Origin of the sequence: Isoptericola sp. BMS4 (assembly GCF_011634835.1) — a bacterium.
Classification (GTDB): Bacteria; Actinomycetota; Actinomycetes; order Actinomycetales; family Cellulomonadaceae; genus Isoptericola.
Genome location: NZ_SIRP01000001.1, coordinates 2,723,511 through 2,934,188, shown reverse-complemented (window position 1 = coordinate 2,934,188; position 210,678 = coordinate 2,723,511). Strand labels below are relative to the sequence as shown.

The 210,678-nt window shown below is 74.0% G+C and carries 192 protein-coding genes, 1 tRNA gene, 1 other RNA gene and 2 pseudogenes; 100 read left to right on the top strand and 96 right to left on the bottom strand.

Annotated elements, in window-relative coordinates:
* The 6 genes from EYB28_RS13245 to EYB28_RS13220 all read right to left on the bottom strand — a co-directional run.
* A partial coding sequence (locus EYB28_RS13245; RefSeq protein ID WP_166848662.1) for a choice-of-anchor G family protein occupies window positions 1–1,175 on the bottom strand: 1,175 nt, incomplete at its 3' end.
* A 304-nt stretch (window positions 1,176–1,479) separates the two neighbouring features.
* Entirely contained in the window at window positions 1,480–2,733 is a 1,254-nt protein-coding gene (locus EYB28_RS13240; protein WP_166848660.1) for a beta-ketoacyl synthase, read from the bottom strand.
* A gap of 175 nt (window positions 2,734–2,908) precedes the next feature.
* Complete coding sequence (locus EYB28_RS13235) at window positions 2,909–3,160, bottom strand: acyl carrier protein (RefSeq protein WP_166848657.1); 252 nt, start codon at window positions 3,158–3,160, stop codon at window positions 2,909–2,911.
* Between the two features lie 117 nt (window positions 3,161–3,277).
* Window positions 3,278–4,288, bottom strand: a complete 1,011-nt coding sequence (locus EYB28_RS13230) for a beta-ketoacyl-ACP synthase III (RefSeq protein WP_166848655.1) — start codon at window positions 4,286–4,288, stop codon at window positions 3,278–3,280.
* A complete protein-coding gene (locus EYB28_RS13225) occupies window positions 4,285–5,280 on the bottom strand; it encodes an ACP S-malonyltransferase (protein WP_166852381.1) in 996 nt (331 codons plus the stop codon). Before EYB28_RS13225 ends, EYB28_RS13230 begins: the two co-directional genes overlap by 4 nt.
* Before the next feature lie 102 nt (window positions 5,281–5,382).
* Window positions 5,383–6,579 (bottom strand): CdaR family transcriptional regulator, encoded by a 1,197-nt coding sequence (locus EYB28_RS13220; protein ID WP_166848652.1) that lies wholly within the window; start codon window positions 6,577–6,579, stop codon window positions 5,383–5,385.
* 105 nt (window positions 6,580–6,684) lie between these two features.
* Between EYB28_RS13220 and EYB28_RS13215 the strand changes: the two genes are divergently transcribed.
* On the top strand, window positions 6,685–7,356 hold the full coding sequence (locus EYB28_RS13215; protein WP_240930552.1) for a hypothetical protein: 672 nt from the start codon (window positions 6,685–6,687) through the stop codon (window positions 7,354–7,356).
* A gap of 117 nt (window positions 7,357–7,473) precedes the next feature.
* On the opposite strand, the gene aceE is transcribed toward EYB28_RS13215, so the two are convergent.
* The gene (gene aceE / locus EYB28_RS13210) at window positions 7,474–10,227 is read right to left on the bottom strand and encodes a pyruvate dehydrogenase (acetyl-transferring), homodimeric type (protein WP_166848650.1); all 2,754 of its coding nucleotides are present in this window, start codon (window positions 10,225–10,227) and stop codon (window positions 7,474–7,476) included.
* 427 nt (window positions 10,228–10,654) lie between these two features.
* Between aceE and EYB28_RS13205 the strand changes: the two genes are divergently transcribed.
* The 3 genes from EYB28_RS13205 (at window position 10,655) to EYB28_RS13195 (ending at window position 11,703) form a co-directional block, all read left to right on the top strand.
* Window positions 10,655–11,065 carry a DUF3052 domain-containing protein gene (locus EYB28_RS13205; protein ID WP_166848648.1) on the top strand — a complete coding sequence of 137 codons (411 nt, stop codon included), beginning with the start codon at window positions 10,655–10,657 and terminating at the stop codon, window positions 11,063–11,065.
* A 7-nt stretch (window positions 11,066–11,072) separates the two neighbouring features.
* Entirely contained in the window at window positions 11,073–11,558 is a 486-nt protein-coding gene (locus EYB28_RS13200; RefSeq protein ID WP_240930551.1) for a peroxiredoxin, read from the top strand.
* A 68-nt stretch (window positions 11,559–11,626) separates the two neighbouring features.
* Window positions 11,627–11,703 (top strand) — tRNA-Val (locus EYB28_RS13195).
* Window positions 11,704–11,828: 125 nt separating this feature from the next.
* Here EYB28_RS13195 and EYB28_RS13190 read toward each other — a convergent pair.
* Both EYB28_RS13190 and EYB28_RS13185 read right to left on the bottom strand, forming a co-directional pair.
* Entirely contained in the window at window positions 11,829–12,710 is an 882-nt protein-coding gene (locus EYB28_RS13190) for an oxidoreductase (RefSeq protein WP_166848641.1), read from the bottom strand.
* 9 nt (window positions 12,711–12,719) lie between these two features.
* On the bottom strand, window positions 12,720–13,541 hold the full coding sequence (locus EYB28_RS13185; protein ID WP_166848639.1) for an SDR family oxidoreductase: 822 nt from the start codon (window positions 13,539–13,541) through the stop codon (window positions 12,720–12,722).
* Window positions 13,542–13,613: 72 nt separating this feature from the next.
* Between EYB28_RS13185 and EYB28_RS13180 the strand changes: the two genes are divergently transcribed.
* Window positions 13,614–14,246 carry a TetR/AcrR family transcriptional regulator gene (locus tag EYB28_RS13180; RefSeq protein ID WP_166848636.1) on the top strand — a complete coding sequence of 211 codons (633 nt, stop codon included), beginning with the start codon at window positions 13,614–13,616 and terminating at the stop codon, window positions 14,244–14,246.
* A 201-nt stretch (window positions 14,247–14,447) separates the two neighbouring features.
* Here the strand turns inward: EYB28_RS13180 and EYB28_RS13170 are convergent.
* From EYB28_RS13170 to EYB28_RS13150, 5 genes and pseudogenes are all read right to left on the bottom strand, one after another.
* A pseudogene (locus EYB28_RS13170) lies at window positions 14,448–14,660 on the bottom strand (IS3 family transposase); the annotation flags it as partial.
* 319 nt (window positions 14,661–14,979) lie between these two features.
* Window positions 14,980–15,624 carry a DsbA family protein gene (locus tag EYB28_RS13165; RefSeq protein WP_166848634.1) on the bottom strand — a complete coding sequence of 215 codons (645 nt, stop codon included), beginning with the start codon at window positions 15,622–15,624 and terminating at the stop codon, window positions 14,980–14,982.
* Window positions 15,621–17,195 carry an MFS transporter gene (locus EYB28_RS13160; RefSeq protein WP_166848631.1) on the bottom strand — a complete coding sequence of 525 codons (1,575 nt, stop codon included), beginning with the start codon at window positions 17,193–17,195 and terminating at the stop codon, window positions 15,621–15,623. The genes EYB28_RS13165 and EYB28_RS13160 overlap by 4 nt, the downstream gene beginning before the upstream one ends.
* 110 nt (window positions 17,196–17,305) lie before the next feature.
* The gene (locus tag EYB28_RS13155) at window positions 17,306–17,929 is read right to left on the bottom strand and encodes a class I SAM-dependent methyltransferase (protein WP_166852376.1); all 624 of its coding nucleotides are present in this window, start codon (window positions 17,927–17,929) and stop codon (window positions 17,306–17,308) included.
* A complete protein-coding gene (locus EYB28_RS13150) occupies window positions 17,929–18,921 on the bottom strand; it encodes an NAD(P)/FAD-dependent oxidoreductase (protein ID WP_205710916.1) in 993 nt (330 codons plus the stop codon). Before EYB28_RS13150 ends, EYB28_RS13155 begins: the two co-directional genes overlap by 1 nt.
* Window positions 18,922–18,983: 62 nt before the next feature.
* On the opposite strand from EYB28_RS13150, the gene EYB28_RS13145 reads away from it, so the two are divergent.
* Entirely contained in the window at window positions 18,984–19,571 is a 588-nt protein-coding gene (locus EYB28_RS13145; protein WP_166848629.1) for a helix-turn-helix domain-containing protein, read from the top strand.
* A gap of 2 nt (window positions 19,572–19,573) precedes the next feature.
* Here the strand turns inward: EYB28_RS13145 and EYB28_RS13140 are convergent, their stop codons facing one another.
* The 5 genes from EYB28_RS13140 to EYB28_RS13120 all read right to left on the bottom strand — a co-directional run bounded on the left by EYB28_RS13140 (window position 19,574) and on the right by EYB28_RS13120 (window position 24,918).
* The gene (locus tag EYB28_RS13140) at window positions 19,574–20,914 is read right to left on the bottom strand and encodes an IS701 family transposase (RefSeq protein WP_166848626.1); all 1,341 of its coding nucleotides are present in this window, start codon (window positions 20,912–20,914) and stop codon (window positions 19,574–19,576) included.
* Window positions 20,915–21,197: 283 nt separating this feature from the next.
* Window positions 21,198–22,139 carry an NAD(P)-dependent oxidoreductase gene (locus EYB28_RS13135; RefSeq protein ID WP_166848624.1) on the bottom strand — a complete coding sequence of 314 codons (942 nt, stop codon included), beginning with the start codon at window positions 22,137–22,139 and terminating at the stop codon, window positions 21,198–21,200.
* Window positions 22,136–22,771 (bottom strand): TetR/AcrR family transcriptional regulator, encoded by a 636-nt coding sequence (locus EYB28_RS13130; RefSeq protein ID WP_166848621.1) that lies wholly within the window; start codon window positions 22,769–22,771, stop codon window positions 22,136–22,138. Before EYB28_RS13130 ends, EYB28_RS13135 begins: the two co-directional genes overlap by 4 nt.
* Before the next feature lie 33 nt (window positions 22,772–22,804).
* Window positions 22,805–24,325, bottom strand: coding sequence for an SDR family oxidoreductase (locus EYB28_RS13125; protein ID WP_166848619.1), 1,521 nt, complete (start codon window positions 24,323–24,325; stop codon window positions 22,805–22,807).
* 59 nt (window positions 24,326–24,384) lie between these two features.
* Window positions 24,385–24,918, bottom strand: coding sequence for a MarR family winged helix-turn-helix transcriptional regulator (locus EYB28_RS13120; RefSeq protein WP_166848616.1), 534 nt, complete (start codon window positions 24,916–24,918; stop codon window positions 24,385–24,387).
* 69 nt (window positions 24,919–24,987) lie between these two features.
* On the opposite strand from EYB28_RS13120, the gene idi reads away from it, so the two are divergent.
* From idi to EYB28_RS13085, 7 genes are read left to right on the top strand one after another with little or no spacing between them, the layout of a single operon-like run.
* The gene (gene idi / locus EYB28_RS13115) at window positions 24,988–25,551 is read left to right on the top strand and encodes an isopentenyl-diphosphate Delta-isomerase (RefSeq protein ID WP_240930550.1); all 564 of its coding nucleotides are present in this window, start codon (window positions 24,988–24,990) and stop codon (window positions 25,549–25,551) included.
* The gene (locus EYB28_RS13110) at window positions 25,548–26,597 is read left to right on the top strand and encodes a polyprenyl synthetase family protein (RefSeq protein WP_166848611.1); all 1,050 of its coding nucleotides are present in this window, start codon (window positions 25,548–25,550) and stop codon (window positions 26,595–26,597) included. The genes idi and EYB28_RS13110 overlap by 4 nt, the downstream gene beginning before the upstream one ends.
* Entirely contained in the window at window positions 26,594–27,502 is a 909-nt protein-coding gene (locus EYB28_RS13105; RefSeq protein ID WP_166848609.1) for a squalene/phytoene synthase family protein, read from the top strand. Before EYB28_RS13110 ends, EYB28_RS13105 begins: the two co-directional genes overlap by 4 nt.
* Complete coding sequence (crtI, locus tag EYB28_RS13100) at window positions 27,499–29,070, top strand: phytoene desaturase family protein (RefSeq protein WP_166848606.1); 1,572 nt, start codon at window positions 27,499–27,501, stop codon at window positions 29,068–29,070. The genes EYB28_RS13105 and crtI overlap by 4 nt, the downstream gene beginning before the upstream one ends.
* Window positions 29,067–29,417, top strand: coding sequence for a lycopene cyclase domain-containing protein (locus EYB28_RS13095; protein ID WP_166848604.1), 351 nt, complete (start codon window positions 29,067–29,069; stop codon window positions 29,415–29,417). The genes crtI and EYB28_RS13095 overlap by 4 nt, the downstream gene beginning before the upstream one ends.
* Entirely contained in the window at window positions 29,414–29,743 is a 330-nt protein-coding gene (locus tag EYB28_RS13090) for a lycopene cyclase domain-containing protein (RefSeq protein ID WP_166848601.1), read from the top strand. Before EYB28_RS13095 ends, EYB28_RS13090 begins: the two co-directional genes overlap by 4 nt.
* A gap of 53 nt (window positions 29,744–29,796) precedes the next feature.
* A complete protein-coding gene (locus EYB28_RS13085) occupies window positions 29,797–30,669 on the top strand; it encodes a prenyltransferase (RefSeq protein WP_166852370.1) in 873 nt (290 codons plus the stop codon).
* On the opposite strand, the gene EYB28_RS13080 is transcribed toward EYB28_RS13085, so the two are convergent.
* The 3 genes from EYB28_RS13080 to EYB28_RS13070 all read right to left on the bottom strand — a co-directional run bounded on the left by EYB28_RS13080 (window position 30,641) and on the right by EYB28_RS13070 (window position 34,096).
* Window positions 30,641–31,732 (bottom strand): NAD(P)/FAD-dependent oxidoreductase, encoded by a 1,092-nt coding sequence (locus tag EYB28_RS13080; protein WP_166848598.1) that lies wholly within the window; start codon window positions 31,730–31,732, stop codon window positions 30,641–30,643. The two genes, EYB28_RS13085 and EYB28_RS13080, sit on opposite strands and share 29 nt — an antisense overlap.
* A gap of 78 nt (window positions 31,733–31,810) precedes the next feature.
* The gene (locus EYB28_RS13075) at window positions 31,811–33,481 is read right to left on the bottom strand and encodes a LuxR C-terminal-related transcriptional regulator (RefSeq protein ID WP_166848596.1); all 1,671 of its coding nucleotides are present in this window, start codon (window positions 33,479–33,481) and stop codon (window positions 31,811–31,813) included.
* Window positions 33,482–33,574: 93 nt separating this feature from the next.
* Entirely contained in the window at window positions 33,575–34,096 is a 522-nt protein-coding gene (locus tag EYB28_RS13070; protein WP_166848594.1) for a hypothetical protein, read from the bottom strand.
* A gap of 249 nt (window positions 34,097–34,345) precedes the next feature.
* On the opposite strand from EYB28_RS13070, the gene EYB28_RS13065 reads away from it, so the two are divergent.
* Both EYB28_RS13065 and EYB28_RS13060 read left to right on the top strand, forming a co-directional pair.
* Window positions 34,346–34,960: a DUF4956 domain-containing protein gene (locus tag EYB28_RS13065; protein WP_166848592.1), complete on the top strand. Its 615-nt coding sequence runs from the start codon at window positions 34,346–34,348 to the stop codon at window positions 34,958–34,960.
* Window positions 34,957–35,778: a polyphosphate polymerase domain-containing protein gene (locus EYB28_RS13060; RefSeq protein ID WP_166848590.1), complete on the top strand. Its 822-nt coding sequence runs from the start codon at window positions 34,957–34,959 to the stop codon at window positions 35,776–35,778. The genes EYB28_RS13065 and EYB28_RS13060 overlap by 4 nt, the downstream gene beginning before the upstream one ends.
* Here EYB28_RS13060 and EYB28_RS13055 read toward each other — a convergent pair.
* The gene (locus tag EYB28_RS13055) at window positions 35,715–37,157 is read right to left on the bottom strand and encodes an NAD(P)/FAD-dependent oxidoreductase (RefSeq protein WP_166848588.1); all 1,443 of its coding nucleotides are present in this window, start codon (window positions 37,155–37,157) and stop codon (window positions 35,715–35,717) included. The genes EYB28_RS13060 and EYB28_RS13055 overlap by 64 nt on opposite strands.
* Window positions 37,158–37,340: 183 nt before the next feature.
* Here EYB28_RS13055 and EYB28_RS13050 point away from each other — a divergent pair, with 183 nt between their 5' ends.
* From EYB28_RS13050 to EYB28_RS13035, 4 genes are read left to right on the top strand one after another with little or no spacing between them, the layout of a single operon-like run.
* Window positions 37,341–39,098 carry a bifunctional 3'-5' exonuclease/DNA polymerase gene (locus EYB28_RS13050; protein ID WP_240930549.1) on the top strand — a complete coding sequence of 586 codons (1,758 nt, stop codon included), beginning with the start codon at window positions 37,341–37,343 and terminating at the stop codon, window positions 39,096–39,098.
* Window positions 39,099–39,158: 60 nt separating this feature from the next.
* Window positions 39,159–40,049 carry a Nif3-like dinuclear metal center hexameric protein gene (locus tag EYB28_RS13045; protein ID WP_166848584.1) on the top strand — a complete coding sequence of 297 codons (891 nt, stop codon included), beginning with the start codon at window positions 39,159–39,161 and terminating at the stop codon, window positions 40,047–40,049.
* Between the two features lie 44 nt (window positions 40,050–40,093).
* On the top strand, window positions 40,094–40,843 hold the full coding sequence (locus EYB28_RS13040; protein WP_166848582.1) for a zinc ribbon domain-containing protein: 750 nt from the start codon (window positions 40,094–40,096) through the stop codon (window positions 40,841–40,843).
* Complete coding sequence (locus EYB28_RS13035; RefSeq protein WP_166848578.1) at window positions 40,843–41,535, top strand: histidine phosphatase family protein; 693 nt, start codon at window positions 40,843–40,845, stop codon at window positions 41,533–41,535. The genes EYB28_RS13040 and EYB28_RS13035 overlap by 1 nt, the downstream gene beginning before the upstream one ends.
* Window positions 41,536–41,552: 17 nt before the next feature.
* Here the strand turns inward: EYB28_RS13035 and EYB28_RS13030 are convergent, their stop codons facing one another.
* From EYB28_RS13030 to EYB28_RS13020, 3 genes are read right to left on the bottom strand one after another with little or no spacing between them, the layout of a single operon-like run.
* The gene (locus EYB28_RS13030; RefSeq protein WP_166848575.1) at window positions 41,553–41,891 is read right to left on the bottom strand and encodes a TfoX/Sxy family protein; all 339 of its coding nucleotides are present in this window, start codon (window positions 41,889–41,891) and stop codon (window positions 41,553–41,555) included.
* Between the two features lie 44 nt (window positions 41,892–41,935).
* Entirely contained in the window at window positions 41,936–42,763 is an 828-nt protein-coding gene (locus EYB28_RS13025) for a YaaA family protein (protein WP_166848573.1), read from the bottom strand.
* A gap of 34 nt (window positions 42,764–42,797) precedes the next feature.
* Window positions 42,798–43,991 carry an NAD(P)/FAD-dependent oxidoreductase gene (locus tag EYB28_RS13020; RefSeq protein WP_166848570.1) on the bottom strand — a complete coding sequence of 398 codons (1,194 nt, stop codon included), beginning with the start codon at window positions 43,989–43,991 and terminating at the stop codon, window positions 42,798–42,800.
* A 64-nt stretch (window positions 43,992–44,055) separates the two neighbouring features.
* On the opposite strand from EYB28_RS13020, the gene EYB28_RS13015 reads away from it, so the two are divergent.
* Window positions 44,056–44,673, top strand: coding sequence for a PadR family transcriptional regulator (locus EYB28_RS13015; protein ID WP_205710914.1), 618 nt, complete (start codon window positions 44,056–44,058; stop codon window positions 44,671–44,673).
* Between the two features lie 69 nt (window positions 44,674–44,742).
* Window positions 44,743–45,141, top strand: an RNA gene (rnpB, locus tag EYB28_RS13010) — RNase P RNA component class A.
* Window positions 45,142–45,239: 98 nt separating this feature from the next.
* On the opposite strand, the gene EYB28_RS13005 is transcribed toward rnpB, so the two are convergent.
* Window positions 45,240–46,982, bottom strand: a complete 1,743-nt coding sequence (locus EYB28_RS13005; RefSeq protein ID WP_166848568.1) for a serine/threonine-protein kinase — start codon at window positions 46,980–46,982, stop codon at window positions 45,240–45,242.
* Between the two features lie 510 nt (window positions 46,983–47,492).
* Here EYB28_RS13005 and EYB28_RS13000 point away from each other — a divergent pair.
* Entirely contained in the window at window positions 47,493–47,861 is a 369-nt protein-coding gene (locus EYB28_RS13000; protein ID WP_166848566.1) for an STAS domain-containing protein, read from the top strand.
* 11 nt (window positions 47,862–47,872) lie between these two features.
* Here EYB28_RS13000 and ppgK read toward each other — a convergent pair whose 3' ends face one another.
* Entirely contained in the window at window positions 47,873–48,637 is a 765-nt protein-coding gene (gene ppgK, locus EYB28_RS12995) for a polyphosphate--glucose phosphotransferase (protein WP_166848563.1), read from the bottom strand.
* 28 nt (window positions 48,638–48,665) lie between these two features.
* On the opposite strand from ppgK, the gene EYB28_RS12990 reads away from it, so the two are divergent.
* A complete protein-coding gene (locus EYB28_RS12990; protein ID WP_166848560.1) occupies window positions 48,666–48,863 on the top strand; it encodes an SPOR domain-containing protein in 198 nt (65 codons plus the stop codon).
* A gap of 34 nt (window positions 48,864–48,897) precedes the next feature.
* Here the strand turns inward: EYB28_RS12990 and panB are convergent, their stop codons facing one another.
* Window positions 48,898–49,758, bottom strand: coding sequence for a 3-methyl-2-oxobutanoate hydroxymethyltransferase (panB, locus tag EYB28_RS12985; protein ID WP_166848557.1), 861 nt, complete (start codon window positions 49,756–49,758; stop codon window positions 48,898–48,900).
* 118 nt (window positions 49,759–49,876) lie between these two features.
* Here panB and glnA (EYB28_RS12980) point away from each other — a divergent pair, with 118 nt between their 5' ends.
* The 4 genes from glnA (EYB28_RS12980) (at window position 49,877) to EYB28_RS12965 (ending at window position 56,313) form a co-directional block, all read left to right on the top strand.
* Window positions 49,877–51,214: a type I glutamate--ammonia ligase gene (gene glnA / locus EYB28_RS12980; protein ID WP_166848554.1), complete on the top strand. Its 1,338-nt coding sequence runs from the start codon at window positions 49,877–49,879 to the stop codon at window positions 51,212–51,214.
* Window positions 51,215–51,290: 76 nt separating this feature from the next.
* Window positions 51,291–54,521 carry a bifunctional [glutamine synthetase] adenylyltransferase/[glutamine synthetase]-adenylyl-L-tyrosine phosphorylase gene (locus EYB28_RS12975; protein WP_166848551.1) on the top strand — a complete coding sequence of 1,077 codons (3,231 nt, stop codon included), beginning with the start codon at window positions 51,291–51,293 and terminating at the stop codon, window positions 54,519–54,521.
* A gap of 119 nt (window positions 54,522–54,640) precedes the next feature.
* A complete protein-coding gene (locus EYB28_RS12970) occupies window positions 54,641–55,630 on the top strand; it encodes a DUF808 domain-containing protein (protein WP_166848548.1) in 990 nt (329 codons plus the stop codon).
* 77 nt (window positions 55,631–55,707) lie between these two features.
* Window positions 55,708–56,313, top strand: coding sequence for a DinB family protein (locus EYB28_RS12965; protein WP_205710913.1), 606 nt, complete (start codon window positions 55,708–55,710; stop codon window positions 56,311–56,313).
* A 21-nt stretch (window positions 56,314–56,334) separates the two neighbouring features.
* On the opposite strand, the gene EYB28_RS12960 is transcribed toward EYB28_RS12965, so the two are convergent.
* The 5 genes from EYB28_RS12960 to glnA (EYB28_RS12935) form a co-directional block, all read right to left on the bottom strand.
* The gene (locus tag EYB28_RS12960; RefSeq protein ID WP_166848545.1) at window positions 56,335–57,999 is read right to left on the bottom strand and encodes a fucose isomerase; all 1,665 of its coding nucleotides are present in this window, start codon (window positions 57,997–57,999) and stop codon (window positions 56,335–56,337) included.
* 147 nt (window positions 58,000–58,146) lie between these two features.
* Window positions 58,147–59,172, bottom strand: coding sequence for a LacI family DNA-binding transcriptional regulator (locus EYB28_RS12955; RefSeq protein ID WP_166848542.1), 1,026 nt, complete (start codon window positions 59,170–59,172; stop codon window positions 58,147–58,149).
* Window positions 59,173–59,526: 354 nt separating this feature from the next.
* Window positions 59,527–60,111, bottom strand: coding sequence for a TetR/AcrR family transcriptional regulator (locus EYB28_RS12945; RefSeq protein WP_255461522.1), 585 nt, complete (start codon window positions 60,109–60,111; stop codon window positions 59,527–59,529).
* Window positions 60,108–60,530 (bottom strand): SRPBCC family protein, encoded by a 423-nt coding sequence (locus EYB28_RS12940; RefSeq protein ID WP_166848534.1) that lies wholly within the window; start codon window positions 60,528–60,530, stop codon window positions 60,108–60,110. The genes EYB28_RS12945 and EYB28_RS12940 overlap by 4 nt, the downstream gene beginning before the upstream one ends.
* A 189-nt stretch (window positions 60,531–60,719) precedes the next feature.
* Window positions 60,720–62,144: a type I glutamate--ammonia ligase gene (gene glnA / locus EYB28_RS12935; RefSeq protein WP_166848531.1), complete on the bottom strand. Its 1,425-nt coding sequence runs from the start codon at window positions 62,142–62,144 to the stop codon at window positions 60,720–60,722.
* A 224-nt stretch (window positions 62,145–62,368) separates the two neighbouring features.
* Here glnA (EYB28_RS12935) and EYB28_RS12930 point away from each other — a divergent pair, with 224 nt between their 5' ends.
* Window positions 62,369–62,815: an RDD family protein gene (locus EYB28_RS12930; protein ID WP_166848528.1), complete on the top strand. Its 447-nt coding sequence runs from the start codon at window positions 62,369–62,371 to the stop codon at window positions 62,813–62,815.
* A gap of 121 nt (window positions 62,816–62,936) precedes the next feature.
* Here EYB28_RS12930 and EYB28_RS12925 read toward each other — a convergent pair whose 3' ends face one another.
* The 4 genes from EYB28_RS12925 to EYB28_RS12910 all read right to left on the bottom strand — a co-directional run bounded on the left by EYB28_RS12925 (window position 62,937) and on the right by EYB28_RS12910 (window position 66,048).
* Window positions 62,937–63,671 carry a DUF4191 domain-containing protein gene (locus tag EYB28_RS12925; RefSeq protein WP_166848525.1) on the bottom strand — a complete coding sequence of 245 codons (735 nt, stop codon included), beginning with the start codon at window positions 63,669–63,671 and terminating at the stop codon, window positions 62,937–62,939.
* 32 nt (window positions 63,672–63,703) lie between these two features.
* Complete coding sequence (lipA, locus tag EYB28_RS12920; protein ID WP_166848522.1) at window positions 63,704–64,714, bottom strand: lipoyl synthase; 1,011 nt, start codon at window positions 64,712–64,714, stop codon at window positions 63,704–63,706.
* Between the two features lie 122 nt (window positions 64,715–64,836).
* Window positions 64,837–65,541 (bottom strand): lipoyl(octanoyl) transferase LipB, encoded by a 705-nt coding sequence (lipB, locus tag EYB28_RS12915; RefSeq protein ID WP_166848519.1) that lies wholly within the window; start codon window positions 65,539–65,541, stop codon window positions 64,837–64,839.
* Between the two features lie 9 nt (window positions 65,542–65,550).
* Complete coding sequence (locus tag EYB28_RS12910) at window positions 65,551–66,048, bottom strand: MarR family winged helix-turn-helix transcriptional regulator (RefSeq protein ID WP_240930548.1); 498 nt, start codon at window positions 66,046–66,048, stop codon at window positions 65,551–65,553.
* A 37-nt stretch (window positions 66,049–66,085) separates the two neighbouring features.
* Between EYB28_RS12910 and EYB28_RS12905 the strand changes: the two genes are divergently transcribed.
* On the top strand, window positions 66,086–68,368 hold the full coding sequence (locus EYB28_RS12905) for an MMPL family transporter (RefSeq protein WP_240930547.1): 2,283 nt from the start codon (window positions 66,086–66,088) through the stop codon (window positions 68,366–68,368).
* 13 nt (window positions 68,369–68,381) lie between these two features.
* Here EYB28_RS12905 and EYB28_RS12900 read toward each other — a convergent pair whose 3' ends face one another.
* Both EYB28_RS12900 and EYB28_RS12895 read right to left on the bottom strand, forming a co-directional pair.
* Window positions 68,382–69,041 carry a response regulator transcription factor gene (locus tag EYB28_RS12900; RefSeq protein ID WP_240930546.1) on the bottom strand — a complete coding sequence of 220 codons (660 nt, stop codon included), beginning with the start codon at window positions 69,039–69,041 and terminating at the stop codon, window positions 68,382–68,384.
* Window positions 69,038–70,132: a sensor histidine kinase gene (locus tag EYB28_RS12895; protein WP_166848513.1), complete on the bottom strand. Its 1,095-nt coding sequence runs from the start codon at window positions 70,130–70,132 to the stop codon at window positions 69,038–69,040. Before EYB28_RS12895 ends, EYB28_RS12900 begins: the two co-directional genes overlap by 4 nt.
* A gap of 117 nt (window positions 70,133–70,249) precedes the next feature.
* Between EYB28_RS12895 and EYB28_RS12890 the strand changes: the two genes are divergently transcribed.
* The 3 genes from EYB28_RS12890 (at window position 70,250) to EYB28_RS12880 (ending at window position 73,907) form a co-directional block, all read left to right on the top strand.
* Window positions 70,250–71,299, top strand: coding sequence for a DUF418 domain-containing protein (locus tag EYB28_RS12890; protein ID WP_166848512.1), 1,050 nt, complete (start codon window positions 70,250–70,252; stop codon window positions 71,297–71,299).
* Entirely contained in the window at window positions 71,286–72,389 is a 1,104-nt protein-coding gene (locus EYB28_RS12885) for a Gfo/Idh/MocA family oxidoreductase (protein WP_166848510.1), read from the top strand. The genes EYB28_RS12890 and EYB28_RS12885 overlap by 14 nt, the downstream gene beginning before the upstream one ends.
* A gap of 72 nt (window positions 72,390–72,461) precedes the next feature.
* Entirely contained in the window at window positions 72,462–73,907 is a 1,446-nt protein-coding gene (locus tag EYB28_RS12880) for a hypothetical protein (RefSeq protein ID WP_166848508.1), read from the top strand.
* Window positions 73,908–74,069: 162 nt separating this feature from the next.
* Here the strand turns inward: EYB28_RS12880 and sucB are convergent, their stop codons facing one another.
* Entirely contained in the window at window positions 74,070–75,854 is a 1,785-nt protein-coding gene (gene sucB, locus EYB28_RS12875) for a 2-oxoglutarate dehydrogenase, E2 component, dihydrolipoamide succinyltransferase (RefSeq protein WP_166848506.1), read from the bottom strand.
* 288 nt (window positions 75,855–76,142) lie between these two features.
* On the opposite strand from sucB, the gene EYB28_RS12870 reads away from it, so the two are divergent.
* Window positions 76,143–76,493 carry an oxidoreductase gene (locus EYB28_RS12870; RefSeq protein ID WP_166848504.1) on the top strand — a complete coding sequence of 117 codons (351 nt, stop codon included), beginning with the start codon at window positions 76,143–76,145 and terminating at the stop codon, window positions 76,491–76,493.
* Window positions 76,494–76,602: 109 nt separating this feature from the next.
* On the opposite strand, the gene EYB28_RS12865 is transcribed toward EYB28_RS12870, so the two are convergent.
* Entirely contained in the window at window positions 76,603–78,105 is a 1,503-nt protein-coding gene (locus EYB28_RS12865) for a leucyl aminopeptidase (protein WP_166848502.1), read from the bottom strand.
* A 64-nt stretch (window positions 78,106–78,169) separates the two neighbouring features.
* Between EYB28_RS12865 and EYB28_RS12860 the strand changes: the two genes are divergently transcribed.
* Genes EYB28_RS12860 through EYB28_RS12845 form a run of 4 tightly spaced genes read left to right on the top strand, consistent with a single transcriptional unit; the run spans window position 78,170 to window position 80,320 of the window.
* Window positions 78,170–78,532 carry a hypothetical protein gene (locus EYB28_RS12860; protein WP_166848500.1) on the top strand — a complete coding sequence of 121 codons (363 nt, stop codon included), beginning with the start codon at window positions 78,170–78,172 and terminating at the stop codon, window positions 78,530–78,532.
* Window positions 78,529–79,002: a hypothetical protein gene (locus EYB28_RS12855; RefSeq protein WP_240930545.1), complete on the top strand. Its 474-nt coding sequence runs from the start codon at window positions 78,529–78,531 to the stop codon at window positions 79,000–79,002. Before EYB28_RS12860 ends, EYB28_RS12855 begins: the two co-directional genes overlap by 4 nt.
* Window positions 78,999–80,114, top strand: coding sequence for a quinone-dependent dihydroorotate dehydrogenase (locus tag EYB28_RS12850; protein WP_166848498.1), 1,116 nt, complete (start codon window positions 78,999–79,001; stop codon window positions 80,112–80,114). Before EYB28_RS12855 ends, EYB28_RS12850 begins: the two co-directional genes overlap by 4 nt.
* Complete coding sequence (locus EYB28_RS12845) at window positions 80,111–80,320, top strand: hypothetical protein (protein ID WP_166848495.1); 210 nt, start codon at window positions 80,111–80,113, stop codon at window positions 80,318–80,320. The genes EYB28_RS12850 and EYB28_RS12845 overlap by 4 nt, the downstream gene beginning before the upstream one ends.
* 9 nt (window positions 80,321–80,329) lie before the next feature.
* On the opposite strand, the gene EYB28_RS12840 is transcribed toward EYB28_RS12845, so the two are convergent.
* Window positions 80,330–81,802, bottom strand: a complete 1,473-nt coding sequence (locus tag EYB28_RS12840; RefSeq protein WP_166848492.1) for a PLP-dependent aminotransferase family protein — start codon at window positions 81,800–81,802, stop codon at window positions 80,330–80,332.
* A gap of 60 nt (window positions 81,803–81,862) precedes the next feature.
* On the opposite strand from EYB28_RS12840, the gene EYB28_RS12835 reads away from it, so the two are divergent.
* Window positions 81,863–82,549 carry a hypothetical protein gene (locus EYB28_RS12835; RefSeq protein WP_240930544.1) on the top strand — a complete coding sequence of 229 codons (687 nt, stop codon included), beginning with the start codon at window positions 81,863–81,865 and terminating at the stop codon, window positions 82,547–82,549.
* 46 nt (window positions 82,550–82,595) lie between these two features.
* Here the strand turns inward: EYB28_RS12835 and EYB28_RS12830 are convergent, their stop codons facing one another.
* Both EYB28_RS12830 and EYB28_RS12825 read right to left on the bottom strand, forming a co-directional pair.
* Complete coding sequence (locus tag EYB28_RS12830) at window positions 82,596–83,609, bottom strand: aldo/keto reductase family protein (protein ID WP_166848489.1); 1,014 nt, start codon at window positions 83,607–83,609, stop codon at window positions 82,596–82,598.
* Between the two features lie 93 nt (window positions 83,610–83,702).
* Window positions 83,703–84,335, bottom strand: coding sequence for a DUF3043 domain-containing protein (locus tag EYB28_RS12825; RefSeq protein WP_166848486.1), 633 nt, complete (start codon window positions 84,333–84,335; stop codon window positions 83,703–83,705).
* Between the two features lie 70 nt (window positions 84,336–84,405).
* Here EYB28_RS12825 and EYB28_RS12820 point away from each other — a divergent pair, with 70 nt between their 5' ends.
* On the top strand, window positions 84,406–85,872 hold the full coding sequence (locus EYB28_RS12820) for a dipeptidase (RefSeq protein WP_166848483.1): 1,467 nt from the start codon (window positions 84,406–84,408) through the stop codon (window positions 85,870–85,872).
* Between the two features lie 16 nt (window positions 85,873–85,888).
* Here EYB28_RS12820 and EYB28_RS12815 read toward each other — a convergent pair whose 3' ends face one another.
* From EYB28_RS12815 to nadA, 3 genes are all read right to left on the bottom strand, one after another.
* Entirely contained in the window at window positions 85,889–86,425 is a 537-nt protein-coding gene (locus EYB28_RS12815; RefSeq protein ID WP_166852352.1) for an acyl-CoA thioesterase, read from the bottom strand.
* 86 nt (window positions 86,426–86,511) lie between these two features.
* Window positions 86,512–87,111: a DJ-1/PfpI family protein gene (locus EYB28_RS12810; protein WP_166848480.1), complete on the bottom strand. Its 600-nt coding sequence runs from the start codon at window positions 87,109–87,111 to the stop codon at window positions 86,512–86,514.
* 114 nt (window positions 87,112–87,225) lie between these two features.
* The gene (nadA, locus tag EYB28_RS12805; protein ID WP_370459511.1) at window positions 87,226–88,449 is read right to left on the bottom strand and encodes a quinolinate synthase NadA; all 1,224 of its coding nucleotides are present in this window, start codon (window positions 88,447–88,449) and stop codon (window positions 87,226–87,228) included.
* A 62-nt stretch (window positions 88,450–88,511) separates the two neighbouring features.
* On the opposite strand from nadA, the gene EYB28_RS12800 reads away from it, so the two are divergent.
* Both EYB28_RS12800 and EYB28_RS12795 read left to right on the top strand, forming a co-directional pair.
* Entirely contained in the window at window positions 88,512–89,072 is a 561-nt protein-coding gene (locus EYB28_RS12800; protein WP_166848477.1) for a glycerate kinase, read from the top strand.
* 56 nt (window positions 89,073–89,128) lie between these two features.
* Entirely contained in the window at window positions 89,129–89,479 is a 351-nt protein-coding gene (locus EYB28_RS12795) for an iron-sulfur cluster assembly accessory protein (RefSeq protein WP_166848474.1), read from the top strand.
* A 104-nt stretch (window positions 89,480–89,583) separates the two neighbouring features.
* Here the strand turns inward: EYB28_RS12795 and EYB28_RS20620 are convergent, their stop codons facing one another.
* Window positions 89,584–89,919, bottom strand: a complete 336-nt coding sequence (locus tag EYB28_RS20620) for a sulfurtransferase TusA family protein (protein ID WP_166848471.1) — start codon at window positions 89,917–89,919, stop codon at window positions 89,584–89,586.
* The gene (locus EYB28_RS12785; RefSeq protein WP_370459479.1) at window positions 89,916–91,124 is read right to left on the bottom strand and encodes a cysteine desulfurase family protein; all 1,209 of its coding nucleotides are present in this window, start codon (window positions 91,122–91,124) and stop codon (window positions 89,916–89,918) included. The genes EYB28_RS20620 and EYB28_RS12785 overlap by 4 nt, the downstream gene beginning before the upstream one ends.
* 458 nt (window positions 91,125–91,582) lie before the next feature.
* Between EYB28_RS12785 and coxB the strand changes: the two genes are divergently transcribed.
* From coxB to EYB28_RS12765, 4 genes are all read left to right on the top strand, one after another.
* A complete protein-coding gene (gene coxB / locus EYB28_RS12780; RefSeq protein ID WP_166848469.1) occupies window positions 91,583–92,500 on the top strand; it encodes a cytochrome c oxidase subunit II in 918 nt (305 codons plus the stop codon).
* Window positions 92,500–94,347, top strand: a complete 1,848-nt coding sequence (ctaD, locus tag EYB28_RS12775; RefSeq protein WP_166848466.1) for a cytochrome c oxidase subunit I — start codon at window positions 92,500–92,502, stop codon at window positions 94,345–94,347. The genes coxB and ctaD overlap by 1 nt, the downstream gene beginning before the upstream one ends.
* Window positions 94,344–94,745, top strand: a complete 402-nt coding sequence (locus EYB28_RS12770) for a cytochrome c oxidase subunit 4 (RefSeq protein WP_166848463.1) — start codon at window positions 94,344–94,346, stop codon at window positions 94,743–94,745. Before ctaD ends, EYB28_RS12770 begins: the two co-directional genes overlap by 4 nt.
* A gap of 116 nt (window positions 94,746–94,861) precedes the next feature.
* Entirely contained in the window at window positions 94,862–95,683 is an 822-nt protein-coding gene (locus tag EYB28_RS12765; RefSeq protein WP_166848459.1) for an LppX_LprAFG lipoprotein, read from the top strand.
* Window positions 95,684–95,913: 230 nt separating this feature from the next.
* On the opposite strand, the pseudogene EYB28_RS12755 reads toward EYB28_RS12765, so the two are convergent.
* The 5 genes and pseudogenes from EYB28_RS12755 to EYB28_RS12735 all read right to left on the bottom strand — a co-directional run.
* Window positions 95,914–95,982, bottom strand: a pseudogene (locus EYB28_RS12755) (superoxide dismutase); the annotation flags it as partial.
* A 170-nt stretch (window positions 95,983–96,152) separates the two neighbouring features.
* Entirely contained in the window at window positions 96,153–97,853 is a 1,701-nt protein-coding gene (locus EYB28_RS12750; protein WP_166848456.1) for a cytochrome bc complex cytochrome b subunit, read from the bottom strand.
* A complete protein-coding gene (locus EYB28_RS12745; RefSeq protein WP_166848453.1) occupies window positions 97,850–98,899 on the bottom strand; it encodes a ubiquinol-cytochrome c reductase iron-sulfur subunit in 1,050 nt (349 codons plus the stop codon). Before EYB28_RS12745 ends, EYB28_RS12750 begins: the two co-directional genes overlap by 4 nt.
* The gene (locus EYB28_RS12740; protein ID WP_166848451.1) at window positions 98,896–99,678 is read right to left on the bottom strand and encodes a c-type cytochrome; all 783 of its coding nucleotides are present in this window, start codon (window positions 99,676–99,678) and stop codon (window positions 98,896–98,898) included. The genes EYB28_RS12745 and EYB28_RS12740 overlap by 4 nt, the downstream gene beginning before the upstream one ends.
* Window positions 99,679–99,746: 68 nt before the next feature.
* Window positions 99,747–100,400, bottom strand: coding sequence for a heme-copper oxidase subunit III (locus tag EYB28_RS12735; RefSeq protein ID WP_166848449.1), 654 nt, complete (start codon window positions 100,398–100,400; stop codon window positions 99,747–99,749).
* A gap of 259 nt (window positions 100,401–100,659) precedes the next feature.
* Between EYB28_RS12735 and EYB28_RS12730 the strand changes: the two genes are divergently transcribed.
* Window positions 100,660–101,070: a hypothetical protein gene (locus tag EYB28_RS12730; protein WP_166848447.1), complete on the top strand. Its 411-nt coding sequence runs from the start codon at window positions 100,660–100,662 to the stop codon at window positions 101,068–101,070.
* 153 nt (window positions 101,071–101,223) lie between these two features.
* Complete coding sequence (gene trpD, locus EYB28_RS12725) at window positions 101,224–102,249, top strand: anthranilate phosphoribosyltransferase (RefSeq protein WP_240930736.1); 1,026 nt, start codon at window positions 101,224–101,226, stop codon at window positions 102,247–102,249.
* Between the two features lie 72 nt (window positions 102,250–102,321).
* On the opposite strand, the gene EYB28_RS12720 is transcribed toward trpD, so the two are convergent.
* The 3 genes from EYB28_RS12720 to EYB28_RS12710 form a co-directional block, all read right to left on the bottom strand.
* On the bottom strand, window positions 102,322–102,603 hold the full coding sequence (locus tag EYB28_RS12720; protein ID WP_166848443.1) for an Lrp/AsnC family transcriptional regulator: 282 nt from the start codon (window positions 102,601–102,603) through the stop codon (window positions 102,322–102,324).
* Entirely contained in the window at window positions 102,597–104,474 is a 1,878-nt protein-coding gene (locus EYB28_RS12715) for a DEDD exonuclease domain-containing protein (protein WP_166848441.1), read from the bottom strand. The genes EYB28_RS12720 and EYB28_RS12715 overlap by 7 nt, the downstream gene beginning before the upstream one ends.
* Before the next feature lie 78 nt (window positions 104,475–104,552).
* On the bottom strand, window positions 104,553–106,376 hold the full coding sequence (locus EYB28_RS12710) for a long-chain fatty acid--CoA ligase (RefSeq protein WP_166848439.1): 1,824 nt from the start codon (window positions 106,374–106,376) through the stop codon (window positions 104,553–104,555).
* A gap of 213 nt (window positions 106,377–106,589) precedes the next feature.
* On the opposite strand from EYB28_RS12710, the gene EYB28_RS12705 reads away from it, so the two are divergent.
* Complete coding sequence (locus EYB28_RS12705; protein WP_166848437.1) at window positions 106,590–107,534, top strand: ROK family glucokinase; 945 nt, start codon at window positions 106,590–106,592, stop codon at window positions 107,532–107,534.
* Between the two features lie 39 nt (window positions 107,535–107,573).
* Here EYB28_RS12705 and EYB28_RS12700 read toward each other — a convergent pair whose 3' ends face one another.
* Window positions 107,574–108,122, bottom strand: coding sequence for a hypothetical protein (locus EYB28_RS12700; protein ID WP_166848435.1), 549 nt, complete (start codon window positions 108,120–108,122; stop codon window positions 107,574–107,576).
* Window positions 108,123–108,233: 111 nt separating this feature from the next.
* Here EYB28_RS12700 and EYB28_RS12695 point away from each other — a divergent pair, with 111 nt between their 5' ends.
* Window positions 108,234–108,938, top strand: a complete 705-nt coding sequence (locus tag EYB28_RS12695; protein WP_166848433.1) for a 1-acyl-sn-glycerol-3-phosphate acyltransferase — start codon at window positions 108,234–108,236, stop codon at window positions 108,936–108,938.
* Between the two features lie 83 nt (window positions 108,939–109,021).
* Here EYB28_RS12695 and EYB28_RS12690 read toward each other — a convergent pair whose 3' ends face one another.
* Entirely contained in the window at window positions 109,022–109,546 is a 525-nt protein-coding gene (locus EYB28_RS12690; RefSeq protein ID WP_166848430.1) for a GNAT family N-acetyltransferase, read from the bottom strand.
* A gap of 176 nt (window positions 109,547–109,722) precedes the next feature.
* Here EYB28_RS12690 and EYB28_RS12685 point away from each other — a divergent pair, with 176 nt between their 5' ends.
* The gene (locus tag EYB28_RS12685; protein WP_166848427.1) at window positions 109,723–110,949 is read left to right on the top strand and encodes a pyrophosphate--fructose-6-phosphate 1-phosphotransferase; all 1,227 of its coding nucleotides are present in this window, start codon (window positions 109,723–109,725) and stop codon (window positions 110,947–110,949) included.
* A 125-nt stretch (window positions 110,950–111,074) separates the two neighbouring features.
* A complete protein-coding gene (locus EYB28_RS12680; RefSeq protein ID WP_166848424.1) occupies window positions 111,075–112,439 on the top strand; it encodes a class II 3-deoxy-7-phosphoheptulonate synthase in 1,365 nt (454 codons plus the stop codon).
* On the opposite strand, the gene EYB28_RS12675 is transcribed toward EYB28_RS12680, so the two are convergent.
* A complete protein-coding gene (locus EYB28_RS12675) occupies window positions 112,426–114,561 on the bottom strand; it encodes a Stk1 family PASTA domain-containing Ser/Thr kinase (protein WP_166848421.1) in 2,136 nt (711 codons plus the stop codon). The two genes, EYB28_RS12680 and EYB28_RS12675, sit on opposite strands and share 14 nt — an antisense overlap.
* A gap of 48 nt (window positions 114,562–114,609) precedes the next feature.
* Between EYB28_RS12675 and EYB28_RS12670 the strand changes: the two genes are divergently transcribed.
* On the top strand, window positions 114,610–115,044 hold the full coding sequence (locus EYB28_RS12670) for an Rv2175c family DNA-binding protein (protein WP_166848418.1): 435 nt from the start codon (window positions 114,610–114,612) through the stop codon (window positions 115,042–115,044).
* A 64-nt stretch (window positions 115,045–115,108) separates the two neighbouring features.
* On the opposite strand, the gene EYB28_RS12665 is transcribed toward EYB28_RS12670, so the two are convergent.
* Both EYB28_RS12665 and EYB28_RS12660 read right to left on the bottom strand, forming a co-directional pair.
* Window positions 115,109–116,212 carry a polyprenyl synthetase family protein gene (locus EYB28_RS12665; protein WP_166848415.1) on the bottom strand — a complete coding sequence of 368 codons (1,104 nt, stop codon included), beginning with the start codon at window positions 116,210–116,212 and terminating at the stop codon, window positions 115,109–115,111.
* A gap of 42 nt (window positions 116,213–116,254) precedes the next feature.
* Window positions 116,255–116,890, bottom strand: a complete 636-nt coding sequence (locus tag EYB28_RS12660) for a hypothetical protein (RefSeq protein WP_166848412.1) — start codon at window positions 116,888–116,890, stop codon at window positions 116,255–116,257.
* 185 nt (window positions 116,891–117,075) lie between these two features.
* On the opposite strand from EYB28_RS12660, the gene EYB28_RS12655 reads away from it, so the two are divergent.
* From EYB28_RS12655 to EYB28_RS12640, 4 genes are all read left to right on the top strand, one after another.
* Complete coding sequence (locus EYB28_RS12655) at window positions 117,076–118,446, top strand: DUF4192 family protein (RefSeq protein ID WP_166848409.1); 1,371 nt, start codon at window positions 117,076–117,078, stop codon at window positions 118,444–118,446.
* 162 nt (window positions 118,447–118,608) lie between these two features.
* Window positions 118,609–118,908 (top strand): universal stress protein, encoded by a 300-nt coding sequence (locus tag EYB28_RS12650; protein WP_166852345.1) that lies wholly within the window; start codon window positions 118,609–118,611, stop codon window positions 118,906–118,908.
* A 368-nt stretch (window positions 118,909–119,276) separates the two neighbouring features.
* Window positions 119,277–120,839 carry an RNA polymerase sigma factor gene (locus EYB28_RS12645; RefSeq protein WP_240930543.1) on the top strand — a complete coding sequence of 521 codons (1,563 nt, stop codon included), beginning with the start codon at window positions 119,277–119,279 and terminating at the stop codon, window positions 120,837–120,839.
* 254 nt (window positions 120,840–121,093) lie between these two features.
* On the top strand, window positions 121,094–123,586 hold the full coding sequence (locus tag EYB28_RS12640; protein ID WP_205710911.1) for a LamG-like jellyroll fold domain-containing protein: 2,493 nt from the start codon (window positions 121,094–121,096) through the stop codon (window positions 123,584–123,586).
* A gap of 72 nt (window positions 123,587–123,658) precedes the next feature.
* Here EYB28_RS12640 and EYB28_RS12635 read toward each other — a convergent pair whose 3' ends face one another.
* Window positions 123,659–123,874: a hypothetical protein gene (locus EYB28_RS12635; RefSeq protein WP_240930542.1), complete on the bottom strand. Its 216-nt coding sequence runs from the start codon at window positions 123,872–123,874 to the stop codon at window positions 123,659–123,661.
* Between the two features lie 115 nt (window positions 123,875–123,989).
* Here EYB28_RS12635 and EYB28_RS12630 point away from each other — a divergent pair, with 115 nt between their 5' ends.
* From EYB28_RS12630 to EYB28_RS12615, 4 genes are all read left to right on the top strand, one after another.
* A complete protein-coding gene (locus tag EYB28_RS12630; RefSeq protein WP_166848406.1) occupies window positions 123,990–126,116 on the top strand; it encodes a type IIA DNA topoisomerase subunit B in 2,127 nt (708 codons plus the stop codon).
* Between the two features lie 86 nt (window positions 126,117–126,202).
* Window positions 126,203–126,619, top strand: coding sequence for a DUF4430 domain-containing protein (locus EYB28_RS12625; RefSeq protein WP_166848402.1), 417 nt, complete (start codon window positions 126,203–126,205; stop codon window positions 126,617–126,619).
* Window positions 126,616–127,233, top strand: a complete 618-nt coding sequence (locus EYB28_RS12620; protein WP_240930541.1) for a DUF6580 family putative transport protein — start codon at window positions 126,616–126,618, stop codon at window positions 127,231–127,233. The genes EYB28_RS12625 and EYB28_RS12620 overlap by 4 nt, the downstream gene beginning before the upstream one ends.
* Window positions 127,234–127,270: 37 nt before the next feature.
* Complete coding sequence (locus EYB28_RS12615) at window positions 127,271–127,639, top strand: DUF2200 domain-containing protein (protein WP_166848399.1); 369 nt, start codon at window positions 127,271–127,273, stop codon at window positions 127,637–127,639.
* Window positions 127,640–127,649: 10 nt separating this feature from the next.
* Here the strand turns inward: EYB28_RS12615 and EYB28_RS12610 are convergent, their stop codons facing one another.
* A complete protein-coding gene (locus tag EYB28_RS12610) occupies window positions 127,650–128,228 on the bottom strand; it encodes a dihydrofolate reductase family protein (RefSeq protein ID WP_166848396.1) in 579 nt (192 codons plus the stop codon).
* Window positions 128,229–128,352: 124 nt separating this feature from the next.
* On the bottom strand, window positions 128,353–128,979 hold the full coding sequence (locus EYB28_RS12605; protein ID WP_166848393.1) for an antibiotic biosynthesis monooxygenase: 627 nt from the start codon (window positions 128,977–128,979) through the stop codon (window positions 128,353–128,355).
* A gap of 192 nt (window positions 128,980–129,171) precedes the next feature.
* On the opposite strand from EYB28_RS12605, the gene EYB28_RS12600 reads away from it, so the two are divergent.
* Both EYB28_RS12600 and EYB28_RS12595 read left to right on the top strand, forming a co-directional pair.
* The gene (locus tag EYB28_RS12600; protein WP_166848390.1) at window positions 129,172–129,612 is read left to right on the top strand and encodes a CBS domain-containing protein; all 441 of its coding nucleotides are present in this window, start codon (window positions 129,172–129,174) and stop codon (window positions 129,610–129,612) included.
* 158 nt (window positions 129,613–129,770) lie between these two features.
* Entirely contained in the window at window positions 129,771–132,311 is a 2,541-nt protein-coding gene (locus tag EYB28_RS12595; RefSeq protein ID WP_166848387.1) for a VWA domain-containing protein, read from the top strand.
* A 3-nt stretch (window positions 132,312–132,314) separates the two neighbouring features.
* On the opposite strand, the gene arfB is transcribed toward EYB28_RS12595, so the two are convergent.
* Window positions 132,315–132,761, bottom strand: a complete 447-nt coding sequence (gene arfB, locus EYB28_RS12590; protein WP_166848384.1) for an alternative ribosome rescue aminoacyl-tRNA hydrolase ArfB — start codon at window positions 132,759–132,761, stop codon at window positions 132,315–132,317.
* A 153-nt stretch (window positions 132,762–132,914) separates the two neighbouring features.
* Between arfB and EYB28_RS12585 the strand changes: the two genes are divergently transcribed.
* Window positions 132,915–134,165: a DUF4143 domain-containing protein gene (locus tag EYB28_RS12585; protein WP_166848381.1), complete on the top strand. Its 1,251-nt coding sequence runs from the start codon at window positions 132,915–132,917 to the stop codon at window positions 134,163–134,165.
* Between the two features lie 184 nt (window positions 134,166–134,349).
* Here the strand turns inward: EYB28_RS12585 and EYB28_RS12580 are convergent, their stop codons facing one another.
* Window positions 134,350–134,862, bottom strand: a complete 513-nt coding sequence (locus tag EYB28_RS12580; protein WP_166848379.1) for an LURP-one-related/scramblase family protein — start codon at window positions 134,860–134,862, stop codon at window positions 134,350–134,352.
* A gap of 201 nt (window positions 134,863–135,063) precedes the next feature.
* Between EYB28_RS12580 and EYB28_RS12575 the strand changes: the two genes are divergently transcribed.
* Together EYB28_RS12575 and EYB28_RS12570 are read left to right on the top strand one after the other, a co-directional pair.
* Window positions 135,064–135,336, top strand: a complete 273-nt coding sequence (locus EYB28_RS12575) for a type II toxin-antitoxin system Phd/YefM family antitoxin (protein WP_166848375.1) — start codon at window positions 135,064–135,066, stop codon at window positions 135,334–135,336.
* Between the two features lie 4 nt (window positions 135,337–135,340).
* A complete protein-coding gene (locus EYB28_RS12570) occupies window positions 135,341–135,742 on the top strand; it encodes a type II toxin-antitoxin system VapC family toxin (protein WP_166848372.1) in 402 nt (133 codons plus the stop codon).
* Window positions 135,743–135,920: 178 nt separating this feature from the next.
* Here the strand turns inward: EYB28_RS12570 and metH are convergent, their stop codons facing one another.
* Both metH and EYB28_RS12560 read right to left on the bottom strand, forming a co-directional pair.
* Window positions 135,921–139,517, bottom strand: coding sequence for a methionine synthase (gene metH / locus EYB28_RS12565; RefSeq protein ID WP_166848368.1), 3,597 nt, complete (start codon window positions 139,515–139,517; stop codon window positions 135,921–135,923).
* 49 nt (window positions 139,518–139,566) lie between these two features.
* Window positions 139,567–140,460, bottom strand: coding sequence for an SMP-30/gluconolactonase/LRE family protein (locus EYB28_RS12560; protein WP_166848365.1), 894 nt, complete (start codon window positions 140,458–140,460; stop codon window positions 139,567–139,569).
* Between the two features lie 133 nt (window positions 140,461–140,593).
* Here EYB28_RS12560 and EYB28_RS12555 point away from each other — a divergent pair, with 133 nt between their 5' ends.
* Window positions 140,594–141,715 (top strand): GNAT family N-acetyltransferase, encoded by a 1,122-nt coding sequence (locus tag EYB28_RS12555; protein WP_166848362.1) that lies wholly within the window; start codon window positions 140,594–140,596, stop codon window positions 141,713–141,715.
* A 98-nt stretch (window positions 141,716–141,813) separates the two neighbouring features.
* Window positions 141,814–142,566 (top strand): lysoplasmalogenase, encoded by a 753-nt coding sequence (locus tag EYB28_RS12550; protein ID WP_240930540.1) that lies wholly within the window; start codon window positions 141,814–141,816, stop codon window positions 142,564–142,566.
* On the opposite strand, the gene EYB28_RS12545 is transcribed toward EYB28_RS12550, so the two are convergent.
* Window positions 142,482–142,934: a GNAT family N-acetyltransferase gene (locus EYB28_RS12545; protein WP_166848359.1), complete on the bottom strand. Its 453-nt coding sequence runs from the start codon at window positions 142,932–142,934 to the stop codon at window positions 142,482–142,484. The two genes, EYB28_RS12550 and EYB28_RS12545, sit on opposite strands and share 85 nt — an antisense overlap.
* Window positions 142,935–142,984: 50 nt before the next feature.
* Between EYB28_RS12545 and EYB28_RS12540 the strand changes: the two genes are divergently transcribed.
* Entirely contained in the window at window positions 142,985–143,689 is a 705-nt protein-coding gene (locus EYB28_RS12540; protein WP_166848356.1) for an alpha/beta fold hydrolase, read from the top strand.
* 15 nt (window positions 143,690–143,704) lie between these two features.
* Here the strand turns inward: EYB28_RS12540 and EYB28_RS12535 are convergent, their stop codons facing one another.
* Window positions 143,705–146,191, bottom strand: a complete 2,487-nt coding sequence (locus EYB28_RS12535) for a DNA topoisomerase (ATP-hydrolyzing) subunit A (protein WP_166848353.1) — start codon at window positions 146,189–146,191, stop codon at window positions 143,705–143,707.
* Window positions 146,192–146,363: 172 nt separating this feature from the next.
* Here EYB28_RS12535 and EYB28_RS12530 point away from each other — a divergent pair, with 172 nt between their 5' ends.
* From EYB28_RS12530 to EYB28_RS12515, 4 genes are all read left to right on the top strand, one after another.
* Entirely contained in the window at window positions 146,364–149,159 is a 2,796-nt protein-coding gene (locus tag EYB28_RS12530) for a GNAT family N-acetyltransferase (RefSeq protein ID WP_166848350.1), read from the top strand.
* 64 nt (window positions 149,160–149,223) lie between these two features.
* A complete protein-coding gene (locus EYB28_RS12525; RefSeq protein ID WP_166848347.1) occupies window positions 149,224–149,844 on the top strand; it encodes a DUF5998 family protein in 621 nt (206 codons plus the stop codon).
* Entirely contained in the window at window positions 149,841–151,079 is a 1,239-nt protein-coding gene (locus tag EYB28_RS12520) for an alkaline phosphatase family protein (protein WP_166848344.1), read from the top strand. The genes EYB28_RS12525 and EYB28_RS12520 overlap by 4 nt, the downstream gene beginning before the upstream one ends.
* 49 nt (window positions 151,080–151,128) lie before the next feature.
* A complete protein-coding gene (locus tag EYB28_RS12515; RefSeq protein WP_166848341.1) occupies window positions 151,129–151,776 on the top strand; it encodes a thymidine kinase in 648 nt (215 codons plus the stop codon).
* 30 nt (window positions 151,777–151,806) lie between these two features.
* Here EYB28_RS12515 and sepH read toward each other — a convergent pair whose 3' ends face one another.
* Window positions 151,807–153,093: a septation protein SepH gene (gene sepH, locus EYB28_RS12510; RefSeq protein ID WP_166848338.1), complete on the bottom strand. Its 1,287-nt coding sequence runs from the start codon at window positions 153,091–153,093 to the stop codon at window positions 151,807–151,809.
* A 168-nt stretch (window positions 153,094–153,261) separates the two neighbouring features.
* Here sepH and EYB28_RS12505 point away from each other — a divergent pair, with 168 nt between their 5' ends.
* The 3 genes from EYB28_RS12505 (at window position 153,262) to EYB28_RS12495 (ending at window position 155,434) form a co-directional block, all read left to right on the top strand.
* The gene (locus EYB28_RS12505; protein WP_240930539.1) at window positions 153,262–153,912 is read left to right on the top strand and encodes a trimeric intracellular cation channel family protein; all 651 of its coding nucleotides are present in this window, start codon (window positions 153,262–153,264) and stop codon (window positions 153,910–153,912) included.
* Between the two features lie 50 nt (window positions 153,913–153,962).
* Window positions 153,963–154,880, top strand: coding sequence for an inositol monophosphatase (locus EYB28_RS12500; RefSeq protein ID WP_240930538.1), 918 nt, complete (start codon window positions 153,963–153,965; stop codon window positions 154,878–154,880).
* A gap of 254 nt (window positions 154,881–155,134) precedes the next feature.
* Complete coding sequence (locus EYB28_RS12495) at window positions 155,135–155,434, top strand: DUF4193 domain-containing protein (RefSeq protein WP_166852321.1); 300 nt, start codon at window positions 155,135–155,137, stop codon at window positions 155,432–155,434.
* Window positions 155,435–155,610: 176 nt separating this feature from the next.
* On the opposite strand, the gene EYB28_RS12490 is transcribed toward EYB28_RS12495, so the two are convergent.
* Window positions 155,611–156,102: a DUF3093 domain-containing protein gene (locus EYB28_RS12490; RefSeq protein ID WP_166848332.1), complete on the bottom strand. Its 492-nt coding sequence runs from the start codon at window positions 156,100–156,102 to the stop codon at window positions 155,611–155,613.
* Between the two features lie 143 nt (window positions 156,103–156,245).
* On the opposite strand from EYB28_RS12490, the gene dut reads away from it, so the two are divergent.
* From dut to EYB28_RS12470, 4 genes are all read left to right on the top strand, one after another.
* Window positions 156,246–156,680, top strand: a complete 435-nt coding sequence (gene dut / locus EYB28_RS12485) for a dUTP diphosphatase (protein ID WP_370459510.1) — start codon at window positions 156,246–156,248, stop codon at window positions 156,678–156,680.
* Window positions 156,681–156,819: 139 nt separating this feature from the next.
* Window positions 156,820–157,614, top strand: coding sequence for a DUF3710 domain-containing protein (locus EYB28_RS12480; RefSeq protein ID WP_166848326.1), 795 nt, complete (start codon window positions 156,820–156,822; stop codon window positions 157,612–157,614).
* A gap of 14 nt (window positions 157,615–157,628) precedes the next feature.
* Window positions 157,629–157,997 (top strand): OB-fold nucleic acid binding domain-containing protein, encoded by a 369-nt coding sequence (locus EYB28_RS12475; RefSeq protein ID WP_166848323.1) that lies wholly within the window; start codon window positions 157,629–157,631, stop codon window positions 157,995–157,997.
* A 35-nt stretch (window positions 157,998–158,032) separates the two neighbouring features.
* Window positions 158,033–158,827 carry a DUF3159 domain-containing protein gene (locus EYB28_RS12470; protein ID WP_166848320.1) on the top strand — a complete coding sequence of 265 codons (795 nt, stop codon included), beginning with the start codon at window positions 158,033–158,035 and terminating at the stop codon, window positions 158,825–158,827.
* On the opposite strand, the gene EYB28_RS12465 is transcribed toward EYB28_RS12470, so the two are convergent.
* Both EYB28_RS12465 and EYB28_RS12460 read right to left on the bottom strand, forming a co-directional pair.
* Window positions 158,797–159,594, bottom strand: a complete 798-nt coding sequence (locus tag EYB28_RS12465; RefSeq protein ID WP_166848318.1) for a TrkA family potassium uptake protein — start codon at window positions 159,592–159,594, stop codon at window positions 158,797–158,799. The two genes, EYB28_RS12470 and EYB28_RS12465, sit on opposite strands and share 31 nt — an antisense overlap.
* Window positions 159,594–160,247 carry a TrkA family potassium uptake protein gene (locus tag EYB28_RS12460; RefSeq protein ID WP_166852318.1) on the bottom strand — a complete coding sequence of 218 codons (654 nt, stop codon included), beginning with the start codon at window positions 160,245–160,247 and terminating at the stop codon, window positions 159,594–159,596. The genes EYB28_RS12465 and EYB28_RS12460 overlap by 1 nt, the downstream gene beginning before the upstream one ends.
* 106 nt (window positions 160,248–160,353) lie before the next feature.
* On the opposite strand from EYB28_RS12460, the gene EYB28_RS12455 reads away from it, so the two are divergent.
* On the top strand, window positions 160,354–162,354 hold the full coding sequence (locus EYB28_RS12455; RefSeq protein WP_166848316.1) for an APC family permease: 2,001 nt from the start codon (window positions 160,354–160,356) through the stop codon (window positions 162,352–162,354).
* Window positions 162,355–162,380: 26 nt separating this feature from the next.
* A complete protein-coding gene (locus EYB28_RS12450; protein ID WP_166848314.1) occupies window positions 162,381–163,709 on the top strand; it encodes a class I SAM-dependent RNA methyltransferase in 1,329 nt (442 codons plus the stop codon).
* A 16-nt stretch (window positions 163,710–163,725) separates the two neighbouring features.
* On the opposite strand, the gene EYB28_RS12445 is transcribed toward EYB28_RS12450, so the two are convergent.
* Together EYB28_RS12445 and EYB28_RS12440 are read right to left on the bottom strand one after the other, a co-directional pair.
* Complete coding sequence (locus tag EYB28_RS12445; RefSeq protein WP_166848312.1) at window positions 163,726–165,195, bottom strand: FAD-dependent monooxygenase; 1,470 nt, start codon at window positions 165,193–165,195, stop codon at window positions 163,726–163,728.
* Window positions 165,196–165,319: 124 nt separating this feature from the next.
* Window positions 165,320–166,348: a M14 family zinc carboxypeptidase gene (locus EYB28_RS12440; protein WP_166848310.1), complete on the bottom strand. Its 1,029-nt coding sequence runs from the start codon at window positions 166,346–166,348 to the stop codon at window positions 165,320–165,322.
* A gap of 125 nt (window positions 166,349–166,473) precedes the next feature.
* On the opposite strand from EYB28_RS12440, the gene EYB28_RS12435 reads away from it, so the two are divergent.
* The gene (locus tag EYB28_RS12435; RefSeq protein ID WP_166848308.1) at window positions 166,474–166,902 is read left to right on the top strand and encodes a hypothetical protein; all 429 of its coding nucleotides are present in this window, start codon (window positions 166,474–166,476) and stop codon (window positions 166,900–166,902) included.
* Between the two features lie 17 nt (window positions 166,903–166,919).
* On the opposite strand, the gene EYB28_RS12430 is transcribed toward EYB28_RS12435, so the two are convergent.
* Complete coding sequence (locus EYB28_RS12430) at window positions 166,920–167,651, bottom strand: DUF5701 family protein (protein ID WP_240930537.1); 732 nt, start codon at window positions 167,649–167,651, stop codon at window positions 166,920–166,922.
* Between the two features lie 271 nt (window positions 167,652–167,922).
* Here EYB28_RS12430 and acnA point away from each other — a divergent pair, with 271 nt between their 5' ends.
* On the top strand, window positions 167,923–170,676 hold the full coding sequence (gene acnA, locus EYB28_RS12425) for an aconitate hydratase AcnA (protein ID WP_166848306.1): 2,754 nt from the start codon (window positions 167,923–167,925) through the stop codon (window positions 170,674–170,676).
* Between the two features lie 347 nt (window positions 170,677–171,023).
* Entirely contained in the window at window positions 171,024–171,518 is a 495-nt protein-coding gene (locus EYB28_RS12420) for a TetR family transcriptional regulator C-terminal domain-containing protein (RefSeq protein ID WP_166848304.1), read from the top strand.
* A 68-nt stretch (window positions 171,519–171,586) separates the two neighbouring features.
* On the opposite strand, the gene EYB28_RS12415 is transcribed toward EYB28_RS12420, so the two are convergent.
* The 6 genes from EYB28_RS12415 to EYB28_RS12390 all read right to left on the bottom strand — a co-directional run bounded on the left by EYB28_RS12415 (window position 171,587) and on the right by EYB28_RS12390 (window position 182,386).
* A complete protein-coding gene (locus EYB28_RS12415) occupies window positions 171,587–174,064 on the bottom strand; it encodes an OmpL47-type beta-barrel domain-containing protein (RefSeq protein WP_166848302.1) in 2,478 nt (825 codons plus the stop codon).
* Between the two features lie 123 nt (window positions 174,065–174,187).
* Window positions 174,188–178,225 (bottom strand): ThuA domain-containing protein, encoded by a 4,038-nt coding sequence (locus tag EYB28_RS12410; RefSeq protein ID WP_166848300.1) that lies wholly within the window; start codon window positions 178,223–178,225, stop codon window positions 174,188–174,190.
* 134 nt (window positions 178,226–178,359) lie between these two features.
* Window positions 178,360–179,373 (bottom strand): multicopper oxidase domain-containing protein, encoded by a 1,014-nt coding sequence (locus EYB28_RS12405; protein ID WP_205710910.1) that lies wholly within the window; start codon window positions 179,371–179,373, stop codon window positions 178,360–178,362.
* 72 nt (window positions 179,374–179,445) lie between these two features.
* Window positions 179,446–180,354, bottom strand: coding sequence for a sugar phosphate isomerase/epimerase (locus tag EYB28_RS12400; protein ID WP_166848297.1), 909 nt, complete (start codon window positions 180,352–180,354; stop codon window positions 179,446–179,448).
* A 321-nt stretch (window positions 180,355–180,675) separates the two neighbouring features.
* The gene (locus EYB28_RS12395; RefSeq protein WP_166848294.1) at window positions 180,676–181,665 is read right to left on the bottom strand and encodes a phosphotransferase; all 990 of its coding nucleotides are present in this window, start codon (window positions 181,663–181,665) and stop codon (window positions 180,676–180,678) included.
* Window positions 181,666–181,687: 22 nt separating this feature from the next.
* Window positions 181,688–182,386: a CoA pyrophosphatase gene (locus EYB28_RS12390; protein ID WP_166848291.1), complete on the bottom strand. Its 699-nt coding sequence runs from the start codon at window positions 182,384–182,386 to the stop codon at window positions 181,688–181,690.
* Window positions 182,387–182,561: 175 nt separating this feature from the next.
* On the opposite strand from EYB28_RS12390, the gene EYB28_RS12385 reads away from it, so the two are divergent.
* Window positions 182,562–184,835, top strand: coding sequence for an ATP-binding domain-containing protein (locus tag EYB28_RS12385; RefSeq protein ID WP_205710909.1), 2,274 nt, complete (start codon window positions 182,562–182,564; stop codon window positions 184,833–184,835).
* Between the two features lie 94 nt (window positions 184,836–184,929).
* Here EYB28_RS12385 and EYB28_RS12380 read toward each other — a convergent pair whose 3' ends face one another.
* Window positions 184,930–186,381 carry a GuaB1 family IMP dehydrogenase-related protein gene (locus EYB28_RS12380; RefSeq protein ID WP_166848288.1) on the bottom strand — a complete coding sequence of 484 codons (1,452 nt, stop codon included), beginning with the start codon at window positions 186,379–186,381 and terminating at the stop codon, window positions 184,930–184,932.
* Between the two features lie 93 nt (window positions 186,382–186,474).
* Here EYB28_RS12380 and dxs point away from each other — a divergent pair, with 93 nt between their 5' ends.
* The 9 genes from dxs to EYB28_RS12335 all read left to right on the top strand — a co-directional run bounded on the left by dxs (window position 186,475) and on the right by EYB28_RS12335 (window position 193,765).
* Window positions 186,475–188,364, top strand: a complete 1,890-nt coding sequence (gene dxs / locus EYB28_RS12375; RefSeq protein ID WP_166848285.1) for a 1-deoxy-D-xylulose-5-phosphate synthase — start codon at window positions 186,475–186,477, stop codon at window positions 188,362–188,364.
* Window positions 188,365–188,475: 111 nt separating this feature from the next.
* Entirely contained in the window at window positions 188,476–189,153 is a 678-nt protein-coding gene (locus tag EYB28_RS12370) for an HAD family hydrolase (protein WP_166848282.1), read from the top strand.
* Window positions 189,150–189,680 carry an SseB family protein gene (locus EYB28_RS12365; protein WP_166848279.1) on the top strand — a complete coding sequence of 177 codons (531 nt, stop codon included), beginning with the start codon at window positions 189,150–189,152 and terminating at the stop codon, window positions 189,678–189,680. The genes EYB28_RS12370 and EYB28_RS12365 overlap by 4 nt, the downstream gene beginning before the upstream one ends.
* A gap of 81 nt (window positions 189,681–189,761) precedes the next feature.
* A complete protein-coding gene (locus tag EYB28_RS12360; RefSeq protein ID WP_205710908.1) occupies window positions 189,762–190,052 on the top strand; it encodes a hypothetical protein in 291 nt (96 codons plus the stop codon).
* Window positions 190,049–191,446: a hypothetical protein gene (locus EYB28_RS12355; RefSeq protein WP_166848276.1), complete on the top strand. Its 1,398-nt coding sequence runs from the start codon at window positions 190,049–190,051 to the stop codon at window positions 191,444–191,446. Before EYB28_RS12360 ends, EYB28_RS12355 begins: the two co-directional genes overlap by 4 nt.
* A gap of 50 nt (window positions 191,447–191,496) precedes the next feature.
* Window positions 191,497–191,796, top strand: a complete 300-nt coding sequence (locus EYB28_RS12350) for a hypothetical protein (protein ID WP_166848273.1) — start codon at window positions 191,497–191,499, stop codon at window positions 191,794–191,796.
* Between the two features lie 30 nt (window positions 191,797–191,826).
* Window positions 191,827–192,834 carry a hypothetical protein gene (locus EYB28_RS12345; protein ID WP_166848271.1) on the top strand — a complete coding sequence of 336 codons (1,008 nt, stop codon included), beginning with the start codon at window positions 191,827–191,829 and terminating at the stop codon, window positions 192,832–192,834.
* The gene (locus EYB28_RS12340) at window positions 192,824–193,006 is read left to right on the top strand and encodes a hypothetical protein (RefSeq protein WP_166848269.1); all 183 of its coding nucleotides are present in this window, start codon (window positions 192,824–192,826) and stop codon (window positions 193,004–193,006) included. The genes EYB28_RS12345 and EYB28_RS12340 overlap by 11 nt, the downstream gene beginning before the upstream one ends.
* A 24-nt stretch (window positions 193,007–193,030) precedes the next feature.
* Entirely contained in the window at window positions 193,031–193,765 is a 735-nt protein-coding gene (locus EYB28_RS12335) for a PIG-L deacetylase family protein (RefSeq protein ID WP_166848267.1), read from the top strand.
* 55 nt (window positions 193,766–193,820) lie between these two features.
* On the opposite strand, the gene EYB28_RS12330 is transcribed toward EYB28_RS12335, so the two are convergent.
* From EYB28_RS12330 to EYB28_RS12310, 5 genes are all read right to left on the bottom strand, one after another.
* Entirely contained in the window at window positions 193,821–194,447 is a 627-nt protein-coding gene (locus EYB28_RS12330) for an MSMEG_1061 family FMN-dependent PPOX-type flavoprotein (protein ID WP_166848265.1), read from the bottom strand.
* 138 nt (window positions 194,448–194,585) lie between these two features.
* Entirely contained in the window at window positions 194,586–196,745 is a 2,160-nt protein-coding gene (locus EYB28_RS12325; RefSeq protein WP_166848263.1) for a 3-hydroxyacyl-CoA dehydrogenase NAD-binding domain-containing protein, read from the bottom strand.
* A gap of 6 nt (window positions 196,746–196,751) precedes the next feature.
* The gene (locus EYB28_RS12320) at window positions 196,752–198,008 is read right to left on the bottom strand and encodes a thiolase family protein (protein WP_166848261.1); all 1,257 of its coding nucleotides are present in this window, start codon (window positions 198,006–198,008) and stop codon (window positions 196,752–196,754) included.
* Between the two features lie 281 nt (window positions 198,009–198,289).
* Entirely contained in the window at window positions 198,290–199,507 is a 1,218-nt protein-coding gene (locus tag EYB28_RS12315; protein WP_166848259.1) for a ribonuclease D, read from the bottom strand.
* Between the two features lie 37 nt (window positions 199,508–199,544).
* The gene (locus EYB28_RS12310) at window positions 199,545–200,177 is read right to left on the bottom strand and encodes a DUF3000 domain-containing protein (protein WP_166848257.1); all 633 of its coding nucleotides are present in this window, start codon (window positions 200,175–200,177) and stop codon (window positions 199,545–199,547) included.
* 214 nt (window positions 200,178–200,391) lie between these two features.
* Between EYB28_RS12310 and gndA the strand changes: the two genes are divergently transcribed.
* The 4 genes from gndA to EYB28_RS12290 are packed head-to-tail and all read left to right on the top strand — an operon-like array spanning window position 200,392 to window position 205,235.
* Window positions 200,392–201,828 (top strand): NADP-dependent phosphogluconate dehydrogenase, encoded by a 1,437-nt coding sequence (gene gndA, locus EYB28_RS12305; protein WP_166848255.1) that lies wholly within the window; start codon window positions 200,392–200,394, stop codon window positions 201,826–201,828.
* 8 nt (window positions 201,829–201,836) lie between these two features.
* Window positions 201,837–203,171 carry a hypothetical protein gene (locus EYB28_RS12300; protein WP_370459477.1) on the top strand — a complete coding sequence of 445 codons (1,335 nt, stop codon included), beginning with the start codon at window positions 201,837–201,839 and terminating at the stop codon, window positions 203,169–203,171.
* Window positions 203,168–204,451, top strand: a complete 1,284-nt coding sequence (locus tag EYB28_RS12295; protein ID WP_166848253.1) for a carboxylate--amine ligase — start codon at window positions 203,168–203,170, stop codon at window positions 204,449–204,451. The genes EYB28_RS12300 and EYB28_RS12295 overlap by 4 nt, the downstream gene beginning before the upstream one ends.
* A gap of 7 nt (window positions 204,452–204,458) precedes the next feature.
* Window positions 204,459–205,235: an amino acid racemase gene (locus EYB28_RS12290; protein ID WP_240930536.1), complete on the top strand. Its 777-nt coding sequence runs from the start codon at window positions 204,459–204,461 to the stop codon at window positions 205,233–205,235.
* A 24-nt stretch (window positions 205,236–205,259) separates the two neighbouring features.
* Here EYB28_RS12290 and EYB28_RS12285 read toward each other — a convergent pair whose 3' ends face one another.
* Both EYB28_RS12285 and EYB28_RS12280 read right to left on the bottom strand, forming a co-directional pair.
* Complete coding sequence (locus EYB28_RS12285; protein ID WP_166848250.1) at window positions 205,260–205,769, bottom strand: hypothetical protein; 510 nt, start codon at window positions 205,767–205,769, stop codon at window positions 205,260–205,262.
* Window positions 205,770–205,808: 39 nt separating this feature from the next.
* Complete coding sequence (locus tag EYB28_RS12280; protein WP_166848248.1) at window positions 205,809–206,591, bottom strand: dihydrofolate reductase family protein; 783 nt, start codon at window positions 206,589–206,591, stop codon at window positions 205,809–205,811.
* A gap of 37 nt (window positions 206,592–206,628) precedes the next feature.
* Between EYB28_RS12280 and zapE the strand changes: the two genes are divergently transcribed.
* Window positions 206,629–207,762: a cell division protein ZapE gene (gene zapE / locus EYB28_RS12275; RefSeq protein WP_166848246.1), complete on the top strand. Its 1,134-nt coding sequence runs from the start codon at window positions 206,629–206,631 to the stop codon at window positions 207,760–207,762.
* 2 nt (window positions 207,763–207,764) lie between these two features.
* Here the strand turns inward: zapE and EYB28_RS12270 are convergent, their stop codons facing one another.
* Window positions 207,765–209,453, bottom strand: a complete 1,689-nt coding sequence (locus tag EYB28_RS12270) for a hypothetical protein (protein WP_166848244.1) — start codon at window positions 209,451–209,453, stop codon at window positions 207,765–207,767.
* A 105-nt stretch (window positions 209,454–209,558) separates the two neighbouring features.
* Here EYB28_RS12270 and EYB28_RS12265 point away from each other — a divergent pair, with 105 nt between their 5' ends.
* A complete protein-coding gene (locus EYB28_RS12265) occupies window positions 209,559–209,810 on the top strand; it encodes a hypothetical protein (RefSeq protein ID WP_166848242.1) in 252 nt (83 codons plus the stop codon).
* 47 nt (window positions 209,811–209,857) lie between these two features.
* Here the strand turns inward: EYB28_RS12265 and EYB28_RS12260 are convergent, their stop codons facing one another.
* Window positions 209,858–210,160 (bottom strand): hypothetical protein, encoded by a 303-nt coding sequence (locus EYB28_RS12260; RefSeq protein WP_370459476.1) that lies wholly within the window; start codon window positions 210,158–210,160, stop codon window positions 209,858–209,860.
* Between the two features lie 43 nt (window positions 210,161–210,203).
* The gene (locus EYB28_RS12255; RefSeq protein ID WP_166848240.1) at window positions 210,204–210,530 is read right to left on the bottom strand and encodes a DUF2277 domain-containing protein; all 327 of its coding nucleotides are present in this window, start codon (window positions 210,528–210,530) and stop codon (window positions 210,204–210,206) included.
* Between the last annotated feature and the right edge of the window lie 148 nt (window positions 210,531–210,678).

The following is a 210,678-nucleotide window of genomic DNA, read 5'->3' as shown; positions in this document are numbered from 1 at the left end:
GTGCCGTCGACCTCGGTGCCGTCGACCTCGGTGCCGTCGACCTCGGTGCCGTCGACCTCGGTCCCGTCGACCTCCTCGCCGTCCTCGACGAAGGTGCGGACGGAGGACGAGGCGAGGTTGATCTGAGCCAGCGGCTCGTCACCCGGCAGCAGCGTCAGCTGCAGCGCGCGCTGCGTGAAGGACTCCGTGCCCGACGGGTCGTGGGCCGCGATGTCACCCGGCTGGTCCTGCACGTTGGCCTTCAGCGAGATGAGGTCGTTGACGCCGTCCAGCAGCGGCGAGACGACCTCCTCGGTCAGGTCGCCCAGCAGGCTGTCGACCAGGTCGGTGACCGGGCCGAGGTCGAGGGCGAGGAGGCTCCCGAGGGCCTCCGTGAGGCTGTTGACCAGGCCGGTCGTCACGGCGTTGAGGACCTCGCCGCTGAGCAGCTCGGTGTCCGGGTCCAGGTCGTTGATGTCCAGGCCCTGGCTGGCGAGCACCGCGGCCAGGTCGATGCTGACCTCACCGGTGGCGAGGTCGACGAACACGCCGTCGACGTCGGCCTGGCCGACACCGTCGCCGAGAAGGGCGCCGACCAGGTTGAGCACCGGGCCGAGGAGGCCGCCGACGAGCGGGCTCTCCAGGTCGATCGTGGCGCTGGCGATCTGGTAGTCGCCGGTCGGCTCGCCGCCCGCGGGCCAGTGCGCCTCCGAGGACACGGCGCCGAGCGTGAGCTCCGCCTCGCTGATGATGCCCTCGAGGTTCAGGTCGCCCAGGAGCTCGGTGAGGCCGATGGTCGCGTTCGCCGGGAACTCCTCGGAGCCGCCGACCTCGATGGCGCCCTGGTCGCTCACGGCGCCCGACGCGGCGTCCGCGCTGTCGGCCGTGGCGGACGCGTACTGGTTGACGGTGCCGACCGAGGCGATGCTGTTCTCGCCGAGCAGCGAGATGCCGTCACCGAGGTCGATCTCGATGGCGTTGAGCACCTCGGCGGCGAGCGGGTTCGTGTCCAGCGACTCGCCGGACGGGTTCTCGGCGAGCGCGCCCTCGAGCTCAGCGATGTCGTCGAGGTTCGTGCCGAGCACGGTGCCGCCGAGGAACGTCCCCTGCGCCTCCGTGTCGTCGGTCGGAGCCGCCGACGCGGCCGTGATGCCCCCGAACGTCGCAACCCCGAGCACTCCGGCGGAGGCGAACATCGCCGTCGCGCGCTTCAGCGTCGTGCGACCGTGGCGACCGGTCGTGCGTGATGCCAGTGATGATTCGTGCGTTCGCTTCCGCGAAACAACCACAGTTGCCCCCCAGGCAAGGTAGTAACCAAGCAGGCCACCGGGGTGATGGCCTCGGGCGACATCGTATGCAGATATGGTGACGATGTGGTGAACATGACCACAGTGTGGCGGGTGAAATTATCCGACCTAACACCTAAAGGCGATTAAAGCCTCAAAACGGACATGCCCGTTTGGTCTCACCCGCTCGCCCGGTCGCTCCGAGGGCGCCATGTCAGGCGTTCGTCACCACGAGCGCGACGTTGTGGCCGCCGAAGCCGAACGAGTTGTTGACCGCGACGACGTCGCCGTCCGGGAGCTTCTCCGGCGTGGCCCGCACCAAGGGTACCTGCAGCTCCGGGTCGGGGTTCTCGACGTTGATCGTCGGGGGCGCGAGACGCTCGCTGACCGCCTTCACCGTGAACAGCGTCTCGAGCGCGCCGGCGCCGCCGAGCAGATGCCCCGTCATCGACTTCGTCGCGGACAGGCGCACGTGGTCGGCCTCGCCGCCCATGAGGGTGCGGATCGAAGCCGTCTCGGTGAGGTCGCCGACCTTCGTGGACGTCGCGTGCGCGTTGACGTGCACGACGTCGCGCGAGGTGACGTCCGCGTCCTCCAGGGCCCGGCGCATCGCGGACACCTGGCCCGTGCCCTCCGGGTCCGGCGAGGTGATGTGGTAGGCGTCGGCCGACAGGCCGACGCCGGCGAGGCGCGCGTACACGCGGGCGCCGCGCGCCGCAGCGTGCTCCGCGCTCTCCAGGACGACGACGGCGGCGCCCTCGCCGATGACGAACCCGTCGCGGTCGACGTCGTACGGACGCGAGGCACGCTGCGGGTCGTCGTTGCGCAGCGACAGGGTCCGCGACGCGGCGAACGCGGCGATGGGCATCGGATGGATGGTCGCCTCGGTGCCGCCGCACACCACGACGTCGGCCCGCCCCGTGCGGATCATGTCGAGGCCGTAGCCGATGGCCTCGGCTCCCGACGCGCATGCGGACACGAGCGCGTGGGCGCCGGCCTTGGCGCCGAACTCCAGCGACACGTACGCCGCCGGGGAGTTCGGCATGAGCATCGGGACCGTCATCGGGAGCATGCGGCGGGCGCCCCGCTCCTTGAGGGTGTCCCAGCCGTCCAGCGTGGTCCAGATGCCGCCGATGCCCGACGACACGACGGCTCCGAGCCGCTCGCCGTCGACCTCCGGCGCGCCGGCGTCCTGCCAGGCCTCGCGCGCCGCGATCATCGCGTACTGGGTGGACGGGTCCATCCGCTTGGTCTCGGGCCGGGACAGGCGCTCCGCCGGGTCGACCTTGATGGTCGCCGCGAAGGTCACCGGCAGGCCGTACGTCTCGGCCCAGTCGTTCTCCAGGGTGCGGGCGCCCGACTCGCCGGCCAGCGCGGCCTGCCAGGTGCTCGGGGCGTCGCCGCCCAAGGGCGTGGTGGCTCCGAGTCCGGTGACGACGACGTCGCGCGAGGCGGGTGCGGCGGTCATGGTGGGTCACTCCTGGTGTCGAGGCGAGTGTCGAGCGGGGCGGTGCAGAGGGTGCCGGGGACCGGCGGTGTCGAGGAGGTCTCGACCGCGCGGCGCGCGGGTGGCGCCGCGGGGTGCGCGGGCGGGCCGGGTCGTCGGCCCGCCCGCGCCCGTGGGCAGCGGTGTGCCCGGCAGGTCAGGCGGCCTGCGCACCCTCGATGTAGGTGACGGCGTCCCCGACGGTCGTGAGGTTCTTCACCTCGTCGTCCGGGATGCGCACGCCGAACTTGTCCTCGGCGTGCGTCACGATCGTCATCATCGACAGCGAGTCGATGTCGAGGTCGTCGGTGAAGGACTTCTCCTTCGCGACGGCGTCCGTGGGCAGACCGGTCTCCTCGGCGACGATCTCGGCGAGGCCCTCGAGGATCTCCTGCGCGGTGTAGGCCATGAGGTGGGTTTCTCCTTGAACGGGGCGCCGGAGCTCCGGCGCCGGGTCGGGGTGTTGCGGTGCGATTGTGTCACCGCCGGGCGGGACTCGGTGAACTGTCGGGACCGACAGTCGGGGCTACGGGAGCACGACGACCTGGGCGGCGTACACGAGGCCCGCGCCGAAGCCGATCTGCAGGGCGATGTCGCCCGACGACGCGCGGCCCTCGGCCAGCAGCCGCTCGGTCGCCAACGGGATCGACGCCGCGGACGTGTTGCCGGTGTCGACGATGTCGCGCGCGACCACGACGGACTCGGGCAGGCCGAGCTGTGTGGCCAGCTGGTCGATGATCCGCACGTTGGCCTGGTGCGGCACGAACACCTGGACGTCGTCCGGCTCGACGCCTGCCTCGGCCATCGCCTTCGCCGCGACCGGCGCCATCTGGAAGCTCGCCCACCGGAACACCGAGGGGCCGTCCTGGCGCAGCGTCGGCATGCCGAGGGACGGATCCCGGGCGAGCTCGGCGAGCGAGTGCGTCTGGCGGATCGACTGCGCCTTGCTGCCGTCGGAGCCCCACACCGTGGGGCCGATGCCCGGCGTGTCGGACGGCCCGACGACGGCCGCGCCCGCCCCGTCGCCGAGGAGGAACGAGATCGACCGGTCGGTCGGGTCGACGACGTCGCTCATCTTCTCGGCACCGATCACCAGCACGTGCCGGGCAGTTCCGGACCGGACCAGGGCGTCCGCCTGGCCGATGCCGTACGCGTAGCCGGCGCACGCCGCCGAGACGTCGTACGCGGCTGCCGGGGTCGCGCCGAGGCGCTCGGCGAGGATCGCGGCGCCGGCCGGCGTCTGGTGGAAGTACGTGATGGTCGACAGGATCACGACGTCGATGTCGGCCCCGGTGAGGCCGGCGCGGTCGAGCGCCGTGCGAGCCGCGGCCTCGGCCAGGTCGAGCGCGTCGACGTCGTCGGTCGCGCGGCGGCGCGTGACGATCCCGGTGCGCTGGCGGATCCACTCGTCGGACGAGTCGATCGGGCCGACGATCTCGTCGTTCGGCACGACGCGTGCGCCGCGCTCCCCACCGATCGCCAGGATGCGCGAGTGCGCGACCGGCTCGGCCTGGCGCAGCGTGCGGCGAACGGTCACGCGTCGGCCTCGCGCGCGGCCCGGGGGGCCCGCGCGGCGTCCGAGTGCCGCTCGATGAGGTCGCGGGCGGCCTCGACGTCCTCGGGGGACTTCACGGCGACCGACTCGACGCCCTTGAGCGACCGCTTGGCGAGGCCGGTGAGCACGCCGCCCGGGGCGAGCTCGAGGAGGGCGGTCACGCCGCGGTCGGCCAGCGTCGCCTGGCACAGGTCCCACCGCACCGGAGCCGTGACCTGGGCCGCGAGCCGCGCCAGGACGTCCTTGGCGGTGCCGTGCCCGTGGGAGCCGGCGCCGAGGGAGTCGTAGGAGGCGCCGTCGGCGTTCGACAGCAGCGGCAGGCGCGGGTCGGTGGCCAGCCACCCCTCGGCCACCTGGGCGAAGGCCACGCGGGCCGGCTCCATGTAGGAGGTGTGGAACGCGCCGGCGACCTGGAGCGGGATGACGCGGGCGCGCGCCGGCGGCTGCTCCGCGAGCGCGGCGAGCTCGTCGTGGCCGCCCGCGGCGACGACCTGGCCGCCGCCGTTGACGTTCGCGGGGGTCAGCCCGGCCGCCTCGATGGCGGCGAGGACCTCGTCGGGGTCGCCGCCGACGACGGCGCTCATGCCGGACGGCCGCGCCGCGGCGGCCTCGGCCATCGCCCGCGCACGGTGCGCGACGAGCCCCACGGCGCCCGCGTCGTCGAGCGCCCCGGCGACGGCGGCGGCGCTGAGCTCGCCCACCGAGTGCCCGGCCGTGACGTCGACGACGTCGGTGACGGGGCGGCCGTCGAGGATCGTGCGCAGCGCGAGCAGCGAGGTCGACACGATGAGCGGCTGCGCGACCGCGGTGTCGCGGATGGTGTCCGCGTCCGAGGTCGTGCCGTGCTGGGTGAGGTCGGTCCCCGCGGCGGCGGAGAACGCGTCGAGCAGGTCGGCGGTGCCGGGCAGCTCGAGCCAAGGGGCGAGCATCCCGGGGGTCTGAGAGCCCTGTCCAGGGCAGACGACGGCGAGCACGGAGACCACGGTGTCATCCCGCCGCGCGGCCGGTGCGTCGTGACGCGCACCAAGCTCGCGGAGGTCGATTGTGGGGATCCTCCAAACCTGCCCGGGCCGGCGTCAGTGCGGGCGGGCGTCGCCGTCGAGCTGGCCGAGGGCGAGTGCCACCTGCAGCACGAACGACTCGCGGGCGTCGAGCGGGTCCCACCCCGTGATCTCGGAGACCTTCCGCAGCCGGTAGCGCACCGTGTTGGGGTGCACGTAGAGGTGCCGGGCCGCGGCCTCCAGCGACCGCCCGGTGCCGAGGTACGCGGACAGGGTCTCCAGCACCGAGCCCGTGGCCTCCCGCAGCGGCAGGTAGGCCTGCGAGACGAGGGTGCGCCGCGCCGTCGCGTCCCCGGTGAGGACGCGCTCCGGGAGCAGGTCGTCGGCGAGCACGGGCCGCGGCGCCTGCGGCCACGCCTGCGCGGCGGCGAGGCCCGCCAGCGCCGCGGCGGCCGACGTCGCGGCGTCGGAGACGTCGGGCACCACGCCTCCGATGACCACCGGGCCGGGACCGAAGCGGTCGAGCAGCGACGTCGCCGCCGCGACCAGGTCGCCGTCGCCGCCGAGGACGAGCACCAGGCGGTCGCCGTGGATGCCCACGAGGGCGTCGCCTGCGGCCCGGCGGGCCAGGCGGCGCAGCTCCGCCGTGCGCACGTCGTCGAGGCGTGAGGCGGTCTCGCCGACCACGACGAGCGCCTGCCCGCGCCCGCTCCAGCCCAGGGCGGAGACGCGCGATCGCAGTGAGTCGTCGCCGTCGCCGCGCACGAGCGCGTCCACGACCAGGGCCTCCAGGCGGGCGTCCCAGGCGCCGCGCACCTCGGCGGCGCGGGCGTACACCTCCGCCGCGGAGAACGCGATCTCGCGGGAGTAGCGCAGCACCGCCTCGCGCAGCTCGCGCTCGTAGCCGGGCGCGGCGATCTCGTCGGAGTGCTGCTCGACGACGTCGACCATGAGCCGGACGAGCTGCAGCGTGTGCTGCAGCGAGATGGACCGCGTGAGCTCGGGCGGCGCGGCCGCGAACATGTCGCCGACGCCGTGCGGCGTGTCGGTCGGCTCCGCGAACCAGCTGACGAAGGCGTTGATGCCGGACTGCGCGACGAGGCCCACGTAGGAGCGGTCCTCCGCGGGCAGCTGGCGGTACCAGGCGAAGTCCTCGTCGAGGCGGCGCATGGCCGCCGCGGTGAGCATCCCGAGGCCCTCGCGGACGCGCTGGACGTTCTCGCCGCGCGAGACGGTACTCGCCGACGCGGCGGTGTCGGAGGTGGTCGCCATGCTCCGAGGATACGGGCCCGGTTGTGGGGAGTGCACAAACCGGCGCCGTCGTCGGCGCGTCAGTGCGGGCCGCGTGCGAGGCGGGTGGGCGCTATCGTCGAGGGCATGGCCCCGATGTCACGGCTCCGTCAGCTGCTGCGGCGGCCGTTCTCGGCCTCGACGGTCGGGGCGCGGCGACCGTCGTCGGCACGGGAGGGTGACACGGTGCAGGAGGACGCCCTGCGGGACATGCTCGCCGACGACCCCAACGACGAGGACGCCTTCCGCGCGCTCGCCGAGCTTGTGCGGCGGCGCGCCGCGGAGGAGCCCGCCACGGAGGACCCGCTGACCGCGCCCGCGGACGAGCCGGCCGCGCAGCGCGCGGCCGACCTCGCCGTCTGGTCGCTCGCGGAGGAGCTCGCCGGCCACCCGCGCGGATGGCGGCCGCTGCTCGAGCTGGGCCGGCTCTCGCTGGCCGACGACCCGGACGGCGCCGTCCGCCGGCTCGCCACCGCCGCGGACCGGGACCCGCGGGGCGAGGCGCTCGCCACGGCTCTGCGGATCCTGCGTGAGGCGGACATGCCGACCGAGGCGCTCGGGCTGGGGATCGGGCACTGGCGGGCCCGGGAGCACGTCCCGGAGGCCGGGCGGCAGGTCGTCCTCGCGGCGCTGGACGCCGGCCGCCCCGCCGAGGCGCGGCAGCACCTGTCGGCCCTGGGCCGGAGTCCCGGGACGGAGGACGTGCTGGCGGAGCTCGCCGAGGCCGTCGCCGCGCACGAGCGCGCGGCGCCCCGCTGACCGCCGTCGCGCACCGCCCCGGGCACGCACCGCCCCGGGCACGCACAGTCCCGGACGCGCACGAGGCCCGCCCCTCCGAGGTGGAGAGGGCGGGCCTCGTGCGTGGTGCGGGAGCCGTCAGCTGTCGCCGCCGACGGCACCGGAGGTGCCGGCGGTGACGTCGAGCAGGCGGTACTTCTCCACGGCCTTGGCCACGACATCGGCCGGCACCTCGCCGCGGCGGGCGAGCTGCTGCAGCGTCTTGACCACCATCGACGGGCCGTCGATGAGGAAGTACCGGCGGGCGGCGGCGCGGGTGTCGGAGAACCCGAAGCCGTCCGCGCCGAGCACCGCGTAGTCGCCGGGGATCCAGGCGCGGACCTGGTCGGGCACGAGGTGATCGTAGTCGCTCGTGGCGACGAACGGCCCCTGGGCGTCCGACAGCTTCTGCGTCAGGTACGGCACCCGCGGGGTGGCCGCCGGGTCGACGAGCGCGTCGTGCTCGGCCGCGAGGGCGTCGCGGCGCAGCTCGTTCCAGGACGTCACCGACCACACGTCGGCCGTCACGCCCCAGTCCTCCGCGAGGAGCTGCTGCGCCTCCAGCGCCCACGGCACGCCCACGCCGGACGCGAGGAGCTGAGCCCGCGGGCCGTCGCCCTCGCCCTCGCCGACGGAGATGCGGTGGATGCCCTTGAGGATGCCCTCGACGTCCACGTCCTCCGGCTCGGCCGGCTGGACCATCGGCTCGTTGTACACCGTGAGGTAGTACATGACGTTCTGGTCGCGGCCGTCCGACCCGTCGCCGTACATGCGCTCGATCCCGTCGCGCACGATGTGGCGGATCTCGTAGCCGTAGGCGGGGTCGTACTGCACCATCGCCGTGTTGGTGCCGGCGATGAGCGGCGAGTGCCCGTCCGCGTGCTGCAGGCCCTCACCGGTCAGGGTGGTGCGGCCGGCCGTGGCGCCGATGATGAAGCCGCGGGTGAGCTGGTCGCCGGCGGCCCAGAACTGGTCGCCGGTGCGCTGGAAGCCGAACATCGAGTAGAAGATGTAGACCGGCACCATGTGCTCGCCGTGCGTGGCGTACGACGTGCCCACCGACTGGAACGCGGCCGCGGAACCGGCCTCGTTGATGCCGGTGTGCATGATCTGCCCCGACTCGGACTCCTTGTAGCTCAGCATGAGCTCGCGGTCCACGGCGAGGTAGTTCTGCCCCTGGGTGTTGAAGATCTTCGCGCTGGGGAAGATCGAGTCCAGGCCGAACGTGCGCGCCTCGTCGGGGATGATCGGCACGATGCGCTTGCCGAACTCCTTGTCCTTGATGAGGTCCTTGAGCAGGCGCACGAACGCCATGGTGCTGGCGACCTGCTGGGTGCCGGACCCCTTCTTGAGCACCTCGTACTTCTTGGGCTCGGGCAGCGTGATCGGCTTCGGCGTCGAGCGGCGCTCGGGGAGGAAGCCGCCCAGGTGCCGGCGGCGGTCCAGCATGTACTGGATCGCCTCGTCGTCCATGCCCGGGTGGTAGTACGGCGGCAGGTACGGGTCCGCGTCGATCTGCTCGTCGCTCAGCGGGATCCGCAGGTTGTCGCGCAGCGCCTTGAGGTCCGCGTTCTTGACCTTCTTCATCTGGTGCGTGGCGTTGCGGCCCGCGAAGCTCGACCCCAGCGCGTAGCCCTTGACGGTCTGCGCGAGGATGACGGTCGGCTGGCCCGTGTGAGCCCGCGCGGCCGTGTAGGCGGCGAAGATCTTGCGGTAGTCGTGGCCGCCGCGCTTCATGTTCCAGATGTCGTCGTCGCTCATGTTCTCCACGAGCGCCTTGGTGCGCGGGTCGCGACCGAAGAAGTGCTCGCGGATGAACGCGCCCGACTCCGCGCGGTACGTCTGGTAGTCGCCGTCGGGCGTGGCGTTCATGAGGTTGACCAGGGCGCGGTCCTTGTCCGCGTTGAGCAGGGCGTCCCACTCGCGGCCCCAGACGACCTTGATGACGTTCCAGCCGGCACCCTTGAACTGGGCCTCCAGCTCTTGCATGATCTTGCCGTTCCCGCGCACGGGCCCGTCGAGACGCTGCAGGTTGCAGTTGACGACGAACGTCAGGTTGTCCAGGCCCTGGTGCGCCGCGTGCTGCAGCATGCCGCGCGACTCCGGCTCGTCCATCTCGCCGTCGCCCAGGAACGCCCACACGTCCTGCTGGCTGGTGTCCTTGATACCGCGGTGGTGCAGGTACTTGTTCGTCCAGGCCTGGTAGATCGCCGACGCCGGGCCGAGACCCATCGAGACCGTCGGGAACTCCCAGAAGTCGGGCAGCATCCGCGGGTGCGGGTACGAGGGCAGGCCGCCCGCGGGCGCCGACTTCTCCTGGCGGAAGCCGTCGAGCTGCTCCGCCGTCAGGCGGCCCTCAAGGAAGCCGCGGGCGTACTGGCCGGGGGAGGAGTGTCCCTGGAAGTAGACCTGGTCGCCGCCGCCGGGGTGGTCCTTCCCGCGGAAGAAGTGGTTGAGGCCCACCTCGTACATCGTCGCGACGGAGGCGTAGGAGGAGATGTGCCCGCCCACGGAGATGTCGGGCCGCTGCGCGCGCGTCACCATGACGGCGGCGTTCCAGCGGATCCAGGAGCGGTACTTGCGCTCCATGACCTCGTCGCCGGGGAAGTACGGCTCGTCGTGGACGGCGATCGTGTTGACGTACGGGGTCGCCATCGCCGCGGGCATGTGCACGTTGCGCTCACGAGCGCGACGCAGCAGGTTGAGCATGACGTAGCGGGCGCGCGGTCCACCCTTGTCGTCGATCAGGCCGTCGAGCGACTCCACCCACTCCGAGGTCTCGGAAGGGTCGATGTCCGGGACGGCGCTGAGCAGGCCGTTGATCAACGGTCCGGTCTCGTCGTACGAAGCCACCAGCAACCTCTCTCGTCTGCGGGCGATGGCGGGGCATGGTGGCCGCCACCGCTCGTGTCAGGTGTCCCGTCGCGGGTCGCCACTCCGTCAGGTCGCGACGGTGCGGTTCCACGATCAGGTGGTCACTACTCATTGTGTCCCCCGGAACGCCCGCGAGCCCACCATCGGGGGGTCAAGAGTCCGTGATCTACGTCATGCCAGGCCAGCCGCCCGGCGCCGGCGCGGGTCGGCCGCGGGGGTCCCGGTCCCGCCGGTGCCCACCGGAGCGTCCGCCTGGTGGGACGTGACGGGGTTGCCGGGCGTCGCGTGGTGCGGTGGACTACGTTGGCGCACACGTGGCCGTGCGGCGTCCCGGACGGGGCACGGCCGGGTGCGCAGGGGTCGTCGGGTGTCGTCGACCGTCGAACAGAGAGGAACGAAGAACCACGTGGGTAAGCAGGCGGATTCCCAGGCGGCACGCCTCGGCTTCGAGCAGGGGCAGGTGGTGCAGGAGTTCGGGTGGGACGACGACGTCGACGACGCGCTGCGGACCGAGCTCGAGGAGATCGTCGGCGGCGAGCTCGTCGACGAGGACTACGACGACGTCACGGACGGCGTCGTGCTGTGGTGGCGCGAGGACGACGGCGACCTGACGGACATGCTCGTGGACGTGCAGACCGTCCTCGACGACGGCGGGCTCATCTGGCTGCTCACCCGCAAGCCGGGACGCGCGGGACACGTGGGCCACAACGAGATCCAGGAGGCCGCGACCACCGCCGGGCTGCATGCGACGAGCACGTTCGCCGTCGCGGAGGACTGGTCGGCGACGAAGCTGGACAACCGCGGCCGCGGGCGCTGAGGTGGCGGTGCCGGCCGCCGGTCCCGGCGCCGGGGGACGAGGGCTGCGGCCCGGCGACCCGGCGCCCGACGTCACGCTGCCCGACACGCACGGCACGCCCGTGCGCCTGGCGGACCTGCGCGGCGAGCCGGTGCTCCTCGTCTTCTTCCCGTTCGCCTTCTCCGCCGTGTGCACCGGAGAGCTGGGCGAGCTGCGGGACGAGCTCGACGACTTCGAGGCGGCGGGCGTGCGCGTCGTCGCCGTCTCCACCGACCCGGTCTTCGCGCTGCGCGCGTGGCAGGAGCAGGAGGGGTTCGGGTTCGACCTCCTCAGCGACTTCTGGCCGCACGGCGCCGCGGCGCGCGCCTTCGACGTCCTCGACGAGGAGTCGGGGCACGCCCTGCGCGGCACGTTCCTCGTCGACGAGGACGGGATCGTGCGATGGTCGACGGTGAACCCGCGCGGCCGGCCCCGTGACCTGGAGGACTACCGCGCCGCGCTGAGCGAGGTCTGACCCGCGCGGCGCGTCCGCGCGGTGCGCGCGCCGGTCGGCGCGGCGGGTTATCCTGGCCTGCGCTGCCAGGGCCTGTAGCTCAGCTGGTCAGAGCGCCACGTTTACACCGTGGATGTCGGGGGTTCGAGTCCCTCCGGGCCCACCACACGCACGAGGCAGGAACCTTTGCCGATGGACGCTTTGGCGGAGGTTCGAGCCTTGCGCGTTTCTGGTGAATCGAACCAGTGCGTTCTTCGCAGCGACTGAAGTCGATCGAGTACCGCTGGCACTTCAGCGAAGGAACTGGTAGCGCACGTCGGTGAGCTCTTCGGATAAGGACCACAAGCGCTCACGGCAGGCGAGGTCACGTGCTGATGGTGCGATGCGTGCTTCACCAAGAGGGCCGCGAAGCTCACTCCAGCCCGTGGGCCCGATGTAGCTCCCTCCGGGGAGATCAGGGTCGAGCGCGGCCCTGATCTGTGCCCGTGCGCCCCGCTCGGGGGTTTGCGCCAGCGCGCGGTTCAGGAACGCCGCGAAGGGTCGGAGCGCACGCGCCGTGGTCCGAGTCTGAAGCCCGGTGGCGGCAAAGCCGGGGTGAGCGAGAACGCTGCGTACCGCAAGGCGCGCGTGACGCAGGCGCCGGTCGAGTTCGAGCCCGAAGATGACGTTGGCAAGTTTGGCTCGCTGATAGGCATGGCGCGGGTGGTAGCGGCGTGTCATCTGCAGATCGTCCATGTCGATCTCTCCGCGCAGATGCTCCGTGGAACCGACTGTCACCACGCGGCCGGCCAGCGACTGCCTCAGCGGTGGAAGCAGCAGCCCGGTGAGGGCGAAGTGACCGAAATGGTTGATGCCCAGCTGGGCTTCGAACCCATCGACGGTCTCGCTCCGCGGTCCCCACATGATTCCGGCGTTGTTCACCAGGAGGTCGAGTGTGCTGTGCTCGGCTCGGAAGGTCTCGGCGAACCCTCGTACGACGCGCAGATCGGAGAGATCAAGGGTGCGTGCCTCCAGGGAAGTGCCGGGAGCACTGGCTCTGATCCTCTCGATCACGCGCGCTGCGCGCTCCGGGTCTCGTGCGGGAACCACAACATGCATTCCGCGGCGGGCGAGTGCGCGAGCGGTGACGAACCCGAGACCGGACGTCGCGCCCGTGACGATAGCGGTCCTCATCACGGATCCTCACGGCCTGCGTGCCGCTGTGCGGTTCATCAACGAGCCGACCATCTCGGCCGCACGACGACGGCCGAGAACTCTGCCGAAGACCTCGGAGAGCCGGTTGGAGCGACCAGGGATGACACTGGGCGGCGGGTTGCGTCGTTCAAGCGCACTGAGCGCTGTGGTGACGACCGCCGTGGGTGACATGCGCCGCGAGCCGCCGTCGGCGCGGTCGCCTGCAACATCGAAGAACTCGGTGTCCGTCGCACCGGGAGACAGCACGAGCACGCGCAGTCCTGTGTCGCGGGCTTCGTGCCAGAGCGCCTCGGTGAAGCTGAGCACGAACGCCTTGGCCGCGCCGTAGATCGCCATCGTCGGATTCCCCTGGTACGCGGCCATGCTCGCCACATTGAGGAGGAATCCGTCTCCACGCTGACGCAGGCGAGGCATGAAGGCATGGCTGATCTCGACCACCGCGTTGACGTCCACCGCGATCTCTGTCATGAGGTCGGGCAGTTCCGCGTCGTGGAACGGCCCAAGGTTGGCGAAGCCGGCGCTGTTGACCACACTCGTCACGTCGATGCCGCGGGCATCGAGCTGATCACGGATGGTCTGTCCCGCTCCGGGCTGCGCCAGGTCGATCGGCAGGGTGCTCACGGTGACGCCGTGTTCCCGCCTGAGCTGCGCGGCAAGTGCATCGAGTCGGCCGACACGTCGGGCCGCAACGACCAGACTGCTCCCCCGGGAGGCGAGTTGTCGGGCGAACTCTGCGCCGATTCCGGCGCTCGCTCCGGTGACGAGGACGGTGTGGTGTGTGTAGTCCAGAGGTCTTGTGGTGTGGCTCATGATGACAGCATATGCCAGTCTGGCACTAAGTGCCACCTTGGCACTGTGGGCTGGCGCGAATAGAATGTCGAGATGTCATCGATGGGGGACGCACAACCGGGACTGTGGACGAGATCCCGGCAGCGGGTCTACGCCGAGATCACCGCTGTGGCGATGGAGTTGTTCCTGACCAACGGCTTCGAGCAGACCACGATCGATGAGATCGTCGTCGCCGCGGGCATCTCCCGTCGCTCCTTCTTCCGCTACTTCGGCACGAAGGAAGACGTCGTCCTGGGGCACTTCATCGCGGACGGCGCCGTGATCCGTGATCAGTTGGAGCAGCGTCCCGACGGCGAGGGTCCCTGGACAGCCCTCCGCGGTGCGATCTTCGCGCTGGATGAGGGGGCCGACGACGAGCGTCTCCTGGCGGTCTCCCGAATGATGTACCAGACCCCCTCATTGCGGGCGCGCAGCATCGAGAAGCACCTCCACTGGTACGACGACTTGGTGCCGGAGGTCCAGCGACGCCTCGGTGGGCAGGCAGACTCCGCGCTGCAGGCCAGGGCAATCGTGGGATGCATCATCACGTGCCTCGACATTGCCGGTGAAGCCTGGTCTGTCGACGACGGCGTCGAGCCGCTGAGGAACTATTTCGACGCCGCACTCGACGCGATCCGTCGCCCGCTGGAGACTCCGGCCGGCCCCTCCGCCGCACCCGATGCGTGACCGCGACCGCACTTCCGGTGTGCTGCGACGCCCTCCTTGACCGTCATCGTCGGCGGCCGGGCTCAAAGGGGACTAGGTGTTGCTGGCCATGACGTTGGTGACGCGGGTGCGGGCCTTGGCGGCTGGAGGCAGGTTCCCGACGGCGGTGTGGGGCCGATGGTAGTTGTAGGGGACTGCTGCACGAATAGGTGACAGCGGTTGTCAGGCGGCGAGTGCGACCTGAGTGGTGATGATGGCTTCGAACTCGATGGGGGTCAAACGTCCGAGACGGGCCTGGCGGCGGCGCCGGTGGTAGGTGCGTTCGATCCAGGTGATGATCGCGATCCGCAGCTGGGCGCGGGTGGCCCAGTGGCGCCGGTCCAGGACGTTCTTCTGCAGCAGCGCGAAGAACGACTCCATCGCGGCGTTGTCGCCCTGTTGCGCCCCGGGTTCAGTGGAGGCTCGGAACTGACGCTTCGACGGTAGCCGGAGCGGGGGTGCAGCCATGGCTCTCATCCTTCCGTGGAATGAGAGCCTCCATCAGACCCGGGGCGCAACACCCGCGTGCGTCGTGTTGCTGCTCATCATGGCTTCCTTTCTGTTGCGGCGGTCTTCGCTGGTTTGGCAATCGATGGCGCGCCTCCGCTCTGTGGCTTCAGGGGAAGGGCGCAGGCCCCGTCCACGCATGCGTTCGCGACGTCATCGCCGTCCGGGTTCTCCGGAGTGGGGGTGAGGAAGGTGAGCGTCGTGTCATTCATGCGGAGACTGCCCTCTTGAGTGCGTCGAGGTAGGTCTGTACGGGCTGGGCGCCGGAGATGCCCCACTGTCCGTTGATGACGTACAGCGGCACGCCTCGTGCGCCGAGTGTGCGGAGCCGGGCGTTGTCCTGTTCGACGGCCTTTTTGTGGCGACGTTCCATCAGGACGGTCCGTGCCGTTTCCCGGTCGAGTCCGACCTCGTGGGCGAGCTCAAGGAGCTCATCGATGCGTCCGATGTGACGTCCTTCGCTGAAGTAGGCAGTGAAGAGGCGGGTGGTAAGCCTGGCCCGTTGCCCGGTGCGGCCCGCATGATGGAGCAGTTCAAGGGCGAGGCGGGAATTCGTCGGCTGAGTCAGATCGGGTCGGTAACTGAGCCCTTCGGCGTCGGCCAGCGCGGTCAGCTGGGCATTGATGGCGTCGACACGCTCGCGGTTCGCGCCAGCGTGCTGTGCGACCTGCTGCTCCCTGTCGATCTCGACTGGCGCGTCGGGGCGGAGCTCGAAGGACCGATAGGTGACCTCGACCTCACCGCTGAACGCGGCGACAGCCTTCTCGAATCTGGGGTGGGCGATGAAGCACCACACGCACTGGGGATCGGACCAGATCTCGGCGCGAACAAGAGCCCTGCGGGCGCGTGTCATGAGACAGGCTCCTTCTCATCGACGGCATCGGCCCGGGGTGGCTTCTTGGGGCCGCGGATCAGGACGAAGACGATCAGGACGGCCATGACGGCGACACCAACCCACATGGCTTGCTGCCATCCGGCGATGAACGCGTCCTGGGCGGCGGTGATGATCTGTCCGGCGTGTTCGCCCGCGTGCTGGCTGGCGGCGTTGGCGTTGGCGATGCCCTCGCTGGCTGTGGCGGCGAGATCTGCCGGGACGCCGTCGAGACGGTCGCCGATGGTGCTCTGGTATCCGGCGACGAGGAGCCCGCCGAGGAGAGCGACTCCCAGGGCGGCACCGAGCTCACGGGTGAGGTCGTTGAGCGCCGATGCCACGCCTTGCTGCTTGCGGGGAAGGGAGGAGGTGATGGCCTCGGTGGAGGGAGTCATCGCCAGGCCTGCCCCGAGGCCCATGACGATCAGGCCGGGGAGCACGGTGAGGTAGCCGCCGTCAGCGGAGACGAATGCGGCCATGAGCGCGAGCCCCGCGGTAGCGCCCGTGAGTCCGATGACCATACTGGCGCGGGCTCCGATACGGGCGGCCAGGCGCGGGGCGAGAACGGAGCCGAACATCATCAGCAGTGCCATCGGCATCAACCCGGCGGTGGCCAGCAGGCCGCTCCAGCCGAGCACGACCTGGAAGAACGGGTACAGGACGAGCGAGACCCCGCCCTGTACGCCGAACAACACCAACAGGAGCGTGGTGCCCGATGAGAGACCGCGGGTACGGAAGTGACGGATGTCCAGCAGCGGGAACGGCGTGCGCAGCTCCCACAGGATGAACACGACGATGGCGAGCACCGCAGCGGCGAGAGTGGCCAGGACGATTGGGTCCGCCCACCCGAGCGTCGGAGCCTCGTGCAAGGCGAAGGTGAACCCGACGGCGGCGACGATCGAGGTCAGCGCCCCGATCACGTCGAAGCGCCCCAGCGCGGCCTCACGGGAATTCGGCACGGCGCGGATACCGATCACGGCAGATGCGACGGTCAGGACGATGGGCAGGGCGAACAGCCACCGCCAGGATGCGACGTCGACGAGCAGGGCAGAGAGGAACATGCCGAGGACGCCACCGCCTCCGGCGACTGCGCTCCACATTCCGATCGCCTTGGAGCGTTCCTTGTCCGGGAATGACCAGGTGATCACCGACAGCGTGACCGGCATGATCATCGCCGCACCAACGCCGCTGAGGAGCCGGGCAGCGAGCATGACCTCCATCACCGGAGCAACGGCGCCGGCGATATTCGCGATCCCGAACACCGCCAGCCCCACGATCAGCACCAGCTTGCGTCCCAGTCGGTCGCCCAATGCTCCCAGGGGCAGCAGGAGGGCGGCGAGGGTGAGGGTGTAGGTGTTGATGATCCACAGCACCTGCCCCTGGGAGGCGTCGAACGTCATCGCAAGGTGCGGTTGGGCGACGTTCAGGCCGGTCACCGAGGCGACGACGGCCATCAGGGCGATACAGACGGCCCAGAGGATGGCGCGTCTGCGTCGCGGATCGTCAATGACGGCTGCGTCGTCTTCTGCACCGGTGTGAGTGGTGGAAGTCATGGATGGATGTGTTTCCTTTCAGGAACTGCTGTGCTCGGGCGGTGATCGCGGGCAGGTCGAAACAGCGCCCAGGACGGGAGAGTCTTGGCGCGAGAAGATGGGGCGACGACTCAGACGAGTCGGTGGGTGCGGACGATCACGTCACGCAGCTGCACCGGAGGGCCGCCGGGGTGCACGGTGCGGGTGTGCTCATAGCCAGCCTCAACCCGCCATTCCGGGGCAGCGAATAGGTTCGTGATCGCCGCCAGCGTCGCTGTCGCACCCTCGGGGTTGTCGTGTCCCGGATGATCGTCATGATGGTGCCCGTGGAGATGTCCCACAATCAGGAGGGTTCCGCCTGGGGCGACCCAGCGTGCGATACGCCGATAGAACGAAAGCTGCCCGATCTGCGCGTGGGCATAGCTGGTGACTACGAGGTCCCACGTCCGCTCCGGTTCCCAGTAGGAGAGGTCGGTCTCTATCCAGGCGATGCGATCGTTCACATCACGGGTGGCAGCACGGGCCTGTGCCGTCGCCAGTGCGGTCGCGGAAATATCGGCTCCCGTGACCTCCCAACCCATCTGGGCGAGCCAGAGCGCTTCGCTTCCTGTTCCGCAGCCAGCATCCAGGGCTGTGCCCGCATGCAGATGCGCGGTCTCGGTCACCAGATAGGGGTTGACCGGCAATTCGCGCTCGCTGTTGGAGGTGGCGGGACTCCAATGGTCCTCCCAGTAGCCTTTATCGAACTCAGCCATCACGCGCCCACCGGACGGCCGATGTCTGCGGTGGCGCGGTCGGCGCGCGCGAACACCAACTCGGTGTTGATCGTCATCGCCACCCGCGCCCCGTTCGCCGCGGACTCACTGACCTGCATTCCCGCATTCACGACATTGCCTGCCGCCCACACGCCAGGAACAGAGGTGTGCCCAGCAGGGTCAGCGACCAGGGCGACGCCTGCAGCGTTCTCTTCGACGTCCAGGCCCAGCCCTTCAAGCCCAACGAGGCGGGCGCGGGTCAGGGCGGGAACGGCCAATGCGTCCAACTCGATCCTCTTTCCATCGCCCATGACTGCCGCGGCGAGCTGATCGTCAATGACATCGACAGCACCTACCTCCTCCGGCACGATCGCGATACCGAGAGCGCGGAGCTTCTCAAGCTGGTCGGCGGGGAACTCCAGCCCGTTCGGGAAGAACGTCATGTTCTCGCTCCATTGGTGGAACAGCAGCGCCTGCATCGCCGACATCGGTCCAGTCGCGAGCAAACCGATCCGCTGGTCACGGATCTCCCAGCCATGGCAGTACGGGCAATGCACCACATCACGACCCCACCGCTCGGCAAGCCCAGAAACCGAAGGAAGCTCGTCACGAACGCCCGTCGCGATCAGCAGTTGGCTAGCGAGAATCGTCGAGTCGTCGTCGAGTTCGAGCACGAAACCGTCTTCAGCGGCCCCAGACGCGCGCGCTACGGCCGACTGCAAGATACGAGCACCATATGACGTTGACTCTTCGCGTCCCCGCTGCAGGAGTTCAAGCGGGTTCACGCCTTCCTGTCCGAGCAGCCCGTGCGCTGCGGCTGCGGGTGCGTTCCTGGGCGCTCCACCGTCGATCACCACGACACTGCGACGCGCACGCGCCAGAATCAGTGCTGCGCTCAGCCCTGCCGATCCGCCGCCGATGATCGCGATGTCGTATCCCTGATCGGGTGTGGATTGCATGGCGTTGTCCTCCTGGCGCTCTGTGATGTCCATACCAGGATCACCCAGTTCGAAGCCGCTGGCAATATTTGTTGCCGAATGGCAAACTGATGGGTATGGATGAATCCGCAGACCAGACTCTCGACACCGTCGGACCACGTCTCAAGCACTTGCGACTGCGCCGCGACGTCACCCTCACCACCCTCGCCGAAGAGACCGGCATCTCCACGAGCACCCTCTCCCGACTGGAGGCTGGCCTTCGCCGGCCGACCTTGGAACAGCTGCTCCCGCTGGCGCGCTACTACGGCGTCACCCTCGACTCCCTGGTCGACGCGCCCCGCACAGCCAACCCCCGTATCGATCTGCGCCCGATGTCGTGCACCGACGGGTCGATCATCATCCCCCTCACACGCCGACCCGGTGGCATCCAGGCATACAAGTTCGTCCTCCCCACCGGCAACGACAACACGGTGCCAGACCTCCACTCCCATGAAGGGTTCGACTGGGCCTACGTCCTCAACGGCACCCTCCGCCTGGTACTCGGTGACCAAGACCTGCTCCTGCAGGCAGGAGAAGCAGCAGAATTCGACACCCGCACTCCACACTGGTTCGGAGCCACCAGCGCAGGCCCAGTCGAATACCTCAGCCTCGTCGGCAGGCAAGGGCAGCGCGCCCACGTACGCGCTTCCGACAGCGACCTCTAGTACTACAGCCGTAGATCGTGACGTTGACCTGCGGTGATGCGTCGATGGTAGTGCGAGGTGCGCGCTCGGGCTTGGTGTCGTCGCCGCCAGGAGGACCAGGCGAGGACGTCGCCGATGTTTCGTGCTGCGACGCGGGTGAGGGTGTTGAACAGACGACGCGCCTCGGCGACGGTGATCGCGATCAGCCCGGGCCGGTGGACGGTGTCGCTGCGTGCGATGACGGCGAGGACGGTCAAGAAGGCGTGGGCGAGCATGGCCAGGGTGGTCCAGCGGTGCCAGGAGTCCCACCGGCGCACCTGGTGCTGGTCGAGCCCGACGTGGCCCTTGGCGGCCTGGAAGTTCTCCTCGATGCGCCAGTGCTGCCCGGCGACCCGCACCAGGGTCCGCATCGGTACCGGCTTCGGGGCGAAGCACAGGTGGTAGGCGAGCTCGCCGGTAGTGTCGTTGCGGCGTACCAGCAGCATCTGCTCCCCGGCCTGGGCACAGTTGCCGTCGTCGGGCTCGGGTTCGGGTTCGATGCTGATCAGGGCCCAGGAGTAGTAGCGCGGCCCCTTGGAGCCCTCTCCCGCGGAGTAGGTCTGCCACGCCGTGGCGGGCATCTGGGCGGCGAGGTCCCGCACGGCGAGGTTCCCGATCTTGGTCGTCACCTGCCGGGACGCGGCAACCTGCATGACGTACCCCAGCTGGTGGCCGCGGATCTTCGCGCGCAGCTTCGCATCGGCGCCGTAGACCTCGTCGCCCGCGACCCACGCCGCCGGCGTGCCGGCGGCCACGGCCCGGTCGATCATCACCCCCGCCAGCTGCGGCTTGGTCGCAAACCTGATGTCATCGGGGACGCCGGCACGCGCGCACCGGTCGGGATCTTCGCACCAGGACTTCGGCAAGTACAGGGCCCGGTCGATGAACGCGTGCCCGCCCGGTGCGGCGTAGGTCAGGTAGACCGCGACCTGGGCGTTCTCGATCCGCCCGGCGGTGCCGGTGTACTGGCGCTGCACCCCGACCGTGGCGGTGCCCTTCTTCAGGTCACCGGTCTCGTCCAGCACGAGGACCGCGTTCGGATCGCCGAGGCGGTCGAGCACGTAGCCGCGCACGTCGTCGCGGGCTCCGTCGGCGTCCCAGGCCGCCCGGCCCAGCAGGTGCTGCAGCCCGTGCGGGGAAGCGTGGCCGGCGTGTTCGGCGATCGTCCAGCAGTTCTTGCGCTCGAGTCCCGCGACGAGCCCTGCGACGAGATCTCGCGCGTGGGTCAGCGGCTCACGCCGGGCGAACCGGCCCGAGATCCGACCTACCGCGGACTCGAACTCCGCCTGCCATCGAACAGGGTCTACGCTGTCTGCAGCGGCCACCGCCGACGGCTCGTTGTTCCACACAAGCACCGAACCCTGACGCGGTGGCCGTCCCACGTCCAGGCCGTCTCACCGCGTCACCGCAGGTCAAGGTCACGATCTACGGCTGTAGTACTAGGGTTCGCGACGACTCCCGGCTCGTCGTTAGCGGTACCGCCTGGCTCGTCAAGACCGCCGAGTTTCGCCTGATTCCACGCGGAAGTCAGCCTCTCAAACCGCTGCCAGGTGTTCGGTTTGAGGCCGCCCGCTTCCACCAAGTGACGACGCGGGACGTGTCGCCCGCTCACGGGCGCTCGCTCCGGCGACGGGCGATCTCCGCCAGCCCGTCCTCGACCGTGGGGAACCGAGGTGCCCAGCCCAGGTCGCGCTTGGCCTTCGTGCTGTCCAGGGCGAGGTCGGCCCGCGTCATGAGCGTGCCGAGGTACGGGGCCAGGCGGAGCAGCCCGTTCGGGATCAGCAGCGGCGGCCGCGCTCCGACGGTGGACGCGACCGCCTGCATGTACGCCGTCCAGGAGGTGGGCACGTCGCCGGCGACGTTGTACGCCTCGCCGCCCCGGCCGCGCTCCAGGGCCGCCACGGCGGCCGCGGCGGCGTCCTCCAGGTGGACCATGGACACCGTGCTCCCGTGGCGTGGCGCGGCGAGCCTTCCCCGCTCGGCCTGGTCGAGGAGCTTCAGGGTGTTGGCCTCGACGCCGTAGAACATGCCGTAGCGCAGGGCCGTGCCGGCGAGGTCGCGGCTGCCGAGCACCTGCTTCTCGTTCTCCCGCATCGCCGTGAGGTGGTCGTCGAAGCGCCCCCGCCCGGGCTCCCCGAACGGGGCCTCCTCGGTGACGGGCGTCGTGCCGTGGCCGTGGTAGCCGTACCCGAAGCCGAAGGACTGCGTCACGAACCGGGTGGCGCCCAGGCGTTCGGCGAGCTCCAGCAGGTGCGCCGTGCCCTCGGTGCGGAGCCTGTTCGTGGCGTCCAGGTGCCGGTGGGCGGTGGGCACCCCGGAGATCGCGGTGGCCTGGTGGACGACGGCGTCGGCGCGGGCGTCGCGGAACGCGTCCAGCAGGGCCGGCCGGTCGAGGACGTCGACGACGGCCGCTCCCGCGCCCGCGGCCCGCAGCCGGTCGGCCCCGGCCGCGGTGCGGGTGAGCCCCGTGACCTGGTGCCCGGCCGCGAGGAGCTGGTCGGTCAGGACGGTCCCGACGGCGCCGGTCGCCCCGGCCAGGACGACCCTCATCGCGCGCCCCCCACGGTCACCGCGTCGGTGGTGTCGGCGAGCAGCCCGGTGACGATCCCGGAGACCGCCTCGACGAACCGGGGTTCCGCCACGCCCGACGGGTGACTGACGAACACGTCGCGCAGCAGCCAGTAGTGGGCGACCGCGCCGGTGAGGACCGTGGCGACGGCGACCCAGTCGCGGTCGTCGCCGGCCGCCGACTTCTGCGCGAACCACGCGCCGGCGACCTCGGTGATGCGCCGCAGCTCGCGCTCGCGCACCTGCTCCAGCAGGTCGGGGAACAGGCGCAGGTCGCGCACGATCAGCCGGTTGAGGTCGCCCTCGCCGTCGAGCGTCGCGAGGGCGGCGACCACCAGGCCCGCCACCGCGTCGCCCGAGGAGCGCCCGGACGAGGCGTCCGCCTCGAGCCGGGCGTGCAGATCCTCGGCCCGGGTGAGCTGCCAGGCGACGCCCTCGGCCAGCACCTCGGCCTTGGAACGGAAGTGGCGGTAGATCCCGCCCGCGCCCTGGGCGAGCCCGGCGGCCCGCTCGATGTCGGCGACGCGGGTCGCGGCGAAGCCGTTCTCGCCGAAGAGGCGCATGGCCTCGGTGAGGATGCGTGCGCGGGTCTCGGGAGGACGGTGCGGGCTCATGCGGCCGACCCTAGTGCAAGTAAGCACTTACTTTCACTTGTCGTGGGCCTTTCCGCGCGGTCCGGCCTCGGCGGCGCGGGCGATGTTGCGCTGCATGCCGCCGAAGACGATGCCGTGGAACGGGCTGATCGCCCACCAGTACGCCTGGCCGAGCAGGCCCCGGGGGTAGAAGATCGCGCGCTGGCGGAACGTGGGGTACGGGTCGCCCGGCTCCACGGAGAGCTCGAGCCAGGCGAGGCCGGGCAGCCGCATCTCCGCGCGCAGGCGCAGCAGGTGCCCGGGCTCGACGGCCTCCACCCGCCACCAGTCGAGGGCGTCGCCGGGGGCGAGCCGGTGCGGGTGCCGGCGCCCGCGGCGCAGCCCCGGGCCGCCGAAGAGCCTGTCCATGGCCCCTCGGGCCACCCAGCCGAGACGCCACGAGTACCAGCCGTGCGCGCCGCCGATGCCCTCGACGACCGTCCAGAGCGCCTCGGGAGTGGTGCGCACCTCGCGGGAGCGGTCGTCCACGAGAAGGCTGCCGCCCGCCCAGTCCGGGTCCTGGGGGAGCGGGTCCGACGGCGCGCCCTGCGTCGAGGCAGACGTCCAGCTCGTGCGCACGTCCAGGTCGCGGATCCGCGTCAGCGCGAGCTCGACCGCGGCGTCGAAGCCCAGCATGCCCTCCGGGGGGTCGGGCACGTAGGCCTTGATGTCGTCCTCCTGGGTGACGACCTCGTGCACGAGCGAGCCGACGAGCGGGCGGGCGATGGCCGGGGGCACGGGGGTCACGAGCCCCACCCAGTGGCTCGCCAGCCCGGGCGTCAGCACGGGGACGGCGCGGATCACCCGGGGGCGCAGTCCCGCCACCGCGGCGTACCGCTGCATCATCTCGCGGTACGTCAGCACGTCGGGCCCGCCGATGTCGAAGGCCCGGCTGACGTCGGACGGGATGCTCGCGGCCCCCACCAGGTAGCGCAGCACGTCGCGCACGGCGATCGGCTGGATGCGGTTGTCGATCCAGCGCGGGGCGACCATCGCGGGCAGGCGCTCGGTGAGGTAGCGCATCATCTCGAACGACGCGCTGCCGGAGCCGAGGATCACGGCGGCCCGCAGCACCACCGTGGGCACGCCGCCGTCGAGGAGGATCTCGCCGACCTCACGCCGCGACTCCAGGTGGGGCGACAGCCGCTCGTCGGCGGGGTGCAGGCCGCCCAGGTAGACGACGCGGCGCACGCCTCGCTCCCGGGCCACGGTCGCGAAGCCCCGCGCGGTGGCGCGGTCACGGTCGGCGAACCCTCGCCCGGCACCGAGCGCGTGGACGAGGTAGTAGGCGACGTCGACCCCGGCGAGGGCCCGGCGCAGGTCGTCGCGGGAGGTCGCGTCGCCGGGGACGACCTCGACGTCGTCGGCCCAGCTCCGCGAGGCGATCCGCTCGGGGTGGCGTGCCAGCACGCGGACGGCGTAGCCGGCGTCGAGGAGCTCCGGGACCAGCCTGCCGCCGATGTAGCCCGTGGCGCCGGTGACCAGGACGAGGTCGCCGGCGCTCGGTCGGCTGCGTGCCTGCGGGGTGGGAGGCATGAGGCAATGTTACTAGCCTGGCTAGCGATATGCGCGCCGCGCGGGAGCCCTCCTCCAGGTCAGGCGGTCGGGCTCGGGCCGTCGAGGTGCGGGTCGGGGCGCAGGGGCTCGACGTCGCCCTCCTGCTCGAGCCGGTCCGCCATGGCGAGCAGGAACTGCTCGACGGACGGACGGGCCGCGGGGGGGATGTCGTGGGCGATCTGCGCCATCTCCTCGTGCATGCGGGCCAGGCGCTCCCGCACCTCGTGGTGCGCGTGGTCGGTGGCGACGACGACGAGCGAGCGGCGGTCGGTGGGGTGCGGCTCCCGGACGAGGTGCCCCGAGGCGGCGAGGCGGTCGAGCAGCTTGGTGGTCGATGCCGTCGAGATGTGCAGGTGCTCGGCCAGCGCACGGGGAGTCGTGGCCGTGCCGCGGCGCTCCGCGGCGATGACGAACCGCAGCGCTTGCAGGTCCGTCACGTTCATCCGCATGCCGGCGCTGATCCGCGTGCGCATCTCCTGGTCCGCGCGCCGGAACCGGCGCAGCGCCTCGAGGACGGCGACGACCGCACGGTCGTCGTCGTACCAGTACGGGCGTGGACTGGTGAGCGGCATGGTTCGATGCTACCTTTCCTTATTGCTAGCCGGGCTAGTTATTTGGTCGACATGCGGAGGTGGAGAGCGTTGGGTGCCGACACCCCCGACCACGTGGTCCTGCTCGACGAGGAGGGTGCCCCCGCGGGGACGGCGCCACGGGCGACCGTCCACACGCGTGACACACCCCTGCACCTCGGGTTCTCCTGCTACCTCTTCCGCCCCGACGGGGAGCTGCTGCTCACCCGGCGGGCGCTGTCCAAGCGCACCTGGCCCGGGGTGTGGACCAACTCCTTCTGCGGTCATCCCCGCGAGGGGGAGGCCCTGCAGGACGCCGTCCGCCGGCACGCCCGCCACGAGCTCGGGATGGACCTCGACACCGTGGACGTGGTGCTCCCGGACTTCCGCTACCGCGCCGTCGATGCCGGGGGCGTGGTGGAGAACGAGGTTTGTCCCGTATTTTTCGCCTCCTCCGAGGCCGATCCGGAGCCCCACCCGGACGAGATCATGGACCTACGCTGGGTACGGATCGAGGACGTGGAGGTCCTGGTGGACGTGGCGCCGTGGATACTGAGCCCCTGGTCGGTGGCGCAGGTGCCCGAGCTGCGCGGGTCCCGGGGCACGTCCGAGACCTGGCCGGAGCCGCTCCGATGACGGCGACGGTGCCGCGGCTCGACCCCTCGCCCGCGCTGCGCGAGTTCGCCCGGCGCGGGGACGTCATCTCCCGCGACCTCGGGGACCCCTACCGCGACCTGTGGTCGGACGTGGCGGAATCGACGTCCGGCGGCAAGCGGTTCCGCCCGGCGCTGCTCACGGCGACGTACCTGGCGTACGGCGGCCGGGACCGGCGCCTCGCCGCCGACGTCGGCGCCGCCGTCGAGCTCCTGCACACCGCGTTCGTCGCCCACGACGACGTGATCGACGGGGACCGCACCCGGCGCGGCCGCCCCAACGTGTCCGGCGCGGCGGCGCGCCGCGCCCGGGACGCGGGAGCCGGAGAGCCGGGCCAGCGCGCCTACGCGGACACCGCGGGCATCCTCGCGGGCGACCTGGCCCTGGCGGGGGCGCTGCGCGCGATCGCGCTGTGCGGCGCGCCGCCGGCCACCCTCCGGCGGCTGTACGACCTCGTCGACCGCGCCGTGCACGTCAGCGCCGCGGGCGAGCTGGCGGACGTCGGTCTCTCCGCGGGCGTCGGCGAGGCCACCGTCGAGGAGGTGGTCGCCGCGGCCGAGCGCAAGACGGCGGCCTACTCCTTCGCGCTTCCCCTGCAGGCCGGAGCCCTTCTCGCCGCGGCGGGGCCGGACGTCGTCGAGCGGCTGGGGGACGTGGGGCGGCTCGCCGGCCTCGCGTTCCAGCTCCAGGACGATCTCATCGGGACGTTCGGCGACGAGGAGCGCAGCGGCAAGAGCCGCCTCACCGACCTCCGTCAGGGACGGGTGACGCTGCTCGTCGCCCATGCTCGCTCCACCCCGCAGTGGGCCTCCATCGCCCCGCTGCACGGGTCGTCGTCGCTCACCCCGGCGCAGGCGGACCGCGTGTGCGCGCTGCTGGAGGAGAGCGGCTCGCGGCGCTTCGTGGAGGACGTCGCGCGGGACCGGCTCGAGGCCGCACTCAGGCTGGCCGCGGAGGTGGGGCTGCCTACCGAGCTGCTCGACTGGCTGGACGACCGCACCCGCGGCGTGCTCAGGCAGGCGGCATGACCGCCCGGACCGAGGCCCGTGCCGCGTCGGCCGTCCCCGTCACCGCGGCGAGCGTCCCGGCGGACCCCCTGTACGACCGGGTCGCCCGCCGCAGCGCCCGCGCCGTCATCGCCGGCTACTCGACGTCGTTCGGCTGGGCCTGCCGGCTGCTGGCGGAGCCCGTCCGGACCCACGTGCGTGACGTGTACGCCCTCGTCCGCGTGGCCGACGAGCTCGTCGACGGGCCGGCCGCGGGCGACCCCCGGACCGGGGCGCAGCTCGACGCGCTCGAGGCCGAGACCCTCGACGCCGTGGCGACCGGCCGCAGCACCAACCTCGTCGTGCACGCCTTCGCGCTGACGGCGCGCGAGTGCGGGATCGGGTCCGACCTGATCCGGCCCTTCTTCGCGTCCATGCGCACCGACCTCAGCGTGACGAGCCACGACGAGAACACGCTCGCCGACTACGTGTACGGGTCCGCCGAGGTGGTCGGCCTGATGTGCCTGCGGGTGTTCGTCGCCGCCCCGGACGCGGCGGACCGGGCCGACTACGACGATCTCGCCCCGGGGGCGCGGCGGCTCGGCGCGGCGTTCCAGAAGGTCAACTTCCTGCGCGACCTGGGCGCCGACGAGGACCTGCGGGGCCGGACCTACCTCCCGGGGACCGGCGGGCGCCTCGACGCCGCGCGCCGGGACCAGATCCTCGACGACATCGACGCCGACCTCGCGGTCGCCGCGACCGCCGTGGCGCGCCTGCCGCGCAGCAGCCGCCGGGCGGTGGGCGCGGCCCACGGGCTGTTCGCCGCGCTCTCGCGCCGGCTGCGCCGCGTGCCCCCGGGCCGTCTGCGACGCACGCGCGTGCGGGTGCCCGCGGCGGGCAAGGCGTGGATCCTGGTGCGCGCCCTCGTTCTCGGGGGCCGGTCGTGACGGGCACGCCCCGGCGGGCGGTCGTCGTCGGCGGCGGTGTCGCGGGGCTCGCGACCGCCGCCCTGCTGGCGCGCGACGGGTACGACGTGGAGCTGCTCGAGCAGCAGGAGCACCTCGGCGGCCGTGCGGGCTCCTGGTCCCAGGACGGGTTCCGCTTCGACACCGGTCCGTCCTGGTACCTGATGCCCGAGGCCTTCGACCACTTCTTCCGCCTGCTGGGCACGACGGCCGAGGCCGAGCTGGACCTCGACGTCCTCGACCCCGGGTACCGCGTCTTCTTCGAGGGCGACGAGCGCCCCGTGGACGTGCGCGCCGACGTGGCGGCCAACGTCGCGACGTTCGAGGCGCTCGAGCCCGGGGCAGGGGCCCGGCTCGAGCGCTACCTCGCGTCGGCGCGCGAGGTGCACGACGTCGCGACGCGCAGCTTCCTCTACACGAGCTTCGAGTCGCCGGTGCCGTTCCTGCGCCGCGAGGTCCTGGCGAGCGCGCCTCGCCTGGTCTCCCTCCTGCGCACCACGCTGGACACCTTCGTCGCGCGGTCGTTCTCCGACCGGCGGCTCCGTCAGATCCTCGGGTATCCGGCCGTCTTCCTCGGGTCGTCGCCGGACCGGGCGCCCAGCATGTACCACATGATGAGCCACCTCGACCTGGTCGACGGCGTGCGCTACCCGCGGGGCGGGTTCGCCCGCGTCGTCGAGGCGATCGCCGCGCGTGCCGAGAAGGAGGGCGCCCGCCTGCGCACGGGCGCGACGGTCACGGCCGTCACGACGACGACGCCGTCGCGCGGGCGTGCCCGGGCCACCGGCGTCCGGTTCCGGCAGGACGGCCATGAGCGGTTCCTCGCCGCCGACGTCGTCGTGGGCGCCGCGGACCTGCACCACGTCGAGACCGCGCTGCTGCCGCCCGAGGTGCAGACCTACCCGGAGCCCTGGTGGGAGCGACGCGACCCCGGGCCGGGCGCCGTCCTGGTCAATCTCGGGGTCCGCGGCGCGCTGCCGGAGCTGGCCCACCACTCGCTCTTCTTCACCCGCGACTGGGAACGGAACTTCGACGACGTCTTCGGTGCGCAGAAGCGGGTGCCGGACCCTGCCTCCTGCTACGTCTGCCGCCCGTCGGCGACCGACCCGACGGTCGCCCCCGACGGGTTCGAGAACCTGTTCGTGCTCGTTCCCGTGCCGGCCGACCCGCGGCTCGGCCGGGGCGGGCTCGACGGCGCCGGCGACCCCGCCGTCGAGCGGGTGGCGGACGCCGCGGTCACGCTGGTCGCGGAGTGGTCCGGCGTCCACGACCTCGCCGAGCGCGTCGTCCTGCGGCGCACGGTCGGCCCGGGCGACTTCGCCGCGGACCTGCACGCCTGGTCCGGGGGAGCGCTGGGCCCGGCCCACACGTGGCGACAGAGCGCGTTCCTGCGCGGACGCAACGCCTCCCGGGCCGTGGACGGCCTCTACTATGCCGGGGCCAGCACGATCCCGGGGATCGGCCTGCCGATGTGCCTGATCAGCGCGGAGCTCGTCCTCAAGCGGCTGCGCGGGGACAGGTCCGCGGGCCCGCTGCCGGAGCCGGCATGAGGTGGCTGTACCTGGCGTGTCTCCTGGTGTCCGTGGCGGGGACGGCCGCCGTGGACCGGCGGTGGCGCCTGTTCGCGTTCGCCACGCCCCGCCGCGCCGCCGTCACCGTCGCGTGCGGGGTGGTGTTCTTCCTGCTCGCCGACCTCGCGGCGATCGCGCTCGGGTTCTACGGTCGCGGAGGCGGCGCGGCCCTGAGCGGGATCGAGGTCCTGCCGCACCTGCCGATCGAGGAGGTCGTCTTCGTGACGTTCCTGTGCTACCTCACGATGGTGCTGTGGGGTGTCGCCGAACGGTTCGGCGCGCGGCGGTCGGCTCGCGCCCGTCGTGAGCAGGAGGTGGGTCGATGAGCTCTTACGGCTGGCTGGCGTGCGGCGTCGTCGTCGTCGCGGCGGTGGTGGCCCTGGTGTGCGCGGTCCGGGTGCGGCCGGGTGCCCGGTGGTGGGGGAGCGTCGTGCTCGTGGCCGCCGCGCTCGTCGTCCTCACGGCGGTCTTCGACTCGCTCATGATCGCGGCCGACCTCTACCGGTTCGACGAGGCCGCGCTGAGCGGGCTGCGTGTCGGCGCGGCGCCCGTGGAGGACTTCGCCTGGCCCCTGGCCGCGGCGCTCCTGCTCCCCGCGGTGTGGCAGCTGCTCGGCGGTCGCGGGGGACCCGCGCGTGAGGAGGCGGCGTGAGCGCGCCGGCCCCGTCGGGCTCGGCAGGCGCGTCGGCCGGGGTCTCGCGGTCGGTGCCGGGCGGCGTCCTCGCCCAGCTCCTGGGAGCGTCCCGCCCGATCAGCTGGGTCAACACGGCCTACCCGTTCGCGGCCGCCTACCTGCTGGGCGGCGGTGGTCTCGACGCCGTCCTCGTGGTCGGCGCGCTGTACTTCCTGATCCCGTACAACCTGCTGATGTACGGGGTGAACGACGTCTTCGACTACGAGTCGGACCTGCGCAACCCCCGCAAGGGCGGCGTCGAGGGCGTGGTGCTGGACCGGGCCTGGCACCGCACGGTGCTGTGGGCGTCCGGCCTGGCCAACGCGCCCTTCCTGGTGTTCCTTGTCCTGGCCGGGACGCCGGCGTCGACGGCGGTGCTCGCCGTGAGCGTCGTCGCCGTCGTCGCCTACTCCGTCCCCGTGCTCCGGTTCAAGGAGCGCCCGGTGCTGGACTCCGTCACGTCCAGCACGCACTTCGTCAGCCCCGCCGTGTTCGGCCTCGCGCTCGCGGGCGCCGAGCCGGGCCGGACCGCGGTCGCGACCCTCGTGGCCTTCTTCCTGTGGGGGATGGCCTCGCACGCGTTCGGTGCCGTGCAGGACGTCGTCGCCGACCGGGCGGCCGGCATCGCCTCGGTCGCCACATGGCTCGGCGCCGGCGCCACGGTGCGGGCGGCGATGGCGGGCTACGCGCTCGCGGCCGTGGCGATGGCGGCCGCGGGGTGGCCGGCCCTGCTCGCCGCGGTCGTCCCGCTGCCGTACCTGTTCAGCATCGCGCCGTACCGCCGGCTCCGTGACGAGGAGTGCGAGCGGGCCCGGCCGGGGTGGCGCCGGTTCCTCTGGCTGAACATGGTCAGCGGGTTCCTCGTGACGCAGCTCCTCATCGCGGTCGCTCTGGGGCTGCTGTGAGCGCGCGGGCCACGAACGCCGCGTCCCGGCCGACGCCCGGCAGCACCGACGACGCGACGGAGTGCTGCAGCACGAGCCCGCAGAAGTACAGGCCGGGCACGTCGTCGGCGATCCCTCGGTACTCGCGCGGGAAGCCGTCGTCGTCGAACGCGGGCAGGTCGATCCACCCGTAGTCCGGCGCGAACCCCGTGCACCACACCACGTTCGCGACCTCGTGCACGCTGCCGTCGCCGAGCGCGGGCATCCCTCCCTCGACGCCGGTCATGCGGGCCTCGACCTTCTCGACGCCCCGCGCCCGCAGGTCCTTCGCCCGGACCCGGCCGACAGGGATGCCGTGGTGCCGGAACGTCAGCAGGCGGCGGCCCAGCGGCCCGCGGCGGGTGGCGACGTGCCGGGCGACGAAGACGGTCGCCGGCACGGCCAGCCTGTCCGCGGCGGTGCCGGGCCGGAACGGTTCGTGACCCGGGTCCCGCCCGCACAGGACGACGCGCCGGTCCGCGGCGAGCTCGAACGCGATCTCGCAGCCGGAGTTCGCCGCGCCGACGACGAGCGCGGGCCCCGGCAGCAGGTCCGACGGCCGGTGGTACTCGCTGGAGTGCAGCTGCCGGACCCCCGGCGCGAGCTCGGCAGCGCACGCCGGGACCCGCGGTCGCCCGGTGTACGTGCCGGTCGCGACCACCACGTGCTCACAGGTGATCTCGGCGGTGCCGACCGAGGCGACGAAGCCGCCGTCGGGGCCTGCGCCGAGGCGGTCCACCCGGGTGCGGAGCCGCACGGGGAGGTCCTGCTCGGCGGCGTACGCCTCGAGGTAGTCCGCCATGTCGTCCTTGCCGGGGTACCGCCGGGGGTCCCCCGGGAACCGCATGCCCGGCAGTCCGTCGTACCGGCCGGGGGTGAACAGCCGGATCGAGTCCCAGTGCCGGCGCCAGCTGTCGCCGACCCGGGCGTTCGCCTCGACGACGAGGCACTCGCTGCCGCGGGCCCGCAGGTGGTGCGCGACCGCGAGGCCCGCCTGCCCGCCGCCGATCACGAGTGTCGGCACGTGCTCGCTGCGCTCGGCCATGATCCGCCTCCTTCGCGCCACCGACGCTAGGCGCGAGGGCGGGCCGGGCGCATCGGTCGCGACACCCAGACCCGCGGATCACGCGTGGGTCGAACGCCCCAGCGGCGCGAGGCCGTGGTCGTAGGCGAACGCCGCCGCCGCGGTCCGCGTCGTGACGTCCAGCTTGGCGAAGATGTTCGACAGGTGCCGCGACACCGTCTTGGGGGCGATGCCGAGCTCGGCCGCGACGGCGGCGTTGGTGCAGCCGGTGGCCACCAGGCGCAGCACGTCGAGCTCGCGGTCGCTGAGACGGTGTGGCGCCGCGTCCTCGCCCAGCAGGTGGGTGCAGCGACGGGCGTCGGGGGCCGCCCCGATCGCCACGAACGTCGCGCGGGCGGCGCGGAGCTCCGCGCGTGCGACGCCCTCGTCCCCGCGCAGCCGCAGCGCCTCGCCGAGCACCACCCGGCAGCGCGCCGCCTCGTGGGTGGCGGACAGGGCCGACCAGCCGGCGACCGCCGTCCGGGCGGACGCGGTGGCGGTGGCCGCGTCCGCGCGCGCGACGGCGACCCGCGCCGTCGCGCACGCGGACGCCGCGTGCAGGGCCGGGACGCCGAACGTCTCGGCCAGCCGGCGCAGCTCGTCGGCCGCCGTGCCGGCCTCGTCGACGTCGCCGGTCGCCGCGAGCACCTCGGCCGCCGCGGGCAGCACGCGGCTGCGGGTCGCGGGGTCGCCCGCCTCGGCGAGCATGCGCCGCACGGCGTCCCGGGCCGTCCCGTGCCGACGTCGGCGCAGCCACAGCAGGGCACGACCGGGGGCCGCCAGGTCCGCGTCGCGGCCGTCCGCCGCGGCGAGCGCGTAGGCCTCCTCCGCCTCGCCGTCGCGACCCAGGATCTGCAGGACGTCGCCCCGCTCGGCCGCCACGAGCCGGCCAGCCTCCTCCTCGCCGGCGAGCTCGTAGCGCTCCGCGGCGCGGTCCAGCTCGGCGAGCGCGGCGTCGTACCGTCCGTGCAGGCGCAGCAGCTGCGCGCGGTGCACCGCGCACTGCCCCGTGAACACCACGATCCCCGGCTGGGCGGCGCACCAGGCGGTGAGCGCGTGGGTCCACTCGGCCGCGCGTCCGAAGTCCGACACCGACGTACAGCCCTCGATCATCGAGCAGTACACGAGGCCGGCGGCCACCGGGGAGACCTCGCCGGCGACGACGCCGACCATCGCCTCGTCCATGCACCGCAGGCCCTCGCGCACCTGTCCCGTCAGCGTCAGGAGCCGTCCCTGCGTCAGCAGGCCGAGGGCGCGCAGGTCGGCGTCGTCGAACCTCTCGCCGAAGTCCGCCACCTCGCGGGCCGTCTCGAGGGCCGCGCCGACGTCTCCCGCGGCGAGCAGCCGGAAGATCCGGGTGCAGCGCAGCAGGCCCCGCTCGGCGGGCTCGTCGGGTCCGGCCCCGGACGCGTCGAGCAGCCGCTCGGCGCGGGCGGCCCAGCCGTCCGCGACCGCGAGCTCGCCGTCGTCGACCAGCAGCTGGCACAACCAGCCCGCGGCACGGGCCGCGCCGACGGCGTCCACCGAGTCGAGGGCGCGCTGGTAGGCGCGCTGGAGCACCAGGACGCAGTCGTCGTGACGTCCCGTGAGGTAGGCGGCGGTCGCCAGGTCGAGCAGGTCCGCGAACGGGAGGACGTCGTCCTCGAGCCCGGACAGCCCGCGGTAGGCGTCGAGCCACTCACGGCGCTCGTACGCCGCGCGTGCCTGTTCCAGGTCCTCCGTGACACCCATGACGACACCTGCCCTCCCGACGAGCGTAGCCCGGTCACGTCCGCGCACCACCCTCCCCGTGCTGACACCCGCCAACCGTGGTCGGCCGTGCCGCTACTCGCCCTCGCGGCCCACGACGTGCTTGGCGTAGCCGGCAGCCCCCGCCCCGCGTCCGGTGACCCCGACCTGCGCGTTCGCCTTGAGGAAGAGCGCCCATGCGCCCGTGAGCCCGGCCATCGCCACCAGCACGCCCGTGACCACTCCGGGGACGGCGGCGTCCCGTTCCGCGTCAGGCAGCGCGCTGTCGTCGGCGATCCCGATCATCTGGGCGGCGAGCACCACGCCGAGGACGGCGACCACGGCGACGACCGCCGCCGCCCAGCGGAACGACGCGCGGATCTTGTCCGCCGCGGCCACCGAGTAGACGCGGTAGCGCAGCGGCAGGGAGCACACCGGGCAGATCACGGTCACGTCGGCCGGCGGCTCGCCGTCCTCCGGGCGGGTGGCCGACCAGCGCTCGCCGCTGTACGCCCAGCCGAATGCGCGCGCCCCGTCCGAGGTCTCCACCGTCCTCGCCACGGTGTTGCCCCGGTGCAGCAGGGTGAAGGTCTCGTCGCGGACGAAGGGCACGGGCATCGGGCTCTCCAAGGTCTGTCGGCAGTTCGGTCGACGTGCTCGCGCCCGCCCGCGGGGCCGGCCGGCGGACGGCGTGAGCAGCAGGCTAGCGGAGCCCCGCCCCGCGCGCCCCGCCCCAGCGAGGGGCGAACGTGCTGGTGGGAGGGTTCTCCCATGCTCGTCCCATCGGCCTCACAGGGCGGTCGGGAAGGGTCGGTGACGCGTTGTCCGGCCGATCACGGCCGGAGTCCCCGACAAGGAGAACCACCCATGACAGCCCTGCTCCCGATCGCCACCGACCTCGCGGCGGTCGTCGTCCTCGCGTACGTGCTCTACTTCCGCCGGCACCGCAGGCGCGACCTCATGCTGTCCTACTTCGCGCTCAACGTCGGCGTCCTCGCCGTCACGATGGCGCTGGGCTCCGTCGAGGTGAGCATCGGGCTGGGCATGGGCCTGTTCGGCATCCTGTCGATCATCCGGCTGCGGTCCGACCAGATCACGCAGCAGGAGATCGCCTACTACTTCACCGCGCTCGCCCTCGGCCTGCTGGCGGGCCTGCAGCCCGGCCCGGCGTGGGTCACCCCCGCCCTCACCGCGCTGATGCTGGTCGTGACGGCGGTCGTGGACAGCCCGCGGGTCGCGTCGCGCACGCGCCGGCACACCGTCACCGTGGACCGCGCCTACGGCGACGAGCCGCGGCTGGTCGCGCACCTGGAGCGCCTGCTGGGCGGCCGCGTGCTGCGCGTCGAGGTGCTCGACCTGGACCTGGTGCGCGACACGACGCTCGTCGACGTGCGCTACCGGGCCGCCCACGCCATGACCACCCCGGGGACGCCGGCAGAGGCGACCCCGGTGTCCGCGCCGGCGGAGCGGGTGAGCGCATGAGCGCACTGGACGACGTCGTCGGCGACCTCGAGCCGGTCTCCCTCGGCGAGCTCGACGCCCGGGCGGGCCTGATGACCCGGGTCGACCGCAAGTACTTCGTGCCCCGGGCGGCGCTCGCGGAGATCCTCGCCGAGGCCGGCGGCCGCTACCGGGTGCTCGAGATCGGCAACCAGCGCGCCTTCCGGTACCGCAGCGTGTACTTCGACTCGCCGCGGTTCGGCTTCTACCGCGACCACGTGCAGCGCCGCCGGCAGCGCTACAAGGTGCGCACCCGCACGTACTGCGACTCCGGCGACTGCCTGCTGGAGGTGAAGTCGAAGGGGTACCGGGGCCGCACGGTCAAGGAGCGCATCGAGCACGACCCCCGGCTGCCCGCCGAGCTCGGGGGAGCGGGGGCGGAATTCGTGGAGCGGCTCGCCCCGGTGCGGGCCGCCGGGCTGTCCCCGGTCGTCGAGACCGTGTACCGCCGCACGACGCTCCACCTCGACGACCAGCGGGTGACCTGCGACCTCGACCTCGTGTGCCGCGGCGCGGGCCGGGAGTTCCACGGCCCCGACGACGTGCTCGTCGAGACCAAGACGCCCGGCGCCGCGGGCGCGATGGACCGGGCCCTGCTGCGCCGCTCGATCCGCCCGCACTCCGTGAGCAAGTACTGCGTGGCCGCGGCCCTGTGCTACCCCGAGCTGCCGCACAACCCGTGGCACCGGACGCTGCGGCGCTACTTCGGCCGGGCCGCCGACGAGGCCGCAGCGCGTCAGGACCCGTCGCCCTGGAGGTCGTCCAGCGCGGCCTCGACGGCCCGGTGGAACGTCGGGTAGGCGTAGACCATCTGCCGCAGCCGGTCGACGGGCACCCGTGCGTGGACCGCGAGCGTGAGCATCGCGAGCACCTCCCCGCCGTGGGGGCCCGCCGACGTCGCGCCGACCAGCACCCCCGCGTCGGCGTCGGCGACGAGCTTGACGAAGCCCTCGTTGCCGACGCCGTGGATCCAGCCGCGGGTCGACGACGGCACCGGCACGCTGCCCGTGCGCACCGTGAGGCCGGCCTCGCGCGCCGCGGCCTCGGTGAGGCCGACGGCGCCGATCTCCGGGTCGGTGAACGTCACGTGCGGCACGGCGCGGTAGTCGGCGCGCTCCCCGTCCCCGTCGCCGGCGCCGTGCGCGGCCAGGACGTCGGCCGCGGCGATGCGCGCCTGGTACACGGACATGTGGGTGAAGGCGCCGTGGCCGGTCACGTCGCCGACTGCCCACACGCCGTCCGCGGCCCGCATGCGGTCGTCGACGGCGATCGTGCGGGCGCCCGAGTCGGTGCCGTCGTCGATCCCCGCCGCCGCGAGCCCGAGGGCGGGCAGGTCGGTGCGCCGACCCGTCGCGACCAGCAGGTGGGAGGACGCCAGCACGGTCCCGTCCTCCAGACGCAGCGCGAACTCCTCGCCGTCGTGCCGGACCTGCGACGCCCTGACCCCCGTGCGCACGTCGATGCCCTCGGCGGCGAACCGCTCCGCGACGAGGGCGGCGGCCTCCGGCTCGTCCGCGGGCAGCAGCCGCGGGCCGGCCTCGACGACCCGCACCGCGGACCCGAAGCGCGCGAACGCCTGCGCCAGCTCGCAGCCGATCGCGCCGCCACCCAGCACCGTGAGGGACCGCGGCGCCTCCTCGGCCTTCACGGCCTCGCGGTTGGTCCAGAACGGCGTGTCGGCGAGCCCGTCGACCGGCGGGACGACGGGCGCCGTGCCCGGGTTGAGCACGACCCCGGTCCGGGCGCGGAACCGCCGCTCGCCGCCGGCCGTCGCCACGGCGACCTCCCGCGGCCCGACGAGGCGGCCCCACCCCCGCACGAACCGGCCGCCCGCCGACTCGAGGCGCTCGACCGCCGCGGCGTCGTCCCAGTCGGTGGTGGCCTCGTCGCGGATGCGGCGCGCCACGGGCGCCAGGTCGGGGTGCACCTCGGCCGAGCCGGCGAGGTCGTCCACCCGGCGGGCCTCGGCGAGCGCGTTCGCGGCGCGGATCATCATCTTGGTGGGGATGCAGCCGTAGTAGGGGCACTCGCCACCGACCAGGTTCGCCTCGACCCCGACGACGGCCAGCCCCGCGCGGGCGAGCCGTGCCGCGACGTCCTCGCCGCCGGGGCCCAGCCCGACCACCACGACGTCGACCTGCTCGTCGGCCGGCGCCCGGCCCGCGTCCTGCTCTGCCATGCTCGGCTCCTCGTCGTCCGGCCCCCGGGGTGCCCGGGCGCGCTACGGGTGGTCGCTCCCAGGGCACCACACGGTGCCCGCGGTGACCACCGCTGGACCCCGGGCCTCACGACCCGGGACGCGACCGGCCGCCGCCACCACCGGGCGTCGGCGATGTCGGTACCACGGGCGATGATGGGGCCCGTGCACGTCGTCCTCGCCCCGGAGCCGGGCGGAGGCATGCGCCTGCGGCGCCTCGACGACCCGGACGGGGACGCGGGTCCCGGGGCCGTCGCCGACGCGACGGCCGCCGTCCGCGCCCTCGAGCGCGACCGGAGCGGCGACCGTGCCGCGGTGCGGTGGACCTGGGACGACACCGCCGTGCGGTACCCGCCGCTGCTCGCCGACGGCGCCCGCGTCGAGCGTGCCCACGACCTGCGCCTGGCGCACCGGATCCTGCGCCACTCCACCCTCGCGTCCGGCTCCGGCCTCGCCACCGCGCCCCCGGGGCCGTGGGACGAGCCCGCGACGCCCGAGCACACCCCCGTGCCGCGCCCGCGTGCGCCGCAGGCGGACGCCCTGTTCGACCTCCGGCCCGAGCCGGCGGCCGGTGCCCGCGCGCACCCGGGCGGCGCCCCGGACGCCGCCGGCGCGGTGGCCGAGCTGCGCGCGCAGCGGGCCGCCGTCGCCGGCTCCGACGACCCGTCCCGGCTCCGGCTGCTGCTGGCGGCGGAGTCCGCCGGGGCGCTCGTCGCCGCCGAGATGCGGCACGCGGGCCTGCCGTGGCGCACCGACGTGCACGACGCGATCCTCACCGAGGTGCTGGGACCGCGCCCGCCCGAGGGCCGCCGCCCCGCCCGGCTCGAGGCGCTCGCCGACCGCATCCGCGCCGCCTTGGACGCGCCGCCCACCCTCAACCCGGACTCCCACCCCGATCTGCTGAAGGCCATGCAGTACGCCGGGGTCGGGGCGCGCAGCCTGCGCAAGTGGGAGCTGGAGCAGGTGGACCACCCGGTGGTCGCGCCCCTGCTGGAGTACAAGAACCTGTATCGGCTGCTCACCGCCAACGGGTGGCACTGGCTCGACGCGTGGGTCGAGGGCGGCCGGTTCCGCCCCGAGTACGTGGTCGGCGGGGTGGTGACGGGCCGATGGGCGTCCAGCGGCGGGGGAGCGCTGCAGCTGCCGAAGGCGGTGCGCCGCGCCGTCGTGGCCGACCCGGGGTGGCGCTTCGTCGTCGCCGACGCCGCCCAGCTCGAGCCGCGTGTGCTCGCGGGCATGGCGGGCGACGAGGCGATGGCGCGCGCGGGCCGGGGCGGCGACCTGTACGCCGGCATCGTGGCCTCGGGAGCCGTGGCCACCCGCGAGCTGGCGAAGGTCGGCATGCTCGGCGCCCTGTACGGCGGGACCACCGGCGCGAGCGCCCAGGTGCTGCCGCGTCTCGCGCGGGCCTTCCCACGCTCCGTGGCCCTGGTCGAGGACGCCGCCCGCACGGGGGAGCGCGGGGGCATCGTCACGACCCGGCTGGGCCGGTCGTCCCCGCCGCCGGGCAGCGAGTGGGACGCCGCGCAGGCGGGCGCCCTGGAGGACGCCGCCGGCGCCGACGCGGCGACCCGTGCCCGGACGGCGACGCGCTCCTGGGGGCGATTCACCCGGAACTTCGTCGTCCAGGGCACCGCCGCCGAGTGGGCGCTGTGCTGGCTCGCCTCGATCCGCCGCCGGCTGTGGGAGCTCGGGACCGCGGGGCCCGCCGGGCTCGCGCCCGCGCCGTTCGCCGACCGCCCCCACCTCGTGTTCTTCCTGCACGACGAGGTGGTGGTGCACGCCCCCGTCGCCATGGCCGAGACCGTCGCCGAGCAGGTGCGTGCCGCCGCGGAGGAGGCCGGTCGGCTGCTGTTCGGCGACTTCCCCGTGTCCTTCCCCCTCACGGTCGAGGTCGTGGAGGCCTACGCCGACGCCAAGTAGCTGCGGAAGGTAGCCGCGGAGGCGGCCTCTGCCCGTGGCGGCGGTCGCTAGGGTCGGGTCATGACCTCCGCACCCCTCACGCTGGCCGACGTCGTCGACGCCCTGGACGCCCTGTACCCGCCGTCGACGGCGGAGGGCTGGGACGCCGTGGGTCTGGTCGCCGGGGACCCCGCCGCCCCGGTGCGCCGCGTGCTGTTCGCCGTCGACCCGGTCGCGGCCGTTGTCGACGAGGCCGTGGAGTGGGGCGCCGACCTCCTCGTGACCCACCACCCGCTGTTCCTGCGCGGCGTGCACTCCGTCGCCGCGACGACGTTCAAGGGCGACGTGGTGCACCGGCTGCTGCGGGCCGGCTGCGGCCTGCACGTGGCGCACACCAACGCCGACGCCGCGCCGCGCGGCGTCGCGGACGCGCTCGCCGACCTGGTCGGCGTCACCGGGCGGCGTCCGCTCGTCGCGCGCACCGACGACTCGGACGGTGCGGACGGCGCGGAGCGCGGCATCGGCCGGGTGGGCCGCCTGGCCTCGCCCGTCACGCTGCGGGCCTTCGCCGAGCACGTGGCCGACGTGCTGCCCGCGACGGCGCAGGGGGTCCGGGTGGCCGGCGATCTCGATGCCACCGTGCGGACCGCCGCCGTCGTCGGGGGCTCCGGCGACTCGCTGTTCGACGCCGTGCGCGACGCCGCCGCGGACGTGTACGTCACCGCCGACCTGCGCCACCACCCGGCGTCCGAGCTGCGCGAGCGCGCCGCGTTCGAGCACCGCGACCGCCCCGCCGACGCGGGCACGCCGTTCCTCGTGGACGTGGCGCACTTCGCCAGCGAGTGGCCGTGGCTGCGCTACGCCGCCGAGGATCTCGAGGCACGCCTGCCAGACGGTACGGTGACCACGAGGGTGAGCACCCTGGGCACCGATCCGTGGTCCGCCCGGATCGGCGCGGACCGCACCGGATGACCAGAGCTGACCCACCCGACGACGTCGCACGAGAGGACCCGCCCGTGGCCACTGCACCGCCCGAGGACCAGCGCACACTGCTCGAGGTCCAGGAGCTCGACACGCGGTTGCAGCAGCTCGTGCACCAGCGCCGCACCCACCCGTCGCTCGCGACGATCGCCGAGCTCGACAAGCGCCTGGCCGACCTGCAGGGGTCGCTCGTGGACTCGCGCACCGCGGTGTCCGATCTCGAGCGGGAGGTCGCGAAGGCGGAGGCGGACGTCGCGCAGGTGCGCACCCGCGCCGAGCGCGACCAGCAGCGCCTCGACTCGGGCGCGCTGTCCGCGAAGGACTCCCAGGCCGTGCTGAGCGAGATCGAGTCCCTCGCGCGGCGGCAGTCCGTGCTGGAGGACGTCGAGCTGGAGGTCATGGAGCGTCTCGAGGCCCACCAGGAGTCCCTGGCGAAGGTCGAGGCGGCGCACGCCGAGCTCGTCGCGGGCAAGGAGAAGGCCACCGCGGAGCGGGACGCCGCCTGGGCCGAGATCGACACCGCCGGCCGCGGCGTGCAGGCCGAGCGCGCCCGGGTCGCCGACAGCCTCGACGCGGGCCTGCTCGCCCTGTACGACAAGCTGCGGGCGCAGCTCGGCGGGCTGGGCGCGGCCGCCCTGCGCGGCGGCCGCTGCGAGGGCTGCCGGCTCGAGCTCAACCCCGGCGACCTCGCGGCGGCGCGCTCGGCCGCGCCGGAGCAGGTCGTGCGGTGCGAGGAGTGCGGCCGCATCCTCGTGCGCCAGCCGGACGAGGCCGCGGGCGCCTGATGATCCGCCCGTCCGGGGCGAGCCCGCTCGCCGACTCGACGGCGCGCACCGTGGTGCTGGTGCGCCACGGCGTCACCGCGCTGACCGAGGTGCGGGCGTACTCGGGCGGCGGCGTCCCGGGGCCGTCCCTCACGGGGCGGGGCCGGACCCAGGCGGCCCGCGCCGCCGATGCCGTCTTCCGGATCGGCAAGGACCTGTGGCCCGACCTGCCGCGCGCGGGCGCGCTCGTCGCCTCGCCGATGCTGCGCACGCTGGAGACGGCGGCCGCGGTCGGGCGCCGGACGGGGCGGCACCCGCGTACCGACGAGCGGTTCGCCGAGTGCGACTTCGGCGCGTGGGAGGGCCTCACGCCCGAGCAGGTCGCCGAGGCATGGCCCGCCGAGCTCGAGGCCTGGAGGTCCGCGGGCGTCGCGCCGCCCGGCGGCGAGTCCCTCGCGCAGGTGGGTGAGCGGGCCTGGGCGGGTCTGCGGGACGTCGTGGGCGCGGGGGAGCCGTCCGCCACCACGGTCGTCGCGACGCACACGATCACGATCCGTGCCCTGGTCGGGCGCGCCCTCGGGGCGCCCCCGTCGTCCTGGCCGGTGCTGCGGCTGCCGCCCTGCTCGCTCACCGTGCTCCGGTTCGGTCTCGCGGACGACGGGGTGCCCACGCTCGCCGAGATCACCGCGACCGGCTTCCCGACCGACGTCTGAGCGCGGCCGGCAGAGCGCTACCGCCGTGCCGGCTTCGGCGGGGTGGCGAGCGCGAGGTCGACGCCCCGGTCCACCCAGGCGCGCAGCGTCTCCTCGTCGGCCGTCGCGGACGCCGCGACGCCGACCGTGCCGCGCATGACGCGGTCGCCCATGCGCAGCTCGTGCGCGCCGGCGGCCAGGGCCGCCTCGTGCCCGTCCGTGCCCACGTGGACCATCAGCTCGTCGCGGGTCACTCCGACGGCCATGTGGGTGTGCACCATGATCGCCAGCCCGCCGAACATCCGTCGCTCGGTGAAGTCCGCGCGCTCGCCGACGGCGGCGCGCACGCGGGCGGCGAGCTCTTCGTCGAAAGCCATGGACCTCAGTGTGCGTGCGCCCGGCCGTCGTCGCGCGCGGGCCGTCACGCGATGACGACCTCGAGGGTGCGCGGTCCGCGGCGCGTCGTCGCGTCGTGCATCGTCGCCTCGACCATGCGGTACGACAGGCCGCTGCCGACCTCGGTGCCGATGATCTCGCCGTCCAGCTCTCGGGCGGCGTCCAGGAGGGCGGTCGCCGACGACGGCGCGGCTCCTGTGCGTCGCAGCAGGTGGCCCGTCAGGACCCCGCGCGTGTGCTTGGCGTTGTGGGAGACGACGGTGCGCCTGCCGGCGGACTCGCGCACGACCCGTACGGTCACCCAGTCGGTGGCGGTGGTGTCGGGCTTCCAGGCGGCCAGATAGGCGGCGGAGCGGCAGTCGACGACGACGTCGCCCGCGGCGCGGTCGTCGAGCGCGGCGGCCAGAGGTGCGCGCCACGCGGCGGCGAGCCTGCCGACGCCGGGCAGGTCGACGCCCATGGACAGCCGGTAGGCAGGGATGCGGTCGGCGGGGGAGACGGCGCCCCACAGGCCGGAGAAGACCCGCACGTCGTCGGCGGCGCGCGCCGCGACGTCGTCGGGCAGGTCCGCCAGACCCGCGGCGGCGTACAGGACCCCGGTGTAGACGCGGGCGGCGGGCGCCGTCGGGGCGGACTTGAGGTCGACGTTGCGGGCGACCTCCGCGGCGAGCGACGCGCCCACGCCGAGGACCTCGGGGGCGTCGGGACCGGTGCTGACGGCGGCGAGGGCGTCGAGCACCTCGCGGCGGCGGTCGGTCAGGTCCTCGGCCGCGGTGAGGCGGGCCAGGTCGACCGGGGCGCCGCCGTCGGGCGCCGGCGTCTTGCCCTCGGAGGGCGGCAGGCAGATCAGCACCCGGACACCCTAGTCGGGCACGGTGCCCGACGGGTCACCGGGCCGGTGCGGAACGCTCCTCCCACGTGACGCGGAAGTCGGTCACCCAGTCGCGGGACGTGCGGGTCGCGACCCGACCCACGGCGGGCAGCACGACCCGGTCCCGCACGGCTCGGGACAGGGGGTTGGGAATCTTGAGGTTCGACGTGCGCTTCGCCTGCGCCACGAGGCGTTCGACCCGGCGGCGGCGCTGCGCCTCGAAGGCGGCGAACGCGGCGGCGGGGTCGCCCAGGTCGCGTACCCACCGCGCCAGCAGGACGCCGTCCTCGACGGCCAACGACGCCCCCTGGCCGGACGTCGGGGAGATGGCGTGGGCGGCGTCACCGACCAGCCCGACGGGCCCGCGGTGCCAGACGGGGACCTTCGGCAGGTCACGGGTGTTCCACGGCCCGAGGAGCCGCGGGGTGCCCGCGAGAAGCTCGAGCGCCGGGGAGCGGTCGTCCGCGAAGAGGCGCTCCAGCTCGGCGCGCCAGGTGGCCGGCGTCCAGGCCGCGAGCTCGTCGGCCGTGGCCGCCGCCGTGCGGGGAATGTTCGCGAACCACCACACCTCGCCGGGGCCGCGGCACAGGTACGCGAAAAAAGCTCGGCGCCCGAAGACCATCGTGAACACGCCGGGTTCGGCGTCCACCGCCACCCCGGTGGCGTACCCGCCGGTGTTGAGCAGGCCGGTGTAGCGCGGCGCCGGGCAGGCCGGGTCGAGCACCTGCCGTGTGCGCGAGCCGATCCCGTCGGCGCCGACCAGCATGTCGCCCGTCTCGCGCGTGCCGTCCTCGAACGTCGCGACGACGCCGCCCGTGCGGCCGGGCGTCACGTCGGCGAGTCGCCTGCCGTGCTCGACGGCGATCCCGCGGCGGCCGGCCTCGTCGCGCAGGGCCGTGTAGAGGTCCGCGCGCCGGACGGTCTGGGAGTGCAGCCCGCCGCCCGGCGCGTCCATCGGCAGCCGGGTGAGCGCGCGGCCCCGGGCGTTGCGCATCTGCAGGGCGGTCGTGTCGAACCCCCCGAGGTCGTGGTGGTCGATGTCCAGCACCTCGAGCGCGTGCAGCCCGTTGGGGGCGAGCGTGAGGAAGGCGCCGGCGTCGTCCGCGGTGCGTGCGTGGGCCTCGAGGACCGTGACGTCGAGGCCGGCCTTCTGCAGTGCCATGGCGGTCACGGGCCCAGCGATGCCCGCTCCGATCACGAGTGCTCTCATAGCGACACCATAAAATGGATAGCCATCTTATGGCAAGAGGTGTGACGGTCGTAGGCTGACGTGCGTGACCGACCGACCCCGCTCCCCGCTGGCGATGGTGCTGCTCGCGCTGCTCGCCGAGGAGCCGATGCACGCGTACCGGATGCAGCGGCTGATCAAGAGCCGGCAGAAGGACGCCGTCGTCAACGTCGCGCGCAGCAACAGCGTCTACCAGGCGCTGGAGCGCCTGGAGCGCGACGGGCTCGTCGCGGTCCACGAGAAGGTCGCGAGCGACGTCGCCCCCGCACGGATCGTCTACGCGCTCACGGCGGCCGGTCGGGACGCGCTGCGCAGGTGGGTGGACGCGGCGCTCGCCACCCCGGCACGAGAGTTCCCCGAGTTCCGGGCCGTGCTCGCCGTGCTCGCGCTGACCTCCCCGGAGGTCGTGGCCGACCGGCTGGACGAGCGTGCCGCGGCGCTGGAGTCCGTGCTCGAGCGCGCCGCCGCCGAGGCGGACCTCACCGCCTCGTGGGGGCTGCCGCGCGTGCTGATGCTCGAGCACGAGCACCTCGTCGCCGTGACGCGCGCCGAGCTCGACTGGGTGCGCCAGGTCGTCACGGACCTCCGCTCCGGTGACCTCACCTGGGATCCGGCCCGCATGGTCGAGGACCGTCCGCTGTTCGAGGGGGCCGACCGCGACTGAGCCGCGTCGCCGACGACCTCGAGCTCGTCCCCGGAGGCCGTGGGCTGCGGATACACTGGTCGGCGCGGACGAGTCGGTCGGGCGGTCGCGTCGGCGGTGCCCTCGGGTGCCGTCGCCGAGGAACGTCCGGGCTCCGAAGGGCAAGGTGGTGGCTAACGGCCACCCGGGGTGACCCGCGGGACAGTGCCACAGAGAACAGACCGCCGCCGGGAGACCGGCGGTGAGGGTGAAACGGTGGTGTAAGAGACCACCAGCACGCCCGGTGACGGGCGTGGCTCGGTAAACCCCACCTGGAGCAAGGTCAGACAGACTGTGTCAGAGGGCGGCCCGCCCGATTCTCTGCGGAGAAGCACAGTCGGGTAGACCGCGTGAGGCCTGCGGCAACGCAGGTCCTAGATGGATGACCGTCACCCGCGCCAGGGCAACCGGGCGCGGGAACAGAACCCGGCGTACAGACCGACTCGTCCGCACCATCCCACCGCCCACGTCAGGTGTTGTTGCTGCACGTCACGGCAGCGGCCGGCACACCGGATCGATGGTCGGTGAGGCGTCCGGCAGGAGGCTTGTCACGGGGAGGCGGCGGCGCCGGTGCCGGTCTCGCCTGTGTCTGCCGTGGGGGTCGACTCGACCGGCTGGGTCGGCTCCTCCGTCGGCGTCGGTTCCTCCGTGGGCGTCGGCTCCTCCGTCGGGGTCGGTTCCTCGGTGGGCGTCGGCTCCTCCGTCGGGGTCGGTTCCTCGGTGGGCGTGGGCTCCTCGGTGGGCGTGGGCTCCTGGGTGGGCGTCTCGGTCGGCGTCGGCGTCGGGGACGGCGTGTCGGTCGGCGTCGGCTCTTCGGTGGGCGTCTCGGTCGGGGTCGGCGTCGATGTCCGGGTCGGTCGGGACGTCGGCTCGGTCGTCGGGCTGGGCGGCGCGGTGGTGGGGTCAGTGGGCGACGGCGTGGGGGACGGCGACGGGCTGTTCGTCACCGGCGCGACCGGCTCGCGGTCGCCGGTGTCGCGCAGGTTCACGAACGCGACGGCACCCACGGCAGCGGCCAGGACCAGCGCCAGGACGATCGCCGCGACACGCCTGCGCCCGGTGAGGAACCCCCGCCGCTCGGACTCCTCGGGCTCCGCCGGCGCGGGCGCCGCGTCGGCCGCCGGCACGCCGGGAACCTCGGCGGTGTCGGTCGTCGGGGCGCCTGGCTCTGCCGCACCTGCGACACCGACGGCACCGGCCGCCTCGGCGGTGTCGTCCGCGTCGACGGCGTCGAACTGCCGCGTGCGCTGGAGCTCGGCGTCGCCCTCCTCGGCAGCCGCGGCGGCTCCGGCCGCGGCGAGGCCCGCCGCCCCGAGGACGGCCGTCCTGTCGTGGTCCTCCGCGGCGATCTGGCCCAGCGTCATGGTCTGGTCGGCGCCCTCGTCGGGGGCGGCGCCCGCGCCGAGCAGCGCCGACACCTCGGCGCCCATGGCCCCGGCGGCCGCGAAGCGCCGGGCGGGGTCCTTGGCCATCGCCCGCGCCACGAAGCGGTCCACGGCGGCGGGGACGGCGGCCCGTCGCGCCGACGGCGCGGGCACGGGCGCCTGGACGTGGGCGCGCGCCACGTCGGCGAGCCTCGCCCGCTCGTAGGGCGCGTGCCCGGTCAGCGCGAAGTACGCCAGGGCGCCGGCCGAGTACAGGTCGCTGCGTGCGTCGAGCGGCCGGCCCTGGGCCTGCTCCGGCGACATGTACGCCACCGACCCGGCGACGCGTGCGCCGTCGCCGTCGCCTCCCGCGGCGACGGCCAGCCCGAGGTCGAGCAGACCGACGGTCGTCGCGCCTTCGTCGCCCCGGTCCACGACGACGTTGCGCGGGCTGACGTCACGGTGCACCAGACCGGCGGCGTGCACGGCCCCGAGGGCGTCGAGCAGCCCGCCCACGACGGCGAGCGCGTCCCGCCACGGCAGCCCGTCGCCGGCCGCGAGCTCCGAGAGGGGAACGCCCGGCAGGCGGCGGGTCAGGATCCAGGGCACGGTCGCGCCCGCGACGACGTCCTCGCCGGTGTCCAGGACCTTCACGACGCCCGGGTGGTCCACCCGGTCCGACGCCGCGATCTCGCGTGCCAGGGCGGTGCGGGCCGCGTCGTCGTCGACCAGGTGCGGGTGGAGGACCTTGACGAGGAGCGCCGGCTCCGTCCCGTCATCTGCTCCCGGAGAGGGCTCGGGCGCGAGCACCCGCGTGGCCTCGTAGACCGTGTACGTGCCGCCCGTGCCGAGGATGTCGCCGAGGGCGTACCTGCCCCCGAGCACCACGTGCTCGCCCGACCCGCCGGCCGGTCCGTCCGGTGCCACGGGGGTCACCGCTGCTGGTGCGTGTGTCGATGGGCGGCCGCGCACGGCGGTGCCGTCGGCGCGGCGATCCCGGTCATATCAGTCATGAGCCCTCACAGGATAGAGCGTGGGGCCCCCTGGTGCACGGTGCCTGACGGGCCGACGCCGGGGACGTCGGGCCGCCGGCCCGCCCGTCCTCGCCCGTGCTCCGGCGTGCACGTCGACCGTGACGCGTGCGTACCGATTCCAGACGCCGACCAGACCCGCCGGGAACGCCGCACGCAGGACGCCGAGGAGCCCGCGGGGCCACCACGCGGCGGTCACCGTGCAGGCCACGCCCGGTGGCGGGAATCGTGGAGGGCAACCGTGGGCCATCGACCGGGTCCCTACTGGCGTGTGAACGAATAGTAAAGACATCCTCTGTTGTGGTTTCGTGATCTTCCTCACCGGTGTACGTTGGCCGGGTCGCGACGACGACGTCGCGAGTCCCGATCGCAAGCGTTCACGACGTGAGGCGCAGGTGGTAGGACCATGGCTGACAGTGCTGCAACGACACGCACCAGCGAGGCACGGACCGGGGGCATCGCCCTGCGCGAGCGGCCCGACGCCAGCGTGGTGGACATGTGGGGAGAGATCGACATCTCCCTGCGCAACGAGGCCGGGGCAGCCCTGGCCCAGGCGTTCGAGCGTGACCTCCCCGTCGTCGTCGACACGTCCCACGTGACGTTCATCGACTCCGCGGGGGTGGCCTTCCTCATCCAGCTGTGCCGCATCGGCCGGGACGAGGGCCTGCACGTCTCGGTGCACCGGCCGCCGCCGGCGGTGCGCGACGTGCTGCACCTGCTGCACGTGGACCCCCGCGACGTGGGGGCCGAGATGCTGGAGGGTGCGATGACCTGAGGCGCGGCCGCTCAGCCGGCGTCGGCGGCGAGGGCAGCGGCGCCCACGATGCCGGCCCGGTTGAGCAGCGTCGCGGGCACGATCGGCGCCCGCAGGTCCAGCAGCGGCAGGAACTTCTTGTGCTGCTTGCTCACCCCGCCGCCGACGACGATGAGGTCGGGGGAGAGCAGCATCTCGACCGTCTCGAAGTAGCGCTGCAGGCGCTTGGCCCACTTCTCCCAGGACAGGTCGTGCCGCTCGCGCGCCGACTCGGCGGCGCGGTGCTCGGCGTCGTGCCCGTCGATCTCCAGGTGCCCGAGCTCCGTGTTCGGCACCAGGACGCCGTCGACCAGCAGGGCCGAGCCGATCCCGGTGCCGAGCGTGACGACGAGGACGACGCCGTCGGTGCCGCGGGCGGCGCCGTACCGGTGCTCGCCCACCCCCGCGGCATCCGCGTCGTTGACGGCGCGGACGGCGCGGCCGGTGGCGTCGTGCACGAGGGCGGGCAGGTCGACGCCCTTCCACGACTTGTCGAGGTTGGCGATGAACCGCACGACCCCGCGGTCCATGGGCGCGGGGAACGCGACGCCGACGGGGCAGTCGGCGGGCAGGTCGAACGAGTCGACCAGCTCGGCGAGCACTGTCGCCACCGCCGGGGGCGTGGACTTCTCGGGCGTGGGGACCCGCCGCCGGTCCGCGGCGAACTCGCCCGTCGTGAGATCGACGGGCGCCCCCTTGATCCCCGAGCCACCGATGTCGATGCCGAACGCGACCCGGTGCGACGTCTCCTCCACCATGGCGACCATCTTGATGCAGGATCGACGTATGAGCGACACAGGAGCGGTGCAGTACTGGTACAACACCAAGACCGGCGAGGTGGAGGAGAGCCGCGACCGGTCGAGCTGGACCCACCGGATGGGCCCCTACCCGACGCGCGACGCGGCCCAGCACGCCCTGGACACGGCGCGACGCCGCAACGACACGTGGGAGGAGGAGGACGACCACTGGCGCGGCCGCGACTGACCGCCTGCCCGGCGCGGGGTGAGGGCCCCCGGCGTCAGCGCTCGAACGAGTGCTCCGCGTCCGGGAAGGCCCCCGAGCGCACCTCGTCCGCGTAGTCCTCCGCGGCCTGCTGCAGCACCCGGCCGAGCTCCGCGTACCGACGCGCGAACCGCGGCGACCACGACGTCATGCCCGCCATGTCGGTCCACACGAGCACCTGCCCGTCGGTCCGCGGGCCGGCGCCGATGCCGATCGTGGGGATGTGCAGGATCTCCGTGGCGCGCTCGGCGACGGCCACCGGCACCATCTCGAGGACGACGGCGACCGCGCCGGCGTCCTGCACCGCGAGGGCGTCCTCGCACAGCGCCTCGGCCGCGTCGTCGCCGCGCCCCTGCACCCGCGGCCCGCCGAGGGCGTGCTCCGACTGCGGGGTGAAGCCGAGGTGTCCCACGACGGGGATGCCCGCGTCGGTCAGCGCGCGGATCTGCGCGGCCGAGCGGCGTCCGCCCTCGAGCTTGACCGCGGCGGCCCCGGTCTCCTTCATGATGCGCACGGCGGTGCCCAGGGCCTGCTCCGGGCCGGCCTCGTACGAGCCGAACGGCAGGTCCACCACGACGAGCGCGTGCGCGGCGGCCCCGGCGACGGCCCGGGCGGCCGGGATCATGTCGTCGACCGTGACCGGCAGCGTCGTCGCGTGCCCGTGCATCGTGTTGCCGATGGAGTCGCCCACGAGGAGGACGTCGATGCCGGCGGCGTCGAAGACGGCGGCCGTGACCGCGTCGTACGCGGTGAGCATCGTGATCCGTTCGCCGGACTCCTTCGCCCGGGCCAGGTGGTGCACGCGGTAGCGGCGACGGCGGGGCGCGTCGGAGCCGTGCGCGGCGTCGTCACCAGGGGTCGCGAGGGGTGTCGCCATGGACGTCAGCGTATGCCAGGCTCGCTGTGTACCCGCACGGTGTACCCGTACGCCGCCGCCCCACGCCCGGCGGGGTGCGTGTCACCCGTTGGAAACACGACTCGTGCAGGATGGTCACATGGACAGGCAGCAGGAGTTCGTGCTCCGCACGGTCGAGGAGCGCGACATCCGCTTCATCCGGCTCTGGTTCACCGACGTGCTCGGCATCCTGAAGTCGGTGGCGGTCGCCCCGGCCGAGCTCGAGCAGGCGTTCGCGGAGGGCATCGGGTTCGACGGCAGCTCGATCGAGGGCCTCACCCGGGTCTACGAGGCGGACATGATCGCCAAGCCCGACCCGACCACCTTCCAGGTGCTGCCCTGGCGCGGCGAGCGCCACGGCACCGCGCGCATGTTCTGCGACCTGCTCACGCCCGACGGCGAGCCGTCGCTCGCGGACTCGCGCAACGTCCTCAAGCGGACGCTGGCGAAGGCCAGCGACCGCGGGTTCACCTTCTACACGCACCCCGAAGTGGAGTTCTACCTGTTCAACCAGGTCGAGTCCCCGCAGGCCCCGCTCGTCCCGGTGGACAACGGCGGCTACTTCGACCACCTGGCCCGCGGCAGCACGCACGACTTCCGGCGCGCCGCGATCACGATGCTGGAGTCGATGGGCATCTCGGTGGAGTTCTCCCACCACGAGGCGGGGCCGGGGCAGAACGAGATCGACCTGCGCTACGCCGACGCCCTGACCACGGCGGACAACCTCATGACGTTCCGCACCGTGGTGAAGGAGGTCGCGCTCGAGCAGGGTGTGTTCGCGTCCTTCATGCCGAAGCCGATCGCGGACCAGCCGGGCTCGGGCATGCACACCCACCTGTCGCTGTTCGAGGGCGACCGCAACGCCTTCCACGAGCCGGGGGCCCAGTTCGAGCTCTCCAAGACGGCGCGGCAGTTCATCGCCGGCCTGCTCGTGCACGCCGCCGAGATCACCGCCGTGACGAACCAGTACGTCAACTCCTACAAGCGGCTGTGGGGCGGGTCCGAGGCGCCGAGCTACGTGTGCTGGGGCCACAACAACCGCTCCGCGCTGGTGCGCGTGCCGATGTACAAGCCGGGCAAGGGCAACTCCGCCCGCGTGGAGTACCGGGCGCTCGACTCCGCCGCCAACCCCTACCTGGCCTTCGCCGTGCTGCTGGCGGCCGGTCTCAAGGGGATCGAGGAGGGGTACGACCTTCCGGAGGCGACCGGCGACGACGTCTGGGAGCTGACGGACCGCGAGCGGCGCGCGCTGGGCATCGCCCCGCTGCCGCAGTCGCTCGACGACGCCATCGAGCTCATGGAGGGGTCCGAGCTGGTGGCGGAGACGCTCGGCGAGCACGTCTTCGACTACGTGCTGCGCAACAAGCGCCAGGAGTGGGACGCCTACCGCGCGCAGGTGACGCCGTACGAGCTGCGGCGGTTCCTGCAGCACCTGTGAGGCCCGCCCGTGGGCCGCGGGGCGCGGGCGTGAGACGACCCGCGACCGCGGACCGTGCGCCGCTAGGGTCGGAGGGGTGAGTACCACGTCCGGCACAGGCAGACGCGAGACCCCCACCCGGCGGCTCCTGCAGGCGGGGTTCGCGGACCTCACCCGGTCGGCGACCCTGTGGGCCGACCCGTCGCTGGAGCGGGTGCTGCCCGACGGGGACGGCGTGGCGGTGCTGACGGCGCTCGGCGCCAGCGCCGACCCCGACCTGGCGCTGCTCCAGCTCGTGCGCCTCGCCGAGAGCGAGCCCGCGCGCGAGCAGGTGGCCGCGGCGCTCGCCGCACCGGCCGGCTCCGCGGACGCGGCGCTCCGGGCCCGCCTGGTCGCCGTGCTGGGCGCCTCGTCCGCCCTCGGGGACGAGGTCGTGCGGCGCCCCGAGCTGCTGGACGCCCTGGCCGGCGACGGCGGTCCCGCGGACGCGGAGGGCACCGCCGAGCCCGAGCCCACCGTGCCCGAGCCCGCCGAGGACGCGCCTCACGACGACACGAGGACGGAGGACGTCGGGGTCCCCGACGGCGCCGAGCGCGCCGTCCGCGCGACGCTGCTGCGCGCCGTCGGCGCCGACCCGGACGTCGCGGTCCCGGTGGCGGCCCCGCCCGACGGCGAGCCGGGCCGCGACTGGCCCGACGCCGGGGCACCGACGACCACCGACGCGCTGCGGCGCGCCTACCGGGAGCGGCTGCTGCGCATCGCGGCCGACGACCTCACGGCCCCCGACGCCACCGAGCACCTGCCCGTCGTCGGGGCGGCGCTGGCCGACCTGGCCGCCGCCGCGCTGGAGGCGGCGCTGGCGGTCGCGCGCGCCGAGCTCGAGGGCCCCCAGGACGACCCGCACGGCACCGGCGTGCGCCTGGCCGTCATCGGCATGGGCAAGACGGGCGGCCGCGAGCTCAACTACGTCTCCGACGTCGACGTGGTCTACGTGTGCGAGCCGGGCACCCGGCCGGACGGCACGGCCACGACCGAGGAGGAGGCGCTCGCCGTCGGCACCCGGCTCGCGACCGGGCTGCAGCGGGTGTGCTCGGGCACGTCCGCCGAGCCGGCGCTGTGGCCCGTCGACGCGGCGCTGCGGCCCGAGGGCAAGCAGGGGCCGCTGGTGCGCACGCTCGCCAGCCACGTCGCCTACTACGAGCGGTGGGCCGCGACGTGGGAGTTCCAGGCCCTGCTCAAGGCGCGCCCGGTCGCGGGCGACGCCGAGCTCGGGCGGGACTACCGCGACGCCGTCGAGGACTTCGTGTGGTCCGCCGTCAACCGGGAGAACTTCGTCGAGGACGCCCAGGCGATGCGGCGGCGGGTCGAGGAGCACGTGCCGCCCGCCGAGGCGGACCGGCAGATCAAGCTTGGCAAGGGCGGGCTGCGCGACGTCGAGTTCACCGTCCAGCTCCTGCAGCTCGTGCACGGGCGGACCGACGAGCGGATCCACAGCCCGCACACCCTGACGGCGCTGGCGGCCCTCGCGGCGGGCGGCTACGTGGGCCGTGAGCACGCGGCGCGGATGGGGGAGTGCTACCGGTTCCTGCGGGCGCTGGAGCACCGGGTCCAGCTGTTCCGGCTGCGTCGCACGCACCTGCTGCCGACGGCGGACGAGGACCTGCGCCGTCTCGCCCGCTCCCTCGGGACGGGCGCCGAGGGCGCGGACGGCCTGCAGCGGCGGTGGCGCGCGACCCGTCGCGAGGTGCGCTCCCTGCACCAGGCTGTCTTCTACCGGCCGCTGCTGCCGGCGTCGGCCCAGCTCTCCGACGACGAGCTGTCGCTGTCCCCGGACGTCGCGCGCGAGCGCTTCGCCGCGATCGGCTACCGCGACCCGGACGGCGCCATGCGGCACGTCACCGCCCTCACCGCCGGCACCTCGCGCCGCGCGTCCCTGCAGCGCCAGCTCCTGCCCGTGCTCCTCGGCTGGTTCGCCGACGGCGCCGACCCCGACGCGGGGCTGCTGGCCTTCCGCAAGCTGTCGGACGCCCTGGGCAGCACCCCCTGGTACCTGCGGCTGCTGCGCGACTCGGAGAACGCGGCCTTCCACCTGGCCCGCCTGCTGTCGTCCTCCGCCTACCTCGCCGAGGCGCTCGCACGGTCCCCGGAGTCGGTGCAGTGGCTCGCCGACACGGCGGGGCTCGAGCCACGGGGGGCCGAGCGGCTCGCCGCGGAGGTCGACTCCGTGCTCACGCGCGCGGACGACGTCGACCAGGCGGCGACGAGCCTGCGCGCCGTCCGCCGCCGCGAGCTCGCCCGCACCGGAGCGGCGGAGGTCCTGGGCCTGCTCGACGCCGTCGACGCCGCCGCCGCGATCTCCGACGCCGCCGACATGGTGCTCGTCGGGGGCCTGCGGGTCGCCGAGCACGCGGCCCGCGCCGAGCACGGGATCGCCGGCCCGGCCGACGACCCGACACGGATGCTCGTGGTGGCCATGGGCCGGCTCGGCGGACGCGAGATGAGCTACGGGTCGGACGCCGACGTGCTGTTCGTGCACGACCCGGTCGACGGCGCCGACCCGGGGGCCGCCCAGGCCTTCGCGCAGACGGCCGCGGCGCGGCTGCGGGCCCTGCTGTCCGCCGTCGGGCCCGAGCCGGCGCTGCCCGTCGACGCCGACCTGCGCCCCGAGGGGCGTCAGGGACCGCTGGTGCGCACCCTCGCCTCCTACGCCGAGTACTACCAGCGCTGGTCGAGCGTCTGGGAGTCGCAGGCGCTGCTGCGGGCCCGCCCCGTGGCCGGCGACGTCGAGGGGCTGGGCGCGCGGTTCACCGCGCTCGTCGACCCGCTGCGCTACCGCACCGGCGGGCTGGCGGACGCCGACCTGCGCGAGGTGCGGCGCATCAAGGCGCGCGTCGAGGCGGAGCGACTGCCGCGCGGCGCGGACCCCGCGCGCCACCTCAAGCTCGGCCGCGGGGCCGTGTCCGACGTCGAGTGGACCGCCCAGCTGCTGCAGCTGCAGCACGCCCACGAGGTGCCCGCCCTGCGCACCACCGGGACGGTCGCCGCGCTGGAGGCCGCCGAGGACGCGGGGCTGATCGACGCGGACGACACGTCCTGCCTGCGCGACGCCTGGCACTTCGCCTCCCGGCTGCGGTCCGCCGTCGTGCTGTGGTCGGGGCGCACCAGCGGCGCCCAGGTGGACGTGCTGCCGCACGACCGGCGTGCCCTCGCGGGCGTCGCGAGCCTCATGGGGGACGTCGGTACCGGCGCCGAGCTGGAGGACCTGTACCTGCGCACCGCCCGCCGCGCCCGCGCCGTGATGGAGCGCCTCTTCTACGGCGAGGACTGACGGTGGTGCCGGTGGTCGTGCGTGCTGCCGCGCCGCCGCGTACGGCACCATGAGCACATGCGAACCTCAGGGCTCTCACCGCTCGTCGACGGACGCACGACCCGTGCGGTGGTGACGGCGTGAGCGCCGGCCTGCTCGGGCTGCTCGACGACGTCGCGGCGATCGCGAAGCTCGCGGCCGCGTCGCTCGACGACGTCGGTGCCGCGGCCGGCCGGGCGACGGCGAAGGCCGCGGGCGTCGTCGTGGACGACACCGCCGTGACCCCGCAGTACGTGCACGGCGTGGCCGCCGAGCGTGAGATCCCCATCGTGAAGAAGATCGCGATCGGGTCGATCCGCAACAAGGTCCTGATCATCCTGCCGATCGCCCTGATCCTGAGCCAGTGGGCGCCCTGGTTGCTCACCCCGATCCTCATGCTCGGCGGCACGTACCTGGCGTTCGAGGGCGCCGAGAAGGTCTGGCGGCGCGTGCGCGGGCACACCGACCACGAGAAGCCCGCCGCCGCCGTGGGCCCGGACGCCGAGAAGACGCTCGTGTCCGGCGCCATGCGCACCGACCTCATCCTGTCCGCGGAGATCATGGTCATCGCGCTCGACGAGGTCGCCGACGAGCCGTTCTTCTCGCGCCTCGTGATCCTGCTCGTCGTGGCGTTCGCGATCACCGTGATCGTCTACGGCGTGGTCGCCCTCATCGTGAAGATGGACGACGTCGGCCTGTCGCTGGCGCGGCGCTCCTCCGCGACGAGCCGGCGGGTCGGGCGAGGGCTCGTGTCCGGCATGCCGAAGGTGCTCGCCGTGATCTCCGTCGTCGGGACCGTCGCGATGCTCTGGGTGGGCGGGCACATCCTGCTCGTCGGCGTCGACGAGCTCGGCTGGCACGGACCGTACGAGGTGGTCCACCACCTCGAGGAGGTCGTCGCCCACGCCGTCCCCGGCGTCGGCGGGTTCCTGGCGTGGCTGGTCAACACGTTCTTCTCCGCCCTCGTCGGCGTCGTCGTCGGTGCCGTCGCCGTCGCGGTGATGCACCCGTTCGGCAGCGACGACGACCCGCGCGACGAGGCCCCGGCCGCGGCGGGTTCCGCCGGGGCGGGCGACGGGACGACCGCCTGAGCGATGGTGCCCGGCGCCTGCGCGCCGGCGCGAAAATCACGTGGCGAGCCGGGCCGGGTCCGGTGGACGATGCCGGCATGACCTCCTCGGACGGCGAGACCGCACCCGCGCGGTGGACGAAGGCGACCGTGTACGCCGACATGTGGGTGGACCCGGACGACGACCCGCGTGAGACCGACGCCGCGCGCGACGACGAGCGCGGCATCCTGCTCGAGGACCTGCGCTCCTACCGGTTGACCGTCGAGATGAAGTGCGCCGGTCTGGACGCGGAGCAGCTCGCGCGCCGGTCGGTCCCGCCGTCCACCATGTCCCTGCTGGGGCTGGTGCGGCACCTCACCGAGGACGAGCGGCACGTCCGCAGGATCATGACGGGCGAGGACGCGCCCTGGCTGTACCGCAGCGAGGACGACCGCGACGGGGACTGGAACGGCGCCGTCGCCGACCCCGCCGTGGTGGCGGACGCCTTTCGCCGATGGCGCGACGAGATGGCGGCCACCGACCGGATGGTCGACGGCATCGACGACCTCGGCGCGACGAACGCCGGCCTGTCCGACCTCGGGCCGGAGCCGGGCGGGAGCCTGCAGCTGCGCGAGCTCCTCGTCAGCCACATCGAGGAGTACGCGCGGCACTGCGGCCACGCGGACCTGCTGCGCGAGTGCGTCGACGGCCGCGTGGGCCAGTAGCCCCGCCCGGGCCCGGAGGGGTCAGCGCCCGCCGCCCCCGGCGGTCAGGGCCGTGTCGCCGCACAGGTGGACGGGCATCCCGAGACCGGCGAAGAGCGCCGCCTTGGCCTCCAGCGCCTTGTCGGCCGTCGCGGCGTCGGGGGCGTAGGCCACGTTGAGGTGGTTGGCCTTGTGCCGGGCCATGAACTGGTCGCGGGTGACGCCGTGGAGCACCGCGTGCATGATCGGCCACTCGGGGTTGGTGGCCTGCTTGCGGCGCAGCGTCTCGGCGTCGGGGAGGCGGACCGCGGTCGCGCGGCCGAGGTCGACCTGCAGGCGCCCGTCCGCGATGTAGACGCGGGACCAGACGATCTCGCCGGGCCTGGAGACGCCGTTGATCGTGGAGCCGCCGGCGGGGAAGAACACGGGGTCCTGACGCCAGCCCTCGGCGCCGGCGTACCCGCCCTCGAGGTGGGAGGGCGGCACGGAGCCGGAGATCTCCAGGACCCAGACGAACTGCCCGTCGTACTCCTCGCCCCAGCGCACGTCGTGCAGCGTGGTCGCGGGGTCGAGGCCCATCGCGGTCCAGAGCCGGTGGGTCACCAGCGCGTCGACGGCCACGCCCTCGTCCGCCTCGTTGAAGTGCGGGAACGCCCGACCCTCCCACAGCACGCGCGCGCCGTCGCGCGAGCGCACGGGCGGGCGCCGGGTGTTGTTGAGCAGGCCCTCGGCGAGGTCGGAGGCGGGGGAGAGGTCCTTGAGGCCCTGCTGGTACTGGATGCCGACGGCGTCGAGGCCGAAGTCGTCCGCGATGCGCAGGGCCGCGACGTACATCTTGTGCTGCCAGCGCAGCTGGGCGGGCGTGAGCTCGGTGGCCTCGTCGGTGCCGAGGCGGAACGTCATGCCGGCGTCCTCCAGCCACCGCTGCACCTCGTCGGCCTCGGCGTCGCCCACCCGCTGCATCTCGGCCCACAGCGCGGACTGGGACAGCCGCTCCTTGTAGATGCCGATGCCGGCCAGGAGCTCGTCGTCGAAGATCGCGTTGTACATGCCCATGCAGCCCTCGTCGAAGACGCCGATGATCGCCTTCTCCCGGAGCAGCTGGGCGGCGAGCGCCTCCCCGAGCCGCGTCTCGGGGGTGCCGGGCAGGGCGGGCAGCGCATGGACGTGGGAGTCGTCGTGGGTGACCCGGCCGGTGGTGACCCACTCGCCGATCGCGTCGCGGAACCACGCGTCGGTGCCGTCGACGGTCCAGACCGTGGAGTACTCCCGGCCCATCTTCGTCAGGCCGGCGTTGAGGCCCAGCAGGCCGACGAGGCCGGGCCAGTCGCCGGCGAAGTTCGCGGCGGTGAGGATCGGGCCGCGGTGGGTGCGCAGGCCGGCGAGCACGTGGTGGCTGTACTGCCACACCGCCTCGGCGACGACGAGCGGCGCGTCGGGCGGGATCGAGGCGAAGACGGTCATGCCCATGCGCTGGGAGCTGATGAACCCGTGCCCGGTGACGGGGTCGACGTCGTGGCCGCGCTCCAGGGCCCAGCCGTGCGCGGCGAACGCGGCGGTGAGGATCCGCTCCAGGCCCACCTGGGTGGGCCAGCCGGCGACGTTCGCGGACTCGCGCAGGTCGCCGGACGCCACGAGGTAGGCGGTGCGCGCGGGGGCGGCCGGTGGCTCCGGGAGGGCGGGGACGGCGTAGGCGGGAGTGGTCACGAGGCGGCTCCTTCGGGGCGACGGACGGGTACCCAGCCTGCCAGTAATCGATTACAGCGTGCAAGTGCGGTGCGTGCCGTGGTCGGCGGGCGGGCCCGGCCGGTGGCCCCGAGGTGCGGCGTCGGGAGAGCGGGGGGAAGCGGGTGGTCAGGCCGGGCGGGCCGGGGCCACGGCATCGGTGCCGTCCCCGATCTCCTGGACGAGGTGGCGTGCCGGGGCGTCGCTCCCCGCGATCCGCTCGAGCAGCAGGCGTGCCGCCGTCGTGCCGAGTCCGCGCGGGTTGAGCGGGACCAGGGCGACGTCCGACGTCCGCGAGGTCGCGAACGGCAGGTCGCCGATGACGCCCACGCCCAGCCCCGGGCCGTCGGGTCCGTCGCCGGCCGGCGCGGGCACGGGGCCGCCGTGCCGGTCAGCGAGCGCGCGCAGCACCCCGACGCCGGCGAGGTTGTTGGTCGCCACGACGGCGTCGGGGGCGGGTGACCGCCCGAGCAGGGTGCCGATCGCGTCGTAGCCGCCGTCGACGCGGAAGTTCGCGTGCACGAGCAGGTCGTCGTCCGCGGCGAGGCCCGCGTCGTGCAGGGCGGCGCGCCAGCCCTCGGCCCGGTCGACGGCCGTGCTCGTCGTCGCGGGGCCCGTCACGCACGCGATGCGGCGGAAGCCGCGGTCGAGGAGCGCGGTCGCGGCCCGGTGGCCGAGCGCCCGGTTGTCGAAGGTCACCTGGTCGACGTCGTGGGCGACGCGCCGGTCGATGACGACGACGCTCCTGCCGCGCTCCACCAGTCGGTCGATCGCCGGGTGGGCGTCCGCCGGGGCGAGGACGACGCCCGCCATGTTCTCGACGTCCGCGACGGTGAGATAGAGGTCCTCCTTGTCGGCGCGGTCGTCGGTGTTGCACAGCACGACCGAGTACCCCGCCGCGAGCGCCGCGTCCTCCACCCCGCGCGCCACGGCGGTGAAGAAGGGGTTCTCGACGTCGGGCAGCACGAGGGCGACGGTCTCGCTGTGCCGCCGCCGCAGCGACCGTGCCGTGCGGTCCGGGGTGTACCCGAGCTCCGCGACGGCGTCGTGCACGGCGGCGGCGAGCGCGGGGCGCACGGACTTCCCGTTGAGCACGCGCGAGACGGTCGCCGTGGACACGCCTGCGCGCCGGGCGACGTCGACGATGCGTGTCACGGGGCCTCCTCGGGTCGGGTGCGGTGCTCAGTCTGGCCCATGGCGAGGGCCGTGCGCACGGCGTGACCTGGAGGCTTGCGTCCCGTCCGGCGAGCCGAGGCCGAGGGCTGGTGGAGTCGCGCCGCCGGGGGGTCTTCGTCGTCGGGCTCACGCTCGACGACATCGAGGAGCTCTACCTCCTCCGCCGGCTGCGTTTTCCCCGAGACGTTCGCGGCGCGCCATGGGCGTCGCGCGTGGCCCTGCCTGCCGTCCACGGAGCGACCCGCACCGCGATCCGCGACGCCGCCGCGGCGCACCGGTAGGGGCCTGCTGGGCCTCCGGTCGTCTCGAGACGACGCCACGTTCATGGCGGTGTCACTCCTCGCTCGCGGCTCCACGTGTGCTGCTGTCCGGCAGCGCCGCCCGCATCATGGCGACGAAGCGCGCCATGGCCACGTCGGCCGCGCTCCGGTCGCCCGTGAGCGCGACCTCGAAAAGCAGGCCGCGGGTCTGGGCCAGGGACAGCCGGGCGAGCGTCTCGGCCTCTCCGGGTGCGGCGCCCGCCTTCTCGTAGAAGGAGGTGGTGACGGCGGTCCAGCCGGCGACCCAGGCACGCCACGGCTGGGCGTACTCATGCCCGAGCATCGCGTGGCTGGACAGCTCGAAGAAGAGCGGGGCGAAGGTCTCGGCGGCGTCGGCGATACGGTGCCACAGGTTGAGCGCGGCACCCAGGGGGTCGTCGTCCGACGTGGTGATGTGGGCGAGCTCGTCGCGTTCGCTGTGCTCGACGTGCTCCATCACGGCGCCGAGCAGTCCTTCCCTAGAGCCGAAGTGGTAGTGCAGCATCCGGTGACTGGTGCCCAGTGCGGCGGCCAGGGCCCGCATGCTGGTGTCGCCCACGCCGTGCTCTCCGAACCATGCCACCGCACGTTGCAGCAGTGCGTCTCGCGCTGTGCTCACGGGCGCGCCTCGGCGAGCCGCGCGAGCGTGGCCGCCTCCGCGTCGAGGAAGCGGAGCGTCTTCCGGCGGAAGGTCAGGCGTACCGGTCCGGCGAGTGGTCCGTGCCACGCGATCCCGAGCGTGAGCTCACTCCCGGAATCGTGGTCGCGGAGGTGGTGGGTCGCCACGGTGCGGACGCCGCGCAGCGGGGCCTGCCAGGTGAAGGCGCGGCCCGGCTGCCACTCGGTGATCTCGTACGTCGCCTCGGCGAGCCCCGGCTGCCTGACGCGGAACCGGGAGCCGACGGCGATCGGGCCGACGCCGTCGACGCGCTCGATCTCGTCGACGGTCGGGAGCATCCCGGCCCACGCCTCGAGGTCGCCGAGGAAGTCCCAGACGTGGTTCCGTGCGGCGTGGATGACACGTTCGATGGTCAGCATGTACCAGATGGTACAACTCGCCGCGGCGGTCCCTACGGGCGAGCGTGCACCGCGGCATCGTCTGGGGGATGACGCATCCGTGACACGGGAGCATGCGAAACGGCGACCGACGCTGCACAACGTCGATTGACGTCCGTGCAGGTCAGCCGCCGTTTCGGTGACCCGGTCAGGCCCTACGCGGGCCGCCGATCAGATGTCGTAGTAGAGCTCGAACTCGTGCGGGTGCGGGCGCAGCCGGATCGGGTCGATCTCGTTGGAGCGCTTGTAGTCGATCCAGGTGGCGATGAGGTCCTCGGAGAAGACGTCGCCCTGGGTGAGGAACTCGTGGTCGCGCTCGAGGTTGTCGAGGGCCTCGCCGAGCGAGGCGGGGACCTGGGCGATCTGCGCGTGCTCCTCCGGGGGCAACTCGTACAGGTCCTTGTCGACCGGCGCCGGGGGCTCGATGCGGTTCTTGATGCCGTCGAGGCCCGCGAGGAGCTGGGCGGCGAACGCCAGGTACGGGTTGGCCGACGGGTCCGGCACGCGGAACTCGACGCGCTTGGCCTTCGGCGAGGAGCCGGTGACCGGGATGCGGATGCACGCGGAGCGGTTGCGGGCCGAGTAGACCAGGTTGACCGGGGCCTCGTAGCCGGGGACCAGGCGGTGGTAGGAGTTCACCGACGGGTTGGTGAAGGCCAGCAGCGACGGGGCGTGCTTGAGCAGGCCGCCGATGTACCAGCGGGCCGTGTCCGAGAGGCCACCGTAGCCCTTCTCGTCGTAGAACAGCGGGTCGCCGTTCAGCCACAGGGACTGGTGGGAGTGCATGCCCGAGCCGTTGTCGCCGAAGATCGGCTTCGGCATGAAGGTGACGGACTTGCCCGCCTGCCAGGCGACGTTCTTGACGACGTACTTGAACTTCATCAGGTCGTCGGCGGAGTGCAGCAGGGTGTTGAACTTGTAGTTGATCTCCTGCTGACCGGCGGTGCCCACCTCGTGGTGCGCGCGCTCGACGTCGAGGCCGACCTCGGCGAGCGCGGCGCAGATGTCGTCACGCAGGTCCGCGAACTGGTCGTTCGGGGAGACGGGGAAGTAGCCACCCTTGTACCGCGTCTTGTACCCGAGGTTGCCGCCCTCCTCCTCGCGACCGGTGTTCCACGCGGCCTCGACGGAGTCGATGTGGTAGTACCCCTCGTTCGACGCGGTCTTGAAGCGCACGTCGTCGAAGATGTAGAACTCGGCCTCGGGCGCGAAGAACGCGGTGTCCGCGATGCCGGTGGAGCGCAGGTACGCCTCGGCCTTGGCGGCGATGGTGCGCGGGTCGCGGGAGTACGGCTCGTCCGTGAACGGGTCCACGATCGAGAAGTTCATGATGAGCGTCTTGCGCTTGCGGAACGGGTCCAGGTACGCGGTGGTGACGTCCGGCACGAGCTTCATGTCCGACTCGTGGATCGCCTGGAAGCCGCGGATCGAGGACCCGTCGAACATGAGGCCGTCGGTGAACGAGTCCTCGTCGAACTGCTCGACGGGGATGTTGAAGTGCTGCATCACGCCCGGCAGGTCGATGAACCGGACGTCGATGAACTCCACCCCCTCACGACGGGTATAGGCGATGGCCTCGTCGGCGTTGGTGAACATGCGTGCGCTCCTTGCTGGACTTACCGCTCGGACATACCGCGCGGACGTGCCGCGGTGAGGGGCCGTGGGTCGGCGTGCCCGACGCTAGAAGGGAGTCGTTACCCTGGCATGGCCCCGGTGTTTCCGGCATGTTACACACGGGGTGGTGCGGCGGTCGGGACCGTCCGGCAGATGACGCGGGACGGCGGCTCAGGCGCAGGGAGCGCCCGACGTAGGCTGGCACCATGCCATCACGCGAGGACATGGGGTCGTGGCTCGAGGGCGGCTCCGGGGCGGGGCCCGGCGGGTCGTCAGCCGAGCGCCTGGGCCTGCCCGAGTCCGGCCCGGGGTCGCCGGCGCCGCTGTCCCGCCGGCTGGTCGCGCTCGTCCTCGACTGGCTCGTGGCCATGCTCATCAGCTACCTGCTCGCCGACGCGAACTCGTGGGCGACCCTGGGCATCTTCGCCCTGGAGAACCTCCTGCTGGTGAGCACGGTCGGGTTCACTCTCGGGCACCGGATCCTCGGCCTGCAGGTGCGGGTGCTCGGTGCCCCGGCCGGAGTCCTGGTCGGCTTCGCGCGCGGCGCGGTCCGCACCGTGCTGCTGTGCCTGGTCATCCCCGCCGTCGTGTGGGCCTCCGACGGGCGAGGCCTTCACGACCGCGCCGCCGGCACCGTCATCGTCCGGCGGTGACGGCTGGGGTCGGAGATGACCTGGCCGTCGCGCTGACCCGGCCGTGACCTGACCCGGCCGTGACACGACGAGCCCCCGGCGCCGTCAGGCGCCGGGGGCTCGTCGTGTTGCCGGGTCGCGGTCAGCGGCCGCGCATCCCCTTGCGGTCGGGGCGCGCCCGCATCGGGTCGACGCCCTTCGGGATCGGCAGGCGGGCCCCGCCGAGCGCCTTGAGGCGCTTGCGCACCTGGTCGGCCTCGGGCTTGGTGAGCGTGCGCTTGAGCTTCTGCACCTTGCGGGCCACCTTCGGCAGGGGCACCTGGCCCTCGCCGTCGCCGCACTGGACCAGCGTGACCGGCACGTTCGGCAGCACGCGGGAGACCTTCCGGCGCTCGTCCTCCAGCATCTTGGTGACCCGGTGCGACGGGCCCTCGCTGACGAGCACGACGCCGGGACGACCCACCCCACGGAAGATGAAGTCCTGGGTGCGCGGGTTGATCGCGACCGGCTCGTCGTCGAACACCCAGCCGCCGCGCACCGTGCCGAGCGCGGCACGCGCGGCTCCGGGCTGCCCGGCGATCTGCGTGTACGCCGCCTTCTCCGCCTTGCGGGTCAGGGTGAACATCGAGGCGAGGAGCGCGAACGGCAGCCCGACGATCGTCGCGTATACGGGGGCGTCGAAGACCAGCCCGAGGATCAGCGCGACCGCGAGGACGCCGACGAAGACGCCGAGGATCACCCAGGTGACGGTCGGGTCCTGCTTGCGCGTCATCTGGTACGCGGCCCACACCTGGTGGTACCAGCGCTGCTTCTTCGGCTTCTTCTGCTTGCCGGTGCCCTCTGCGGGCGCGTCGGCGTCGGACTTGGAGCGGGCCATGGTGGTCCAGTCTAGTGGGCGGGCGGGTGTGGTCAGTGGGTGGTGGGCGAGAGCAGGCTCGCCGCCTCCTGGCGTGCCGTCGTCGGCTCGGCCAGGTGGGACAGGGCCTCGGGGATCGGCCGCCCGTGCTTGGTCATCGCCTGGCCCCAGAGGCGCCCCGCGCGGTAGGACGACCGCACGAGGGGACCCGCCATGACGCCGAGGAAGCCGATCTCCTCCGCCGCCTGCGACAGCTCGACGAACTCCTCGGGCCGCACCCAGCGCTCGACCGGGTGGTGGCGCACCGACGGGCGCAGGTACTGGGTGATGGTGATGAGGTCGCACCCGGCCTCGTGCAGGTCGACCAGCGCCTCGCGCGCCTCGTCGATGGTCTCGCCCATGCCGAGGATGAGGTTCGACTTGGTGATGAGGCCGGCGTCGCGGGCCCGGGTCAGCACCGACAGCGACCGCTCGTAGCGGAAGGCGGGGCGGATCTGCTTGAAGATCCGCGGCACCGTCTCGACGTTGTGCGCCATCACCTCGGGGCGCGACTCGTTGACCTGGTCCAGGAGCTCCGGGATCGCGTTGAAGTCCGGGATGAGCAGCTCGACGCCCGTGCCGGGGTTGAGGGCGTGGATCTGGCGCACCGTCTCGGCGTACAGCCAGGCGCCGCCGTCCGGCAGGTCGTCACGGGCGACGCCGGTGACCGTCGAGTACTTCAGGCCCATCGTGCGCACGGACTCGGCGACGCGGCGCGGCTCGTCGGCGTCGAACTCGGCCGGCTTGCCCGTGTCGATCTGGCAGAAGTCGCACCGGCGGGTGCACTGGTCGCCACCGATGAGGAACGTGGCCTCGCGGTCCTCCCAGCACTCGAAGATGTTGGGACAGCCCGCTTCCTCGCACACCGTGTGCAGGCCCTCGCCCTTGACCAGGCCCTTGAGGTCCCGGTACTCCGGGCCCATCACGGCCTTCGTCTTGATCCACTCGGGCTTCTTCTCGATGGGCGTCTCGGCGTTGCGGGCCTCGATGCGCAGCATGCGGCGGCCCTCGGGTGCGATCGTCACGGGTGTCTCCCGGTCGTCGTCGAGCAGGTGGACGCCCGGCGGGGCGGGTCTGTGCTGGCCCGATGTGCCGCGCCGGACGTCGTCAGACTACGTGAGAGCCGCGCGCCGGAGGACCCCGACTCTCACGGCCTGGACGTGACCTCAGCAACACCGGCGGCACGAGAGACACCAGAGACACCAGAGGCACCGCGCACCGCGGCCCGCAGCGGAGCGAGCTCGCGGGCCAGCGCCTCGGTGAGCGGCGCGACCACCTCGTCGAGCGTGACGGTGCGACCGGTCTCGATCGTCAGCGACGTCACGTCCGCGTCGGTGATGCCGCACGGCACGATGGTCTCGAACCGGCTCAGGTCCGGGCAGCAGTTGAGGGCGATGCCGTGCATCGTGACGCCCTTGGCGGTGCGCACGCCGATGGCGCAGACCTTGCGCTCGCGGCGCGTGTCGTCCGCCGCCAGCCACACGCCCGTGCGGCCCTCCACGCGGATCGTGTCCAGGCCTTGGAGGGCGCACACGCCCATGACGGCCTCCTCGAGGGCACGGACGTAGGCGACGACGTCGACCGGCTCGGCGAGGCGCAGGATCGGGTAGACGACCTGCTGGCCGGGCCCGTGCCAGGTGACCTTGCCGCCGCGGTCGACGTCGACGACCGGCGTGCCGTCCGTCGGGCGTTCGTCGCGGTGGGTGCGCCGCCCGGCGGTGTACACGTCGGGGTGCTCGACGACGATCAGGGTGTCGGGCCGCTCGCCGGCGACGACCTCGGCGTGGACGCGGCGCTGCAGCTCCCACGCCTCGTGGTAGTCGGTCAGCCCGGGCAGCGCGAGGACGTCCATCGGGTCAGACTAACCCTCGCCGTCGACGTCGCCGTCGGAGCTCCGCTGGGCCCGGACCATGGCGACGAGGAGGGCGCGGAGCTGCTCGACCTGCGCAGGGTCGAGACCGCGGGACGTCAGGTCCTCGGCGGGCTGGACCCGGGATGCCTCGAGGACGGCGCGCCGCCCGGGGTCGGTGATGGTGACGGCGCGACGACGGCGGTCGCGGGGGTCGTCGTCGCGCGTGACGTACCCGGAACGCTCGAGGCGCGTGACGATGCGACTCATGGTCTGCTCGGTGACCCCGCTGCGGGCCGCGATCTCCCGCTGGGTGAGGGGTCCGCCCAGCAGGTGCAGGAGGACGGGGTGTCCGGCGTGGTTGAGCTCCCAGGCCGCCAGGTGTGCGTTCCAGTCCCTCTCGATGCGGCGCGCGACGGTGAAGAGCAGGCGTCCCGTGGGCCACTGACCCGGGTCCTCGCTCGTGGGCTCGGGCTCCTGCTCGCCCGGCCATCGCGCGACGTCGCTCACTTGCACTCCCATCTCCGTGTTTGTCATGATACTCAGCATGCTGAGCAATAGGTGGGGCGGAGCTCTCCGCGGACTGATCATTCTGGCAGCCCTCGGTGTGTGGCTCGCCGTCGGCGCCTTCGGCGGGCAGGCGCAGGGCAACCTGAGCAGCGTCCAGACGAACGAGTCCTCGGCGTTTCTGCCGGAGAGCGCGGAGTCCACCCGGGCCGCGGAGCTCGCCGCCGAGTTCGCCGACGACACCACCCTGCCCGCCCTGCTCGTCGCGGAGACCCCCGACGGGTCCCCGCTCACCCAGGCCCAGCTCGGGCAGGTCCAGGCCTACGCCGACGCCGTGCCGGACTCGCCGCTCGAGGGCACCTCCGGCGACGAGCCCGCCACGGTGGGCGAGGTGAGCGTCGCCGACCCCGTCGTCGTGCCCTCCGAGGACGGCGAAGCGGCCCTCGTGGTGATCTCCCTGGACGCCGACCTCGCCCAGGAGGACGTCGGCGCGGACGAGTCCAGCGTCGCGGGGCTGTCGATCACCGCGCTGCGCGACCTCGCCGCGGCGGACACGGCCGACGGCGGTCTCGCCGGGTCCGGTCTCGACGCGTGGGTCACCGGGCCCGCCGGGTTCGTCGCCGACCTGACCAATGCCTTCGGAGCCATCGACACCGTGCTGCTGCTGGTCGCCCTCGGCGCCGTGCTGGTCATCCTCGCGCTCGTCTACCGCTCACCCGTCCTGCCCTTCGTCGTCATCATCAACGCCGTCCTGGCCCTGAGCCTCGCCGGGCTCGCGGTGTATCACCTCGCCGCCAACGACATCCTGGTCCTCAACGGCCAGTCCCAGGGCATCCTGTCGATCCTCGTCGTCGGCGCCTCCGTGGACTACGCGCTGCTCGTCGTCGCGCGGTACCGCGAGGAGCTCGGCCGCGTCGACTCCACCTACACCGCACTGCGGCGGTCGGTGCGCGCCTCCCTCGAGCCCATCGCCGCCAGCGCCGGCACCGTCGTCGCCGGGCTGCTGTGCCTGCTGCTGTCCGACCTGTCCTCCAACCGCAGCCTCGGCCCGGTCGCCGCGATCGGCATCATCGCGGCCTTCCTGTCCGCCTTCACCCTGCTGCCCGCCCTGCTGCTCGTCGGCGGACGCCGCGCCCGCTGGGTCTTCTGGCCCCGCGTCCCGCACGGTCCCGGCCACGCCCGGCACGGCACCGGTGCCCCCGCCGCGCAGCCCGCAGCGGCTGACGCCCCGGACGACGACAACGCGGTCTCCGTCGCCGGCCACGGTCTGTGGTCGCGCGTCGCCGGGTTCGTCGGCCGGCACGACCGGCCCGTCTGGATCGTCACCGCACTCGTGCTCGCCGCTGCCGCGGCCTTCGTGCCGACCCTCGACTCCGACGGCACCGGGGACTCCGAGGTGTTCCTCACGCAGGTGGACTCCGTCGACGGTGAGGAGGCGCTCACCTCCCACTTCGAGGGCGTCTCCGCCCAGCCGGCGACCGTCGTCGCGCCCGCGGACGACCTCGACGCGGTCGTCGACGCCGCCGGAGCCACCACCGGAGTCGCGGCCGCGACTCCCGTCACCGACCAGCCCGCCCCGGCGCCCGGTGCGCCCGCCCAGGGCGACCCGCTCGTCGTCGACGACCAGGTCCGCGTCGACGTCACCACCGAGGCGCCGTCCGACAGCCAGGAAGCCGTCGAGACCGTCCAGGCGCTGCGCGAATCCGTCCAGGAGGTCTCCCCGGACGCGGTCGTCGGGGGAGCGGCCGCCGAGAGGCTGGACACCCAGCTCGCCGGGCAACGAGACCTGCGGGTCATCGTGCCCGTGGTGCTCCTGGTCATCCTCGTCATCCTCATGCTGCTGCTGCGCTCGGTCCTGGCGGCCGTCCTCCTCATGGCCGCCAACGTGCTCTCGTTCGGCTCGGCGCTCGGCGTCGCAGCGATCCTGTTCAACCACGTGTTCGACTTCCCCGGCGCCGACCCGTCCGTCCCGCTGTACGCGTTCTGCTTCCTCGTCGCCCTCGGCGTGGACTACTCGATCTTCCTCATGACCCGGGTGCGCGAGGAGAGCCTGCAGATCGGCACCCGGCGCGGCGTGCTGCGAGGCCTGGCCGTCACCGGGTCGGTGATCACCTCCGCCGGAGTCGTGCTCGCCGCGACCTTCGCGGCGCTCGGCGTCATCCCGCTGCTCTTCCTCGCCCAGCTCGCGTTCATCGTCGCGTTCGGCGTGCTGGTCGACACCCTCGTGGTCCGCAGCCTCCTCGTCCCCGCCCTCGTCCACGACGTCGGGGACCGGGTGTGGTGGCCGGCGCGCCTCGCCCGCGCGGGCGGGCGCCGCGCCTGACCCGCCCCAGGAGTCAGACCCGGTCGATGCCGGCGTCCCGGGCGAGCAGCGCGGCCTGCAGCCGGCTGGAGCACCCGAGCTTGCGCACCAGCGCGGACACGTGGCCCTTGACGGTCGGGACGCCGATGCCGAGGTCGTCGGCGATCTGCCCGTTCGACATGCCCGCCGCCAGGGAACGCAGCGTCTCGAGCTCCCGGTCCGTCAGCGTGCGTCGGATCATGGCCGCCAGCGCGGCCTCGTGCGTCGTGCGCCGCGACAGGCGCCGCACCACCGGCGGCGCGAGCACCTGGTGGCCGGCCGCCGCGGCACGCACCACGTGCACCAGGTCGCGGGGCGCGCTCGACTTCAGCACGTAGCCGGCGGCGCCGTGGTGGAGCGCGGCGTCGACGTCCCGGCCGGAGTCGAACGCCGTGAGGACCACCACCCGGGCTCCGAGCGCCGCGAGCGGTGCGACGGCGTCCAGGCCGTCCCCGCCCGGCATCCGCAGGTCGAGGAGGACGACGTCGGGGCGCAGCCGGCCCGCCTCGCGGACCGCGGCCGGGCCGTCGTGCGCCCGGCCGACCACCCGGAGCGCGGCGTCGCCGCCCAGCATCGCCGCCAGGTGCGCGCAGACCTGCGGGTCGTCGTCCACGAGCAGCACGTCGACGAGGCGGCCCGGCGCTCCGAGGGTCACGACGCCTCCCCGGTGCGCGGCACGCGCACGTCCACCTCGAAACCGCCCTCGGGCGTCGGTGCCGCCTCCAGCCGCCCGCCCAGCGCGGCCGCGGCTCGTCGTAGCCGGTCCAGGCCCGTGCCCGCCCCGGTCCCCGGGCCCCGGCCGCCCGCCGCCGCGCCGTCGTCACGGACCAGGAGCCGGACGGACGCCGCGCGCACCGCCAGATGGACCGCGACGGCGGCACCCGCCGCATGCTTGCGGGCGTTCGCCAGGGCCTCCCTCACGGCGTCGTCGACCAGCCCGGCCACGGGGTCGCCGGGATCCAGCGCGTCACCGACCTGGTGCGACGTGACGTCCTGGCCCGCGGCGACGGCCTCCTCGACGACCCGCGTCCACGACGGGGGTCGGGTCGTGCTCACGCCGGCGCCCGGCGCCGGATCGGACAGCGCGGCCACCATGTCGCCCAGCTCCCGCAGGGCGTGCACGCCGTGCGCGCGCACGCCCTCGGCCTCCGTACGCACCGCGTCGTCGGGGGCGCGCGCCGCGAGCACACCGGCCCGCATCACCGCGAGCGTGACGTGGTGCGTGACGGCGCCGTGCAGGTCGGCGGCCACCCGGCGCCGGTCCTCGGTGCGCGCCGTCCGGACCACCTGCTCCTCGAGGCACTCCAGCGCCTCGGCCCGCCCGCGGGCATAGAGGCCCGCCGTCGCCGTGGCCGCGGCCAGGAGCACGCCGCTGACCGGGTCGCCGCCGGCCCACAGGTCGGCGCCGACGACCCAGCCTGCCGGCGCGGCGAGGCCGCACACCACCGTGGCCGCACCGCGCCGGCCGTACCGGGCCGCCGAGTAGGGCATCACCAGGGCCGCGTACGACGGCACCACGACGGACAGGCCCCCGAGCGCCAGCGCGCAGACGCGCGGCCGCCGGCGGCGCAGGACGACGAGCACGACGGCGGACGCCACGTGGACGGCGACCGCCGCCTCGGGCGACACCGGCAGCAGGAAGTCGGTGCCGGCGCCCCGCAGGACGTCGCGCCACACGCCGGCGGCGACCACGGTGGCGCCGAGCAGCACGTCCGCGGCGATCCGCTCGAGCGGCAGAAGTCTCATCGCCGCCATCCTCCGGTACCCGCCGGCGCGAGCGCAGCACGGACGCGCGAAAGACCCCCTCCTTTGGTCGTACCCGCGCGTCTTGAGGAGAGCGTCCGAACGGCGTGGGGTAGGAGCGTGACATCGGAGAACCGGATCGAGGACCTCGACGTCGTGCGCGGGCTGGCGCTGTGCGGCATCCACGTGGTGAACGTCTACCAGCAGGTCGTGCTGCCGCAGGTGTACCCGGAGGGGATCGGGTTCGGCCTCGCCGAGCTGCCCGACGTCGTCCGGTACGGCTTCTACGAGCGCTTCCTGCCCCTCTTCACGCTGCTGTTCGGGGTCTCCGCCGGCATCTTCCTGGCCCGCGCCGCACGCCGGACCGACCGCCCGCGCGTGGTGCTCGCGCGCCGCCTCGCGGCGCTCGCGGTCCTCGGAGTCCTGCACCAGCTCGTCCATCCGGGGGAGGTGCTGCTCGTGTACGCGGTCCTCGGGCTGGTCGTCCTGCTTCCCGGCTCGTGGCTCACCGGCACGGCGGCGTGCGTGACGGGTGTCGCGCTGGTGCTCGTCGGCGGCCAGCTCGTCCCTGGCTACGGCGTGATGCCGGGGCTGCTCGTCCTCGGCCTGGGACTGGCGCGCCGGGGTGTCCCCGAGGGCCTCGGCCGGCACCCCGGTCGCGTCGCCGCGACGTTCGCCACCTGCACCGCCGTCGCGGTCGCGTACATCGGCGCGATCTCGGCCGGCGTCTCGGTGCCGACGCTCTCGTGGGGCTGGTCGAGCCTCACCGGCCAGCTCGTCGGGATCTGCACCGGCCTCGCGTACGCCACCGGGACCGTGCTGCTGCTGCGCACCCGGGCCGGCGGGGCCCTGCGCGCCGCGCTCGCACCCATGGGACGCACGGCCCTGACGAACTACCTGCTCGCCACGGCACTGATGCTGGGCCTCGCCGGGCCGCTCGGCATCGACGGCCTGGACGACGGCGGGGCGATCGCCGTCCTGGTGCTGCTGATCATCGTGCTGGAGGCCGTCGCGAGCGCGTGGTGGCTGCGCCGGTTCCGCTACGGGCCGGTCGAATGGCTCTGGCGCTGCGTGACGTGGTGGGAGCGGGTGCCGCTGCGGCGCGCCGGTCCCGGTGACGACGTCGCTGCGGACGTCGTCGGGCACCATGGTCGTCATGGTCACGCATGAGGACGACGCGACGGACGAGACCACCGCGGACGCCCGTGGAGGAGGGGAGCACCCGCGGGTCCGGCTCGCGATCGTCGGCTACGGCGGCGCCGGGCGCGAGATCCACGGGCGCCTCGCGGCCGAAGCCGGTCTGCCCGTGACAGCGGTCGTCACCCGCGACCCGGGGCGGCGCACCCAGGCGGCCGGCGACTGGCCGGGCGCGCGGCTGCACCGGACCCTCGACGAGCTGCTGGCGGCCCGCGGCACCTACGACCTCGTGGTCCTCGCGAGCCCCACGGCACGGCACGCCGAGCACGCGGCCGCGCTCGCCCGCGCCGGGGTGCCGTTCGTCCTGGACAAGCCCATCGGCGTCGACGCCCACGAGGCGCGCGCCGTCGTCGAGGAGGCCGCCGCGACCGCCACGCCGTTCACGGTCTTCCAGAACCGGCGGTGGGACCCGGAGCAGCTCACCCTGGAGGCGCTGCTCGCGCGCGGGGAGCTGGGCGACGTGCACACCTTCGAGCGCCGCTGGGAGCGCTGGCGCCCCACGCCGCGCCAGCGCTGGAAGGAGAACGACCCGACCGGCGGCGGGCTGCTGCTCGACCTCGGCCCCCACCTCGTCGACTCCGCCACCCGCCTCTTCGGGCCCGTACGGTCCGTGTGGGCGCAGACCCGAGCCCTGACGACGCCCACCGAGGACGACGTCTTCCTGGTGCTGCAGCACGAGCCCGGCGGCGGGGCCGCCGCGAGCCCCCACGGCGTGGTGTCCCGCCTGTGGGCAGGGTCCGTCGTCGGCGCGCCCGGGCCGCGCACCCGCGTGCTCGGCTCCGCGGGAGCCTACGTCGTCACGACGTTCGAGCAGGACGCCTCGCCGTTCGAGCTCTTCGACGACGACGCCCCGGACGGGACCCTCGGATGGTTCACCCGCGGCCGGGACCGGCAGCCCGTGCCCGCCGCCGAGGGCGGGCACGCCGACTTCTACCGCGCACTCGGCCCGTGGCTGCGCGGCGAGGCCCCCGCCCCGGTCGACCCCGCCGACGCCGTGCGGACCGCCGAGGTGCTCGACGCGGCCCGGGAGTCGGCCCGCCGCGGCTCCCGCGTCGACGTCTGAGACCCGCGCGGGCCCGTCAAGCCCTGTGGACGAGCGCAGCGCGGGCACGACCGGACGGTGTTCCATGGGCGGGTGCCCACCGACGCGCTGATCCCGGTCCCCGCCGACGCCGCCGCCCGCGACCTCCTGCTCGGGCGGGTGCGCACCCTCGCCGCGCTCGACCACCCGCGCGTCGAGCCCGTGGGCGCACCGGCCGTGCGCCCGGACGGGCGGCTCGCCGTGCCCCGCGGGCCCGGTGTCGTGGCGGACCTGCCGACCCTGCTGACCGTCCGCGGACGGCTCGCCCCGCCCGAGGTCGGCGAGCTCCTCGTCGGCCTCGCCCAGGGGCTCGCCGCCCTGCACAGCGCCGGCTTGGCCCACGGTCGGGTCGAGGCCGGCGACGTGGGCCTCGCCGCGGACGGGGCCGCGCTGCTGCGGCCACGCCTCGAGCACCCCGGCATGCCCGGGGACGGGCCGGAGGCCGCGTGCGCCGAGGACGTGCACGGCCTCGCGGCGCTCGCGGACGAGCTGCTCGGCACGGGCGACGGCGACGACGTCGTCGCGCTGCGCGCCGTGCTCGCGCCCGCCCTCGCCCCCGACGCTCGTGTCCGCCCCGAGGCGGGCACCCTCGCGGCGCAGGCCGCCGGAACCGTCCCGCCCGAGCCGGTGCGGATGCCCGAGCGCGCCCAGCTCGTGGCGGCGGCCCTGGGTGCGGGGTCCGGCACGCCACGGGGCGGCGACGCGCGAGAGCCGCAGCCCTCTCGGTCGTCGCGGCGGGGGACGCGGGAGCGGGCGGTGGCGCGGCGCCCGCGCCGGACCGGGGGAGAAGCTCCCGCGGCGGCCGGGCGCGGGCGGCGGAACGCCGGGAGGCGCCGCGGCGGCGGACGGCGGCACGTGCCCGGCGTCGTGCCTCGTCTCGCCGGTGCCGCCGGCGTGCTGGCCCTCGTGGCGGTGCTCGCGGCGGTCGCGCTCCAGGTGCGGCAGCCGGACCCGCCGGACGCGACCGCCCCGGCGACCCCGGCCGCCGGGCCGAAGGAGGCCACCGCGAGCGCCGCGGCCCCGGCGGACACGGAGTCGAGCGCAGGGTCGGGCGGACGGTCGAGCACAGGGTCGGACTCCGACACGGTCCGGGCCCTGCGCGACCGGACCGACCCCGCGGGCGCGGCCGCCGCGCTGACGGAGCACCGTGTCGCGCTGCTGTCCGGCACCGCGGAGCCGCCCGGCGTACCCGACCCGGCCGAGGCGATGGCCCGGGTCGATCTCGCGGGCTCGCCCGCGCACGACGCCGACGTGGCGCTGCTGGCCGACCTCGCCGGCGACGGCACGACCGTGCACGACGTGGGCGTGGAGGTTCTCGGGACCCGCGTGACGGGGAGCGGGGACGGGACCGCCTCGGTCGTCGTCGACTACGAGATCGGCGCGCACGAGCAGCGCACGGCAGACGGCGCGACGACGTCCGTGGCGGCGTCGGGGCCACGCCGCGTGGAGCTGGAGCTCGCGTGGACCGGCGAGGGCTGGCGGGTGTCCGACGTCGGGTGAGGGGCCGTCGCCTCGCCGGTGCTCGGTGCTCGGTGCTCGGTGCTCGGTGCTCGGTGCTCGGTGCTCGGTGGTCCTGCCGTGTCCGGGACCACGAGGGGCGCCCCCGGCCGATGGCCGGGGGCGCCCCTCGTGGATGCTCGGTGCGAGCGTGCGCAGTCCGGGTCAGAGACCGATCTCGGACTCGAACGCGCCCTCCTCGATGCGGGTCTTGATCGCGGTGAGGAACCGGGCGGCGTCCGCGCCGTCGACGAGGCGGTGGTCGTACGACAGGAACAGATACGCCATCTGCCGGATCGCGATGGTCTCCTCGCCGTCGGGCGCGGTGACCACGACGGGCTTCTTCGTGATCGTGCCCGTGCCGAGGATCGCGACCTGGCCCACCGGCACGATCGGCGTGTCGAAGAGCGCGCCGCCGGAGCCGGTGTTCGTGATCGTGAACGTCGCGCCGCTCAGCTCGTCCGGGCTGACCTTGTTGGCCCGCGTGCGCGCCCCGAGGTCCCCGATCTGGCGGGCGATGCCGGCGAGGTTCAGGTCCCCGGCGTTCTTGATCACCGGCACGACGAGGCCACGCTCGGTGTCCACGGCGATGCCGACGTTCTCCGACTCGTGGTAGGTGATCTGCCCGGCGTCGGTGTCGATCGACGCGTTGATCTTCGGGAACGCCTTGAGCGCCTCGACGGCGGCCAGCGTGTAGAAGGGCAGGAACGTCAGGTTGGCGCCCTCACGAGCCTTGAAGGACTCCTTGGCCGCCTTGCGCAGCTTCGCGACCTTCGTCACGTCGACCTCGACGGCCGTGGTGAGCTGGGCCTGCGTGTGCAGCGCCTCGTGCATGCGCTCGGCGACGACCTTGCGCAGGCGCGACATCTTCTCCGTGGTGCCGCGCAGCGGCGAGACCGGAGGGATCGTGGCGGACTTCGGGGCCGACGGCGCGGCGGCCGGGGCCCCCGCGGCGGCGGGCGCCGGCGCTGCGGCCTTCTCGGCGGCGGCGAGGACGTCCTCCTTGCGGATACGCCCGCCGACGCCGGTGCCCTGGATGGTCGAGACGTCCACGTTCTTCTCGGCCGCGAGCTTGCGCACGAGCGGCGTGAGGTAGGAGCCCTTGCCGTTGGCCGCCGCCGCCGGGGCCGCGGGAGCGGCGGCCGGGGCGGGCTGCGCCGGCGTCTCCGCGGCGGGCGCGGGCTGGGCAGGCTTCTCCTCGGCGGGCGCCGGGGTGGCCTGCTCCGGCTTCTCCGGCGCGCCGACCGGCTCGGGGGCCGGTGCCGGGGCGGCCTCGGCGGGCTTCGCGGCCGGCGCGGCGGCGCCGGACCCGACGAGCGCGAGCACGGCGCCGACCTCGACCGTCTCGTCCTCCTCGACGCGGATCTCCTGGATGGTGCCGGCGACCGGCGACGGGATCTCGGTGTCGACCTTGTCGGTCGAGACCTCGAGCAGAGCCTCGTCGACCTCGACGGTGTCCCCGACGCTCTTGAGCCAGCGGGTGACGGTGCCCTCGGTGACGGATTCGCCCAGCGCGGGCAGGGTCACCTCGGTGCCTTCGCCGCCGCCGGCGGGCGCCGCGGCGGGCTCCTCGGCAGGCTTCTCGGCGGGCTCGGAGGGGGTCTGGGCAGCCGGCTCCGGCTCGGACGGCTTCTCCGGGGCGGCAGCCCCGGCGGGCTTCTCCTCGGCGGCGGGAGCCGGGGCCTCGGCGGCGGCGGAGTCGCCCGCGCCCTCGCCGTCACCCACGACGGCCAGCGTGGCGCCGACCTCGACCGTCTCGTCCTCCTCGACGAGGATCTGCTGCAGGGTGCCGGCCACGGGCGACGGGATCTCGGTGTCGACCTTGTCGGTGGAGACCTCGAGCAGGGGCTCGTCGACCTCGACGGTGTCCCCGACGGCCTTGAGCCACCGGGTGACGGTGCCCTCGGTGACGGACTCGCCGAGTGCAGGGAGCTGCACGTTCTCAGACATGACCTGTGGAGTCTCCTTCGATCAGTGGGTCAGGCGACGTGCCGTGGCGGGCCGGCCCTCGCCGGTCCGCGACCTCTCCGGTTGCCGCGTTCTGGTCACTGCCTGCCATCTTGTCACCTTCGGGGGCGGGTCCCCAATCGATCGGGGCGTCCCGGTGGTGTGACGCTGGGAACATCTGGTGACGTCATGGCGGGGATCCGGTGGGGTCGAGGGGACGACGTGTGCGGGTCGGTGGGGCCTCGCGGTCGGTCGAGCCGGCCAGGCCGCCGCGGCGGTAGTGTCACGACCATGTCGATCAGGACCGTGCTGGACCGGCTGCGGGGGCGTCCCGCCGCACGGTCGGGGGCCGCCGCGCCGTCGTCCGGCTCGCGGGGTGCGACCGTCGCTCACCTGGAGGAGTTCGCCCGGACGCGGGTGGGCGTGGAGGCATACGTGGAGCCGCCGAACGCGCAGACCCCGGCGACGGTGCTCCTCGTGGCGACCACGGGGGAGTGGACGCGGCGCCGGGTCCCCGACGAGCGCACCGGCTTCGAGGTGGCGCGCTCGCTCGGCGTGCCCGTCTACAACGTGCGGTTCACCGGCTACCCGCAGCGCATGCGGGACTGGAACAGCGCGCAGCGGGCGAAGCGGCGCCGCTGACGCGCGGTCCGCCGGGCGGTCCCCGACACGGCGACGGCGGCGCCCCCCCGGTGCGGGGGAGCGCCGCCGTCGCCGTGCCGCCGGGTTGTCGACGCGGGGCTCGGCCCGCTCAGCTCTCCGCGCGGCCCTCGAGGAACGCGAGGAGGGTGCGCACGCCGACGCCGGTGCCGCCGGCCGGGGTGTACCCGTACGGCGCCTTCTCGTTGTACGAGGGGCCGGCGATGTCCAGGTGCCCCCAGGGGGTGTCGCCGACGAACTCGGACAGGAAGTGCCCGGCGAAGAGCATGCCGCCCGCGCGGTCGGGCGCCGAGTTCACCATGTCCGCGACGAGCGACTTGAGGCCGGCCTTGAGCTCGCCGGGCAGCGGCATCGGCCAGAAGGCCTCGCCCGCGACGTCGGCGGCCTCCTTGACCTCGTCGCGCACGGAGTCGGTCCCCATGAGCCCGGACGTGCGGTTGCCGAGCGCCACCATCTGCGCCCCGGTGAGGGTCGCGATGTCCAGGACGGCGTCGTGCCCGTCCTCCACGGCGGCGACGAGGCCGTCCGCCATGACGAGGCGGCCCTCGGCGTCGGTGTTCGTGATCTCGACGGTCTTGCCGCCGCGCATCGTCACGACGTCCGACGGGCGCTGCGCGGCGCCGCCGGGCATGTTCTCCGCGAGGCACAGGTAGCCCGTCACCGCGACGGGCAGCCCGAGGCGGGCGGCGGCGATCACCGTGTGCAGGACGGCGGCCGCGCCGGCCATGTCCGACTTCATCGTGACCATGCTGGCCGGCGGCTTGAGGGAGATGCCGCCGGTGTCGAAGGTGATGCCCTTGCCGACGACGGCGACCTTCGACGTCGCCTTGGCCGGGGCGTAGGTGAGCTTGACCAGGCGGGGCCCGCGGGTGGAGCCCTGGCCGACGCCGGCGATGCCGCCGTAGCCGCCGGCGACGAGCTGCTTGTCGTCCAGGACGGTGATCTTGACGCCCTTGGCGCCGAGCTCCTTGACCGCGGCCTTGGCGGCGTCGGCGAACGCCGCTGGGTACAGGTCGTTGGGCGGCATGTTGACCAGGTCGCGGGTGCCGTGCACCGCCGCGGCGAGGATCTCCGCGCGGTGCGCGGCGGCCTTGGCGCGGGCGGACCGCGCGGACGACGTGACGATCTCGACGTGCTCGACCGGCGTCCGCTCGGCCGCGGGCTCGCCGCTGCGGTAGGGGGTGTAGGCGTAGGCGCCGAGCAGCGCGCCCTCGGCCACCGCCGCGAGGTCGTCCTCGTCGACGACCGGCAGGGCGATCGCGGCCGACGAGGTGCCGGCGAGGCTGCGGACGGCGGCGCCGGCGGCCGCGCGGAGCGTCTCACGGGGGAACGTGCCGTCGGAGTCGCGCTCGCCGAGTCCCGTCAGCACGAGGACGTCGGCCCTGACGTCGTCGCCGGCGGGCAGGGTGCGCACCTCGTCCGTCGCTCCCGTGAGGCGGAGGCGGGGAGCGAGCGCCTCGATCTGCCGGACGAGGTCCGCGGGGAGCTGGTCCGCGACGACGGCCACGCCGTCGGAGGTGGAGCAGGTCCCGACGACGAGCGCGTCGGTCTTGAGCGAGCTGGGATTCTTGCCTGTCAGGGTGAGGTCTGCCACCCGGCGATGGTATCGCCGCGGGACCGGCGGGGTCGGTGCGCGGGTGGGCCGGTAGTCTGCGGGCGTGGTGTTTCCCCTGCTGATCCTCGTGGCCGCGCTGTGCGCGGCGCTGGCCGGGTGGGCGCTGTGGTTCGTGGTCCGCGACCGTGCCGTGATCCTGCGCCAGCTGTTCGGCGCGGCCGCGATCGAGGCCGTCCTCGTGGTGCAGGCCGTCATCGCGGGGGTCCGCCAGGCGACCAGCGACGTCGCGCTCGACGGCGCCCTGTTCTGGGGCTACGTGGCGACTGCCCTCGTGATCCTCCCGGTCGCCGCCGCGTGGGCCTTCGCCGAGCGCACCAAGTGGTCGTCGGTCGTGCTCGCCGTCGCCGCGGTGACCGTCGCGTTCCTCGACTGGCGCCTGTGGCAGATCTGGGAGGCGGCGGCGTGAGCGCGACCACCACGCCCGGGCGCACGGGGCGGGGCTTCGGCCGCCTGCTCGTGACGGTCTACGGGATCCTCGCCTTCGCCGCCGTCGGGCGCTCGTCCTACGAGCTGGCCACGAAGTTCGCCGAGGCCCCCGTCGCGTACGGACTGTCGACCCTGTCCGCGGTGGTCTACGTGCTCGCCACGGTCGCGCTGGCCCGGGGTGGCACCGGCTGGCGGCGGACCGCCTGGGTGACGGTCGGGTTCGAGGCGGTCGGCGTGCTGGCGGTGGGCACGGCCTCCGCCGTCGCGCCCGACGTGTTCGGCGAGACGACGGTCTGGTCGTCGTTCGGCCAGGGGTACGGCTACGTCCCCCTGGTGCTGCCCTTCGTCGGGCTGTGGTGGCTCTGGCACACTCGGCCGGGGAACCGCGGCGCGCCACCCGAACCCCCGACGCCCGGCACGACGCCCGCACCCGACCCGGAGGTCCGATGAGCCCGTACTCCCTGCTGTTCAACGGCGTGTTCCGCCACATGGACCCCGAGCGTGCCCACGAGGTCGCGTTCCGCGCGATCGCGTGCGCGGGGCGGGTCCCGGTGCTGCGCGACGTCGTGCAGGGCGCCCTCGCGCCCTACCTGGGCCGTGGCCACGGCGGCCCGGGCAGCGTCGAGGTGCTCGGGCGCACCGTGCCGGCTCCGTTCGGCCTGGCGGGCGGCTTCGACAAGAACGCGCGTGCCGTGCGGGGGCTGACGATGCTCGGGTTCGGCTTCGTCGAGATCGGCACAGTGACGCCCCGCCCCCAGCCGGGCAACGAGAAGCCGCGGATGTGGCGCGAGCTCGACCTGCGGGGCGTCCGCAACCGGATGGGGTTCAACAACGACGGCGCGGCCGCGGCGGCGGAGCGGCTGCGGGCGCTGCGCGCCACGGCGGCCGGGCGGGCCGTCGTCGTCGGGGCGAACATCGGCAAGAACAAGACCACCCCCGCCGACCGCGCCTCCGACGACTACGCGGCCTGCGCCCGCGAGCTGGCTCCGTGGGCCGACTACCTGGTCGTCAACGTCTCCTCGCCCAACACGCCCGGGCTGCGCGACCTGCAGACCACGACCGAGCTGCGCCCGATCCTCGCGGCCGCGCGGTCGGCGGCCGACGAGGCGACGGCGGCGGCCGGGGTCCGCCGCGCGCCCCTGCTGGTGAAGATCGCGCCGGACCTGGCGGACGAGGACGTCGACGAGGTCGCCGCCCTGGTCGCCGAGCTCGGCCTCGACGGCGTGGTCGCCGTCAACACGACGATCGGGCACGACCGAGGCCCGGGCGGGCTGTCGGGGCCGCCCCTGCTCGAGCGCGGGCTGGAGGTCGTGGCGCGGCTGCGTGAGCGGCTCGGCAGCGACCCGGTGATCATCGGCGTGGGCGGCATCTCCGGCGCCGACGACGTGCGCGCCTATCTGCGGGCGGGAGCCGACCTCACGCAGGGCTACACGTCGTTCGTCTACTCCGGCCCGCTGTGGCCCTCGCGCGTCAACCGCGCCCTGACCCGCACGCGCGGCTCGGTGGCGGCGGGCAGCATCGCCGGGCGGCCCGCGGGGACCTCGGCGGGGGGCCCGGCGTGATCCGCCCGCGCTGGGTGTGGGCGTTCGACGACGCCGCCGGTCAGCCGGTCGACGCCGCCGTCAGCCCCGTCTTCACCTCGCAGTACGACGCCGAGCAGTGGCTCGGCGAGCACTGGCGCGGCGTCGCGGCGGAGGGCGCCGCGACCGCGCGCCTTCTGCACGACGGGGCCCAGGCCGCGCCGGGCGTCGCGCTGCCGGGGGCCTGAGCGACGGCATCACGACCGGACGCGTGACCAGGCGCGGGCCAGTCGTGGCACGGCCTCGGCGAGCTCCTCGGGCGGTCGCGTGAACGTGAGCCGGACCCGGTCGTGCGCGGTGCGGTCCGGTGTGAAGTCCGGGCCGGCACCGACGAGCACGCCCTCCGCCGCGGCCGCGCCCGCGAGGGCGTGGGCCACCGGGCGGCCCAGGCCGACCCACAGGCACAGCCCCCCGGCCGGTGTCGGCACGTCCCAGTCCGGCAGCGCCTCGCGCAGCATCCCGGCGAGCAGGTCGCGGCGCTCCCGCAGAGCGGCGACCCGCGCGGGCAGCAGAGCCGCGTGCTCGCGGAGCAGCTCCACGACGGCGAGCTGCTCCAGGACGGACGTGGCCGTGTCCGAGGCCTGCCGGGTCCGGGCCAACCGGTGCACGGTCTGCGCGTCGGCGCGCACCCAGCCCACCCGGAGCCCGCCCCAGAAGGTCTTGGACGCCGACCCCACGGTCACGACCCGCGGCGAGGCGCCGTCGCCGGCGAACGGGGGGTGCTCCGCGCCGTCGAGCACGAGGTCGCCGAGCGTCTCGTCACCGACGACCGTCACGCCGGAGCGGTCGGCCGCCGCCCGGACGGCGGCCCGCCCCCCGGCGTCGAGGGACGCCCCGGTGGGGTTGTGGCAGTCGGGCACGACGTAGGCGAGGCGCGCCCCCGCGCGGTGCAGGGTGGACACGAGGGCGTCGACGTCGCCGGCCGGCACCCCGGCGACCCGGCCGCCCGCGGCGCGCAGCGCCTCCATGGCGTGCACGTAGGTGGGTGACTCCACGACGGCGAGGTCCCGCGGCCGCAGGTAGGTCTGCGCGAGCAGGGAGATGGCGTGCTGCGCGCCGGTCGTGACGAGCACCTGGTCCGGCGTCGTGGGGGTGCCCCGTGCGGTGTAGCGGTCCGCGACGGCGGAGCGCATCTCGTCCAGCCCGAGGTGCGCGTAGCCGCCGGTGCCCAGGTAGGCGGGGAGCGCCTCGAGCGCCCGCTCGTACGCCGCGTGCAGGGCCGGTGAGGCCACGGGGGTCGCCTGCGCGAGGTCGATCAGGTCGCCGCCCGGGTGCCGGCCGAACGGGCCGGCGGGGACGTCGGTCGCGGGCGCGTCGCCCGCCAGGGGGCGCCGGGTGCCGCGCCGGTGCGTCGCCGTCCCGCGCGGCAGCGTCGTCACGGTGCCGGACCCGACCCGGCTGGTGGCGAACCCGCGCTCGCGCAGCTCGGCGTACGCGGCGCTGGTCGTGGTGCGGGACACCCCGAGCGTGGTGGCCAGGTCGCGCTCGCTCGGCAGCCGGGTCAGGGGTGCCAGCGTCCCGGCGAGCAGCGCCGCCCGCAACGCGTCGGCGAGCGCGCGGTAGGCCGGGCCGCCTGCCCGCCACGTGCCCAGCAGGCGCGCGACGCCCGGGGCGGACACGTGGCGCAGCGGTGCGGGCGGGGCGGTCGGGGCGAGCGTCGGCGCGGTCATCGTGCCACTCTCGCCCGAATGGCCATGGATCACAAGGCCAAAACCGTCCAGGGTGGTGCCATGCCTCTCAGCAAGCGCGCCACCCCCGCCGTCGTCGCGCCACGGCCCGCCCCCGTCCGCGGCTTCGGTCCCGGCCGCCGGGGCGTCCAGCTCGTCCTGGGCCTGCTCGCGTACTCGGCGTCGATGGCGATGATGCTGCACGCGGGCCTGGGCGCGATGCCGTGGGACGTGCTCTCGCAGGGCCTCGTGCGTACCACCGGCCTGTCCTTCGGCGTCGTCACGGGGATCATCTCCGTGGTGGTGCTCCTGGCCTGGGTCCCGCTGCGCCAGCGGCCCGGGATCGGCACGGTCGCCAACGTCGTCCTGCTCAGCGTGACGATCGACCCGTGGCTCGCGCTCCTCGAGGCGGCGGCCCCGTCGCCGGGGACCCCCGCGCGGGTCGCGCTCGCCGTGGGCGGGATCGTGCTCAACGGCGTCGCGACCGCCGCGTACGTCGGCGTGCGCCTCGGCCCGGGGCCCCGCGACGGGCTGCTCACCGGGCTGGTGGCCCGCACCGGCCGGTCCGTGCGGCTGGTCAAGACGCTCATCGAGCTCACGGTCGTCGCCGCCGGCTGGGTGCTCGGCGGGACCGTCGGGTGGGTGACCGTCGTCTACGCGCTGGGCGTCGGCGTCGTCGTCCAGGTGTCGGCGCGCGTTCTCGCGCCGTACGGTCTCTCCGCAGGGAGCCGTCGACGTAGCGGTCGCTGACGGTTGCCCGGTGGGAACCGGCAGCGACCGCTACGTCACCGAGTCGTCAGGCCACGCGGGTCTTCGGCATCCCCTCGAGCGTCTTGCCCGGGTCCCGCTCGACGACGTCGCCCAGGACCTCGTCGATCCGCGTCATCAGCTCGGCGGGGATCTCGACGCCGGACGCCTTGACGTTCTCGGCCACCTGCTCGGGACGGGAGGCCCCGACGAGCGCGGCGGCGACGTTGTCGTTCTGCAGCACCCACGCCACCGCGAGCTGCGCCATCGACAGGTCGAGCTCGTCGGCCACCGGCTTCAGGCCCTGCACGCGCTCGAGGACCTCGTCGCGCATGAAACGCTGGATCATCTTCGCGCCACCCTTGTCGTCGGTCGCGCGCGACCCGGCGGGCAGCTCCTTGCCCGGCACGTACTTGCCGGTCAGCACGCCCTGGGCGATGGGCGACCAGACGATCTGCGAGAGCCCGAGCTCGGCCGACGTCGGCACGACCTCGTCCTCGATGACCCGCCACAGCATGGAGTACTGCGGCTGGGAGGAGATGAGCTGGAAGCCGAGCTCCTTGGCGTAGCGGTGCCCCTCGCGGATCTGGTCCGCCGTCCACTCGGAGACGCCGATGTAGAGCGCCTTGCCCTGGCGCACGATGTCGGCGAACGCCTGCATCGTCTCCTCGAGCGGCGTCTCCACGTCGTACCGGTGCGCCTGGTACAGGTCGACGTAGTCGGTGCCGAGACGCCGCAGCGACCCGTCGATGGACTCCATGACGTGCTTGCGCGAGAGCCCCGTGTCGTTGGGGCCGGCGGGCCCGGTCGGCCAGTAGACCTTGGTGAAGATCTCGAGCGACTCGCGGCGCTGCCCCTTGAGCGCCTCGCCGAGCACCGACTCGGCCTTGGTGTTCGCGTAGACGTCCGCGGTGTCGAACGAGGTGATGCCCGCGTCGAGGGCGGCGTGCACGCACTTGGTCGCGACGTCGTTCTCGACCTGGGAGCCGTGGGTGAGCCAGTTGCCGTAGGTGATCTCGCTGATCTTCAGACCGCTGTTGCCGAGGTACCGGTAGTTGACCATGCGATCACCCTACGCGGAGCGTCGGATCGATTCGAACGGCGTTCGGGGGCCTTCGGCCCGTCGGGCGCGAGGCGCCGACCTGGGGCGGTACGGTCAGTCGGGCCAGACGCCGTGCTTCTTCGACGACGGCTTCGGCAGCCGGGAGCGCCGGATCTGGAAGGCGCGCATCACGGCGTACATCATCGTTCCCCGCGGCACGTCGCCGAACTTCGCGCGCAGGCGCTTCTTCAGCCCGCGCCACAGCAGGAACGCGTCGGCGAGGGTGAGCAGCACGACGCCGTACAGCAGCATCAGCACGACGACCGACATGGTCGCGTTCTGCATGAAGATGAAGTTCAGGACGATGAAGGCGAACGCGACCGGCAGGAAGAACTCGCCGAGGTTCCAGCGGGCGTCGACGTAGTTGCGCACGTACCGCTTCAGCGGGCCCTTGTCGCGCGCCGGCAGGTGGCGCTCGTCGCCGGTCTGCATCGCCCGGTACTCGACGTTGCGCTGCTCGCGCGCCTTCTCCCGTGCCGCCTTGGCGGCCGCCTTGCGGTCGTTCGGCACGAGGGGTCGCTTGTTCGCGGCCTCCGCCTCGCTGCGCTTGGGCGTCGGGCGGCCCTTGCGGTCCGACCCGTTCTTCACCGGCGCCCCGGCCTTCTCGATCTCGGCCGCGGCGCGGGCGGGGTCGGAGGGCTCGGGGCTCGTGGACGCCGGCGCGCCGGACTTGTTGCGGGAGAACACGCTCCCAGGGTAGTCGAGCCGGGCGGCCGCCGGGACCGGCCGGCGGTGCCCGGACGAGTAGCGTGAGCGCGTGACCGATCTTCCCGCCGCACCCGTCCCCTCGTCCGAACCCGCCCCCGAGGCCGCCTCCGGCGTCGATCCCGCCCAGGTCGATCCCGCACAGGTCGAGACCCTGCGCGAGCACGTCGAGGCCCAGTTCGCCGCGCTGCAGGCCGACCTGGAGTCCCTGGTCCGGATCCCCGGCGTCTCCGCCGCCGCCTTCGACCAGGCGCACGTGGCGGCGAGCGCCGAGGCGGTGGCCGGCCTGCTGCGCGACGCCGGGCTGCCCGACGTACGGATCCTGCGTTCCGACCGCCCGGACGGCACTCCGGGGGCGCCGGCCGTGGTCGCCCGCCGCGTCGCGCCCGCGGGCGCCCCGACGGTCCTGCTGTACGCGCACCACGACGTCCAGCCGCCCGGCGACGCGGCCGCGTGGGAGACGGACCCGTTCGAGCCCGTCCAGGTGGGGGAGCGGCTCTTCGGCCGCGGCGCCGCCGACGACAAGGCGGGGATCATGGCGCACGTGGGCGCACTGCGGGCCCTGGCCGCCTTGGGCGCCGAGAGCGGCGACGGGCTCGAGGTCGGCGTGACCGTGTTCGTCGAGGGCGAGGAGGAGGCGGGGTCGCCGAGCTTCGGCCGGTTCCTGACCGAGCACCGCGAGCTGCTCGGCGCCGACGTCATCGTCGTCGCCGACTCCACGAACTGGAAGGTCGGGGTGCCCGCGCTCACCACGTCGCTGCGTGGCCTGGTGGACGGCGTCGTCGAGGTCGAGGCGCTGGGCCACGCCGTGCACTCCGGCATGTTCGGCGGCCCGCTGCTGGACGCGAACACGCTGCTCGCCCGTCTGGTCGCCACGCTGCACGACGACGCCGGCGACGTCGCCGTCGAGGGGCTGGTCGCGGCGCCCGAGCCGGCCGTCGACTACGACGAGGCGGCGTTCCGGGCGGACTCCTCGGTGCTGGACGGCGTCGAGCTCGCCGGCACGGGGAGTATCGCCGGGCGGCTGTGGGCCCGGGCCGCGCTGTCCGTCATCGGCATCGACGCCACGAGCGTCGCGCACGCGTCGAACACCATCGCGCCCCGGGCGGCCGCGAAGCTGTCCCTGCGCCTCCCCCCGGGCCAGGACCCGCAGGCCGCCGAGGACGCGCTGCGTGCGCACCTCGAGGCGCGCGCCCCGTTCGGCGCGCGCGTGACGTGGCGGCCGGGGGAGCAGGGCAAGGCCTTCCACGCCTCCGGCGACACGGCGGCGATGCGCGCCGCCCGCGCGGCGTTCTCCGCCGCCTGGGGGACCGAGCCGGTGGACGTCGGCGTCGGTGGGTCGATCCCGTTCATCGCCGACCTGCTCGAGCAGTTCCCCGACGCCGCGATCCTGGTCACCGGCGTGGAGGACCCGGACTCGCGCGCCCATGGCGCCAACGAGTCGGTGCACCTGGGCGAGCTGCGCAAGGTGGTCCTCGCCGAGGCGCTGCTGCTGCGGCAGGTCGCGGCCGCGGTCTGACGAGACCCGTCCGAGCTCAGGCCTGGGTGCGGTCGCGGTGCGCGACGTCCAGCGCGCGGGCCCACGCGGCCACGTCGTCCGGCAGCGCCGGGCTCTCGGCGGGCGCGTCCGGCCCCATGAGCGCGACGACGTCGGGGGCAGGGACCCTCTCGGCCCCCGGGCCGAGGAAGCGGCCCGCCACGTACCCGCGCGCGGAGAGCCGGTCGCGGCAGGTGATGACCTGCTCCATGTACACGACCCGCTGGTCCCAGCCGAGCACCCGGGTGGTGATCTCGACCGGGTCCCACAGTCGCAGCGAGCGCTTGTAGGTCATCGTCGAGGCGGCGACGACCGGGTACCACTTCCGGTCGCCGATCCGGCGGAACCCGTCCAGGTCGGCGATGAAGTTCGACCGCGCCACGTCCATCATCTGCAGGTACGCGCCGTTGTTCACGTGCAAGTAGAGGTCGAGGTCGCCGGGGTGCACCCGCAGCCGCGTCACCGACGGGTCGAGCACGCCCTGGCCGGGGACCGGCTTGCGCGGCCTCAGGGACGCCCAGGTGAGCTGGATCATTCGAGTCACCAGCGCAGCGTATATCGGCAACCCGTGGTACTAGGTACTGAGGGTGCCGGACGGATGTCGCACGGATGCCAGGCGGGTCAGACCGGCGGTGCCGGGTCGTACTGGATCGCCCGGCGCACCGCGCGGGCGACCTCCGGCGTCTCCAGGCGCGCCACGAGGTGCAGCGCCATGTCGATACCCGCCGAGACGCCCGCGGCCGTGACGACGTCGCCGTCGTCGACGAACCGCGCCTCGGTGTCGACGAGGACGCTCGGGTCGGCGGCGGCGAGGTCGTCGTAGTGGTCGCGGTGCGTGGTCGCGGGGCGCCCGGCCAGCAGCCCCGCCGCGGCCAGCACGAGGGCGCCCGTGCACACGCTGGCGAGCACCGGTGTCTGGGCGCGCACGTGGCGCAGCCAGTCGAGGTGCGTCGGGTCGGCGACCAGGGCACGGGTGCCCCACCCGCCGGGGTGCACCAGCAGGTGCAGCGGCCCGACGTCGTCGGCCGAGCGCGACGGCACGAGCCGCATGCCCTTGGCCAGCCGCACGCCGTCGCCGTCGCGCGAGAACGTGCTCACGTGCGGCTTGATCGCCGAGTGCTGCTCCCAGGCGGCGAGCACCTCGAACGGGCCGACGACGTCGAGCTCCTCGGCGTCGTCGAACACGAAGATGCCGATGTGCAGGCCGCCGTCGGTGCTCACCCGACCACTGTCCCGCGCCGGGCCCGGTCGGGCACGCCGAACAGCGGCCCCGGCGAGACCGGGGCGCCGGTTCAGGGGCAGCGCCAGGTCACCGCGAGGTCGGATCCGGTGAGGTCACAGCCCGGGAAGGGCCAGCATCTGGTCGAGCGCCACGCGCGCCCAGTGGGCGTCGTCCGGGTCGACGACGATGCGGTTGACCGTCCGCCCGTCGGCGAGGGACTCCATCGCCCACACGAGGTGCGGCAGGTCGATCCGGTTCATGGTGGAGCAGAAGCACACCGTCGAGTCGAGGTAGTGCACCTGCTTGTCGGGGTGCGCCTTCGCGAGCCGGCGCACGAGGTTCAGCTCCGTGCCGATGGCCCACGTGCTCCCCGGCTCCGCGGCGTCGAGCGCCCGGATGATGTATTCCGTGGATCCCACCATGTCGGCCGCGGTGACGACCTCGTGCTTGCACTCCGGGTGCACGAGCACGTTCACGCCCGGCGCCTTGGCACGGATCTCGGTGACGTTGCGCTCCGAGAAGCGCCCGTGCACCGAGCAGTGCCCGCGCCACAGGATCATGCGCGCGTCGCGCAGCTGGGCCTCGGTGAGGCCGCCCATCGGCTTGCGCGGGTCGTAGACCACGCAGTCGTCGAGGCTCAGGCCGAGCTGCTGCACGGCGGTGTTGCGGCCCAGGTGCTGGTCGGGCAGGAAGAGCACCTTGCCGGTGCCGTCGACGCCGCCGACCTGGTCGAACGCCCACCGCAGCGCGACCTGCGCGTTCGACGACGTGCACACGGTGCCGCCGTGGCGGCCGGTGAACGCCTTGATGGCGGCCGACGAGTTCATGTACGTCACGGGCACGGTGTCGCCGGTGATGCCGACGTCGGACAGCGTCGCCCAGGCCTCCTCGACCTGGCCGATGGCGGCCATGTCGGCCATCGAGCAGCCGGCGGCGAGGTCGGGCAGCACGACCTGCTGGGCGTCGGAGGTGAGGATGTCGGCGCTCTCGGCCATGAAGTGCACGCCGCAGAAGATGACGAACTCGGCCTCCGGCCGTGCGGCGGCCTCGCGCGCGAGCTTGAACGAGTCGCCCGTGACGTCGGCGAAGTCGATGACCTCGTCGCGCTGGTAGTGGTGGCCGAGGACGAACGCCCGCCCGCCCAGGGCGGCGCGGGCCGCGCGGGCGCGTTCGACGAGGTCGGGGTCGCTCGGCGCCGGCAGGGCGCCGGTGCACTCGACCCCGCGCTCGGAAGCCAGGTCGCGGCCCTGCCCCAGGAGCAGGAGCGGCGACGCCGCCGGCTCCACGAAGCCGTTCGACGTGGTCGTCGTCTCGTTCAGCAGCGTGCTCACCGCCACATCGTCCCACAGCGGTCCCACAGCGGGTCCTCGGTGCCCGTGGACTGTGCCACGATCGGCGTGTGCACGTGCTGATCTGCGCCCCGCCCGCCGCTCCGGTGGCCCCCGGCGAGCCCGGCGCGTCCTCCGCGCCCGAGGGTGCCCCGCCGTCGGTGCGCCCGCCGCGGGCGGCGTCGCTCGCCGCCGCGTGGCAGGACGCCGCCCCGCACTGCACGGTCGAGCCCCTGGAGCTGGACGGGCCGGCTCCCGGCGGCCCGCCGGACCCGGAGGCGCCCCGGGGCGTCTTCGTCCCGGTGACGAGCCTGGGTCTGGACAGCGCGCGCGAGCACCTGTCGCCGCGCGCCGCGCGCCTGCGCGAGCACGTGAGCGGCGCCGACCTGGTCGTTGTCGCCGCCGAGGCGCTCGACGGCGCCACGCTCCACGAGGGCCCGGTGGCCGCCGTCGCGGACGCCGCGGCGCCGTACGCCGTGCCCGTCGTGGTGGTGGCGGACCGCGTGGAAGTGACGCGCCGCGAGTGGTCGGCCGCCGGCGTCAGCGGCGTCCACGAGGCCGCGACGAGCGGGGAAGCCCTGGCCCGGGTCGCCCGCACGTGGGCCCCGGCGTGGTCCGCGTCGTCGCGCTGAGCGGATTGGCGCGTAGGATCGGGAACAGTCGTACCGCCCCGCCTGTTGGAGGAAGCATGACCGACACCACCGAGATCGCCACGCACGGCGTCGAGCTCAGCGACGTCGCCGCGACCAAGGTTCGTACCCTCCTGGAGCAGGAGGGTCGCGACGACCTCCGTCTGCGCGTGGCCGTGCAGCCTGGCGGCTGTTCCGGCCTGATCTACCAGCTGTACTTCGACGAGCGCCTCCTCGACGGGGACGCGCTGCGCGACTTCGACGGCGTCGAGGTCGTCGTCGACCGCATGAGCGTGCCGTACCTCGAGGGCGCCAAGATCGACTTCGCCGACACGATCGAGAAGCAGGGCTTCACGATCGACAACCCGAACGCGGGCAGCTCCTGCGCCTGCGGCGGCTCGTTCGGCTGACCCCGTCACGACACCGAGACGTCGGCCCGGCCACCCACGGTGGCCGGGCCGACGTGCGTCCGGGATCGGCGGGCACGGCGCGGACGGCGCCGGACCGGCGCCGGTCAGCCGGGAGGGCCGGAGAGCAGCACGGTGAGGCGCCGCACGCCGCGCGCCGGAGCCTCGCGACCGTCGTCCCGACCGCCGCCCGTCGGGTCCGCCGTCTCGCCCTCCATGTCGGCCAGGCTCTGCACGGCCTCCTCGTCCCCCTCGACGACGTGCCCACGCATGCGCGCCCACGCGGGAACGTCGTGCCGCGCCGCAGGGTCCGTCGTCAGCACGACGACCCGCGTCCCCGCGGGCAGGTCCCGCGCCCGCGCCGCCAGGCGGATCACCGGCAGCGGGCACCGCAGGCCGCGGGCGTCCACCACGACGGGGTCCCCGGCGGTACCGGCGCTCACAGGCCCGTCACCCCCAGGGCGTCGCGCACGCGGGCCACGGCGCCCGGGAGCACGGCGAGCAGCCGGTCGACGTCGTCCCCGGTGGTGGACCGGTCGAGCGCGATCCGCACGTTCCCGTGCGTGAGCACGCCCATGGCGGCCAGCACGTGCGACGGCTCCAGCGTGCTCGCCGTGCACGCCGACCCGGACCCGACGGCGACGCCGGCGCGGTCGAGCTCGGTGACGAGCGCCTCGCCGTCGACGTAGAGGAACGAGAACGTCGCGACGTGGGGGAGCCGGTCGTCCGGGTGTCCCACGACCTCGACGTCGGGGATGCGCGCCACCTCGGCGCGGACGCGGTCCACCAGGGCACGGCGGCGGGCGTCCTCCTCGACCCGGTCGGCGGCCACGGCCTGCAGGGCGACGGCGGCCGCGAACGCCGCGGGCACGCTGACGCCGCCGGGTGACCAGGGGTCGGGGTCCTCGGGCTCGGGCGGCAGCAGGCGCACCCGCTGCCGCGCGGCGAGCACGCCGACGCCGGCCGGGGCGCCCCAGTCCGCGGGGTCGGCGGCGAGCAGGTCCCAGGACTCCGGCGTGGGGTCGTGCCCGACGGCGGCGCCCGCGTCGACCAGCAGCGGCACGCCCGCGCCGCGGGCGGCCTCGTGCGCGTCCGCGACCGGTTGGCGCGTCCCGACCTCGCCGTTGGCCTGCTGCAGCGCGGCGAGCGCGACGCCCGGCGCGGCGACCGCGGCAGCGAACGACGCCGCGTCCACGCGGCCGTCCGCGCCCGCCGTCACCGTGCGCCGCGTCCCGCCGTGCCGGGCGGCGGCGGTGGTCGCCGCGTGCAGGACGGCGGCGCGCTCGACCGCGCCGACGACGACGTCGCCGCCCGCGCGACGACGCGCGGCGGTCGCGGCGAGCACACCGAGGTGGAGCGCCGTCGTGTGGCTCGCCGTGAAGCGGACCTCTTCCGTGCGGGCGCCGAGCTCGGCGGCCACGGCCTCGCGGGCGCCGTCGAGCAGCCGGGCGGCGCGGCGCCCCTCCGTGTGCAGGCGGCGGGGGTCGGCCCAGCCGTCGTCGAGGGCCTGGAGGAACGCCTGGCGTGCGAGCGGGTGCCACGGGGCGCGTCCACCGTTGTCGAGGTGCACGCGCGGGCCGGTCGCGGGGTCGGGGGCGGCGTGCCCGTCCGCATGTCCGGACTGCGAAGCGGCGGTGGTGTGCGTCACACGTGTCCTCCGGGGTCGTCGAGCGTGGTCCGGGCGCCGCCCGCACGGCGCACGCGCTGCTTGCGCCGACCGGCCGGTGCCGGGCGGCGGTGCCGCGATGCTGCCATTGTGGCGCGTCCTCGTGCGCGTCGTGGACGGCGACGCCGTGGCGGGCGGCGCCGCGACAGGCCGCCCGGTGGTGGCGGACGCGCCCCCGCGGCGGTCGCGGCGAGTGGTGTCGATCTGACACCGGGCGCCAACGATCTGACACAGCGCACGGGTGTGTAGGCATCAGGGTGGATGTGGACGTACGGTGCGGAAATCGTCACGTCCGCACGGGGGGTTTGCGGCGTCGGAAGGGCCCTCGTCGCGCTAGGCTGCACCCATCGAGGACGAAGGTCCTGTCCGTGTGCCCGCCGACCATGAGGTCCAGCCCGGTCGGCCGGCGCCCGGTTCGGACGTGACGTGAAAGGCCTCCCTTGCACTCGAAGAGCCCCACCCGCACCCGGCGGGCCATCCTGCGCGCGACGGCGATCGCCGGCGCCGTCGTGGTCCTGGCCTCCGGCTGCGCCAGCGACTCCGTCAAGCGCGGATACCTGCCCGGCTACACCGACGGGGAGGTGACCAACCAGACCGAGCGCATCACCAATCTCTGGGTCGGATCGTGGATCGCGGCCCTCGCCGTCGGTCTCATCACGTGGGGCCTCATGCTGTGGTGCGTCGCCGCCTACCGCAAGCGGAAGGACGACCACCGGCTGCCGGTGCAGACCCGGTACCACATGCCGCTCGAGATCATGTACACGGCCGTGCCGACGATCATGATCCTCGTGCTGTTCTTCTACACCGACCGGGACATGTCGGCGATCCAGGACACGAGCGCCGAGCCGGACGTGAACATCCAGGTCATCGGCAAGCAGTGGAGCTGGGACTTCAACTACCTGGACGAGGACGTCTACGACTCCGGTGAGCACCTCCTCGACGTCGGGGGCCAGACGAAGGAGGACGAGGTCGACGGCACGCCGGGCACCTCGCAGGAAGCCCCCACCTTGTACCTGCCCGTCGACGAGACCGTCGAGTTCACGCTCGACTCGCGCGACGTCATCCACTCGTTCTGGATCCCGGCCTTCCTGTACAAGCAGGACATGATCCCGGGCCGGACCAACACCTTCCAGGTCACCCCGACCCGGGAGGGCACCTACGCCGGCAAGTGCGCCGAGCTCTGCGGCGAGTTCCACTCCGGCATGCTCTTCAACGTCAAGGTCGTCGACCGGGCCGAGTACGACGCCCACATGGACGACCTGCGCGACGCGGGCCAGACCGGCGAGCTCGGGCTCGACCTGAACCGCCAGCAGCACCCCGAGTCCAGCAGCGCCAGCACCGAGGAGGCCGAGGGCTGATGGCCACCATCACCGAGACCGCAGGGACGGCCGAGGTCATCCCCGGCCTGTCGCCGAAGCGGCAGACGCTCGGTCGCACCGTGATCAAGTGGGTCACGTCCACCGACCACAAGACGATCGGGTACCTCTACCTGATCACGTCCTTCATCTGGTTCGCGATCGGCGGCGTGCTCGCGCTGCTCATCCGCGCCGAGCTGTTCGCGCCCGGCATCCAGGTGGTGCAGAGCAAGGAGCAGTACAACCAGCTCTTCACGATGCACGGCACGATCATGCTGCTGCTGTTCGCCACCCCGCTGTTCGCGGGCTTCGCGAACGTCATCATGCCGCTGCAGATCGGTGCGCCGGACGTCGCCTTCCCGCGGCTGAACATGTTCGCCTACTGGCTGTTCCTGTTCGGTGGCCTCATCGCCGCGGCCGGGTTCTTCACCCCGCAGGGCGCCGCGTCGTTCGGCTGGTTCGCCTACGCGCCACTCTCCGACACCACGTTCAGTCCAGGGCTCGGTGGGGACTTGTGGGTGTTCGGCCTCGCCCTGGCCGGCTTCGGCACGATCCTGGGCGCGGTCAACTTCATCACCACGATCATCACGATGCGCGCGCCCGGCATGACGATGTTCCGGATGCCGATCTTCACCTGGAACACCCTGGTGACGAGCCTGCTCGTGCTGATGGCGTTCCCGCCGCTGGCCTCGGCGCTGTTCGCGCTCGGCGCTGACCGGCGCCTCGGTGCGCAGGTCTTCAACCCGGACAACGGCGGCGCCATCCTGTGGCAGCACCTGTTCTGGTTCTTCGGCCACCCCGAGGTCTACATCATCGCGCTGCCGTTCTTCGGCATCGTCTCGGAGATCTTCCCGGTGTTCAGCCGCAAGCCCATCTTCGGATACAAGACGCTGATCTACGCGACGATCGCGATCGCCGCGCTGTCCGTGACGGTGTGGGCGCACCACATGTACGTCACCGGTGCCGTGCTGCTGCCGTTCTTCGCCTTCATGACGATGCTGATCGCCATCCCGACCGGTGTGAAGTTCTTCAACTGGATCGGCACGATGTGGCGTGGCAAGCTCACGTTCGAGACGCCGATGCTGTGGTCGATCGGCTTCCTCGTCACGTTCCTCTTCGGTGGCCTGACGGGCATCATCCTGTCGAGCCCGGCGCTCGACTTCTCGCTCTCCGACTCGTACTTCGTGGTGGCGCACTTCCACTACGTGGTGTTCGGCACCGTCGTGTTCGCGATGTTCGCCGGCTTCTACTTCTGGTGGCCCAAGTTCACCGGCCGCATGCTCAACGAACGGCTCGGGAAGATCCACTTCTGGATGCTGTTCATCGGCTTCCACATGACCTTCCTCATCCAGCACTGGCTGGGCGTCGAGGGCATGCCCCGCCGCTACGCGGACTACATGCCCGAGGAAGGCTTCACCTGGGAGAACCAGGTGTCCACGATCGGCGCGTTCATCCTCGCGGCGTCCACGCTGCCGTTCCTGTGGAACGTCTTCACGACCTGGCGCAACGCGCCGAAGGTCACCGTCGACGACCCGTGGGGCTTCGGCCGGTCGCTGGAGTGGGCGACGTCGTGCCCGCCGCCGCGGCACAACTTCACGTCGCTCCCGCGGATCCGCTCCGAGTCGCCGGCGTTCGACCTGCACCACCCCGAGGTCGCGGCGATGGAGCAGGCTCCGCTGGACGGCCTCCAGCGGGTGTTCGAGGACTCGGATCGGCGGCACCAGCCGTCGATGGTGCGCGACGACCGCGACGGCCTGCACCCGAAGCAGGGGCAGGACAGCTCGACCACGGTCGTGGTCGACGAACCGGGCCAGGACGACACCCAGGACGGCAAGGAGGACCGCAAGTGAAGATCGAGATCAAGCTCTTCCTGCTGCTGGCCCCGTTCTTCGTCGTCGTCGGCGTCCTGTACGGACTGTTCACCGACTTCCAGGAGCCCGTCGGGTACCTGGGCATCCCGCTCGTGGGTGCGCTCATGGCCATGGTGGGCGCCTACCTCGCCCTGACGGCCCGGCGCATCGATCCGCGGCCGGAGGACGACGAGCAGGGCGAGATCGAGCAGGGCGCCGGCGACCAGGGCGTCTACGCCCCGTGGAGCTGGTGGCCGCTGCTCATCGGCTCCGCGGCCGCGGTGGCGTTCCTCGGCCTCGCCGTCGGCTGGTGGGTCCTCTACATCGGCTTCGTCCTCGGGGTCATCGGCCTCGTCGGCTGGGTCTTCGAGTTCAGCCGCGGTCAGCACGCGCACTGACGCGTCGCGACCTGCGCATCGCGGGCCTCGTCCTCATCGGAGGGCGGGGCCCGCGTCTCGTTGAACGCGTGTCACCGATCCGGCCACCTCCTCGACGTGCCGGCGGCGGATCATGGATGCGTTCCATCCCCCTGCGCAGGACATGGGCCCTGGCCCCGGCGGGCCTGCTCACCGTCGGCCTGAGTGCCTGTGTCGACGGCGGGTCCCCACAGTCCCTCGACAGCGATCGGGCCGCCGAGATGGTGGTCGTCGAGCCCGCATCCGACGCGGCCGAGCTCGCGGAACAGATGCAGGCCGCTCAGGAGAAGGCAGGGACGACTCACATGGAGATGTCGTACGGCGGTGAGCTGGCCGACCGTGCGGGGATGAGCGGGAACGTCGCCGCGCTCGACGCGTCGTTCACGGAGCAGGACGCCGAGCTGCGCATGTCGATGGACGTGATGGGCATGGACATGGAGGTGATCGTTCTCGACGGGACCGTGTACCTGGCGATGCCGGGGCAGGGTGAGGGAACGTACGTCTCACTGTCCTTCGACGAGATGGCCGCCGAGCCGATGCTGGCGGGCCCCTTGGAGTCGATGGAGTCGATGGACGCTGCCGCCCAGGTCGAGGCGATGACGGGTGCTGTGACGTCGTTCGAGCACACCGGGACCGAGCGCGTCGGTGGCGTCGACGCGTCGCTCTACACGATGACCCTCGACCCGTCGAGGCTCGAGACGGTCCCGGCCGGTCTCGCCGCCCTCGGCGGTCAGGCCGGTGAAACGACGGTCGACTACGCGGTGGCCCCGGACGGCCTGCCGGTCGAGATCGAGGTGACGACAGAGGTGAACGGTGAGGAGCTCGTGGTGGAGTCGGTCTTCAGCCGCTGGGGTGAGCCCCTCGACATCGAGGCGCCGACCGACGAGGACGTGATGCCGTACTCGGACATCGCCCCCTGACGGACTGTCCCGCAGGGGGCCGGCCCGTGCAGCGACCCGCCCAGAGCGTGAGGGCCCCGCACACCGAGGTGTGCGGGGCCCTCACGCATGTGGCGTCGGACGCAAGCGGCCCGTGCCGACGGCGCCGGCTCAGGCGGTGAGGAGGCCGTTCGTCGCGGCGCGGGCGCGGTCGAGGCGGGCGGCGACGTCCTGCCAGTTGGCGATGTTCCACACGGCCTTGACGTAGTCGGCTTGCCGCTGATGTGCGGCTCGAGGGCGCTGTAGTCGTAGGGCAGGTCGGGCAGCGTGTAGACAGCCATGTGTGTGACCTCCAGTGGTGGTGTGTCGCGTGCCGGGCCCGGCGCGCGACGGGACATCGTCGAGGGGCGGTGCCCCTCGCCCTACGGGCCGGGGACGACGATGACCCGCGCGCCACCCCCACCGGAGCGGGGGAGGGGCGCGCGGGTCATCGTTCCAGCCTGCAGGAGACTCAGTGCTCTCGCTCGGCGTCGCCGGAGCCCGAGACCAGCTCGGGGGCGGAGTGGGTCGGCTCGAGCTCGTCGTGCTCGCCGTGCGAGTGCGCGGCGGCCAGCTCGGCCGGGGTGACGGGCTCGACGCGGTCCTCGTAGAAGAACCGGGAGAGCCGCTGCCAGCGCTTGTCGGACTTGTAGCCCTTGCGCTTGACGCCCCGGGCGTCCGCCGCTGGTTCGATCTGCAGCGGTGCGTGGGCGTCGTAGTTGACCCGCAGCCACCGCTCCTGCTCGTCCAGGGGGCGGTGCACCTCGATGTACTCACCGTTCGCGAACCGCACGATCCGGCCGGTCTCGTGCCCGTGCAGGACCAGCTCGCGGTCCTTGCGCTGCAGGCCCAGGCAGATGCGCTTGGTGATCCAGAACGCCAGCACCGGGCCCACGAAGAACAGGATCCGGAACACCCAGGTGATCGTATTGATCGACAGACTGAAGTGCGTCGCGATGAGGTCGTTCGACCCGGCGAGGGCCAGGAGGATGAACTCGAACAGGAACGCGACCCCGAGACCGGTGCGCACCGGCACGTTGCGCGGGCGGTCGAGCACGTGGTGCTCGCGGTGGTCCCCGGTCACCTTCGCCTCGATGAACGGGTAGACGAACAGGAACGTGAACAGCAGGCCCGGCACGACCACGGCCGGGATGAGGACGTTCAGCGACAGCGTGTAGCCGCCGATGACGATCTCCGCCTGTCCCGGCATGAGGCGCAGCGATCCCTCGAGGAACAGCATGTACCAGTCGGGCTGGGCGCCCGCGGACACCGGCGACGGGTCGTACGGCCCGTAGTTCCAGACGTTGTTGATCGCCATCGTGCCGCCCATGAGGGCCAGCACGCCGAAGATGATGAAGAAGTTGCCGCCCATCTTCGTGGCGAACGCCGGGACGGCGGGCGAGCCGACCACGTTGTTGTTCGTGCGCCCGCCTCCCGGGTACTGCGTGTGCTTGTTGAGCACCATGAGGAACAGGTGCAGGCCCACCAGGGCGAGCAGCAGCGCAGGCACCACGAGGATGTGCAGGGTGAACAGGCGCGGGATGATGTGCTCGCCCGGGAACTCTCCGCCGAAGATGAAGTACGACAGGTACGAGCCGATGATCGGGATCGACTTCACCACGCCGTCGGTGATGCGCAACCCGTTGCCCGAGAGCACGTCGTCCGGCAGGGAGTAGCCGGTGAAGCCGGCCAGCAGCCCGAGGATCATCATCGTGACGCCGACGAGCCAGTTGATCTCACGCGGCTTGCGGAACGCGCCGGTGAAGAACACGCGCATCATGTGCACGACGATGCCGGCGAGGAAGATGAGCGCGGACCAGTGGTGGATCTGCCGCATCAGCAGGCCGCCGCGGACCTCGAACGACATGTCGAGCGTCGAGGCGAACGCCACCGACATGAGCTCGCCGTGCATCGTGGCGGGGTGCTCGTTCTCGTAGCGCGTCAGCGCCATCGACGGCTCGAAGAACATCGTCAGGAAGAAGCCCGACAGGATCAGGACGACGAACGAGAAGAGCGCGATCTCGCCGAGCATGAAGGACCAGTGGTCCGGGAAGACCTTGCGGACGAGCTGCTTGGTGAGGACACCGATCTTGGTCCGCTGGTCCAGGTAGTCGGCGGTCTTGCCGACCGGGGTGGTCGGCTCCGCCGGGGAGGAGGGTGTCGTGGTGCTCACTTGAGACGCTCCCAGTAGCTCGGGCCGATGGGCTCGTTGAAGTCGTCCTCCGCCACGAGGTAGCCCTCGTCGTCCACCGTGATCGGCAGCTGCGGCAGCGGACGCTTGGCCGGGCCGAAGACCACCTTGGCGCCGTCCGCGATGTCGAACGTCGACTGGTGGCAGGGGCACAGCAGGTGGTGCGTCTGCTGCTCGTACAGAGCGACCGGGCAGCCGACGTGGGTGCAGATCTTGGAGTAGGCGACGATGCCGTCGTGCGAGGCACCCTCGCGGTGGTCCCGCTTGAGGTCCCGGGGGTCGAGACGGACGAGCAGCACCACGGCCTTGGCCTTCTCCGTGATCCAGTGGTGGGACTCGCGCTCCTCGGCCGGCACGTCGGGGATGACGTGCGCGACCGAGCCGACGGTGAGGTCGGCGGCCTTGATGAGGCGGCCCGACGGGTCGTACGCGAGGCGCGTGCCCTTCTGCCACAGGGTGTGGCGGAACTTGCTCACGTTCCAGTCGCCGCCGACGCTGGAGACGAGCGGCACGGCGATGGACAGCGGGAACAGCGCGAGCGCCAGGCCGACCGAGCCGAGGAGCACGGGGCGACGGGCGATGCCCGAGTCCTTGTAGCCGTCCTGGAACTGGGTGGCGACGGTCTCGCGGACCTCGGCCGAGCTGCTGCTCGAGTGCCGCTCCTCGATGTACTCCTTGTTGGACATGAGGGTCTTGGCCCAGTGCACGGCGGCGATACCGATGCCGAGCAGGGAGACCGCCATGCCCACGCCGAGGAGCAGCGTCGACAGGCGTACGCCCTCGGTGGTGCCGTCGGGGCGCACGGCGAAGTAGGCCACCAGCGAGCCGACGGTGCCGATGGCGGAGACGACGAACAGCAGCGCGATCAGGCGCTCGTTGCGCTTCGCCGCCCGCGGGTCGGAGTCGGCCAGGCGAGGGTGGTGCTCGGGCACGCCGGGGTCGGCGAAGCGGTCCGCCTGGGCGAGCGTCCCGTCGCCGCCGTGGGGCGTGACGTCATGCGAGGGCTGGGGGTTCTGGTTCTCGCTCACGAGGACTTCGCTCCGATCCACACTGCGGCGCCGATGATGAGCCCGAGGCCCACGATCCAGGCCCAGAGGCCCTCCGACACGGGGCCGAGCGAGCCGAGGGACAGGCCGCCCGCGGAGCCGTCGCGCTGCTCGTCGAGGTACGCGATGATGTCGCGCTTCTCGTCGGGAGTGATGTTGGCGTCGTTGAACACCGGCATCGACTGCGGGCCGGTGAGCATCGCCTGGTAGATGTTCTGCTCGGACGTCTCGAACAGCGGCGGGGCGAACTTGCCCTCCGAGAGGGCGCCGCCGGCGCCGACGGCGTTGTGGCACATCGCGCAGTTGGTGCGGAACAGGGCGGCGCCGTTTGCCGGGTCACCCAGGCTGGCGTCCACCTGCTCGTCGGTCGGGATCGCCGGGCCGGCGCCGAGCGAGGCGACGTAGGCGGCGAGGGCCGCCGTCTGCTCCTCGTTCATCTGCGGCGGCTTGGCCTCCGCCTGGGGGCCGTTCATCTGCATGGGCATCCGGCCGGTGGAGACCTGGAAGTCCACGGCGGCCGCGCCCACGCCCACGAGGGACGGGGCCTGGGCGGTGCCCTCGGCGCTCGGGCCGTGGCAGGTGGCGCAGTTGGCCTGGAAGAGCTTCTTCCCCGTCTCGATGTCCGCGGTGCTGGCGGTGTCGGCCTGGGCGGCCGGGCTCGGTGCCAGGGCGGCGTAGACGCCGCCCGTGACCAGCAGCGCCAGCAGCATGAGCAGCACCGGCGCGAGCCGGTGGTGCCTGCGGGCGGCGAGTGCCTTCACGAATTGATCCTCGTCTCGCAGATGGAAGGTGCAGTGTCAGGAGGGCCGGCGCCCGCGCCGGCCGGACGTCAGCGCAGGAGGTAGATGACGGCGAAGAGCGCGATCCACACCACGTCGACGAAGTGCCAGTAGTAGGACGTGACGATGGCCGTGGTGGCCTCGTGGTGACCGAACCTGCGCGCGGCGAACGACCGGCCCAGCAGGAAGAGGAAGGCGATGAGTCCGCCGACCACGTGCAGGCCGTGGAACCCGGTCGTCAGGTAGAAGACCGAGCCGTAGGCGCTGGACGAGATGCTGACGCCCTCGTGCACGAGCTCGGCGTACTCGAAGATCTGGCCGCCGATGAAGAAGGCGCCCATGAGGTAGGTGAGCGTCATCCACTCGTTCATGCCCCAGCGGTTGACCGCCAGGATCGAGCCGGTGCGCGCGGGCTGGAAGCGCTCGGCGGCCCAGACACCCATCTGGCAGGTCACGGACGACAGCACCAGGACCGTCGTGTTGATCGCGGCGAACGTGAGGTTCAGCTTGTCCGCCTGCGCGGCCCACTCCGCCTCGGGCATCACCGACCGGACGGTGAAGTACATGGCGAACAGTCCCGCGAAGAACATGAGCTCGCTCGCGAGCCAGACGATCGTCCCGACCGACACGGGGTTCGGACGGTTGACGCTCACGTGCTGGTGGGCATGGGGGGCAGCAGCCGTTGCGGTCGACACGTCAGCCATTATGGCTGACATGTGGTGGGTTCGAGCCACTCGGGCGGGGGTGGTGCGCAGATCGGATCCACAGATTCTGCGAAATCTCGCCACTCCACGCCCACGAGATGACGCTCGTCGGCAGAGTGCCAGTAAAAGACCACGTTCACCGGCTGACCGAGGTGACACCCGTGTGCCACGATGCCAGCAAACGCCGGTACCGGAACGGTGCCCGAGATCCTGCCCGCGACGTGCCCGACGACGTGCTCCTTCGTGAAGGGAAGGCCCCATGACCCAGGAACCCACCGACCCGCGGCGAGGCCCGCGCGTCCTGCTGTACAGCGACGACCACACGGCGCGCGAGCAGGTGCGCCTCGCGGTCGGGCCGCGGATCGAGGCGCACGCGCCGGAGATCACCTGGCAGGAGGTGGCGACCCCGGCCGCCGTCGTGGCGGCCGTGGAGAAGCACCCGTGGGACGTCCTGGTCCTCGACGGCGAGGCCGACCGGTCCGGTGGCATGGGCCTGTGCCGTCAGCTCAAGAACGAGATCTACCGGTGCCCGCCCGTCGTGGTCCTCACCGGCAGGCCCGCCGACGGATGGCTAGCATCGTGGTCGCTCGCCGACGCCGTGGTGCCCAGGCCGCTCGACCCCGTCGAGCTCCAGCGCGCCGTGGCCGGCCAGCTCGCCGTGACGGCCTGAGGCGCCCCCGCGAGGGGACGCACGGGCGCGTCCGGACCGTGCGTCCACCGAACCGGAGGGAACCTGGTGCCCACGAACGACCGCCCCGCGCCCACGCAGCCGAGCCCGACGCCGTCAGCGTCGACCACGCCGGCCGCCCAGTCGTGGCCCGGGCTGCTCACGGAGCTGATCGCCGGGCACGACCTGACCGCGCAGGACACCGCGTGGGCCATGGACGCCGTGATGTCCGGCGAGATCTCGCCCGCCCGCCTCGCGGCGTTCCTCGTCGCGCTGCGGGCCAAGGGCGAGACCGTCGAGGAGCTGACCGGGCTCGCCGACACGATGCTCGCCCACGCCCGGCGCTTCACCGTGCCCGGGCCCACCGTGGACATCGTCGGCAGCGGCGGGGACCGGGCCCACACCGTGAACATCTCGACGATGGCGGCGGTCGTCGTGGCCGGCGCGGGCATCCGCGTCGTCAAGCACGGCAACCGGGCGGCCTCCTCGTCCTCCGGGTCGGCCGACGTGCTGGAGGCGCTGGGCGTCCGGCTCGACCACGGACCGGAGCGGGTGGCCGAGCTGGCGGAGCAGGTCGGTATCACCTTCTGCTTCGCGATGGTCTTTCACCCGTCGTTCCGCCACGCCGGCGTGGCGCGCAAGGAGCTGGGCATCCCGACCGCCTTCAACTTCCTCGGCCCGCTGACCAACCCCGCCCAGCCCCGCGCGACGGCGGTCGGGGTCGCCGACGCCCGCATGGCGCCGCTCGTCGCCGGGGTCTTCGCGACCCGGGGGACCGACGCGCTCGTGTTCCGTGGCGACGACGGCCTGGACGAGCTCGCCGCGACCGCCGGCTCGACGGTCTGGGAGGTCCGTGAGGGGCGGGTCACCGAGACCCGGCTCGACGCCGCGGACGAGCTCGGGCTGCAGCGCATCGAGGTCGGCGACCTGCGCGGTGCGGACGCGCAGCACAACGCGGGCGTGGCCCGCGACGTCCTCACCGGGGCGGACCGTGGCCCCGTGCGCGAGACCGTCCTGCTCAACGCGGCCGCGGCCCTCGTGGCCGACGGCAGCCTGCCCGGGACGGAGACGGGGACGCTCGCCGCGCGCCTGTCGGCCGGCATCGAGCACGCGGCCCGCAGCGTCGACGACGGGGCCGCCTCCGCCGTGCTGGAGCGCTGGGCCGCCGCGACGCAGGACTGAGGCGACGCCGGCAGCCACGACCCGGCGTCCGCCGTCCTCGCGGGTCGGCGTCCGCCGGGGGCCGTGGCTCCGTCAGTCGTCGAGGCCGAGGGCGAACGCCTGCTCGAGGTCGACGTTCGAGTACGCCCGGAACGCGATGAGCGTCTCGGTGCGCACCACGCCCGGCACCTTGCTGATGCCGTCGGCGATGACGTCGGCGAGGGTCTCGTGCTCCCGGACGCGGACCATGGCCACCAGGTCGGCCTTGCCCGTGACCGAGTAGACCTCGCTCACGCCCCGCAGGTTCGTGACCTGGGTGGCGACCTCGGGGATCTGGTCGGCCTCGGTGTCGATGAGCACGATCGCGGTCAGCATGCCGCCATCGTAGCCACCGGGGCGGCGGCGCCGTCGGACCCGCGGCCGGTCGGCTCCCCGTGCGCCTCGTCGCGGTCCTCGCCGGCCATGGCTCGCTCCACGGTGTCGGACACCAGGCCGAGGCCGGTGTGGGCGGCTGCGGACCGCACGGGGCACGCCCAGCGGTCGCTGACGTGCACCAGGCGCACCCCGGGCCCCTCGAGCCACTCCAGCAGGAGCGCCGCCTCCTCGGGGTGACCCGCGGGCGCGGGTGGTACCGGCGCGGGGACGACCTCGGCCGTGGCCCGCAGGGCGTCGACCACCGGCAGCGGGTCCTCGTCGGGACGGGTGACGGCGGTCGCCGCCAGCCGGGCGTGCCGCACCACGACGATCTCCCAGCCGCCCGGCGGGGTGGGGCGGGCCGCCACGAGCTCGGCGCAGCTGGCCAGCGGTCCGAGGCGCTGGGCGCGGGCGGCGCCGTGCACGAACGCCCGCAGCCGGGCCGTCACCCGGTCCGCCTCCTCGAACCGCTCGGTGGCCGAGAGCCGCGCCACGCGCTCCGCGAGGGCCCGCACGACCGGACCCGGGTCGCCGGTGAGGGCGTCGGCGGCGGCCCGCGCCGCCGACGCGTACTCCGCGGCCGCACGTGCACCGTGTCCGGCGAGCGGGCCGTCGGTGTCGGTGCTGGTGCTGGCGCCGGTGATGGTGCACGGCGCCGCGCACCGCCCCATCCCGGCCAGCGCGCAGGGGCTGCCTGGGGTGCGGGCGGCGCGCGGGAGCCGGGCCGTGCACTGCCGCAGCGGCACGGCGTCGTGCAGGGCGTCCACGGCCTCCTGGGCGGTCCGGCGCGACGTGAACGGGCCGATGTGCGGGGACCCGGCGCGGACCTCGCGGACGATCGACAGCCGCGGGTACGGCTCGTCGGTGAGCCGCACCCACGTGCGCCGTTCGGGGTGCTTGGAGCGCCGGTTGTACCGCGGGGCGTGCTCGGCGATGAGCCGGAGCTCGCGGACCTGCGCCTCCAGCGGCGTGGCGCACACGACGGGGGTGACGGCGTGCGACAGCCGCACCATCTCGGTGATCCGGCGCCGCTTCTCCGCCGCGGTGAAGTACGAGCGCACGCGCTTGCGGATGTTGGTCGACGTGCCGACGTACAGCACCTCGTCCTTCGGGCCGCGGAACAGGTAGACGCCCGGGCCCTCCGGCAGGCCGTCGGCCAGGGTGCGCTTGCGGCGGACGTCGGGCGGCACCGGGTCGGCCGCGGTGGCGAGGTCCTCGAGGTGCTGCACGCCGAGCGGGGCGAGCCGCTCCAGCAGCGCGTGCAGCACGTCGACGGTCGCGCGGGCGTCGGCGAGCGCGCGGTGCTCGGGCGACGTGCGGGCACGGAACAGGGCGGACAGCGTCGCCAGCTTGTGGTTCGGCGCCTCGTCGCGCGTCACGACGCGGCGCGCGAGCGCCAGCGTGTCCACGACCGGGAACCCTGGCCAGGCGTAGCCGAGGCGCTCGCAGGCGGCCCGCAGGAACCCGACGTCGAAGGGGGCGTTGTGCGCGACGAGGACCGTGCCGCGGGCGAACTCGAGGAAGCTCGGCAGCACGAGGTCGAGCGGCGGAGCCGTCGCGACCATCGCCGTCGTGATCCCCGTCAGGCGCGCGACGAACGCGGGGACGGGGCGTCCCGGGTCGACGAGCGACTGCAGCTCGGCGAGCACCTCGCCGCCGCGCACCTTGACCGCCCCGATCTCGGTGATGCCGTCCTCGGCGGCGCGGCCGCCGGTGGCCTCCAGGTCGACGACGACGAACGTGACGTCGCTCAGCGGGGTGCCGAGGTCGTCGAACGACGGCTGGACGCCCGCTGAGGTGAGCGGCGTCGGGCCTGGCGAGGGGCTCGGCATGCGCGGGACGCTAGCGTGCGCCCCCGACACGCTCCCGACACGCCCCCGGGAGGGCCGCGCCGGGAGGGCCGCGGCGCGTCAGCGCGGCGACTTGTCCCGGGTGTCGACGTAGAGCTCGTCGATCTCGGCGGCGAAGTCCTCGACGAAGACGTGCCGGCGCACGCTCTGCTTGGGCGTGAGGTAGCCGTTCTCCACCGTGAGGTCGCCGGGCAGGACGGCGAACTTGCGGATGGACTCCGCCTTGGACACGGCCTGGTTGGCGCGGGTGACGGCGCCGTCGAGGGCGGCCAGGACGTCGGGGTCGGTCGCGGCCTGCGCGGGCGTCATCTCCGGCTTGCCGTGCATCTTGAGCCAGCCGGGAAGGCCCTCGGCGTCGAGCGTGACGAGGGCGCCGATGAACGGGCGGTTGTCCCCGACGACCACGCACTGGCTCACCAGCGCGTGGGCGCGCAGCCGGTCCTCGAGGATCGCGGGGGCCACGTTCTTGCCCGCGGCGGTCACGATGATCTCCTTCTTGCGGCCGGTGATCGTGAGGAAGCCGTCGTCGTCGAGCGTGCCGAGGTCGCCGGTGCGGAACCAGCCGTCGTCGAACGCCTCGGCCGTGGCCTCCGGGTTGTCGTGGTACCCCCGGAACACCTGGATCCCGCGCAGCAGGATCTCGCCGTCCGGGGCGATCCGGACGCCGCAGCCCGGCAGCTGCGGGCCGACCGTGCCGATCTTCGTCGACTCCGGGCGGTTCACGCTGGTGGGGGCGGTGGACTCGGTGAGGCCGTAGCCCTCCAGCACCGTCAGGCCGAGCCCGCGGTAGAAGTGGCCGAGGCGCTCGCCGAGCGGCCCACCGCCTGAGACGGCGTATCGCGCCTGCCCGCCGAGCACGGCGCGGAGCTTGCCGTACACGAGGACGTCGGCGAGCTTGTGCTGCAGGCGCAGCCACGGCGACGGGCCCCTGGGGGCGTCCAGCGCTCGCGAGTACGCGATCGCGGTCGCCGCGGCCCAGTGGAAGATCTTGAGCTTGCCGCCCGCCGCGGCGTTCTGCTCGGCGGCGTTGTAGACCTTCTCGAAGACGCGCGGCACCGCGAGGATGTAGGTGGGGCGGAACGACCCGAGGCCCTCCGTGACGGTCTTGAGGTCGGCCCAGTGGCCGAGCACGGTGCCGCTCGCCACCGCGAGGATCTCGATGTACCGGGCGAAGACGTGCGCCAGCGGCAGGAACAGCAGGGTCCGCCCGCCGTCCTTGAAGACCTCCGGCACCGCGGCGACCGCGTTGACCGCCAGCAGGGCGAAGTTGGCGTGCGTCAGCTCGGCGCCCTTGGGGGTCCCGGTGGTGCCCGACGTGTAGATGATGGTCGCCAGGTCCTCCAGGTCGGCGATCGCGCGCCGGCGCGCGATCTCGTCGTCGGGCACGTCGGCCCCGGCGGTGACGAGCTCGGCGATCGCTCCCTCGCCGGTGGCGGCGTCGAGGGTGAGCACCTCACGCAGCGCCGGGGCGCGGTCCGCGACCTCGCCGACGGTGGCGGCGAGCTCGTCGTTCTCGACCACGGCCACGGTGAGGCCGGAGTCGGTGAGGATCCACTCGACCTGCTCGGCCGACGAGGTCTCGTAGATCGGCACCGGCACGGCGCCGGCGGCCCAGGCGGCGAAGTCGAGGAGGGTCCACTCGTACCGCGTGTGCGACATGATCCCGACGGGCTCGCCGGGCTGGACGCCCTTGGCGACGAGGCCCTTGGCCACGGCGACGACCTCCGCGTCGAACGCCGCGGCGGAGACGGGCTCCCAGCCGTGCGCCCCGTGCCGCTCGGCGAGCGGCGCCTGCGGGTTCTTCGCCACCCGGGTGGCGAGGAGGTCGTTGAGGTTCGACGTCGCGGGCAGCTCGACCGCCTGCGGTGTGGTGATCTCGTCCATGGCTGACTCCAGTGGCAGGGCTCGTGGTGGCCGTCACGATACCGGGTCTCAACGGTGGTCCGCGCCGTCCCGGGACCCGGGGGTGCCCGGACCGTGGGCGGGCGTTCCACCACGACCCGTCGTCTCGCTAGTCTGGACCCGCGCGCCCCGGCGCGTCTGCTCCCCGTCGCGGTGTCGCGACATCCCCGAGGAACGAGAACGTGAGGTTCACGCATGCACGCCATCGGAGTCGACATCGGCGGCACCAAGATCGCTGTCGGTGTGGTGGACGAGGCGGGTGCGATCCTGGCGAAGGTCCGCCGCGAGACCGAGCCCGACGACGTCGCCGACATCGACCGGGCGATCGCCGACGCGTGCCGCGAGCTGGCCAAGGAGTACGAGGTCGGGGCGATCGGCCTCGCGGCGGCCGGCTTCGTCAGCCCGGACCGGCGGTCGGTGCTGTTCGCGCCGAACATCGCGTGGCGGGAGTACCCGCTGGCCGAGCGGATCGAGAGCCTGCTGGACCTCGACGTGCCGGTGGTGGTCGAGAACGACGCCAACGCCGCGGGCTGGGCCGAGTTCCGCTACGGCGCCGGCCGGGAGGCGACGGACATGCTGATGCTGACCGTCGGCACCGGGCTCGGTGGGGCGGTCGTCGTGGACCGCGAGCTGGTGCGCGGCAAGTGGGGCGTGGCGGCCGAGGTCGGGCACATGCGCGTCGTGCCCGGCGGGCACTACTGCGGCTGCGGGCACGAGGGGTGTTGGGAGCAGTACGCCTCCGGGACGGCGCTGGTGCGCGACGCGCGCCACGCTGCGGTGGCGCAGCCCGGCCGGGCGACGCGGCTGCTGGACCTGGCCGGCGGCGAGCCGTCGGGGATCACCGGCCCGCACGTGACGCAGGCGGCCCAGGAGGGCGACCCCCTGGCGGTGGAGCTCCTCGCGACGCTCGGCCGGTGGATCGGGGAGGGCGCGGCGTCGGTGGCGGCGCTGCTGGACCCCGAGCTGTTCGTGATCGGCGGCGGGGTGGGCGCGGCCGGGGACCTGCTGCTGTCCCCGGTCCGCAGGGCGTACGAGGCGCAGCTGTCGGCGCTCGGGCACCGGCCCGTGGCGCACATCGAGCTGGCCGAGCACGGCAACGAGGCCGGCATCGTCGGCGCCGCCGACCTGGCCCGTCGCTGACGAGCCGGCCGCGGGCCCGGGGCCCGCGGCCCGTGCCGGTCAGACGACGGCGCCGGTGTCGTCGTCCTCCGGGTCGCGGCGGTGCGGCATGCGCCACAGGAGCACCACGACCGCGGCGAGGAACGCGACGCCGCCGGCGGGACCGAGCCACGCGGGCACGTGGAGCGTGGGGACCATCGCCCGCACCACGACGAGCGCGACGGTGAGCACGGGCACGCCCACGAGGACCGCCCAGCACAGGGTCAGGAGCGGGTCGCGGGAGAGCACCGGTTCCGGCTCGGGCGGCACGAAGTGCGACTCCGCCTCCTCGAGCGCCTCCACCTCGGGCGTGGTGGGCCAGTCCCGCGGCCCGGTGGCGCGTGGCGGCGGGACGACGTCGGCCGTGCCGTCCGGCCCGTCCTCCGACATGCTGCCCGGCCCGTCGTCGTCCGCCGTCCGGGCGGCGTCGGGCACGGACCCTGCGGACGTGCCAGGCTGGACGTCGAGCGACCCGAGGCGTTCGACGATGTCCGCCCAGCGCGCCTCGACGGCGTCGTCGGGCAGGTCGTCCGGCGTGTCAGGATCGGCGTCCGGGTTCGGTGCGGCCATGGGTTCACTCTATTGTTCCTCCCACGTCCGTTCCTACGTCGTGGACGACGTCGTGGGCGACGTCGTATCGAGGACCGGGGTGCACCACGACGCCGACGGCAAGGAGGACCGTTGTTCTACTGGGTGATGAAGCACGTGCTGGTCGGGCCGTGGCTCCGGCTGGCCTTCCGCCCGTGGACGAGGGGCGTGGAGAACGTGCCGGCCGACGGGCCGGCCATCCTGGCCAGCAACCACCTCGCCGTCATCGACTCGTTCGTGCTGCCGCTCGTGCTGGAGCGCCAGGTGCAGTTCCTCGGCAAGTCCGACTACTTCACCGGCAGCGGGATCAAGGGCCGGCTGGTGGCCGGGTTCATGCGGGGCGTCGGCACGATCCCCGTCGACCGCTCAGGCGGGAAGGCCAGCGAGGCCGCGCTGCGCACCGGGCTGCGGGTGCTGTCGGACGGCGAGCTGTTCGGCATCTACCCGGAGGGCACCCGCAGCCCCGACGGGCGGCTGTACCGCGGGAAGACGGGGGTCGCGCGCCTCGCCCTGGAGTCGGGCGCGCCCGTGGTCCCCGTGGCGATGGTGGGCACCGACGTCGCCCAGCCGCTCGGCCGGGCCGTCCCGCGGCCGAAGGCGATCGGCGTCGTCATCGGCGAGCCGCTCGACTTCAGCCGCTACCAGGGCATGGAGCACGACCGGTTCGTGCTGCGCTCGGTCACCGACGAGATCATGTACGCCATCCTGCGGCTGTCGGAGCAGGAGTACGTCGACGTGTACGCCGCGACCATGAAGGCCCGGCTCGCCGCCGGCCGTGACCCGGGTCGCACGGACTGACCCGAGCGCCCGGGTGCGGCCGCGGCGCCGGCTGTGACGCCGGGCGCGACCTCCGGCAGACACGTCGGCGGGCACGCGGCCGGTCAGGGCACGCGCAGCCGGATCCACGCGTCCCTTGGCAGCTCCGGGCGGCCGGGGACCGGCCGGTGCGCCAGCGTCCACGCGCCCGGGGCGACGTCGGCCGCGACGCGGGGCCAGAACGCCGCCGCCGCGCCGTTCGCGTGCTGGAACGCCACCTCCCAGTCGCCGCGCCGGGACGTGAGGACGCTCCGCGCGAACCGCCGCCCGACGCCGCCGCGGCGTGCCGCCCGCACGACGAAGAAGCCCGAGAGCACACGGACCGGGGCGTCGAGCCCCCGGACGACCGCGAGGCCCGCGGGGCGGCCGCCGAGACGCGCGAGCCACGCCTCCCACCCCGGGTCGGAGCGGGCGGCGCGCAGCCGCTCGTCCCGGAACCGCCCGCGGGCGTCGGGCAGGGCGCCGGTCACCGCCGACATGTCGTGCTGGAAGAGGGCCCACAGCCGGTCCAGGACGTCGACGTCGGCCGCGGTGGCCGGGCGGACGTCGAGCGGGACGGCGGGCTCGGTCGTGCTCGTGGAGTGCTGCATACACAAGAACCTCCCGGCGCCCGGAGGCGGGGGAGGTCCTGGGGACATCCTCTCACGCCCGGGGCAGGCGCCCGGGGGAGACCGGCCGCGGCGTCCGTGGACACCGGCGCCCGGCGCACGGGGCGGCTCGTAGGATGTGGGAGCAGTTCGTCCCCCACCGAGAGGTATTTGCTGTCATGTCGGTTCGTCGTGTGGCCCTGCTGACCGCGGGCGGCTTCGCGCCCTGCCTGTCCTCCGCCGTCGGCGGCCTCATCGAGCGCTACACCGAGCTCGACCCCTCGATCGAGATCATCGCGTACCAGTACGGCTACCACGGCCTGCTGACCGGGACGAAGATCGTCGTCGACGACGAGGGGCGCAAGCAGGCGGGCATCCTGCACCGGTTCGGCGGCTCGCCCATCGGCAACTCGCGGGTCAAGCTCACCAACGCCGCGGACTGCGTCAAGCGTGGCCTGGTCGCCGAGGGGCAGGACCCGCTGCACGTCGCCGCGGAGCAGCTCAAGGCGGACGGCGTCGACGTCCTGCACACCATCGGGGGCGACGACACCAACACCACCGCCGCGGACCTGGCGGCGTACCTGCACGAGAACGACTACGAGCTCACCGTCGTCGGCCTGCCCAAGACGATCGACAACGACGTCGTGCCGATCAAGCAGTCCCTCGGCGCCTGGACCGCCGCCGAGGAGGCCGCCGGCTTCGCGGCGAACGTCATCGGCGAGCACCGCTCGGGCCCGCGCATGCTCATCGTGCACGAGGTCATGGGCCGGCACTGCGGCTGGCTCACGGCCGCCGCGGCCGCCGAGTACCGCCGCTGGCTCGACGCGCAGGAGTTCGCGCCGGCGCTGGGCCTGACGCGCGAGCGCTGGGACGTGCACGCGGTCTTCCTGCCGGAGCTCGCCATCGACATCGACGCCGAGGCCGAGCGGCTCAAGGGAGTCATGGACACCCACGGCAACGTGAACATCTTCCTGTCCGAGGGCGCCGGCATGCACGAGATCGTCGCGCAGCTCGAGGCGGCCGGCGAGGAGGTCCAGCGCGACCCGTTCGGCCACGTCAAGCTCGACACGATCAACCCCGGCCAGTGGTTCGCCAAGCAGTTCGCCGAGCGCCTCGGGGCCGAGAAGGTCATGGTGCAGAAGTCCGGCTACTACTCGCGCGCGGCGGCCGCCAACGCCGAGGACCTGCGCCTCATCAAGTCGATGACCGACCTCGCCGTCGAGTGCGCCCTGCGGGGCGAGGCCGGCGTCATCGGCCACGACGAGGAGGATCAGGACAAGCTCAAGGCGATCGCGTTCCCGCGCATCGCCGGCGGCAAGGCCTTCGACGTCTCGCAGCCCTGGTTCGGCGAGATCCTCGAGGCCATCGGCCAGCCGCTCGTGCCGGCGCAGCCCGCCGCGCACTGACGCACAGGGCCGCCCCGGCCCGACCGGCCGGGGCGGCCCCCCGAACCTCCGACCCGGCGCCGTTCCAGCCCCCACCGAACCAGCTCCGTTCCCTCCCCACCGACCCGCCAGGAGCCCAGAGCCGCATGACCACCGCCGTCGACACCGTCGCACCGGGGACCGACCCCGAGGGCCTCGACCGCTTCCGCACGCTCGAGGCGCGACAGCAGCCCACCTGGCCGGACGCCGAGGCGCTCGCGGCCGCGGCCGGGCGCCTGGCCGGCGCGGCACCCCTGGTGGTCCCCGCGCAGGCCGTGCAGCTCACGGAGCGGCTCGCCGCGGCCGGCCGCGGCGAGGCGTTCCTCCTGCAGGGCGGGGACTGCGCCGAGACGTTCGCGGACGCGAGCGCGACGCGCATCCGCAACAAGGTGCGCACGATCCTGCAGATGGCGGTCATCCTCACCCACGGGGCGAGCACCCCGGTGGTGAAGATGGGCCGGCTCGCGGGGCAGTACGCCAAGCCGCGCTCCAGCGACACCGAGACGCGCGACGGCGTCACGCTGCCCGCCTACCGCGGCGACATGGTCAACGGCCACGAGTTCACCGTCGAGTCCCGCACGCCCGACCCGCGCCGTCTGGAGCAGGCGTACCGGATCTCCGCGGCGACCGCGAACGTGGTGCGCGCCTTCACCGAGGGCGGGTACGCCGACCTGCGCCGCGTGCACGAGTGGAACCGCGGGTTCATGCGCAACCCGGCCTACGCCCGCTACGAGCGCACCGCCTCGGAGATCGACCGCGCCGTGCGGTTCATGGAGGCCTGCGGGGCCGACTTCGAGGCCCTGCGCGGCGTCGAGTTCTACCTCAGCCACGAGGCGCTCGTCCTCGACTACGAGCGCGCTCTCACCCGCGTCGACACGCGGACAGGGCGCGCCTACGACACCTCGGCGCACTTCCTGTGGATCGGCGAGCGCACCCGCCAGCTCGACGGCGCGCACGTCGAGTTCCTGTCCCGGGTCGCGAACCCCGTGGGCGTCAAGCTCGGGCCGACCACCACGGGCCAGGACGCCATCGCGCTCGCCGAGCGGCTCAACCCGGACAACGAGCCCGGCCGGCTGACGTTCGTCACCCGGATGGGCGCCGGCAGGATCCGCGACGTGCTGCCCGGCGTCGTGGAGCAGGTGACGGCGGCGGGCGTCCGGGTCACCTGGGTGACCGACCCCATGCACGGCAACACCATCACCTCCGACAGCGGCTACAAGACGCGCCGGTTCACGGACGTGCTCGACGAGGTCACCGGGTTCTTCGAGGTGCACCAGGCGCTCGGCACCGTCCCGGGCGGCCTGCACATGGAGCTGACCGGCGACGACGTCACCGAGGTGCTCGGCGGCAGCGAGGAGATCTCGGACGACGGCCTGGCGCTGCGCTACGAGACGCTCGTCGACCCGCGGCTCAACCACCAGCAGTCGCTGGAGATGGCGTTCCGCGTCGCGGAGATGCTCACCAGACCGTGACGGTGACGGTGCTGCCCTTCGGGGCCTCGCCGGTCGTGTCCTGGAAGCGCACGGTGTCCAGCAGGCCGCCGAGGTAGACGTTCTCCTCGACCTCGAGGCCGGCCTTCTCGAGCGCCTTCGTCGCGTCGGCCCTGCTCATGCCGACGACGTCGGGCACCGTCACCAGGGGCGGCCCCTGGGAGACGGTGAGCTCAACCGTGTCGGTGCGGTGCGCCGTCGTGCCCTGCTTCGGCGACTGCTTCATCACGTGCCCTGCCGGGATCTTCTCCGAGTAGCGGGGCTCGGCCAGCTCCACCCGCAGGCCCAGGCCCTCGAGGTCGGCGACGGCCTCGTCCTTCTCCTTGCCCACCTCCTGCGGCACCTGGACGGGGGCGGGGCCGTCCGAGACCGTGAGCGTCACCTCGGTGTCGTGCCGCTGGCGCGAACCCTCCGGCACCGACACGGCGAGCACGGTGCCCTTCGCCGCCTCGTCGTCGTACTCGCCCTCGGGCGCGGTCACGGTGAAGCCGGCGCCCTCCAGCGCGGCCGTGGCCCGGGGCGCCTTCAGCCCGAGCAGCTCGTCGGGCACGTCGAGCATCTCGACGCCGCGCGACACCACGAGCCGGACCGACCCGTCGAGGCGCACCGGCTCGCCCGGCGCGGGTCTGGTGGTGACGACCGAGCCGCGGGGGACATCGTCGTCATAGGTGCGGGTGGTGGTGGACTCGAGACCGGCGTCGGCGAGCACGGCCTCGGCGTCGTCGGCGGGGACGCCGGCCACTCCGGCGGGCACGGACGTCCAGGCTCCGGGTCCGTCCTCGAACCACCACCAGGCGCCCGCCCCGCCGCCCCCGACGACCAGCAGGGCGGCGAGCACCCAGGCGACGGCGCGCCGCCGGCCGCGGCGCGGCCGGTCGGTACCGGGCGACGCCAGGGCGCGGGTCGGCTGCTCGACGAGGACGTCGGTGGGCTGCGCCGCGACGGGGGCGGACAGCTCCTGGAAGAACCCGGCGGGGATGGCGTCGACGGCGTCGGTGCTGCCGGCGTCCGGGTCGGGCGCGTCGGCGTCGCCGGCGGGCGCGTCGTGCGCGCCGCCGTGCTCCCCGTCGACGGGCCCCGAGCCGGAGGCGAGGCCGGGAGCGCCGCCCGAGGCCGCGGACGACGCCACGTCGTCCTGCTCCCCGGAGCCGGGCGGGCGCGGCCGGTCGGCGCGCAGCGCCAGGACCTCGGGGGGCAGCTCGGCGCGCAGGCGCCCCACGAGCTCGAGGGCGACGGCGGCGTCGGCGGGGCGGGCGCGCGGGTCGCGCGCCGTGCAGGCCGCGACGAACCGGTCCACCGCCTCCGGGAGCCGGTCGAACCGCTCCGACGGCGGGGGGAAGTCCTCGTGCACGTGGTGGAACGCGACCTGCAGGGGAGCCTCGTCCGGGTAGGGGAGCGTGCCCGTGAGCATCTCGTAGGCCAGCACCCCCACCGCGTACACGTCGGTGCGGGCGTCGCAGGCGCTGCTCGTGATCACCTCGGGCGCCAGGTAGGCGACCGTGCCGAGGATGGTGCCGGTCGCCGTCGAGGTCACCTCCGTGACCGCACGCGCCAGCCCGAAGTCCGCGACCTTCACCCGGTCGCGCCGGTCGTGCTCGGCGGCGCCGTGACCGGTCGCCGTCTCCAGGTCGCCGGCGGCCGGGTCCACGACGAGGACGTTCTCCGGCTTGACGTCCCGGTGGACGAGCTGACGTCGGTGCGCCGCCGCCAGGGCGTCCAGCACCTGGGCGAGGACGTCGAGGGTGCGCCCGACGTCCAGCGGGCCCTGGTCGTGCAGCATCCGCCGCAGGTTCTCGCCGGGGACGTACTCCATCACCAGGTAGCTGGTCTCGCCGTCGAGGCCCTGGTCGTAGACGGCGACCACGCCGGGGTGGGTGAGGCGGGCCGCGGCGCGCGCCTCGCGACGGAAGCGGGAGACGAACGCGGCGCCGTCGACGCCGTCGGCGAGGTGCGGGTGCATGACCTTGATCGCGACCTCGCGGTCCAGGCGCCGGTCCGTGGCGAGGTAGACGGTGGCCATGCCGCCGCGCGCCACGCGCGAGACGATCTCGTACCGCCCGTCGACCAGGCGGCCGAGGAGCGGGTCGGTCGTCGTGATGGCCACGCGACGAGTGTAGGCGCGGGGCGCCCCCGCGGGCCGTAGGCTGGCCCGGTGAGTGCCACGCCTGCTCCCGGTGAACGCCCGGACGACCCCACGAACGGCCCCTCGGACGACCTCGCCGAGCTCGACGCGCTGGTCGACGGGTGGCTGACCCTGCCCGACGTCGCCGAGGAGACGGGGGTGGACGTCGGCAAGGTCCGGCGCCAGGTCTCCGAGCGCCTCCTCGTGGGGGTCCGGCGGGGGGAGCGGCGGACGTTCCAGGTCCCGGCGGCGTTCCTCGTCCCGGACGACGACGGCCGCGGCGGCCGGCACGTCCTCGCCTCGCTGCGCGGCACCGTGCTCGTGCTGTCGGACGCCGGGCTGACCGACACGGAGATCCTGGCCTGGCTCTTCACGCCGGACGAGTCGATCGGGACGGCGCCCATGGAGGCGCTGCGTGCCGGACGCAAGCACGAGGTCCGGCGGGTCGCCCAGGCGCTGGCCTGATCGTCGACGCGCGGGGCCCGTCGGGCCTCGCGCCGCCCGCGCCGGCGTCGGCCCTGAGCGCCCGTCAGGCGGCCCGGTCGACCGCGGCGTGCGCCAGGTCCACCAGCACCCGGCGGGCGGACTGCTCGAGGTCGGCCGCGGCCAGGGCGTCGAGCGCCTCGGCCGTGAGCGCGGCGATCAGCTCCTCCACGCCGGGGAGCGCGCCGCTGGCGGTGATGACCTCCCGCAGGCGGCGCACGGCGTCCTCGTCGAGCCCCGGGTCCCCGAGGCGCGCCGCGAGGAGCGCGCGGTCGTCGGGCCCGGCACCCGCCATCGTGCGGGCGACGAGGACGGTGCGCTTGCCCTCCCGCAGGTCGTCGCCTGCCGGCTTGCCGGTCACGTCCGGGTCCCCGAAGACGCCGAGCACGTCGTCACGCAGCTGGAACGCCTCGCCGAGGGGGAGCCCGGCGGCCGCCACGGCCGCCCCGCCGTCGTGGGCGCCGGCCAGCACGGCGCCCAGCACGAGCGGGCGCTCCACCGAGTACCGGGCGGACTTCGCGCGCAGCACCGTCCGCGCCCGGGCCTCGTCCCCCGCGGGGTCGACGCCCCACGGCTCGGCCTGCACGAGCACGTCCAGGTACTGGCCCACGACGACCTCGGTCTGCATCGCGTCGAACAGGGCGCGGGCGGCTGCCGCGCGGTCCGCCGGGAGCCCCGCGACGGCGGCCGCCATCTCCCGCTGGCACGCGACGAGGCACAGGTCGCCCAGGAGGATCGCGGCCGCCGTCCCGAAGCGTGCCGCGTCGCCGGACCACCCCGCCTCGGCGTGCCGGGCCTCGAAGGCCCGGTGCGCCGTCGGGAGACCTCGGCGGGTGTCGGAGGCGTCCATGACGTCGTCGTGCAGCAGGGCGGCCGCCTGGAAGAGCTCGAGGGCGGCGCCGGCGCGGACCGCCGCCTCGCGGCCCGGTCCGTCGGCCGGGCCGCCGTGCGCCCGGTAGGACCAGTAGCAGAACGCCGCACGCAGCCGCTTGCCACCTCGGAGCAGCACCGAGGCCTGGGTGGTGAGGGCGGCCGCCGACGCGCCGATGCCCGACACCTCGGCGGCGAGCCCGTCCATGTGCCCGTCGACCGCCGCGTCCACGTCGTGGCGAAGGTTCTCGAGGTCGACGAGCGCGGTGGCGGTAGGCATGGACGACAGCCTAAGCCGACGGCCCCGCGTCGCCGGAGGGGGTCAGCGCACCACGGACCCGCTCACCGTGACCAGCCTGCGGTCGCCGTCGTCCAGCACGCCGAGCAGCACCGTCTCGACCGGGCCGTCGCCCTTCGCCTCGCGGGTGAACGTGGTGTGCGCCGTGAGCCCGGAGAACGCGGCCGTCTCGGACTCGCTGAACCCCGCGTCGCGCAGGGGCCCGGCGAGCTGGTCGAGCGCCTCCTGGACGCTGCGCTGCGTCGACAGGTTGAGGGTGACGTCGGTCAGCTTCCCCGCGCCGTCGGACACCGAGCTGGCCAGGACGGTCGCGTCGTCGGGCGCTCCGAGCAGGTCGCGGGGGAACCCGGGCGCGTACCCGCCGACGGCGGTCCCGGGCGCGAAGGTGGGCAGCGCTGCGTCGGGCTGCGTGGGTGGCGCCGACGGCGTCCCGGCCCCGTCCCGCGCGCCGCGCCCGGATCCGTCGTTGCCGGCGGTGAGGCCGCTCGCGTCGGTCCCCGTCGGGTCGCCGTCGGCGACGCCGCCGACCCCGCAGGCCCCGACGACACCGACCAGCAGGGCCGTCACCGCCGCGACGCCCGCGACGGAGGCGCGACCGCGGCCCGGGCCCGTGCGGCCGCCGCCGCACGACGGGACCGGGGGGACGGGAGGCTGGCGCACGGCGCCCACCGTAGCGGGTCGCGGACGGCGCCCCGACACCGACCGCAGCGGCCGTTGCCGGCCGTTCCGTCGCCGGCACGCGGCGGCGGGATCCCGCCCCTGCGACCGTGCCCACAGTCGGCGGGCACGCACAGATGTGCGCGAGCCGGGGGCCGCGACGGGCACGACCGGCTGGGATCGGTCGCATGACACCCACCGTCGCCACCTACTTCTCCGCCCGTCCCGATCCCACCGGGCCGTCCGACGCGGTCGACGGCGCGGTCGCCACCGTCCGTGCCCGCTCGTCGCGCGACCTGCTCGCCGCCGTGCCGTACCTGCTGGGCTACCGGCCCCGCGAGAGCCTCGTGGTGGTCTGCGTCGGCGCCCGTGGCACGGTCGACCTCGTCGTCCGTGTCGCGCTCGACGACTTGCACCTTGCCGGCGCCGTCCGGGACCGCGCGAGTGACCCGGTCGGCCGGCTCGTCGCCGCCCTGCACCGCACCAGCGCCACGGACCTCCTCATCGCCGTGCACACCGCGCGCGAGCCGTCGACGTTCCGTCCGCGCGTCGAGCCCGTGCTCGCGGCGCTCGAGCGGGTGGCGGACGTCGAACCCTGGCTCGTGTCCCCGCACGGGTACCGCGGCCTGGACTGCGACGACGCGGCGTGCTGCCCTCCGGAGGGGCATCCCCCGACCGACCTGGAGCACCGCGCGGTCAACGCCGCGCTCGTCGTCGCCGGGTGCGCCGTGGCGGACTCGCCCGAGGACGCGTACCGCATCCGGCCGGCGCCCGAACCGTGCCGCGCCCGCGCGGCGAGGGCGGCGACCCGCGCGGAGCGCGCCGGGCGGGCGCACGACGTCGAACGTGATGCAGAACCCGGTGCCGGACGTGATGCTGAATGTGGCGCCGAGCGAGGGGGAGCGCCGGACGTCGCCGGAGGAGCGGCGGCACGGGCACGTCGCCGGACCGCCGGGTACGACCTGTGGTGCGAGCTGGTGCGGCACGCGGCCCGCGAGGCCGACGCGGGGCCGCCCGGTGCCGCGGCGCTGCCGCCGGCACGGCTCGGGCGCCTCGCCGTGGCCCTGGGCGACCTCGCCGTGCGGGACGCGGTGCTCCTGTCGCTGGTCCCTGGTGGCGAGGACGTGGCCCGTCGTACCGCGTCCGCGCGCCCTGGTCCCGGAAGCCGCGTGCCCGCGTCGTCGGCCCGGGGCGCGCACCCGTCGCCGGACGGGCCGCCGGGCCCGGGCGCCGGCGAGGACGCGGCGGACGGTGGCGTCGAGGCAGCCACGGCCCGTGCCGTGGCGCGCGTGGTCGACCCCCGCGTCGCCGTCGTCCCGGACCCCGCGGTGGCGAGGTCCGCGACCCTGGTCCTGGAGCAGGTCGTGGCGCACGTGCCGCGGCGGCGGCACGCGCCGGCGCTGACGCTGCTGGCGTTCCTGGCATGGTGGCAGGGCGACGGCGGACGGGCGGCGCACCGGCTCCAGGAGGCGACCTCGGCGGACACGGGGTACCGGCTCGCCGCCCTGCTCGGGGCGGTGCTCGACGCCGGGGTGCCGCCGGGCTGGGTGCGGTCGTGACGCGGTCGGGCGGCCGCGGGCCATACGGGGGACCACGCGAGGGACGACGGAGCGCCCACGGCCGTGCGGTGTCGGGTAGCGTGCCGCAGTGTGAGCGTGGAACCCCCGATCGTCGTCGGACTTCTGAGCACCGCCGAAGGCGAGGCGGCGCTCACCGCAGCCATGACCGAGGCCCGCGAGCGCGGCGCCCCCCTCACTCTCGTCGTCACGCGGCCCGACGAGGACGCGCTGGCGGCGGCGCGGTCTCGGCTGGAGGGCGAGGACCTCGACCACACCGTCGTCACGGGCACCGGCGACCTGGCCGAGGACCTCGTCCGCGCCGCCCACGAGGCCTCGGCCGCCCTCATCGTGATCGGGCTGCGGCGCCGCAGCCCCGTGGGCAAGCTCATCCTCGGCTCGGGCGCGCAGCGGATCCTTCTCGAGGCGCCGTGCCCGGTGCTCGCGGTGAAGCCCTCGCGGTGAGGCCATGAGGTCGCCGCGGCGCCGTGACGCCACGGCCGGTTCGCCGTCGCGGGGCCGGGACGTGGTGTGACGCTCGTGACGGACGCCGGGCGTGTCGTGGTGCGAGCGCCGGCTCGCGCGACGGCGGACGAAGGCGCGCAGGCGCGCCACGGCGGGCATCCGGCGGGAATCTTCACGGCACCCCGGACGTTGTGACGATCACGGTGGGACCGGTGACACGGGACGCACGGGCGGGCGCAGAAGCCTGCGGTGCCGCGTCGCCACGGGTGTCGCCGTTACAATATTGGGTGTCCGCCCGAGCCTCGGCCCACCGAGTCCTCGGCCATGACGGCGGAGCACCGTCCCCTCGAATGCCGAAAGGTCGGTTTGTGGCGTCCACTGCGCAGAACCCCGCTCTTCCCCGCGAGTTCGAGCACCCTGCTCTGCAGGAGCTGCTCGCTCGCGGCACCGCCGCCGGTCGTGTCGACGCCGAGAGCTTCCGCGTCGCCTGCGAGGAGGCCTCGGTCGGTGACCCGAAGCGCCTGAAGGCGGTGCTGCGCGCGCTCGCCACCGCCGGGGTCGAGATCGGGGTGCCGTCGGCCACCAAGGTCGCGGCCGCGACCTCCGGCCGCGCGACGGCGACCCGCGCGAAGGCGCCCGCCGCGAAGCCGGCGCCCCAGCCCGCCGCGCCCCCCGCGCCCCCCGCGCCCGAGGCCGTCGAGGAGCCGGCGCAGAACGAGGCAGGGCCGTCGGGCGACGCGACCGAGACCGCGCCGGCCAAGCCCGCCCGCAAGTCGGCCACCCGCACGGCGAAGTCCACCGGTCGTGGACGCAAGGCGAAGGACGACGTCGCGGAGCCCGGCGAGGGCACCGACGCCGGGGTGAAGCTCGGGGAGGTCGAGGCGCCCGCCGCGACGTCGGGCAAGGGCTCCTCGAAGGACGACGAGCAGGCCGGCTTCGTGTACTCGGACTCCGACGAGGAGGACCAGCCCGCGCAGCAGGTCGTCACGGCGGGGGCCACGGCCGACCCGGTCAAGGACTACCTCAAGCAGATCGGCAAGGTCGCGCTGCTGAACGCCGAGCAGGAGGTCGAGCTCGCGAAGCGGATCGAGGCCGGCCTGTTCGCCGAGGAGCGCCTCGCGAAGGACTACGCCGACTTCGACCGCACCAAGGCCACCGCCGACGAGCGGCGCATGTGGCGTGACCTGCGGTGGATCGCGCACGATGGCAAGCGCGCCAAGAACCACCTGCTCGAGGCCAACCTGCGTCTGGTCGTCTCGCTGGCGAAGCGGTACACCGGTCGCGGCATGCTCTTCCTGGACCTGATCCAGGAGGGCAACCTCGGTCTGATCCGCGCGGTCGAGAAGTTCGACTACACCAAGGGCTACAAGTTCTCGACGTACGCCACGTGGTGGATCCGCCAGGCCATCACCCGCGCGATGGCCGACCAGGCCCGCACCATCCGTATCCCGGTGCACATGGTCGAGGTCATCAACAAGCTGGCCCGCGTCCAGCGCCAGATGCTCCAGGACCTCGGTCGCGAGCCGCTCCCGGAGGAGCTGGCCAAGGAGCTCGACATGACCCCCGAGAAGGTCGTCGAGGTCCAGAAGTACGGCCGCGAGCCCATCTCGCTGCACACCCCGCTCGGCGAGGACGGCGACAGCGAGTTCGGTGACCTCATCGAGGACTCCGAGGCCGTCGTCCCCGCGGACGCCGTGTCGTTCACCCTGCTGCAGGAGCAGCTGCACCAGGTGCTCGACACCCTCTCGGAGCGGGAGGCCGGCGTGGTCTCCATGCGGTTCGGCCTGCAGGACGGCCAGCCCAAGACGCTCGACGAGATCGGCAAGGTCTACGGCGTCACGCGGGAGCGCATCCGGCAGATCGAGTCCAAGACGATGTCGAAGCTGCGCCACCCGTCGCGCTCGCAGGTGCTGCGGGACTACCTGGACTGATTCCCGCCGCGGTCGTCGTCGCACAGGCGGCCTGACGAGGGCCCGTCCCCGGTACTCCGGGGCCGGGCCCTCGTGCGTTCGCCGTGCGTCCCCGGCGGGTCTCGAGTTGCACGACGCGCGCGGACCCGGTGCGGTGGTCTCGTCACGACGGAGTGGACCGAGGAGAGGTGACAGCGTTGTCGTCCCGATTCAGAGCACACGATCCACGGGCGGGTTCCCGCCCCCGAGCAGCATCGTCCCGACGTCGCCGGCTGGTGGCGGCGCTCGCGGCGGTCGCGACCGGCGGGGTGCTGGCCGTGGCCGCACCGCTGCCCGCGTCGTCCGTCCCACCGACCGACGACGGCGCCGGCGGGGCCTGGCCGGTCACCGACGCCCGGCTGCCCACGCCCTGGACCTCGCAGGTCACGCCGGACAACGCGCTGCCGGAGTACCCGCGGCCCCAGCTGGAGCGCGAGCGCTGGGTCAACCTCAACGGCCTGTGGCAGTTCTCCGGGGCGTCAGCGGGGGAGGCCCCGCCGTTCGGCGAGGAGCTCGCCGAACGGATCCTGGTGCCGTACCCGACCGAGTCGGACCTCTCCGGCGTGGCACGGCACGAGGACCACATGTGGTACCGGCGCACGATGGACGTGCCGGCCTCCTGGCGCACCGCCGGGCAGCGCGTCCTGCTGCACTTCGGCGCGGTCGACCACGAGGCCACCGTGTGGGTCAACGGCCACGAGGTGGCCCGGCACTCCGGAGGCTACGGCCGGTTCTCGGCCGACGTCACCGACGCGCTGACGCGCTCCGGGCCGCAGGAGGTCGTCGTCGGCGTCACGGACCGCACGGACGCCACCTGGCAGCCGGTGGGCAAGCAGCGCCGCACGCCCGACCGCGGCATCTTCTACGAGGGCGCGTCCGGCATCTGGCAGACCGTGTGGGCCGAGCCGGTCGCCCCGGCGTACGTCGAGCGGCTGGACATGACGCCGGACATCGACACGGAGACGCTGTCGCTGACGGTCGACGGCGGGGGAGCGGCCGACGGCGCGACGGTGGAGGCCGTCGTCCGCGCGGGCGGGAAGCCCGTGAGCCGCACGACCGGCGTCGTGGGCGAGGCGTTCGACCTGCCCGTGCCCGACGCCCACCTCTGGTCGCCCGACGACCCGTTCCTCTACGACCTGCGGGTGCGGCTCCTCGACGGCCGACGGCCGGTGGACACCGTGGACTCGTACTTCGGCATGCGGGAGATCGGCGTGGCCCCGGGCGAGGACGGCAAGAACCGCATCACGCTGAACGGCGAGGTCCTCTTCCTGCTCTCGACCCTCGATCAGGGCTACTGGCCCGACGGGATCTACACCGCTCCCACCGACGAGGCGCTGGCGTTCGACCTCGAGCAGCACAAGGAGCTCGGCTTCAACACGGTGCGCAAGCACATCAAGGTGGAGCCGGACCGCTGGTTCTACCACGCGGACCGGCTCGGGCTGCTCGTGTGGCAGGACATGCCGTCGATGCGCACCGGCGGACGGCCGCCGGCGGCGGCGCAGGAGCAGTTCGAGCGCGAGCTGCACGAGATGGTCGACCAGCACTCGAGCTGGACGTCCGTGATCGGCTGGGTGCCGTTCAACGAGGGCTGGGCCGAGTGGTCCCGCGAGGCCACCGGTCGGATCGCCCGCGAGGTGAAGGAGCAGGACCCCTCGCGCCTCGTGGACGCGCACAGCGGCGTCAACTGCTGCGCCTCGCTCGGCGACAGCGGGGCCGGTGACGTCATCGACTGGCACCAGTACGTCGGTCCGGCGGAGCCGGTGCCGGACGCGACGCGCGCGTCGATCGACGGCGAGCACGGCGGGTTCGGCCTCGAGGTCGACGGCCACATGTGGTTCGGCGAGGGGCACGCGTACGAGATGACGCCGGACCGGGCCACGCTCACCCGCCGGTACGTCGAGAACCAGCGGGACGTCATCACCGCGGCCCAGCAGTGCGGTGTCGGCGGCTCGGTGTACACCCAGATCACCGACGTCGAGCACGAGGTCAACGGGTTCTTCACCTACGACCGGCAGGTCGAGAAGATGGACTTCGACCAGGTGCGCGCCGTCAACGAGGCCATCGTCCGCACCGCCGACGGGAGCGGCTCGGCCCCGCCGGACGTCGACCCCGGCACGCCGGGCCTCGAGGGGGTGCACGCCTACCGGTTCGACGAGGGCGCCGGAGCCGTGGCGGGCGACGCGGCGGGGGACGCCGACGCCGCCCTGACCGGCACCACCTGGACCGACGGTGTGGCCGGCGGCGCGCTCTCGTTCGCGGGCGCCGGGCAGGCCGACACCGGGGCGCCGCTGGTGCGTACCGACGCCAGCTACTCCGCCTCGGCGTGGGTGCGCCTGGACGAGGTGGGCGGCGCGTTCCAGACCGTCGTCAGCCAGGACACGGGCACGAACAGCGCCTTCTTCCTGCAGTACTCGGGGCAGGACCGGCGCTGGGCCATGAGCTTCGTCGGGATGCGCGCCCTGTCGCCCGCCGAGCCCGAGCCCGGGCGGTGGTACCACCTGACCGGCGTGCGTGACGCGGAGGCCGGCACGCTCGCCCTGTACGTCGACGGCGAGAAGGTCGACGAGCGGCAGGTGTGCACGGCGCCCGAGTCCTCGGGCAGCACGGTGATCGGGCGCGGGGAGTACGGCGGGGAGCAGGTCGACTTCCTGCACGGCGCCGTCGACGACGTGCGCATCTTCGACCGCGCGCTGGCGCCGGAGGAGGTGGCCCGGCTGGCGGTGCGCTGAGCCGCACGCACGAGGGCCCCGCTCCGGTCTCGGAGCGGGGCCCTCGTCGGTCGATCGGGGTCGGGGAGCGTGTCAGCCCGCTCCGTGCTCGGCGTGGAGCCGGTCGGTCTCGTCCTGGACGTGGACGGCGACGCCCTCGTAGGCGTCCGCGTGCGCGCGGGCGTGGTGACCGCAGAAGAGGAGCTCTCCGACGGGCAGGACCACTCGCACGTACGCCTGGGCGCCGCAGCGGTCGCAGCGGTCGGCGGCGGTCAGCGGCTGGCTGGGTTCGGTCGTCGTGGTGCTCACGTGACCATCCAACCATCCCGCCACCGGGCCGCATCCCGCGAGGAGGGCCGGTTCGCTCCGGGCATAGCGGTGTGGGACACACGGACACGCGTTCGAGTCGTCTACCCTCGTTCCCGTGACAGCCACGTCCGAGTCCGGGTACACCGCGCGCCACCTCTCCGTCCTCGAGGGTCTCGAGGCGGTGCGCAAGCGACCGGGCATGTACATCGGGTCGACCGACTCCCGGGGCCTGATGCACTGCCTGTGGGAGATCATCGACAACTCCGTCGACGAGGCGCTCGGTGGGCACGCCACCACGATCCGCGTGGTGCTGCACGCCGACTCCTCCGTCTCGGTGGAGGACGACGGCCGCGGCATCCCCGTCGACTCGGAGCGCAAGACGGGACTGTCCGGCGTCGAGGTGGTCTTCACCAAGCTGCACGCGGGCGGCAAGTTCGGCGGCGGCTCCTACACGGCCTCGGGCGGCCTGCACGGCGTCGGCGCGTCCGTGGTCAACGCCCTGTCGGCGCGCCTCGACGTCGAGGTCGACCGGGGCGGCAAGACGTACGGGATGACGTTCCACCGCGGCGAGCCGGGCACCTTCGACGACCCGGCGTCGGGTCCGTCGCCGGACTCGCCCTTCTCGCCGTTCACCGACCACAGCGAGCTCGCCGTCGTCGGCAAGGCCAAGCGCGGCGTCACGGGCACGCGGGTGCGGTACTGGGCGGACCGGCAGGTCTTCCCCCGTACGGCGGTGTTCAGCTACGACGAGCTCGTCACCCGCGCGCGGCAGACGACGTTCCTCGTCCCGGGGCTGAAGATCACGGTCCGTGACGAGCGCGGCCTGCCGGGCACGCCGGGGGAGTCCGGCCCGCACGAGGAGGTCTTCCAGCACGACGGCGGCGCCGTCGACTTCGTGGAGTTCCTCGCCCCGGACACCCCCGTCACGAGCACGTGGCGCCTGCGCGGCTCGGGCCACTTCACCGAGACCGTGCCCGTGCTCGACTCGCGCGGCCACATGACGCCGCAGGAGGTGCAGCGCGACTGCGAGGTCGATGTGGCGCTGCGCTGGGGCAACGGGTACGACACCGAGGTGCGCACGTTCGTCAACATCATCGCGACGCCGAAGGGCGGCGCGCACCTGTCCGGGTTCGAGCAGGGCCTGCTCAGGACGATCCGCAAGCAGGTGGAGGCGAACGCCCGCCGCCTGAAGGTCTCCACCAAGGACAGCGCGGAGCGCATCGAGAAGGACGACGCCCTGGCCGGCCTCACCGCGGTGGTCACCGTGCGGCTGGCCGAGCCGCAGTTCGAGGGCCAGACCAAGGAGGTGCTGGGCACCGCCCCGGTGCGCGGCATCGTGACGCGCGTCGTCGAGAAGGAGCTCGGTGCGCTGCTCACGTCGTCCAAGCGGGACGAGAAGGCGCAGGCCGCGCTGCTGCTCGACAAGGTCGTCGCCGAGATGCGCGCCCGCGTCACAGCGCGCAAGCAGAAGGAGATCTCGCGCCGCAAGAACGCCCTGGAGTCGTCCTCGCTGCCGGCCAAGCTCGCCGACTGCCGCAGCGACGACGTGAACCGCAGCGAGCTGTTCATCGTCGAGGGCGACAGCGCGCTCGGCACGGCCAAGCTGGCGCGCTCGTCCGACTTCCAGGCACTCCTGCCGATCCGTGGCAAGATCCTCAACGTCCAGAAGGCGTCGATCAGCGACATGCTGCGCAACGCGGAGTGCGCGGCGATCATCCAGGTCATCGGGGCCGGGTCGGGCCGCTCCTTCGACCTCGAGGCGGCCCGGTACGGCAAGGTCGTCCTGATGACCGACGCCGACGTCGACGGTGCCCACATCCGGACCCTGCTGCTCACGCTCTTCTACCGTTACATGCGCCCGATGCTCGAGGCCGGCCGGGTCTTCGCGGCCGTCCCGCCGCTGCACCGCATCGAGGTGATCGGGTCGGGCCGCCGCAAGAACGAGTACCTGTACACGTACTCGGAGGCCGAGCTGACGGCGACGCTCAAGCGGCTCGACCGGGCCGGACGGCGCTACAAGGAGGACATCCAGCGCTACAAGGGCCTGGGGGAGATGGACGCCGACCAGCTCGCCGAGACCACCATGGACCCGAGGCACCGGACCCTGCGCCGGGTCAACGTGGAGCAGGCCGAGGCCGCCGAGCGGGTCTTCGAGCTGCTCATGGGCAGCGACGTCGCGCCGCGCAAGGAGTTCATCGTCGCCGGCGCGCAGACCCTCGACCACGCCCGCATCGACGCCTGACCGCGGCGCCGCCCCGCCGGGCGGGCGGGGTGCCCGCATGGCGGCTCCCCGCGCGGGCGGGTCCGGGCCGCGGGTACCCTCGGGCCGTGAAGACCGCAACCTCCTCGTCGTTCCGTCGACTGCTCACGGCCGTGCCGGCCGTGGCCCTGGCCGCGGGCCTGGTGGCCGGATGCTCCGGCTCCGACCCCGCGTCGACGCCCACCGGGTCCGCGTCGGCGTCGGTCGACCCGACCGAGCACGTCGCCGAGAACCTCACCGAGTTCTCGTACGACGGCGAGGACGGCAGGACGGCGCTCGAGCTGCTGGAGGAGCACGACCCGGACGCGAGCGTGCAGGGCGAGGGGGAGAACGCCTTCGTGACGGCGATCCGCGGCCGCGAGGCGGACCAGGACTCGGAGTTCTGGGCCCTGTACGTGGACGGTGAGCAGGCCCAGGTCGGCGCAGGGACGCTCGAGACGAAGGACGGCCAGACGATCACGTGGAAGCTGGAGGAGTTCGAGTGAGCGTCCACCCCACGGGCTCGCGCCTGCTGGAGCCGCTGACGGCCCGCGAGCTCGCCCAGCGCTGGTGGCGGCCCGCCACCGCGGTCGTCCTCGTCGTCCTGGCCGTCGTCTGGCGGCTGGTCAAGGACGGTCTCGGGGCTCCGCCGAACCTGGAGCTGTCGACGGCGGCCGCGTTCGTCGCCGCCGGTCTGCTGCCGCACCGGCTCGCGATGCTCGCGCCGCTCGTCGTGGTGGCGGTCAGCGACGTGCTGCTCGGCAACTCCTCGGTCCTCGTCTTCACGTGGACGGCGTGGGCCGTGGTCGGCGTCGGCGCCTGGTGGGCGGGCCGGGCCCGGGGCGCCGCCAGGTTCGTCAGCGCCGTCGGGTTCGGCGTCGGGTCCTCGCTGTTCTTCTATCTGTGGACCAACGCGGGCGTCTGGTGGCTCGGGCGCGGCACGTTCTACCCGCCGGGCCTCGACGGACTGCTGGCCAGCTACGTCGCCGGCCTGCCGTTCCTGCGCCCGATGCTGGTGGGCAACCTGCTGCTGATGCCGCTCGCCGCGGGCCTGGTCGCGCTGGTCGAGCGCCTCGAGCGCGTCACCGTCCTGACCGCCTCGACCCTGCCCGCGCGCTGACCGGACTCACGACCGGGACCGACGGGAGACGACACCGATGGCCGCTGAACGCGTCCGGCGCATGCCCTTCGCCGACATCTACCCGCTGTACCTGAAGAAGGTGGAGCGCAAGGGCCGCGACGCCGCCGACGTGGACCGCGTCATCACGTGGCTCACGGGGTACGACGAGGCGGGGCTGGCCGCCGCGGTCGCCGACGAGGTCGATCTGGAGACGTTCTTCGACCGCGCGCCACGCATGAACCCGCACGCCGACCTCATCACGGGCGTGATCTGCGGGGTCCGGGTCGAGGAGATCGACGACCCGCTGATGCAGCGGATCCGCTGGATGGACAAGCTCGTCGACGAGGTCGCGCGGGGCAAGAAGATGACGTCGATCATGCGCGGCGGCGAGCCCGCGGCGCGGTAGGCGGCCCGCGTCAGTCGTCGGCCCGCGGGGGGCCGTCGAGCACCGTCGGGACGTACTCGAGCAGCTGGATCCGATCGTCGAACGTCCGGCTGGTGACCAGGTCGAGCGCGAGGTCGGGGTAGCCGTCGAAGATGCGCTCGCGGCCGGTCGCACCGGTGATCACGGGGAACACCACGACCCGGAACCGGTCCACGACGCCGGCGCGCAGCAGCGAGCGGCTCAGCGTCAGGCTGCCGATCGTGCGCAGGGGGCCGGGCTCACGGGTCTTCATGTCGCGGACTGCCGCGACCGGGTCGGTGTCGACGAGCTCGCTGTTCGCCCACGCCAGCGGTGCCTCCAGCGTCGTCGAGAAGACGACCTTCCGCATCGCCGTCAGCGGGGCGAGGCCGGGGTCGTCCGGCATGTCGGCGGCGAAGCCGGACATCAGGCGGTACGTCCTCGCTCCCATGAGCGTCGTGTACTCGTGCTCGCCGTCATCCTCGAGCCATGCCAGGTACTCCGGACCCTCCATGCCCCAGAATCCCGGCCACCCTTCCGCCGACGCGTACCCGTCCAGCGAGATGATGAAGTCCACCATGAGGTCCGACATGCTGCGTGCTCCTTCGTCGTCCGTGCTCCTGTCGTCATGGTGACCAGGGGCGGGCCGGGAACTCATCGGAGCGCGCACCACGCCGGACCCGCCGACCGGGCCGGTCCGGCGTGGTGGCCCGTGCTCAGGCCATCTCGGGGACGTGCAGGTGGGCGATCGCGACCTCCATCTCCTCGGCCCGGTCGACCGTGGCGCCGAGGTCGTCGGCGATCCGCCCGTGCAGCCGGACCAGGTCGTCGCGGCACGCCGCGATCGACGTGCTGCTGTCGAAGACGTCGGTGGCCACGATCCTGCCGGTCTCCCGGTCGACCATGAGGCTGGTGCTGCAGAACCCGCCTAGGTCCTCCAGCTGCGCGAGCGCCACCATCCGGTGCAGGTCGACGGCGTGGTCGACCGCGGACGGGTCACAGCTCATCCAGGTGAGGTGGGCGCAGGACCCGTCGGGGGAGGCGTGGTCGCGGTGCACCACGGCCACCTCCCACTGATGCACGGCGCTCGGGCCGGAACTGCCCAGGGCCCGCTCGGCGCGCTCGCGCAGCGGGCGGACGGCGGCGTCGCTCGTCAGCATCGCGTCCTCGGACTGCCACGCCGTGGTGGCGACGCAGCGCCCGGTGCCGTGGTCGGTCAGCAGCGACATCCCGATGCAGCCGTCCATCGCGGTGACCTGCGGGAAGATCTCCTCGCGGACGACGCGTGCCCCGTCGTCGACGCGGGCGGGATCCCCGCGAACCTCTGTGGTGCGTACGTACATGGCGGACTCCCTGGCTCGGGCAGCGCCCGGACGGCACTGCCGTCCCTCCTCACACTCCGCCGCCGCGCGGCGGGGGTCAAGGCCGTCGGCCGGTCGGAGTCCTCGCCGGGTCGAGCGGCGGCGGGTGCCGTACCGTCGGATCAGGGGTCGGGGACGACGGTGTCCCCGCCCTGAGCGACGGAGGCGGTTCGCATGCGGGTCACGGACGTGCTGCGGCACAAGGGGGACGCGGTCGCCACGATGCCGCGCAGCGGGTCGGTCCGCGAGCTGCTGGCCCTGCTGGACGCGCACGGCATCGGGGCCGTCGTCGTGTCCGACGACGGCGCGCGGGTCGACGGGATCGTCAGCGAGCGGGATGTCGTACGCCGGCTGCACACCGACGGCGACGGGGTGCTCGACGCCACGGTTGCGCACATCATGTCGACGGACGTGCAGACCTGCGCCCCGGGCACCCTGCTCGACGACCTGATGCCGGTCATGACCGAGCACCGCGTGCGGCACATCCCCGTGGTCGCGGACGGCCGCCTCGCGGGCATCGTGAGCATCGGGGACGTGGTCAAGCGGCGCATGGCCGAGGTGCAGGCGGAGCGCGACCAGCTGACCGACTACATCACCGGCGGGCGCTCCGGCTGAAGGCCGGGCACCCGGCCCGCGCACGACCGGAACCTCGCGCCGGCAGGGTCCCGGACGGTGACGGTGCCGCCGACCGTGAGCGGGGTGCGCCCCGACCTGCGCACCGGGAGCCTCGCGGCTAGCGTGCTCGTGTACACACGGTGCGTCGAAGGAGCGGGATGCGCGAGGTGGTCGCGGGTCGGGTCGCGGCGGCGGCGGTCACGGCCGCCCTGGTGGCCGGAGGTGCGGGACTGACGCTCGTCGCGGCCCCGGTGGCCACGGCGGAGGTCCCGGCTCCGGCGGGGGACGAGTCGGTCGTCACGGTGAGCGTGGGGAGCGACCGCACCGGGACCCGGGACGTGGCGCCGCTGCCCGGCGTCGAGCTCGGCCTGTTCGCCGCCGCGGGCGATGCCGACCCGGTCGACCCGACGTGGGGCCTGTGCACGTCCGACGCGGACGGCGACTGCTCGTTCGTCGTCCCGGACACCGGCGACGGCGGTGCGAACGCGGGCGCGCAGTACGTGGTCGAGCAGGTCTCCGCGCCCGCCGGCTGGTACACGAACCCGACGCTGCGCGTCGGCAACGGCAGCGGGAGCGAGTCGGTCGCGCAGGACTACGTCTTCACCACGCCGGCGCTCGCGGGCGGGGAGACGTACTCGTCGACGGACGGGTCGATCGACTTCATGTTCGGTGCCGCCTCCAGCAGCCAGCCCCGCACCGACTCGGAGGGCGTCTGGCAGCAGTCGCGCACCAACCCGGAGCTCGCGCCGCAGTGCGGCGCGGACATCGCGCTGCTCCTCGACTTCTCGTCCTCGCTGGGCAGCCAGGTCGACGACCTCAAGGCCGCCACGGACTCGATCGCCGACGCCCTGGTGGGCACGCCGTCGAACCTGGCGGTGTTCTCGTTCGACAGCTACTCACCGAGCTCCGGCTCGGACGGCAACCACCCGGACCTCGTCTCGGTGGCGACCCAGCAGGGCGCTGACGAGTTCAAGGCGCAGTACGCGGACTGGACCACAGGGTCGGGAACCAACTGGGACCAGGGGCTGTGGGCGGTGGCGCAGGCCGACCCGGACTACGAGCTGGTCATCATGATCACCGACGGCAACCCGACGCGGTTCAGCGCGGACCCGCGTCTCGGCACGGGCGGCACCACGCACTTCCGCGACGTCGAGAACGGCATCTACTCCGCGAACGCCGTCAAGGCCACGGGCTCGCGGCTGCTGGCGCTCGGCGTCGGCTCCGGCATCGACGACGTCACCCGACTCAACCTGCGGGCACTGTCCGGTGAGACGTTCTACGACGGCACCAACGCCGCGGACGCCGACTACTACGACCTCGCCGACTTCGAGACGGCGGGCTCGGCGCTGCGCGACCTCGTGCTCGGCGGGTGCGAGGGGCGCGTCAACGTCACCAAGGCGGTCGTGCCCGCCGAGAACGCGGCCGGGGACGTCACCGGTGCGGTGCCGGGCGGCGCGGGCTGGCAGTTCGACGCCGCGACCGGCACGCCCGGGGTGAGCCTCGACCCGTCGTCGGCCACGACCACGGACGACGGCACGGGCAGCGTCGCGTTCGACGTCGAGTACGCCGACGGGCTCACGGACGCCGACGTGACGGTCGCCGAGGCGCAGCGGCCGGGCTATGCCCTGTTCCCGGTCGACGGCGAGAACGCCGTGTGCGTCGACAAGCTCGACGGCGACGCGCCCCTGGCGGTGACGAGCGCCGGTGACACGTCGTTCGGCGTCACGCTCCCGGAGGCGGGGTTCGTCAGCTGCACGGTCTACAACCAGCCGCTGAGCGCGATCGTCGTGGACAAGACGTGGGTGATCGACGGCGTCGAGTACGCCGAGGGGGACCAGCCCGACGGGTACGCGGCCCAGCTCACGCTGACCGGTCCGGGCGGCGCGGGCGCGTCGGACCAGGACTGGGGCGACGAGCGCGGCGGCTACCAGGGGCCCGAGGACGTGACGGTCGCGGAGGACGTGACGATCCCCGAACAGTGTGTCCTCGCCGACGCCGAGGTGACCGGCGTCGACGGCGAGGAGGTCGACCCCGAGCCGCTCCCGTACGCCACGACGGCGGCGGCCCCGGCGCGCGAGGTCGTGGTGACCAACCGCGTGACCTGCCCGCCGATGCTCACCCTGGTCAAGGAGGTCGTCAACGACGACGGCGGGACGGCGGTCCCCGAGGACTGGACGCTCTCCGCGAGCGGCCCGGTCGACGTCGAGGGGGTCACCGGCGACGACGCGGTGACGTTCGCGCCGGTCGAGCCGGGCGACTACACGCTCGCCGAGGACGGCCCCGACGGCTACACCTCGCTCGGCTGGGCCTGCGTCGACGACGCCACGGGCGACGACGTCCCGGTGACGGACGGCGTCGTCGGCGTGGGGGAGAGCGGTGCCGTCACCTGCACGGTGACCAACGACGACGACGCGGTGACGCCCAGCCCGACGCCCACCCCCACCGACCCGGCCCCCACACCGAGTGAGCCGACGCCGGCGGAGCCCACGCCGGCGCCGACGGCCCCGGGTGAGCCGACCGACGCGCCGTCGGACATGCCCCCGTACCCGGGTCCCGGCGGCTCGGGCGGCGGCACGGCGGGTCCGGGGACGCTGCCCGTGACGGGGGCGACCGTCGCCGGGGTGCTCGGTGCCGCGCTGGTGCTGGCCGGGGCCGGCACGGCGCTGGTGCTCGCCGTCCGCCGTCGCCGGTCTGCCTGAGGCTCAGTCGTCCCGCGAGGGCCGGGACGAGCGCATCCGCTTGGTCGCGGATCGCTGCTTCTTGGCCGTGAGTCGCCGCTCCTGGGACCCGCGGGTGCGCCGCGTCGCGCGACGGCGGGGTCCGGGCGGTGCGACGGCGTCGGCGACGAGCGCGGCCAGACGACGCGCTGCCGCGTCCCGGTTGCGCCGCTGCTCACGGTGCTCGGACGCCGTGACCGTCAGGACGCCGTCGACCAGGCGATGACCCGCCCGGGCGGCGATCCGCTCGCGCTGCACGCGGCTCAGCACCGCCGAGCGGCCGACGTCCCAGGACAGCTCCACCCGGGAGTCGGTGGTGTTCACGCCCTGCCCGCCGGGGCCGGAGGACCGCGAGAACCGCTCGGTCAACTCGGCCCGGGGGATCGTCAGGGACGGGCCGACGACGAGTCCGTCGCGGGTCGGTGAGGGCATGCACCTATGGTGCCGCGGGACCTGAACGAGGTCACGGGTATTCGGTGTCCCGGTGGTCTTCGGCGCTGATCAGGTGGGTGGCGTCGTGGAGAAGGTCGCCCAGAAGGCGTGTGAAAGGTAGCGTAGAGAAGGTGGATTCGGTAGCGTAGCTGCATGGTGGCATACCAGCGACGGATCGTCGACGACCGACTCGACGAGCTGCAGCCCCAGCTACGTGCGATCTCGATCCACGGCCCCAAAGGCGTGGGCAAGACGGCGACCGCCTCCCGCCGAGCCGCGACGATCATCTCTCTCGACCGTGATGCGACGCGCACCCGCTTCGCCGTCGCCCCCGACCAGATGCTGTCGGAGGCCGACGGACCGATCCTCATCGACGAGTGGCAGCGCTGGCCGGAGTCGTGGGACGTCGTGCGACACGCGGTCGATGGGGGAGCGCCACGAGGCCGCCTGATCCTGGCGGGGAGCTCGGCACCGCGCGGCGCCACCGTGCACTCCGGTGCGGGGCGCATCGTGCCCTTCCGGCTACGCCCCCTCAGCCTCGCGGAGCGAGCGATCGAGGAGCCGACAGTCAGCCTGGCGAGCCTGCTCGGTAGCGTGGTGGACGCCTCCGGCTCCACGGATCTGGCGCTGTCCGACTACGTCCGGGAGATCGTCGCCGGCGGGTTCCCGGGGATCCGGGACGAGCCGGAGGACATCCGTGAGGAACTGCTCGACGCCTACGTGGACAACATCGTCCAGCGCGAGTTCCCCGAGCAGGGCTATCCGGTCCGTCGACCCGAGACCCTCAAGGGATGGCTTGCTGCCTATGCGGCTGCGACCTCGACCACGACGGCCTACAACGCGATCCTCGCCGCAGCCACACCTGGCCAGAACGACAAGCCGGCGAAGACGACGACGATCACGTACCGCGACGCCCTGTCGGGACTCTGGCTCCTCGACCCGGTCGAACCCTGGACCATGGGCAAGAACCACTTCCAGCGGTTGGCGATGGCTCCGAAGCACCAGCTGGCCGACCCGGCGCTGGCGGCCAGGCTGCTCGGTGCGACGGCGGATTCGCTGCTTCGAGGCGACGACGCGCAGCTGCTCGGCCTGCTCTTCGAGCACCTGGTCACGATGAGCATCCGGACCTACGCGGAAGCGTCGCGCGCGCAGGCCTTCCACCTGCGCACGCAGGACGCTAGGCACGAGGTGGACCTGGTCGTCGAGCGTCGGGACGGGGCGGTTCTCGCGATCGAGATCAAGCTCGCGACCCATCCGACCGACCGAGATGTCCGGCACCTGAACTGGTTCCGCGACCAGCTGGGTGAGAAGTGTCTCGGGGGAGTCGTCGTCACGGCAGGCAGTGACGCCTATGTGCGCCGTGACGGCATCGCGGTCGTCCCCGCCGCACTGCTCGGCGCGTGAGCCGGCGTTTGTGCAGGACACGGGTCGATTCTTGGTGATCAGGAACGGGATGGTCAGGATCACTCGCGCGATGCCGATGACGACGAAGCGCTGAACCAGGCCCAGGACGAGCATGGTCGCGACCACGCCCAGGGTGAACGGAATGCGGCGCGCCGTCCGCCCGAGCCGGCTCACGGAAGGCCGCTCAGTCGCGTTCGACCCAGCGGTCGACCGCCCAGACCACGGCCAGTGCCAGGCCGACGTCGATGCCGTCGGCGACGTCGAGGGTGTACGAGTCGCGGATGGTCACCCACTTCTGGGTGATCTGGACCACGTGCCGATCGCCCGCGCTGACGGAGTAGTTCTTCTCGATGAAGGACCCCTCGAGGCCCCAGGGCTCGCCGCCCGGGACCTCCATGGTCATCTTGTCCTTGATCATGGAGAAGGCCTTGGCCCGCAGGGAGGCGACCTCGGTGCCGTCGGCGGTGGCGATCGTCATCTGCTTGGGGATGCCGAACATCTTGCCGGTGACGGTGTAGACGACGTTCCCGGCGGCGTCCTGGACGTCGGCCTTCGGCCGCATGCCCACCTTGCCGTCCACGAACCACACCTGTTCCTCGGTGTCCGGGGCGAGGACGGCGAAGTCGCGTCCCATGCCGAACCTGCTCTTGAGGATGTAGCGGGACCAACCGGCGGGGGGCGGGGGGAGGAGCGGCATCGGGACCTCCGGGTCGACGTGCCAGCAACGTAGCGCAGGGCATCTGTCGCAGCACGTGGAAGGCTACGCGGCCCACGGCCCGCCCGGCGGTCGCGGCCGCACGGCGGCATCTGGGGTCGAGAAGGCAGTGTCGCGCTACCTCGGGCTGCTGCCCGGGGACGATCGCTAGAAGCATCTTCTATTCTGTGGGACGCTGTACTCATGCGAGCGATCAGCATCACCGAGCTCAACCAGCAGACCTCCCGGGTGCTCCGCGAGGTGCAGGAGGGTGAGCAGGTGGAGATCTCGATGCACGGGCGTGTGGTGGCACGCCTCGTGCCCGCCACGGATCAGGCGACGTGGCTGGAGCGCAAGAAGGCCGAGGGACGGATCACTCCGCCGTCGGCGCCTGATACGCCCCTTCCGGACCTTGTCGCGGCTCGGTCCGGCCTCTCGTTGGACCAGCTCATCGACGAGTCGAAGGGCGACCACTGACGTGGTGGCGTACATCGACTCGTCGATCGCGCTCCGCATGATCCTGGACGACCCGGGCAGCGCGGCGGTGCGCGCCTGGTGGACAGCAGCGCGGAACGCGGGTGAGGAGATCTTCTCGTCCAAGCTTCTGCAGGTGGAGATGTCTCGGGTCCTCCAACGTGAACGGTTCTCGCTGGCGCTGAGCGTGCCGGTGCTGTCTGCGCTGTGGTTGATCGACATCGACGACGACGTGGTGCGCGCCGCCTCGACGATCAGCACTGGGCAGCACCTGCGCTCGCTGGACGCCATCCACCTCGGAACGGCCACCTTGCTCGCGCCCGACGGTATCGCCGTGGTGACGCACGACCTCCGCATGAAGGAGGTCGCCGTCGGCCTCGGGCTGACCGTCGTCGATCCCGCCGAGTAGGAGTGTGCCTATTCCTCGATCGCCGAGCCGAGCTCGTGGAGGACGGCGGCCCGGGCGTCGCGCCCGCGTTCGCCGCGCCGGGCGACCAGCACCTCGATCATGGCAGAGCTGGCAACTCAAATGCTGCATGCTTTCGAATGGCTTCGAGAGGATCTCCCTCATTTCAGCAGGAGCGGCGTCAAACGCTGTAGTACTTGGCCTCGGGGTGATGCAGCACGAACGCGTCGGTGGACTGCTCCGGGTGGAGCTGCAGCTCGTCGGAGAGCGTCACGCCGACGCGCTCGGGGCGCAACAGGTCGACGACCTTGCGGCGATCCTCCATGTCGGGGCAGGCGGGGTAGCCCAGCGACATGCGGGCCCCGCGGTACTCCAGCTTGAACATGCCCTCGACATCGGCGGGGTCCTCGTCGCCGAACCCCAGCTCGTCGCGCACGCGGGAGTGCCAGAACTCGGCCAGCGCCTCGGTGAGCTGCACGGACAGCCCGTGCAGCTCCATGTACTCGCGGTACTTGTTCGCCTCGAACAGCTTCGCCGTGTACGCGGAGACGGGCTCGCCCACGGTGGCGAGCTGGATCGGCAGCACGTCGTAGCGGCCGGTCTCCTCGACCCACGACTTCGGGCGGATGAAGTCGGCCAGGCACAGGTGACGGTCGCGCTTCTGCCGCGGGAACGTGAACCGCAGCCGCTCCGTCCCGGGCTCGCCGCCGGATCCGCCGTCAGGCGCCCCGATGCCGCCCAGCCCCGGGCCGTGGTGCGCGACCACGATGTCGTCGCCCTCCGACCACACGGGGAAGTACCCGTAGACGACGGTCGGGTCCATGATCGAGTCGGTCCGGATCTGCTCCAGCCACTGGGCGAGGCGCGGCCGGCCTTCGGTCTCGACCAGCTCCTCGTACGACGCACCACCCTCGCCGCGACCGGGCTTGAGGCCCCACTGGCCCATGAACGTGGCGCGCTCGTCGAGGAACGCGGCGTAGTCGGCGAGCTGGATGCCCTTGACCACGCGCGTGCCCCAGAACGGGGGAGCGGGCACCTCGTTGTCCGTGGCGACGTCGGACCGCTCGGGCGTGTCCTCCGGCGCGGTCTCGTCGACGGTGACCACGTTGTGGCGGCGCTTGCGCAGCGCCGGCAGCCCCACCGCCTCCGGGTCCGCGCCGCGCGCGATCGCGACCAGCGGCTCCATGAGGCGTAGCCCCTCGAAGGCGTCGCGGGCGTACCGCACCGTCCCCGGGAACTGCGAGGCGAGGTCGTCCTCGACGAACGTGCGGGTCAGCGCCGCGCCGCCGAGCAGGACCGGCCAGCGCCCGTCGAGGCCGCGGGACGTCAGCTCCTCGAGGTTCTCCTTCATCACCACGGTCGACTTCACCAGCAGCCCGGACATGCCGATGACGTCGGCGCCGTGCTCCTCGGCGGCCTCGATCATGGCCGAGATCGGCTGCTTGATGCCGATGTTGACCACCGTGTAGCCGTTGTTCGTCAGGATGATGTCGACGAGGTTCTTGCCGATGTCGTGCACGTCGCCGCGCACGGTCGCCAGCACGATGACGCCCTTGGACTGCTCCTCGGCGCCCTCGACCTTCTCCATGTGCGGCTCGAGCAGCGCCACGGCCGTCTTCATGACCTCGGCGGACTGGAGCACGAACGGCAGCTGCATCTGCCCCGACCCGAACAACTCGCCGACGACCTTCATCCCGCCCAGCAGGTGGGTGTTGACGATGTCGAGGGCCTTCATGCCGTCGGCCAGCGCCGTGTCCAGGTCGTCCTCGAGACCCTTGCGCGCGCCGTCGATGATGCGGCGCTCCAGACGTTCGCCCACGGGCAGCGCGGCGAGCTCGGCGGCCCGCTGGTCGCGCATCGCGGCGGCGTCGACGCCGGAGAACACCTCCAGCAGATGCGACAGCGGGTCGTGGGTCAGGTTGCCCTCGTCGTCGTACTGTCGCCGGTCCCACACGAGGTCCTCGGCGGCCTGCCACTGCTCGTCGTCGATGGCGGTACGCGGCAGGATCTTCGCGGCGTGCACGATGGCGGAGTCCAGGCCGGCCTGCGTGGCCTCGTGCAGGAACACCGAGTTCAGCACCGTGCGCGCGGCCGCGTTGAGACCGAACGACACGTTCGAGACGCCGAGCGTGGTGTGCACGCCGGGGTAGAGCCGGTTGATCTCGCGGATCGCCTCGATGGTCTCGATGGCGTCGCGCCGCGTCTCCTCCTGCCCGGTCGCGATGGGGAACGTCAGGGCGTCGACGATGATGTCGTCCACCCGCATGCCCCACTGCTCGGTGAGGGTGTCGATGAGGCGCGAGGCGATCGCGACCTTCTTCTCGGTGGTGCGGGCCTGGCCCTCCTCGTCGATGGTCAGGGCGACGACGGCGGCACCGTGCTCGCGCACGGCCGGCATGATCCGCTGGAACCGCGACCCGGGTCCGTCGGAGTCCTCGAAGTTCACCGAGTTCACCACGGCGCGCCCGCCCACCAGCTCCAGGCCGGCGCGGATCACCTCCGGCTCGGTGGAGTCGATGACCAGCGGCAGCGTCGAGGCGCTCGCCAGCCGCGAGACGACCTCCCGCACGTCCGCGACGCCGTCGCGCCCCACGTAGTCGACGCACACGTCGAGCAGGTGGGCGCCGTGCCGCGTCTGGTCGCGGGCGATGTCGACGATGTCGTCCCAGCGGCCCTCCAGCAGCGCCTCGCGGAACGCCTTGGAGCCGTTGGCGTTGGTGCGCTCGCCAATCGCCAGGTACGAGGCGTCCTGGGACAGGTCCGTGTGCGAGTACAGCGACGCGACACCGCTGGTGCGCTCCACCTCGCGCTCCGGCAGCGGGCGACCGCGCACCGCGTCGACGACGCGCGCCAGGTGCTCCGGCGTCGTGCCGCAGCAGCCGCCCACCATCCCGAGGCCGAACTCGTCGACGAACTGGCTGTGCGCCGCGGCCAGCTCGTCCGGGGTCAGCGGGTAGACGGCGCCGTGCGGGCCCAGCTCGGGCAGGCCGGCGTTCGGCATGCACGACACCGGCATCTCGGCGTGCTTGGCGAGGTAGCGCAGGTGCTCGCTCATCTGGTCCGGCCCGGTGGCGCAGTTCAGGCCGATCACGTCCACACCGACGGCCTGCAGCGCGGTGAGCGCCGCCCCGATCTCCGAGCCCATGAGCATGGTCCCGGTGGTCTCGACCGTCACCGAGGCGATGACCGGCACCCGGCGCCCGACGGCGGACATGGCCTCGTGCGCGCCCGTCACGGCGGCCTTGGTCTGCAGCAGGTCCTGGCTGGTCTCGACCAGGATCGCGTCCGCGCCGCCCTCCAGCAGCCCGGCGGCCTGCTCGGCGAACGTGTCGCGCAGGTGCTCGTACGTGGTGTGCCCCAGCGAGGGCAGCTTGGTGCCCGGACCCATCGAGCCCAGCACCCAGCGTGGGTGGTCGGGCGTCGCGTAGACGTCGGCGCGCTCGCGGGCCAGCTCCGCGCCGACGCGGGCGAGCTCGCGGATGCGGTCGTCGATGCCGTAGTCCGACAGGTTCGACCAGTTCGCGCCGAACGTGTTCGACTCGATCGCGTCCACGCCGACCTCGAGGAAACCGTCGTGCACGCCGCGGATGATGTCCGGGCGGGTGACGTTGAGGATCTCGTTGCAGCCCTCGAGCTGCTGGTAGTCGTCCAGCGTCGGGTCGGCGGCCTGGATCATCGTGCCCATGGCGCCGTCGGCCACGACCACCCGGGTGCGCAGAGCATCCAGCAGGGCGGCGGAGCGGGCGTTCGCGGCGTCGAGGTCGAGCGTGGTCGTCACCCGTGCAGCGTAACGGCGTGGCGGCCCCGTCGAACGGGGCGTCCACCGGTCACAGCAGCGGCACGCCGTTCACCGACAGCAGGAGCGAGTACACCGACGTCGTCGCCGTGACGAACAGACGATTGCGCTTGGGACCGCCGAACGCGAGGTTCGACACCTCCTCGGGCAGCCGCAGCCGCCCGATGACGGTCCCGTCGGGGTCGAGCACGTGCACCGCGTCGCCGGCCGCCACCCACGCCCGCCCGGCCGTGTCGAACCGCACGCCGTCCGGCCCCGCCCCGAGATCGGCGAGGACGCCCCCGCCGGAGAGCCGGCCGCCGTCGACGTCGAACACCCGCACGTGCTGCCGGCTCGTGTCGGCGACGAGCAGACGCCGCCCGTCCGGCGTGAACGCGAGGCCGTTCGGGCGGTCCATGTCGGTGACGACGGCGGCCACCTCACCCGTGCCGGGGTCGACCCGGTAGACGTGGCACCCGCCGATCTCCGGCTGCGCGGCCTCGCCCTCGTAGTCGCTCGCGATGCCGTACGGGGGATCGGTGAACCACACGCCGCCGTCGGCCGCCACCACGACGTCGTTCGGGCTGTTGAGCCGCTTGCCCTCCCACCGGTCCGCGAGCACCGTCATCGAACCGTCGTGCTCCGTCCGGACGACGTCCCGCGGACCCTGCCGGCAGGTCACCACCCGGCCCTGCGGGTCGAGGGTGCGGCCGTTGGTGTAGCCCGCCGGGGAGTCGAGCACGCCGACCGCGCCGCTCGCCTCGTCCCACCGCAGCACCCGGTCGTTCGGGATGTCGCTGAACAGCAGGTAGCGGCCCGCCGGCACGTACAGGGGCCCCTCCGTCCACCGCGCGCCCGTCCAGAGCCGTTCCACGTGCGCGTCGCCGTGGACGGCGGCGAAGCGCTCGTCGAGCTGTTCGAGCTCGGTGGGGATCGTCTCGGTCATCGCACGCTCCGTCGCGGGTCTGCACTGGTCAGGAGATCGCACGCTGCCACACCGACCTCGTGCGGGCAAGCCGCGCCCGCTGCCCGCGAAAATGTCGGTGCGCCCACCTCGCTCGGGTGCCTACCGTGACCCCATGGCGACCCCCACCCCTGCTCCGCTCGCCCCGATCGCGCTCCGGGTGGGAGCGCCCGCCGTGCTGCCCCCGCTCACCGCGGGCGGGTTGTCCTGGGCACCGATCGCGCTCGAGGACGCCGCGGACCTCAACGCGCTGCGCAACGCGGTCGCCGAGGCCGACGGCGAGCCGGTCCGCGAGTCCGAGGCCGAGACGGCCGACGACCTCGCCGGGCCCGGGCACGACCTGGCCACGGACAGCCTGATCGGGCGGGACACCGACGGGACCGCGCGGGCGTGGGCGACGGTGGTCTCGCCGCCGGGAGACACCGGCACGGTCCGGGCGTTCCTGTTCGGTGGCGTCCATCCCGACCGCCGCGGCGAGGGCATCGGGGCCGAGCTGTTCGCCTGGCAGGAGGCGCGCGCCCGCCAGGTGCTCGCCGCCGGCGGCAAGGACGTGCCCGCGCGCATCGGGGTCTACGCGTCCGACACGGTGCCGGCGGCAGCCGTCCGACTCTACGAGCGGGCCGGCTTCACGCCGCGCCGCTACTACGCCGACCTGGAGCGCGACCTGCGCGACCCGGCCGCCCCGCCGCTGCCCGACGTCGTCCCGGACGGGTCGCTGCGCCTCGTGCCACTGACGAACGCGCTGGACGAGCCGACGCGCCTGGCGCACAACGACGCGTTCCGCGACCACTGGGGCAGCGAGCCGCGAACGGCGGAGCAGTGGCGCTCCGGCCGCACGGCGTACGCCCCGGAGTGGTCGTTCGCCGTCGTCGACGACGCCCCCGACGTGCTGGCGCTGCTCGCCGACCCGGCCACGGACCCCGACACCGCCGCCGCGCTGCGGGCGGGGGAGCCGCTCGTGGTCGCGTACCACGTCGCGGCCCGGTACACGGAGGACTTCGCCGTGCGCGGGCACCCGTTCGGCTACACGGAGCTCCTCGGCGTGCGCCGCGCCTACCGGGGGCGGCGGCTCTCCCTGGCCCTCCTCGTGGCGGGGATGCGCGCGTTCGCCGCCGACGGCATGGCGGTCGCCGCGCTCGACGTCGACACGCAGAACCCGAGCGGGGCCCACGGCCTGTACGCGCGGCTCGGGTACGTCAAGCGGTACGGCTCCACGCTGCGCACGATCGAGCTCTGAGCTCAGAGGGCACTGTGCCCGTCGTCGCAGGCCCGCGACCTGCGACGACGGCGCACCGCACTCACGGCGGGCACCCGGAGGGCGCTAGGCTGCCCGCCGTGACCGACGTCGTTCGCCGTGGACAGCGCTCCCGCCTGCAGCCGCACGAGGTGCCGAGGCTGCTGCCCACGCCGACGGCCAGGGCGGCGGCGGTCGCGCTCGCCATGGTGACGGTGCTGCACCTGGTGGCGCAGGCCGTCGGCGACGCCACCGCGGCACGACTCACGCAGGTGGCGCTCATGCCGCTGCTGGCCGCTACCGTGTGGTGCGCCACCTCGGCGCCCCGGTCGCGCCTCGTGCGGCTGGTGCTCGTGGCGCTCGGGTGCGCCTGGCTCGGGGACTCGCTGCCCGGCCTCTTCGCCGGCGACACGGCGTTCCTCGTCATGGTGGCCGGCTTCCTGGCGGCACAGGTCGTGTACGTCGTGGCGTTCTGGCCGCGACGGCGCGCCTCGCTCGCCCGGCGCCCGGGCGTCGTCGCCGTCTACGCGGGCGTGGCGCTCCTGCTCGTCGGCGTGTGCGCGCCCGGCGCCCCGGGCCCGCTGCTGGCCGCCGTCGTGGTCTACGGGGCGTGCCTCGTGACGATGGCGCTCCTCGCCACGGGCGTGCACCCGCTGACCGGCGTCGGGGCAGCGGTGTTCCTCGTCTCGGACGCGATGATCGCCCTCGGGGCGTTCACGCCCTGGTTCACCACGAGCGGGTTCTGGGTGATGCTCACCTACGTGGTGGGTCAGTGCCTGGTCGTCGCCGGGGTGCTGGCGCGCTGCATCCACTCCGCCGAGCCGTCGATCGGCACGAACCCGAGCCGCTCGTAGACCCGTCGCCCGTCGTCCGACGCCTTGAGCACGACTCGCTTGAGGCCGAGCGGCTCGACGTCGGCCAGGACACCCGCGACCAGGGCCGAGCCGAGGCCGGCTCCCCGGTGCGCGGGGTCGACGACGACGTCGGCCAGCCACCCGAACGTCGCGGCGTCGGTGACGAGGCGCGCGTACGCGACCTGGGCCCCGCCGCCGCTCTCGTACACGCCGTAGTTGCGCGAGCCCGCGATCGCGGCGTCCTGCAGCTCGCGGCCGCGGCCCCGGGCCCAGTACGCGTGCTCCGTGAGCAGCGCGTGCACGCGCGCGGCGTCGAGCCGGTGCGGGTCGGCGGAGAACTCGTAGCCGGCGGGCAGGTCGACGTGCATGCGCCCAGTGAATCAGGTGCCCTGTCGGTGGTGGTGCCTACGGTCGGGACATGGACATCATCCTGGTCCCCGGGTTCTGGCTGGACGGTTCCGCGTGGGGCGACGTCGTCCCCGTGCTCCAGGCCGCGGGGCACACCACGCACCCCCTCACCCTGCCGGGCATGACGCGGGGCGCCGACGGCTCCGGCGTCCACCTGGCCGACCACGTGGCCGCCGTGGTCGCCGCGGTCGACGTCGTGCCGGGAGACCGTCCGGTGGCGCTCGTCGGCCACTCGGCGGGCGGCGGGCTCGTGTACGCCGCGTCGGACGCCCGCCCGGAGCGGGTGGCGCGCGTGGTCTACGTGGACTCCGGGCCGATGGCCGACGGGCAGGCGGTGAACGCGGACCTGCCGCCCGACGTGGTCGACCACCAGCTGCCCGCCTGGGACGAGCTCGAGGACGCCGACCTCGCGGGCCTCACCGACGAGCTGCGTGAGAAGTTCCGCGCCCGGGCACTCCCGCAGCCGGGCGCGACCGTCCGCGAGCCGCACCGCCTGAGCGCGGACGCGCGTCGGCTCGACATCCCCTCCACGGTGGTCGCGTGCGAGATGCCGGGCAGCGTGCTGCGGGACCTGATGGCTCAGGGCCACCCGTACATGGCCGAGCTGGCCCGGCACCACGACTGCGAGATCGTCGACCTGCCGACCGGGCACTGGCCGATGTTCACGCGCCCTGCCGACCTGGGTGAGACGATCGCGGCCGCCCTGGCGCGGTGACCCGCGGCCGTCTCGTCAGCCGATCGCGGCGACCGGGGCTCCGAGCGGCTGGCCGGACCCGTCGCGGCGGTCCGTGCTCTCGGGCAGCTCCACGGGCTGGCCGCCCGACCCGACGGCGCGCGCCGGCCCCTCGCCGACCCAGGCCAGGACCAGGCCGGCCTCGCCCTTGAGGAACCGGTGCGCGCGCACGCCGCCGGTGCCGCGCCCCTTGCCGGGGTAGAGCTCGTACGGGGTGACCTTGGCCGACCCGCCGCCGGTCCCGGGCAGAGCCCCGGCCGCGCCCGCGACGGTCACGACCGTGTGCAGGTCGCGGCTCGCGGCCCGCGCCACGCCGAAGAACACGACCCGCTGCCCGGCACCGAGCCGGATGCCCGCCATGCCCGCCGCGGCGCGACCCTGCGGGCGCACCGCCGAGGCGTCGAAGTGCAGCAGACTCGCGTCCGAGGCGACGAAGACGAGCTGGTCCTCGTCGGCCGCCGGCGCGGCGCCGACGACGCGGTCGCCGTCCTTGAGTCCGATGATCTCCCAGGAGTCGCCGTTCTTCGGGGCGTCGGACGGCGCGACCCGCTTCACGACGCCGTTCGCGGTCCCCAGCGCGAGCGTGGGGGCGTCCTCGGCGAGCGAGACGACGGCCAGGGCGCGCTCGTCGGGACCGAGCGCCACCAGCTCGCTCATCGGCACGCCCCCGGACAGCGACGGGGCACCGTCCGTCGCGGGCAGGGCCGGCAGGTCGAGCACCGACACCCGGTGCAGGGTCCCCGTCGAGGTGACGACGCCCACGTGCCCACGGGTGGTGGACAGCGCGTCGCCCGCCAGCGCGTCGTGCGAGTGGCGGCGCCCGGCGCGCTCGACCGGGGCGTCCGCCGCGTCGCCCGACGTGCGCGCGAGGAGGCCCGTCGCGGACAGCAGCACCCGGGTGGGGGAGTCCGCGATCTCCAGGGACAGCGCGGGCGCCGACTTCTTGCTGCGGCCGTTCGTCGCGGCCGGCGCCGTGGCGCCGCCCGCGGAGTCCAGCAGGACGGTGCGTCGCGGGGTGCCGTAGGTGCTCGCGACCTCGCCCATCTCGTCGGACACCACGCCGCGCAGCCGCGCGTCGTCCGACAGGATCTCGAGCAGCTCGGCGATCTCGCGCTCCAGCTCGCCGCGCTCGGTTTCCAGCTCGATGCGGGAGAACTTGGTCAGCCGGCGCAGCTGCAGGTCGAGGATGTAGGACGCCTGGGCCTCCGACAGGTCGAAGACGCTCATCAGGCGCTCGCGCGCCACGCCCGCGTCGTCCGAGGAGCGGATGACCTGGATGACCTCGTCGATGTCGACGATCGCCACGAGCAGACCCTCGACGAGGTGCAGCCGCTCGCGGCGGCGGGCGAGCCGGTACGCGGACCGGCGGCGCACCACGTCGATGCGGTGGTCCACCCACACGCGCAGCAGCTCGAGCAGCCCGAGCGTGCGCGGCTGCCCCTCGACCAGGGCCACGTTGTTGATGCCGAAGGAGTCCTCCAGCGGCGTCGTGCGGTACAGCTGCTCCAGCACGGCGTCGGGGTCGAAGCCCGTCTTGACCTCGACGACGAGCCGCAGGCCGTGCGCGCGGTCCGTGAGGTCCTGGACGTTCGTGACGCCCTGGATCTTCTTCGTCCGGACGCCGTCGGCGATCTTCTCGATGACCTTCTCCGGCCCCACGCCGTACGGCAGCTCCGTGACCACGATGCCCTTGCGCCGGGCCGTGACGTTCTCGATGCGCGCCGTGGACCGGGTACGGAACGACCCGCGGCCGGTGCGGTACGCGTCGCGGACGCCGTCGAGCCCGACGATCTTGCCGCCCGAGGGCAGGTCGGGGCCGGGGACGTAGCGCATCACGTCGTCGAGCGTCGCCTCGGGGTTCGCCAGCAGGTGCTGCGCGGCCGCGACCACCTCGACGAGGTTGTGCGGCGCCATGTTGGTGGCCATGCCGACCGCGATCCCCGACGCCCCGTTGACCAGCAGGTTCGGGATCGCCGCCGGCAGCACCGAGGGCTGGGTGAGCTTGTTGTCGTAGTTCGGCACGAAGTCGACGACGTCCTCGCCGAGCCCGGCCGTCATCGCGACCGACGGCGGGGCGAGCCGCGCCTCGGTGTACCGGGCCGCGGCGGGCCCGTCGTCGAGCGAGCCGAAGTTGCCGTGCCCGTCGACCAGCGGCAGCCGCATCGAGAAGCTCTGCGCGAGGCGCACCAGCGCGTCGTAGATCGCGGCGTCGCCGTGCGGGTGGAGCTTGCCCATGACCTCGCCGACGACGCGCGAGGACTTCACGTGCGCGCGGTCCGGGCGCAGGCCCATGTCGGCCATCATGTACAGGATCCGGCGGTGCACCGGCTTGAGGCCGTCGCGGGCGTCCGGCAGCGCACGCGAGTAGATGACGGAGTACGCGTACTCGAGGAACGAGGACTCCATCTCCGACGCGACGTCGATGTCGACGATGTTCTCGTCGTACGGCTCGTCGGCGACGGGTGCGCTGGTCTTGCGCGCCATGCGGTGCGGCTCCTTGCTGGGCTGTCGGAACAGGCGGTCTGATCGGGCTGTCGAGGGAGGGCCGGTCGGCAGGTCCGACGATAGCGGCAACCGGGGACACGGCGGCGCAGGCGCGGCGGGGCGGGCGCCCGTCGCTGCGCGCGCCGTCGGTGCGCCCGGGTAGCCTGCCCCGGTGGACGTTCCCGCACCCGGGGCCTCGGCCTCCGGCGCCGCCCCGCCCCCGCGGCAGACCTCGGCCTACCCCGTCGAGTGGGAGGCCGACGTGGTGCTGCGCGACGGCACCCCCACGCACCTGCGGCCCATCCGCCCCGACGACGCCGACGCGATCCAGCGCTTCCAGGAGGCGCAGTCGGAGCGCTCGGCGTACCTGCGGTTCTTCGCGCCCGTGCGGCGGCTCACGGCCCGGGAGCTCGACCGCCTCACCCGGGTGGACCACCACGACCGCGTCGCGCTGGTCGCGGTGCGCCCCGGCGCCGGCGCGGACGGTGAGCGGCGCGAGGACGTCATCGGCGTCGCCCGCTACGACCGGGTCACGGCGACGGACGCGGAGGTGGCGTTCAACATCGCCGACGCGGTGCAGGGCATGGGGCTCGGGTCCGTCCTGCTGGAGCACGTGGCCGCCGCGGCCCGTGAGCGGGGCGTGCTGCGCTTCACCGCCGAGGTGCTGCCGCAGAACGGTCCTATGCTCGCGGTCTTCCGCGACGCCGGGTACGAGGTGGCCCAGCACCTCGACGACGGCGTCGTCACCGTCGCCTTCGACCTCGAGGCCACCGAGCGCTCCCGGGCCGTCATGGCCGACCGCGAGCACCGCGCCGAGGCGCGCTCCATGCAGGGCCTGCTGACCGCCCGGCGCGTCCTGCTGGTGGGCCCCGGGCGGCCTGCGGCGGGGGAGCGGCTCGCGAGCGAGCACCACCTCGCCCAGCGGGTCGTCGAGGCCGCGGCGACCGACCCCGGGGACACCGAGCTCCTGGTGGTCGGCGCCCCCGCCCCCGTCTCCGACGCTCCGGGCCTGGCCGAGCTGGCGGGCTGGGACGCGGTGGACGACGCCGGTGACGTCGACCTCGCGCTCCTCGCGGTCCCGCCGCAGGACGCGGTCGCCGCGGTCGAGCGGCTCGTCGGGCACGGCGTGCGCGGCGTCGTCGTGCTCGCCACCGGGTACGCCGAGACCGGTCCGGACGGGCTGGCCCGCCAGCGCGAGCTGGTGCGCACCGCCCACGCCGCGGGCATGCGCGTGGTCGGCCCGGCGTCCTTCGGCCTGCTCACCACCACGCCCGGCGCCCGGCTGCATGCCAGCCTCGCGGCCGCCCCGCCCCGCGCCGGCGCCGTCGGGCTCTTCTGCCAGTCCGCGGCGTCCGCCGTCACCCTCACCGCGACGCTCGAGCGCCGCGGCCTCGGCGTCTCCGCCCTGGTCTCGGCCGGCCACCGCGCCGACGTGTCCGGCAACGACCTCATGCAGTACTGGCAGGACGACCCGCGCACCTCCGTCGTGTGCCTGTACCTCGAGTCCATCGGCAACCCGCGCAAGTTCTCCCGCGTGGCGCGGCGGCTCGCCGCCGTCAAGCCGCTGGTCGTGGTGATCGCCGGCCGGTCCGGGCAGGTCGTCCCTCCCGGGCACGCCGTACGCGCCACGCACGCGCCGCGCCGGCTGCTCGACGAGATGCTGCGCCAGTCCGGCGTGATCCGGGCGGAGAACACCCACCAGCTCATGGACGTCGCGCAGGTGCTCGCGCACCAGCCGCTGCCGGCGGGACGCCGGGTCGGCATCCTCGCCTCGTCCGCCGCCCTGGCCGCCCTCGTCGCCGAGGCGGCCGCGGCCGCGGGCCTCGTCGTGGCCGCCTCGTCGGACTTCCTGCCGCCCGACACGCCCGACGAGGAGATCACCCGCGTCGTGGACGCGCTCTACGCCCCGGGATCGTGCGACGTCGTCGTGGCGGTCGACGTGCCCGTCGTGGTGCCGCGCACCGGCGCCGTGGCCCGGGCCGTCGCCGAGGCCGCCGCCCGTACCGGGCGCACCACGGTGGCCTCGATGCTCGGCCTGAGCGGGCTGCCCGACGAGCTCGCCGCCACCGCTGCGGACGGCTCGGAGGTGCGCATCCCCGCGTTCTCCACCCCCGAGGACGCGGTGACCGCGCTCGGAAAGGTCGTGCGGTACGCGCGCTGGCGCACGGAGGACCACGGCACCTACGCGCGGCCCGACGGCATGGACTCCCGCCGCGCCCGCCGGCTCGTCGAGGCCGGGCTGGCGGACGCCGACGACGGCACGGTCGAGAGCCCAGGGCGCGAGCTCACCCAGGACGAGGCGGCCGAGCTCCTGGACTGCTACGGGCTGCGGCTGTGGCGCTCGCGGACCGTGCGCACCGCCGAGGAGGCCGTGGCGGCGGCGGACGACCTCGGGTGGCCGGTCGCGCTGAAGTCGGCCTCGGCGGCGCTGCGGCACCGGACGGACCTGGGCGGGGTGCGCCTCGACATCGCCGAGCCCGACGAGCTCACGACGGACGTCGAACGGCTGCGCGAGGTGGCGACCGCGGTCCTCGGCGACACCGAGCCGGACCTGGAGGTGCAGCGGATGGCGCCCGCCGGGGTGGCGTGCGTGGTGCGCTCCGCCGAGGACCCGCTGTTCGGGCCGGTGCTCTCGTTCGGCCTCGCCGGGGACGCGACCGACCTGCTCGACGACGTCGCCCACGGCGTGCCGCCGCTGACGGACGTCGACGTGGCCGGCATGGTGCGCCAGGTGCGCGCCGCCCCACGGCTGTTCGGGTACGACGGCGCCCCGGCCGTCGACACGGGCGCGCTCGAGGACGTCCTGGCCCGCGCGTCCGCGATGGCCGACGACCTGCCGGAGATCGCGTCCCTCGAGCTGTACCCCGTGGTCGTCGGTCCCCAGGGCGCGAGCATCCTGCACGCCGGGGTGCGCCTGCGCCGCACCGGCCAGCGCGCCGACCCGCTGCGGCGGGCGCTGCCGGGCTGACGCCCCGGACCGCCCCGGAGGCAGGCGGTGGTCGGGCGGCGCCCGCGAGTGGGACAATGCGCGGGTGCCGAACGTGACAGCCCGGGAGAACCTCCGCCCCGACCTCTCCGAGAACCTGCGCCGCGCCGGGTACTACCCGGACCTCGTCGACGACGTGCTCGACGTCGCGCTCGCGGAGGAGCCGGTGGTGGCCCACCTGGTCCAGGCCGAGACCACCTTCGACGACTCCGTGCGCCGCCACCTGACGGTCCTCGCGCTGACGCCCACCCGGCTCGTCGCCGCGCACGTCGACGACCACGAGGGCGACGCCGCCCACCCGTCGTCGGCCGCCGCCACGACCGAGGCCGTGCCCCTGGGGGAGATCCGGTCCGTGGCCCTGACACACATCGTGTCCGAGCCCGCGGAGCACCGCCGCGGGGACAGCGCCGCGGAGCTCACGCTGGCCATCGGGTGGGGCGCGGTCTCCCGCGTCGACCTGGAGCCCGCGCAGTGCCCCGACCCGAGCTGCGAGGCCGACCACGGGCTCACCGGCCAGCTCACGCCCGACGACGTGGTCGTGCGGGTCAGCGGCGCCGCCGAGGGCCGCGACGCGGTGGGGCGCGCGACCGACTTCGCCCGAGCCCTGTCGATCGCGACGGGCACGACGCGACGCGGCGGGACGTCGGGAAGCCGCGCCGCCCGATGACGGCCGCGGTCCCGGCGACCCTCCCGGAGGGGCTCGTCGCCCCGTCCTACGGCACCGGCTCCCTGGCGGCGGTGCTGCCCGCCGTCGCCGGCGCCGTCGGGGTGCCGGTGCGGACGTCCACCGGCCTGGACGGGGTCGAGTGTGCCGCAGCCCTCGGCCTGCCCACGGGCGTGGAGCGCGTCGTGGTGGTGCTGGTCGACGGCCTCGGGCACGCCAACCTCGCCGAACGGGGCGGGCACGCGCCGTTCCTGCGCTCGCTCGTGGCCGACGGCCGCACCCTGCGCACCAGCTTCCCGTCGACGACGGCCGCGGCGCTGGCGACCTTCGGGACGGGCACGGCGCCGGGGCGCACCGGGCTGCTCGGTTACACCCAGCGCAACCCCGCCACGGGGGGACTGGTCACCACCATCTCGTGGACCGAGCAGTCCGACCCGTACCGCCCGGGGCGCCCGCTGTCGGGCCCGGTGCGCACGGCGCCGGAGCTCCTGCAGCGCGAGCCGACGGTGCTGGAGACCCTCACCGGCGCGGGCGTGCGCGTCCTCGCCCCCGGCCGCCGGAAGTTCGACGGCTCCGGGATGACCCGTGCCGCGCTGCGCGGCCCCCGGTACCTCCCGGCCGAGACGCTCGCGGCGCAGGTGGACGCGACCGTGCAGGCGCTGCGGCCGGCCGGCGGGCCTCCGCGTGTCGCGTACCTGTACCACGGCGACGTGGACAAGACCGGCCACCACGACGGCCCGGACTCCTGGCAGTGGGGCGACGCCCTGGAGGCCGCCGACGCCGAGCTCCGCCGCCTCGTGCGCTCGGTGCCGCCCGGCACCCTCGTGCTCGTCACCGCCGACCACGGCCAGGTCGCCGCGGACCCGGCGCGCCAGCACGACGTCGCCGCGGACCCCGACCTGGCGCGCGACGTCGCGCTGCTGGGCGGCGAGCCGCGCGCGACCCACGTCTACGTCGCCGACGGCGCCGACCCGCGGGACGTCGCCGCGCGGTGGGCGGGCGTGCTCGGCGACGACGCCCACGTGGTGCTGCGCGACGACGCCGTCGCCGACGGCTGGCTCGGGCCCGTGGCCGAGCACGTGCTGCCCGCGGTGGGCGACGTGCTGGTGGCGGCGCGGGGGGCGGCGACCGTCGTCGACTCGCGGCTGCACCCCGCCGGGGCGCGCGCCATGCCGGGCGTGCACGGGTCCCTCACCGAGGCCGAGATGCTCGTGCCCCTCCTGGCGACCGTGGTGTGACGGCCTGCCGGGCGCGGGCCGCCGCCACCGGGTCTGGCAGGATCTGCGCATGGCCGAGCTCGTCTTCTTCTCCGGGACCATGGACAGCGGCAAGTCGACGCTGGCGCTGCAGACCGACCACAACCACGCGGCACGCGGGCGCACCGGCCTGATCTTCACCCGCGACGACCGGGCCGGTGCGGCACGGCTGTCCTCTCGCCTCGGGCTCGAGGTCGACGCGCGGGAGGTCGACGACGACACGGACTTCTGGGCGGTCGTGGTGGCCGAGCGCCAGGCGGGCCGCCTGGTCGACTACCTGGTGTGCGACGAGGCGCAGTTCTACTCGCCCGAGCAGGTCGACCAGCTCGCGCGGCTCGTCGACGAGGTGGAGATCGACGTGTTCGCGTTCGGGATCACGACGGACTTCCGCACCCGCCTGTTCCCCGGTGCCGCCCGGCTCATCGAGCTGGCGGACCGCGTCCAGGCGCTGCAGGTGCAGTCGCTGTGCTGGTGCGGCGCGCCGGCCACGCACAACGCCCGCACCGTGGACGGCGTGATGGTCGTCGAGGGCGACCAGGTGGTCGTCGGCGACGTGGCGGACGGCAGCGGGCACGTGGCGTACGAGGTGCTGTGCCGGCGGCATCACATGCGGCGCATGACGGCCGGGGCAGCGCGTCGGCGCTCGACCGGCACGGGGTTCCTCGACCTGGACGGCTGACCCGGCCGGCCGGCGCGGGCCCGGGTGGCGCTACGAGGACGGGCGGCCGCCGCCGAAGACGATCTCGTCCCAGCTCGGGACCTGGGGGCGGCCCTTGCGCCCGGTGCGCCGCGCGGGTGCCTTCGCCGGTGCCGAGGGCTGCGGGCCGGGCTGCTGCCCGGGGCCGGCGCTGGGCGCGGGCTCCTCGCGGTCGGCGACGTCGGACCGCCGCGCGGCCGCGTCCGCGCCGCCCTCCGGTCGCTGGGTCCCGGACGGGTGCGCGGCCCGCGCGGAGGGCACGGGTGCCCGCGCCCCCGCCCGGCGTGCGCGGAGGTCGACGACGCTCGCGTGCGCCGGCGCCGGGCCGGCCGGGGCGGTGCCGGCCGGCGCGGGGCCGTCCTGGGCGGCGCGGTCGCCGGTGTCGTGGTTGCCGGTGTCGTGGTCGGGCGAGCGGCCGTGGTCGTCGCGCGCGCCGCCGTGACGCTCGTCGTCGCGCTCGTGGCCGCCGGCCGTCCGCTCCGCGCCGTCACCCGGAGAGTCCGGACCGGCGACCACGCCGAGCGGGAGCATGCCGGGCACGGCACCGCCCGACGGCGCGGGCGACGGCTCCGCGGGTCTCTCCCGGCCCGCCGGCCGGCGGCCGCGCCGCCCGGCCAGGTCGTCGAGCAGGAGGGCAGTCGTGTCGTCGCCGGGCCGCTCGGGGGGCCGCTCGGGCGAGCGGCGCCCGGGCACCTGCCGGTCGGACGTGGACGGGACGCCGAGAACCTCGGGTGTCAGCGGGTCGTCGGGCTGCCCGAGCCACCGCGCCTCGTCGTCCAGGGGGGTGACGGCGCGGCCCTTCGGGTCGTAGGTCCAGCGGGCCGAGCGGTCGCGGTCGCCGGCGGCGAACCGCACCTCCACCACCCACGGGGCGGACCCCTCTCGACGCGCCGACCAGCGTGCGTCGTCCGGGGTGACGCCCCGCGCGCCGAGGCGGGCGTCGGCCGCCTCCCCGAGGGTCCGGACCTCGCCGTCGCCGTCGAGCCGGTGGGCCCGCACCTGGTCGATCGCGTGCTGGCGCTCCGTCGCCACCGGCCACTCGTAGCGCTGCACGTGCTCGGCCGGCAGGCCCGACTCCTCGGCCAGCTCCTCGACGGTGGCGCCGGCGCGCAGGCGCGCCTGGAGGTCGCGGGGACGCAGCGTGGCCTGGGCGCGCAGCGCCTCGGCGCGAGGGCGGTCCCTGCGCACCGCGGCCCGCAGGGCCTCGGTGATCGGCAGAGCGTGCTCCGTGCCGTCGGCGGCGCGCAGGACCAGGTGCTCACCGTCCTCGTGCAGCCTCGCGAGCTCGAGCTCGGCCATGGTTCCTCCTTAGGTGCACCTCGGGGTGCCCGCCGCAGCGGTCCCGCGGTTCCGAGCGTGCCACCCTGCCCCGCCGCGGCCGCGCAGGCGCGTCGGTGTGCCGCCGATCCGCGGCCCCGCCCCGCGGCGGCGGGCGGCGGGGGCCCGCGCCTGCGAGGATGACGTCCCGTGGACGCGTTCGTGGTCGGCTCGGTGACGATGCTCGAGGTCCTCGCGGTCTTCGTGTCCGCGGTCTCGGGCGGCCTGGCCGCCGTGCGCAAGCGGTTCGACGCGTTCGGGGTGCTGGTCCTGGCATGGGTCGCGGGCCTGGGCGGCGGCGTCCTGCGGGACCTCCTCATCGGCGACACCCCGCCCGTCGGGGTCTCGTCGTGGCGGCTGGTGGTCGCCGCGCTCGCCGCGGGCGTCCTCATCTTCTTCTTCCACCCCGGGCTGGAGCGGATGCGGCGCACCGTCCTCGTGCTCGACGCGGCCGCGATGGCCCTGTTCGTGCTCCAGGGGACCACCAAGGCCCTCGGCCTCGGGTCGGGGGTGCTCACCGCCGTGGTCGTGGGCGTCCTGACGGCCGTGGGCGGCGGGATCCTGCGGGACGTCCTGACGGGGGAGGTCCCGTTGGTCTTCGCGGACCGGCAGCTGTACGCCGTGCCGGCCCTGGTCGGTGCGGGACTCGTCGCGGCGCTGTGGCGGCTCGAGCTGCTCGCCCCGTGGAACGCGGTCCTCGTCGTCGTCCTCGTGTTCGCCTTCCGCATGCTGTCCGTGGCCCGCGGGTGGGCCGTGCCGCCCGCGGGGCCGGGATGGACCGCCCGGTGGGGGCGCGGGTGAGGCACGATGGTCCGTGGGAACCGTGGCCGGACCGGGAGGAGACGCAGGACGTGGGCGACAGGGTGGACGAGGCGGCGGCACAGGCGGACGTCGTCGCGAGCGCGGACGTCGACGCGCTGCGGGACCTCGCGCGGCGGCTCGCGTGCGAGGCGGGCGAACTCGTGCGCTCCGGGCGACCGGACCGCGTCGTGGTGGCCGCGACGAAGTCCAGCGACGTCGACCCCGTGACCGCGATGGACCGCGCCTCCGAGGACCTGCTGCGGGAGCGGATCGCCGCCGAGCGCCCCGACGACGCGATCCTGGGCGAGGAGGGCGACGACGTCTCCGGCACGTCGGGCCTGACATGGGTGCTGGACCCGATCGACGGCACGGTCAACTACCTGTACGGGGTCGCGTCCTACGCGGTGTCGGTCGCCGTCGTCGCCGGCCCGCCCGCCCCGGAGTCCTGGACCGTGCTGGCCGGCTGCGTGCACTCGGTGGTGGACGGGCGGACCTGGAGCGCCGCACGCGGGCGCGGGGCCGACAGGGACGGCCGCCCGCTCCGGGTCGGCGGGCCCGCCTCGCTGGCCACCTCCCTGGTGGGCACCGGCTTCGGCTACGCCGCCGAGCGGCGGGCGCAGCAGGCGCAGGTGCTCACCCGGGTGCTGCCGCGCGTGCGCGACGTGCGAAGGCTCGGGTCGGCCGCCATCGACCTGTGCCTCGTCGCCGAGGGCGCCCTGGACCTGTACTACGAGCGCGGTCTCAACCCGTGGGACGTCGCGGCGGGCAGCCTCGTCGCCACCGAGGCGGGCGCCGTCGTGACCGGGCTGCGCGGCCGGGCCGCGGGCGGGCCGATGACCGTGGTGGGCCCGGAGCCCGTGGTGCGTGACCTCGTCGACGTGCTCGAGGGCGTCGACGCTGACGGAGAGGGCGTCGGGGACGCCGGCGGGAACCGTGGCGAGGGTGTGGCGAACAGTTCCGCGCACTGACCGGGGCCGGTGACGAAGTTTCACCCGCCCGGAGCGATTTCGCCCTGGGTGAGAAGTGGGGCACCCGGGCGCCGGCGGGTCACGTCGGCCGCAGTGTTGTCGCAGGTCAGAGCAGTGTGACGGGCGATACAGTGCGTCATGTCGCGCCCCTGGTCGAAATGGTGCACAATCCGTGGGCCGAACGGGAACAAAACCCGGTCGCCGAGCATTATCTGCGCGTACCGACATCGACACCACGGAGCGTGACCACACAGATGGCAACCGACTACGACGCCCCCCGCAAGAACGACGAGGACGTGGAGCAGGACTCGCTCCAGGAGCTCCAGGCGCGTCGTTCCGACAAGTCGTCGGGTGTCGTCGACGAGGACGAGACCGAGGCCGCGGAAGGCTTCGAGCTTCCGGGCGCGGACCTGTCCGGCGAGGAGCTCTCCGTGCGCGTGCTGCCTCGCCAGGCCGACGAGTTCACCTGCACGAGCTGCTTCCTCGTCCACCACCGCAGCCAGCTGGCCTCCGAGAAGAACGGCCAGATGATCTGCACCGAGTGCGCCGCGTGACACCCGCGGGCACCCCCACCGGCATGCACCGGTGACCGGACCCCGGTGAGCGCCCGGGCCGCGGCCGCGGCCCGGCGCCCCTTCCGGCGTCCCAGGCCGTCACGCCCTGCGCGTGACGGCCTCCGTCGTCCCGTCGAGGATGGCGCCCCGCACGGCGACGACCGGTAGCGCGGCGCTCAGCCGCGCAGCGCCGCGGCGAGCTCGTCCGGACGCCGGGTCGACAGCAGCCAGTACGGCGTCGGGTCGGTCGGGTCGGTGACCTCCACGCGCACCCCCGTGCGCGCCCACGCGCGCAGGCAGACGTAGGCGCGGGCGTCCAGGTCCGGCCCGAGCGCCGCCCGCATCTCCTCGCCGGAGGCCAGCGTCGTCACCTCGCCGAGCGCGTCCAGCGGCGCGTGCGCCTTCCCGGCCCGCAGCTCGCCGCCGTCGACCGCGACGACCGGGGCCGACGCGACGAGCGCCACGATCGTGCCGGCCGCGACGAGCGCGCCCACCCCGACCGACGCCGTGGCGACGAGCGGCCACAGCGCCACCCCGACGATGACCCCGAGGCCGAGGGCGCCGCACCACGCTCCCGGGCCGGGGGACAGGCGCTCGCGGAAGCGTGCCGGGCGGGACGGGTCGGACGCCGGACGACGCCCGTGACGGTCGGGACGGGGCTCGCTCATGGCCCCATCATCCCAGCCGGACGGACGCGCGGGGGACGCCCGGCCGCCGTCGCCGGCCCGTCGGCTACGCTGCCGGGGTGCCTGAGACCGTGAGCCAGCCCGTGAGCCCGGACGCGACCCCGGACGGCAGCACCGTCGACGTCCTGGTCACCCTCCTGGACGACGCCGTCGCCCCGCCGGCGTACGCGCACCCCGGTGACGCCGGGGCCGACCTGACCACCACCGTCGACGTCGAGATCCCGCCGCAGGGCCGTGTGACGGTGCCCACGGGCGTCGCGATCGCCCTGCCCGACGGGTTCGCCGCGTTCGTCCACCCCCGGTCCGGCCTGGCCGCCCGCCACGGGCTGACCGTGGTGAACGCGCCGGGGACGATCGACGCCGGGTACCGGGGCGAGATCAAGGTGATCCTGCTCAACACGGACACCACCGAGGCGGTCACGCTGCGACGGGGCGACCGTGTGGCGCAGCTCGTCGTGCAGCGGGTCGAGCGGGCCCGGTTCCTGACGGCGACCACGCTGCCCGGGTCGCACCGCGGCGACGGGGGCCTCGGCTCCAGCGGGGGCTGGACGCAGGCCTGAGCGCAGGCCTCGACCCGCACGGCGGGGCCGGGCGGCGGGCGGCACCTGAGTGTCGCGCCGTCGGTCTAGTGTGGATGAGGAGAGGCGGGCCCGAGCCGGGCCGGTCGTGACTGGACGAACCGAACGAAGGAGATCCCCCGTGGGGCTGTTCCGGCGCAACGCGTCGAAGAAGGCGTCCGACCCTGCCGACGACGCCGCCACCGGCGCGGCCGCGCCCGCCGAGGGCGAGCCCGCCGGCGCCGACGACGCGGCACAGGACGCCGCTCCCGGCGCCGAGGCGAAGCCGGGGCGCGGACCCTTCGACGCCGACCAGGTGACCAGCATGGGACCGCGGGTCGACCTGGGCGCGATCTGGCTGCCCGTGCTGCCCGGCCTCGAGCTGCGCATGGAGATCGACAAGAAGACGCAGAAGGTCACCGGCGTCTCGGCCACCCTGGGCGGCTCGGGGCTGCAGGTGCAGGCGTTCGCCGCCCCCCGCACCGAGGGCATCTGGGACGAGGTGCGCACGGAGATCGCCGGGTCGATCACCCGCCAGGGCGGCACCGTCGACGACGTCCCCGGCACCTTCGGGCGCGAGCTGATCGCCCGGGTCCCGGCCACCGGGCAGGACGGCAAGCCGGCGGTGCGGCCGGCCCGGTTCGTCGGCGTCGACGGGCCGCGATGGTTCCTGCGCGGCGTGCTCTCCGGCCGTGCCGCCGTGGACGCGGAGGCCGCGAAGCCGCTGGAGTCCGTCTTCGCCAACGTCGTCGTCGTGCGCGACGGCAACCCGCGCCCGCCCCGCGACCTGCTCACCCTGACGATGCCGCAGAAGTCGCGCCCGGGCGGCAAGGCCGCCGAGGCCACGGACGAGGCCGCCGCGCCCACCGACGCGACCCCCGACACCCCCAGCTTCGACCCGCTGACGCGCGGGCCGGAGATCACCGAGACCCGCTGAGGCAGGCGAGCACCATGTCCCTGCGCACCGCTGTCCGGCACGCGCTCGCGTCCGCCGACGAGGTCGCCGCCGACGAGGAGCGCCACGAGGCCGCCGCGAACCGCGGCTGCCGACCGGTCGCCGACCTCGCCGACCGCCGACGTGCCGGCGTGGCCGGAGTCCTGCGCTCCGTCGTCCTGCGACCCCGCGAGGGCGTCCCCACGGTCGAGGCCGAGCTGTACGACGGCTCGGGCTCGCTCGACCTGGTGTGGCTCGGACGCCGCACGATCGCGGGCGTCGAGCCCGGCCGGCGCATCCGCGTCGAGGGCATGGTCTGCGACGTCGGCGGACGCCGCACGATGTTCAACCCCCGGTACGAGCTGCGCGCCAGGGCGGGCGAGTGACGGCCGGGCCGGAGACGGGCGCCAGCGGTCGGGGCGTGCGCGCCGTCACCGCGGACTCGTTCTCCTTCGCCGAGGCCGTCGGCGGGGTGCGCGGCACCGTCGAGGCCGTCGCCCCCGGACTGCTGTTCGTCGTCGTGTACGTGGTGACGTCCGACCTCGCGTGGTCGCTGGGCGCCTCCGTGGGCGCCGCGCTGGTGGCCGTCGTGGCACGCCTGGCGCAGCGCACGCCCGTCACGCAGGCGCTCGGCGGGCTGCTGGGCATCGGCGTCGGGGTGTTCTGGGCCTGGCGCTCCGGCGAGGCCAAGGACTTCTACGCCTGGGGGCTGTGGACCAACGCCGTCTACCTGGTGGCGGTCCTCGCCTCCGTCGTCGCGCGCTGGCCCCTGGTGGGGCTGGTCGTGGAGGCGCTGCGGTCCGGCTTCGCCGAGCAGGCGGGCGCCCGCACCCGGGGCGGCACGGGGCCGGACGGCGCCCGCGACGGGACCGGCGAGCCGGCGTCCGACGCCGAGGCGACGCCCGCGGCGGGGCCGTTGGCCGGGCTGTCGGCCTGGCGCCGCGACCCCGACCTGCTGCGCCGCTACACGATCGCGACCTGGTTCTGGGCGGGGCTGTTCGCGGTGCGCCTGATCGTCAAGGTGCCGCTGTACTTCTCCGGTGACGTCGGCTGGCTCGGCACCGCGCACCTGGTGCTCGGCATCCCGCTGTGGGGGCTCGTGCTCTGGCTCACCTGGGCCGTCGTGCGCGGTGCGCACCGGGCCCCGGAGCCCGCCGGCGGCGTGCCCGGGCCGTCCGAGCGCGGTCAGCGGCCGGACGGCCCGGCGTCGTCCTGAGGCGCCTCGGGCGCCACCACGTGCGCCTCGAAGGGCACCTCCCCGTCGGTGCCGGGAGACTCGCCGGGTGTCTCGTCCGGCGTCTCGTCCTGCGGCTCGGCGCGCCCGTCCCCGGAGAGCAGGTGCTGCAGCGCGCTCTCCTCGGCCTCGCCGCCGGCGACCAGCAGCAGCTCGTCGCCGGCCTCGAGGGTGTCGTCGACGCTCGGCGCGATCGGCATCGCGCCACGGACGATGCAGGCCAGGACCGTGTCGGGCGGCCACTCGACGTCGCCGACGCGCCGCCCCACGAGGACGGAGTCGGCGGGCAGCGTGACCTCGAGGAGGTCGGCGCCCGACTGCTGGAACGTGAAGATCTGCACGAGGTCGCCGACCGCCACCGCCTCCTCGACCATCGCGGTCATGATCCGCGGTGTCGACACGGCGACGTCCACCCCCCACGACCCGTCGAACATCCACTCGTTCTTCGGGTTGTTCACGCGCGCCACCGTGCGGGGGACCCCGAACTCCGTCTTGCACAGCAGCGAGAACACGAGGTTGACCTTGTCGTCGCCCGTGGCGCCCACGACGACGTCCGCCTCCGTGACCTCGGCCCCCTCGAGCGAGCTGAGCTCGCACGCGTCGGCGAGCAGCCAGTCGGCCTCGGGCACCTGCGCCACGCGCATCGCGGCGGGGTTCTTGTCCACCAGGACGACCTCGTGGTCGTGCGACAGCAGCTCGCGGGCGATGGACCGGCCGACGGACCCGGCCCCGGCGATGACGACGCGCATCAGACCTCCTCCTCGCGCGGGGCGTGCGTGAGCGTGCGCTCCACGTGCGCGGCGTCCTCGTCGCGCATCAGGACGTGCAGCACGTCGTTCTCCTGCAGGACGGTCTCGCCCGTCGGCAGCAGGCCCTCGGTGTAGCGGGACAGGAACGCGACCCGGGCGCCGCTCGCCGCCTCGATCCTGGCGACGGTCGCCCCCGTCCACCCGGGGTGGTAGTCCAGCTCGGCCAGGCGCACCTGCCCCGAGGGGTCGCGGTACTCGTCGGTGGCGCCGAGGGGGAGCATCCGCCGCAGCACCTGGTCGGCCGTCCAGCGCACGGTGGCCACCGTCGGGATGCCGAGCCGCTGGTAGATCTCCGCGCGCTGCGGGTCGTAGATGCGTGCGACGACGTTGCCCACCCCGTACGTCTCGCGGGCGACGCGAGCCGCCAGCACGTTGGAGTTGTCGCCGTCGGACACCGCGGCGAACCCGTAGGCGTCCTCGATCCCCGACTGGGTGAGGGTGTCGCGGTCGAAGCCGACGCCCGTCACCTTCTGCCCGGCGAACTCCGCCGACAGGCGGCGGAACGAGTCCGGGTTCTGGTCGATGACGGCCACGGAGTGCCCGCGGGACTCGATCGTCTGGGCGAGGGTCGACCCGACGCGGCCGCAACCCATGATCACGAAGTGCACGTGCGAAACGCTATACCTGCTCCGGCGGTGCGCGCGGTCTCACGTGGGCGGGACGCGCCGACGTGCGCGCACGGGCATAGCATGGGTCGTCGTGTCGGACATCGCAGACGCGGCCAAACGGCTGCTGCTCGGACGCCCCATCCGCAGCGAGAGCGCGGGGCGCACGCTGCTGAGCAAGCGCCTCGCGCTGCCCGTCTTCGCCTCGGACGCCCTGTCGTCCATGGCGTACGCCCCGGACGAGATCCTGCTGATGCTCGCCGTGGCCGGCATCGGCGCCACGGCGATCTCCCCCTGGGTCGGGCTGGTCGTCGTGGCGGTCCTCGTCGTCGTGGTCGCGTCGTACCGGCAGAACGTGCGCGCCTACCCCTCGGGCGGCGGCGACTACGAGATCGCGACGACGAACCTCGGCCGGTCCGCCGGGGTGGGCGTCGCCTCGGCGCTGCTCGTGGACTACGTGCTGACCGTCGCCGTCTCGATCTCCTCCGCCGCCCAGTACGGCGCGACGATCGTCCCGGCGCTGCGGGGGCACGAGGAGCTGCTCGCGGTCGGTCTCGTCGTGGTGCTGACGATCCTCAACCTGCGCGGCGTGCGCGAGTCGGGCCGCGTGTTCGCCGTCCTCGTGTACTGCTTCATGGGTGTCATGGGGCTGCTCGCCGTGGTCGGGGGCGTGCGGTACCTGGGCGACACCCTGCCGCAGGCCGAGAGCGCGGCGTACGACGTGATTCCGGCCGCCGGGTTCGAGCAGGGTCTCGTGGGGGTGGCGGGCGCGTTCCTCGTCGCGCGGGCCTTCGCCTCCGGCGCGGTGGCGCTCACCGGCGTGGAGGCGATCAACAGCGGCGTGCCCGCGTTCCGCCGGCCCAAGGCGCGCAACGCCGCGATGACGCTGGCGCTGCTGGGCATCGTCAGCGCGGCGATGCTCATGACGATCCTGCTGCTCGCCCGTGCCACCGGTGTGCGCTACGTGGAGGACCCCGCGTCGCAGCTGAGCGACGGCGGGGCGCCCGTGCCCGACGACTACACCCAGCACCCCGTGCTCGGGCAGCTCGCCGAGACGGTCTTCGCCGGCCTGCCCGTGGTGGCCTCCGTCGTCGTCGTGCTCACCGCGCTCATCCTGCTGCTCGCCGCGAACACGTCGTTCCACGGGTTCCCGATGCTCGGGTCGATGCTCGCCAAGGACGGGTACCTGCCCCGGCAGCTGCACACCCGCGGCGACCGGCTGGCGTTCTCCAACGGCATCCTCACGCTGGCGGCCGCCGCCGCGGTGCTGGTGGTCGCGTTCGACGCGCAGGTGACGCGCCTCATCCAGCTCTACATCGTCGGCGTGTTCGTCTCGTTCACCCTGTCGCAGCTCGGCATGCTGCGGCACTGGACGCGGGCCCTGCGCAAGGAGCCGTCGCCGCAGCAGCGCTCGCGGATGAAGCGCTCGCGCGTGGTCAACGGCGTCGGGTTCGTGATGACCGCCGCGGTGCTGCTCATCGTGCTCGTGACGAAGTTCACCCACGGCGCGTGGATCACGGTCGTGGCGATGGCGGCGCTGTTCGTGCTCATGCGCGCCATCCGCAAGCACTACGACCGGGTGCAGGGCGAGCTGGCCCTCGACGACACGTCGGCGGCGCGGGCGCTGCCGAGCCGCGTGCACGCCATCGTGCTGGTCTCGAAGGTGCACAAGCCGACGATGCGGGCCCTCGCCTACGCGCGCGCCTCGCGCCCGTCGGTGCTCGAGGCGGTCACGGTCGGGGTCGACCCGGAGGAGATCGAGGACCTGCGGACCCGCTGGGAGGCGCTCGACCTGCCGGTGCCCCTGCGGGTCCTGGACTCCCCGTTCCGCGAGATCACCCGCCCCGTGCTCAAGTACGTACGGTCGGTCCGGCGCGACTCGCCGCGCGACCTCGTCGTCGTCTACATCCCCGAGTACGTGGTGGGGCACTGGTGGGAGCAGCTGCTGCACAACCAGTCCGCGCTGCGGCTCAAGGGCCGGCTGCTGTTCACGCCGGGCGTCGTCGTGGCGTCGGTGCCGTGGCAGCTGTCGTCCAGCGCGGGGCAGACGGGCCTGGAGGGCACCTCCTACGCCCCGGGCCGCGGTCCGTTCTGAGTCGCGAGTCGGGGAGAATGGTCGGCATGCCTCGTCCCCGCCGTTCCGCTCCCCGCCGTCCCGTCGCCCCCGCCGCCGTCGACCCCGAGGTCGGCCGGGAGGTCGACCTGGAGGTCGGCCCGGTCGCGCACGGCGGGCACTGCGTCGCCCGCCTCGACGGCCGTGTGGTCTTCGTGCGCCACACCCTGCCCGGCGAGCGCGTCCGGGCGCGCGTCACCGAGACCGGCAAGCGGTTCTGGCGCGCCGACGCCGTCGAGGTCCTCGAGGCGTCCGAGGACCGGGTGCCGTCCGCCTGGCCCGAGGCCGGCCCGGGCGGGGTCGGCGGGGGCGAGCTGGCGCACGTGTCCCTGCCCGCGCAGCGGCGGTGGAAGGCCGCCGTGCTCGCCGAGCAGCTCGCCCGCCTGGCCCGGCTCGACCGTCCGGTCGAGGTGGAGGCCGCCCCCGGTGACGAGGAGCGGGCCGGGCTCGGGTACCGCACCCGGATCGAGCTGGCCGCCGGCGCCGACGGGCGCGCGGGGATGCGGCGGTTCCGCTCGCACGACGTCGTCCCGCTGACCGGCATGCCCCTGGCCACCGACCGGGTCGCCGCGCTCGCCGAGGCGGAGGGCGTGTGGACGCGGCGCTGGGAGCCCGGCGCCCGCCTGGAGCTGGTGGCCCCCGCGGGGGAGTCCGCGGAGCCCCTGCTGCTGGTCGACGGCACGCCGTGGCGCCGGGGCCGCGCCGACACCCGGCCGAACGCCCGCCGCGCGGTGGCGGAGACGCTCCGCCTGCGTGCCGTGGACGGGGACGGCGGAGGCGACCTGCACTACCGGGTCGCCGCCGACGGGTTCTGGCAGGTGCACCGCGAGGCGCCGGGGCTGCTGGCCGGGGCGGTGCTGGACGCCGTCGGCGACGTGGCCGGCGGGCGGGTGCTCGACCTCTACTCGGGCGCGGGCCTGTTCACCCTGCCGCTCGCGCGCGCCGTCGGGGACGCGGGCACGGTCGTGGCTGTCGAGAGCGACGCCCGGGCCGTGAAGGACGCCCGCCGCAACGCCCACGACCTGCCGCAGGTCGACCTGCGGCTGGGGGCCGTCGACCGGGTGCTGGCGAGCGGGGACGTGGCCGGGGCGCCCGTCGGGGACGCGGACGTCGTCGTCCTCGACCCGCCGCGGGCGGGAGCCGGGCGCGGGGTGGTCGACGCGATCGCCGAGCGCTCCCCGCGGCGCGTGGTCTACGTCGCGTGCGACCCCGCCGCACTGGCCCGCGACGTCGCCTACCTCGCGGAGCGCGGCTACGAGCTCGCCGACCTGCGGGCGTTCGACCTGTTCCCGCACACTCACCACGTGGAGGCGGTCGCCGTCCTGCGGCGGGCGTGACGGGCCCCGGCGGCGGTCAGCCGTCGCCGCGCCCGGCCTCCTCCGGGGAGCCGAACCAGCGGGCGAGCGCGTCCGCGAACCCGTCCGAGGTGCCCTCGCCGACCCACGCCACGTGGCCGTCGGGCCGCACCACGACGCCTGTCGGTGCGGGCACGTCGCCGACGGCCGGGAGCGTCCAGCCGTGCTCGCAGGTCGCGGTCACCCTCCGGACGCGCCCGGCCCAGGGTCGGACGTCGAGCGGCGGACCACCGAGCTCCAGGACGACCGGGCGTGCCTCGTGCAGCAGCTCGAACATCCGCACCGGGCCGTCGACGGTCACGAGGTCGAGGTCCGGCACCCGGCGCCCCAGCAGCGGGTGCCCGGTGCCGAGGTCGTACGCCACGTCCAGGCCGGTGACGCGGGCGGCGACCAGCTCGGCCGCCCGGTCGACGCGCAGCACCTCGTCGAGCATGCCGCGCAGGGCCTCCTGACGCGGGTCGGCCCGCTGGAACAGGGACTGGGCCATGGTGTACCCGAGCGCGCGCGCCCCGGCCGGGTGCCGTTCCGCGTGGTACGTGTCGAGCAGCTCCTCGCCGGAGGCGCCCTGGACCACCTGTGCCAGCTTCCAGCCGAGGTTGACGGCGTCCTGCACCCCGAGGCCGATGCCCTGGCCCCCCGTCGGGGAGTGCACGTGCGCGGCGTCGCCGGCCAGCAGCACGCGCCCCCGCCGGTAGGTTTCCGCCTGCCGGGTGGCGTCGGTGAAGCGGGACAGCCACCGGGGACTGTGGACGCCGAAGTCCGTGCCGAACACCTCGTCGAGCGCGCGCCGCAGGTCGCGGAGCGTGGGCTCGTCCTCGGGCGGCGGGCCGTCCTGGGTCACGACCACGCGGACGGTGCCGTCGCCCAGGGGGTGCAGGCCGTGGGTGCCCCGGGCGTCCACCGTCCCGGCCGGCACCGGCTCCCCGGCCAGCTCGACCTCGGCGATCAGGGTGCTGCGGGTGGCGTCCGGGCCCACGAGCCGGATGCCGGCTGCGCGCCGCACCAGGCTGCGGCCCCCGTCCGCCCCCACGACGTAGCGTGCCCGGAGCGCGTCGCCGGCGGCGAGCCGGACGTCGACGCCGTCGTCGTCGGCCACGATCCCGGTGACCTCCGTGCCGTGCCGGACCACCTGCCCCTGCTCCTCGACCCACCGCAGCAGCAGCCGCTCGACGTGCGGCTGGAAGAGGGCCAAGGTGAACGCGTGCCGAGTCGGCAGGGTGCCCAGCCCGATCCTCGTCCCGCCGAACGTGACCGTCGGCACCCGCTCGCCCTCGGCCAGGAACGGCCCGGCGATGCCGCGCTGGTCGAGCAGCTCGACGGTGCGCGCGTGGAACCCCCCGCCGCGCGAGCCGTCGAGGTCCTGCGAGCCCCGCCGTTCGACCACCACGGCGTCGACCCCCGCCAGCGCCAGCTCGCCGGCGAGCATCAGTCCTGTCGGGCCGCTCCCGACGACCACCACGTCATGCATCCCGCACCTCCGTCCCCCGCGCGGTCCGCCCCGCGCGGACCGGAAGTCTGCCGGGCGGAGGGGGCCTTGCCGCAAGGCCCCCTCCGCCCGATAACCCGGCTGTGGCGGGCCGGGGCGGAGGCGCTCAGCAGGTCTCGCGGACGCGGTCCCCGCGCTCGGGGAGCAGGTCGGCCGCCGCCGGGTCGACGTCGTCGAACGACCCGTCCGCCAGCGCCGCCGCGACGCCGGTCATGCTCGCCAGCGCCTCGCGGACCAGGGCGCCGTGGCTCTTCTGGCCGGCGTCCTGCTGGCCGCGCTGCTCGACGAGGACGGTGGGGTAGCCGTCGAGGGACAGGCCGTTGCGCGCGGTCGTCGCGGTGTCGCTGCGGGGGTACAGCGAGACGTTCGCGTGCCCCGAGCCGGCGAGGGCGTCGCCGATCACCGCCGTCGCGCGTCGGCCGTCGTCGGCGACCTCGGGCGCGACGTCCGGGTGGGTGCCCCACAGCACCGACATGGTGACCAGGCCGTCGTCGTTCGCGTAGCTCACCTGGTGGTGGTAGTCGAGGATGAGGTTGGGGTCGACGTCCTCGACCAGCCCCTGCACCGCGGCGGCCTCGGGGGCGAGCGCGAGGTCGATCTCGCTCGGGCCGAAGGTGCGGTTGAGATCGATGTCGTTCGAGTTGCGTCGCGGGTCCAGGCCCTCGGCGAAGTCCGGGTCCTGGTACCGCTCCCAGCCGTCGGGGTTGATGCGCGGCACGACGACGAGGGTGACGCCGTCGCGCAGCGCGTCCCCGGCCGGCGTCGGTGCGGTGGCCCGGTCCAGGAGCGCGAGCGCCGCCTCGGTGCCCAGCGGCTCGTCGCCGTGGACCTGGGTCAGCACGAGCAGGGTCCGCTCGCCGTGCCCCACGGTGACGGACTCGAGGGGGCGTCCTTCGACGGACCGGCCGATCTCGGTGACGTCGACGACGTCGGGATGGCGCGCCGCGAGCCGGTCGAGCGCGGCGGAGAGCTCGCCGTTGCTGTGCAGCCCCGAGAGCCGGATGGGCTGCTCGCCGCACACCCAGGGACCGCCCGGGACGGTCTCGGCGGCGCCTTCCGTGGCCGCGGCGGGCAGTGTCAGGGAGGCGGCGAGGACGGGGACGGCGAGCGCGGAGGTGACACGGGTGGCACGCATGGGAGCTCCTTCGGTCGTGCGGTGCGCGACGTGCGCGCCGGGTGCCCAGACCGTGCCAGAGCGCCGTGGCCGCCACAACCCCGGCCGGCACGGCGGACACCGTGTCATGACGCTACGGTCGCCGCATGGTGGGTGACGGCGGGGGAGCGCCCCCACGGCGGTGGCTGCCGGGCAGGCTCGCGGTCGTCGCCGTGGTGGTGCTGGCCGCGCTCGTGCTCGCGCTGCTCGTGCGCCAGCCGCAGCGCCTGGTGCTCACCACCTACCGCGGCGTGCCGGGCGGCGTCGAGGCCGACCTGTCCGACCCCGAGCCCGGCTGGGTGCTCGGCGACGACGGGCGCCTCGCGGTGTACGCGGCGGCGAGCTCGACCTGCCCGTGGCGGCCCACGGAGGTCACGGCCTCGGGCGACCGGGTGACGGTGCGGCTCGCGCGCGACGGCGACGGGCCGTGCACCGCGGACCTGGTCTTCACCACGAGTGTGGTGGCGCTCCCGGCGGGCGTCGACCCCGCGGGGCTCGAGGTCCGCGTCGTGCGGACCGGGCCCGCCGGCGGCTGAACCCGCGCCGGGTGGCCTCAGGCGAGCCGCGCGGCCGCGGACGCGAACCCGAGCCAGGCGTGCCGGTTGCGCCACCAGCACCAGCCGACCTTGGGCGCGCCGCGGTTCTCGGTGCCGTCGCGGCCCGTGCCGTTCGAGATCCAGATCGCCGGCGTACGGGCGTCGAACGTCCCGTCCGGCCGGCGCAGCCGGGAGGCGACGGTCATGAAGCACCGGTTCCGCTCCAGGACGTCCGGCTGCTGCAGCACCCAGGAGACCCCCTCGGCGAGCGTGAGCGGGCTGCGTCCCCGGCGGGCGATCTCGGGCGCGGCCTCCTCCGGCGACCAGCCGGTCATGTCGTCGCCGCGGTCCGGCCCGGCGACGGCGTACACGTCCGCGTCGGGCACGACGACATCCGTGACGGGCGCGAAGTCGTCCACGTCGGGCATGTCGACGACCACGAACCCGGCGCGCTCGACCGGGCGCCGGCGCACGGTCGTGGTGCGCCGCAGGTGGCCGGTGAGGGCGGACGGCGGCAGCAGCCGCGGGTGCACGACGAGGAGCGCGCCGCCGCCTGCGGGCCCCGTCAGCCGGTCGGCGGCCTCGTGCAGCGCCGTCGGCGTCAGCGGCCCGTCCGGATCCAGCAGACCCCGGGCGACGAGGAGGTCGGCCTGCTCGCGCAGCGGAGGCAGCGGCGGAGGGCCCGCGGGCCCGGCGGTGGTGTCGGTGATGCTGTCGGCGGGGCTGTTCGCGGGGGAGGCGGGCGTCATCGGGCGTCCTTCCGGTCGGCGGCAGAGGCCTCAACGGCCGGGGCGACACGGCTGTTCCCGGCCGGACGGCGGGACGCCGGCGCGGTGGTGGGGTCCTGCGGTCGACGCGCGCAGATGACGCGAAGTATCTTGACGTCAAGATAAATGGTCTATGCTGGGTGCAGCCCGGCGGCGCATGCGTACGCTGGGTGGAGCCCCCAGTACCCCCGGTGCCGGACCCGTGCCCCGCAGCACGGCGACCGCGCCGGCCAGCCCCGCAGAAGGAGCCGCAGTGAGCAGCGTGGACACGTTCGGATCGAAGGGAACGCTGGAGGTCGGCGGGAAGTCGTACGAGATCTTCCGGCTGTCCGCCGTCGAGGGCGCGGAGCGCCTCCCGTACTCCCTGAAGATCCTCGCCGAGAACCTCCTGCGTACCGAGGACGGCGCCAACATCACCGCCGACCACGTGCGCGCCCTCGCGTCGTGGGACCCGGACGCCCACCCCGACACCGAGATCCAGTTCACGCCCGCCCGCGTCATCATGCAGGACTTCACGGGCGTGCCCTGCGTCGTCGACCTCGCCACGATGCGCGAGGCCGTCGCGGAGCTCGGCGGCGACCCGAAGCGGATCAACCCGCTGTCCCCGGCCGAGATGGTCATCGACCACTCCGTGCAGATCGACGTCGCGGGCCGCGCCGACGCGTTCGCCCGCAACGTCGAGTTCGAGTACGAGCGCAACCACGAGCGCTACAAGTTCCTGCGCTGGGGCCAGACCGCGTTCGACGACTTCAAGGTCGTGCCCCCGGGCACCGGCATCGTGCACCAGGTGAACATCGAGTACCTGGCGCGCACCGTCATGACCCGCGAGGTGGACGGCGTGCTCCGGGCCTACCCCGACACCTGCGTCGGCACCGACTCGCACACCACGATGGTCAACGGCCTGGGCGTGCTGGGCTGGGGCGTCGGCGGCATCGAGGCGGAGGCGGCCATGCTCGGCCAGCCGGTGTCGATGCTCATCCCGCGCGTGGTCGGCTTCAAGCTCACCGGCGAGATCCCCGCCGGCGTGACGGCGACCGACGTCGTCCTCACGATCACCCAGATGCTCCGCCAGCACGGCGTGGTCGGCAAGTTCGTCGAGTTCTACGGCTCGGGCGTGGCCCAGGTGCCGCTCGCGAACCGCGCCACCATCGGCAACATGTCCCCGGAGTTCGGCTCCACCGCGGCGATCTTCCCGATCGACTCCGTGACGGTCGACTACCTGCGCCTCACCGGCCGCAGCGACGAGCAGCTCGCGCTCGTCGAGGCGTACGCCAAGGAGCAGGGCCTGTGGCTCGACCCGAGCGACGCCGGCTACACGGAGCCCACGTTCTCCGAGTACCTGGAGCTCGACCTCGGCACCGTGGTGCCGTCGATCGCCGGCCCGAAGCGCCCGCAGGACCGCATCGAGCTGTCGAACGCCAAGTCGGCCTTCGGGCGCGACCTGCCGAACTACGCCTCCGACGTCACCGACGTGGTGGACGAGGCGGAGAAGGAGTCGTTCCCGGCCTCGGACTCGCCCGCGATCCACGCGAACGGCCGCCGCACGGTGTCCGTCACGGACAGCGAGGGCAAGCAGTTCGACCTGTTCCACGGCGCGGTGGCGATCGCCTCGATCACCTCCTGCACGAACACGTCCAACCCGTCGGTGATGATCGCCGCCGCGCTGCTCGCGAAGAACGCGGTCGACAAGGGCCTGGTGTCCAAGCCGTGGGTCAAGACGTCGATGGCGCCGGGCTCGCAGGTCGTCACGAACTACTACGAGAAGGCCGGCCTGTGGCCGTACCTGGAGAAGCTCGGCTTCCACCTGGTCGGCTACGGCTGCGCCACCTGCATCGGCAACTCCGGCCCGCTGGACGAGAAGATCTCGGAGGCCGTCAACGAGCACGACCTCGCGGTCGTCTCGGTGCTGTCCGGCAACCGGAACTTCGAGGGTCGGATCAACCCGGACGTCAAGATGAACTACCTGGCGTCCCCGCCGCTGGTCATCGCCTACGCGCTGGCCGGGACGATGGAGTTCGACTTCGACCACGACCCGCTGGGCCGTGACGCCGACGGAAAGCCGATCTTCCTGGCGGACATCTGGCCGACGCCCGACGAGGTCGAGAAGACCATCGCGACGTCGATCGACCGCGACATGTTCACCAAGGACTACGCCGACGTCTTCACCGGGGACGAGCGGTGGCGCGCCCTGGACACCCCGGAGGGCGACACGTTCTCGTGGGACGGCGAGTCCACCTACGTGCGCAAGCCCCCGTACTTCGAGGGCATGGGCGCCACGCCGGCCCCGGTGGAGGACATCTCCGGTGCCCGCGTGCTCGCCAAGCTGGGCGACTCGGTCACGACGGACCACATCTCCCCGGCGGGCGCGATCAAGCCGGACAGCCCGGCCGGCAAGTACCTTGCCGAGCACGGCGTCGCGCGCCGCGACTTCAACTCCTACGGCTCGCGCCGGGGCAACCACGAGGTGATGATCCGCGGCACGTTCGCGAACATCCGCCTGAAGAACCAGCTCCTCGAAGGCGTCGAGGGCGGCTACACGTTCAACTTCGTGAAGAACGCCCAGGACACGATCTACGACGCCGCGCAGGACTACGCCGCGCAGGGCACCCCGCTGGTGGTGCTCGGCGGCAAGGAGTACGGCTCCGGCTCGTCGCGCGACTGGGCGGCCAAGGGCACCGCGCTGCTGGGCGTCAAGGCCGTCATCACGGAGAGCTTCGAGCGCATCCACCGCTCCAACCTCATCGGCATGGGCGTGCTGCCGCTGCAGTTCCCGGCCGGCGAGTCGGTCGAGTCGCTGGGCCTCGACGGCACCGAGACCTTCGACATCGCGGGCGTCGCCGCGCTGAACGAGGGCACGACGCCGTCCACCGTCAAGGTCACCGCGACCAAGGCCGACGGCAGCACCGTCGAGTTCGACGCCGTGGTGCGCATCGACACCCCGGGCGAGGCGGACTACTACCGCAACGGCGGCATCCTGCAGTACGTGCTGCGTTCGCTCGTCGACTGAGACGTCGCCGCCGGCGCCCCGTCCCTCCTCGCGAGGGGCGGGGCGCCGTCGTGCTTCTCCCTCGCGGCGCCCGACGACGCCGGCGAACGGCCCCTCGGTGCGCTCGAGGGCGCGCAGCCCGGCGCCGGTGAGCGCGGTGACGAGGGGCGCGAACCGGGAGGCGCGCAGCTGCCATCCGTGCGAGAGCAGTACCGGCGGAGCGGCCGGGTCGCCCCACGCGTAGGTGACGACGGGCAGGTCGCCGACGCGCACGGTGCCGCGCCGGGCCTGCTCGTGGACGGCGCGGTCCGCGGGGCGGACCGGAGCGGGTGGGCCGACGCGCCAGAACGCGCGGGGCGGTGGCACCGGTGAACAAGAGCGGGATCGCCGGGCTCTTCGGGTCCAAGGAGGGCCTGCAGCTCGCCACGGTGGCGTACGCCCGGCAGGTGTTCACCGAGGCGGTCGTCGACCCGGCCAGAGGCGCCGAGCGCGGGCTCCCGCGGCTGCGGCGCACCGTCCTGGCCTGGCTCGACTACTCCCGGGGCCGGGTCTTCGAGGGCGGGTGCTTCTTCCGGTCGGCCGCGACCGAGCTGGACGCCCGCACCCCGGGGCCGGTCCGCGACGCGGTCGCCGAGGCGCTGCGGGACTGGGACGGCTATCTCGCCAGGCTCCTGGCCGCGGCGGTCGAGCGTGGCGAGCTCGCGCCCGGCACGGACGCCGCTCAGCTCGTGTTCGAGATCGACGCCTTCCTCGACCGGGCGGACTCCGAGTCGGTGCTGCGCGGCGACGCCGGGGCCTACGACCGCGCCGCCCGGGCGATCGAGGGGGCGCTCGTGGCGTGCGGCGCCGCGCCCGCCGGCTGACACGACGCCGCCCCGGCACCAGGCGGTACCGGGGCGGCGCGGGCTGCTGCCCTGTGGTGCGGCCCTTGCTACCCCTTGCCGACGTCCGAGCGGGCCGCGGCGCGGACCAGCTTCGGACGGTCCTTCTTGTCGATCGTCCCGTCGTCGGCCAGCGTCGTGGCGACGTCCCGGACGTGGGAGACGAACGCGCCGTGGTTGGCGTACTCGCCGTCGGCGTCGACGAGGTCGGCCACGGTGCAGCCGTCGCCGGTGTCGACGTTGGCGACGCCGGAGTCGACGCCCCCGACGATCACGGTCTCCCGCTCGTCGGAGGCAGGGCAGACGTCGGTGCCGGCCCGCGAGACGAGGAACGGCAGCGTCTGTGTCGTCGACGTGTTCCCCGCGTCGTCGGTGGCCCGGTAGCGCAGGGTGTGCGCGCCCGGGTCGGACACGGTGACGGGCCCGGTGTAGGCGGTGAAGGCCGCCTGGTCGAGCGCGTACTCGATCCCGGCGACGCCGGAGCCCTCGTCCGTCGCGGTGATCTCGATGCTCACCTCGCCGACGTAGGCACCGTCGTCGTCCCGGTCACCGGTGAGGTCGGCGGCCACGAAGGGCGGCGCGGTGTCGTCGGGCTCGCCGTCGTCGGCCACGACCACGACGTCGACGGCCGACGGCTCGGAGACGTTGCCCGCCTCGTCCGTCGCCCGGTAGGTGAGCGTGTGCTCGCCCGCGGCGTCGATCACCACCGGGTCGGTGTAGGCCATGAATCCGGAGCCGTCGAGGTCGTACTCGACGGAGGCGACGCCCGACTCCTCGTCCGTGGCGCTCAGGGCGACGGTCGCGGAGCCGACGTAGGCGCCGTCCCCGTCCTGCTCGCCCGTGACGTCGGCCGTCACCGCCGGGGGCGTGGTGTCCTCGGCGACGGGCTCGGCCACGGTGAAGGTCACGGCCCCGGGCTCGGAGACGTTCCCGGCGGCGTCGGTGGCCCGGTACCGCACCGTGTGCTCGCCGGGCGTCGTGACGTCGAACGGCTCGTCGTACGCGGTGAAACCGTCGCCGTCGAGGTCGTACTCCACGCTCTCGACGGCCGAGGCCTCGTCGGTCGCGGTCAGCGCCACGGTGGCCGTGCCGACGTAGGCGCCGTCGTCGTCGAGCTCCCCGGTCACCTCGGCGGCGACCACGGGCGCGGTCGTGTCCTCCTCGCCGGTCCCGACGACCGTGAAGGTCACCGAACCCGCCTCCGACACGTTCCCGGCGGCGTCCGTCGCCCGGTAGCCGAGCGTGTGCTCGCCCGGGGCCGTCACGACCACGGGGTCGGTGTACGCCGCGAAGCCGGCACCGTCGAGGTCGTACTCGACGGTGTCGACGCCGGACTCGTCGTCGGTGGCGGCGAGGGTGACGGTCGCGGAGCCGACGTAGGAGCCGTCGGCGTCCTGCTCGCCGGTGACCTCGGCCGTGACGGACGGCGCGGTGGTGTCCTCGGCGACGACGACGACGTGCACCATCGCGGCCTCGGAGACGTTGCCGGCCTGGTCGGTGGCCCGGTAGGAGAGCATGTGCATCCCCGGCTCGGTCAGCTCGACCGGCTCGGTGTACTCGGTGAAGCCGGCGTCGTCGAGGTCGTACTCGACGGAGGCGACGCCGGAGTCGTCGTCGGTGGCCGTCAGGGTGACGGTCGCGGAGCCGACGTAGGAGCCGTCGGCGTCCTGCTCGCCGGTGACGTCCGCCGTGACGGTCGGCGCCACGACGTCCTCCGGCGTCTCCTCGACGACGGTGAAGGTCGTCGTGGCGGCCTCGGAGGTGTTCCCGGCGGTGTCGGTCGCCCGGAACGTGACAGTGTGCTCGCCGGGCGCCGTGACGTCGAAGGGCTCCGTGTAGGGCTGGAACCCGCCGCCGTCGACCTCGTACTCGACCGACTCCACCTCGGACTCGGCGTCGGACGCGTTCAGCGTGACGGTCGCGGAGCCGACGTACGCGCCGTCGGCGTCCTGGGAGCCCGTCACGTCGGCCGTGACGGTGGGCGCCGTGGTGTCCTCGCCGCCGGAACCGTCCGTCACGACCAGCTCGCCGACCATCGTGCCGTGGCCCGGGATGGCGCAGAAGTAGCGGTACGTGCCCGGGGTCAGGGTGACCTCGACCTCGTGGCGGCCCTCGGTCGAGTCGAAGGGGTTGGCCAGGATGTCCAGGTCGACGTCGTGGTTGTAGCCCGGGGTCGTCGTGTCGAACGTGAGCGTGTGGCTCATGCCGATGGTGTTGCCCGTCGCGACGCTGTTCTCGAACACGATCGTGGCGGGCCCCGCGGTGGCGGTGGTGGGGGCGGAGGCGTACTCGGTGACGCTGTTGCTCCCGGTGAATGTCAGGACCTGCTCCGCCAGCACGTCCGCCGTCGGCGCGGACTGCTGCGTGCCCGGCTGCGTGGCGTCGCCGGCGGTGGGCACGGCGGACGCCGCGGGGACCGCGAGGGCCACCGCGACGAGCGCGCCGGCCGCTGCCCCGGCGACGAGGCGGGTCCGGCCGGCGGCCGCGGGAGCGCCCCGCCGGCGGTGGCCGAGGATGGGGGGATTCATGGTGCACCTCTGTTCGCTGCGAAGGAGGGAGGCGGCCCGGGTGGGGCCGCCCGGGGCGTCCCGGTGCGGGGCTGACGCGTGGTCGCCCGCCCCGCACCGGGACGGCTCCGGGAACGAGCCGGGTTACAGGTCGCTCACCCGGATGTTGCGGAACTCGACGAGGTCGCTGTCACTGTGGTTCTGCAGCCCGACGTACCCGCTGAGGAACTGGCGCAGGTCGGTCGGGGGGTCACCCGCCCGCGACGACTCCTTCCCCGGCGAGTTGACGAACTCGTTGAGCACCTCGCCGTTGCGGATGATCGTGTACTGCTGGCCGACCACGCGGATCTCGTAGTCGTTCCAGACCCCCTTGTCCGTGACGCCCGCCTCGTCGAGGCCGACCGGGTCGAAGTTGTACACCGACCCGGTCTTCTGCGGCTCGCCCGAGGGCCCGTCGTAGATCTGGATCTCGTGGCCGCAGTAGATCGCCACCCACGCCTCGGCGCTGGTGCCCTGCCCGCACTCCGGGCGCTCGGCCTGCGGCACCCGCGGGTCCGGGAACCGCGTGAACACGCCCGTGTTCGCGAAGTGGTCACCCTGCGAGACGTCGCGGAACTGGAGCTTGAGCGAGAAGTCGTCGAACTCCTCGGCCGCGTACCAGAACATGCCCAGTCCGCCGCGGGACGCCAGCGACCCGCCGTCGGTCAGCTCGAAGCTGCCGCCGGGAGCCTGGCGCCAGCCGTCCAGCGACTCCGCCGTCCCGTCGAACAACCACCGGTAGCCGGCCGAGGCGTCCTTGCCGACGTCGGACCGCGCCGCGGTGCGGGTCAGCTTCCCCTTCTCCTTGCCCGAGACGACGCCGTCGGCCTTCAGCTGGTTCACCACGGCGTTCACGTGCTTCACGAAGGCGCCGTGGGACTCCCACTGCTTGTCGTCGCCGATGAGGTCGTTGATGGTGCAGCCGCCCAGGTCGTGGTTCGTCACGCCCGAGTCGCTGTCACCGATCCAGACGGTGTCCCGGTCGTCCGGGACCGCGCACTCGATCGACACCGGCACGTCCACCGTCACGGTCTCGCCGTCGGCGTACGTCACCGTCAGCGTCGCGTCGTAGCTGCCGACGCGCGCGTAGGTGTGCCGCGGGTTCGCCTCCGTGGACGTGGCGCCGTCCCCGAAGTCCCAGGCGTAGGAGACGCCGCCCGAGCGCGCCCCCGTGAAGGCGACCGTCAGCGGGTCGCTCTGCACGCTCGTGGCGCTCCCGGCCGGGGCCGGCGTCGCCGGGCCGCCGTCGTAGGTGATGCGGATCAGCTTCTGGTTGTCGTGGAGCGAGAAGAAGCCGCCCGCGTAGTCGAGCATGTACAGGGCGCCGTCCGGACCGAACTTCGCGTCCATCCAGCTCTGCAGCTCGTCGTCACCGCCACCGGGACGGATGATCCGGCGCAGGTCCTCGGCGTACACCGGGGCCCCCGCCTCGTCGACCTTCTCGGGGTCGACCGTGACGGCGATGCGGTTGTTGGGGTTGGACTGGTCGCCGATGAACCACGTGTCGTCCCAGTGCGCCGGCCAGGCCACACCGCTGTCGGTGTCGACCTCGGACCGGTGGTACGTCGGCCCGTCCATCACCGCCTGGCCGCCGCCACGCAGGTACGGCAGCGTGTAGGTGGCCTCGTCCTCCTCGTACGAGGGGACGCCGTCCTCACCGATCGGGAAGACCGGGCCACCGCCGGACGGCGAGTACCAGATCATGTTGTCCCGGGCCGGCGGGATGTCCACCAGGCCCGTGTTGCGGGGCGAGGTGTTCTTCAGGTCGTCGCAGTCGTACCAGCCGGTGAGGATGCTCGCGTCCTCGTTCGACCGGTCACGGTAGGGCTGCTGGTTGCCCATGCAGTACGGCCAGCCCTGGTTGCCCGCCTCGGTGATGATCGTGGCCGTCTCGTACTTCGCCGGCCCGAGCTCGGGGTCCGGGCTGAAGGCGTCCGGGCCCACCCAGGCGGCGTTGAGCCAGTCGTTCTTCGTGTCGTAGTGCAGGCGCGAGATGTTGCGCACGCCCATGACGTAGATCTCCGGCTTGGTCTTGTCCGCCGGGTACTCGCCCTCGGGGAACAGGTTGCCCTCCGGGATGGTGTACGTGCCGTCCGGCTCCGGGTGGATCCGCAGGATCTTGCCGTTGTAGCTGTTCGTGTTGCCGGAGGTGCGGCGCGCGTCCTGGAACGAGATGCCGGCGAACTCCTCGGTCCAGTTGTTGCCGGAGTACCCGTCCGACCCGCCGGAGGAGTTGTTGTCGCCGGACCCGATGTAGAGGTTGCCCTCGTCGTCGAAGTCCATGCCGCCGCCCGCGTGGCAGCAGCTGTGGATCTGCGTCTCCCACGCCATGAGGTCGACGCGGGTGGACTGGTCGATCGTGTTCGCCTCGGCGTCGTACGTGAACCGGGACACGGTCCGCTCACCCACGCGGCGCTCGCGGTCGATCGACTCGTGCGGCATCCAGAACACGTAGACCCAGCCGTTCTCGTCGAACTTCGGGTCGAGCGTGATGCCGATGAGGCCTTCCTCGTTCTTGACCAGCTCGCTGCCGCTGCCGCGGTTGCCCATCACGTCGAGGGTGGTCAGCAGGGACGTCTCCTCGGACTCGGGGTCCCAGCGGTGGATGGTGCCGCAGCCCAGGCCGACGTCGGGGTCCTCCCACGGCACGACCGGGCCGGACGGGCACGCGGCCTTGCCGATGTAGAAGACGCCGCCGTCGGGCGCGATCGTCAGCCCGTGGGGCTCGCCGATCTGGTCGAGCTCGCCCTCGGCGTTCTCGGCGGTCAGGCGCTCGGTGGTGTAGTTCGCCGCGATCGTCGCCTGGCAGTCGCCACGCACCGCGCCGGTCGTCCACAGCAGGGCGCCGGTGAGGTGGTCGCGGAACGCGTCCTCGCCGTAGCTGTCCGCCGTGCCGCCCATGCCGGTGTAGAACGACCGGCCACCGTCGTAGTCGCGGCACCACGAGACGGGGTGGAACGCGCCGTTCGCGCCCTCGCCCGGGTCGTAGTCCCACTCCTGGACCTGGGCGACGGTGTGCACCTCGCCGACCGGGTTCGGTGCCCAGTTGAGCCACCGGTCGGAGCGGGTCCAGGTGGCCGGCAGGCTCTCGGTCGCCGGGTGCCGCTGGTCCAGCACGTCGACGGTGGCCTCCTGCACCGGGATCTCGGGCTCGGGCTCGGCCTCCGACGCGGCGTCGAACAGCTCCAGCTCCGCGAGCTGGGTGAGGTCGTCCCCGGCGTTGGCGGTGATGTCGAGCCGGTAGTGCTGGTAGGCCGTCTCGTTGTCGAACCGGTAGTCCTGCGCGAGGAACCGGTCCGGGAAGTCCTCGTCGGAGCGCGTGTCGAGGTCGGTCCACGACTCGCCGTCGGTCGATCCCTGCAGGGTCCAGCTCTCCGGGTCACGGCCGTCGAAGTCGTTCGCGGACGTGAGCGCGTAGCGCGTGGCCACGACGGGCTCGGTGAGCTCGACCTCGAGCCAGGCGGTGGGCTCGAACGCGAGCCACTTGGTGCCCGGGTCGCCGTCCACCAGGTTGGCGGCCACCTCGTTCGGCGGGTTCTCGGCGCTGGCCGTGGCGGTCGCGACGTCCGCCGGGTCGGGCAGGTTGCCCGCCGGGCGGGTGCCGATCAGCCCGGTGAACCACTGCGAGCGGTCCTGGGCGCGGGCGGCGTCACGCACGCCGAGGAACCCGCCGCCGGCCTCCACGTACGAGCGCAGCGCCGACTCCTGGTCGGCGTCGAGCTCGGCGCCCTCCGCGGAGAGGAACACGACTCCGCGGTACTGCGCCAGGTTGTCGGCGGTGAAGGCGCCCGGGTCGGTCGTGACCTCGGCTTCGAAGCCGTGCTCCGCCGCGAGGTCGGCGACGGTCTGCGCGGCCAGCTCGACCGGGTCGACCTGGTCGCCGGGGGCGCCGTGGAACACCAGCACCCGCATCTCGGCGGAGGTGGTCGCGACCTGCTCTCCCGGCGCGCGGGTCGTGGTGGTCGGCGCCGACTCGGCGGCGCTCTCCGGTGCGGGGGACGGTGGGGCGGTGGCGGCGACGCCGGGCGTCACGGCGAGCCCCGCGAACAGGACCGCCGTGCCGGTGGTGGCGACGATCCGGGCGGTGTTCCGTGCCGGCGCGCGGCCGGCACGGAGGGTGCGATCTCTTCGTATCCGTTCCATCACTGCTCCTTCGCGAGTGATCGGGGGGCGCCCCGGGGTTCCGGGACGGCCCTGGACAGTCGGGGAGTCCGTCGGTCGGGTTGTCGGGTGTCGGACGGTGGGGGTCGGGGTCGGGTCGGGGAGCCTCCGGCTCGTCAGCCGGCGTGCGGGTGGGAGCCGTGCTGGTGATAGCGGTCCAGCGCCGCCTGGGCGCCGTCGGGCATGCTCCCGTCGGCGTTGCGCACGAGGAACACGCCGGCCATCCCGCCGTCGGCGTGGAACTGGACGTGGCAGTGGTACATCCAGGCCCCGGGCCCGACGCCGGCGCCGGCGATCACCTGGAAGCCGAACGAGTCGCCCGGATTGAGGTCCCGGTTGTCCACGACCTGCGTGGGGTCGTTCGGCCCGTCCAGGAGCCCGGTGCGATTGTTGGCCCAGCGGTGCGCGTGCACGTGGAACGTGTGGTACATGTCGCCGTGCCCGACGGCGATGAACTCCACGCGCTCACCGAGCCGCGCCTCCAGCAGCGGGATGTCGGGCGCCGCCTTGTTGTTGATGGTCATGTCGTTGAACACGACCGTGAACTGGCGGTCGGGGAGCGGGTCGCCCTTGCGGCGCACGACGAGCGCGCCGTACAGGCCCTTGCGGACCCCCTCGGTGCCGTGGGACGTGCCCATCGCGTGGTCGTGGTAGTGCCAGTAGCCGGCGCTGCCGGGCATCCACTGGCCCTTGACCTGGTAGGGCTCCTGGGTGGTCCACACGTAGGTGCGGGTCTCGCCCGGCGCGTTGAACGAGGCGTTCATGGGGCTGCCGTCGGAGGTCGTCTCGTAGTTGACCCCGTGGGGGTGGATGGACAGCTGCCGGTCGGTGGTGTTGACGAGCTCGATCTCGAGCGTGTCGCCCTCCCAGATCTCGAGGACGGGGCCCGGGACGGTGGCCTCGCCCGGGGCGTACCCGTAGCCGTAGAGGCCGCCGGGGAGCTCCTCGGCGTAGAGGGTGATCTTCCGGGTCTTGCCCTTCTTCCCGGGCAGCGCCCCCGGGACGGCGGCGGCCGCGCCGTCCGCCCCGAGGGCGACGACGGCGGCGGGTGCGACGACGCCGGCGACGGCCGAGGTGAGCATGGTGCGGCGGGAGAGGCCCCGGCCCGCGGTGACACCGTTGTCAGGCATGACTGCTCCGTTCAGGGGATGTCGGGGTGGCGCGCGACCGGGTGGGCCAGGGGGAGGCCCACCCGGTCTGCGTCAGTACGTGAGGGTGTTGAGGTGGTCGAAGCTCTCGGAGGCGAAGTCGCGGCCGTCCGGGGCGAGGTCGTACTCGAGGGTGTAGTACCGCACGTGGCCGTGGGCCGCCTCGAGGATCGGCTCCCAGTCCAGCTCGCCCTCGCCGACGTTCGCGAACGTCGCCCGGTCGTCGCCGTTGAGGAAGCCGTCCTTGATGTGCAGCAGCTCGATGCGGTCCCCGTAGGTCTCCAGGAGCTGCACGACGTCGATCCCGGCGTCGTATGCCCACAGCACGTCGACCTCGAACGTCACGTACCGAGGGTCGGTGTGGTCGGCGATGATCTCCCAGGCCGACTTCTCCTCGCCCGTGGCCGGGTCCGTGTAGACGGTCGTGAACTCGTGCTGGTGGTTGTGGCCGAAGATCTTGTGCAGCCCCTGCTTCGACGCCGCCTCTCCCAGGCGGTTCAGGGTCGCGGCCGTGGCCAGGGTGTCCTCGTAGCTGCCGATGCCGGGGGACGCGAACCCGCCGGACCCGACGTACTGCTGGCCGAGGGTCTTGGAGTAGGCCAGCGTCTGGTCCCACGTGGCCTCGTCCGTGCTGTTGTGCGACGCGGAGACCTTCAGGTGGTACTTGTCGGCGAGGGAGCGGAACTCCTCGGCGGTGTAGCCGGCGAAGTTGCCCCCGTACGGCTCGATGTTGCGGTAGCCCATCGCCGAGAGCTCGGCGAGCACCGGCTCGAGACCGTCCTCGGCCACCCACGGGATCAGGCTGTACAGCTGGATGGAGATCTTGCTGGCGGGCACCGTGCGGCCCGCGTCCTCCGGCGGGGCGGCGGCGGCCCCGCTCGCCGCCGACAGTGCGACGGCCAGTCCGGCCGCCGAGGCGGCGGCGATCCGGAGCGAGCGGCGGGCAGGTGCTGTCGTCGTCATTGTCGACTTCCCTTCGCGTGAGTCACGCCGCAGGCTCGGCGGCGGTCCCGTGGCGGGTGTGACGCGTGCCACGACACGGCTCATGACCCTAGGGGAACTTCTGACGGACGGCAACCAAAAGATGAAAGGTCTTTGCGCATCTTCATGTCGAGCGCCAACACCGGTGGCCCGTGCCGGGGCGGCCGGCAGCACCGGTACGGCGGGCGGGAACGGACCCAGCGGGTGCGGGCGTCCTGGGACGGCGGCGCGCCGGCTCAGGGAGCGTCCGCGCCGCCCTCGCGTGCGTGTCCGCGTCGGTCCACGTCGTGCTCTGACGTGCGGTTACGGGCGCGTCCTGGGTGCGAGCAGACGGTCCAGCGCATGCCGGCCGATGGGCACCAGGCGCGGGTGCTCGTCGGGGTGGGCGAGCATGTTCGTCGCGTAGAGCAGCGCCCAGCCGGCGGCGCGCGCCCAGGTGGCGTCGTCCCACCCGGCGCCGCGGTGCGCCCGTGCCTGCACGGCGTCGCGGCAGGCCGCGTGGCCGGCGTCGTCGAAGAGCAGCCACAGCGCGCCGAGGTCGCCCGCCGGGTCGCCGGACGTGACGTCGCCCCAGTCGACGACGGCGGCGAGCCGGTCGCCCCGGGACCCCGGCGCGACGACGAGGTTCGCCGGGTGGGGGTCGCCGTGCAACCAGACCGGCGGCCCGTCGTGGACCGGGGCGTCGAGCGCGGCCTGCCAGACCTCCCGGGCCGCCGCCCGGCGGTCGGCGGGGACCAGGTCGAGGCGGGCGCCGAGGGCGGCCGGGTCACGGGCCTCCGCCCGTCGGGCGAGCGGGATCCCGCGCACCGGGTTGGGCGGCGCGTCGGGCGGCGCCGGGACGTGCAGCGCGGCCAGGACGGCGCCGAACGACGCGGCCCAGGCGCGGCGGGCGAGGACGGGGGTGCGGTCCGCCGCCGTGCCCTCGACCCATGGGGTGACGCTCCACCACCACGGGTAGCCGAGGGCGTCGCTGGGCCGGCCGACCCGCACGGGGACCGGGACGGCGACCGCGCCGTCGCCGGCCGGCGGCCCGCCGGGCCCGGCGCCCGGGTCGAGCAGCGTCGCCAGGCGGGGGAGCGTCGCCTGCTCGTGGCGGACCAGGGCGGCAGCGGCCTCCCGGCGGGGCAGCCGGAGGGCGAGCGCCGGGCCGTCGTCGCCGGCGTGGCCGAGCCGCAGCATGACGTTGTCCCAGCCGTTCGCCACCACCTCGAGGGAGAGCCCTGCCAGGTCGGGGTGCTGCTCGGCGAGCAGGGCGCGGGCGAGGCCCGGCGTGACGTCGAGGTCGGCCTTCACGACGTCCTCCTCGTCGCGCGCCTCACGAGAGCTCGAGCTCGCGGCCGCGGTCCCACGCCTCGGTCCAGCCGAGCCGGTCGAACGCGGCGTCGAGGATGCCGGCCGTGAACCCCCACACGAGGTGCTCGACGTCGCCGTCGCGCACCTGGAACCCCGGGCCGCGCCACACCTGGCCGCCGCGCCGCAGCACGGTGGTGACGCGCCGGGCCGGGTCGAGCAGGTCGGCGACCGGCGCCCGGAAGACGTGCGCCGACTCCGCGTGGTCGACGACCCCCACCGGCGTGGGTCGCGCCCACCAGCCGAGCACCGGCGTGACCCGGTGGTCGCTCACGGGCATGGGCAGCTCGCGGCAGGTGCCGAGCACGTCGACGCCGGCCGCGTCGAGTCCGGTCTCCTCCGTCGCCTCGCGCAGGGCGGCCGCCACGACGTCCTCGCCGTCCTCGACCCGCCCGCCGGGGAAGGCGACCTGGCCGGCGTGCGAGCGCAGGGTCGCGGCGCGCGCCAGGAGGAGCACGTCGAGGTCCTGCGCGACGGCGAGGGCCTGGGCCGCGTGGTCGGCGTCCAGGTCGTCGAGGACGCCGAAGAGCACGAGCACCGCGGCGGGCCGCGCGGCTGTGGCGTCCGGCCCGCCGCGGGACAGGCCCCAGTCGCGCAGGAACGTGGGATCGGTGGCGAGTGCGCCGAGCTGGGCGCGGGCCGACGTCGGGGGAGCGGAGGTCACCCGTGCAGGCTAACTCCGTCCGCGGGCCCCGCGAGGCGCCTCCGCGACCGGGAGTGCATGGGTCGCGACGTGCCCGGGAATAATTTCGGTACGCCGTACGCTGACCGGTCGGCCGCGCCCGTGCGCGGCCGCCGTCGCCGCCGTCCGGCGGTCCCCGAGGAGCCCAGGAGCCGCGTTGCCTCAGCCGTACCAGCCCGCCGTCCCGCCGCCCGCCGCACCCGCGCCCGACCAGGCCCCGCACGAGCACCCGCACGATGCGGCGACCCCGCGCCTGGACACCGACCCGCCGGACCACGGCCGCCAGGTCGCGCTCGAGCGCTCGGCCGTGCGCCGCATGCACGACCACGTGGACACCGAGACCGCGCGCCTGCGCGGCGAGCTCGCCCGGGCGCTGCGCTCGCGGCCGGAGGACAGCACCGAGCTGCACCAGCGCGACGCGCGGGTGCGCATGCTGGAACGCCGCCTGCGGGCCCTCGAGGCCGGCGAGCACCACCTGTGCTTCGGCCGCGTGGACACCGTGGACGGCCGCGCGCTGCACGTCGGCCGGCTCGGCCTGCACCCCGAGGACACCCCGGAGCCGCTCCTGGTGGACTGGCGCGCCGACGCCGCCCGCCCGTTCTACGCCGCCACGCCGGTGCGACCGCTCGGGCTGCGCCGTCGCCGCCACCTGCGCCTCGAGGGACGCGACGTCGTCGGGGTGAGCGACGAGATCCTCGACGGCAGCGAGCCGGACGCCGCGGACGTCGTCGGCGACGGGCCGCTCATGGCGGCGCTCGGCGCCCGCCGCACCGGGCGCATGCGCGAGGTCGTCGCCACGCTGCAGGCGGAGCAGGACGAGGTCGTCCGCTCCCCGCACCGCGGGGTCGTCGTCGTCACCGGGGGACCGGGCACCGGCAAGACCGTCGTCGCCCTGCACCGTGCGGCGTACGTGCTCGCGGCGTTCGACGGGGTCGCCGACGACGGGGTGCTGGTGCTCGGGCCGAACGACCGGTTCCTCGACTACATCTCCCGCGTGCTGCCCTCGCTCGGGGAGAACGACGTCGTGCTCGCGACGGCGTCGTCCGTGCTCCGCGGCGCGAGCCCCGCAGCGGCCGCGGTGCCCGCCGACGCCCGCGACGCGTCGGACCTCGCCCGCGTCGCCGGGCGCGCGGTCCTGGCCGACCTGCTCGCCGCCGCGGTGCGGGCGCACCAGGCCCCGGGCGCCCCGGACCTCGTGGTGCGCGTCGGCGGGGACGACGTGCGCCTGAGCCCGGACGACGTCGCCGCGGCCCGCGCGCTCGCCCAGGGCACGGACCTGCCGCACCACGGCGCGCGCGGCGTCTTCCACGAGGCGGTCGTCGAGGCCCTCGTCGACGCGGTCGTGGCCGACGCCGAGGCCACCCTCGCGCGGATCGACGCCGAGTCCGCCGAGCTCACCGGGCGCGACCTCGACGCGATGGCCGCGGCGGGCCTGCGCAGCCTCGGCCTGGACGGCGTCCCCGGGACGGACGCGGCCGACGAGCTTGACCCCGACACGCTGCGCGACGAGCTCCTGACCGACCCCGTGCTCGACCGTGCCGTCGAGCGTCTGTGGCCCCGGCTCGACGCGGCCGCCGTGGTGCGCGAGGTCCTGCGCGCCGTGGGCCGTGACGTCGGCGGCGGGGCACAGGACGTTCCCGCGCCGCCGGCGGGCTGGGACGCCGCCGAGCGCGCGCTGCTCGCGGCCTCGGCGGACGGGGCCCTCACGCAGGCCCACCTGCCGCTGCTGGACGAGGCTGTCGCGCTGCTGGACGGGGAGCCGGAGCGCACGTTCGGGCACGTCGTCGTCGACGAGGCGCAGGAGCTGACGCCCCTGCAGTGGCGGGCCGTGCTGCGCCGGTGCCCCTCGCGGTCGCTCACCGTCGTCGGGGACCTGGCCCAGGCGGGGCCCACCGCCGAGCACGCGACGTGGCGCGACGCCCTGGGTGCGGACCTGTGGCGGCGTGCCGAGGTGCGCACGCTCACCGTCAGCTACCGCACGACGGCCGAGATCCTGGCCGAGGCGGGCGCCGTCCTGGAGAGGGTCGCGCCGGCCCAGGAACCGGGCACGGCGGTGCGCCACGGGCCCGAGCCGCGGCGCACGACGGCGCCGCAGGTCGGCCCCGTGAGCCTCGCCGACGCCGTGGCCCGCGAGGCCGCCGCCGCGGGCCGCGAGGTGCCCGGCGGGCTCGTCGGGGTCGTCGCGGCCGACCTGGCGGTGGCCGGGATCGAGGCGGCCCTCGAGCGTGCCGCGGACGGGGCGCCCGCGGACGGGCGGGGCGGGTCGCGGGTGCGGGTCGTGCCGGTCTCGCAGTCCCGCGGGCTGGAGTTCGACGCCGTCGTCGTGGCCGACCCCGGCGGGATCCTCGCGGCGCGCCCGTGCGGCGAGCGGGACCTCTACGTGGCACTCACCCGCGCCACGACGACCCTGACGGTCGTCGACGCCGGCTGACGACCATGCGATCCCGCGGTGCCGAACATGTGGTCGGTCCGGGATTCGGCCGCCGAATCCCGGACCGACCACATGTTCGGCACGCGCGGCGGGGTCACCAGCTCGTCGCGACGGGCATGCCCTCGGCGTACCCGGCGGCGGACTGGACGCCCACGAGCGCGCGCTCGGCGAACTCGCCCAGCGTGCGCGCCCCGGCGTACGTGCAGCTGGACCGCAGGCCCGAGGTGATCTCGTCCAGCAGGTCCTCGACGCCCGGCCGCAGCGGGTCGAGGTACATCTTGCCGGTGGAGATCCCCTCCTCGTACAGCGCCTTGCGGGCCCGGGCGAACGGGGAGCCGTTGCTCGCGGTGCGGGCCGCGACGGCGCGTGCCGACGCCATGCCGAAGGAGTCCTTGTACAGCCGGCCGGTGCCGTCGTCGTGCAGGTCGCCGGGCGACTCGTAGGTGCCGGCGAACCAGGAGCCGATCATCACCTGCGACGCGCCGGCCGCCAGCGCCAGCGCGACGTCGCGCGGGTGGCGCACCCCGCCGTCGGCCCACACGTGCCTGCCGAGCTCGCGCGCCGCCGCGGCGCACTCCAGCACGGCGGAGAACTGCGGGCGCCCGACGGCGGTCTGCATGCGCGTGGTGCACATCGCGCCCGGGCCGACGCCCACCTTGATGATGTCGGCGCCCGCGGACGCCAGGTCGCGCACCCCGGCCGCGGTGACGACGTTGCCGGCCACGACGGGCACCTGCGGGTCGAGCCCGCGGACGGCCTCCAGCGCCTGGAGCATCTTGGTCTGGTGCCCGTGCGCGGTGTCGACGACGAGCACGTCCACCCCGGCGTCGAGCAGCTCGCGGGCCTTGGCGGCGACGTCGCCGTTGATGCCGACCGCGGCCCCGACGCGCAGCCTCCCGGCCGCGTCCAGGGCGGGGGAGTAGACGGTCGAGCGCACGGCGCCCTTGCGGGTGAGGAGGCCGGCGAGCACGCCGTCGCGCACCACCGGCGCGAGGTGGATCTTCGCGGAGTGCATCCGGTCGAACGTGGCCTCGAGCCCCTCGGCCTCGACCTGCGCGGCGTCCAGCGTCACCAGGTCGTCCGACATCACCTGGTGCACCTGCGCGAAGCGGTCCACGGCCGTGCAGTCGTGCTCCGTGACGACGCCCACCGGGCGGCGGTCGGCGTCCACGACGACGGCGGCCCCGTGCGCCCGCTTGCCCAGCAGGGTCAGCACCGTGGACACCGTGTCGTGGGGCGTCACCACCACGGGCGTCTCGACGACGGGGTCCTTCGACTTGACGTCCGCGACGACGTCGGCGACGACGTCGGAGGGGATGTCCTGCGGGACGACCGCGATGCCGCCGCGCCGGGCGACGGTCTCGGACATCCGCCGCCCGGCGACGGCCGTCATGTTCGCCACGACGACCGGGATCGTGGTGCCGGTGCCGTCGTCGGAGGCCAGGTCGACGTCGAACCGGCTGGTCACGTCCGAGCGGGACGGGACCATGAAGACGTCGCCGTAGGTGAGATCGGTCGTGGGCCGCTGCCCGTCGAGAAAGCGCACGGGTCGAACCTACCGCCTCGGCGGCGCCGGCACGGCGTCCCGCGCACAGCCCGGCACCGCCTACAGTGGGACGGTTATGGCTAGGAGGAACGCATGGGTCTGCTGACTTCAATCCGCACGCCCGAGGACGTGCGCCGGCTGACGTCCGCGCAGACGACGCAGCTCGCCGCCGAGATCCGGGCGTTCCTCGTCGACAAGGTCTCGCGCACGGGCGGCCACCTGGGGCCGAACCTCGGCGTCGTCGAGCTGACGATCGCGATGCACCGCGTGTTCGCGTCCCCGCGCGACACCATGGTGTTCGACACGGGCCACCAGTCGTACGTGCACAAGCTGCTCACGGGACGCCAGGACTTCTCCGCCCTGCGCAAGGCCGGTGGCATGTCCGGCTACCCGGCTCGCGCGGAGTCGGAGCACGACGTCGTGGAGAACTCGCACGCCTCCACCGCCCTGTCGTGGGCCGACGGCATCGCGAAGGCCAACGCCGTGCGCGGGCGCACCGACCGGCACGTCGTCGCCGTCATCGGCGACGGCGCGCTCACCGGCGGCATGGCCTGGGAGGCGCTGAACAACATCGCGGCCGCCGACGACCGCCGCCTCGTCATCGTCGTCAACGACAACGGCCGCTCCTACTCGCCGACCATCGGCGGCGTGGCGCACCACCTCGACACCCTGCGCACCACCCGCGGCTACGAGGCGTTCCTCGCCTGGGGCAAGCGCACCCTGCGCCGCACCGGCCCGCCCGGGCGCTTCGCCTACGACTGGCTGCACGGCCTCAAGAAGGGCCTCAAGGACGTCGTCGCCCCCCAGGGCATGTTCGAGGACCTCGGGCTCAAGTACGTCGGACCCGTCGACGGGCACGACGTGGGCGCCATGGAACGCGCGCTCCGGCTCGCCAAGACGTACGGCGGCCCGGTCATCGTGCACGCGATCACGGAGAAGGGGCGCGGGTACACCCCCGCCGAGCAGGACGTCGCCGACCGCTTCCACGCCGTCGGTCAGATCCACCCGGAGACCGGCCTGCCCGTCGCCCCCTCGCGGTTCGGCTGGACCAAGGTCTTCGCCGACGAGATCGTGCGGATCGGCCGCCGCCGGCCCGACGTCGTCGCGATCACCGCGGCCATGCTCCACCCCGTCGGCCTGGCGCCGTTCGCGAAGGAGTTCGGTGACCGCACGTTCGACGTCGGCATCGCCGAGCAGCACGCCGCGACGTCCGCGGCGGGCATGGCGTTCGCCGGCCTGCACCCCGTGGTCGCCGTCTACGCCACGTTCCTCAACCGGGCGTTCGACCAGGTCCTCATGGACGTGGCGCTGCACAAGGCCGGGGTGACGTTCGTCCTCGACCGCGCCGGCGTCACCGGCGACGACGGCGCCAGCCACAACGGCATGTGGGACATGGCGATGCTGCGCATCGTCCCCGGCCTGCGCCTCGCCGCCCCCCGCGACGAGGAGACCCTGCGCGCCGCGCTGCGCCAGGCGGTCGACGTCGACGACGCCCCCACCGTGGTGCGCTACCCCAAGGGCGCGCTCGCCGACCCGGTCGAGGCCGTCGACGAGCTCGAGGGTGTCGACGTGATCGCCCGGCACACGCCCGGCGCGGGCGCCCCGCCCGCCGCTCGGGTGCTGGTCGTCGGCGTCGGGTCCATGGCCCGCACGGCGCTCGCGGCCGGCGAGTCGCTCGCTGCCCACGGCCTGACCGTCGGGGTCGTGTCGCCGACGTGGGTGCTGCCGGTCCCCGAGTCCCTGATCAAGCTCGCCGGAGAGCACGACCTCGTGCTCACCCTGGAGGACGGCGTCGTCGACGGCGGTGTGGGGGCCACCGTCGCCCAGCACGCCGCCGAGCGCGGCGTGCGCACCCCGTTCGTGCACACCGGCCTGCCCACGGCGTTCCTCGACCACGCGAGCCGCGACCAGGTGATCGCCGGGCAGCGCATGCGCGCCGAGGACGCCGTGCGCGACGCCCTGGCGGCCCTCGGCCAGGGCTGACCTCCCACGTCCGGATCGAGCGTGCCGGTCCGGTCCTCGATCCTCGCGACGGGGAGCGGACCGGCGCGCACGGCGCCGTCGCGCGGCGGGACCGCGGGTAGCCTCGCTCGGGTGATCTGGCTCCTCGACCTCGACAACACCCTCGTCGGCCGCGCCGACGCGTTCGCCGCCTGGGCCGCGTCCGCGGTCGCCGACGCCGGCGGCACCGATGACGACCTCGCGGCGATCGTCGCCGCCGACGAGGGCGGGCACGGGTCCAAGGAGGCGCTCGCGCGGGTGCTCGTCGCCCGGCTCGGCTGGGCGGACGACGTCCCCGCCGCGATCCAACGGTTCCGTGCCGGGATCCTGTCCCGCGTGCGGCCCTACGACGGCGTCCTGTTCTCCCTCGACGTGCTGCGCGGCGCCGGGCACCCGGTGGCCGTCGTCACGAACGGCACCTCCGCGCAGCAGCGCGGCAAGATCGCCCGCTGCGGCATCGAGGAGCACGTCGACGCCGTCGTCGTCTCCGAGGAGGAGGGGGTGGCCAAGCCCGACCCGCGGCTGCTCGAGATCGCGCTGGCGCGGCTCGGCGCCGCCGACGCCGCCCGCCGCGACGTGTGGATGGTCGGCGACGCCCCCCACGCCGACGTCGCCGCCGGGCGCGCCGCCGGCACCCGCACCGCCTGGGTCTCGCACGGCGCCTCCTGGGACGGCCCCGACCGGCCCGACGTCGTCGCCCCGACGACCCGCGAGGCCATCGCGTTGGCCGCCTCGCCGACCCACGCCCGCCCGGCAGGATGGTCGGCATGACCGGCGACGAGCGCGCGCCCGGCGAGGGCGACGACATCGGTTCCGTCGCGCCGGGGAGCGAGCTCGGCTCGGAGCCGCTCGCGCGGGCTCTGGCGGCGCAGCAGCCCGAGGCGATCGGCCGCGCTCTGCGGCACGACGTCGTCGTGGTGCCGTTGATGACGACGCCCGAGGGCGAGACGCAGCTCCGCGTCTTCGAGGCGCCGGAGGGTTCGGCCCGCCCGTACGAGGTGTGCCTGTTCTCCTCGACGGCGACGCTGGCGGCGTTCCTCGCCGACGCTCCCGAGCGGCGGTTCGCGCTGCAGCGCGGCCCGACGCTCGTCGGGTTTCTCGAGCAGCACCTCGCCGCGATCGAGCGGGTGGTGTTCGACCCCGCGGGTCCGCACCCCATGACGGCCACGCCCGAGGACGTGCTGCTCGTGCTCGCCCCGCAACCGGGCGACGACGACGTGGCGTGGGTCGCCGGCGGCGCGGATGCCGAGCCACCGTCCGAGCGCCGGCGCCCGTGGTGGCGGCGGCGCCGGGGCTGACGCAGGACGGGGAGCTCTCGCCGTCGCGGCGTCACCGCGCCGGCGGGTACGCTCCCGTCGGCCGAGAGTCTGAGGAGTGGCATGAGTGACCTGCGGATGGACGTCGCTGCGGTGACGGAGCTGGGCGAGTCGTTGTCGACCGTCGCGGACGAGTTCGAACACGCGAACGCTCGCAGCGTCGGGCTGGCGGGGGCGATCGGCCACGAGGGCCTGGCCGAGGCCGTGCGCTCCTTCGCGCACGGCTGGGACGACAAGCGCGCGACGATGACCGAGAACCTGAGCTCGTTGGCAGAGGCGGCCACGGCCGTGGCGACGACCTTCACCGACGCGGACTCCGAGCTGGCCCGCGCGCTCGACGAGGGTGGCGAGTGAGGCCCGCGGACTGGAGCCCGGTCGGGCTGTCGAGCGACCCGGTGCCGGGCGACGCCGTCATGGTGCTCGACGGGGGGAAGGACTACCTCGAGGTGGCGGACTCGATCGACCGCGCTGCCAGGCGGATGAGTCGGCTCGAGACGGGCGGGATGGTCTCCGAGGCGCTCGATGCGCTGATGGAGCGCAAGGAGGAGACCATCGCGGACATCCAGAAGGCGCACGCGCGGTACGCGGCGACCGGTCAGGCGCTGGTCGACTACGCGGGCGTGCTGGCCACGGCGCAGGACGACTCGGCGGCCGCCCTGGAGCGTGCTCGGTCGGCCGCTGCCGACGCCGAGGACGCGTCGACGCGGCAGCGGTACTACGTGGACCTGGCCGACGGTGCGCAGGACGTCGGCGAGCGGTCGCAATGGGAACGCCTGGCCGCGCAGCTGGGGGGTGACGCCGACGCCGCGAACGGCACGGTGGCCGCCGCCCGCGCCGAGATCGACTCCGCCGTGGACGTGCGCGACCGTGCCGCCCAGCGCGCGATCGGGGAGATCGAGGACATCACCTCTCACGACGGGCTCGACGACGGCTGGTGGGACGACTGGGGCGCCGACCTCGTCGCCGCCATCACCGACATCGCCGGCTGGGTCTCCACCGTCGCGGGGGTGCTGGCCATCGCCGTGTCCTGGATCCCGGTCGTCGGGCAGGCCCTCGCGGGGGTGCTCCTGATCGTGGCAGCCGTCGCCGCGATCGTGAACGCCGTCGGGAACATCGCGTTGGCCGCGACGGGGGAGCGGTCATGGACCGAGGCGGTCGTCTCCATCGCCGGCGCCGCACTGTCGTGCGTCGGCCTGGGCGGTGCCGCGAAGGCGATCGGGAGGCTCGTGACGACCCGTGTGCTTCTCCGGGAGGCCGGCACCAACACGCACATGATCAAGGCCGCGCAGGCGGGCGTCACGGCCTTCCGCTCATCGCATGCTGCGCGCTTGCTCCGGAACGATCCCCGTGCCCTGTGGGAGTCGACCAGGATGTGGGCGGGTGCGCTGCGCGGCAACGTCGACGGAGCCGTGGACGGCCAGATCGTCTACCGCCTTTACGGTCGCAATCCGTCGTACTCGGGCTGGGCGGCCAACGCCGACGGTGCCTCGTGGACCCCGGTGAGCCCATGGACGCTCGAGAACCCGCGGTCGACCATGGGCCTGCCGACGGGCCTCGAGAGCGGGGCCTACAACGCGGCGGAGAACATCGTGGTCGGGGAGTTGGTGGACAGCAGCAAGGTGGCGGGTGTGAGGCACGGCCTCCCGCTGGACGGGAACCCTGGCGGGGCGCCCGAGTTCCTTATCCCGGGTCCGTATGACAACGGCGCCGTCGACATGGTGCTCGACATGCCGTTCGTGGCCCGATGAGCTTCTTCCGGCGGCGGACGGGCGCCAGCACCGACACCCCGGTGGGTGCGGTGGACCTCGACGGGCGGTGGTTCCTGGTGCACCCCGACGCCGGGGTCCTGGAGGTCCGATCGGGCGAGACGAACCACGGGATGCCGGTCTTCGCGACGGTCACGGTACCCCACAGGTGGTTCCTCATGTTCCGTGGGTTCGAAAGCACCGAGGGGCTCTACGCGGAGGTCCTCTGGGAGGTCGACCCGGGCGTGGGCCAACGGGCTCTGGACAGGCGATCCAGAGGGGATGCGGAGGCCGCCGACGTCATCGCCGGTCACCTCGACGTGCGTATCCTTCGCGAGGCGCCCTCGGGATGACCGGGCCGGATGGTGGAGGATGATCGCGACATGACCGACGAGACGAGCAATCCTGAGCGCGACGCCATCCCCGTGGCCGCTCTGCCGGAGGTGGGATCCGAGCGGCTGGCGGCGGCGCTGGAGGCGAAGGACGTGCCGGCGATCGGGCAGGCGCTGCGGCTCGACGTCGTCGTCGTGCCGATCCTGCGGCCCTCCGGCGGCGAGACGCAGAACCGGGTGTTCGAGGCACCGGAGGGATCGGCGCGGCCGTACGAGGTGTGCCTGTTCTCGTCCGCGCAGACGCTCGCGGCATTCCTCACCCCGGACGCGCCGGACCGCGAGTTCGCGCTGCGGCGGGGGACCAGCCTGATGCCGTTCCTCGAGCAGCACGCCGAGGTGATCGAGCGGGTGGTGTTCGACCCCGCCGGCCCGCACCCGATGGCTGCCACGCCCGAGGACGTGCTCCTCGCCCTCGTCCCGCAGCCGGAGGACGACGACGTCGCCTGGGTCACGGGCGGTCTCCCCGCCGCCGATGCCGCGGCAGCAGCGGCGGACGGCGACGACGACACCGAGCGCGCCGTCGTCCCCCTGCCGGAGCTGGAGCCGGACGACGCGGACGCGATCGACCGCGCGAAGGCCTTGGGCTTCGACCTCAACCTGCCGCGCCAGTGGGCGGTCATCGAGCTGGACGACGCCGAGCGCCGCCGGCAGCAGGTGCGGCGGCTCGTGAAGCGGCAGACGTCGGTGCTCGGCGACCGCGGCTCCCGCCTGCGCCGCGACATGCGCGAGTGGCTCGAGCGCGCGGGCGTCGTCGGCCGGCGGGCGGCTGTGGGCGTTCCTCCTGCAGCGCACCGACGACGCCGCGATCGCGCTGAGCCTGGTGCTCTTCTGGCACGACCTCGGGCCGGAGGTCGGCGGGCAGGCGCACGTGGTGCGTATCGCCGACCGGATCCGGCCCACGCTGGGGGAGCACGACACGCTCGTCGGGTCCGAGACGCCCGCCGGCCCGTTCGTCCGCCACGCGCACCTCGAGCGCGGTGCGGCCGACGTGGGCGGTGAGGACCTCGCGGTGCTCGTGCTCGACTACTGGCTCGCCGCACCCGGCGGGCGAGGCGTGGTGCAGCTGTCGTTCTCCACGCCGCACGTCGGCGCGCGCGACGCGATCACCCTGCTGGCCGACAACGTCGTCTTCGCGACGGCGTGGGTCCTCGAGGGCGCGGACGCGCGGTAGGACGGCGCGCACTAGCGTGTGGTCATGACATTGCAGCGGCTCGACGAGGACTGGGCCACGGCGCTCGCGGTCGTCGCGCACCCCGACGACATGGAGTTCGGCGCCGCGGCCGCCGTCGCCCGGTGGACCGGCCAGGGCAAGCGCGTCGCGTACTGCATGGTCACCAGCGGCGAGGCCGGCATCGACGGGATGCACCCGGACGAGACCCGCCGCGTGCGCGAGGCGGAGCAGCTCTCCTCCGCCCGCGTCGTCGGGGTCGAGGAGGTCGAGTTCCTCGGCTTCCCCGACGGCGTGATCGAGTACGGCGTGCCGCTGCGGCGCGAGATCGCGCGCGTGATCCGCCGCCGGCGCCCGGAGGTCGTCATCACCGGCAACTACCGCGAGACGTTCCCCGGCGGGATGCTCAACCAGGCCGACCACGTCGCCACCGGGCGGGCCGTCGTCGACGCGGTGCGCGACGCCGGGAACCGGTGGGTCTTCCGCGAGCAGGTCGAGTCCGAGGGGCTCGAGCCCTGGGGTGGGGTGCGCCAGGTGTGGGTGGCCGGCTCGCCCGGGGCCGCGCACGCCGTGGACGTCACGGGCACGTTCGACGCCGGCGTGGCGTCGCTGGCCGCCCATGCCGCGTACCTCGACGGGCTCGGCTGGGACGGCTTCGACCCGGCGGACTTCCTCGGGCGCATGACGACGGCCACGGGCGAGGCGTTCGGCACCCGTCACGCGACAGCGTTCGAGGTGCTGCGCATGGGCTGGGACGACTGACACCGGGTCGCGCCGGTTCCTCCGGAGTGTCGTCGCCGGTCGGGCGGCCGTCCGGTCAGCCGTAGAGGTGCTCGGCGTACCGGGGCCCGTAGTGGGCGTCGAGCACGTCCAGGGAGTCCTCGGGCCGCTCGAGGGTGCGGGCCAGGACGGCGCGCCGTGGCATCGCGTCGGGTGTCCAGGCGTCCGGGTCCCACGTGCGCGAGCGCAGGAACGCCTTGGAGCAGTGGTGGAACACCTCCTCGACCGTCACCTCGAGCACGAGCCGCGGCACGTGGCCGCGCACGCGCAGCTCCTCGGCGTAGGGCACGCCGCGCAGCAGGCGGGCGGTGCCGTTGACGCGCAGCGTGTCCCCGCGGCCGGGGATCACGAAGAGCAGCCCGACGTGCGGGTTCGCCAGCACGTTGTGGAAGCCGTCGGCGCGGCGGTTGCCCGGCCGCTCCGGGATCGCGATCGTGACGTCGTCGAGCACGTGCGCGAGCCCGGCCGGGTCGCCCTTCGGGGACACGTCCTGGTGGCCGTCGCCGTCGGCCGTCGCGACGAAGCACAGCGGCGAGGCGGCCAGCCACTGCCGGTCCAGGCCGTGCAGCCGGGTGCGGACCTTGCGCAGGGCCGCGGGCGTGGGCGCACCGACGAGGCCCGCCAGCTCGCGGGCGGACGTGACGGGAGTGCCTCCGTGGTCCATGGCCTCACCGTACCCGGCACGCGGCACGGTCGCGTGACGTGCCGACGGCCGGCCCCGGGTGGGGGCCGGCCGTCGTGCGGGAGGGCCGGGCGCACGGCCCGGTCCTCCCGCCCCGAGAGAGGGGGTGGGGTGTCGGCGTCAGGCGACGTTCTCGGGGACGTTGGCGACGCCGTCGGGCAGGAGACGGCGGTCCAGGACCTTCGTGGAGTACCCGGTGCGGTCCAGGTAGGGCGTGATCCCGCCGGTGTGGAAGCCCCAGCCGGCGCCGAGGATCATGCACAGGTCGATCTGCTGGGGCGCGGCGACCACGCCCTCGTCGAGCATGTGGCCGACCTCTACGGTCAGGGCGGTCAGGACGGAGTCCAGCACGCCGGCCGCGTCGAGCACCGGGGTGCCGTGGCGACCGGTCGCGCCGGCGTCGAGCGCCTCCCCGAAGACCCCCTGGATGGCCGGGTCCACCGGCTTGGGCATCCCCGGGGCCGGGCGGTCGAGCACGACGCGCGTGCCGTCGGAGACCAGCCGCTCGAGGCCGGGGGAGGCGGGGAAGCGGTCGCCGAGGTCCTCGCGCAGCGACGTGAGCACGTGCAGCCCGACGGCGGGTCCCACGAGGTCGAACAGCTCGAACGTGGGCATGGGGAAGCCGAGCGGGGCGAGCGCGGTGTCCGCGACCTCGACCGCGGTGCCGTTCTCGATCGCCTCGACGACCTTGCCCATGACGAGCACGAGCAGGCGGTTGACGACGAAGCCGGGGCGGTCCTTGACGAGCACCGCGGTCTTGCGGAGCTTCTTCGTGACCGCGAACGCGGTGGCCAGCGCCTCGTCGCTCGTGCGCTCGGCCCGGACCACCTCCACCAGCGGCATCTGGGCGACCGGGTTGAAGAAGTGGATGCCGACCACGCGCTCGGGCCGGCGCAGGCCGGAGGCCATCTCGGTGATCGACAGCGCCGAGGTGTTCGTGGCGAGGATCGTGTCCTCGGACACGACGTCCTCCAGCTCGGCGAAGACCTTCTTCTTCAGGCCCATGACCTCGGTGACCGCCTCGACGACGACGTCGCAGGAGGCGAACTCGCGGATCTCGGTGGTGCCGGTGACGCTCGCCGTGATGCGGGCGGCGGCCTCGGGCGCCATGCGGCCGCGGCTGACCAGCTTCTCCACGGTGGACCGGACGTAGCCCAGCCCCTTCTCCACGCGCTCGGTGTCGAGGTCGCGCATGACCACGGGCACGCCGAGGCGCTGCGAGACGAGCAGCGCGATCTGCGCGGCCATGAGCCCCGCGCCGACGATGCCGACCCGGGTCACGGGCCGGGCGAGGTCCGCCGACGGCGCGCCGGCCGGCTTCTTGCCGCCGGAGACGAGCTGGAACGCGTACACGCTGGCGCGCATCTCGTCGGACATGATGAGGTCGGCCAGTGCCCGGTCCTCGGCGGCGAACGCCTCGGCGCGGGTCGCCGTGCGGGCGTCGGCCATGAGGTCGAGAGCGCGCCCGGGCGCCGGGCGCGAGCCGGCCACCACGGCGTCGAGCCGCTGCCGGGTGGCCGCGACGACGGCGTCCCACACGGGCTGCGGGTCGAGCTCACGGCGCTGGACGACCACGTCGCCGCGCAGCACGCGGGACGCCCACAGGATCGACTGCTCGAGGAAGTCGGCCGCGGGGAAGAGCTCGTCGACGAGGCCGATGTCGAGCGCCTCGGCAGCCTTGAACGGCTTCTGCGCCGCCGGACGGGTGAGGATCACGTCGACGGCCTTCTCGATGCCGATCAGCCGCGGGACGAGGTATGCGCCGCCCCAGCCGGGGACCAGCCCGAGGCCCGTCTCCGGGAGCCCGAGCGCGGGGGCGTCGGAGGAGACGGTGCGGTAGTCGCAGTTCAGCGCGATCTCGAGGCCGCCGCCGAGCGCGAGCCCGCCCACGAACGCGAACGTGGGCACGCCCATGGTGTGCAGCAGCTCGTAGGCGGCGTGGCCCGACCGGCCCAGCTCGAGCGCCTGCTCGTGGGAGGTGACGGTGGAGACCTGCAGCAGGTCGGCGCCGGCGGCGAGGAAGTACGGCTTGCCGGTGACGCCGACGGCGGCGATCTCGCCGCGGCCGGCGCGCTCGCGCAGCGCGGTGAGGGTGGCGGTGAGCTCGGCCATGCCCTCGGGGCCGAGGGTGTTCGGCTTGGTGTGGTCCAGGCCGTTGTCGAGGGTGACGAGGGCGAGGGTGCCCGCGCCGCCCGGGAGCTCGACGTCGCGGACCAGGGAGTGCGTGACGCGCTCGGCGCGCGCGTCGGTCCCGGCGGTGGTGGTGTCGTTCTGCGTCATCGTGGGTCAGCTCTCCTTGCTCGCCGGGGTGCTGGTGGTGTGGCCCGAGTAGTCGGCGTGGTGCGGGTTCTCCCAGATCACGGTGCCGCCCTGGCCGAGGCCCACGCACATCGTCGTGATGCCGTACCGGACCTCCGGGCGGGCCGCGAACTGGTGCGCGAGCTGCGTCATGAGACGCACGCCCGAGCTGGCCAGCGGGTGGCCCATCGCGATGGCGCCGCCGTACGGGTTGACGCGCTCGTCGTCGTCCGCGATGCCGTAGTGGTCCAGGAAGCTCAGCACCTGCACGGCGAAGGCCTCGTTGATCTCGAACAGGCCGATGTCCTCGATGCCGAGACCGGCCTGCGCGAGGGCCTTGTCGGTGGCCGGCACGGGGCCGTAGCCCATGATCGACGGGTCGACGCCCGCGAAGGCGGAGGCGACCATCCGCATGGCGACGGGCAGGCCGAGCTCGGCCGCGGTGTCGCCGGACGCGAGGAGCGCCGCCGTGGCGCCGTCGGTGAGGGGGGAGGCGTTGCCCGCCGTGACGCGGCCGCCCGGGCGGAACGGCGTCTTGAGGTTCGCGATGGCCTCGACGGTGGTGCCGGGTCGCGGCAGCTCGTCGGCGGTGGCCAGGCCCCAGCCCTGCTCGGTGGAGCGGACCGCGACGGGGACGAGCTCGGGACCGACGTCGCCGTTCGCCAGGGCCTTGGCGTACTTGGCCTGGCTGCTCACGGCGAAGGCGTCGGCGCGCTCCTTCGTGAGGTGGGGGAACCTGTCGTGCAGGTTCTCGGCCGTGACGCCCATGTTGAGCGCCTCCGGGTCCACCAGCTTCTCGGAGAGGAAGCGCGGGTTGGGGTCGGCGTCGAAGCCCATGGGGTGGCGGCCCATGTGCTCCACGCCGCCGGCGACCACGACGTCGGCGCTGCCGGTGGCGATCCCCGCCGCGGTGGTCGTCACCGCGGTCATGGCCCCGGCGCACATGCGGTCGATCGCGAACCCGGGCACGGTGCGCGGCAGGCCGGCGAGCATGCCGACGGTGCGCCCGAGGGTGAGGCCCTGGTCGCCCTGCTGGGTGGTGGCGGCGATCGCCACCTCGTCCACGCGCTCGCCGGGCAGCTCGGGGTGGCGCCGCAGCAGGTCGCGGACGGCCTTGACGATGAGGTCGTCGGCCCTCGTCTCGGCGTACAGGCCGTCGGGTCGCGCCTTGCCGAAGGGCGTGCGCACGCCCTCGACGAAGACGACGTCGCGCAGCCTGCGGGGGGCCGGGTTTCGGGTGGTCATGACAGCTCCGTCCGCTTGCGGTGGTCGGGACTCCGGCGTCCGACGAGCGACGCCGCTCCTCGCGGCGCGGGCCTGGGGGGAACGGCCCGCGCCGCGGTACACGCTACCGCGAGTACCAGGAAGATGATAGCCCATCGTGAGACTGCGTATCACGAGCGCTCCGACAACGTGTCAGACCCAGCGCGGTGCATACGTCGCGCTCACCCTGACAGCTCGGGATCGCGGAGAGTTGTCAGACCCAGCGCGGTGTATATGTCGCGCAGGGTCTGACAGGTCGTCGATCAGATGACGTCCGCGAGGCGTGCGGCCAGCAGCTCGATCTGCCACTCGCGGGCACCGCGGCCACGGAGGAACTCGGCGACGGCGACGGCGTCCGCGGGCTCGGGCGGCGTCCAGCACAGGCGGCGCAGGGCGTCCGGCTGCAGCAGGTTCTCCACCGGGACCGCGAGCTCCTCGGACAGCGCGGCGACGATCTCGCGGGCGGCCGTGAGTCGGCGCGCTGCGACCGGGTCTCGGTCCGCCCAGGTGCGGGGCTGCGGGGGGCCGTCGGTCCGAGGGCCGCGCAAGGAGGGCAGACGGTCCTCCGGCAGCGCGAGCGCCTCGTCGATCGCGCGCTGCCACACCGCGGCACGGCGCCGCGTGGCCTTGCCCGCGAACTCCGGCAGCGCGACGAGCTGGCCCGCCGTGCGCGGCATCGCCCGCGCCGCGGCCACGATCGCCTTGTCGTTCAGCACCCGGCCGGGGGAGACGTCGCGGGCCCGCGCGCTCGTGTCGCGGGCCTGCCACAGGCTGCGCACGACGGCGAGCTGGCGCCGGTCGCGCAGCGTGTGCGTCCCCGACGTGCGCCGCCACGGGTCCTTGCGGGGAGGCGGGGGCGTCGCCGTGCGGACGGCCTCGAACTCCTGCGCCGCCCAGCCGGCCTTGCCGGCCTCCTCGAGCCGCGCGGCCAGCGCGTCACGCAGGTCGACCAGCACCTCGACGTCGAGCGCCGCGTAGCGCAGCCAGTCCGTGGGCAGCGGGCGGGTCGACCAGTCCACCGCCGAGTGCTCCTTGGCCAGGCCGAGGCCGAGCACCTCGGCGACCACCGCGGCGAGCCCGACCCGCTCCATGCCGAGGATGCGGGCCGCGAGCTCGGTGTCGAACACTCGGGCCGGGCGCAAACCGTGCTCCGCGAGCCCCGGCAGGTCCTGCGACGCGGCGTGCAGCACCCACTCGACGTCACCCACGGCCTCGGCGACCGGGGACAGGTCGGGCAGCGCGACCGGGTCGAGGAGCGCCGTGCCCGACCCCGTGCGCCGCAGCTGGACGAGGTACGTGGCCTGCCCGTACCGGTACCCGGAGGCGCGCTCGGCGTCGGCCGCGACCGGGCCGGTGCCCGCGGCGAAGGCCTCGACGACCCGCGCCAGGCCGGCCGGCGTGTCCACGACCGGGCCCACGCCGTCCGCGGGCTCCGTGAGCGGGACGACGTCGTCGGCGGTGGGCGGCAGCGCGGAACTCATGGGTGTCAGGGTATTGCCCTGCCGGTGTGGTCCGAGGTCATGGCGTCCGGCGCGGCCGGGACGCCAGGGCCGTCACGCCCGCCGGCAGGGGCGGCAGGCCGCCCGCGGTCGCCATCAGGTCCGCCCACACGGCGAGGTGCGCGCCCAGGTCCGTGTCCAGCGGCGTCCACGAGGCGCGGATCTCGAGGTCGACGGTGTCGGCCGTGGCGTCGAGCGCCCCGAAGCTCTGCGAGAGCACCCGGGTCACCGTGCCGCCGGTGGCGCGCACCTCCACGCCGGCCGCCGTCAGGGTCTCGGTCACCCACGACCAGGCGACCTCGGCGAGCAGCGGGTCGGCCGCCAGCTCGGGCTCCAGCGTGGCACGCACGAGCGTCACGACCCGGAACGTGCCCTGCCAGGTCTCCTGGCCCTCCGGGTCGTGCAGGACCACGAAGCGCCCCGTGGCGACCTCTTGCGGGCCCGCGTCGGCGTCGCCGGGCGCGGGGGCGACGGTGCCGTCTGCGCCGCCGACGACCTCGCCCTCGAGCGCGACCGTGTACGGGGCGATCCGGCCCGGCCCGGGGATCTCGGCGAGGTGCACGTCGCCGCGCAGCCGGCGCTCCCGCAGCGAGGCGAGCGCGGCCGCGAACGAGGCGGGGACCTGCGGATCCCCGGTGCGTTCTCCCGTCACGGCTGCCACGTTACGGCCGTGTGACCCGTGTCGTGGCACGTGACGCGTCGCACGGCGCGCGTCGTGTCCGGATCGTGATGATCCGTCCCGGCGGCGGCTCCGCTCGGACTAGGCTGGTCGCGGCTCCCGGGCTCGTGGACCGTGCGTCGCTCCCCGGTGGCGTGTCCGTTCTCCCCCGTGAGACTCGCTGAAATCCCGACGGAAGCAGGAAACGATGACAGCTCGTGCCCAGATCGGCGTCACCGGCCTGGCGGTGATGGGCCGCAACCTCGCCCGGAACTTCGCGCGCCACGGCTACACGGTCGCGGTGCACAACCGCAGCTACGCCAAGACGCAGTCGCTGATCGACGAGGCCGGGCACGAGGGGGACTTCGTGCCGTCGGAGTCGATGGCGGACTTCGTCGCCTCCCTGGAGCGGCCGCGCAAGGTCGTCGTCATGGTCAAGGCCGGCGGCCCCACGGACGCGGTCATCGACGAGCTGCTGCCGCTGCTGGACGAGGGCGACATCGTCGTCGACGCCGGGAACGCGCACTTCCCCGACACGATCCGCCGCGAGGAGGCGCTCGCCGCCCGCGGCCTGCACTTCGTCGGCACCGGCGTGTCCGGTGGCGAGGAGGGCGCGCTCAACGGCCCGTCGATCATGCCCGGCGGCACCGAGAAGTCCTACGAGTCGCTCGGCCCGATCCTCGAGGCGATCTCCGCCAAGGTGGACGGTACCCCGTGCTGCACCTACGTCGGGCCGAACGGCGCCGGGCACTTCGTCAAGATGGTGCACAACGGCATCGAGTACGCCGACATGCAGCTCATCGCGGAGGCCTACGACCTGCTCAAGCAGGGCCTCGGCGCGTCCGCCGCCGAGATCGGCGAGATCTTCGCGCAGTGGAACACGGGCGACCTCGAGTCGTTCCTCATCGAGATCACGGCCGACGTGCTGCAGCACGTCGACGCCGCCACGGGCTCGGCGTTCGTCGACGTCGTGCTCGACCAGGCGGAGCAGAAGGGCACCGGCCGCTGGACCGTGCAGAACGGGCTCGACCTGGGCGTGCCGATCACCGGCATCGCCGAGGCGACGTTCGCCCGCGCCCTGTCGGGCTCCGTGCCGCAGCGCGAGGCCGGCCGCGCGGCGCTGCCCGCGGACGCCACGCCCCTGACCGTGACCGACCGCGAGGCGTTCGTCGAGGACGTGCGCCAGGCGCTGTACGCCTCCAAGGTCGTCGCCTACTCGCAGGGCTTCGACCAGATCGCCGCGGCGTCGGCCGAGTACGGCTGGGACATCGACCGCGGCGCCATGGCCCGCATCTGGCGCGGCGGCTGCATCATCCGCGCGCGCTTCCTCAACCGCATCACCGAGGCCTACGAGCGCGACCCGCAGCTGCCGCTGCTGCTGGCGGACCGGTACTTCACCGACGCCGTCGGCAACGGTCTCGCCGCGTGGCGCCGCGTCGTCGCGCAGGCCGCGACGGCCGGCATCCCCGCGCCGGCGTTCTCGTCGTCGCTCTCGTACTACGACGCGGTGCGCGCCGAGCGGCTGCCCGCCGCGCTCATCCAGGCGCAGCGCGACTTCTTCGGCGCCCACACCTACCGTCGCACCGACCGCGAGGGCACGTTCCACACCGAGTGGTCCGGCGACCGTACCGAGCAGGAGGCGTGAGGCGACCCGTGAGCAGCACCCCTGCGGGGACGCCGCAGGCCGGGGCCGGTCGCGAGGCCGGCCCCGCCGCGCGCCCCGTCATCGTCGGCTCCGACATCGGCGTGTACGCGCTGGCGCGCTCGTTCCACGAGCGCTACGGCGTGCGCGCGACGGTCGTGGCCTTCGCCGAGCCCGGGCCCATCGCGCACTCGGGCATCGTCGACACCGTCCTGTCCGGCACCGAGCCCGCGCAGATCGTCGAAGCCCTCCGGCAGGTCGCCGGGGACCTGGGCGCCCGGCACCCGGGGGAGCGGCTCGTGCTGCTCACCAACATGGACTGGATCGTGCGCGTGCTGGTCCACCACCGCCCGGAGTTGGAGTCGGCGGGCTACCTGCTGCCCTTCGCCGACGCCGACCTCATCGACCGGATCAGCGACAAGGCCGAGTTCGCGGCCGTGTGCGACGAGCTCGGCATCCCGACGCCCGGCACGGTGATCCAGGACTTCGCCCGCGCGGGCGAGCCCGGCTGGGAGCCGGCGCCCGTCGGGTTCGACTTCCCGGTCATCGCCAAGCCCGCGAGCAGCGCGGACTACCACGACGTGCAGTTCGCCGGGAAGAAGAAGATCTTCGAGATCGCGACGCCCGCGGAGCTCGACCGGCTCATGATCTCCCTGCGCGAGGCCGGATTCCGCGGCCGCTTCCTGGTGCAGGAGAACATCCCGGGCGACGACACGCAGATGCGGTCCGTCACGGCGTACGCCGACACGTCCGGTCGCGTGACGCTGCGGTGCTCCGCGCGCGTGCTCCTCGAGGAGCGCACCCCGGCGGCGCGCGGCAACCCCTCGGCCATGATCGTCGAGCGCATCGACGAGATCCTCGACGCCGCCCAGCGGATCTGTGAGCACACCGGGTGGCGCGGCTTCGCGAACTTCGACGTCAAGCTCGACCCCCGCGACGGCGTGTTCAAGTTCTTCGAGCAGAACCCGCGTATCGGCCGCAACAACTACTACCTCACCGCGGGCGGCCAGAACCCCGCCGAGGTCCTGGTCGACGACGTCGTCCACGGCGTGCGCCGCGCCCCCGTCACGGCGGCGGACGAGGTGCTGTACTCGGTGGTGCCCCAGCGCCTGCTGCGACGGTACGTGCTGGACCCGGAGCTGCGTGCCCGTGTCGTGCGGCTGCAGCGGTCGGGGCGCACCGTGCACCCGTTGCGCTATCGTGCGGACGCCGCACCGCGCCGCCGGCTCTACCTGCTCACGGCGCTGGTCAACCACTGGCGCAAGTACCGGCAGTACTACCCGCTGGACGCGCTGCGGCGGAACTACGAGGCCAACAAGCCCGCGCCCGTGACGGAGGTCCGGTGAGCACACGTCGTCTTCAGCCCGTCGTCCTCGGCGGGGACATCGGGGCGTACAGCCTCGCCCGCGCGTTCCACGAGGCGTACGGCGTGCGGTCCGTCGTCGTGTCCGGCCAGTCGACCGGACTGGTGCGGCACTCGCGGATACTCACCCACGTGGCCGAGCCGCGGATCGACGAGCCGGACGCGATCGTGGCCAGGCTGCGCGCGATCGCGGACCAGCACCCCGACGCCGACCTCGTGGCCGTGGCCTCGGCAGACTGGCTGGTGCGCGCCCTCGTGGAGCAGCGCGACCGCCTGGAGGACCGGTACACGATCCCGTACGTGGGGGCCGATCTGCTGCACCGCCTCACCGACAAGGAGGAGTTCGGCGCCCTGTGCGCGGAGCTCGGGATCGCGCACCCCACCACGGTGGTGCACGACGTCGCGGCCGGCGCCGAGCCGGACACCAGCGGCCTGACCTTCCCCGTCATCGCCAAGGCGGCCAGCACGGCGGCCTACCACGACGTGGAGTTCGCCGGGAAGAAGAAGGTCTTCCTCGTCGACTCGCGCGCCGAGCTGGTCGAGCTGCTCGGCCGGGTGCGCGACGCCGGCTACACGGGGGCGTTCGTCGTCCAGGACTACATCCCCGGAGACGACTCGGGGATGCGGATCCTCACCTGCTACAGCGACGCGAACGGCAAGGTGCGGTTCTCCTCCTTCGGGCACGTGCTGCTCGAGGAGCACGCCCCGGGCGCGCTCGGCAACCCCGCCGGGATCATCACGGGCACGCAGCACGAGGTCGTCGAGCAGGCCCGGCGTCTGCTGGAGCACGTGGGCTGGACCGGCGTGGCGAACTTCGACCTCAAGTACGACCCGCGCGACGGGCGGTACGTCTTCTTCGAGCTCAACCCGCGGCTCGGCCGGTCGAACTACTACGTGACCGGTACGGGGGCGAACCCGGTGAAGTTCTACGTGCACGAGCATGTGCGCGGGCTCGACCCGGACCCGCGGGCCGTGCTCGGCGCCGAGACGCCGCTCACTGCGGAGGGGGAGCTGACCACGGAGCACCTCTACACGGTGCTGCCGGGGACGCTGCTGCGTCGCTACCTCGTCGACCCGGCGCTGCGGTCGCGCACCCGTCGCCTGCAGCTGGCCCGGCGGGCGAGCAACCCCCTGTGGTACCGCAAGGAGACCGACCCGCGCCGGGTCGCCTACCTGCTGGTCTCGCAGCTCAACCAGTTCCGCAAGTACGCCCGCCACTTCCCGGTGGCGGCCTCCCGGGCGCTGGCCTGGAAGGGCGAGTGACCCGCCGGTGAGCGCGGACGCGACGGCGGCCGGCACGACGGCGGGCAGGGGGCCCGGCACCGCTCCGGCCGGGGACGGCGACCTGCCCGTCGGGGTGCTCGGCGGCGTCGGCCCGCTGGCCACCGCCTACTTCCTGCAGCGCGTGGTCGAGCGGACCGACGCGTCCCGCGACCAGGACCACGTGGACATGGTCGTGCTCAACCACGCGACGATCCCGGACCGGACCGACTTCGTGCTCGGCACGTCGTCGGCCGACCCGGGACCGGTGCTGGCCCGCGACGCACGCCGGCTCGAGGCGTTCGGCGTGCGGTTCCTCGTGATGCCGTGCAACACGGCCCACTACTTCACCCAGCAGGTGCTCGACGCCGTCAGCACGCCCTTCGTGTCGATCATCGACGTGACGGTCGCCGCGGCGCGCGAGCGCGTGCCCGGCCTGGCCCGCGTGGGGCTGCTCGCCACCGCCGGCACGGTCGCCTCGCGGGTGTACGACGACGCCTTCGGGGCGGCCGGCGTCGACGTCGTGGTGCCGGACGAGGACGACCAGACGATCGTCAACACGGTGATCTACGACCAGGTCAAGGCGGGGCGGCCCGCGGACCCCGACGCGCTGCGGGCGGTCGCCGGCCGGCTGGTCGAGCGGGGCGCCTCGGTGGTCGTGCTCGGGTGCACGGAGCTGTCCGTGGCCGCCGTCGACCACGACCTGCTCGACGAGGACCCCTTCCTCGACTCGATGGACGAGCTGGTGCGCGCCACCGTCACCACCGCCGGCCACCGCGTGCGCTGACCCGCCCCACGGTCGCTCGCGAGCTCAGTCGCCCAGAGCGCTCGTCCCCGCGTACAGGTGCAGGACCGGCGCGTGGAGGTGCTCGCGCGCCCGCGACGCCCAGTCGCGGCGCAGCGTGTCCTCGACGACGTGCGGGTACGTGACCACCACGATGTCCTGGACGTCGTCGGGGCCGCCGTGGTCGGCGACGGCGGTCGCGAGCGCGGGGATCGGGTCCTCCTGCGTCACCGCGCCGCGCGCCGTGGCGCCGGCGCCGTGCAGCAGCGCGAGGGAGCGCTCGAGCCTCTCGGCCGCGGTGACCTTCGCCTCGTCCGGTGTGGGCTCCCTGCCGACCAGGTCCTCGCCGGCCTCCCGCAGCTCGCCCGACCACAGGTGGTCGATGATCGCGGCCACGACGTTGTGGTCGGTGTCCTGGGGGACCAGGACGTGGTACTCCGGCGTCTCGGTCTGGGCGTCCCCGGCATGCAGCGAGAGCACGTGCTCCACGTCGGCGTCGGTGAGCGCGTCCTCGGTGAGGATGATGGTGGTCGGCATGGGAGCACGGTAACGACGTGACCGAGCGCGCGCGAGGCGTCACGCGGACCGCAGCTCCCAGCGGGCCAGCAGCGTGCCCGTCCCGGGCGCGTGCAGCAGGTGCCCGAGGCGGGCGGGCCGATCCCCGGCCGCCGGGCCGGGGCCGCCCGCGCCCGCGACGATCCGGCCCGGCCCCGCCCCCACCAGTCGCGGGCTGGTGGTCACGCACAGGTCGTCCACGAGGCCGGCCCGCAGCATCGCCTCCAGCAGGTGCGGGCCGCCCTCGCACAGGACGGCGGCCAGGCCGCGGTCGGCCAGCGCGTCGAGACCGGCGGCGAGGTCGACCTCGCCGGGGGCGGTGCGGGGCCCCTCGGCGACGACCACCCGGTCCGGCGGCACCGCCGCGCCGATCGCCCGCGCCCCCTGCCGGGTGGTGACCACCAGCGGCGAGGTGGCCGTCAGCTCCTCCGGCAGCCGCCCCGTGCGGGTGACCAGCGCGAGCTCCAGCGGACCGGGCACGGCGCCCGCGGGCCCGCGGGGGCGACGCAGCGCGCGGTAGCCCTCCGCGCGGGCCGTGCCGGCCCCGACCAGCACGACGTCGGCCAGCGCGCGCAGCACCCGGAACACCCGCCAGTCGGCCGCGTCGTTGATGGAGCCGGACAGGTGGTCGGCGCCCCACGCCCCGCCGTCGACCGTGCTGATCATGTTGGCCCGCACGTGCCGCCCGCCGCCGGTCGCATACAGGGCGGCGAGGCGCTGCTCGGCCGGGTCGGGGCCGAGCCGCTCGGCGGACGGCACCAGCAGGTCGAGCGGGACGTCGGGCGTCTCGGTGTCGGAGGTCACACCGGGCAGCCTAGGTGCGGGCGTACGCTGGTGGGTCGTGACACTCACGCAGCATCAGCCCGGCGCCGGACGCACCCCGGACGCGTCGACGCAGGACGCCGCGACCGTGGCGTCGCTGACGTCGGTGCGCCCGTCCGTGTCACCCGGCCGGCTCCTGGCCGACCTGGTGCCCCCGCGGCACTTCGCGCGCGCACGGTTCGCCACCTACCGCGCCGACCCCGCGCACCCGAGCCAGGGCGCCACGCTCGCCCGGCTCCAGGAGGTCGCCGACGAGGTCGCGACGCCCCCGGCCAGCGGGCTGCGCGCGCTGCTGGGCCGCCGTCGCCCCACCCCGGCCGTGTACCTCGACGGCGGCTTCGGCGTCGGCAAGACGCACCTGCTCACCTCCCTCGCCCACGCCGTCACCGAGCGGCTCGGTGAGGGGTCCGTCGCGTACGGCACGTTCGTGGAGTACACGAACCTCGTCGGGGCGCTGGGCTTCCTGCCCACCGTCGAGGCCCTCGCGACCCGCCGGCTGGTGTGCATCGACGAGTTCGAGCTCGACGACCCGGGCGACACCGTGCTGATGTCCCGACTGCTGCGCGAGCTCGCCGACCGCGGCGTGGCGCTGGCCGCGACGTCGAACACCCTGCCGGACGCGCTGGGGGAGGGACGCTTCGCCGCCGAGGACTTCCTGCGCGAGATCCAGGCGCTCTCCGCCCGCTTCGAGGTGATGCGCGTCGACGGCGAGGACTACCGGCACCGCGCCGTGGTCACCGAGTCCGCGCCCCTGGCGGGCGACGTCGTGGCGCGCGCCGCGGCGGCCCACCCGGGAGCGGTGCTCGACGCGTTCGACGACCTCCTCGCGCACCTGGCGACCGTGCACCCCAGCCGGTACGGGGCGCTGCTCGACGGCGTCGAGCTCGTGGCCCTGACGGACGTGCGCCCGGTGACGCGGCAGGAGGTCGCGCTGCGCCTCGTCGTCCTCGTCGACCGGCTGTACGACCGGGACGTGCCCGTGCTCCTGGGCGGCGTGGCGGCCGGGGGCCGCTCGGACCTGTTCACGCCCGAGATGCTGCGTGGCGGGTACCGCAAGAAGTACTACCGGGCGCTGTCGCGCCTCGGCGCGCTCGCGGAGGAGGGGCGGCGCCTCGCCGTCGGGGACGGCGACGCGCGGACGCCGACCGTCTAGCGTCAGCCGTCCTGGCGGCGCAGCACCACGGGCACGCGGTCGGGCACGACGAGCCGGGCGGCCGCCGTCCGGGTCCGGTCCGGGTCCCACGACGCCACCGGCTGCCACTGGTGCGGGTGGCCGGGCAGGAGCGCGAGGTCGATCCGCGCGGGAGCGTCGCCCAGCCCCACGGCGAGGGCGGTGTCGCCCCGCCGGGCGAGCAGCGCCGGGCTCCCGGCGCGGCTCCCGGCGTGGTGGTCGACGTGCAGCTCGAGCGGCTGCCCGGTCTGCGCGACCACGGTCGGTCGCAGGGCCAGCAGCCGCCTCGTCCACTCCACGAGGCGCCGTGCCGGGCCGTCGTCGTGACCCACCGGGGCGTGCTCGGCGTCCAGGACGGTGGTGGTCCCGGCGAGGACGGCGAACGCGAGCAGGCAGGCACGCTCGTCGTCGTGGCCCGTCGCTGAGGGTTCCGGCGCGCTCGGGGTGTCGTCGGCGGGCGACCACGGCGCGGCGCGGGTGGCTCCCGGCAGGCGGGTCAGGTCCCCGACGACGAGGGACGAGGCGCGCCGGGTCGCCCGGCGTGCCCGGCGGGCGCTCGGGGGCAGCCGTGCCGCGGTGCTCTCCGTCCCGTCCGTGGCGAAGGTCTCCCGCGAGAGCAGCCGCAGGGCCTGGACGTGGTCGCGCCCCGGCTCCGAGAGGAGGCCGTGGACGGCACGCACCAGCCGGTCGCTGCGACCGGGGCCGTCGGTGAGGAGGTCCAGCCGTCGCCCGAGCTGCTCCTCGAGGTTCCGTACGTGCTCGGCGAGCTCGCCGAGCAGGGGGACGGGGGAGCGGTCCAGGAGGGCCTCCACGTCGAGCAGCAGGCCGTCGAGGTGGAAGTCGCGGAACCAGCGCGCGGCGTCCGCGACGAGGAAGTCGCGCGGGCCGCGGCACCCGCTGCCGTCGAGGTTGATCCGGGGGCTGTCGCGCACGGCGGCCGGGGCGCCGGCGCGCGGACCGAGCCGCGAGCCGGACGCGTACGGGCCGAAGGTGTGCAGCCCCAGGCCGTCGGCGACGGCCCAGCGGTGCGGGACGTCGAGGACGACGGCGAGGTCCCGGGCGTGCGCGGCGTCGACGAACCGCTGCAGGGCGTGCGGGCCGCCGTAGGGCTCGTGGACGGCGAACAGCCGGACGCCGGACGCGGGGCCCTGCGTCGGGTCGAACGCGGCGACGGGGGCGAGCTCGACGCCGTCCACGCCGAGGGCCGCGACGTCGTCGAGCAGCCGGGTCGCGGCGTCGAGGGTTCCCTCGGGCGTGGCGGTCGCGACGTCGAGGTGCAGGAGCGCCGTCCGGTCGAGCTCGCGGCCCCGCCAGCGGGCGTCGGTCCAGGCGAAGGAGTGGTCGACGACGCGCGACGGGCCGTGCACGCCGGCGGGCAGGGAGGGGCTGCAGGGGTCGGGGACGGGGGAGCCGCCGTCCACGGAGTAGCAGTAGTCGGTGCCGGTGGGCAGCGCCTCGTCGGCGCGCCAGTACCCGGGCTCGTGGGCGCCGACGAGGCGCATCGGGTGCAGGTCGGCGCCGCCGTCCGGCCGGGGGAGGACGACGTCGACGGTGCGGGCCCGCGGGGCCCAGACGATCGGCCGGTGACCGGGCCAGGGTTCCGCGGACCTCGGGGTGGCGGGCGGGGGCGCGAGCGCGGCCCGTACGTCGATCGCGGCGTCGGCGGTGGTCACCGGCCCACTGTAGCCACGGCCGGGGATGCCGGCGTCGTGACCGCGGAGGAATAAATAGTGTGCCAAGCGAGGGCGAGATGTGGCACGGCCTGCTAGGCATGGACCATGAGCAGCCCAGAGGAGCGGGGGGAGTCGGACGAGGCCCCGGACGGCGGTCCGGGGCAGTCGGACCAACGGTTGGACGAGTCGATCGCGTCGCAGGCGAGGCTGGCGCCGCGGAGGATCGTGGGGGAGTTCCGCGACCCGCGGCCCGGGGGCGACGCGAGCAAGGCTCCGGCGTCGTTGTCGGCCACCGAGCGGCACCCGATCGAGGGCGCCTCCAGCGGGATCTCCTGGGACGACCCCGACGAGCTCTAGGTCCGGTGGCGCGCCCGGGTCGTCGTGGCGGGGTCAGCGTCGCGGGGTCAGCGCGGCAGCCGGTCGGCGCCCACGGGGATCAGCCGGGGCATTCCGGCCGGCGCGACACGGCTCAGCGCGACGTAGCGCGCCTCCGCCCGGTGGAGGCGGATGTGCTCGTCGAGCGACCAGTCCGGGCCGTTGGTCAGGACCATGCCGCAGGAGCAGTCGATCTCGGCGCTGCCGTCCGCGCCGAGACGCGCCTGGCCGACGGTGACGTGGTCCGCGCGGGCGCCGGCCTTGGCGCGGTGCATGGCGGCCGACACGGGGCCGGTGGGCAGCTCGTCACGGGGCAGCAGGTCGTGGTCCACGCGGCGAGCCTAACGGCCGCCCCGGGCCGTGCGGGCCCGGGCCTCAGTGCGTGTGGGCGATCCCGAGCTCGTGCAGGCGCTCGTGCTCCTCGCGGGCGGCCTGGCGGGCCGCGATGCGCGCCTGGACCTCCTCGCGCCGCAGCGGCGGGACGGTCTTCGGCGGCTGGCGGCGCGCCGGGAGCTCGCCCAGCAGGCGCGTGACGACCTCGGCGATCTCGTCGGTCGCCTGCTCGCACGGCTCGCGCGACGCGGCGCTCGCGGAGCGCTGGACGCCGGTCACCTTGCGGACGAACTGCTCGGCGGCGGCGTGGATCTCCTCGTCGGTGGCGGGCGGCTCGAGCCCGCGGAGCGTGGTGATGTTGCGGCACATGCGACCGACGGTACGCCGACCGCCGGACATCCACCGGCGGGGACGACGACGGCCCCCGGACCGTGCGGTCCGGGGGCCGTCGTGCTGGTGGGCGATACTGGGATCGAACCAGTGACCTCTTCCGTGTCAGGGAAGCGCGCTACCGCTG

What these genes read in the sequence shown, in the direction of transcription:
- EYB28_RS12715 (WP_166848441.1), bottom strand. Translation starts at nt 104,474, where the DNA reads ATGCCGAGCCCCTCGCCAGGCCCGACGCCGCTCACCTCAGCGGGCGTC.
- EYB28_RS12535 (WP_166848353.1), bottom strand. Translation starts at nt 146,191, where the DNA reads ATGGCGCGCAAGACCAGCGCACCCGTCGCCGACGAGCCGTACGACGAG.
- EYB28_RS12940 (WP_166848534.1), bottom strand. Translation starts at nt 60,530, where the DNA reads ATGCTGACCATCGAACGTGTCATCCACGCCGCACGGAACCACGTCTGG.
- EYB28_RS12615 (WP_166848399.1), top strand. Translation starts at nt 127,271, where the DNA reads ATGGCCGCTGAACGCGTCCGGCGCATGCCCTTCGCCGACATCTACCCG.
- EYB28_RS12430 (WP_240930537.1), bottom strand. Translation starts at nt 167,651, where the DNA reads ATGACGCCCGCCTCCCCCGCGAACAGCCCCGCCGACAGCATCACCGAC.
- EYB28_RS12840 (WP_166848492.1), bottom strand. Translation starts at nt 81,802, where the DNA reads ATGACCGCGCCGACGCTCGCCCCGACCGCCCCGCCCGCACCGCTGCGC.
- EYB28_RS12600 (WP_166848390.1), top strand. Translation starts at nt 129,172, where the DNA reads ATGCGGGTCACGGACGTGCTGCGGCACAAGGGGGACGCGGTCGCCACG.
- glnA (WP_166848554.1), top strand. Translation starts at nt 49,877, where the DNA reads ATGGACAGGCAGCAGGAGTTCGTGCTCCGCACGGTCGAGGAGCGCGAC.
- EYB28_RS12365 (WP_166848279.1), top strand. Translation starts at nt 189,150, where the DNA reads ATGACCGGCGACGAGCGCGCGCCCGGCGAGGGCGACGACATCGGTTCC.
- EYB28_RS12990 (WP_166848560.1), top strand. Translation starts at nt 48,666, where the DNA reads ATGAGCGACACAGGAGCGGTGCAGTACTGGTACAACACCAAGACCGGC.
- EYB28_RS12285 (WP_166848250.1), bottom strand. Translation starts at nt 205,769, where the DNA reads ATGCCGACCACCATCATCCTCACCGAGGACGCGCTCACCGACGCCGAC.
- EYB28_RS12730 (WP_166848447.1), top strand. Translation starts at nt 100,660, where the DNA reads ATGACCCAGGAACCCACCGACCCGCGGCGAGGCCCGCGCGTCCTGCTG.
- EYB28_RS13110 (WP_166848611.1), top strand. Translation starts at nt 25,548, where the DNA reads ATGACGGCGACGGTGCCGCGGCTCGACCCCTCGCCCGCGCTGCGCGAG.
- sucB (WP_166848506.1), bottom strand. Translation starts at nt 75,854, where the DNA reads ATGTCTGAGAACGTGCAGCTCCCTGCACTCGGCGAGTCCGTCACCGAG.
- EYB28_RS12520 (WP_166848344.1), top strand. Translation starts at nt 149,841, where the DNA reads ATGACGGCCGCGGTCCCGGCGACCCTCCCGGAGGGGCTCGTCGCCCCG.
- EYB28_RS13190 (WP_166848641.1), bottom strand. Translation starts at nt 12,710, where the DNA reads ATGAGGACCGCTATCGTCACGGGCGCGACGTCCGGTCTCGGGTTCGTC.
- EYB28_RS13080 (WP_166848598.1), bottom strand. Translation starts at nt 31,732, where the DNA reads ATGGCCGAGCGCAGCGAGCACGTGCCGACACTCGTGATCGGCGGCGGG.
- EYB28_RS13135 (WP_166848624.1), bottom strand. Translation starts at nt 22,139, where the DNA reads ATGAGGGTCGTCCTGGCCGGGGCGACCGGCGCCGTCGGGACCGTCCTG.
- EYB28_RS12315 (WP_166848259.1), bottom strand. Translation starts at nt 199,507, where the DNA reads ATGAGTTCCGCGCTGCCGCCCACCGCCGACGACGTCGTCCCGCTCACG.
- EYB28_RS12870 (WP_166848504.1), top strand. Translation starts at nt 76,143, where the DNA reads ATGTCGATCAGGACCGTGCTGGACCGGCTGCGGGGGCGTCCCGCCGCA.
- EYB28_RS13055 (WP_166848588.1), bottom strand. Translation starts at nt 37,157, where the DNA reads ATGGCAGAGCAGGACGCGGGCCGGGCGCCGGCCGACGAGCAGGTCGAC.
- EYB28_RS12720 (WP_166848443.1), bottom strand. Translation starts at nt 102,603, where the DNA reads ATGCTGACCGCGATCGTGCTCATCGACACCGAGGCCGACCAGATCCCC.
- EYB28_RS12490 (WP_166848332.1), bottom strand. Translation starts at nt 156,102, where the DNA reads ATGAGCGAGCCCCGTCCCGACCGTCACGGGCGTCGTCCGGCGTCCGAC.
- EYB28_RS12515 (WP_166848341.1), top strand. Translation starts at nt 151,129, where the DNA reads ATGGCCGAGCTCGTCTTCTTCTCCGGGACCATGGACAGCGGCAAGTCG.
- EYB28_RS12460 (WP_166852318.1), bottom strand. Translation starts at nt 160,247, where the DNA reads ATGGGTTGCGGCCGCGTCGGGTCGACCCTCGCCCAGACGATCGAGTCC.
- EYB28_RS13070 (WP_166848594.1), bottom strand. Translation starts at nt 34,096, where the DNA reads ATGCCCGTGCCCTTCGTCCGCGACGAGACCTTCACCCTGCTGCACCGG.
- EYB28_RS12400 (WP_166848297.1), bottom strand. Translation starts at nt 180,354, where the DNA reads ATGACGACGACAGCACCTGCCCGCCGCTCGCTCCGGATCGCCGCCGCC.
- EYB28_RS12440 (WP_166848310.1), bottom strand. Translation starts at nt 166,348, where the DNA reads ATGCGTGCCACCCGTGTCACCTCCGCGCTCGCCGTCCCCGTCCTCGCC.
- EYB28_RS12905 (WP_240930547.1), top strand. Translation starts at nt 66,086, where the DNA reads ATGCTGAGCAATAGGTGGGGCGGAGCTCTCCGCGGACTGATCATTCTG.
- EYB28_RS12830 (WP_166848489.1), bottom strand. Translation starts at nt 83,609, where the DNA reads ATGGTCAACTACCGGTACCTCGGCAACAGCGGTCTGAAGATCAGCGAG.
- EYB28_RS12650 (WP_166852345.1), top strand. Translation starts at nt 118,609, where the DNA reads ATGACCGAGGCCCGCGAGCGCGGCGCCCCCCTCACTCTCGTCGTCACG.
- EYB28_RS13220 (WP_166848652.1), bottom strand. Translation starts at nt 6,579, where the DNA reads ATGGCGACCACCTCCGACACCGCCGCGTCGGCGAGTACCGTCTCGCGC.
- EYB28_RS12705 (WP_166848437.1), top strand. Translation starts at nt 106,590, where the DNA reads ATGCACGCCATCGGAGTCGACATCGGCGGCACCAAGATCGCTGTCGGT.
- EYB28_RS13105 (WP_166848609.1), top strand. Translation starts at nt 26,594, where the DNA reads ATGACCGCCCGGACCGAGGCCCGTGCCGCGTCGGCCGTCCCCGTCACC.
- EYB28_RS13030 (WP_166848575.1), bottom strand. Translation starts at nt 41,891, where the DNA reads ATGGCTTTCGACGAAGAGCTCGCCGCCCGCGTGCGCGCCGCCGTCGGC.
- EYB28_RS12435 (WP_166848308.1), top strand. Translation starts at nt 166,474, where the DNA reads ATGGTGGGTGACGGCGGGGGAGCGCCCCCACGGCGGTGGCTGCCGGGC.
- EYB28_RS12680 (WP_166848424.1), top strand. Translation starts at nt 111,075, where the DNA reads ATGACCACCGCCGTCGACACCGTCGCACCGGGGACCGACCCCGAGGGC.
- EYB28_RS12320 (WP_166848261.1), bottom strand. Translation starts at nt 198,008, where the DNA reads ATGACCACCCGAAACCCGGCCCCCCGCAGGCTGCGCGACGTCGTCTTC.
- EYB28_RS12895 (WP_166848513.1), bottom strand. Translation starts at nt 70,132, where the DNA reads ATGAGACTTCTGCCGCTCGAGCGGATCGCCGCGGACGTGCTGCTCGGC.
- EYB28_RS12335 (WP_166848267.1), top strand. Translation starts at nt 193,031, where the DNA reads ATGACATTGCAGCGGCTCGACGAGGACTGGGCCACGGCGCTCGCGGTC.
- EYB28_RS12610 (WP_166848396.1), bottom strand. Translation starts at nt 128,228, where the DNA reads ATGTCGGACCTCATGGTGGACTTCATCATCTCGCTGGACGGGTACGCG.
- EYB28_RS13130 (WP_166848621.1), bottom strand. Translation starts at nt 22,771, where the DNA reads ATGAGCCCGCACCGTCCTCCCGAGACCCGCGCACGCATCCTCACCGAG.
- EYB28_RS12930 (WP_166848528.1), top strand. Translation starts at nt 62,369, where the DNA reads ATGCCATCACGCGAGGACATGGGGTCGTGGCTCGAGGGCGGCTCCGGG.
- lipB (WP_166848519.1), bottom strand. Translation starts at nt 65,541, where the DNA reads ATGGACGTCCTCGCGCTGCCCGGGCTGACCGACTACCACGAGGCGTGG.
- EYB28_RS13155 (WP_166852376.1), bottom strand. Translation starts at nt 17,929, where the DNA reads ATGGCTGAGTTCGATAAAGGCTACTGGGAGGACCATTGGAGTCCCGCC.
- EYB28_RS13125 (WP_166848619.1), bottom strand. Translation starts at nt 24,325, where the DNA reads ATGCCTCCCACCCCGCAGGCACGCAGCCGACCGAGCGCCGGCGACCTC.
- EYB28_RS12815 (WP_166852352.1), bottom strand. Translation starts at nt 86,425, where the DNA reads ATGATCCAGCTCACCTGGGCGTCCCTGAGGCCGCGCAAGCCGGTCCCC.
- EYB28_RS12665 (WP_166848415.1), bottom strand. Translation starts at nt 116,212, where the DNA reads ATGCCTACCGCCACCGCGCTCGTCGACCTCGAGAACCTTCGCCACGAC.
- ppgK (WP_166848563.1), bottom strand. Translation starts at nt 48,637, where the DNA reads ATGGTGGAGGAGACGTCGCACCGGGTCGCGTTCGGCATCGACATCGGT.
- EYB28_RS13150 (WP_205710916.1), bottom strand. Translation starts at nt 18,921, where the DNA reads ATGGACATCACAGAGCGCCAGGAGGACAACGCCATGCAATCCACACCC.
- EYB28_RS12580 (WP_166848379.1), bottom strand. Translation starts at nt 134,862, where the DNA reads ATGCCGCTCCTCCCCCCGCCCCCCGCCGGTTGGTCCCGCTACATCCTC.
- EYB28_RS12405 (WP_205710910.1), bottom strand. Translation starts at nt 179,373, where the DNA reads ATGCCTGACAACGGTGTCACCGCGGGCCGGGGCCTCTCCCGCCGCACC.
- EYB28_RS13165 (WP_166848634.1), bottom strand. Translation starts at nt 15,624, where the DNA reads ATGACACGCGCCCGCAGGGCTCTTGTTCGCGCCGAGATCTGGTCCGAT.
- EYB28_RS13145 (WP_166848629.1), top strand. Translation starts at nt 18,984, where the DNA reads ATGGATGAATCCGCAGACCAGACTCTCGACACCGTCGGACCACGTCTC.
- EYB28_RS12850 (WP_166848498.1), top strand. Translation starts at nt 78,999, where the DNA reads ATGAGCCCGTACTCCCTGCTGTTCAACGGCGTGTTCCGCCACATGGAC.
- EYB28_RS13060 (WP_166848590.1), top strand. Translation starts at nt 34,957, where the DNA reads ATGAGCGCACTGGACGACGTCGTCGGCGACCTCGAGCCGGTCTCCCTC.
- EYB28_RS12465 (WP_166848318.1), bottom strand. Translation starts at nt 159,594, where the DNA reads ATGCGCGTCGTCATCGCCGGGGCCGGGTCCGTCGGCCGGTCCATCGCC.
- EYB28_RS12765 (WP_166848459.1), top strand. Translation starts at nt 94,862, where the DNA reads ATGCGTTCCATCCCCCTGCGCAGGACATGGGCCCTGGCCCCGGCGGGC.
- EYB28_RS13180 (WP_166848636.1), top strand. Translation starts at nt 13,614, where the DNA reads ATGTCATCGATGGGGGACGCACAACCGGGACTGTGGACGAGATCCCGG.
- arfB (WP_166848384.1), bottom strand. Translation starts at nt 132,761, where the DNA reads ATGCCCTCACCGACCCGCGACGGACTCGTCGTCGGCCCGTCCCTGACG.
- EYB28_RS12415 (WP_166848302.1), bottom strand. Translation starts at nt 174,064, where the DNA reads ATGAATCCCCCCATCCTCGGCCACCGCCGGCGGGGCGCTCCCGCGGCC.
- EYB28_RS12575 (WP_166848375.1), top strand. Translation starts at nt 135,064, where the DNA reads ATGCGAGCGATCAGCATCACCGAGCTCAACCAGCAGACCTCCCGGGTG.
- EYB28_RS13045 (WP_166848584.1), top strand. Translation starts at nt 39,159, where the DNA reads ATGACCTCCGCACCCCTCACGCTGGCCGACGTCGTCGACGCCCTGGAC.
- EYB28_RS13075 (WP_166848596.1), bottom strand. Translation starts at nt 33,481, where the DNA reads ATGGGTGTCACGGAGGACCTGGAACAGGCACGCGCGGCGTACGAGCGC.
- EYB28_RS12450 (WP_166848314.1), top strand. Translation starts at nt 162,381, where the DNA reads ATGCCTCGTCCCCGCCGTTCCGCTCCCCGCCGTCCCGTCGCCCCCGCC.
- EYB28_RS12655 (WP_166848409.1), top strand. Translation starts at nt 117,076, where the DNA reads ATGACACCCACCGTCGCCACCTACTTCTCCGCCCGTCCCGATCCCACC.
- EYB28_RS12710 (WP_166848439.1), bottom strand. Translation starts at nt 106,376, where the DNA reads ATGGACGAGATCACCACACCGCAGGCGGTCGAGCTGCCCGCGACGTCG.
- gndA (WP_166848255.1), top strand. Translation starts at nt 200,392, where the DNA reads ATGACAGCTCGTGCCCAGATCGGCGTCACCGGCCTGGCGGTGATGGGC.
- EYB28_RS12605 (WP_166848393.1), bottom strand. Translation starts at nt 128,979, where the DNA reads ATGTACGTACGCACCACAGAGGTTCGCGGGGATCCCGCCCGCGTCGAC.
- EYB28_RS13240 (WP_166848660.1), bottom strand. Translation starts at nt 2,733, where the DNA reads ATGACCGCCGCACCCGCCTCGCGCGACGTCGTCGTCACCGGACTCGGA.
- EYB28_RS13095 (WP_166848604.1), top strand. Translation starts at nt 29,067, where the DNA reads ATGAGGTGGCTGTACCTGGCGTGTCTCCTGGTGTCCGTGGCGGGGACG.
- EYB28_RS12410 (WP_166848300.1), bottom strand. Translation starts at nt 178,225, where the DNA reads ATGGAACGGATACGAAGAGATCGCACCCTCCGTGCCGGCCGCGCGCCG.
- EYB28_RS12965 (WP_205710913.1), top strand. Translation starts at nt 55,708, where the DNA reads ATGACCTCCTCGGACGGCGAGACCGCACCCGCGCGGTGGACGAAGGCG.
- EYB28_RS12700 (WP_166848435.1), bottom strand. Translation starts at nt 108,122, where the DNA reads ATGGCCGCACCGAACCCGGACGCCGATCCTGACACGCCGGACGACCTG.
- EYB28_RS12325 (WP_166848263.1), bottom strand. Translation starts at nt 196,745, where the DNA reads ATGACGCAGAACGACACCACCACCGCCGGGACCGACGCGCGCGCCGAG.
- EYB28_RS12265 (WP_166848242.1), top strand. Translation starts at nt 209,559, where the DNA reads ATGAGCAGCCCAGAGGAGCGGGGGGAGTCGGACGAGGCCCCGGACGGC.
- sepH (WP_166848338.1), bottom strand. Translation starts at nt 153,093, where the DNA reads ATGGCCGAGCTCGAGCTCGCGAGGCTGCACGAGGACGGTGAGCACCTG.
- EYB28_RS12835 (WP_240930544.1), top strand. Translation starts at nt 81,863, where the DNA reads ATGCCTCTCAGCAAGCGCGCCACCCCCGCCGTCGTCGCGCCACGGCCC.
- EYB28_RS12345 (WP_166848271.1), top strand. Translation starts at nt 191,827, where the DNA reads ATGACCGACGAGACGAGCAATCCTGAGCGCGACGCCATCCCCGTGGCC.
- EYB28_RS12445 (WP_166848312.1), bottom strand. Translation starts at nt 165,195, where the DNA reads ATGCATGACGTGGTGGTCGTCGGGAGCGGCCCGACAGGACTGATGCTC.
- EYB28_RS12540 (WP_166848356.1), top strand. Translation starts at nt 142,985, where the DNA reads ATGGACATCATCCTGGTCCCCGGGTTCTGGCTGGACGGTTCCGCGTGG.
- EYB28_RS12795 (WP_166848474.1), top strand. Translation starts at nt 89,129, where the DNA reads ATGACCGACACCACCGAGATCGCCACGCACGGCGTCGAGCTCAGCGAC.
- EYB28_RS12555 (WP_166848362.1), top strand. Translation starts at nt 140,594, where the DNA reads ATGGCGACCCCCACCCCTGCTCCGCTCGCCCCGATCGCGCTCCGGGTG.
- EYB28_RS13065 (WP_166848592.1), top strand. Translation starts at nt 34,346, where the DNA reads ATGACAGCCCTGCTCCCGATCGCCACCGACCTCGCGGCGGTCGTCGTC.
- EYB28_RS13000 (WP_166848566.1), top strand. Translation starts at nt 47,493, where the DNA reads ATGGCTGACAGTGCTGCAACGACACGCACCAGCGAGGCACGGACCGGG.
- EYB28_RS12925 (WP_166848525.1), bottom strand. Translation starts at nt 63,671, where the DNA reads ATGGCCCGCTCCAAGTCCGACGCCGACGCGCCCGCAGAGGGCACCGGC.
- EYB28_RS12885 (WP_166848510.1), top strand. Translation starts at nt 71,286, where the DNA reads ATGGTCACGCATGAGGACGACGCGACGGACGAGACCACCGCGGACGCC.
- EYB28_RS12495 (WP_166852321.1), top strand. Translation starts at nt 155,135, where the DNA reads ATGGCAACCGACTACGACGCCCCCCGCAAGAACGACGAGGACGTGGAG.
- panB (WP_166848557.1), bottom strand. Translation starts at nt 49,758, where the DNA reads ATGGCGACACCCCTCGCGACCCCTGGTGACGACGCCGCGCACGGCTCC.
- dxs (WP_166848285.1), top strand. Translation starts at nt 186,475, where the DNA reads ATGGGTCTGCTGACTTCAATCCGCACGCCCGAGGACGTGCGCCGGCTG.
- EYB28_RS12685 (WP_166848427.1), top strand. Translation starts at nt 109,723, where the DNA reads ATGTCGGTTCGTCGTGTGGCCCTGCTGACCGCGGGCGGCTTCGCGCCC.
- ctaD (WP_166848466.1), top strand. Translation starts at nt 92,500, where the DNA reads ATGGCCACCATCACCGAGACCGCAGGGACGGCCGAGGTCATCCCCGGC.
- EYB28_RS12735 (WP_166848449.1), bottom strand. Translation starts at nt 100,400, where the DNA reads ATGGCTGACGTGTCGACCGCAACGGCTGCTGCCCCCCATGCCCACCAG.
- EYB28_RS12595 (WP_166848387.1), top strand. Translation starts at nt 129,771, where the DNA reads ATGCGCGAGGTGGTCGCGGGTCGGGTCGCGGCGGCGGCGGTCACGGCC.
- EYB28_RS13035 (WP_166848578.1), top strand. Translation starts at nt 40,843, where the DNA reads ATGATCCGCCCGTCCGGGGCGAGCCCGCTCGCCGACTCGACGGCGCGC.
- EYB28_RS13235 (WP_166848657.1), bottom strand. Translation starts at nt 3,160, where the DNA reads ATGGCCTACACCGCGCAGGAGATCCTCGAGGGCCTCGCCGAGATCGTC.
- EYB28_RS13090 (WP_166848601.1), top strand. Translation starts at nt 29,414, where the DNA reads ATGAGCTCTTACGGCTGGCTGGCGTGCGGCGTCGTCGTCGTCGCGGCG.
- EYB28_RS12545 (WP_166848359.1), bottom strand. Translation starts at nt 142,934, where the DNA reads ATGCACGTCGACCTGCCCGCCGGCTACGAGTTCTCCGCCGACCCGCAC.
- EYB28_RS12255 (WP_166848240.1), bottom strand. Translation starts at nt 210,530, where the DNA reads ATGTGCCGCAACATCACCACGCTCCGCGGGCTCGAGCCGCCCGCCACC.
- EYB28_RS12560 (WP_166848365.1), bottom strand. Translation starts at nt 140,460, where the DNA reads ATGACCGAGACGATCCCCACCGAGCTCGAACAGCTCGACGAGCGCTTC.
- EYB28_RS13020 (WP_166848570.1), bottom strand. Translation starts at nt 43,991, where the DNA reads ATGAGAGCACTCGTGATCGGAGCGGGCATCGCTGGGCCCGTGACCGCC.
- EYB28_RS12360 (WP_205710908.1), top strand. Translation starts at nt 189,762, where the DNA reads ATGAGTGACCTGCGGATGGACGTCGCTGCGGTGACGGAGCTGGGCGAG.
- glnA (WP_166848531.1), bottom strand. Translation starts at nt 62,144, where the DNA reads ATGTTCACCAACGCCGACGAGGCCATCGCCTATACCCGTCGTGAGGGG.
- EYB28_RS13185 (WP_166848639.1), bottom strand. Translation starts at nt 13,541, where the DNA reads ATGAGCCACACCACAAGACCTCTGGACTACACACACCACACCGTCCTC.
- EYB28_RS12690 (WP_166848430.1), bottom strand. Translation starts at nt 109,546, where the DNA reads ATGCAGCACTCCACGAGCACGACCGAGCCCGCCGTCCCGCTCGACGTC.
- EYB28_RS13215 (WP_240930552.1), top strand. Translation starts at nt 6,685, where the DNA reads ATGGCCCCGATGTCACGGCTCCGTCAGCTGCTGCGGCGGCCGTTCTCG.
- EYB28_RS13160 (WP_166848631.1), bottom strand. Translation starts at nt 17,195, where the DNA reads ATGACTTCCACCACTCACACCGGTGCAGAAGACGACGCAGCCGTCATT.
- EYB28_RS12330 (WP_166848265.1), bottom strand. Translation starts at nt 194,447, where the DNA reads ATGGACCACGGAGGCACTCCCGTCACGTCCGCCCGCGAGCTGGCGGGC.
- EYB28_RS13120 (WP_166848616.1), bottom strand. Translation starts at nt 24,918, where the DNA reads ATGCCGCTCACCAGTCCACGCCCGTACTGGTACGACGACGACCGTGCG.
- EYB28_RS12475 (WP_166848323.1), top strand. Translation starts at nt 157,629, where the DNA reads ATGTCCCTGCGCACCGCTGTCCGGCACGCGCTCGCGTCCGCCGACGAG.
- EYB28_RS12585 (WP_166848381.1), top strand. Translation starts at nt 132,915, where the DNA reads ATGGTGGCATACCAGCGACGGATCGTCGACGACCGACTCGACGAGCTG.